Here is a 222,413-nt window from a genome sequence, read left to right on the forward strand (position 1 = left end):
GCCACGAGCCTTCCCCGCAGATCCGGTGGGCGTCCGATCCTGGATGGGTTCGTCGGCGTCGACTGCCGTCGTGACGCTCCGAAGTCGTGCTCGGCGACGAGAAGCCAACACCCGCCTTTTTGGTCGGCCCGTCCTTGCGCTGTCGGGCATGAGGGATCCTGCGAAAGTGCTGGGCTTTCCCGATTTTGCGGGGGGGGTGAGACCAGAGTCTCGCTTTCGTTCTCGCAGGGGCGGTTGGCATTTCGGCGTTCGGCTTTGGGCTCAAGGCGTGGATGCCGCAGCCGTTGCTGCTTCCTCGCTTCGAGATGCCAACAATCCAAAACCCGGTGGCCGTCTCGTCGGCGGCACCGCGTTGTTCGACATCAGCTGGCGCGGACTTCTGCCCCGGCAGGGCCCTCAGCGGTCTGGTCCTTGGCCTGCCCCCGTCATCTTGTTCGTCCCCGCCGTGCTTTTCGGCATGCTGCTCCACCGTTTCACGGTCGGGCGCGGGCCGGTGTCGCGCAAAGCCTGACCGTCGCGTGGGCGATGACGCCGGCGCGGCGCAACCGTCGGCGAGGCATCCGGATCATGGGCCGCCCCGTCGGATCGGATTTTGGCGTGTTGGCTTTGGTGCGCTGACAGCCAGTGCCGAGCGAAAGCCCACGCTGTAATCGGGCCGCAGCATCGAGCTGGACGAATTCGACGCTCGCACGCGAGCCGGGGACCTGACCGTCAGACCCTTCTCAGAAGGGGTTAAAGCACAAGCTCGGGAGAGGCTTGACCCGGCCTTGGTCCCGTGCCTTTTGGCCCTCCTGGCACCCAGACTCCGTAGCTCAGCTGGATAGAGCAGCCGCCTTCTAAGCGGCAGGTCGTAGGTTCGAGCCCTACCGGGGTCGCCAGATCAGCCCTTCACCGATGTTCATCGGGGCGTCCTGCCTCGGCGCCCCCCTGGGAATTGTCGGAGGCGCCTTTCCACTCACTTGAGAACACTCGACCGCGTGCCGTCGCGGGCGAAGCGCTGACGTGCCCACGTTGTGCGGCTCTGCCTTTTCATTACTGCAGACATCGCTTCGCAGCCCACGACCGCCCACCATGCCGGCGCCTCCAACCTGCCTGGCCCACAAGCCCGCGAGGACCAGCCGGGTTGGAGGCTCGCCGGTTTCACAGCGTACGCGAGCGGCCATCCCCGGCGTCGGATGCGGAGGCCGCATCACCCGACGGCGCAAGCAGCCTGTCGTAGAGCGCGATCAGATCCTCACCTTGATCCGCGGCCGTTCGGGGCGGATGCGCGGGTTGCGGTGGGCTTGAACGGAACCGCTCGGGATCGGCATCGATCCGCTGGAACACCGCGCGCAGCCCGTCCGGCGATGCGACATCGACCCGGAAGCCGTTGATGCCTTCCTCGATATCCTCGCCGATCGCGCCGAGATTGCTTGCCACGACCCACAGCCCCGCGGCCCGCGCCTCCCGCGTGACCAGCCCGAAACTCTCGGGCCAGAGTGAAGGAGCGAGCAGCATATCCATTTCGGCATAGAGTTCGCCGATCTGCTCCTGCGGCACCTTGCCAACGATCCGGACGGAAGTGGCGCCCCAGGTCTCCTCGCTGACATAGTCGGTCGCCAGGGCATGATCGACGAGGGTTAGGCTGAGGTTCTCGAACCGGCCCGCTCGTAGAATCGCCTCGATCAGGGTCGCGCCTTTATGCGCGGTGCGGCCACCGATATGGCCGAGGCGCACGCGCCCGGTCGGGTTCTCGCGCCGTGGGCTCGGCGTCAAAGGCGGAACGCCGTTCGGGATCGCGATCGTCTGGGGGAAGCCTGCCTTGCGATAGATGTCGGCAAAGGATTCCGACACCGCGGCGATGGCCGCCGCCGAGTCGAGCACCCGCGCCAGTCCGCGGCGGCGCGCGATGGAGCCGGTCGGGGTGACGGAGCGGCTCGTCGCGTCGGCGAGGAGGTCGGGCGACGGCATCTGTGCCACCCCGTCTTCGTCAATGAGGAACTGGAAGTCGGAAATCCACCACGCGTCGTGGACAGTGACGACGTAAGGAATTCCTCTGGCGCGCACCGCCTCAACCACGCTGGCGGTCAATTGCTGCACGCAGTGGACATGGACGAGATCGGGCTCGAAGCGGTCGAGCAAGGCCTCGAATTCCGAGCGGACGCTCGGGTTGAACGGGCGCCAGTCCATATTCCGTTCGCGCGGCGTCGCGATGCGGAAGACGGGGATGCCGCGATAGGCGTCGATGCGGGTCCGATAGGGAGGCTCGGCTTCCACATCGGACGCCGCCACCGCGAGTTCGAACCGGCCTGCGGCATGATCGAGGATGTGGTCGATGTTGTCGCGCACGACTCGGGTGGCGCCCCCGACGGTCTGAGGCGGGAAGTAGACGTTGATCACCAGGATGCGCGGCCGACCCGTGCGCCGCGTCCGCATGACGGATCCCGCGGCGGTGGCCGAAGGACGCGCATCCACGGCAGCGAGTTCGGCCCCAGCCTCGGTGGAGGTCGCGCGGGCATCCGACGTCGTATCGGCCGTCCGCCTGAGCCTCTGGGGCGGAGCAGCGAGGATTCCTCCGAGAACCTCGGCGGCGGCATCCAGCCCGTAGGACGCCAACGCCTTATCCCGCGCCCGATCCCCGATCCTTCGACGCAACGCGGGATCGTCGATCAGGGTGGCGAGCGCCTTCGTCCAGTCCTGAACCGTTTCGGCCAGAAGGACATCCTCCCGATCCTCCAGGATCTCCCGGTAGGTACGCGTCGCGCTGACGATCGAGGGGATGCCGCACATCGCCGCCTCGAGCCACTTGATCTCGCTCTTGGCGTCCGCAAAGGGGCCGGGCGCGAGAACCGCGAGATTGATATCCGCCCCCGAGAGCGCCTCCCAATAGGCTGAAACGTCGTCGGTGAAGCCGAGCTGGCGCACACGATGAGCGAACCGCCGGAAGCCCGGGCCGAGGCGCAGATAGCCGGCAATCACGAGCCGGACATGCGGATGCCGCTCCATGATGGCGAGAAGCGCGGGCGCGGCGAAGTCGTTGAAATCCTTGTTATGTGCCCGCGTGCCCGATCCGTAGAAGACCGTCAGCGCAGCAGCCGAAACGGGTGCGTGGGGGCGCCTCAGGAAAGGAAGATTTCGCGTGTCGAGGCCGTTGCGCAAGACATGACAGACTCCTGAACGGACAAGCGGGCGCATCCGCTCGGCTATCGCCGGCGTGGAGGCGAGGCCGATGTCGCAGGCCTGCATCGCGTAGCGGAACAGCGGGACGCCGTATTGCAGATCGACGTATTGCTTGGGCGTGATCTGCCCCTCGAAGCTCTCCAGGGGATCCGGGAACAAAGCCGCATCGAACACGATGTCGTCGATCTCATAAATCGTCGGCAGGCCAAGGGCGCGCGCGTAGAGGATCGCGTGCAGGACACCGGGAAAGGCTGCCACGCGGTAGAAGATGACCGCCGATGCCCTGTCGATCGCCGGGCGGCAATCGGCTGCTTCGTCTTGCCGGAAGACCTCGACCGTCCAGCCGCCATGCTCGAGCTGCTGGATCTTCTGCACGACGCGGTAATGATCGCATTGCGGAAGGTCGCGGTTGGCGACGATGACGATATGCCCGTTCGCCGGAACGGCAAGCGGTGCCGGCAGCGGATCGACCGCCGCGATCAGGCTTCCGATCTGGTCAAGGCAGGCCGTGAGGCGATCGTCCGCTTCCTTCCGCCGGCCGGCGGCGTAGTGGGTCCGCGCCTCCTCACTTGCGCGAGCGAAGGATGCCACGATGGCGCGGTGTGCGGCCGCGCGCCAATGCGTGTTGGCATGCCAATCCGCGGCCGAGCGCCGGACGCGGTCGAGCGCCTCCGGCACATTGTCCGGCCGCGCGAGCAGGCCATCGATGGCGTGGATGTGGCTCCACACGACCGCTCCCGGCACGTCCGCCGCATTCACGAAGGCGCGCGCCGCATCGTTGGTGCGGTTAAGCCTGACAAGCGCGTCGCCGCTTCGATGATGGAGGCGGCCGGAGACGAGCCCCCCCTGAGCGCCCGGTCGAAAGCCTCCTTGGCCGCGAGGGCGTTGCCACGGAGGAGATGGTACTCGCCGATCCTCTCGAGCAATTGGGCCGAGCAGGCCTGCCGCACGGGCTCCAGTTCCCAGAGCTGAAAGCCCGTATCGATGAAGTGCCGCAGGGCATTCAGCCGCCCGGGCGGCGGCGGAGCGACACCCTCGGTCAACAGAGAGCGGTAAGCCGTCTCGTCGAAGCTCTCGGGATAGCGTTCCTCCCCGAGGAGCCGGACCAGCGCCGCAGCCTCGCTCGCAGGCTCGCCCTTCTGGATGCCCTTGCCGAGCCAATGACGGTACAGATCTGCATCGCTGGCACCGGCCGAAGAATCCGGGTTGTTCGAGCGGTAGAAATGGGGATCGAAGCGCAGGCGCAGCGAAATCGGGGCGAGCCGCTCGACCCCTTCCGTCAGGAAAGCGACTAGCCCTTCCATGCGGGAGGCAGGCGGATGCGTCAGCCACCCCTCATTCAGCAATGCGAATTCGTGGAGCACGAAGAGGTCGAGCCACGCTCCCGGCAAGACCCGCGCGGCGACCAGAAGATGGACGAAGCTTTCGGCGGGGCGGCGCCCGTTCAGCGCCGCGCCGGAAGCGAGCATGCGCTCGTATTCCTGCTCGAAGGCTGACAGATCGGCCCCGTGAGCACGCCCCTCGAATCGTCCGAAGCGCAGATAATGCTCGCTGAGCTGCCACGGTTCGGTCAGGCCAGCCAGATCGTCGTAGAGCGCACGGTAATGCTCGGGGATGAAATCGCTCGGCAGCGCCCCCCCTTCAGCTTCAAGAGCGGCGACCAGAGCAGCCGCATTAGGGAAGCGGCCTTCGGCCCGACCATGATCGAGGTAGTGCCGCTTGAGAACCTTGCTCTCGTCCCCGAGGATCGCGAGGTCGGGATAGTACCGGCGGTAGAAGTCGGGATCGAAGCCGCCGCCCCTCCCCGCCTCGGATATCCGTCGGCCGAACTGCCGGGGAATTGCCCTGGCTCCGACCTGCTTCGAGAGCATTTGCAAGCTACGCTTGAACAATGTCAGAAACCTCGCGCACGGCTCAGTCGGAACGTCTCAGGGTGATCGTGGACGGATCCTCCGTCTCGGGCACGGCCTCTGCATCTGCGGGCCGGCATCGGTTCGATCGCGCTCGACGGAATGGCAATTCGGCTGCGCCGCCGCTCTCCGGCGGGGCGTAGGCGCAGAGTCAGGGACAAAAACCCGACGATCAGGTCGATTGTGGGGTCATTCGGGAATCCAGGCACAGAGGCAGGTCCGCCTACCGGGGAGAGGTTCAGCGCTTCGCCCACACCGCTCTGGATGACGTCCGTGTCGGATTGCCGGGCCCCGCATGCTGCCTCCCGCACTGCACCAAACGCAGCAGTAACCGGAGGGTCGAGCATGAGCAATCCTCATCCCATCACAGGCCTGCCACCCGGTACCGACCGATACGGCAGGGGCCGGCACACCCTTTCCCCACGGATGAGGCGAGCTGTCGAAACTCGCAAGACCTTCACGCTCCTTGGAGCGGCATGTATCGCTCTCCGCCGGACAGGGTGAAACGAGGTTGGGCGTCCAAGCCTGTGGCCTCCTCCATCAGATGATTGCAACGGCGCTGGCGCGGCAGGTAACGTCAAAGCCTGCGATCGACTGAAAGGCGAGGCATCCGCGACATGCATTCCGGTTCTCTGTCGCTGGACGCGTTCCTGAACCGTCGGTCCACGGACCGGCGTCTCGCCCGCCTCACCCACGACGTTCCCTTGCCCGAAGCACGGGGCATCGAGTTCGGACCGGCGAACAACCCGACGGCGCTGCCCCAGGGCATCCGTGTCGCGTATGTCGATCATGCCACTGACGCCGAGGTCGGGCCGCCGGATGCCGTGTCGATCGACTATGCCTGGGCGGGCTCGGGCTCGCTGGCGGCAGCGATCGGGCAAGAGGGGCTCGATTTCGCCATCGCTGCGCAGGTGGCGCAGTACGTGCCGAACCTGCTCGGATGGCTGCGCGGCATTCACGCCGTTCTGAGGCCGGGCGGGGTATTCAACCTTTCGCTGCCCGATCGACGCTTCATGTTCGACGTCGGCCGCGCCAACAGCACCATCGCCGAACTGGTCGAGGCGTCTCTGCTGGACTACACCCGGCCGAGCCTTCGCCAAATCTTCGCCCACACCTACGAGGCACTGGCCATCGAACCAGGCGAGATCTGGGCGGGTGAGGACCCGGCGCGGGCGCCGCGGCTGTGCGGCGACGCCGCGCTGGCTTTGGCCTACAAGCAGGCCGGCGAGACCTTCACGTCAGGCCGCTATCAGTCGTGTCATTGCTGGGTGTTCACGCCCCTCTCCTTCCTCGACGCCGTCGAAGCGGCAGCGCGGCTCGGTCTGTTCCCCTTTGTGCTGAATCAGATCGCCGCGGCGGAACCAGGCGGGTTTGAATTCTACGTCTCGATGCGGCGCGACGCCGAGTCCGATCCGCAGGCGCTGCGCAGCATGCAGGAGGGCGCCATCGCCCATCTGCGCGAAGTCCTGAAACGGCAGCATCGCACGGCAAGGCTGCTCGCAACCAGCTGAGCCCTCTTATCGCCGACCGGTATCGAGCCTTGGGCAGGCATTTTGAGCGCAATCACGAAACCCCGTCGCGTGACAGCCGCGGCGATTGATTGGGTTCACAGGTCGGCAGCAATGCCCGCCCTGAGGCCGCTCGTCGGGCCAACGATGAGCCGGAACGGCCGCGTCTGGATCTACAACCGGCCTGTCACGCGGGGCAGATCTTTCAGGACAGAAACGCGCCCGCCGCGATGCGGCTGCCGGAGCCAAAAGAAAGCCGAGTGTCCCGGCCTGAATCGATCCAAGACGAAATACTCGGCGCTTAATCTAGGCTCCCGCGCCGCCGATGAACTCGGCGTTAGCGCTTGGGAAAGCTCTTACTTCCGGAGCGCGGCAAGGCGGGCGGCGGCGGCGTGCAGGGCCGGATCGTCGCGCGCGCCGCTCAGTGCGTAGGCGGTGCCGCCGGTCCGCCAATAGGCCGTCGTCCCGTCGCTCGAGCGTGCAACCGGCTCCGTCCCTTCGGACAGGGGCGCGCCGCTGCTGTGCTTGGCGAACAGCGCGAGTTCGCCGATCTCGGCCGACTGGATCGAGACCTCGATCCCGGTGCCGCTCCGGCTCGGGAAGATCTGCACGTCCCGGACGATCCACCCCTTCGGCAGAGGCGGCAGATCAACACCGGTCGCAGCTTCGAGGTCGGCCGGATCGTAGGCCGAGGCCATGGGCTGACTGGTCGTGCGGGCGCGGATCTGCACGGCCTCGCGGGCCTGCTTCGCTTCCTCGGCTAGGGACGGATCGATCGGCGAGGCGATGGAGCCGGGAACGCCGAAGCTGCCGCTCTCGGTGTGGGCGAGCCAGCCCGCTCCGACCAGGACCACGACCGCCGCCGCCCGGCGCAGGCGGGAGCGAACCCGCTGCCACGCGAAGGCGCGGTCGATCCGGCGAGCACTGGAGCGCAGCCGCTCCGGCGGCAGGCTCGGCACCGGCAGGAAGGCTTCACGCAGGGCGTCGCGGTCGCGCAGGTCGGCCATGACCTGCAGCGCGTCCTGAGGATTGCGCGCGAGATGCGCCTCGACTTCGACGCGACGCATCGGCTCGAGTTCACCATCGACATACGCGATGAGTTCGGTTTCCGTAACCGGATCGACCATCAGCCCACTCCGACTGCCCTGCTTGCCCACCGTCGAACCTCTTAGTTTTCCGGTGTCTTCGTTGTTAACGGCTCAACAGGGTCATCAATTCCCACCGACGACGCGCAGATGTGCACGGCCACGGTCGGGGCCATCGTCGGAGGATCCGGCGGTGGCCTTGCCCTTGCGGCCGCCTTCCTCGAAGGCGCGTAGGGCCGCACGGCCGCGGCCGAGCCGCGACATCAGGGTTCCGATCGGGATACCGAGCACGGCCGCCGCGTCGGCATAAGCCATGCCTTCGAGCGTCACGAGGTGGAGCGCGGCGCGCTGCTCCTCGGGCAGTCCTTCGAACGCCTTGCGGATCTGCATGAGCCGCACCTGCCCCTCTTGTGCCGGCGGTGCCACGTCGTCCGAGAGCTGCACCAGCACATCGGCGTGGCGTGCCTCGACGCGTTTGCGGCGCTGCTCATCGATGAAGACGTTGTGCAGCACCGTCATCATCCAGGTGCGCAGGTTGGTGTCCGGCCTCAGGTTCGCGCGCGATTCGAGGGCGCGAACCATGGTATCGTGCACGAGGTCATCCGCTTTCAGCGAATCCCGCGTGAGCGACCGGGCGTAGCGCCGCAAGGGCACCAGCAGGTCGACGATTTCGGAGCGTTTCGAGCGCATTCTGTCGGCCACCATAATCCGTTGACGGCTGGCCCACGCCTTTAATCCGGCGCCCCGTTCTTTTTTCGAAAAATTCGTGTGCTCCGAAGACCGGGCGTTCTTCACGGCACGCGGCCTTGCGGCGAGAGGGCCGCGCGGGTTCCAGAGCATCGTCCTGGATATCGGATCCAGGACGATGCTCTGGGATTTTGTCTTGCATCATCTTTTTCCGAAGGCCGGAGACCACCTTTCGGGATGATGCTCTAGCGCCCTGAAACGCGAACAGCCCGGGCCGGATGCGAGATCCGGCCCGGGCTGTTTGGCGTTACCCCAGCAGATGGCTCGAACGAGCCGGCGCTCAGTTTTCCTCGTCGCCCGGCTCGTACACTTCGGGCCGGGTCGAGGCGGCGCTGGCGACCGGCGTCGGCGCCTCGATGGTGGAGGGCACGTTCACGCCGTCGCGCTTGTAGATGTCGTCGCGGAACTGCACCGTGCCGTCCGGGGTCGCCCAGGCGGTGATGTAGGTCCAGTAGACCGGCACGGGCTGGGTCAGCGTCGCATCGATGCGCTGGCCGCTCTCCACCGCCTGCTCGACCCGGGTGCGGTCCCAGCCGGGCGTGTCCTTCAGCAGCCACGTGATGTACTCGCGCACGTTCTGCACGCGCACGCAGCCCGAGGAGATGAAACGGAAGTCGTCGCCGAACACGCCGCGGGAATTGGTGTCGTGCATGAACACGCCATGCGCGTTCGGAATGTTGATGCGCACCACGCCCATGGAGTTGAAGTCGGCGCCGGAATCCTGGCGGTAGGTGTAGCGGGTGCCCTCGTCCGAGTTCCAGTTCACGGAGCGCGGCGAGATCTCCTGTCCCCCCGAGAGGATGCGGATCTTGTTGTCCGTGAGGTAGTTCGGATCCTTCTGCATCTTCGGGATCAGGTCCTTCCTCACGATCGAGGCCGGGACCGTCCAGGTTGGGTTGAAATTGATCTGCGTCGCCTTGGTGTTCATGATCGGCGACTGGCGGTCGATCTTGCCGACGCCCGCGGCGTGCAGCGTCACGACCTGGCCGTTCTCCACCGTCTGCACCAGGGCGGCGGGGATGTTGGTGATGACGAAGCGCCGGCCAAGATCGCCCGAATAGGAGCGCAGGCGGATCACGTTGGTCTCGAGCTGGCGCAGGCGCACCTCGGCGGGCACGTTCATCGCCGCCTGGGTCGCCGGGCTCATCTGGCCGGTCTGTGACAGGCCATGCCGGGCCTGGAAGCGCTTCACGCCGGCCGCGACGTAGGAATCGTAGACACCCGCACCGCCGGCCGTGGCGTCGAGGTCGCCGGTGACGATCAGGCGCTGGCGCACCGCCGCCACCGCCGGTCCGCGGGAGCCGACGCGCAGACCGGCCGCGCCGCTCACGTTCTGCCAGCCGCCGCGAGAGACGATGGCGCGGTACTTCTCGGCCATCGACTCAGTCGCCGCGATGGTGTCGGGCGAGAGGATCGGCGTCGAGGACCGATGCACCTGCATGGTCGTGGGCGAGGAATAGTCCTGCGCCCACTCGGCCTGGGCGAACCCGCCCTCGCGGGCAAGCGCCGGGCCGGCGAGCACCGTCGCCGCCACGAGGGCGGCAGCGAGGGGGCGGAGGTGGAGGTGGCGCGCGCTCTGCAGCATCGATCCGGGCTCTGGAGAAAGGTGCGGTTAGTGGATCCGGCCGGGAGTCATGGCTCAAACGCGAAGCGTCGAAGAACCAAGTCTCGGCCAAGTCATCGTGCCGCGGTTGTCGCGGTCTCGTGGTTAAGAAGCCATGCCGTTCCGGGCTACATTATGGCGTCCGCGTGTGAGGGCGCACGCAGTGCGTTCAGCGATGCGCTCGGGGAGGCCTCGCCGGGGCGCGGCGGCATGGCGCCGGCTCGGCCCCTACCGGAGTGGCACGAAGCGGCGTAAGGCTCGTGTCCATGCCGAGCCCACGCCGCGACCGGACCGGAGGAGCGCCGCGCGTCCTGCGCGGGCTGACCGCCGTGGCCGCCCTCTACGCGCTGGTGCTCCAGGCCCTGCTCGGCGGCATTGCCGCCCTTCCCGTCGCGGGCGCCCCCGCCTTCCTCTGTCAGCCGATCGCGCAACAGGTCGCAGACGGAGCCGTCTCCGCCGGGGCGGCGAAGGACGGGCTTCCGGCCCCGGACTCACACCATGCCGGCTGCTGCACCGCCGCGCATCACGCGCCCGCCGCCACGCTCACCCCTCCCCTCTCCGCCGAGGCCGCGTGGCCCGAGCGGGACGCCGCCCGCGCCGGCTGGTCCGGGGTCCAGCGCCGGGCCGCCCGTCCGCCGCCCTTCACCCTCGCCCACGCCCGAGCCCCGCCGGCTGCCTGACCCGCCCGATCCAAGTGATCCCTCGCCAAGCGATCCTTCGATGTCAGACAACCGGAACCGTCCCATGCCCCGCTTCTGCCTCAGCGCCCCTGTTCGCGCCGCCCTGCCGCTCGTCCTGATCGGCCCGAACGCCGTCTGCCCAAACGCCGTCTTCGGCTTCGTCTCGCCCGCCTCGGCCCATGCCGTGCTGGAGCGCAAGGAGGCTGCGCCCAACGCCGCCTATCGCGGCGTCGTCCAGATCATGCATGGCTGCGATGGCCGGCCGACCACCCGCATCAGCGTCACCATCCCCGAGGGGGTGACCGGGGCCAAACCGATGCCGAAGCCCGGCTGGACGATCGAAACCGTCAAGTCGGCCTATGCCCGGTCCTACCCGTCCTTCCACGGACAGGTCTCGGAGGGCGTCACGAAAATTACCTGGAGTGGCGGCAGCCTGCCGGACGAGCAGATCGACGAGTTCACCTTCTTCGCCCGGATTTCCGACGCCTTCGCGCCGGGCGCGACGATCTACTTCCCCGTCGAGCAGGACTGCACCGAGGGCAGCTACCGCTGGAGCGATGTTCCGGCCGAGAACGGGAATGCGCAGGCCCTGAAGGCGCCGGCCCCGGCGGTGCGGATCATGGCCGCGAAAGGAACGGCGACCCAGGGAACGGCGGCCCAAGCCACGGCGGCGCAAGCTCCGGCTACCCCCGCCGCGAAAGCCGGAGCGATCGCGATCGAGACGCCCTGGCTGCGGGCGACGCCGGGCGGCGCGAAGGTCGCCGGCGGCTACGTGACTTTGCGCAACACCGGCACCGAGCCCGACCGGCTGACGGGCGCCGCCATCCCCCAGGCGGGCCGGGCCGAGATTCACTCGATGACGACGGAGGGCGGCGTGATGAAGATGGCCCCCGTCGAGGGCGGCCTCGCCCTCGCGCCGGGGGCCGGCGTCGCGCTCAAGCCCGGCGGCTACCACCTGATGTTCCTCGACCTGAAGGACGGGCTGAAGGCGGGCGAGACCGTCGCGGGCACGCTGACCTTCGAGCGGGCCGGAACGGTGCCGGTGACCTTCACCGTGGCACCGATCGGCGCGCAAGGACCCGACAGGCAAGGACCCGGCGGGCAAGGCCCCGGCGCCGCGCCCGAGGCCGACGGCCACAAGCATCATCACTGAACGGCGACATCACCGCGCGGGCAGGAGCCTCACGGGAGCATCGCCGCCGCATGCGGCGTTCGAGGCTCGAGGTCCGCGCGCCCTCCCCTTTCCCGCTCCGAACGGAGACACGATCATGCGCCTTCACGCTGTCCCGGCCGCCCTCCTCGCGCTCGGCCTTGCCGCGACGAGCCCCGCCCACGCCCATGACTACAAGGCCGGCCCGCTCAAGATCGGCCATCCCTGGTCACGGGCGACGCCCGGCGGCGCGCGGGTCGCGGCCGGCTACCTCACGGTTACGAATACCGGCACCGAACCCGACCGGCTCACCGGCGGCGCGATCGAGGCGGCCGGGCGCGGGGAGCTGCACACGATGTCGATGGAGGGCGGCGTGATGAAGATGGCGCCGCTCGCCGACGGCCTGGCGATCCCGCCCGGCCAGACGGTGACGCTCGCCCCCAGCGGCCATCACCTGATGTTCCTCGACCTGACAACGCCGCTGAAGAAGGGCGAGCGGGTGAAGGGGACGCTGCGCTTCGAGCGGGCCGGGACCGTTCCGGTCGAGTTCGCCGTGGAGAGCCTCGCCGCCAAGGCCCCCGAGACGCGGTCCGAGAAGGGGCCCGAGGCGCACGACCACGGGGGACACGACCATGGCCACTGAACCCGGGCCCGAGCCCCGGACGGCTTCCCCCGCCTCGCAGCGGGGGAGCACGCTGATCCTCGTCGCCTTCGCGCTCGCCCTCGTCGGCATCGTGGCGGCGACGGTCGCCTTCCTGCCGCGGGGGGACAGGCCCTCCGCCCTGTCGGTGGTCGGTGGCCCGTTCCGGCTCGAATCCTCGAAGGGCGGCACCGTCGATTCGCAGGCGCTGAAGGGCAAACCCTTCCTCGTCTTTTTCGGCTTCACCCAGTGCCCGAACGTCTGCCCGACGACGCTGGCCGACCTCGGCACCCTGCTCGATGAATTCGGCAGCCAGGGCGGCGAGATCCAGGCCTACTACATCACCCTCGACCCCGAGCGGGACACGCAGGCGGTGATGCGCGAATACATGGCCTCGTTCACCGACCGGATCACAGGATTGAGCGGCACGCCGCAGCAGATCGAGCGGGTGGCGCGCGATTACCGCGCCTATGTGAAGCGGGTGCCGCTGCCGGGGGGCGACTACACCCTGGAGCACACGCTGATGGTCTACATGATGGACCGCGACGGCGGCTTTGCCGGACCGCTCGACCTGAATGCGGGTCACGCCCTCGCCCTCAAGCAATTGCGCAAGCTGGTCTCCGACGGCCGCAACACCTGACCGTTTCGGCCCGCGCGGGCCGGTCTTCCGTTCCGCGGCCAGCCGCAGCAGAAAACAGGGTTCTGCCGAACCCGCCTCCGTTGACGTCCCGGCAAGCTTGGCCATAGCTGGCGGCATGCGAGGGCGCTTGCCGGGATGGTCCGTGTGCCGCGCGGTCATCGCCGTGGCCGCGCTCTACGCGCTCGCCCTGCAGGTCGTCCTCGGCGGAGCCTCGCTGGCCGGAAGCCTCGGCCCGCAGAACGGCCTCGTCCACATCCTCTGCGCCCCCGATACCGCGGAGGCCGACGGCCCCCTGAAGTCGCATCCGGGGCACGGGCACCTGCCCTGCTGCCAAGCCGCGCACGCGCTGCCGAGCCTCGACGTTCCGGAGCCCGCCCACGCCATCGTCGCGTGGCCGCGGGAGCAGGCCGCCCCGGTCGCATGGCGGCCCGAGATCGTCGCTCTCCCCCGTGCGCCGCCCGGCACACGCCCGAGCGCACGCGCCCCACCCGTCGCCTGATCGATCGCCTCTCCCGATCCTTCAGACAACGGACGTTTCCTCATGCCTTTCCGTCACCGGGCCGTGCCGCGTGCCGCCCTGCCCTCGACCCTGCTCGCCTCCGGCCTCGTCCTGTCCGCCCCCGTCCTTGCCCAGGCGCCTCCGGAGAGCGCAACGCTTTCGGAAATCAGCGTCTCCGCTTCGCCCGCCACCGGGCGCCCCGCCGGCCCGGCCGAGACCGCCGGCTCGCTCACCGTGCCGAGCGTGGCCGCGCAGCGGGCGGCGGTGAACGCCACCGTCGGCTCGGTCGCCTTCGTCGATGCCGCGACGTTCCAGAACCGCTACGCCAACACCGTGCGCGACGTGCTGAAAGACGTGCCCGGTGTGTTCGTGCAGGAGCGCTACGGCCAGGAGATGCGCCTCTCGATCCGCGGCTCCGGCATCGCCCGCGGCTTCCATGTCCGCGGCATCGAACTCTTGCAGGATGGCATTCCGCTCAACCTCGCCGACGGCAGCGGCGACTTCTACCAGATCGATCCGCTGAGCCTGCGCTCGGTCGAGGTCTACAAGGGCGGCAACGCGCTGACCTTCGGCGCGACGACGCTCGGCGGCGCGGTGAACTTCGTGACGCCGACCGCCTACACGGCGCTCAGCCCGAACATCGTTCGGATCGACGGCGGCAGCTTCAACACCATCCGCGAGCATTTCCAGCTCTCGCGGATCTCGGGGCCGGCCGATGTCCTGATCTCCGGCACCGCAACCAATTCCGACGGATTCCGCGATCACGAGACCCAGCGCACCCGCAACGTGAACGCCAATCTCGGCTACCGCCTCGCGCCGGGCGTCGAGACGCGGTTCTTCCTCGGCTTCTACGACACCGACCAGAAGCTGCCCGGCTCGCTCTCGCTGTTCGACGCGCTGAACAATCCGCGCCTCGCCAACCCGGCAGCCCTTGCCGGCAACCAATCGCGAAAAGTGACGACGGAGCGCATCGCCAACCGCACCTCGTTCGAACTGGAAATCGGGCGCCTCGACATCGATTCCTGGGCGATTCACAAGAACCTCTACCATCCGATCTTCCAGGTGATCGACCAGGACGGCTGGACCTACGGCGTCGCCCCGCGCTGGGCCGGCACCTTCGATCTCGGCGGCTTCCGCAACGACCTGATCCTCGGCCTGCGGGCGTTCGCCGGCATCAACGACGCCCGGCAGTTCGTGAACGTGGCGGGGTTCCGCGGCGCGCAGACGCTCGATGCCCGCCAGAGCGCCTCGAACTACGAGGCCTATGCCGAGAACCGGTTCTGGTTCCAGCCCGACATGGCGCTGATGACCGGCGCCAAGCTGTTCTCCGCGAACCGCACCTTCAGCGACAAGGGCGGCCTGCCGGCGAGCCCCACGGCGCGCTTTGCCAACATCACCTACGAGGGCATCAACCCGAAGCTCGGCCTGCTGTGGCAACCGCTGCCGGAGATTCAGGTGTTTGCCGACGTCACCCGCTCGCGCGACGTGCCGGACTTCTCCGACCTCGTGCAGGCGAACCTGCTCGGCACCACCTTCGTGCCGCTCGAGGCCCAGCGCGCCTGGACCTACGAGGCGGGCTCGCGCGGCCGGATCGACCGCCTCGCCTGGGACGTGACGCTCTACCGGGCGGAAGTCCGCGACGCGCTGATCAACTTCACGCCCAATCCGGGCCTGAACATCCCGGCAGCGACCTTCAACGCCCCGCGTACCCGCCACCAGGGCGTCGAGGCCGCCGTGACCCTCGACCTCGCCACGGATCTGACCGGCGTCGGCGACCGGCTCAGCCTGACGCAGATCTGGACCCATAACGACTTCCGCTTCGTCGGCGACCCGGTCTTCGGCAACAACCGCATCGCCGGCGTGCCGGTGAACGTGCTGCGCACGGTGCTCGGCTACCGGCATCCGAGCGGCTTCCATCTCGCCCCGACCCTCGACTGGGTGCCGCAGGGCGCCTTTGCCGACCACGCCAACACCCTCAAAGTGCCGGGCTATGCCCTGCTCGGCCTCCAGGCCGGCATCGACTTTGCCAACGGCGTCTCGCTGTTCGTGGATGCCCGCAATCTGACGGACGAACGATACGTCTCCGACATCTCGACGGTGACCAACGCCGCGACCGTGGCGGGCGGGCCGGTGGCGTTCTTTCCGGGCAACGGCCGCAGCGTGTTCGGTGGCGTGCGGGCCTCGTTCTGAGGGCTCGGCCCCCTCAACGGAAGCCGGCTCATGGCAGACGTCGGCTGTGAGGGATTGAAAATGAACGGTGCCCGCAGGGCGGCTGGACGTGCGAAGCGGGCGCGGAGTGTTCACACGCCTCTAATCATATTTTGCGCACCCCAAGGGATTGATCTCAGTAAAACCCTGCGCCAGACTTATTGTATTCGTCGGTCGGAAAATCAGAAACTTCAGGCGTCTATCCCCGCGACACGGGAGCATGGCTCATGCCGAGTTCATTGCGAATTCTCTGCGTGCATGGCCTTGGCGATCAACGTCAAAGCAACTGGGACGCAGATTGGTCGAGCGCGATCAAGCGAGCCGTCGGAACGAGTGCTGGCGTTGAATTGGATTTCCGATTTCTGACCTACGATCCCATATTCGAACGCACCGATATCAGTTTTGCGGAGACGCTCGGCGCCTTCTGGAAGCTGGCGCGCAGCGGCCTCGGCGGCTTGTTTCGTCAGCCGCGCAGCCCGGTCAGCAATATTTCGGACCGACTCCGCTGGACCGCCGGCTACGTCGTTGCCTGGGTGGAGGATGAACAGTTCCAGCAAGAGACCCGCGCGCTCGTGCTCGATACGCTGCGCGACTACAAGCCCGACATCGTCCTTGCTCATAGCCTCGGCTCTCTCGTCACTTACAATGCCTTCTCACACGCGGATGCGGGGGAAAGCGAGGCGGCCAAGGCGCTCGCGAGCACACACTACGTGACGTTCGGATCGCAGATCGGAAATCCTTTTGTCCTGGGAAATCTGACATACGGCCGCGTTCAACGTCTTGCCGTCAGGCATTGGCACCATCTCTACAACGAACACGACGATGTTTTCACCGCACCTCTAAAAGTTCAAGGTGTCGACAATTTCAATCAGCTTCTGACGCCGTTCGATCTCCCCGGTTTCGGAGATCATGATGCGGCCGGCTACCTCACGGATGCCGTGACCCAAACCTCCTTCTGGACGCCGATGGTCGACCTCGCGGCCCGTCAATCCAGGGCTGTGGGTCGCAAAGCGGTGGCGGGCGTCAATCGTTGGAATCGCTCGCTTCCGACCGCGGCCCCATCCACGCGGCGCAAAGCAGTCCTGATCGGAATCGACGATTATCCCGATCCCGCCAATCGGCTGTCGGGTTGCGTCAACGATGTTTTCGCGATGAGCGCGACCTTGCAGGATTGCGGGTTCGAGCCGGAGCAGATTCGCGTATGCCTGAACGAGCGCGCCACCGCGGACGGCATCATCTCTCGGCTCGAATGGCTGGTCGATGGTGCGCAACCCGGTGACCAGTTGGTGTTCTTCTACTCCGGGCACGGCGCGCGCGTGCCGGAATACGGCCAACAGGAGGAGCCGGACCGTCTCACTGAGACGCTCGTGCCGTATGACTTCGACTGGACGCCAGAGCACGGCGTGTCCGATGAGCAGATCAACAGCTTCTACGCGCAACTTCCCTATGAGACCCACCTCCTGATGATTTTCGACTGCTGCCATTCCGGCAGCATGCATCGCGATGGCGCCGGTCGCGCACGCGGGATCACGCCCCCGGACGACATTCGGCACCGCCAGCTCCGATGGAACCGCGAAGCGGAGATGTGGGTCGAGCGTGACTTCACCCCGCTCAACAAGGCCTTTTCGAGCCAAGCGGCGAAACGGCAGGCTTTCTTCGGCTCCAACCTCGCCACGGTCCGCCTGGGACGCGCCGCCTTGCTCCGCGTCAACGACCAGAAGAGCTACGACCGGGCCAAGAAAGCACGCGGAGCGCCGATTGGACCGTTCCTCCCCGTCATCATCGAAGCCTGTGGAGAGGAGCAATACTCCTACGAGTATCGTCATGGCGCGACCAGCTACGGCGCCTTCACCTTCTGCCTCACATCCATCCTGCGCAAAGAAAAGAACATTACCTTCCAGAAGCTTGTACAGCTCGCGACTGAGCGTCTGGAACGGCTCGGCTATAACCAGAAGCCACAAATCCTGGGGCCAGCCATCGACCTCGATGCGAAGGTGCCGTTCGAGACAGGGCGAGTCGGTCAGCCGCCCGCCCGCAACCTGCCCGGCTCAGCGACGCCGCGAACCTCCGGGTGATGCCTTAGATGCGCTTCTAACGGCTGCCATGAGCGCATCACCCCGCTCTCCTGTGGGCGCGAGCCGCCGCACCGACGCGCGGAGACGGCGGGCGACAGCCGATCAGCGGGGAGCGCAGGGGAGCCTTTCGAGCCTCGAAGGCCGGTCCCGTCAATACTGAACCGTCGCGCGAAGCCCCAGCACGGCGGCGTTGCGCACCCGGCGGCCTTCCGGGTCGCGCGGGTTGGCGATGCCGCCGCCGGGATGCAGGATCAGTTGCGCGTCCGGTTGGACGGTGAAGCCCGGCACCACCACCGCCTGATAGGTCGCCTCGATCACCGTCTCGGCTCGCCGCCGCGGCATCGGCGTGCCGGTCAGGACGATGGTGTCGATGTCGGAGCGGCGCGCGTCGTCGGAGAGGCGGGCCTGCGCCAGGCTGAGGCCCACCGTGTCGTTGTCGCGGCCCGGCAACAGGCCCTTATAGGCGAGGCCGGTATCGAGATAGGCGGAGACGAGGCTGGAACGGGTCGGCGACCACGCCGCGCGCAGGAAGAAGCCGAGGCCCTCGTCGTCCTTGCCCGATTCTCGGTAGAGCGTCTGATCCCAGATCGCGTAGATTCCGGCATTGCCGCGCAGGCGCCGGCCGATGCCGGTGGAATTCGGGTCGGCGAGCGGCAGACCGGTCTGGTCGAAGCGCAAGCTCTCGAAGCGCCCGAAATGCTGCCAGCCCCCGAGGGTGATGTCGCCGGGCAGTTCCTTCGAACCCTCCTGCGTGTTGAAGGCGTAGGTCGCCTCGGCCACGACGAGAGCGGGATCGCGGGTGCGGAAATTGGTGCCGGTGCGGTCGAGGCGCTGCCCCTCGGGGTCGTCGCCCGGGCGATTGGCCCCGGCCGGATCGCCGTCGTAGAGCCCGGCTTGGAGCGAGAAGCCGTTGCCCGGCACGTATTTGGCCCGGATCGCCGGCGTCGCGAGCGGGTAGGCCGGGCCGCCGCTCGGCAGGTCGAGCGCGGCGATCGCCGGCCAGCCGAAGGTCGAATTTACGAACAGGGTCGCGGTCTGGCTGACAAAGAACTCGGTGTCGGCCGCTTGCTGGCCGATCCGGATGCCGAGTTTGCCGTCGAAGAGCTGCTGGTCGAGCCACAGGGTGTAGAGGCGGGAGGATGGCAGCGCCTCGATCACGCTGGCGGCCAGCAGGTTGCCGACATAGTAGCGCGACAGGCCGGTGCCGTGGATGAAGTAGGCGTTGGCGTGCACCGTGGCGCCGTCCCAGCCGGCGAGCCGTTGCAGGTCGAGATTGAGCCGCAGGTTCAGCCGGTCCTCGACGATCGCCCCCTGGCGAATGCCGCCGACGGGATTGCCGAGCGTCTCGGCGATGTAGGTGAGGCTGTACTCGATGCCCCGCTCCTTCAGCAGGGGCCGCAGGCCGAGCGGGTCACCGAAGGGCCCGAGCGACGGCTCGATCGAGCGCACGTAGCCGCCGGAGGCTTGGCTCGTCGATTCCGGCTGGGCCACCGCGATCCGCGGGTCGCCGCCCGCACCCTCGTAGACCGGCCGTCCGGTGGGCTGCGCCAGGGCGGGCGATCCGGCGAGGGTCGTCAGGGCGAGCGCGACCGGAAGGGCGCCTGGAATGAAGCGGCGGGACACGAAGAACCTCGACGGCGAACCGCGAAGCGTGAGTTTACGGCCTCCGCGCCGGCCCTGCCACAGCACCGGAAGCGACGCTCGCGATTTGCGACCCCTCGGGGTGCTCACGCCGCGCTGTGATCCAGCGCCCGCAGATTCGCCACCAGCTCCGAAAAGCCGTCGCCCTGGATCAGCACATGGCGGCGGAGCTGATCGGCCGCCGCCGCGCCATCGCTGGCAAGGATTGCGGCGACGACCGCCTCGTGCTCGGCCAGCGATTGCGCCACCCGGTGGCGGGTGCGCAGTTGCAGGCGCCGATAGGGCGAGAGGCGGCGGTGCAGCGCCAGCGCCTGCCCGCACAGGAAGTCGTTGCGGCAGGCGCGGTAGATCACCGTGTGGAAGACGTAGTTCTCCCCGTAATAGGCTTCCGGATCGCCCGCGGCGGCGGCCCGTGCGCAGGCTGCGACGGCGCCCGTCAACTCCGCCTCGAGCTCCGGCGTGAGGCGGCGCGCGGCGAGCCGGCCGCAAGCGGCTTCCAGTTCCGCCATCGTCTCGAACATCTCCAAGAGATGGCCCGGCTCGGGCGCGCTCACGACCATACCGCGGCGCGGCTTGGTCTCGACGAGGCCGGTGGCGGCCAACTGCAGCAGCGCCTCGCGGATCGGCGTGCGCGAGACGCCGAAGCGCTCGGCGAGTTGCGTCTCGTCGAGGCGCGCGCCGAGGGCGAGCCGCCCCTCGACGATCTCGTCCTCGATCGTCTGCCTGAGGCGCTGGGTCTGGTTCATCGGTCGAGTCATCGGCGATTTCCTGCCGATCCATATTCAGGGGCGTTGACAAAATATGCAAGATGACGCGATCTTGCATTAAATGCTGCGCTGAAACGTATATTGTGCGCCGCACAAAAGTCCGCACGAACGGACGAGTAGAATTCCGCGAAAGCGGTATTGGGAAGGAAACGCCATGACGCTGAACCGCCGCCACCTTCTCGCGGCCGGGCTCGCTGCGCCCGCGCTGCTGAAGCTCGGAACCGGCCCGGCCCGGGCCGCCACGACCCTGAAGCTCTCGCACCAGTTCCCCGGCGGCTCGATCGACGAGGGCGACTTTCGCGATCGGATGTGCCGGAAGTTCGCGGCCGCCATCAAGGAGCGCTCGAAGGGCGCGATGGAGGTGCAGGTCTATCCCGGCTCCTCGTTGATGAAGACTAACGCCCAGTTCAGCGCCATGCGCAAAGGGGCGCTCGATCTCTCGCTCTACCCCTCGCCCTACGCGGGCGGCGAGGTGCCGGAGATGAATATCGGCCTGATGCCGGCCCTGGTCTCCTCCTACGCCCAGGCGCTCGCCTGGAAGGACGCGCCCGTCGGCCGCAAGCTCACCGAGATCCTGGATTCCAAGGGCATCGTGCTGGTGTCCTGGGTCTGGCAGGCCGGCGGCATCGCCAGCCGCGAGCGCCCGCTGCTGACGCCCGACGACGCCAAGGGGATGAAGGTCCGCGGCGGCTCGCGCGAGATGGACCTAATGATGAAGCAGGCCGGCGCGGCCACGCTCTCGCTGCCGTCGAACGAATCCTACGCCGCGATGCAGACCGGCGCCTGCGACGCGGTGCTGACCTCCTCCACCAGCCTGATCTCGTTCCGCCTGGAGGAGATCTCGAAGGCCCTGACCTCCGGCCGCGAGCGCTCCTACTGGTTCATGCTGGAGCCGATCATGATGTCGAAGATCGTGTTCTCCGGTCTGCCCAAGGATCAGCAGGATCTCATCATGGCGGTCGGCGCCGAGCTCGAGAGCTTCGGCCAGGAGGGCGCCAAGGCCGACGACACCCGCGTCGAGGAAGTCTTCGGCAAGGCCGGCGCCAAGGTGGTGCAGCTCGACGAGGTCAATCTCGGCAAGTGGCGCGACATCGCCCGCGACACCGCCTGGAAGGACTTCGCCAACAAGAACGCGAGCTGCGCCGAGCTGCTCAAGCTGGCGGAGAAGGTCGGATGAGCCACGCCTTCGACGCGGCCTCGGCCGCCTCCGAGACGAAACGCGCCGAGGAGCCGCGGATTCCGGGCCTGCTCGGCGTGATCGAGCGGACCACGCGCCGGCTCAACCACCTCATCCTGGTGTGCGGCGGGGTGGCGCTCGTCGCCGCCTGCCTCGTGCTCAGCTACTCCGTCCTGACCCGCTACGTCTTCCACGAGCCGACCGAGTGGCAGGACGAGACCGCCGTGTTCCTCATCGTCGGCGCGACCTTCCTGTCGGCGGCGGGCGTCCAGGCCAAGCGCGGCCACGTCGCCATCGAGGCCCTCACCGGCCTGCTGTCGCCGGGCGTCAACCGGGTGCGCCTGATCTTCGTCGACATCGTCAGCCTCGCCTTCGTGACCTTCTTCGCCTGGAAGAGCTGGAGCCTGTTCCACGAGGCCTGGGATGACGGCCAGATCTCGCAATCGACCTGGGGGCCGCCGCTCTGGATTCCCTACCTGCTGATGGCCGCGGGCATGAGCCTGCTCGCCGTCCAGTTCGTCCTGCAGATCACTGAAGCCGTCCTCTACGGCCCCCGCGCCGCCGGCTGGGCCAAGCCGAAGATCGGCATTGGGGCGGACGTCAACCGCGACATGCGCGACCGCCCGGATCTGACGCCCGAAGGGCCGGATCCCCTGGAGAGCACGATCACACCGACAGCGGCCCCGGTTCGGCCGATCACGACGAGGGGAGGCAAGGCATGAGCACCGCCGCGATCGGCTTCCTCTATGCCGGGGCGACCCTGGGGGCGATGCTCTCGGGCATCCCCATCGCCTTTGCGCTGGGCTTCGTGGCCCTGGCCTTCATGTACGTGTTCATGCCCGCCGCCTCGCTCGATACGGTGGCGCAGAACGTCTACGAGGAGATGGCCTCGATCACCCTGCTCTCGATCCCGCTCTTCATCCTGAAAGGCGCGGCGATCGGGCGGAGCAAGGCGGGCCAGGATCTCTACTCGGCGATGCATGCCTGGATGCACCGCATCCCCGGCGGCTTGGGCATCGCCAACGTGTTCGCCTGCGCCCTGTTCGCGGCGATGGCCGGCTCCTCGCCCGCCACCTGCTCGGCGATCGGCTCGGCGGGCATTCCGGAAATGCGCCGCCGCGGCTACTCGCCGGGCTTCGCCGCCGGGATCATCGCAGCGGGCGGCACGCTCGGCATCCTGCTGCCGCCCTCGATCACCATGATCCTCTACGCGGTGGCCGCCGAGCAATCGCTCGGGCGCCTGTTCCTGGCCGGCATCGGCCCGGGCTTCCTGCTGGTCGCGCTGTTTGCCAGCTGGTCGGTGTTCCGCTTCCGCTCGGAGTTCGCGGCGGCGAAGCTCGCCTACGAGCGGACGGGCGCGCAGCATCCGATCCTCAAGGAGGACAGCTACAGCATGCGCGAGCGTTTCTCGACGCTGCCGCGGGTGCTGCCCTTCGTGGTGCTGCTCACCGGCGTCATGGTCGCGCTCTACGGCGGCTACGCCACGCCCTCCGAGACGGCCGGCCTCGGCGGCCTGCTGGCGCTGGCGCTGATCGCGGTGATCTACGGCGTGTGGCGCTTCCGCGATCTCGACCCGATCCTCACGGCGACGCTGCGGGAATCGACCATGCTGATGCTGATCATCGGCATGTCGCTCCTCTACGCCTACGTGATGAGCTACCTCCACATCTCACAGGCGGCGGCCCAGGCCATCGTCGCGATGCAGCTCTCGCCCTGGGTCCTGCTCGTCACGATCCTGGCCCTGGTGATCGCGCTCGGCTTCTTCCTGCCGCCGGTCTCGATCATCCTGATGACGGCGCCGATCATCCTGCCGCCGCTCAAGGAAGCCGGGTTCGACCTCGTCTGGTTCGGCGTGGTGATGACGATCACCATGGAGATGGGGCTGATCCACCCGCCGGTGGGCCTCAACATCTTCGTCATCAAGAACATCGCCCCCGACATCCCGCTCAAGGACATCATCTGGGGCACCCTGCCCTTCGTGATCCTGATGGCTGTCGCGATCCTCCTGCTCTGCCTCGTGCCGGGCATCGCCCTCTGGCTGCCGGACCTGCTCCTGCCGACGACCCGGTAAGAACGGCGGCCGCACTCGGACCGATGGTTTCGAGGAAGAAGAGCCCTCCGTGCCCTGGCACGGAGGGTTAATCGTTTCTTGGTCGCCGCAGTAAAACTCGCCTTAACTTTCCAGCGCGCAGGATCGCCGCCTCACAGCCGCTTCCGGCACCGGACGGGAGACGATCCGTGACGAAGCCCATCGCCGACACGAAACGCGCAGAGGATGCCGCGGCCGCGCCGCCGCTGAGCCCGAGCGTGCGCCGCCATCTCGGCAAGAACCTGCGCAGCCACTACGCCGACAGCCTCACCGAGCCGGTCGGCGAGCGTCTCGAAGCGCTCATCGGCCGCCTGGACACGCTGCAGGACCGGGCGACCCGCGACTGAGGCTCCGAAAACGGTCGCGCCAAACGGTTCCGCTAAGCCGAAAACCCCGGCCGCGACGGAGCGACCGGGGTTCTTTATCTGTGCGGTGCGGGTTTGCGCGGGAGCGCGGCGCTCAAAAGCGCCTCACGAAACGCCCGCTCGCCGACCGTGTGCTGTCGCCCACGACGGCATTACGGGTGTCGTCTCGGGAGGCCCTCAGTCGAGGGCGACGGCGACCAGGGAAAACAGGCCCGCCAGCAGCAGGTTGCAGGCGATGAGGGCGACGACCGTCATGGATTGGATTCGCGACTGAGAGAAAACGGGGCAGGCATCGAAGGCGGCGGATGAAGCTGCCGCGAGAGGAGCGTCTAGCGGGAGAAGCTTGACGGAGTGCTCATCCTGCCTGATTGCGGCGCCGAAGCGGCTCGGTTCGCCAAAACCGGTGCAGGAACATCACAGCCCTCAACCTGCGGCCAAACTGCACCGCCGCGCTTGAACCGGAGCTGAACCGAAAGCGCCGGATGGCCGCCGGAAGGGCTCAGGCCGGATGGTCGGGGTTTTCGCTCCGCTCGCCGAACCGCGGAAGCGAAATTCTGAAAAGCAGGCGCCGCGCGGCGGTCTTTTGCACGGCGACGGCGATGAACGCGGCGTCAAGAGCGGCCCGCACCCGCGGCATGATCGTCTTCTACGCTGCCCCCGCCGCTCCGGAGCGACGAGGGCCGATACGCTGTCTTGGGCTCAGCCTCTCAATATTGCTAAGATTTCATTAACCGATTAGGCTGGCGACGTCTCGTTTCGAGACAGGAGCCGGCCATGATCTCCCTGAACGAGACCCTCCTCACCGCGGCCGGCCTGTTCGGGCTCGGCGCATCCGCGGCATCGGCCGGAAACCCGGCGGAGTCGCAGGACTTCCGGGATTTCGACCGGAGCGAGACCGCATCCGATGGCGGGGGAAGAACGCTGTCGCAGGACGACGCCGCGGCAGATGATCCCTTCTTTACTGCCGTCGCCGACGCCTTGCGGGAGGCGGGCTACCTGGATTCCTGAAAATCGGTTGGTTAAGCCTGCCTGATCCGCCGCCCCGCGCGGGCGCTCAGGAAGGCCGCCGCACCGCATGTCCGCATCCTCCGCCGTCTCGCCCGACGTGCTCGCTGCCATCGGCGGCACGCCCCTGATCCGGCTGCGCCGCGCCTCAGAGGAGACCGGCTGCACCATCCTCGGCAAGGCCGAATTCCTCAATCCCGGCCTCTCGGTAAAGGATCGGGCGGCGCTCTCGATCGTGCGGGATGCCGAGGCGCGCGGCCTGATCCGGCCCGGCGGCACCATCGTCGAGGGCACGGCGGGCAATACCGGGATCGGGCTGGCGCTGGTGGCCTCCGTGCGCGGCTACCGCACCGTGATCGTGATCCCGGAGACGCAATCGGCGGAGAAGAAGGAGACGCTGCGGCTCGCCGGCGCCCGGCTGGTCGAGGTGCCCGCCGTCCCCTTCGCCAACCCGAACAACTACGTCCACGCCGCCCGCCGCCTCGCCGAGCGGCTGGCGGAAACGGAAGCGGCCGGCGCCTTCTTCGCCGACCAGTTCGACAACACCGCCAACCGCCGCGCCCATATCGAGGCGACCGGCCCCGAGATCTTCGCGCAGACCGGTGGCGCGGTCGACGGCTTCGTCTGCGCGGCGGGCACCGGCGGCACGCTCGCGGGCGTGGCCGAGGCGCTGCGGGCGGCCAAGCCCGGCGTGAAGATCGCCCTGTCCGATCCCGAGGGCTCGGCGCTGCACGCCTATTACAGCACCGGCACGCTCAAGGCCGAAGGCTCCTCGATCACCGAGGGCATCGGCCAGGGCCGGGTGACGAAGAACCTCGAAGGCTTCACGCCCGACCACTCGTTCCGGATTCCGGACACGGAAGCGCTCGGCATCATCTTCGCCCTGATGCGCGAGGAGGGCCTGTCGCTGGGCGGCTCGTCCGGCATCAACGTGGCGGGCGCGATCCGGCTCGCCCGCGAACTCGGGCCCGGCCATACCATCGTGACGATCCTCTGCGACGGGGCGGCGCGCTACGCCTCGAAGCTGTTCAACCCCGCCTTCCTGCGCGAGCGCAGCCTGCCGATTCCCGCTTGGCTTGCAGAGACCGGGGGCGCTCTGCCGGATTGGCAGGCCTAAGGCCCGACGACCGCGGGATAAGACCCGAGCCGGCTGAACGAAATCGCCGGCAGAAGCGTTGCTGTTGGCGCTCAGGCAAAGGGGTCTGGGCGGACCAAAGAGGCTTCCGCCGATGACCATCACCACCATCCTCCTGATCCTGCTGATCCTGCTCCTGTTCGGCGGCGGCAACTTCTACGGCGGCGGTCGCTTCCGCGGCCCCGGCTTCGGCCTCGGCGGCCTGCTGATCATCATCCTGATCGTGCTGCTGGTGACGAACCGGGTCTAAGAGTGCCTCACAAAACTCCCGGTCTCTGACCGTTCTCGTTCTGGCGATGACAGCGCAGCGGGAGTTTTGTGAGAGACACTAAGGCCCGGCACGGCCCCTCACCGGGCGCAGGTGATGGCAACGACGGCGTCGAGAACGGGCGCCGCCGCCCCGCCCAGCGTGGTTGCCGCGCCCTTCGCGAGATCCTTTCCCGCGTCCTTGCCCGCTCCGGCGGGCAGGCCGCTCTCGCCCAGGAACGCCGCCACGGCCTTTCCCGGTACGACGGCATAGCGCGTCGGCGGCATCACCCCGGCGATCAGGCGAGGTGCGGTGGGAAAGCGGGCGACGAGTCCGACGAGCCGGCCCGACCGGTCGAGCACCGGCGCACCAGCGGCACCGGGCTGGAGCGGGGCATAAACGCCTTCGACGGCAGCGGTGGCAGGGGCGACGCTCGGGCGGCCCTTCGCCTGGGCACCGAGCACGAGCAGGGCCTCGCCCTCGCTCACCGGCTCGGCGCGGAGCGGTGGCGGCGCACCGCCCGCCAGCCCCTCGGCGGACAGAAGCGCAAGACTGCCCGCCGCATCGCGCCGCTCGATCCGGGCCGCCGCACCGCCGATGCGCGGCGCGGCGCAGGATTCGAGGGCGGAGGCCGCCGTCAGCACCCGCCCGCCGCCCAGCAGCAGGCCGGTCGCGGCGGGGCGCGCCTCCGCCTGCACGCCGGGCAGCGGCGGTACTGCGGGCGCGGCCGCCAGGCCGGAGGCAGGCGTGCGAGGGGTCGGGCCGGTGGCCGCCGTCGGAGCGGTGGGAGCCGGCGCGTCCTCGGGAAACGGTGAAAAATTGTTGGCCACTGCGATGACGAGACGATCGACCGTGTCCGCCAGCGCCCTGTCGTAACCGAGGGTGAAGCCGCGGATGCCCTGGGGGCCTTCAGCGTAGCGGAGATAGGAGCGCCCGCCCGCGGTTTCGGCGGTGATGACGATGAAGTCCGGCTTCTTCAGCTTGTAGGTGACCTTGCGGCCGGGCATCGCGGCGATAGCGCGCTCGAACAGGGCGTCGAGGCTGGTCTCCCCTTGCGGAAACGACTTGGTGTCGAGGGTCACCCGGCCGTCGGCGCTCTGCCAGCGAGTGCCGCCGGGGATCGCGCTCTTTTTCGGCAGCAGCGCCTCCGGCACGCCGACCACCACGCCGCTCGCCGAATCGGGCTGGACCTTGAAGCGCGCCGCCCGCCGGGCCTCCTCCGCCTCGCGCTTGAGCGCCGCGCGCTCCGGTGGCGTGAGAAGGCCGGTCGGGGCGGCGCCCGTGCGGGTCTGGTAGGTCTGGATGCCCTCGAAGCTGCGTTTGCCGAAGGCCCCGGTCGTCACGCCGTTATAGTCACCGGTCCAGACCAGGGCATCTTGCAGCCCCCGCCGCTCCGCCTCGGGCAGGGCCTCGAAAGCCACCCGCGCCGCTTCGAAGGCGGGGTCAGGAGCGGGTTGGGGGGCAGCGGCAGGTTTCGGCCGGGCCGGCGCGGCCGGTGGGAGGGTCCCTTGTGCGAGGGCGCCCGTCGCAAGTCCGGCGGCAAGCAGGGCCGGTAGGCCGGTGCGAAAAGCTCTCATCCGTCCCGTCATCACCACCGCTCGATTCGTCGTGCGGGGGATGATGCCAGCCAGAGCGTGCCCCCACAAGCCGCGGCGCAGAGCCGTCCTGCGGGATCGTGATCGCACGCCGGTGGACGGACAGGTCCCGGGCGACAGCTTTGGCGCAGGACTTCAAGGCATTCGGAAGGGCGGGTTGTGCTGCAGATCGGATTGTACGGTGCGGCGGCGCTGGCGGGTGTCGCCTTCGTGGTCCAGCAGGCGGTGAATGCCGGGCTGAGGGGCGACCTCGGCTCCGGTCTCTGGGCGGGATTCGTCAACTTCACCGTCGGCGGTCTCGCCGTCGGCCTCCTGGCGCTGACCTTGCGCGAATCCTTGCCCTCGCTCGACGCGGCCGCCCGCGCCCCCTGGTACGCCTGGACCGGCGGCCTGCTCGGCGCGGTCTACGTCGTCGGGGCGATCTTCCTGATCCCGCGCATCGGCGCCGCCGCGGTCGTCGCCCTCCTCATCGTTGGGCAGATGCTGATGTCGCTCGCCCTCGACCATTTCGGGCTGCTCGGCGTGCCGGTCCACGAAGCGAACCTGCCGCGGCTCGGCGGCGCGCTGCTTCTGCTGGCCGGCGTCGCCCTGATCTGCCTCTTCTGAGGCCCACCTCCACCGATGGCCCGCGGGGCCATCGCCCGAAGCCGCTTGAGCGGCTTCGCGGCGCGAAGAGCGCCGCGCGGAGCGGACTTTTTGGGGCGTTAGCCCCGGAAAGCACTGAGCGGAGCGATAGTCTGAGGCCGCGGAGGCGGCCGCCGGCACTTGAGGCCGAAAGAAAACCAGGGCCATTGCTTCAAGCGATGGCCCTGCGCCAGCGTTGCGGCCGGCGCGGCAAGTGATAGCGTGCCGGCCGCGGGCGCCCCTGCTTCGGGCGCACCGGTCGGAGGAGACGCGCGCATGTCCCAAGGCAAAAGTCTCGGGCACCTCGGTGCGACGTTGATCGGCGCGATGCTGCTCGGTGTTCCGGCCCTGGCCCAGTCTCCGCGTCCGGCCGCGCCCCCCACGGCGCCCCTGAGATCGGCGACTGCACCGGTCGCGAAGACCTTTGTGCGCGAGGCGCTGGCGAGTGCGGGCGTCCGGTTGGAGACCGCGCTCAAGAGCGAAGCGCCTCCCGGCGCCAAGACCGCCGCGCAATGGCGGCGCGAGGCGGAGGTCGCCGCCCAGAGCGAGGGTGGGGAGCCCGACGCCGAGCTCAACGCCCGCGCCGCCGCCGTCGCGGCCGACCCGAATGATGCTCGGAATTGGCTCGACTACGCCAGCGCGGCGAATGCGGCGGGCAACGACGAGGAGCGCGCCGACTATTCCGCCCGGTTCAAGCTGAAGGGCCGCGCGAGCGCCGCCGCCTATCAGGGCTACCTGCGCGCCAAAAACCCTGCGGACGAGGCCCGCGCCCTGGCCCGGCTCGGCGAGATCCAGGCGGCCCAGTCCGAGTGGCGGTCCGCGCTGGAAGCCTACCGCGCGAGCCTCGCGATCCGGGACGAGGCGCAGACCCGCGCGGCCTACGAGAAGCTACGCGAGGAGCACGGCTTCCGCATCCTCGACTACAAGGTCGATTCGGACGCCGCCGCGCCGCGGGTCTGCTTCACCTTCTCGGAAAGTCTCGTCCCGAAGACCGACTACGCGCCCTACATCGCCGTCTCGGGTGCCGCCAACGCCGCCGCCACGGCCGAAGGCTCCCAGGTCTGCGTCGATGGGCTCAGGCATTCCGAGCGCTACGCCTTCGTCGTGCGCCAGGGCCTGCCCTCCTCGGTCGGCGAGAATCTGCTGAAATCGGCCGATTACGAGGTCTACGTTCGCGACCGCTCGCCCCAGGTGCGCTTCACCGGCCGCAACTACGTCCTGCCGCGTACCGGTCAGGCCGGCGTGCCGCTGGTCTCGGTCAACGCCGACAAGCTCGATGTCGAGGTGCTGCGCATCGGCGACCGCGGCCTGCTGCCCGCGCTCCGCTCGGAAGACTTCCTGAGCCAGCTCAGCGGCTCGACGGCCAAAACCATCGCCGACCAAAAGGGCCAGCGGGTCTGGAAGGGCACGCTCGACACCGCCAAGGCCGAGACCAACCGCGAGGCGGTCACCGCCTTCCCCGTACTCCAGGCGGTCGGCAAGCTGGAGCCCGGCCTCTACCTGATGCTGGCCAAGCCCACCGGCACCACCGATTCGTCGGAGGACGAGTACGGCGGCTACGAGACCCAGGCGACGCAGTGGTTCGTCGTCTCCGATCTCGGGCTCACCGCCTTCAAGGGCCGCGACGGCGTCCACGTCTTCGCCCGCTCGCTCGCCAGCGCCAAGACCGTGTCCGGCGCCGAGATCCGGCTCGTCGCCCGCAACAACGACGTGCTCGCGACCGCCAAGACCGACGGCCAGGGCCACGCCGCCTTCCCCGCCGGCCTCGCCCGCGGCGAGGGTGGGCTGGCGCCTGGCCTCGTGGTGGCGCAGGTCGGTGACGATTACGGCTTCCTCGATCTGGCGCTCGGCGCCTTCGATCTCTCCGACCGCGGCGTGAAGGGCCGCCCGGCCCCCGGCGGCGCGGAGGCCTACGTCTTCCCCGAGCGCGGCGTCTACCGCTCGGGCGAGACGGTGCAGCTCACCGCGCTTCTTCGCGATCCCCAGGGGGCGGCGGTGGCCGGCCTGCCGCTGACCCTGGTGGTGAAGCGGCCCGACGGCGTCGAGTATCGCCGCGCGGCCGTCGCCGACGAGGGACTCGGCGGACGCTCGCTCGCCCTGCCGCTGATGGCGGGCGCGATGCACGGCACGTGGCGGGTCTCGGCCTATACCGATCCGAAGGCGCCGCCGGTCGGCGAGGCGAGCTGGCTCGTCGAGGATTACGTCCCCGAGCGGCTGGAGGTGAGCCTCACCCCGAAGACGCCGACGCTGACGCGGGGTGAAGCCGCGACGATCGATGTCGCCGCACGCTACCTCTACGGCGCGCCGGGCTCGGGGCTCGACGTCTCGGGCTCGGTCGCGGTTCAGGCGGCGGCCAATTCCGGCATCAAGGGGTTGGAGGGCTTCTCCATCGGCCTCGACGACGAGGCGGTGGAGGCGACGACCGCCGAGATCGACGCCAAGGCCACCACCGACGCGCTGGGCAAGGCCACCATCACCGTGCCGGTGCAGGAGGTGGCCGCCCCCCGCGCGCTGGAGGCCAAGATCACCCTCGCCGTCGGCGAACCCGGCGGCCGGGCGCTGAGCCGCAGCGTGACCCTGCCGATCCTGCCGGCCCAGCCTGTGCTGGCGATCCGCAAGAATTTTGGCGGCGATCTGGCCGAGAACGCGACCGCCACTTTCGACGTCGCCATGGCCGCGCCCGACGGCCGGCGTCTGACACAGGACGGCGTGACCTGGACGCTGTCGAAGGTGGATCGGACCTACCAATGGTACCGCGCCGACGGGCGCTGGAGCTTCGAGCCGGTCAAATCCAGCCGCCGCATCGCCGACGGGCGCGTGGCGATCGGGGCGGAGGCGCCTGCGCGCATCGCCGTGCCGGTGGGCTTCGGCCAGTACCGGCTGGAGGCGAGCGTGCCGGGCCAGCCGCAGGCGGCGGCGAGCGTGTCCTTCACCGTCGGCTGGGGCGGCTCCGAGAGCGCCGACGTGCCCGATCTCCTCGACCTCACCCTCGACAAGAGCGCCTATGCGGCCGGCGAGCGGCTGCGCGCCCGGCTCACACCGAAATTCGCCGGCACCGCGACGCTCGCCATCGTCAGCGACCGGGTGCACGAGATCCAGGACGTGACGGTCGCGGAGGGCGGCACCAGTGTCGACATTCCGGTCAAGGCGGAATGGGGCGCGGGCGCCTACCTCGTCGCTACCGCCTACCGGCCGCTCGACCAGGCGGCCAAGCGGATGCCGGGCCGGGCGCTCGGCGTCGCTTGGTTCTCCGTCGATAAGGAGAAGCGCGGCCTCTCCGTCGCGATCGAGGCGCCGGAGAAGGTGCGCCCCCGCGGCACGCTCACCGTGCCCGTGAAGCTCGCCGGCCTCGCTCCCGGCGAGGAGGCGCGGGTGACGCTGGCGGCGGTCGATGTCGGCATCCTCAACCTGACCCGCTACGAAGCGCCGAACCCGTTCGGCTACTTCTTCGGCCAGAAGGCGCTCGGCCCCGAGATCCGCGATCTCTGGGGCTACCTGATCGACGGCATGCAGGGCACGCTCGGCGCGATCCGCTCCGGCGGCGACGGCGGCGTGGCGGAACTTGCCGACGCCCCGCCGACCCAGGCGCCGCTCGCGCTTTATTCCGGCGTGGTCACGGTCGGCGCCGACGGCACGGCCAGGATTCCGCTGGAACTGCCCGCCTTCAACGGCACCGCCCGGCTGATGGCGACCGCCTGGACCAAGGCCAGGGTGGGCCAAGCCCAGGCCGATGTGATCGTGCGCGACCCCGTGGTGCTCACCGGCACCCTGCCGCGCTTCCTCAATGTCGGCGACCGCTCGCGCTTCTTCGTCGCCCTCGACAATGTCGAGGGGGCAGCCGGCGACTACACGGTCGATCTCGACCTCACCGGTCCCGTCGTGGTGGCGGGCGAGGCGGTGCGCTCCACGATGCGGCTAGAGGCCGGCGCCAAGGGGCAGCTCGTGATCCCGATCACCGCCGCCGGCCCCGGCACGGCCCGGCTCGACCTGAGCCTCACCGGCCCCGGCATCCAGGGCAGCGCCGGCCAGTCCTTCGCGCTCGGGATCAATCCCGGCACCGGCGCGCTGGTCCGCCGCAATGTGCGCCCGCTGGAGCCCGGCGCCGGCCTCGACCTGACGCCGGATCTGCTCGCCGACATCCTGCCCGGCACCGGGGCGGTCTCCGTCTCGGCCAACCGCCTCGGCGGCATCGACGTCGCCGCCCTGCTGCAATCGCTCGACCGCTACCCCTATGGCTGCTCCGAGCAGATCGTCAGCCGGGCGATGCCGCTGCTCTACGTCAACGCGCTCGCGGCGACGGAAAAGCTCGGCCTCGACGGAAAGCTCGACGAGCGGGTGCGCGGGGCGATCGAACGGGTGCTGGCGCGCCAGGATTCGAGCGGGGCCTTCGGCGCGTGGTCCACGGAGAATGCCGGCGACACGTGGCTGGCCGCCTACGTCACCGACTTCCTCACCCGCGCCCGCGAGCGGGGATTCGCCGTACCGCAGACCGCCTTCAACAGCGCGCTCGACCGCCTGCGCAACACGGTGGCCAACACCACCAATGTCGAGAATGGCGGCATGGATCTGGCCTACGCGGCCTACGTGCTCGCCCGCAACGGCCGGCCGGTGATGGGGGATCTGCGCTACCTCGCCGACACCAAGCTCACCGATTTCGCCACGCCCTTGGGCCGCGGGCAGCTCGCCGCCGCGCTGGCCCTCCTCGGTGATCGCGGCCGGGCGCAAAAAGGCTTCGAGGCGGCGGTGCAGGCGCTCCAGGCCGAGCGCGATCGGGGCACCTATCGCGCCGATTACGGATCGCGCCTGCGCGACGGCGCTGCTCTGCTGGCGCTCTCGGCCGAAGCCGGGTTTGCTCAAGCGACGCTGCAACCGGTCGCCGCCGTGCTCGGCCAAGAGCGGGCGGACGGCCGCTCGACCAGCACCCAGGAGAACGCCTGGATGGTGCTGGCAGCCCAAAGCCTCGCCAAGGAATCCGACAGCCTCGCGCTCACCGTCGACGGAAAGACCGAGACCGGACCGCTCTCGCGGCTCTACCGGGCGCCCGCCTTGGAGGCGCGGCCGGTGCGGATCGTCAATGCCGGCCGCGAGGTAGTGCCGGTTGCGATCGGTGTCCAGGGCAATCCGATCGCCCCGGAGCCGGCGGCCTCGCAGGGCTTCACGGTCGAGCGCAACGTCTACCGGCTCGACGGCAGCCCGGTGGATCTGGCCAAGCCGCTCCGCCAGAACGACCGCCTCGTCGTGGTGCTGAAAGTGACCGAGGCCAAGGCCAGCGCCGGGCGCCTGCTGCTGGTCGATCGCCTGCCCGCCGGCTTGGAGATCGACAACCCGAAGCTCCTCGACGCCGACGCGCTCTCGAGCCTCAGCTTCGCCAAGAGCGAGGTCGCGCCGGTCCATACCGAGTTCCGCGACGACCGGTTCGTGGCCGCCTATGACCGCACGCCGGAGCAATCCGCCTTCTTCTCGGCGGCCTACACCGTGCGCGTGGTCTCGCCCGGCAGCTACGTGCATCCGGGCGCAAGCGTCGAGGATATGTACCGCCCCGAGCGGTTCGGGCGCACCGCGTTCGGATCGGTCGAGGTGACCGCGGCGAAGTAGGGGTATGAGCACCGACGCCGCCTGCCCTCCCCCCTCTGCGGGGGAGGGTGGCCCGCGAAGCGGGTCGGGAGAGGGGAACGCCCTCTCCGGACACGTCGCCCCCTCTCCCGCCTGCTCCGCAGGCACCCTCCCCCGCAGAGGGGGGAGGGTTCTTCTCTCTCTTATCTTCACCCTTGCGCTTCTGCTGGCCGGCGCCCTGTGGCGCTACGCCACGACGCTCCCGCCCCTCGACCTGACCCAGGCCTCGCTCCGCTCCACCGTTATCCTCGACCGCAAAGGCCAGTTGCTGCGCCCCTTCGCCACCGCCGACGGGCGCTGGCGCCTGCCCGTCACCGCGGACGCGATCGATCCGCGATACCTCGCCATGCTCAAGGCCTATGAGGACCGCCGCTTCGACAGCCATCCCGGCCTCGATCCTGCGGCGACGCTCCGCGCCGCGTGGCAATGGCTCGCCCATGGAAAAATCGTGTCGGGCGGCTCGACGCTGTCGATGCAGGTGGCCCGCCTCGTCGAGCCGCGGGCCGAGCGCTCGCTCCCCGCAAAGCTCCGGCAGATGGTCCGTGCGGTCGCGCTGGAGCGGACCCTCGGCAAATCCGGTGTGCTCGACCTCTACCTCGCGCTCGCCCCCTATGGCGGCCCGGTCGAGGGCGTGCGGGCGGCGAGTCTCGCCTATTTCGGCCGCGAGCCGGCCCGGCTGTCGTTTGCCGAGAGCGCGCTCCTCGTCGCCCTGCCGCAATCACCGGAGGCGCGCCGGCCCGACCGCTTCGCCGCCAATGCGCGGCGCGCCCGCGACCGGGTGCTCGACATCGCCGCCGAGCGCGGCGTGCTGACCGCCGCCGAAGCGCAGGCCGCCAAGGCGGAGCCGGTGCCGGTTGCGCGAAAACAATTCCCGATGCTCGCGGCCCATGCCGCCGAGCAGGCCCACGCCGCCGACCCGGACGCGCGGGTGCAGCACCTGACGCTCGACGCGCGCCTCCAGGCGAGCCTCGAGGCGCTGGCAACGGAGCGCGCGACCGCCGCCGGCCCGGCGCTCTCCGCCGCGATCCTCGCCATCGACAACCGAACCGGCGCGGTGCTCGCCCATGTCGGCAGCGCCGGCTATCTCGACGCCGCCCGCGCCGGTGCCGTCGATGCCACGCAGGCGGTGCGCTCGCCGGGCTCGGCGCTCAAGCCCTTCATCTACGCGCTCGCCTTCGAGGACGGGCTCGCCCATCCCGAAACGCTCCTCGACGACCGCCCGGCGCGCTTTTCCGCGAGCTACGCCCCGGAAAACTTCGACATGGGGTTTCGCGGCACGGTCACGGCGCGGGTCGCGCTCCAGCAATCTTTGAACCTGCCCGCGGTCGAGCTTCTGGACGCTGTCGGCGCCGCCCGCTTCGTCGCGCGGCTGCGGGGCGCCGGCGCGACGATCCTGCTGCCGCGCGACACGGCACCGGGCCTGCCCGTGGCGCTCGGCGGGCTCGGCATCACGCTCACCGACCTCGCCCGACTCTATGCGGGGCTCGCGCGATCCGGCACCGTGCCGGCGCTGGCCCGGCGCCTCGATGGAACGCCGGCCGCGCCCGAGCCGGAGCGGCGGGTCGCCGATCCGGTGGCCGCCTGGTACGTCGCCGACATCCTGCGCGGCGCCCCACCGCCGGAGAACGCCCTGCCCGGCCGGATCAGCTTCAAGACCGGCACCTCCTACGGCTACCGCGACGCCTGGGCGGTGGGCTTCGATGCCCGCGTCACGATTGCTGTCTGGATCGGCCGCCCCGACGGCGCCTCGGTGCCGGGGCTCGTCGGGCGCAGCCACGCCGCCCCGATCCTGTTTGACGCCTTCGCCCGGTTCGGCGGCGAGCCGGAAGCCCTGCCCCGGCCCCGCGACGCCCTCGTCGCCACCACCGCCGCCCTGCCCCCACCGCTGCGCCACATCCGCCGCGACGCCCCGAAAACCTTCGCCGCGACGCTCGGCGTGCCGCTCAAGATCGCCTACCCGCCGGACGGTGCCCGGGTCGATCTCGGCCTTGGTGAGGGCGCGCAGGCCCGCCTTGCCCTCAAGGCCCTGGGCGGCCAGCCGCCGCTGACCTGGATGGTCGACGGCCTGCCGGTGGCCGAGGCAATGCGCCGGCAATCGGAGTGGAGCCCGGAGGGCGCCGGTTTCGCCCGGATCTCGGTGATGGATGCGGCAGGCGCGAGCGACAGCGTGGTGGTGCGGCTGGAATAGCCCCTCGCCCGCCGCCGTGCGATGGCACACGTGACTCCGGTGCCTCAGACTTTAGCTCACCCCGCGCGAGGCAACGTCCTCCCCCATCAGGGCCGAAGTCCGGGACGGCCCGGCTCATGAACCGCATGAGGCTGCCGTGGCCTGGATCGTTCTCGTCTTCGCCGGTTTGCTGGAGGTCGTCTGGGCCTTCGCGATGAAGCAGTCGGAGGGGTTCTCTCGCCTCTGGCCCAGCGTCATCACCCTCGTCACCATGGGCCTGAGCTTCGCCTGCCTCGCCTGGGCGATGCGCAGCCTGCCGCTCGGCACCGCCTACACGATCTGGACCGGCATCGGCGCGGTCGGCGCCTTCATTGTCGGCATCGCCTTCCTCGGTGAGGCGATGAACGCCACCCGCATTCTGGCGGCGGTGCTGATCGTCAGCGGCCTCGTGCTGATGAAGCTGTCGAGCACCGCCTGACGGCTCAGGCCGTCCCCTCCCCGCAGCCAGGGAACACCGCGAACACATCCTCGCGCACCCGGTCGAGGAGGCGGCGGTAGGCCGGCTCACAGGCCATGCCGGCGGTGATGCGCCCGTACTGCGCGCCCTCGGCCAGCGCCCCGCGCTCCGGCACCAGGGCGAGCGGGGTCGCCGCCGGAGTGAGCTGCGTGCCGCGGCCGGAGAACAGGGTCGTCAGGATGCCGAACATCTCGCCCTGGATCGTCGGGCGGCCGAGCACGGCGAGCCGGTACTGCCCCTGGAAGTTGGTGACGAGGTAGATCTGGCCCGATTGGTTCGGCACCGAAACGGTGCCGGATTGCGCGAACGGCGCGTCGAGCCGCTCGGCTTCGCGGAAGACGAGCCGGGCGCTGTCCGCGTCCCAGGCAATCTCGGTGCGGTAGGCGAAGATCGCCCCCGCTTGCCCGAAGGAGGGGCGGAGCGTCAGGTAGCGCCCGGTCAGGAAGGCCACCGCCTCGCGGGTATAGGAGCCGAACTCCTCCGGCGCGTGGCGGGCCTTTTCCGGGGCCGCGACCGGCGGCGCGGGGGCCTGTATCCTCAGGGGAAGGCCGAGCGCCTCTTCCAGGCGCAGGGTGGTGGCCAGCGTGAAGGGCCGGCGGCCGGAGAGCGCCTTCTCAAGGGTCGAGATGCTGATGCGGGCGGCGTCCGCGAGCGCCTGCCGGGACATCCGGCGGCGGGCCAGCGCCTCGCGCACGGCGTCCGCGATGGCGCGGCTCTGCCCGGCGGGCAGTTCGGTCTCGGGGTGATCGGCCTCGATCAGCGACATCGCGTGCGGTTCCGGACGGATCCGCACAGAACCGCACAGAGGAGGGAAGCGTCAAGGCTCGGCAGTTTCGTCGAGCACCGCCTCCACCAGCAACCGTTCCGGCCCCGGCGTCACCGCGTCGAGCGGCCAGCAGGTGGCGAGCACGAGGTGGCGGCCCGGCGCCTGCGGATCGAGGCCGGAGGCGTCCCAGCGCGCGACCCGGCGCCCGGTGACGCGGAAGCGGACGGTGACTCGATCGCGGCGCTCCACCGTGATCGCGTCCCCGACCGCAAGGCGGCCGAGGCTGCGGAACTGGGTGTCGCGGTGGGCGGCGTAGACCGCAATTCCCGGTTCGCCCGCCTCCGGCGTGCCCTCGACATGGCCGGGCCCGAAGGCCAGCGCCTGCCCGCTCGAGCCGGCAAGCACCACGTAGCGCTCGCCGAGCCGGGGGAAGCCGATGCGGGCGACCGGAACCGTGTCGGCCCAGGGCCAGGGGCGGGCGGGCACGCCCTCGGCCAGGGTGCGGGTGAAGGCGCGCTCCAGAAGCACCTGTGCCAGAGCCGCCTTGGCCGGAATCCAGGCCGCCTGCGCCAGCAGAACCAAACCGGCCGCGACGAGCAGGAGGGCTGGAAGGGCGGCAAAGCCCTTCCGACCCGAGCGCCGCGATGCGGCGCCCTGTTGTGCGTGCCCGCTCACGCTGCGAGCCGACGGCGGGAGAGGACGAGACCGAGCGCCAGCAGCAGCGCTCCGAGCCATGCGCGGATCTCGAAATCCGTGGCGGTCTGCGGCAGCGCCACGGCTTGCGCGGCCGCGATCTGCGTAGCCGGGGCCGCGGCGCGGCGCGGCGGCGGGGGAAGCTGCGGCGCCTCATCCTGCGTGCCGAACACCGTCTCGAAGTCCCAGCCGGCCGGCAGGTTGAGCGGCAACTCGGTGCTGGCGAGGCGCATCCCGGCCGGCCGGCGCGGGGTGGCGTCCACCGCCACCAGCGAGGTCAGCCGCGTCGTCAGCCCGTAGTCGAGCGCCAGCCGCAGGATCGCCGCGTCGGCCGCCTCCGCCGTGAGCCCGCCTGTCAGCCGCGCGGTCTCGGCCTCTGCGATCTTCGCCCGCGCCCAGAGCTTGCCGATGCCGGTCCCGTCCTGCGCCGCATCGAGGTGCAGCTGCGTCTGCCAGGGTTGTCCGCCGATCCGGCCGGTGAGGGTCAGGGTGCCGCGGGCCTGCCCCATCCGGGCCGAGAGGGTGAGCGGCTCGCCGCGGTAGAGGTCGGGCAGGCGGGCGGGTGTCACATCGATGCCGGGCTCGGAGAAGGTCGCGGTCAGGTCGGTGACGGCGGGGCTTTCCAGCTTCACCAACAGGGCGCGCATCCGCTCGGTCACCTGATCGGGCGTGTCGATCTGGGTGAAGCTACCGCGACCGAGTTCGGCGGCGTGGCGCATCAGGTAACCGTTCGGGGCCGAGCCGATGCCGACCATGAACAGCCGCGAGCGCCCGCGCTCCGTGGCGATGGCCGAGAAGATCTGCGCCTCGTTGCCGATGGCACCGTCGGTGAGGAACACGACTTGGCGCAAACGCCCCGTCTCCTCCGGCGTCGCGTCCCGCAGGGCGGCCTGGAGCGGCGCCAGCATCTCCGTGCCGCCGCTCGCCTGGAGCCCGGCCACGAAGCTTTTGGCCCGCATCAGATGGCCCGCGTCGGCGGGCACCAGATCGGGAAACAGCGTGTCGAAGCTGTGATCGAAGCGGATCACGTTGAAGCGGTCGCCCGCGCCCAGCCGGTCGAGGCCGATCAGCAGGCTCGCCTTGGCCTGCCGCATCGAGGCGCCGCCCATGGAGCCGGAATTATCGATGACGAACACCACGTCGCGGGGCACGGATGCGGCCGGGCTGGCGGTTTCCGGCGGGGTCACCACGGCAAGCACCGCCTCAGCCCCCGCCACCCGCTCGCGAAACAGACCGATCGAGGGCGCCTCGCCGGGGGCCGCATTCCAGGTCAGCTCGAAATCGCGGTCGGCGGCGGTGGCGCCGTCGGCAAGCGTGATGCGGCGCTCGCTCGCGGACCGCTCCTCGATACGGACCGCATGGGTGGCGCTGCGCACCTGGCCCAGGGTGAAGCCGGCCTTGAGATCGATGGTGAGCGTCAGCGGTTTGATCGGCGCGTGGCGGGCCGGGTCGAGCACCGGGGCCGCGATCTTCTCGCGATCCGGGACGGGATCGGCGGCGCCCCGCTCGACGACGGCCTTCACCGCCGGGGGAGCGGGGCTGTAGCGCGGGGCGGCGACGGTCGGCAGGCGCAAGGCATAGGTGCCGGCGGAGGACCGCACGGGCTGCTGGTACGCGATCTGCACCAGCACCGTCTCGCCGGGGCCGATATTGGCGACCGCGTTGGTGAACAGGTTGGGCCGCTGCTGCTCGGTGAGCGCGGCGGCCTTGCCCTCGGCCTTTGCCGCCTCGTAGACGCGCCGCGCCGCCGCGCGCTCGCGGATATCGGCGACGATGACCCGGTCGCCGACCACGAGCTTCATCGTATCGACCGCCGCATCCTCCGGCAGCGGGAACAGGTAGGTGCCCTCGACCCACTCACTCGTCGTGTTGCGGAAGGCCTGGGTGATCGTCGCCCGTGCGGTCGGACCGCTCACGGTGATCGCGGCGTCCGCCTTGAGGCGGGGCGCCTCGACGGGCGCGCCGCCCTCGAAGCGCAGCAGCAGCGTGCCGCTGCCGTCCTGCACCCTCGAATCCTGCGCTCTTGAATCCTGCGCTCTTGCCGGCGTGATGCCGGCAATGAGGGCGAGCAGGAGGGCGATCAGCGGCCCGAGCAGAAGGTTGCGCGGCAGGCCCGGAGCCGGGTGCGCGAGCGGTGAGCGGGAATGCGGGGGCAGAGGAAGCGGGGAGTGGGGAAGCGAGAGCATGGAAGCCTCCATCGGCGGATGCCGGCCCGGTGGCCGGTTCCTGCCAAGGCTCCTTCAGCGGACGCTGCGCCGCCACGGGACGCTTCGCCAACCTTCGGCCCCGCTCCGCACCCGAGCGGCCCGCGATGTCCGGAAAGCGGCGCCATTGCCCGCTTATGGTGACGCTTCGTCCGGATCAGTGCGGAGATCGGGCGCGGCGTCGCGGCCCGCTTCCCGCGGCGCGCGAACCGCCTACATCGGGGCGATGTCCCGCTCGACCCCGCCTGCCACCACCCGCATCGTCTGCATCCGCCACGGCGAATCGACGTTCAACGCGCATCACGAGGCGACGGGGCGCGACCCCGGCCATATCGATGCGCGCCTGTCCGAGCGCGGCCACGCCCAGGTTGCGGCGGCCCGCGCGGCTCTGCGCGCGATTCCCTTCGAACTCGTCGTCACCTCGCCGCTGACCCGGGCGCTCCAGACCACCGCCGGGATCTTCTCCGATCACCCGGCACGGCCCGATGTGCTGGTCGAGGTGCTCCACCGTGAATGCCAGGAGAGCAGTTGCGACATCGGTCGGGCGGCCTCAGTGCTGGCGCAGGAATTTCCGGCCTTCCAAGTCGGCCATCTTCCCGAAACGTGGTGGTACGCGGACGGCGAGGCCGGGCCCGACGGCTGGCATGTCGAGCCGCGGACGCTGTTCGACCAGCGCGTCTCGGGGTTTCGCGACTGGTTGCGGGCGCGGCCGGAGCGGACCATCGGGGTCGTCGGCCACTGCACCTTCTTCTACCATCTGACCGGGCGCTGGCTCGCCAACTGCGAGGCGCTCGACGTCGACCTCACGGCGGAGCCGCGCCCGCGCGCCTATGGCTGAACTTTTGCCCGCGCCGCTTCCAGGCGTTCGCGGGCGGAGGGCAGGTCGATCTCCGGGGCCTGCCGGCCGATCCGAAGCGCCGCGTCGAGGAGGCCGAGCGCGATCGGCCACGCTCCATCTGCGAAGGGGGCCGCCCCCTCGGCCACCTCGGCGGCGCTGCGCGGGTCGTCGAAGGCGCGCAAAGCCGCCGTGGCGGTGCGCGACACGGCGGAGGCGCGGGCGCCCGCGATCCAGGCGTGACGGCCGGCAGCGGCGTGGGACAGCGCGCCGCCCTGCATCTCGGCCGCACGGAGCGCAACCCTGGCCGCGCCTGCGTCGGAGGCCGTCTCGCAGCGTGCGGCGAGCGCCGGCAATCCGGCGGCGTCGAGCAGCGGCGGCAGTATGCGGCGGGCGCTCTCGAGCGCCAGGAAGGCGGTGCGGGCAGCCTCGACCGCGGGCGCATCCGCCGAGCCGGACAGCCGCAGCACGAACGCCATCAGCCCCTGCCGCTCGGCCTCCGGCATGGCATCGTTGAGGCCGAGCGCGTAGGCCGCCAGGGGTCGCGAGAAGCAGGGCGGACAATCCTCACTCGCGGTGATCGCCCGGTAGGGCAGCCCCGCCGCCACCATCGCCGCCTCGTTGATGCAGGTGCCCCCGTCCGGTCCGGGGAAAGCGTGCGAGCCCTTCAAAAGCCGCCAGTTGAGGAGGGGCGCGAAGGCGTCGAGGGCGTGGTGGTCGCTCAAGCAGGGCTCCTCCCGATCCGAGAGAAGCTTGCACAGCTTCGAGGGACTTGGCGAGAGGTCTGTCAGAAGCATCGTCCCGAAAGCCGGCGGCCGCCTTTCGGGACGATGCTCTAGCCACCCAGGCCGTAGGCTAAACCCGACAGCATGGCAAGCCCGAGCACCAGCACGACCGCTCCTGCCAACAATTCGAGCCCGCCGACCGCCAGCGCGCCGGCCTGCCTGCGCCCGCCCGCGAGGCGCAGCGCCAGGGCCTTGGCGAACACCGCGAGGCTCGCGAGCGCCCCGGTGGTGATCGCGGTGCCGAGCGCCATGGCGAAGGTCGCGGCGATGCCGGCGGCGAGCAGGCCTTGCGCGGCGCAGAACACGAGGATCAGCACCGCCCCGGCGCAGGGGCGCGAGCCGGCGGCGAGCACCACGCCCGCCCGCTCGCGCCAGCCGCCGAGCCGGTCGAGGGCGGCGGCATCGGTCAGGTGGGTATGGCCGCAGCCGGGGCCGCACGCCTCCGGCGGCGCGTCGGTGGCAAGGCCGGCAAGCCGCCCGGCCTTGCGCCACGTCACCGCGGCACCGAGCCCCGCCACGAGGGCGAAGCTCACGGTCTCGATCAGGGTGCCGGCCCGCGTCATTCCGGCGGCGGTCGTGTTGAGGACGAGGATACCGACCAGCACGATGGCGATGGCCACGAGAGCCTGGAGCAAGGCCGCCGCCGCGCTCAGGGCGAAGCCGCGCCGCAGCGTGCGCTCCCCCGCCACGATGTAGCCGGCGATCACCGCCTTGCCGTGGCCGGGCCCGGCGGCGTGGAACACGCCGTAGGCGAAGCCCATCACGATCAGCGGCATCCAGGGGCCGCCCGCCTTCAGCGCCGTCACCGCCGCGCGGAGGTGGCTGGAGAAATTGGACTGGACCGCGAGCAGCCAGCCGCCGAGCCCGGTCGTCGCGGGCGCGGCCTCGCGGAAACCGATGCCGAAGGGCGAGCGTGGCGGCGGCGCGGCAACGGGGCCGAGCGCCCAGGCGATGCCGGCGAGGAGGCTGGCGGCCGCCAGCACCGCCCCGGCGGCAAGCGCCAGCCGCAGCGGCCACCGGCTGGCCGCCACGCCCGCGGGGCGCAGGGCGGCGGTCAGGGACATGCGACGATGGCCCGGTTGGCGAATTGCTCGCCGTAATTCGAGGCGGCGGTCAGCGCCTCGAACATCGCCTCGGTCATCGACTGGCCGGCGGAGGCCACCGTGGGTTCGGTGTTCTTCGCCCGCGTCACCGTCATGCTGCAGCCGGGGGCAGCGCCGGCGAGGCGCAGCCCGTCGGCGCCCTCGGCGAGGCTGAAGGCGATGAAGTAGGTCGGGTCGTAGACCTCGACCGCCGCGACGCCCTTGCCCTGGGCGGCGGGGGTCTTCAGCGGCAGCAGGAAGCTCAAGGTGAGCTTGCCGCCCTCCATGGCCATCCGCGCCTCCTGCGGCTCGGCGAAGGCTTGCTCCTTGCCGGCCACCTTGAGCTTCGTGAAGTAGGCGAACTCGGCGAGGTTGCCGGCATGCTCCTTGGCCGAGCCCTGAAGCTCCTCGGGCGAGACCTTGCCGTCACCGTTGGCGTCGAGACCCTGCGTCAGGAAAGCGGTGTATTCGGGGTCGAAGGTCCAGGCATGGCGGATGCCGGTGACGCGGCCCGCCTCGTAGGCGAGTTCGGCCTTGGCTGTGATCCAGACATGGGGGTGTGCCCAGGCCGGGCTCACGATCGCAAGTCCGGCAACGAGGCCGAGCGTGGCGGCCAGGGCGCGATATCTGAGAGAGGCGGCGATCGGCATGGCGCTCGGGGGAGGCTCGCGGCAGGTCGGGGCGGTGACGACGATGCGCCGGACCCTGCCCGTCCGATCGGGCGAAAGCAGGGCGCCGGGGCGCCTCCGCCGATCCCCGTGCGCTTATGGCCGCTTGAGCAGCGCCTCGACCTCGGCTTCCTCCGCCTTGGACAGATCCGCGACCCGTGTCGGCGGGCGACGGCGCGACAGGCGCCAGATGCCGAAGGCGCCGAGACCCACCGCGAGCAGCGGGCTCAGCCAGAGCAGCAGCGTGTGCCAGCCGAAGACCGGGCGCAGCAGCACGAATTCGCCGTAGCGGGCCACGACGTAATCGATGACCTGACCGTTGCTGTCGCCCTCTTTGAGCCGCTCGCGCACCAGCACGCGCAGATCCTTAGCGAGCGGCGCGTCGGAATCGTCGATCGACTGGTTCTGGCAGACGAGGCAGCGCAGGCCTTCCGAGATATGCCGCGCCCGCGCCTCCATGGCGGGGTCCTTCAGCACCTCGTTCGGCTGCACCGCGAGCGCAGGAAGTGCGGCGAGGCTTAAGCCGAGCGCGGCGATCGTGGAGCGAAAGCGGGTCATTCGGCAGGCACCGCGGAGGGCGGCAGCTTGGCGCGCGCCTTGACCGGGGCGCCGACACGCATGCGCCGGTCGGTAAGCGAGAGGCCGCCGCCGGCCGCCATGATGAGCGAACCGATCCAGATCAGCAGCACCAGCGGCTTGTAGTAGAGCCGCATGCCGATCGAGCCGTCGGGCATCACTTCGCCGAGGCTGGCGTAGATCTGGCTGACGCCGACCGTCTTCAGGCCGGACTCCGTCACCGTCATCCGGCGGGAGGGATAGAAGCGCTTGCCGGTCTCGGCGGTGCCGACATAGTCGCCCGCGCGGTTGCGCAGCGTCAGGAAGGCGGTGGTCTCCTCGTAGTTCTCACCCTTGGTCGGGCCGATGCGGTCGAGGGTGGCGACGTAGGGGCCGGAGGCGACCTGACCACCCGGCCGGATCGTCGCGAGCCCTTCCGTCGCCCAGCCCTGCCCGGCGATGCCGAGCACGACGACGCCGACGCCGGCATGGGCCAGAGCCGTGCCCCAGGCCGAGCGCGGCAGGCCGATCGCCCGGCGCCACGTCGTGCCGAGATCGCGCGTCCGGTTGTGGCCGTAGCCGCGGGCGCGCGCCCAGATCTCAAGGACGGAGCCGATGATGAGGTAGGCGCCGAAGCCGAGGCCGACCGGTGCCATCACCGGACCGCCCCAGGCCCAGGCCGCCGCGCCGAGGGCGACGACGAGGGCCACCGCGAAGGCCGCCAGCAGACGCTGCGCGGCGGCTGCGGCATCGCCCCGCTTCCACGCGAGCGCCTGCCCGAACGGCACGATCACGAGGAGCGGCAGCGCCAGGGGGATGAAGGTCCAGTTGAAGAAGGGCGGGCCGACCGAGATCTTTTCGCCCGTCAGCATCTCCAGCAGCAGCGGATAGAGCGTGCCGACGAACACCGTGGCGCAGGCCGCGACCAGGAACAGGTTGTTCATCACCAGCGCGCCCTCGCGGGAGATCGGCGCGAACAGGCCGCCCTGGCGCAGGCTCGGCGCCCGCCACGCGAACAGGCTCAGCGCGCCGCCGATGAACAGCGCGAGGATCGCGAGGATGAACACGCCGCGGCTCGGATCGGAGGCGAAGCTGTGCACCGAGGTGAGCAGGCCGGAGCGGACGATGAAGGTGCCGACCAGCGAGAGCGAGAAGGTGAGGATGGCGAGCAGGACCGTCCAGACCTTGAGCGCGTCGCGCTTCTCCATGACGACGATGGAGTGCAGCAGCGCCGTGCCGGCGATCCAGGGCATCAGCGAGGCATTCTCGACCGGGTCCCAGAACCACCAGCCGCCCCAGCCGAGTTCGTAATAGGCCCAGTACGAGCCCATCGCGATGCCGAGCGTCAGGAAGCTCCAGGCGATCAGGGCCCAGGGCCGCACCGCCCGCGCCCAGACGGCATCGATGCGCCCCTCGATCAGGGCGGCGACGGCGAAGGCGAAGGTGACGGAAAAGCCGACATAGCCGAGGTAGAGCAGCGGCGGATGGATCGCGAGGCCGAAATCCTGCAGCAGCGGGTTGAGGTCGTTGCCCTCCAGGGGCGCCGGGGCGACGCGGGCGAACGGGTTCGAGGTCGTGATGATGAACAGCACGAACACGAAGGTGACGCTCGCCTGCACCATCAGCGTGTTGGTGCGCAGCACCGGCGGCACGGAGGTCTTGGCGGTGGCGACCCAGGCTCCGAACAAAGCGAGGATGAGCACCCAGAGGAGCATCGAGCCCTCATGGTTCCCCCACACGCCGGAGATCTTGTAGATCAAGGGCTTGGCGGTGTGCGAGTTCTCGACGACGTTCTGGACCGAGAAGTCCGACGTCACGTGCGCGTAGGTCAGCGCGCAGAAGGCGAACAGGATGCAGGCGAAGGTGCCGAGCGCGGCGGGCCCCGCCACCTCGCGCAAAGCCGCGTCGCCCGAGCGGGCGGCCCAGGCGGGCATCACAGCTTGCACCAGGGAGAGCGCCAGCGCGAGCGCCAGAGCGTAATGGCCAATCTCGACGATCACCGACAGTCCCCTCGCGCGGTTTCGGTTCGGACGGTCATGGAATCTTTCACCGCTCGCTGCGCTGGCCCAGGGTGGCGTCGGCCGTTTCCGGCTTCGCCCCGTCCTTCGGAGCCGCCTTAGAAGCGTCCTTGGGGGCTTCCTTGCCCCCGCCTTCCTGCCAGCGTCCCTGCGCCTTGAGGGCGTCGGCGACCTCGCGGGGCATGTAGTTCTCGTCGTGCTTGGCCAGCACCGTATCGGCCCGGAACACGCCGCCGACATCGAGCGTGCCCTCGGCGACGATGCCCTGGCCCTCGCGGAACAGGTCGGGCAGCAGGCCGCGATACTGCACCGGCACCGTGGCGTTGGTGTCGGTCACCGCGAACTCGACGTTCTGGTCGGGCCCGCGCTTCACCGAGCCGTCCTTGACGAGGCCACCGAGGCGGAAGCGGGTGCCCGGCGCGACGCCCTGCGCCGCCACCTCCGCGGGGAGCGGAAGAACACGATCGATCCGCTCATCGCCGACAGGATCAGCCCGAGCGCCAGCGCCAGCACGGCGCCGCAGGCGGCGATGAGGATCAGGCGGCGGCTCTTGCGGGTCAAAACGGTTCCGTCCCGGTTCGTCGGCTTCTTCTCGTTCCTTCAGGCTGGCGAAGGCCTGACGGCGGTGCGACGTCTGCTGAGGATCAAGAGACGGGTTTCGGCCCGCCCGCCCCCGGGGTCAAGGTTGAACGGGCGGGACCGATTGTCAGGGGCCGCCTTCCGCTACGGTTGCGCGGGCGTCAGACCGAGTTCCTTGCCGAGCGCGTCGAGGCGTTCGACCGCTTTCGGGTTGGCGGCGAGCGCCATCCTGGCCCGGTCGAGGGCTTGGGCTGCGGCGGCCCGGTCGCCGATCACACCGTAGGAGCGCACGAGCCGCATCCACTCGTCGGCGCTGCCGCCCTTGGCGGCGAGCCGCCGGTCGAGGCTGGCGACCATGCCGCGGATCGCCGCTTCTCGCTCGGCTGGCGGCATCGCCCGGATCGCGTTGGCGGCCGTGTCGGGCTCGGCCGCATTCCGCTCACCGGGCTTTTCGCTGTTCTCTGCCTTCGGCGGGGGCGTCCCGGCCCCGGCGAGGCCGAGTTCATGGGCCTGCGCATCGAAACGCGCCTGGGCTTCCTTATCGTCGGGAAACGCCTTGCGCCCGCGCTCCAGGGCATCGAGCGCCTTGTCGCGCTCGCCGAGGACCGCGTGGGAGCGCACGAGGCGCAGCCACTCGTCGGCGCTGCCGCCCTGCTTGGCCAAGCGCCGTTCCAGCCCCTCGACCATGCCGCGGATCGCGTCGATCCGTTCGGAGGGCGGCAGCGCCTGGATGTTGCTGCCCGGCCCGGCCACCGGCGCCTCGGACATCGCTCCGTCCTTGGCGCCGTCCTTGGCTCGATCCCGAGCGCCCTCCCCGGCCTCCCTTCCGGCCTCCCCTGCGGCCTTCGGCGCGGCCAGGGTCTCGCCCTTCAGCCGGGCGAGGTTGTCGCGCACCGTCGGCAACCAGGGGGCATCCGCGGGGGCGGAGGCCGCCATCGCCTCCAGCCGCCGCACGGCGCCGGCCACATCGCCGGACTGCTCGTCGCCGCGGGCGAGATAGAACTGGGGCTTGGCCGCCTTCGGATCGGCGGTGAGCGCCCGGCCCAGCACCTTGCGCGCCTCCGGCGAGACGGTGCCGTCGGCCGCCGCGACCAGGGCCTCGCCCCAATCCGACAGCGCCTGGGCGTCCTCGCCCTTGAGGCGGACGAGCGCCGCGTAGGCACGGGCCGCGTCGTCGAACCGCCCGAGCCGCATATAGACCGGCCCGAGCACGCTCCAGCCGCGGACGTCGTCCGGGTGGTTGGCGAGCCGCGCCTCGATCTGGCCGATGGCGGTCATCAGATCCTGCGCCCCGGCCCGCGTCGCCTTGCGGTCCGCGTCGGTCTGCGACGGGAGATTCGGAGAGCCGTAGAGGCCGTAGACAACGAGCGCGACCAGCGGGATCGTGGACAGCGCGAAGGCGGAAGCCGCCCGGCGCTGGCGCAGATGCGGCTCGGCGATCGGCGCGGCGCCCGACCCGTCCGCCCGCTCCTCGCGGCTCGCCCGCAGCAGCCGGCGCGCCGCCTCGGCGCGCGCGGCCTCGGCCTCCGCCGGGGCGATGAGGCCACGGCCGAGATCGCGCTCGATCTCGGCGAGTTGGTCTTCGTAGAAGCCGGTCTCGGTGGCGAGCCCGTCGCCGCCCTCCGCCTCCGGACCGACCCCTTGCCGGCGGCGGCGCGACATCGGCCAAAGCAGCGCGAACACGGCTGCGCCGGTCATGGCCGCCAGGATGAACCAGATCGCCGTCATCAGACCCAAAGTTTTTAAGCTCGGCCCCGTGTAGAGCCCGAGCGGGGCCCGCACGACATCGCTTCCGGGTGACACGTCGTCACGCGCGAGGGAAGCATGGCCATAGCACAGGCCTGCCGGTGCGTAACCTTCGCAAGGCCCGCCGCTCAGCGTTGTCCGCCCCCCGCGGGCGCGTCGCCCGGCACCTCGATCACCGCGCGCAAGCCCCCGAGCGCGGCGGCCTCCAAGCGGAAGCGGCCGCGATAGAGCGCGGCCAGATCCGCGACGATCGACAGGCCGAGCCCGGAACCGGGCTTGGTCTCGTCGAGACGCTGGCCTCGCTTGAGCACCGCCGCGCGGTCCTCCTCGGGCAGACCCGGCCCGTCATCCTCCACCGCCACGAGGAGGTGGGGATAATCGTGCTCGGCCGTCGGCGCGGCGGAGATCGAGACCCGGCCCGTCGCCCATTTCGAGGCGTTGTCGACGAGGTTGCCGATCATCTCCTCGAAATCCTGCTTCTCGCCGCGGAAGCGCAGACCCGGCGGGACATGGACCTCGTAGGCGATGTCCTTGTCGCGATAGATCTTGCCGAAGGTGCGCACGAGGCCGGCCAGCGCCGGCTCGACCTCCGTCGAGGTGCCGAGCGTGCCCGCAAGCGCGGCGGCGCGGGCACGGTCGAGGTGGTAGTTCACCTGATCGCGCATCACCGCCGCCTGCTCGCGGATCTTCTCCGACAATTCCGGCGGGGCGTCGCTGCCGCTGGCCTCGTTGACGATGATCGAGAGCGGGGTCTTCAACGCGTGGGCGAGGTTGCCGACCTGGGTGCGGGCCCGCTCCAGGATCTCGCGATTGGTCTCGATGAGCAGATTGATCTCGCCCGCGAGGGGCGCGATGTCGCGCGGATACTCGCCGTCGATCCGGTCGGCCTCGCCGCGGCGGATCGAGCCGAGCGCCGTGCGCAGCTTGCGCAAGGGGGCGAGGCCGAAGCGGATCTGCAGCAGCGCGGTCGCCGCGAGCGAGAAGCCGAGCAGGCCGAAGGTCATGAACAGCGAGAAGCGGAAGCGCTCGACGTCGTTGACGATCTCGTCCGCCGGCCCGGCCACCCGCACGGTGTAGCGCCCGTCGGCTCCGACATCGACGTCGCGCTCGACGATGCGCAGGCTGCGGTCGTCCTGCCCCGGCCGTAGCCCTGGCGGATCTGGCCGACGGTCGCGGTGCCGGCCTGATCGGGCCCTTTCAGCGGCACGCCGACGAGCGAGCGCGAGGTGCGCAGGTCCCGCGGCTTCGCATCGGGTCGCCCGACCTGCCAGTACCAGCCCGACAGTGGCAGGTCGAAGCGTGGATCGCCGAGCGAGAAGGAGCGCGTCTCGGGGTCGCTCGGCGAGACGAGATCGGTGGCGAGGTTGTTGGCGAAGACGAGCAGGCGGCTGTCGAAGGCGCGCTCGGTGTTCTCGCGGTAGAGCGTGGTGAGGATGAAGGCCGCGATGACGAGGATCGCGGTGCTCGACAGGAACGAGGAGACCGCGAGCCGCACCGCGATGGAGCGGCGGCGCAAGGGGAGCCAAGCGAGGCGGTCGGTCATAAATCCTGGCTCGAATCTCGGCTCGCTCGCAACTTTGCGGGCATGTACATCATGCGCACCGGCTTTCTACACTGCCTGCCAGCGAGGCGCTTATGGCCCTGCACATCGGCGCTGCGGAAACGGACCGCATCGTCCGCCTCCTGGCCGAGCGGAAGGGTGTTCCGCTCACGGAAGCCGTCAAGCTCGCTGTCCGCAACGAGTTGGAGCGGGAGGAGCGCCGCCCTGGCTTGTGGGAGCGGCTGAAAACTTTGCACGAGCGCGTGGCCGCGCGGCCCGCCTCACTGTGGGCGACGGCTTCGCCTACGCGGTCGCGCAGAATCACGGCGTGCCGCTCCTCTACAAGGGCGCGGATTTCGCGTTCACCGATCTCGGCGGCCCATAGGGTCTCACGCCCGCCCCGGCGGCTGGTTCGGATCAATCAGGTAGCCCAGCCCCCGTACCGTCTGGATCAGGTCCACGGCGAGCTTCTTCCTCAGACGCCCGACGAACACCTCGATGGTGTTGGAGTCGCGGTCGAAATCCTGGTCGTAGAGGTGCTCGGTCAGCTCGGCGCGGGAGACGACGCGGCCGGTGTGGTGCATCAGGTAGGAGAGCAGCCGGTATTCGTGGCTCGTCAGCTTGATCGGGGCGCCGTCCACGAAGACGCGACCCGAGCGGGTGTCCAGGGTGACGGGGCCGCAGGCGATCTGACTCGACGCGTGGCCCGCCGCGCGGCGCAAGATCGCGCGGACGCGGGCCATCAGCTCCTCCATGTGGAAAGGCTTGGTGACGTAGTCGTCGGCGCCCGCATCGAAGCCGTCCACCTTGTCGGACCAGCGGTCGCGGGCAGTGAGGATGATGACGGGGGTCTTCACCCCGGCCCGGCGCCAGTTCTGGAGCACGGTGACGCCGTCGGCCTTGGGCAGGCCCATGTCGAGAATGATGGCGTCGTAGGGCTCGTTCTCGCCGAGATAGCCGCCCTCCTCGCCATCGAAGGCCTTGTCGGCGACGTAGCCGGCCTCTTCCAACGCGGCCACGACCTGCCGGTTGATGTCACGGTCATCCTCGACCACGAGCAGACGCACGGTCGGTTACTCCTCATCCCGGCGGCGCACCGCCACGCTTACCAATGCCCGCTCACCTGTCCCGATTGGGCATCGACCATGACGTGCATGAAATGCCCATCACGACGCAAGGCCGTCAGCAGGTAGACGAGCCCCGCTTCGTGCCGGCACAGGCTGGCGCGCTGGATTTCGGCCCGCGGAACGATCTGGCGCGCCGCGCGGATCGCGGCGATGGGCGGCACGACACGCTTTTCGGCCACCGCCTCGCGCAGATCGGCCGGCGACAGGCAATCGTCGCCGCGATTCAGCGGCGCTCGCTGCGCCGGGACGGGCGCCAGGGCACCGGTTTCCTCGGCGAGCGGGCCGACCGCCCCCGCCGCGAGGACCGCGGCGGTCGAGACGACGATCAACAGGGCGAAAGCTTGGCGCATCGAGGGTGACTGTCGCGCCAGCGCACTGAATGCGCCCTGAATGTTTGCGAGCGCGGGCGCACTCGGTGGGGAAGCAGCCGGAGATGATGTCTTGCGTTCGAGGGCCATGTCCGGGTCGGCGATGTTGCCGGGGACAAGGCGGGATCGCCGCCGCGGTTCCGTGGGCATGACTGCGCACGCCTCACGCCGCCCCCTCTCCGCCGGCGTGCCGGCGGCGGTCACCGCACACCCGCAGGGTCAGGCTCGCCAGATCACCGCTGTCGATGGCATCGAGGGCGGCCCGGCGCAGCGTGATCAGGGAGCGTTCGAAGCCGTGGCGCGCCGCGTCCAGGCGACCGGCGGCGGCACGGGACCGGCTTCGGCGCGAGGCCTGCGAGCCGGTTCCATCCGCGACGGCGGCAGCAGGAGCGGAAGCGGAATGGGCAGGCATGGAAGACTTCCTTATTACCGGGTCAGAGATTCGGCCGGTGCTGCAACTCGCCGATGCGCCGGAGGAGATCCTCGAACCGCTCCCGCGCGCGCTCGTCGCTGCGCGCGACGGCCCCGGCGGTCTCGCCCGTGAGCCGGACCAGATCCTCCAGCACGCGGGTGCGGCTCTCCAGGGCGGCGGCCACCGCCGCGTTGGTCTGCGAGGCGCGCTCCAGTGCCGCGGCCGTGGCGCCCGTCTCGGTGATGCGGGCTTCCACCACGCGCAGGCCGTCTCGGTAGAGGTGGAGGCAGGCCAGCCCCAGCAGCACCGCGACGATCCAGCCGGCGCCCCCGTCGGCGAAGAGGAGGCGCGCGGCTTCCGCTGCGATCTTGTCCATTGCAACGCCTCCCGGATTCTCGGCTCCGGTCTTGCGCAATACCGGACGATCAGACGGCCTTGCGGGTCTCGCGCGCGGACCCTTGCCCCAGGGCGTGTTGAAGTGCGGGTTCGAGGGTGTTGCCCGCGGTCGCCGCGGCCTCCAGGGGCAGGGACCGGAACACCTTCTCCGCAACCCCCTCGCGGCCGCCCGCCGCCCGGATCAGCCAGGCCGGCGCCTGATCGAGCGCCCGTTGCACGGCCCGCGCGATCACCGCCGAGCCGACGGAGACGGTCAGCCTGCGCCCTTGGACGGCGCCGGCCACGGCGTTCAGGGCGTAGTCGGTGGCGTTGCGCACGAGACGCTCGACCAGCGCGTCGGTGACGAGGAGGCGCAGGGGACCGCCGAACCGCGCAAGCACTGCCGCGAACGCGGCGACGAGCACCGGCGTGAGCAGCGCGGACAAGCCCTGGGCGAGCGCCACGACGGCGTCGCCCCAGGGCAGGACCAGCGCAGCGGCGTCGACGGCGGGGAGCGCGGTTGCGTGCGCGGGCGCGCAGCAGCCGAGCAGGAGGAGCGGCGGCAGGACGGGTCTGAAGAGGAAGACCCTGGCCATGGTTCGGGCAAAACCTCGAACGAAGGCCTTGTTGGGCGTCACCTTGGTCGGCGTCATGGCAGCGATCCTTTTAGGGTGCGGAGGGGAAGCGGTCAGCGGCCGGCGCGCAGCCAGTCCCACAGGCGCGCGCGCCAGCCGGGCCGCGCGCTGGACGGCGAGGACGGGCGCTCGACGGGGGCGGCGACGGGCTGCGCATCGCTGCGCCGGGCGCGCGGCAGGGCGGTTTCGTAGGGCGTGCGGAACTGGTCGAATTCGCCCTGTCGACGGGGGATGATCGCGGCCGGGCGGTTCCACATCAGGATCGCTTCGCCCGCGCCCGCCCGGTCGCCGGCCCGCAGGCGCCGCAGCACCGTGGAGCGCCGGAACGCCGCCGGGCCGATGTTGAAGCAGAGCGAGACCAGCGCGTCGAAGGCATGCTGCGGCAGCGGCTTGGGAACCGTCTCGGCGACGGTGCGGACGAAGGCCGCCACGTCGCGGGTGAAGATCGCGTCCGCCTCCCCGGCCTCGATGCGCAGGCCCGCCCGCGGCACGGGCGGCCCGGCGGCGGCGGTGTGGCCGATGCCGATGGTCCAGACCCCCACGCTGTCGCGGTAGGCCTCCAACCGTCGCCCCTCCCGGGCGATCAGCACGGCGCGGCCGACGGCACTGAGGTCCATCGTCAATCTCCGGTCTTGAGGGGATGGGTCGAGGGGCGGGCTCGGCGGCCGGCGTCTCTAGGTCATTGTTTGCCGCGCATTCTTTCGACGAACCGGTCGCCACTTCGTCGGAATGCGCTCTAATCCAGGCCCTCGAACAGCAGCGAGAACAGGATGCTGGTCGTGGGCTGCGCCCCGCTGCTCGACACGATCTTGAGGCACCAGCGGTCCGCCGCCTCGAAGACGGCGCTGTTGACGAGGTCGGCCGCTTGGTTGGAACCGGCGCCGGCGATCGTGCAGGTCAGGGCCGTGCCGGTGAACAGGTTCTGGAGCGTGACGGTCCAGCTCTGACCGGCGCCCGGCGCGCCCTGCGTCACGACCCGCAAATCGCGGAACCGCCCCCGCCGGCCGGCGGCGGCGTAGACCACGCTGGGGTGGCCGCCGACGAGGGCGTTGGTGAAGTACCGCGTCGCCCCGGCCGGGATGGAGCCCGGCCCGCTGTTGCCGGCGATCACCTGCGCCGTCAGAACCGGCACGTCCGCGACGGTGATCCGACCGGGAAAGGCGACCCGCCCCGTCTCGCGCGCGATCCGCAGCGCATCGAACCAGTCGCCGCCGTTCGGGGAGACCTTCACACGAAGGTCGTCGTCACCGGTCAGGCCGATCTCGGCGCGGGCGGAGAACCCGGTCTGCATCAGCAGGGAAAGGGTGTTGCCGGCCGCCTGCTTGTTCAGGGTGTAGCGCAGATCGCCGCTTCCGCCCTCCGCGACCGTCAGCGCGGTCCAGAGCGCCTTGTTGAGCTTGGCCGCGAAGGGATTGTCCGCATCCGCCCCGGTGCCGAGCCCGAGGCGGGTCAGATTGTCCAGGGCGGTGATCGTCGCGCGGAACGGCATCCAGGCCGAGCCGGTGAAGGTGTAGAGTTCGGCCTCGTCGGCGACGTAGGCTGTCCAGCCCGTAAGCGGCTTGAGGGACAGCCACGCACCGTCCTGGAACCGGGCGATGCGCCCGGCCCAGCCGGTCCAGGCCCCGCTCGGGTTGCCCGACACGATCAGGTAGCGGTCGCCCTCGGCGGGGCTCGCGGGTGGGGCGGCCCGGTCCTTGTCCAGGACGGCGAGCTGCACCAGCGCGTCGAGCAGCGCCAAGGCCTCGTTGTGGGTGACGTGCTTCTGCGCCTGCCCCCCGCGATCAGCGGCAGGGCAAGGCTCGGGGTCGTGTCGGCCATGGGCCACTCCGGAAGTGTCGGGGGTCAGACGGTCCGCAGGCTCACCCGTGTCCGTCGGGCGGGGCCGGGGCCGGCGAGCGGGCCGATTGGCACCAATGCGGCGTCGATCTCGGTGCGGGGCGTGCCGAAATCGGCGATCTCGTCGGCGCGAGCGTAGAGCGCACTCGTCGTGGCGGTGCTCAGGCTGCGCAGAATCCGCCCGTCCTCGGCGAGGATGTCGAGGCGGTAGGCCTCCGCCCCCTCGCCCGGCGGCAGGTCGGCCGGCTCCCAGGCGTCGGCATCGCGCCGCGCCCGCCGGGTCCAATGGAAGCGGATGCCCTCGGCCTCGCGCCGAGCGCGCAGATGGACCGGACTCAAGGGGGTGAAGGCGGTCAGGTCCGCCGTCGCCGCGAAACCGACGAAGGCGGGATCGGCCGGATCGCGCTCCGCCGGGCCGACCCGGTAGAGGAAACGGCGGCCGACCTCGTCGAGCCGATCGACGAGGGGCCGGACGGCGCCGTCGTCGAGGCGCACGATCAGGCTCCCCGTGCCCGCCGAACGGCCGGCGGCGGCCTCGCTGCCGGCCAAGCCCCGCAGCAGGCCCGAGAGCCGCCACGTGCCGGACCCGATCAGCTCGGCTTTCGCCGCAGACAGGAGTTCCACCGCCCCGTCCGCGCCGATCACCGCGAACAGGTTGCCGCCGGCCAGGGCGGCGGCCTCGCCGATGGCGCTCAACCCTTCCGCGTGGCGCAGGGTGACATCGAGGCGGGCGTTGCGGTCGAAGCGCCAGAGTGGTCCCGGCGGCAGCGGGGTCAGCGTGCGGCCGAGGCAGGCCGGATGGTCGAGGGTGCGGTGGAGCGCGAACGGCGCGCCCTCGCCGGCCGAGCGCCAGACCGCGACGGCACCGGGCCAGGGATCGGCCGAGACCGCGAGATAGGCCAGCGGCACCGGGTCGCCGCGTTCCACCGGTAGAACCAGCGGCAGGGCGAAGACCGGCCCCGGCACCGCCGGCGGCCTCCGGCCTGTTCTCGGGGCCAGCGTGGTGGGCGCGGGATCGGGCCGGGCAAGCGGCACGGCCCGGGTCTCGATCCGGCGGCCGGTGGGCGCGTCGTCGATCCGCACGATCCGGTGAAGCGTCCCGCTATCCGCGTCCGGAAGTGCCACCACATCGCCGGGCTCCAGATCGATCCGGCGCGGGCTCACCCCGAAAGCGGCCGTGTCGCGGCCGGCGAGCGCCGCGTCGAGGACGGCCTCCGCCAGCGCCTGCACGGCGTCGCGCCGGGTGACGATGGCCGCCTCAACGCGCACCTCCTGCCGCCGCGCGCCGGCCGGGCGCGCGGCGGATGCGGTGGCGCGGCGGTAATCCGGGCTCTCGCCGTCGGAAAAGCCGATCGCGACAGAGCGCGGCAACTCGCTCTCCTGCGCCCGCACCCGGCGCAGGGGCGCCGCCTCACCCTCGCCGAGAACGAAATCGCCCGCGACCAGCATGGCGGGCGCGCGCGGGCGCCCGTCGCGAATCCGCAAGGTACCCCCAGAGACCGACACGTCGAGGTTGAACAGCCGTGCCAGCGGCTCCAGCGCCTCGCGGGCGGAGAGCGGCCGGTCGAGCACGGCCCCGTCGAGGAATCCGGCGGCGTCGATGTCGAGGGGCGCATCGATACCGAGATCGGCCAGGATCGCCGCGATCAGCCGGTCGAGTTCCAGCCCCTCGATCCGGCCGGTGATCCAGTGGCCGAGCGCCCAGTTGGCAGCATCCGACCACAGGCTCGTGAAATCGGGGAAGGCCGGAAACGGCCGGGCATCCCAGGCCCAGACGTAGATGTCTTCGGCCGGGATCATCCGGCCGCCATAGACCGGCGAGACCGGATTATGAGCCGGCTCAAAACCATCGACCTCAGGATCGAAGCGCGAGAGGATCGCGTCGAGGCCGCGGGCCTGGATCAGGTCGTCGCGGGTGCCGCGGGAGAAGGGCGGTGCCGCGTTCTCGGACGATTTCGGATCGGGGAAGACGTTGGGCCCGTTGGTGCCGCGATCGACCGCCGGGACGCCGATCTCGGTCAGCCAGATCGGCTTGGCGCCCGGCATCCAGGCCGTCGGCCCGGTCTCGACGCCGCGCTCACGCTCGACATGCGGGTTCGACCACCACGCGACGAGATCCTTGGCCCGGTAGATCCACGGCTTCCCGTGGGTGCCGTCGGTGATCGGCGTGCGGCGTTGCGCGGCGCGATCCTCGGGGCTCGCATAGTACCAGTCGAACGCCTCGCCCGCCCCGAGGCGGTTCTTGAGATAGGCGCGGTCGTAGAGGCTCGCGGCCTCCGCCGCGTCGCGATGATCGGGCCCATCGCGCCAATCCGAGATTGGCGGGTAGTAGTCGATGCCGATGGCATCGATGGCCGGATCGGCGAAGAGTGGATCGAGGGGAAAGCGCACGGAGGCGCCGCCGTCGCGGACATGGGCGCCGTACTCGGTCCAGTCGGCGGCGTAGACGAGGCTCACATCGCGGCCGAGGCGGGCGCGAGCCTCCGTGGCGAGGCGCCGGAGTTGCACGACCGCCGGATAGGCGCCGTCCGGTCCGCGCACCCGTGTCAGGCCGACGAACTCGCTGCCAAGGATGAAGCCGGCCAGCGGCGCTCCTGCGGCCGCCCAGCCGGCGGCGAGGCCGGCATAGTGCAGGATCATCGCCCGATAGCCCTGCCGCCCCTCGAAGAAGGCCGCGACCTGATCGGTCGCGCCGCCGGTCGCGTCCGGGCTTCCGGCCCGGTCGGGAGCGGGATCGCAGGTGATGCGCCCGCGCCAAGGGTAAGCCGGCTGCGTTTCACCGGGTCGGTACGGGTCCGGCAGAGCGTTGCCGGCCGGCACGTCCATCATCACGAAGGGATAGAGCACCACCGCGAGGCCGCGGCGGGTCAGCTCTGCGACCAGCCGCCCGAGCCCGGCATCGGACGGCGTACCGCCATAGGCGGCTGTCGCACCGGAGCGGGAAACCGCCTGCGCCGCGGCGCGGTTCAGCCCGGCAACGGACCAGGGCTCGCCCGTCGTCGCCTTCGCCGTCGCGTCGACCCGCGGCGTCACGGTGCAGTGCCCGGCGCGCAGATCGTCGCCGAACCAGCTTGCCACCACCGAGACGCGCTTGAGCCGGGGGCACAAAGCCTGGAGCGCATCGAGCGAGGCGACGACGTCACTCGCGCCCTGAAACTGGAAACGGTTTGCCGGCTTTGTAGCGCCGAATCCCGCGTCCTCGCTGACGGCGAGCGGATCGAGGCCGAACTCGGTGGAGCCCGGTATCAGGCAGACCGCGCGGACCTTGCTCGCCAGCCCGGCGACGGGGCGGATCACCTCGAAGGCGAATTGCGGAATTCGGTTGCCGAAGGCGGCGAGCGGCAGCCGCTCGAACACGATGTAGGCGAGCCCGCGATAGGCCGGCGCGTCGTCCGCACCTTCCTTGGCGACGATCAGCGGATCGGGTGCCTGCGTCCCCGAGCCGGTATGAACGCGCCAATTGAGCGTCGTCAGGTCGAGTTCGCTGCCATCGGCCCAGATCCGGCGAACCAGGGCGATCTCGCCCGCGCAGAGTCCGACGGCGAGATCGATGAAGGTGCTGTAGGCGGTGCGCACGGTTTTCTGGCCGCCCGCCCCACCTTTCGAGCCGGAGGAGGACCGCTCCACGGTGGTGTTGGCAACCTCGAGCGGGCGCGTCGCCCAAATCAGGGTGCCACCAATGCGCGCCCGGCCGTAGACACGGGGCACCGGCGCGCCCTCGGTGGAGGCGAGGCCGCCGAGTTCGGTCAGCCGCGGCCCGTCCACGAAGCGTGGGCTCGTGCCGGCGCCGAACAGCGCGCTGTCGAGCGCCGCGCCCCCGGCCGCGCCGGCCACGCGCCCGATCATCCCACCGATGGGGGCGCCGAGCGCAGTGCCGACTGCCTCGCCGGCGGTTTGCAGGACGAGCGTCGTCATGGCGGTAACTCCGGCGGGCGCAAGGATCAGGCGATTGGGTCAGGGGATCGGTTCAGGGCGGATCGGGAAAGCGGAAGGCGTGAGCAAGGTGGCGCCGCCACCACGGCGTGAGCGCAACCTCGGTCACCGCCGCGCCAGCATGGGCGTGGATCATCGCCGCCGGCCCGGTGGCGATGGCGCAGTGCTTTGCCGGCAAATGTGCACGAAACGCGAAGAGCAGGACATCGCCGGCCCGAGGTTGGTAGGCGTTCAACGGTCCGGTGATCGGCACGAGGTGCCGTCGCGCGGCGGCGACCAGCGGGTCGGCGCCGTCGAGGGCCGATTCGGCCCATGTGGCGGCGTAGGGCGGCGCCTCCTCCGGTTCGGGGCCGAGCACGGCCCGCCAGACCCCGCGCAGCAGGCCGAGACAATCGCAGCCGACGCCCTTCAGCGAGGCTTGGTGCCGGTAGGGCGTTCCGGCCCAGGCACGGGCCTCCGCCACGATCCGTCCGGCGAGCGGCGAGACGTCGTCATCCATGATGGCCTCACCGGAACAGGCTGGAGCCGTCGAGGCGCGCGCCGGCCTCGGGCCCGGAGCGCAGCACGAAATCGTTGCCGGGCATGTGCGGAAAACCCTGGAAGTTGAGGGCGTTGGCGAACTTCCCGCGGCAGGCGGCGAGGCTCTTGTCGCAGCCGGCGACGAGCGTGAAGGTATCGCCGGCTGCGGCTGGACGCGGCGGCGGATCCCACAGATCGAGGATCGTCGCCGTGACGTCGCGACGATGGCCCCGCAAGTCCGCGGCGTGTCCGGCATTGGCGCCGGTGTCCCAGGTCAGGCGACCGCCGGAGAACCAATCGGTCGTGAACGTCCCCGCCAGCGCCACGCTGAGCCGGCCGGGCTCGGAGGCGGCCCGTACGGTGCCGGTCGCGCGGAAGCGCGGGTCCGAGAGATCGACGCGGCAGCGGGCATCGCCGAGTTCCGCGTCACAGCCAGCGCGGAAGCTGCGCCCGACCATGACTTCGAGGCGGTGCATCAGCCCGCGCAGTTCGGCGACGAAGGCGCCCCCCTCCCGGCGGATCTCGCCCAGGGTCGCCACGTCGAGGAGCAGGCGCGCCTCGGGCTCGTCCCAATCGACCAACCAGGTCTCGACCCCGGCCCCGTCATAGAGACCCGCCGCGACGTCGATCTCCGTGATCCCGGCCGAGGTCAGTGCCCCGGCCACCTCGCCACCACCGACGGCAAAGCCGAGTTCCGCGCTCGCCTCGGCCGCCTCCAGCCCGCTGCGCGCGGCGTAGGTCACGCCACTGAGAACGAGATCGCGGTCGTAATCGGTGAAGCCGAGGACGAGTCCGTCGCGGCGGCGCAGGGCCCAGCAGCGGCAGAGCGTGGTCGCGCCGCCCTCCAGGCGCGCGGCGAGACGGGGCGGGACGACGCGCATGGGCTTTCCTCAGGGCAGGATCTCGATCAGCGGGATGCGCGGCACCTCGCCGGCGGTGAAGGCAGCGAGATCGACGGTGAGTTCGTCGGTGTCGAAGCGGACCGGCACATCGAACTCGAAACCGGCCGTGACAGCGGCACCCATGGGCGGCACCGCGTCGGCGGCGAAGGTGACCCGGCCCGTCGCCGGATCGACGGCGAGCTTCGGGGCCGCCACCTCGGCACCATTCACCGCCACGCGCACAGTGCCGGCCACCGGCTTAGCGATCGCCCGGCGGTAGGCCTCCGACCCGCTCCCGTAGGTCTTGGCAAGGGCAAAGATGCGGGTCGCGCCGTCGCCGGTGCCGATCCGTTGGTCGGTCGGCTCAGGCGGCCGCGAGGGCGGGCCGGAACGGTGATCGATCCGATCGCGGTAGCGGAACCCGTAGAGCCGCCCGCGCCGCTCCTCGAAGAAGCCGAGCACCGCGTGCAGGGCGTCGAGGGTACGGATGCCGAGCCCGGCATCGTAGCGGCGGCGCGAATCGGCCCAGCGGCTGTTGCGGTGCTCGCGGCCCGAGGCCAGCGTGACGATCTCGGTGCGCCGCACCGGGCCGCCGCTGCCGCGCAGGGCGACATCGAGGGGAAAGCGGACCTCGTGAAAGTCGGATGCCATGGCGGTGCTCCTTAGAGCGCTCGGCGGCCACGGGCGACCGCGCGGGCGAGGCGAGCGGCGACCTGGGCCTCGGAGCGGCGGAAACCCTCGATGTCCGGCGTGGCGATGTTGACGGTGACCGCGACCGGACGCTCGGTCCCGCCCGCGGCGACGCCGAGGCGGCCGTCGCTGCCGCGCCTGAGCGGCAGGATCGCCTCCGGCCCGGCCTCGCCCATCAGGCCGGCGTCGCCCCCAGGGCCGGCAAGCGGAAAGTAGGTCGGCGCCGCCACGACCCCGCCGGCCGCGAAGGGGCGCACCCGTCCTCCGCCGAGAACCCCACCGAGCCGGAACGGCACGATCCGCCCGTCGGAGACGACGCCGCCCTTGGCGAGCGCCGTCGTGCTGCCGCCCTCCGAGGCCGCGCTCAGCAGGCTGTTGACGAGGCTCGTCACGCCCGCCTTGACCGGCGCCAGCGCCGCCTTGACCGCGACGTTGGAAAGCTTGCTCGCCAGCGAGGCCAGCACGCCGTCGAGCTGGCGCCCGGCATTGAGGTTGCGGTCGAAGGCCGAGGACAGGCTGTGGCCGAAGCGCTGGGCCAGCCGGTCGAGGGTTTCGAGCTGCCTGGCGCGCTCGGCCGTGCTGCGGTCGCTGTCGGTCATCGTGAGGTCCCCGGATCGGGATGGGCGGCGAGCAGCCGTTCGAGATCGGCCCGGCTCGGCGCGGCGAGCGCCGGGCGGGTCAGGCCGGCGGCGGCGGCGAGTTCACGGGGCGTGGCGGCCCAGAGATCGCGCGGGCGCCAGCGCAGGGTCGCGAGACCGAGCGTCAGCACCGCATCCCACGGGAAGGCGGAGACGGGCGTCTCCGGCGCGTTGCTTCCCGTGAGGGTCAAGGGTCCGCGGGCGGAGCCTCGCCGAAGGCCGCGACCAGCGCCTCCCCGAGCGCCGAAGTCACGGTTGCCAATCCACCGGAGAGCGGCAGCCGTGCGACCGCCTCGTCGTCGAGAGCGTGGCCGCCGCCGCGGAGCGCCGCGCCGAGCAGCGCGATCACGTCGCGGGCAGCGAGCCGCCCGCCGGCAAAGCGCTCGGCCAGGCCGGCGAGGTCGCCCGCGCCGAGCGCGTCTTCCAGTTCGGCGAGCGCGCCGAGGGTTAGGCAGAGCGTGTAGCACTCCTGGCCTAAGGTCAGCGGCACCTCGCCGCGTCGGCGGTTGGCCATCGTCATGCCCCCGCGAAGCTCAAGGGGCCGGCGGAATCGAGGGCCATGTCGAAGGTCACCTCGCCCGCATGCTCCCCGCGATATTCGAGGCTCGTGATCTGGAACAGGCCCTCGATCGTGCCGAAATCCGGCACCACGATCTGGAAAACGCCGATCACGCCATCGAAGAACATCTGGCGCAGGCGTGCGTCGGAGGCCTCGTCGCGGAACACGCCCGATCCGGCAACCGCGGCGCGGCGCACGCCCGCCCCGGCCAGCAGCTCACGCCAGCGCCCGGCGGAATCGGCGTTGGTGACGTCCACGGTCTCGGCGTTGAAGGCGAGCTGACGGGCGCGCAGCCCCGCCACCGCGACGAAGCCGGCGCTTCCATTACTGACGCGGACCAGAAGGTCCCTGCCTCTCTGTGCGCTCATGCTCGCGGCTCCGGCGTTTTCGAGGAAATCAGACGGCGACCTCGGTCACCGCCTCGAAGGAAAGGGTCGCGCGCCCCTCACCGGTGCGCTCGTCGCGCAGGCCGGCGAGGCTCTTGAGGCGCAGGAGGATGAGGGCGTGGCCGCTCACCGCGAGGTCGGCCTCGTCGAGGCGGGCGGCGATGCGCTCGGCCACCTCCAGGGCCGAGCGGGCCGAGCCCGGCTTGGCGAAGACCGTCAGCGCGAAGGCGTGGCGGTGGCGCTGCGCACCATCGACGGAATCGTCGCTGACTTCGCTCGGTCCGAACAGCGCATAGACCGGGGCGGCGCCCCGCGGCGGCTCGTCGTAGAGCCGCAGGCGGCCGCCCATCAGCGCAGCGAGCGGCGTATCCGCGGCGAGGTAAGCGAGAAGGCCGGCGCGCAGGGCCAGCAGCGGGCTCGAACGCGTCACGGGGAAGCCTCCTCGATTACCTCTTCCACCTCGCAGACGAGGTCGCGGCGGCGCCCGTCGGGGTCGTCGGCCGCGCGGATCGCGAAGCGGCGGGGTCCGTCGGCGAGGCGCATGGCCGGGGTGACGCCGGAGCGGTAGCGCAGGCCGACGCGGTAGAGGCCGGGCCGGTCGGTGCGCCCGCCACGGGGCGCGGCGGCGCTGCCGAGCGATTCCAGCGAGCCCCACAACATGGGGCCGGCAACGTAGCGGCGGAGCCGGCCGCCGAACCCGTCGGGCTCGTCCACCGGCAGTTCGAGCACGAGGCGACGCCGCCGCGCGCCGAGCGGCCTGTGTGTCATGGTCGGTCTCCGTGGGTGTGGTCAGAGCCGCATCCGGCGGCAGGCGGCGGCGAGCCCCGCCGCCTCGGGCGGCAGCGGACGGGGCGCGCTCTCGCCGCCCGCATCGCCCCGGTTCTCGAACCAGTCGGCGATCGTCAGGCGCAGGGCCTGAACCAGCGGCTCGGGGACCGGGGGCCCCTCGCCGCCGCAGCCCGCGCCGACCTCGACCAGCGCCGAGGCCGTGCCGAGCGGCGGCAGGTCCGGCCCGAACAGGAGGCAGGGCGCCTCCCACGGATCGGGGCCGACCCGGATCGGGCCCGGCTCGATCTCGGTGAGGGTACCGCGCCCATCGACCAGACCGGCGCGGAGCACCGCAACGAGCGGGCTCAGCGGCAGCGGCATCAGCCCGAGCCGGGGCCAAGCCGCCAGCACCACCCGGAAGCGGGCGGGCCGCAGCAGCCGGCGCGCGGTCGCTTCGACCGCCGCCCGCGCCGCTGGGATCAGGCGGGCGATCAGCGCGTCCTCGGCGGTCTCGTCGGAGGACAGCCGGAGATAGCCGCGCATCTCAGCCACGCTCACCGGCTCGACGCCGGTCTCCTCGACGCGTATCGGGGTCATGCCAGCCTCTCCTGAAAGCGTTTTCGCAATCGATGCGCGCGCCGAACCCATCTCTTCCGCGCAGTGCAGGCCTTGGCCTCGGGGCGGCGGCGCTCACGCTCCTGCTCGCAGCCACGCCGGCGACGGCCATCGTCGGCGGCCGGGAGGGCGCCGAGGTGCCGGGCGCGGCCTCGGCGGTGATGGTGCTGACCTCCGGCGGCGGGGTCTGTTCAGGGATCGTCGTCGCGCCGGACGCGGTGCTCACCGCCGGCCATTGCGTGGCGGGCGTGGGCGAGAACCGCGTCCATTACCGCGACGAAACAGGCCGCCCGGTGCTGGCCGAGACGGCCGCCCGCAGCTTGCATCCGGCCTATGACGGCGATGCCATCCGCGGGCGCACCCGCTCTATCGACCTCGCGCTGCTGCGCACCCGCGAGCCCTTGCCCGCCCGGTTCGTGCCGGCCGCGTTGAGCGCCGCGATGCCGCGGGCCGGCCAGAGCCTGACGCTCGCCGGCTACGGCGCCGCGCGGGGCGGCGACCGGCGCTCGATCGGCCGCTATCGCGGCGCAACGCTCAATGTCGTCGAGCCCTACGGCCCGAGCCGCATCCTGGTTTGGCTGAAGGCACCGGGAGCGGGCGGCTGCCAGGGCGATTCCGGCGGGCCGATCCTTGAGGGCGCGGCGGTGGTCGCGGTCGCCGCATGGGTGAAGGATGCCTGCGGCGGCCTGACCCAAGGCATCTTGCTCGGGCCTCAACGGGACTGGATCGACCGGACGCTGTCCGGCTGGGGCGCCTCCGCGCGCTGGTGACGTCCTTGACCGATCGTGATCCGCGCGCCGCGGCCCATGAGGAACCGGACCTTGGCCGCCGAATTGCCTTCGGATACGCTTCAACCGGCCCGGGATTCATTCATGGAATCCGGCGCACCGCGCCAGGGCCCTGGGAGAACAAAAAAGATGGTTGCGAGCCCTCTTCGCGCGTGCGTGCTCGGTGCCTTGCTGGGTCTCGTCCCCCTCTCGGCGCAAGCGGTGGTCGAGGGCCGCACCTCCCGTGATCCCGGCGGGCTTCGCGCCTCGGTGGTGCGCATCGAGAGCACGCAGGGCGAGATCTGCTCGGGCACCCTGATCGCGCAGGACATCGTGCTGACGGCGGCCCACTGCGTGATGCACAAGGCCGGCTACAACGTCGTCGTGGTCGATCCGAATTTCCGCCAGCGCCGCCTGCGGGCGGTCGCAGTCTCGATGCATCCCGAATTCGTCCCCGGCACGACGCCGGAGGAGCAGCCCGGCATCGACCTCGCCCTGATCAAGCTGGAGCAGCCGGTCGGCGCCGGCTTCCGCCCGCTCGATCCCCGCGGCGGTTCGATCACCACGGGCGACAACGTGGACATCGCCGGCTTCGGCGTGCTCGCCGAGAACCGCCGCAACACCGCGCGGACGCTGCGGACGGCGCATCTCGTGTCGATCGGCTCGTTGCAGGTCGCCAACCGCGTGACGGTCGTGACCGACTCGCGGCGCATGGCCGAAACCGCCGGCGCAGGCGCGTGCCTGGGTGACTCCGGCGGCCCGATCCTGCGCGGCGGCCAAATGGTCGGCGTCGTGAGCTGGTCGAGCGGCGCCATGCGCCAGGACCGGCGCGCCCGCACCGCCTGCGGCGGCTTCACCGCCGTCACCCCCACCGGCGAGCACGCGAGCTGGATTTCCTCGCGCACCGCCGAGATGGAAGCGATGACCGCCGACATGGCGGCGGCGCAGGCCGGGCGCACCGAGTGGATGGCCCGGCCCGGCCGGCGGCGGATGTACTGAGAACGATCAGGCGAACCGGAGCAGCTTGATCGCGCTGAAGTCCTGCACCCCGCCGCCGACGCGCTTGGTGGTGTAGAACAGCACGTAGGGCTTGGCGGAGTAGGGATCGCGCAGGGTCCGAAGGCCGGCACGGTCCACGACGAGGTAGCCGCGCTTGAAGTCGCCGAAGGCGATGGCGTGGCTGCCGGCGGCGATGTCGGGCATCGCCTCGGCCTCGACCAGCGGAAAGCCCATCAGCGTCGCGGCCCGGTCGGCGGCGAGCGGCGGCTGCCAGAGGTAGTTGCCGTCCGCGTCCTTGAACTTGCGGATCGCGCTCTGCACCCGCCGGTTCATCACGAAGCTCGCACCCTGGCGATAGCCGGCACGCAGTGCGTAGATGAGATCGAACAGCACGTCGCTCGGGTTGCTGGCGGGGAAGGCGCCGGCCGCCCCCGTCGCGATGAAGCCGAGCCTGCCCGAAGCCCAGTTGGCGTTGGCGACGGTGTCGTAGCTGAGAAAGCCCTTCGGCCTACCGACGCCGTTGCCGGTGACGAAGGCGACGCTCTCCTGCTCGGCGAAGGCCGTCTCGACTTCCTCGGCGAGCCACGCATCGATATCGAGCACCGCGTCGTCGAGCAGCGTCTGGGTCGCGGCCGGCATGGCGTAGAGCTCCATCGCCGGAAAGCTCAGCTCGGACAGGTTCGGCGCGTCGGTCTGCGGCCGGGGCGCGGTCTCGGCGACCCAGCCCGCGGCGGGACCGTTGACCGAGACGGCGCGTTTGTACTGGCCGCCGGAGACGACCCGCACCGTGGCGATGGCGCGGATCGGCGAGATCTCGGCGAGTCGACGCAGCACCTCGCGCTCGATCGTCGGCGGCACGAGGTAGCCGCCATCCGGCCCGGAGCCGGCGGAAAGTGCCTTCTCTTCCAGCCGCTTGAGACCCGCGCTCTCGCCGGCCCGAACATAGAGGTCGAAGGCCGCCTTGTGCTCGGTGGCGGAGGCGTCGCGCGCCGGCTCCGTCCCGCCGAGCGGCGGCCGGGCACGGTCCAGGCTGATCCGGTCGAGACGGCTCTTCGCCTGATCGAGGGCGGCGTCGATGCGGACGAGCTTCTCCTCGGTCACCACATCCGCGGTGAGCCGGGTCTCGATCTCGGAGAGGCGGACGTCGTTGGCCTCCTTGAACGCCTCGAAGGCGCGAGCGAACTCGTCGAGCACCGCTTCGGTGCCGAAGGTCGCCGCCTTGTTCTCGGGCAGGCCGGTGGGGGCCTTGGTCTCGAAACGCATCTCGGTCATGGCATCCTCGTTGGTGAAGGAAGACAGAAAAGCTCAGGCGCGCGCCGCGAGCGGCGGGGCCGCCAGGCGCAGGCGCGGCGGGACGAAGGGGCGGGGTGCTGCGGCGCGGATCACCCGCGCGTCGGGCTGCAGCGGAAAGGTCACCAGCGAGACCTCCCAGAGATCGACGGCGATCAACCGACGCCCGCCGCGCTCAGGCGAAGCCCGCACGACGCGAAAGCCGATGGAGAGCCCATCGAGGGCGCCCTCCTGCATCAGCGCGTCGATCTCGCGGGCTCGCTGAACCGCGAGGTTGAGCCGGCCGGCGACGCGCAGGCCCCGGCCATCCTCCTTGAGGGAAAGCCAGGAGCCGATCGGCTCGGCCGGATCGTGCTGCCACAGCATCCGCACCCCGCGCGCACCCCGCCGGGCGAGGCTCGCGGCAAACGCTCCCGGCGCGACGGTGTCGCGGCCGAGATCGGGCACGCCGAACAGGCTGGCGTAGCCGGTGAAATGGCCATCCATGACAAGACCTCGACAAGAGGAGTGAAGAGCGGACCTCTGCGCGAAACCCGCCGGGGCCTCAGGCCGGAGAGCCCGTGCCTTGCCCCGGACTCTGGGGAGGGTAGCCGACGGCCTCGCGCTTCTCGGCGACCGACAGGAAGTCCGCGCCTTGCACCCGGCGCCAGAGCGACTCGCGCTCGGTCGCCAGCGCTTCGACCGCGTCGAGGTCCGGCTCCAATCGCGCGGGGCCGAAGGCGGGCTCCAGCCAGCGCGCGAGCGAATCGGCAGTGCGGCGCACCAGCGGGATCACCGTCTGGCGGTAGAAGGCGCGGTTGGCCTCGGCGTAGTTCGCGTGGGTGTTGTCGCCGGGAAGGCCGAGCAACAGCGGCGGCACGCCGAAGGCGAGCGCGATCTCGCGGGCCGCGGCCGCCTTCGCCTCGACGAAGTCCATCTCCTTCGGTGAGAGCGAGAGCGGTCGCCAATCGAGCCCGCCATCGAGGAGGAGCGGCCGGCCAGCATTGGCGCTGCCCTGGTAGCTCGTTTCCAGCTCGGCCTTGAGCCGCGTGAACTGCGTGTCGCTCAAGGCGGCGCCGGTCGAGGGCGCGAAGACCAGAGCGCCGGAAGGGCGGGCGGCGTTGTCGAGCAGGGCCTTGTTCCAGGCGCCGGCCGCGTTGTGGATGTCGAGCGGGACCGCCGCTGCCTCCATCGGCGAGAGGCCGTAATGGTCGTCGAGCGGGTTGAACAGCGTCAGGTGCAGGATCGGCGGCACGGCCCCGGTCTGCTGATAGCGGAGCCGACGCCCCCCGACGCTGTACTCATAGGCCGCGGGCCAGCCGTCGGCGCCGGCCACGACCTGCATCCGGTCGGGACGCAGGGAGAACAGTTCTCGGGGCCGGCCATCGATCTCGACCGCTTCGATGTAAGCATTGCCGGACACGAGGAGGTGCCCGTAGATCCCGTCGAGGAAGCGCATCCCGCCTTCGCGCGGATTCGGCCGGGCGAGCAATCCCAGCAAGGGATGGGCATCCTCGGCGCCGGCTAGCGTCAGCGGCAGGGAGGCCGCGGCTTCGGCGACGAGCCGGACCGAGCGGTGGACGACAGCGTTGCGCTGGAATCCCTCGCGGGCCAAAGCCGTGTAGTCGCGCGCGGTCCAGACCGCTCGTCCCTCGCCGTAGAGCGCAAAAGCCGCGCTTGCTTTCGTCTCGGGGACGAGCCCCGCCGCCCTCGCGAGCCGCGCGATGAATCCAGGCATGGCACGCCTCCCGCTTGCAATGTTTCACGTGAAATTAACTGCGCCGTCAGAGTCGGCGGATGCGCGGCTCGACGGACGGCGCAAGCATCAGGTGCGTGAGCGCCCAGACCAGCGCATCGAGCCGATCCGGCGAACCGCCCCCCGGCAGACCGCCGGGACCGAAGGCGCACATCTCGTCCTCCAGCGCCGGTAGCGGGCCGACATGGCGGACGCGCCCCTGGGCGTAGAGCAGCGAGACCGGCTCGGCCCGCAGCAGCTTGCCCCGCGTCGCCCGCACCGTCGCAACAGGCACGCTCGGGTCGGCTTCCGCCAACACCGCGACGACCATCTCGCCACCCTGGTTGACCTCGGCCACCAGCGCGTCGGCCGCCAGGCGGTGGTACAGGGCCAGTGCAGCTCGCGCCCAGACGGCGGGTGCAGCCTGTTCCAAAGTTGCATCGGCCAGCACGTAGGCGGTTCCGTCGGCCGCGAGCCCGGCCGCGACGATGCCGCAGGCATCGGCTCCGACTCCGGAGGAGGCCGGCGGATCGATGGCGACGGCGATGTGTTGCAGCGGCGGCGCCTCGAAGACACGCGCCCGCTCAATGGAATCACGGGTCCAGAGCGCATCCGGCCGGTCCTCGATCAACTCGCCATCGAGCTCCTGCCGCCCGAGCCGGGTCCCGGCGTAGCGACCGACGACCTCCTCCAAAAAGCTCGGCGCGAGGTTCTGGGCATTGTCGGCGGTGCGCGAGCGCGTCACCACCGTGCGCGGATCGGCAAGCAGCCGTTGGATCAGCGGCACCGGACGCGGCGTCGTGGTGACGAGACCGCGCGGATGCGTTCCGAGCCGCAGCCCGAACTGGATCATGTCGTAGGTGGTCTCGGCCTCGCGCCACTTGGCGACCTCGTCGGACCACACAGCACCGAATTGCGGGCCGCGCAGGGAATCCGGCTCCTCGGCGGAGAAGGCGAGCGCCACCGCGCCATTGCCGAACATCACCCGCCGCCGCGACGGTTGCCAGACCGGCGGCGCACCGCCGAGACGCGGCAGAGCGAGAAGCCCGGACGGTCCTTCGATCATGACGTCGCGCACATCGGCGAAGGTCTCGCCGACGAGGGCGATCCGCTCCACCGGCTCCGGCGTGAACACCGGGTCGCCTTGGGCGAGGCCGCGCACCCATTCGGCGCCGGTCCGGGTCTTTCCGGAGCCGCGCCCACCGATCACGGCCCAGGTCGTCCAGTTTCCCGGCGGCGGGAGCTGGTCGTGCCGCGCGAGGTGAAGCCAATCGGCCTCAAGCAGGCGCAGATGGTCCGGCGAGAGATGGGTCAAGAACGCCGTCGTCCGGCTCCGCCGCCGCGAATGCAGCATAGCGGCGCGCGATATCCGTGCGCATCGCCACGAGGTCGGCGGCGTGCAGGGTTGGTCGGCTGGCTGCACCATCCGTCCCTCCCTTCCGCGCGGCCCGGTCGGCTGCTTTCATGTCGTCGAGCATAGTCTTCAGGCCGCCGAGATCGCGCAGCACTTTCGCGGAATCCAACCCGGCCGGTGGTGCCTCGGTATCGAGCGCGGCATCGAAGCGAGCGATCTGCCGTTCGATATGCGTGCGCAACTGCGCCCGCAGCTGCCGGGCATCCGGAACACGCTTGCGGGCTTTCTTGGCGCTTGGCTTCGAAGATGCGCCCGGTTCGGGTTCACCGCGTGGCTCGGAGGGGTCCGGCATCGCGGTGTCTCCATCCACACTTCTTGAGCGTGCCCTTTACCTACACGAAGAGCGTCGCGGTGTCAATCCATAAATTCCTATATAGGCCGCATCAGAGGAATTTGGTCCGAAAAGATGGACCCGCGGCTTGCGATTGGCGGTCGTTGCAAACCCGCCCGATTATGAATTTTTCCATAGATCAGGAACGCCAACCGAGCCTCATTGGTAGATAAGCTAAGGAGTGCGCGTCACCGCCTCCATCACACGGGAGACAGCACGATGCTCAAAGGTGGACTTCTCTGGTTGATCGGCATTCCGCTGCCGATCATTCTTCTGCTGTGGTTCTTCAACGTGTTCTAAAGCTTGGAGAGCGCCGGATTCGGGGATCTGAACCTCGGAACAGCACATCCTTCGATTGTAGGAGTACGCTGCGGAGGTGTCCGCGTCAGAGCGTGACGCTCCGCGGCGTGTAGACGAAGGGCAGACGCCCGTCCCGCTCGATCAGCCGCGTCGTGGCGGCGCCGATGATAACCATGGTCGCCATATCGGCCGGTGCGGTGCGGGCCTCATCGAGGGTCAGCACCCGCAACGCTTCGTCCGGCCGGGTCACGGCGCGGGCGAAGATGACCGGCGTCGTGGCAGGCAGGATCTCGGCGGCAAGCGTGAGCGCTCGGCCGAGCTGCCACGGCCGTGCGGACGAGATCGGATTGTAGAGCGCGACGCTGAGCCCCGCCCGCAGCACCGCTTCGAGCCGGGCGGTCACGACGTCCCAGGGCTTGAGGTTATCCGACAGCGAAATCGCGCAGAAATCGCCGCCGAGCGGTGCGCCGAGGCGGGCGGCGGCGGCGAGCATCGCGGTGATGCCGGGCTCGACCCGGATGTCGAGGCTGCGCCAGTGCGCGGGTCCGTGCTCGACCGCCTCGAACACGGCGGCCGCCATGGCGAACACGCCGGGATCGCCACCCGACACCACCGCAACATGCCGGCCGGCCAGGGCGAGTTCCAGGGCATGCCGGGCGCGGTCCACCTCGACCCGGTTGTCGCTGGCGTGACGGGTCAGCCCCTCGCGTTCCGGCACGCGGGCAACGTAGGGGATGTAACCGATCAGATCCTGCGCCCGGTCGAGGGCGTCGCGCGCCGCTTCGGTGAGCAAGCGCGGATCACCCGGCCCGAGGCCGATGATCGTCACACTCCCTGACGCGCTCACGGGCGCCGGCCCTCACCGGGCACCAGCACCATGGAGAAGTAGGGCGCGACGTCGTCCTCCTTCTCGGCCAGGGGCACCACCCGCTCGCCGGCCATGGTGCCGCGCTCGACATAGACCGCGCGGGCGAGAAAGCCGGTCTCGGCCAGCACGCCACGCACCTTCGGCAGGTGCCGGCCGAGCTTCATGATGACGGCCGCATCCGTGCCCTTCAGCCGCTCCACCAGCGCCTCGCGCGGCAGCGTCGCCGGCAGGATGGTGAGCACGTCGTCGCCCCAGGTGATGGGCGTGCCGGCGCGGGTCCAGCAGCCGGACATGCCGGTGACGCCGGGGATCACCTCGACGGGGAAGCGGTCCTTCAGGCGGCGCCACAGATGCATGAACGAGCCGTAGAAGAAGGGATCGCCCTCCGACAGGATCGCCACGTCGCGGCCCGCACCGAGATGGTCGGCGAGCCGTCCCGCCGCCTCGTCGTAGAAGCCGGCCAACGCCGCGACGTATTCCGGGTGATCGGGGTGAAGCTCGGTGGTGTAGGGATAGGCCAGCGGAAACTCGCGGGTCGGATCGATCATCACCGCGTCGGCGATGGTGCGGGCGTTGCCGCGCTTGCCCCGCTTGCAGAAGTGGACGAGCACGGGGGCGTGCTCCAGCACCCGCATCGCCTTCACGGTGAGGAAATCCGGGTCGCCCGGCCCCATGCCGACGCCGTAGAGCGTACCGGTTTTGGCCGCGGCGGGGGTCTCGCCCGCGCCGTCCGTGGTCTCGGCCGGCGCGTCGATGCGCACGCTCCCCTCCATCACTCGATCTCGTTCGCGAGCGCGTTGACGGCAGCCGCCGTCATCGCGCTGCCGCCGCGGCGGCCATGGACCACGACGAAGGGCACGCGCCCGTCCCGCGCCAGCGCCTCCTTGGATTCCGCCGCGCCAACGAAGCCGACGGGGATGCCGATCACCGCCGCCGGGGGCGCGACGCCCTCGTCCAGCAGTTCGAGCAGGCGGAACAGGGCGGTCGGCGCGTTGCCGACGGCGACAACGCTGCCGGGCAGGTGCTCGCGCCACAATTCCATCGCCGCGGCCGAACGGGTGGTGCCCATCTCGGCCGCCAGCCCCGGCACACGCGGATCGCCGAGCGTGCAGATCACCTCGTTCTTCACCGGCAGCCGGGTGCGGGTCACGCCGTCGGCGACCATGCGCACGTCGCACAGGATCGGCGCGCCGGCCTTCAACGCCGCCTCGCCGGCCGCGGCGAAATCGTCCGACATCTCTACGTCGCGCGGCAGGTCCGTCATGCCGCAGGCATGGATCATCCGCACCACCACGCGCTCGGCCGCGCCGGACCAGCGGGCGAGATCGGATTCGGCGCGGATCATCGCGAAGGAGCGCGCGTAGATCGCGCCGCCGTCGCGGATGTAGTCGTGGCGGGCACTCATCGCACGTTATCCTGGCACGTCGTCTTGAAACACTGGGTCCAGCGCCGGAAGCCCGGCGGCTGCGGCTTTCCTTATCCGGTCCAGCGCCACCTCGAAAGCGAGACGCGTTGCCGGCTCGGCAGAGGGGGGCCCGGCGAGCACCACATCGTAGGCGCCGTCGCGGCCCACCAGGGTCAGATCGGCGGGGCCCGGATGGGCACAGCCCTTGGCGCAGCCCGAGACATGAGCGGTGAGGCCGGCCAGCGGCGCCAGCGCCTGCGCCAACCGGGCGGCGTGGTCGGGCACCGGGGTCGTGCCGGAGCGGCAGGCTGGCGCACCGGGGCAGGCAGCGACCGCCCGGCGCGGATCGTCCGGCGTGACGATGAAGCCGGCCCGCGCCAATTCGGCCTGGAGGGCGGCCGAGCGGCTTGCCGGAACGACGAGGGCGAGGCCGCGCTCCGCGCTCAGCCGCACATCCTGCGCCCCGGCCAGCGCGGCGACCTGTTCCAGCCGATACGCGGTGCAGCGGCCGAACGGCGCCTGGACGAGGAGCGCCGCTCTGTCCGCGCTCAGGGCGGCGAGCCCCGGCGCGGCCGGAGCCGGAGCCGGCGCGAGCGGCGTCGGCTCGAACGGGAAGAAGCCGGCCACCGCCGCAATCACGGCCCGCCCGTGGGCGTCGAGGTCGCGCATCCGGCGTCCACCGATCTCGGCGAAGGCCGCGAGCGCAAGTCCGATGGCGCCCGCCGCCTGACGCTCGGGCAGCACGCCGCAGCGCAAGGGGCCGGTTTCGGTCGCGAAGCCGAAAGCGACCTGCCCCTGCCCCTCGGCGAACAGGAAGAAATCGGCCTCGACCGTGCCGAGGCCGTGGGCGCCGCCACCATCGATCGCCACCAGCGTCTTGGGTGGCAGGCCCGGCACCGCGAGCCCCGCCGCCTCCACCGCGCGGGCGAGCGACGGCACGTCGATCTGTTCCGTGGGATCGAGGCCGGCGAGCGGCGCCGTCAGCGTCAGGCGCTGCGGGCCGCCGTCGTCGCGGGTGTCGCCGAGGCCGGCTTGCGCGAGGGCGCAGGCAAGCGGCGCGGCGCTCGCCTCGCTGACGCCGCGGATCTGGAGGTTGCCGCGGGCGGTCACGTCGATATGGCCGTTGCCGTAGGCCCGCGCGCCGTCCGCCACCGCACGCAACTGCGCCGGCGTCAGGCGCCCGAGCGGCGGGTGGATGCGGGCGAGCAGCCCGTCGCCGGTCGGCATCGGCCGGGCGAGCGAGGGGCACCAGCCGCGGCGGGCGCCCTCGGGCAGGGTGCGGCGGGCGCTCATTCGGCGGCCAGCAAAGCATCGGCCGGGGCGGCGTTGCGCCGGCTCTGCCACAGGCCGCGGGCGCGCAACTCGTCGAAGCGCTCGAGGATGGCGCGGGTCGCCTCGGGGTTCGCCGCCTTCAGGGCGTCGAAGGTTTCCGGGTCGGCGATCCAGGCGCCGTAGAGCCGGTCGAGATCCTGGCTCGACACCGCATCGGTCGCGGCGGCGAGCACGAACACGGCATCGATGCCTTGCGCGAGTTCCTGCGCGCCGCGGTAGCCGTGGCGAAGCTGCGCCGCGATCCAGCGCGGATGGCCGAGCCGGCCGCGGATCAGCCGGGCGACGTCCTCGCGGGCGGTGCGGGTGCGCGGCGCCTCCGGGTTCGAGACGTCGAGGCTGTAGAGCGCAGGCGCCCTCCCCTCGGACGCGGCGGCGGCAAAGAACCCGCCCATGGCGTCGGCGGCCGCATCGCCGTCGAGCAGGTCGCGCTCGGCGACGTCGAAGGCGTGGACATAGGCGTCGGCCGCCGCGACGCGGGCGGCGAAATCCGCGTCCGCGCCTTCCGTGTCGCCGTAGGCGTGGGTGGTGGCAGCGAGATAGGCGGTGCCGAGGTCGGTCCGGCGCTCCCACGCGCCGTCGAGCGCGGTCTCGGCCGCGCCCGCGCCGTAGCGGCCGGGGGCCGCGCCGTAGATCCGGGCGGCGGATTCGCCCCGGCGGCGGGCGGCGGCGAGCGGGTTCTCCTCGTCCTCCTCCTCACGGGCGGCGACGGCGCGGGCGGCGCGGTCGAGCAGCGCCAGGGTCTCGGGAAAGGTATCGCGGAACGCGCCGGAGACGCGGCAGGTCACGTCGATGCGCGGCCGGTCGAGAAGGGCCAGCGGCAGCACCTCGAAGCCTGTGACACGGGTCGAGGCATGGTCCCAGACCGGGCGCACGCCCATCAGCGCGAGCGCATGCGCCACGTCCTCGCCGCCGGTGCGGAGCGTCGGCGAGGCCCAGAGATCCATGACGATGCGGGCTGGGTACTCGCCCCCGTCCTGAAGGTAGCGGCGCACCACCGCGTCCGCCGCCTTGGCGCCGAGCATGGTCGCGGCGCGGGTCGGCAGGGCGCGCGGATCGAGCGTCGTCAGGTTGCGGCCGGTCGGCATCACGTCCTGGCGCCCGCGCGAGGGCGAGCCGGCGGGGCCCGGAGCGACGAAGCGGCCGTCGAGGGCAACGGCCAGGGCAGCCCGCTCCGCCTCCGCGCTCGCCTGTACCGCCTCCGAGGCATCGGCGGGCGCGCGGCCGAAGACGTGCAGGCCATCGCGGAACGGGGTCTCGCCTAGATCGCACAGATGCGCGTCGAGCGCGGTCAGCGCGTCGGCCATCGGCGTGTCGCCATCGACGCCCGCGCCTTCGAGCAGGCCGGCCGAGGCCGCCTCGTCGAGGATCGCCGTGGCGATCAGCCCGGCCCGGCGCGGATCGAGCACGCTCGCGGCGGAGTATTCCTCGACCAGTTCGCGCAGCGCCGCAGCCTCGGGGGTGAGCCCGGCCGCTTCGACGGTGGGGGTAAGGTGGCCGAGCGCAATCCCGCCGAGCCGGCGCTTGAGCGGCGCGGCCTCGCCGGGATCGTCGACGATGAAGGGATAGACCACCGGCAGCGCCCCGACGGCCAATGCCGGCCAGCAATCCGGCGACAGCGCCACCGCCTTGCCCGGCAGCCACTCGGTGGTGCCGTGGGTGCCGAGATGGATCAGCGCGTCGAAGGCCCTCCGAACGCCCAGGTAGAAGGCGAGATAGGCGTGGGTCGGCGGCTCGTCGGGGTCATGGTAGCCGGCCTTGCGATCGGCGGCGCGGCCGCGATCGGGTTGGAGGAAGAGGGTGAGACTCTCATCCCTCTCCCCTCTGCGGGAGAGGGTGGCCCCCGAAGGGGGTCGGGTGAGGGGAGCGCCCGTTCCAGAAAGACCTGAGCTGGCCCCTCTCCCGCCTGCTCCGCAGGCACCCTCCCCCGCAGAGGGGGGAGGGTTTTGCGCCGCGCAGACCATCCGGAACCGAAACGCCCCGTCCCGGGAGAGCGGGTCGTCCTCCGGTGCGCCCCAGCGTTCGGTCAGCTCCGTCCGGCGCTCTTCCGGCAGTTCCTCGAACCACGCCGCGTAATCGGCCAGCGAGACCGAAAAGCTCGGCTCGCCCTCCGTTAGCGACGCCATCAGCGCACCGGCCTCCGGCAGCGCCCCAGCGGCAAAGCCCGATGCCGCGAGGTCGGCCGCGATGGCGCGGGCGCTTTCCGGTGTATCGAGGCCGACCGCGTAGCCGGCGCGGCCGCCGCGGGCGGGATAATCGGAGAGCACCATCGCCAGCCGGCGTTGTTCGCGCGGCGTTCGACGCAGGCGGACCCACGCGGCGGCGCGCTCGGCGAGCGCGGCGATGCCGGCGGGATCGGGCACGGCGCGGCGCTCCGAAAAGCCCTCGACCGCCGCGGCCTCCTCCTTGAACGAGATCGGGAAGCCCGAGAGGCGTCCGTCGAATTCCGGCAAAGCCACCTGCATGGCGAGGTCGGACGCGTTCATGCCCCGACCCGAGGCGGCCCAGGCGTCGCGGGGCGCGCCGATCGTGTAGGCCTGGATCACCGGGCAATCGGCGGCGTCGAGCACGAAGCCGGCATCGTCGCGGGCGGAGAAGGCGGTAGCGGCGAGCACGATGTCCGGCCGGCGCAGGGCGAGCGCCGCGCGCAAGCTCGCCACGGCCTCCGGGTCCTTCAGGCTCGACACGGCGAGCGTGACGCTGCCGATGCCGCGCTCACTCAGCGCGGCGGCCAGCTGCAGGGCCGGCGCCGTCTCGCCGGAGAGCACCGCCGAGCGGTAGACCAGCAGCAGCGCCAGCGGCCCCGGCCCGGCGGCCCGCATCGCCGTCTCGAGCGCGACGGGTCCGCAGCCGGGGCACCACGCGAAGCCGCGCGGCAACGCCTTCGGCGGCTCTGGCTCGAAGGCGGCGCCGGCCTCCGCCGCGAGGCTGCGCAGCAGGTTCTTCAGGTTCTCCGGGCCGCCCGCGCGAAAATAGGCGTCGAGGCGGATGCAGGTCTCGGGCGGCACGGTCGAGAAGGCGTCGAGGCGCGGATCCGGCCGATCGTCGCCGGGCAAAACCGCAAGTTTGACACCCTGCGCCCGTGCCGTCGCCGCAGCCCGCTCGATGCCGTAGCGCCAATAATCGAGCCCGCCGAGGCAGCGGATCACGCAGACCTTGGCGCGGGCGATCACCGCATCGACGTAGAGATCGACCGACATCGGGTGGCGCAGTTGCGCCATCTTGGCGAGCCGCAGCGACGGCAGGCCGGGCTCGGCCGCATGCGCGCGCGCGACAGCCGCAAGGTCGGTATCAGTGAACGACAGGAAGACGATCTCGCCCGGGCTCTGGCCGAGATCGACCGCCGCCTCGCCCTCGTCGAGGGAGACCGTATCGAGGCGGATCAGGTGCATGGCGCGGGCGCCCTCACGGCTCCAACGGGACGCGCGCCGGATGGGCCCGCTTGCGCCGGATGCGCCAGACCAGCCGGAGGAGCAAGGCGGCAAAAAGGACAATCGGCAGCCAGGGCAGGCTCGCGACGGTGAAGCGGAGGGCCGAGGCCGCGCTCTCGCCGAGGATCGGGCCGCTGCGCGCCCAGACCTCCTGCACCGGGGCGAAGGCGCCGGCCCGCGCCCGGCTGGTGCGGAAGTCCACCGTGACGATCTCGGTGTCCACGCGCTCGTCGAGCCCGCGGCGCGTCCCCTCCGCCTCCTCGATCTGGCTCTGAACCTGCGCCAGCTCGCCCGCGATCTTGATCAGATCCTCGGCCCGGTTGTCCGGCTTCTCGGCGAGCGCGGTCAGGCGGGTGCGGTAATCGTTGAGCTGAGCGAGGCGCCGGCCGGTATCGGTAATCGAGGCGGTCAGATCCTCGGCGCGGGTCGCCTGCTCGATCAGCACGACGTCGCCCGCCGCCTCGCCCGGTAAGGGCGCAGTGACGAAGGCGACGTAAGGAGCGACCGCGGCGTGCGGCAGCCGCACCTCGATCTGCGCCTGCGGCGGGCTCGCGCCGTTGCCGTCCCGGATCGAGGAATTCAGCAGCGTGCAGGTCGCAGCCTCGTTGAGGCAGCGGTCACGGGCGGCGGCGAAGTGCGGCGCCACCCGGTCCGGCCCGAGGCCGACGGTGAGGTCGTGGCGATAGGCGAGCTTGGCCGTGCTCCCCTCACGCGCGGCGGATACGAAGGGCGCGGGTGCAGGGGCCTGGGCCATCCGCATCGCCCCGTCCGCCTCGCGCCCGCTGTCGGAACAGCCGGCGAGCAGGGCGAGGACGGGGACCGCGAGCCAGAGCCCGCGCGGCCGCCGGCCTGCGGCCTCGCCCCGGTTCATCCGCGCAGGGCGGCGGCGACCGCGTCCTGATCGAAGCCTTTGAGGCCGATGACGACGAGGCGTCCGTCGCGGGGCTCCGAACCCTTCCACGGGCGGTCGTAATGGGAGGCGACGCGCCGGCCGACACCCTGCACCACGAGGCGCATCGGCTTGCCCTTCACCTCGGCAAAGCCCTTGATCCGCAGCACGCCCTCGGTCTCGGCCGCCTTCTCGACGCGGGCGGACAGATCTTCCGGGCTGCCGGCGATGCCGACGGGGATCGCGACCGATTCGAAATCGTCGTGGTCGTGATCCTCGCCCTCGCCGTGATGCGAGGGGCGCGCGTCGAGGTCGTCCTCGGCCGCCGCCGCGATGCCGAGCAGCACACGCGGGTCGAGCCGGCCGTGCTCGGTCTCGACGATCTCGACCGCGCGGGGCAGGTGCGCCTGGATGTCGGCGCGGACCTTGTCGCGGCCCGCCGCGTCCAGCAGGTCGGCCTTGTTGAGCACCACGAGGTCGGCGCAGAGGATCTGGTCCTCGAACACTTCCTCCAGCGGGTTGTCGTGATCGACCGATTGGTCCGCCGCGCGCTGGTTGGCGAGGGCGTCGGGGTCCTCGGCGAACATCCCCGCGGCGACCGCCGGGCCGTCCACCACGGCGACGACACCGTCCACGGTGACCCGCGAGCGGATCGCCGGCCACTGGAAGGCCTGGACCAGGGGCTTGGGCAGGGCGAGGCCGGAGGTCTCGATCAGGATGTGCTCCGGCGGCTCGGGCCGGTCGAGAAGCTTGGTCAGCGCCGGGACGAAGTCGTCGGCCACGGTGCAGCAGATGCAGCCGTTGGGCAGCTCCACCACCGAATCCTCGTTGCAGCCCTCGATGCCGCAGGCGGCGAGGAACGAGCCGTCGAAGCCGAGATCGCCGAACTCGTTGACGATGATGGCGAGCCGGCGCCCGCGGGCGTTCTCGACGGTGTGGCGCACGAGCGTCGTCTTGCCGGCCCCGAGGAAGCCGGTGACGATGGTGCAGGGGATCTTTTCCACGAGGCTCATGGGTCAGGGCGTCCGGTTCGGGGCCGCCTTGAGCGGCGGGATGCGGGCGACGACGCCCTTGCGAAACGCCTCCGGGCGCTCGCGCCAGGGCACGACGCCGTCGGGGGTCTCGAGGTAGCGGCGCAGGCCCGCCAGGAGGGTGCGGGCGGAGGTGTCGGGGTCTTCGAGCGCGTCGAAGTCGCCGTAGACGTAGGTCCAGCGGTCGGGCGAGACGACCGCGACGGTGCAGGGCCGCTTGCAGACCGAGAGGCACTCGGCGCCCTCGATCGTCAGGCCCGGCACGGGCTCGCGAGCGGCCTCCGCCAACAGCGCGGCCAGCAGCTTGGCCCCGGCGCGCGGCTCGGAGGCATCGCCTGCCGCGCGGCAGGTGGTGCAGACCGACAGGATGGCGGTATCGGGATCAGGCATTCGCACGGGCACCCGCCTCGCGGCCGAACAGGCCCCAGGCCCAGCCATAGGCGAGCCCGATCACCGCCCAGAACACGAAGCCGATGGCGAGCGCGCGCGCGGCGAACTGCGCGGCCGTGGCCGGCGGCACCTGCGAGGAGACGGTGTCGATCGATTGCGGCGCGCCCGCGAGATGCGGCGCGACGATGAGGACGAGGCCACCGAGGATCGTCAGCGGCACCCGCCGCACGGCGATCAGGTAGAGGCCGAGCCCGGTCGCCACCACCGTCATCAGCCACCACGACTGGCGCAGCACAAGCGGCGCTGCACCCATGCCCGGCAGCTCCGGCGGCAGGCCGATGGCGGGGGCGAGGACCACCGCGAGGAAGCCGGCGATACCAACGACGAGTCCGCCCTGCGGGGTCGGCTCACGGCGAAGTGCCAGCATCACCGCCGCGAGCAGCAGCGCGTAGCCGACGCCGCCGACCAGCGTGGCGAGACCGGTGAAGGCCATCCGCTGAAGGCCCGGTGCAGGCTGCCACGCGTCGGCCTTGCCGTGGTCGTGTCCGCCCTCGCCATGCGCATGCGCGTGGGCCGGGACGATCAGGGCGGCGAAAGAGGTCTCATCGCGCGAGGGCGCGAGGGCGGCATGCGCGCCCTCGCCTTCATAGGTCTCCGCCTGGAGGATCAGCGGAGAGGTCAGCGCGAGCTGCAGGCCCGTCGCGACGACGGACGCGAGGAAGCCGGCGACGAGCGCCGCCGACAGCAACCGGATGATCATGGGACTGCTTGAAGCCGCTGGATGCGCGGATCAGTGGCAGGGGAAGTTCTGCGCGTGGCGGAAATCGTGCGCCGCGTTGTGCAGGACGCTCGCCGGAGCAAAGCCCGCCACGAAGACGAGACCAAGGCCGAGGAAGGCGGCGACGAGGAGCGCGCGGGCGCCCTCGGCCGAACGGGTGGTGGCGGCCTGGGTCTGAAGGGTCGCAGTCGTCATCGGGTCACGAGCTCCGGCCGCCCCACCGGCGGCGTTCGAGAACAAAACTTCGCTGGACGGCAGGTCTCCTGGCTCGCGGCTGGTATCGTGCCTGCCGCCTTCCCGGATCACCCGGTGGCTCGTGGCAGGAACTCGCCGCTTACAGTTGCGGGGGCAGCCGCGGAATTGAGGCTTCTGGAAAACCTCTCACCGCATTCCCTTTTCACCCCGTTGCCGGGGCACCGTCACGGAGCGGTCATAGCCTGATGCGGACGGACGCACAACGTGTCCCGCACCGGCCGCAATCACCGCAGCGCCCAGAGGAAGGCCGCCACCGCCGCCAGACCGAGCCCGCTGCGGACTGCGTGCAGGCGGATCCAGCGTTGCATCAGCGGCGCCACGACCGGATCGGTACTCGATGCAGCGAGCAGGGCACGGTTGGTCGGCATGATCGCCAACAGCGTGTAGGGCCAGTTGGCGAGCGCGAGCGCCGCCCCGAGCCCCCATCGCGGATCGCCGGTACGCGCCCAGGCGAGCAGACCGAGGGCGGTGGCGGCCAGCGCCAATCCGCCCTGCATCCGGGTCGCGCGGCGATAGCTCGGGCGCCATTGCTGCAATTGGGAAGCCGGGTCGAGGACCAGCCGGGCCGGATGCTCCACGAAGCCGACATAGAGCGCAGCGCCGGCAAAGGCCGCTGCCGCGACGAGGGCGAGTTCACCGATCAGCATCGTGGTCTCCCGGTTGTTCGCCGCTCCGGCGTTCGCCGGCCCGCTCGCCGATGGTCCGCACGAGGGTGCGGGCCGCCTCGAGCGCCGCCGGGTCGAGATCGCGGGCGAGTGCGGCCGCCCAGGGCGCCTGCCGCACCGCCGCCGCCGCGTAGGCATCCCGGCCCGCGGGCGTGAGGAGAACGAGGCGGGCGCGCAGGTGGTGGGGATTGTCCGCGAAGGTCACGAGGCCCGCTTTCGCCAGCTCATTGACCGTCCGCTGCACGCCCTGGCGCGTCATGCCCATGTCGCGGGCGATGCGGGCGACCGGCAGCGGCTGCGCGGCGAGCGCGACGGCGCCCAGAACCTGCCAGCGGGCGCTGGTGAGGCCGAGATCCCCCACCAGCCGGTCGCCGGCGGCCAGCAGCGCGCCGCTGGACCGGAAGATCTCCAGCACCAGAGCCGTCGCGGCGTCCGCGGCCTCATGATCCGACCGTTTCATGACAATATGCTGCCCATTTGACAACAGATTGTCAACAGACTGGCTTTGACGCGCTGGCGGTGCGTGAGGCAAAGGGTGCGGATGCTTCAGGCCTCCCCTCGGATGACCCTGGTGCTCGGCGGTGCGCGCTCGGGCAAGAGCGCCTATGCCGAGCGGCTGATCGAGGCCTGTCCCGCCCCCTGGCTCTACATCGCCACGGCGCAAGCCTGGGACGAGGAGATGCGGGTCCGCATCGACGAGCACCGGGCGCGGCGCTCCGACTCCTGGCACACCCTCGACGTGCCGATGGCGCTGCCGGAGGCGGTGGCCGCTGCGACCGGGCCGGTGCTGATCGATTGCCTCACGCTCTGGCTCACCAACCTGCTGCTGGCCGAGGCCGATCTCGATGCGGCGACCGAGGCCCTGGCACGGGCCTGCGCCGCGGCGCCGGGTCCGCTGGTGCTCGTCGCCAACGAAGTCGGCCTCGGCATCGTGCCGGACAACGCCCTCGCCCGCCGCTTCCGCGATGCGGCCGGGCGGCTGCACCAGCGGCTGGCGCGCGAGGCCGACCGGGTCGTGCTCACCGTCGCCGGGCTGCCGCTGACGGTCAAACCCTCACGCGAGAATCCCTGATGACCGAAGACGACACGCGCCACCGCGAAAAGATGGCCAAGCGCAAGGCGGTGCAGGACGCCGAGGTCGCCTCGAAGAAGATCGAGAAGGGCCTGCTCATCGTCCATACCGGCCCCGGCAAGGGCAAGACCACGGCCGCCCTCGGCCTCGTGCTGCGCATGCTCGGGCGGGGTCACCGGGTCGGCGTGGTGCAGTTCATCAAGGGCGCCTGGGACACGGGCGAGGCCCGTGCGCTCAAAAGCTTCGGCGACCAGATCGTCTGGCAGGCACTCGGCGAGGGCTTCACCTGGGAGACGCAGGACAAGGCCCGCGACATCGCCGCCTGCCATAACGCCTGGGACACGGCCAAGACGCTGATGGCGGACGAGAGCATCCGCCTGCTCGTCCTCGACGAGCTGAACATCGCCCTGCGCTACGATTACCTCGACCTCGACGCGGTGCTTGCCGACCTCGCCGCCCGGCGCCCCGACCTCCACGTCGTCGTGACCGGCCGCAACGCCAAGCCGGCGCTGATCGAGGCCGCCGACCTCGTCACCGAGATGGGCAGCGTGAAGCACCATTTCTCCGCCGGGGTGAAGGCGCAGGAGGGGATCGAGTTCTGACGCCCGGCCCAAGGGCCAGGGACCGGGACGCCGCTTCCGGTCGCCGGCGCCCTCCCCCGGACTGAGGGCGTCCGAAGTTCGGGCACGACGCGCGTCGATGTCCGCCAAGTCCGATCTGGCCAAGTCCGATCTGGCCAAGTCCGATCTGGCCAAGTCCGATGTGGGCCCGCGTCACGAAATGCCGGATTCCTGGCCGTTTCGGCACCGGGCTCGAGGGCGCAGCGGGCGTATCCTGAGAGACCCGCCCATTCGGCACGATCGATGCCGGCGCGGCGATATTGAATTATATTATCACAAAATCAAACCGAAGCCTAGAAATTCAGCACTCATCTGCCTTTCACTGCCGAAGCATCAGGTGAGAATCCTACAAGGCAGGCCGAGTGTCAGGCCTATCCTGCTATAACAATTGATCACCTGCCTTGCGCCGCGCATGCAGCCCCGGCCTTCGCCCGGCCGGGCTCATCCTGCCCGTGGACGATGGATCATTGATCGCGTGCGTCTCGCCGGAGAATCGCGTGCGGGCCGCGGCCGGACGGGCCGTGATCGCCCGTCCTCCTCGGCACGTCGGTCGCGAGAGCAAGAAAGGGCACGGCTCCATGGAGCGCAGGGACATCCTCAAGACCGGACTGCTCACGTCGATCGGCTTGGCGGCCGGTGCGACAATCCCGAAGGTGGCGGCCGCGGAAACCGGCAAAGCCGGCGTGCAGCCCGCGGGGATTCCTGCGACGGACGGCGGCGAGTGCTTCCGCGTCGAGAAGGACAGCATGGGTGAGGTGAAGATCCCCTGCGACAAGCTGTGGGGCGCCCAGACGCAGAGGTCGATCGAGAATTTCGACATCGGGATCGAGCGGATGCCGCGTGAGCTCGTGTCGAGCTACGCAATCCTGAAAAAGGCCGCTGCCAACGTCAACTTCGCGGATGGCCGCCTCGGCGAGACGCAGCACAAGCTCATCGTTCAGGTCTGCGACGAGATCCTGGCCGGACAGCACGCGGAGATGTTTCCGCTGCACGTCTGGATGACGGGCAGCGGCACCCAGTTCAACATGAACGTCAACGAGGTGATCGCGAACCGGTCCAGCCAGATCGCCGGTCAGCCGCTCGGGAGCAAGAATCCCGTGCATCCCAACGACCACGTCAACATGGCCCAGTCGTCGAACGACACCTTCCCGACGGCGATGTACATGGCCGCCGCGATCGCGGTCCGGCAGCGGCTGGCGCCTTCCATCACCGAGCTGCGGGACAGCATCGCTGCGAAGGCGGAGGCGTGGAAGGACATCATCAAGATCGGGCGCACCCATATGCAGGATGCCGTCCCGATCACGCTCGGGCAGGAATGGTCGGGCTATTCGGGCATGCTGAGCGACAACCTGGAGCGCTTCGACGACGCGCTGAAGGGCGTCTACCGCCTGGCCATCGGCGGCACCGCGGTCGGCACCGGCATCAACGCGCAGCCGGGCTTTGCCGAGGCGAGCGCGAAGGAGATCGCGCGGCTGACCGGCCTGCCCTTCGTCACGGCGCCCAACAAGTTCGTGGTGCAAGGCGCGCACGACGCCATCGTCCACCTGTCCGGCACGCTGCGCACGCTGGCCGGCTCGCTCTACAAGATCGCCAACGACATCCGGCTGCTGTCCTGCGGTCCGCGGGCGGGCCTGGCCGAGCTGATCATTCCGGAGAACGAGCCGGGCTCCTCGATCATGCCGGGCAAGACGAACCCGACCCAGGTCGAGGCGCTGACGATGGTCACCCTTCAGGTGATGGGCAACGACGTCAGCACCGGGTTCGGCGGCGCCAGCGGCTCGCTTGAAATGAACGTCTACAAGCCGGTGATGATCTACGACGTCCTGCAGTCGATCCGGCTGCTGAGCGACGGCAGCCGCAACTTCCGCAAGCACCTCATCGAGGGCACGAAGCCCAATCACAAGCGGATCAAGGACTACGTCGATCGCTCGCTCATGCTGGTGACGGCTTTGGCCCCGACGATCGGCTACGACAAGGCGTCGAAGATCGCTCACCTCGCGCACGAGGAGGATCTCAGCCTGCGGGAGGCGGCGCTCAAGCTCGGCTACGTCTCCGAGGCCGACTACGACCGGATCGTCGATCCGCGCAAGATGATCGCCCCCTACGTCGCCAAGAAGTAGTCTTTTCGCGTGAGGCGGCCCGATCACCCCAAAACCGCGGGATGATCGGGCCGAGCGACCGAAGCCCATCGACCGGGACGCGGCCTAAGCCGCGTCCCGTCGCGTGCGTAAAAATCAATACTCGATGATGTCTTCGAGCGCGTAGTGCTTGACCGTCTTGCGGTTGGCGATCAGCTCGTCGATCGTCGGCTCGCCCTTCATGGCGCGGGCGATGGCGAGCTTCGTCGCCTCGTAATTGGTGCGGTAGAGGTCCTTGCGGTCGAGGTTTTCGTCCGTGCCGCAGCGCTCGTCGAGCCAGATCGTGATGATCATGCAGAGTTCGTCGAGCCCGTCCTTCGGCAGGATGCCCTCGATCACGCAATCGACGATGGCGTCAGCCGTGGCCGCCTGAACCACGCCGCCCAGCAGCTCGGCATATTCGGCGGTGTGGATCGTGACCTTGGTGGTCATGATCGTGGAGGGGCGCACGAGCTGGTTGAGGTCGCGCACCACGAACATGCGGGTATGGCCCTGGACCTGCCCCAGCATGCTCGCGAAACCGTGGCCCACGGGGCCGCGGGTGGAGCCGATCAGCACCTCCGGCATCGCGTCGGTGAACTGCCCTTCAGCCGCGAGCACGGTCGCCTCGCCGGTGCGGAACCAGATCTCGGACATGTCGGTCATCCCTTGCGTTGTCGTGTGGTGTCGCGCCCGGCGGGCGGTCGGCGCGCAGACATCATCCCCGGCCGCGCGCGTCAATCGTCTTCGCCCAGCCGCCCGCCCGCGCAGCGCCCCTGGTCTGAGGCGGAGAAACCCTCCATGTCAGGCTCGGCAAGGACCGGAAGGATCGATTCGATGAGCGAGCCCGGCAAGGGCGTTGGAATGGGCAGTGGATCAGGCGAGGGAACGGGCAACGCACCGAGCGGCGAGCGCGGCTGGAGCTTGTCCGCCACGCCGGAGGGCGAGGGCGTGCGCCTGGAACTGGGACTGCCCGATCTCGGCGGCCGCCCCGTCACCGCGATCCTCAGCCTCGACCGCGCCGAGGCGCGGGCCTTCGCTCGGGCGCTGCTCGCCGCGGCGGGCGATGCGACGGAGCGGACCTTCGTCAGTCCGCAAGAAGCCGACCACGAAACCTGAAGACGAGCCTGACCGCGCCCCCGATCAGCGCTGGTTGCGCCGTCCGGGCAGCCGCGGCACCGCCGTGCCGCGCGGCTCCACCGGCGCGTCGCAGGCATAGGCGAATTCGGTCTGCAGATCGCTGAACACGGTCTCGCCGGTGATCTTGCAATCCTCGCGCACGGTCTCGTCGAGATAGGTGCGCGCCGCCGTGCGGAAGCGCGCGGCCCGTGTCTCGGCCGGCGGACGCCCGTTGCCGACCCGGCCCACATCGCAGCCCGTCACCTCGCGCAGGGCGTTCGAGACCACCAGAACCCGGCGGCGCTGGCGGTTGTCGTAGACCTCGTAGGGCTCGTTACAGCCGATCGTGACGACCTGCGGCACCTGGCTGACATAGGTCTGCGAGATGTAGCCGAAGCCGGTGCAGCCCGAGACGGCGAGGCTGCCGCCCAGCACGAGCGGGAGCGCGAGCCACCGAACCGTCGTCGCCATCTGCCGCCTCATACGGTGCCATCTCTCTCCCGCGACCGGCAGGAATGGACGCATTGAAACGGTCCAGCTTGCCCGGTCAAGCCGGCCCTGTTCCGGATCGGTCCGACGAGGCCTCACGGCACGGGCCTGTGACGGCGCGCTGCGGAACGGACCGGCGGGGCCGCCGCGTTGCCCGCGGAAGGTGCGACAGGAAGAAGGACGGTTGAGCATGGTGGAGATCCGGCACGACACGGTGACGGGCAACGGCGTGCAGCTGCACGTCGCCCGGGCCGGAACCGGCAGCCCCCTGGTGCTGCTGCACGGCTGGCCGGAATTCTGGCTGACCTGGGAGCCGGTGATGGCCCGGCTCGCCGACCGCTTCAGCCTAATCGCGCCGGACCTGCGCGGCTTCGGCGCCAGCGAGAAGCCCGATCACGGCCCCTCGGACAAGGCCGGTCCGGAGGTCCACGCCGCCGACATCGTCGGCCTTCTCGATGCCCTCGGCCTCGCACGCGTCGGGATCGTCGGGCACGATGTCGGCGCCTCTGTCGGGCAAGCCCTCGGGCGCTCGCATCCGGACCGGCTCACCGGCCTGTTCTTCTTCGATTGCCCCTATCCCGGCATCGGCCCGCGTCTGGCCCAACCGGAGATGCTGGCCGAGATCTGGTACCAATCCTTCCACCTCAAGCCGTTCGCCGCAGAGGTGGTCGGCGCCAGCCGCGAGAGCTGCCGCGCGTATATCGGCCATTTCCTGCGCCACTGGGCCGGCGGAAATCCATCCGCCTTCGACGCGGTGCTCGATGCCTTCACCGACAACTTCCTGGTCCCGGGCAACCTGCAGGGCGGCTTCAACTGGTATCTGAGCCGGCAGGCGGGACGGCTCGCCATGGTGCGGGGCGAGGCGCCGGCCCTGCCGCCGATCCGCGTGCCGACCTGTATCCGCTGGGGCACGCAGGATCCGCTCTTCCCCTACGCCTGGACCGACCGGCTCGGCGAGACCTTCTCGAATCTCGATCTCGCCCCGTTCGAGGGCGCCGGGCACTTTCCGCATCGGGAACGCCCCGAAGAGGCCGCGGCGGCGATCGCGGCGTTCTTCGGGCGGCTGGAGGCTTGAGGCGGGCGGCCGGCATCTGGGTCTCGAACGCAACGTCCAAGTCATCACCGCCGAGCCAAGCTTCGACGATCCGACGCCGACGGTAGCGTTCTCGACCGAGCGGGCCGCGAACTGACCCGCGCCGGTCAGCGTCTCCCGAAAGACACGTGAACCCAGACTCCGAAATTCACGCAAACGTGCAACAACAGGCGTTACCCAGTTCGATTCCCGGTCAACCGATCGTTCACAAATATCATAGCGTAATCGCCCCCAGCGCCGACGTGGCGAAAATTTCGAAAAAACAACTGGGGGGCCGATGCGCGTCCGGAATCTCTTCGTTTCGTGCATGGCCACTGTCGGACTCGTGACCGCGGGTTCGAGCTCCTTCATCGCTTGGCAGGAATGGCAGCGCTGGTCGCAGGCCGACGAGGCACGTCAGCTCGTCGGGGTCCTGGGGGAGATCGCCCGCTTTAACGAGCGTCTTGCCCTCGAACGCGGCTCCTACAACCAGCTTCTGCTCTCTGACAGCGCCGAGCAGTCGCCGATCCGGGCCTCGGCGGAAGCGAACCGCAAGGCAACCGAGGCCGTCGCCGGCCGGATCACGGGCGCCGTCGCGGCCCTGCCCGCCGACAAGCGGGCCGTGCTCGATCAAGCCCTGCAGCCGACGATCCGCCAACTCGAGGGCGCGCGTGCGGCGGCGGATAGCGAGATCGCCAAGCCGCTCAAGGAGCGCGACGAGCAGGCCGCCAAGTCGTTCCAGAAAGCGATCATCGCGGTCGTCGCACAGAACGCGAAGACGCTCGGCATGATCGAGATCGACATCACCCGGGAGAATCCCGAGGTCGCCCGCTCGGTGCCGGTCGTCAGCCTCGCGATGGAGCTGCGCGACATCGGCGGCAGCCGCTCGATCTGGTTCAGTCAGTATGCGGGCGCCAAGCAGCGCTTCTCTCCGGCCCTGACCGTGCAGATCCACGAGATGAACGGCCGGATCGAGCAGGCTTGGCAGCGGCTGCAGCGCAGCGTGATGCAGGTCGAGACCCAAGGCCCACTGGTCGATGCCCTCACGATGGTCGAGCGCAACTTCATCGCCGATCCGGGACAGGTGGTGGCGGGGATGTTCGCGGCCGGCCGGGATGGGACCGAGCCGCCGATGACCCTCACGGAATGGCGGCCCCACACCACCAAAATGCTCCAGTCGATCCTCAGCGTCAGGGACGCCGCCCTGCAATCGGCCCTCGCCACCGCCGACGAGACGATCGCCTCGGCGCTGCAGCGCCTCGCCGTGGCGGGTGCGACCCTGCTCCTCGTCATCCTGTTCACCTTCGGCATCGTGGTCTTCTTCACCCGCCGCGTCGTGCAGCCGCTGGCCTCGCTGGCGCGGACCATCACACAGCTCGTGGAGGGCACACGGGACGTCGAGGTGCCCGGAACGGACCGCCGCGACGAGATCGGCGAAATCGCCCGCGCGGTGGATGTCCTGAAGGCGCACGGCGCCGAGGCGGAGCGGCTGAGAGGGGAGCGCGAGGGCCTGCGGCAATCCGCCGAGGTGGAGCGGCGCCAGAGCCTGGAGCGGACCGCGGACCAGTTCGGCAGTTCGGTCGGGGGCATCGTCGGCCAGGTCGCGACGGCGGCGGGCTCGTTCGAGGCCCAGGCCACGAATCTGGCCGGCACGGCCCGGGAAGCCGACCTGCGTTCGGCGGAGGCCGCACGGCTCTCCCGCTCGGCCTCGCAGAACATCGAGGCCGTGGCCGCGGCCGCGGAGGAGCTGTCCGCTTCGATCGATCAGATCCGCCAGCAGGCGCGGGGGTCGTCCGCGGCAGCCTCCGAGGCGGCTCAGGAAGCCGCCTCGACGGAAACCAAGGTCGCCGATCTCGGCGCCGCCGCCGCGCGGATCAGCGAAGTGCTCGGCCTCATCCGCGGCGTGGCGGAGCAGACGAACCTGCTGGCGCTCAACGCCACCATCGAGGCCGCCCGTGCCGGCGCCGCTGGCAAGGGTTTCGCCGTCGTCGCCGCCGAGGTGAAGGCCCTGGCGGGTCAGTCGGCCCGGGCCACCGACGAGATCGCGGCGCATATCGGCTCGGTCCGCGTGGCCACGGAGCAGACGGTGCAGGCCATCGGCAACATCACGCAGGCGATCCAGCGCGCCACCGGCATGGCGGACGCGATCGCCTACGCCATCGACGAGCAATCGACCGCGACCCAGGAGATCGCCCACAACATCTCGGCCGCCTCGCACGGCATGCGCCTGGCCACCGGCGAGATCGAATCCGTCATCGGCGCCTCCAGCGCCACGGGGCGTGCGGCGGATCGGGTGCTGCAGGACGCCATCGCGTTGAACGGGCAGTCCACCGAGCTCCGGAGTTCCGTCCAGCACTTCGTCGGTTCGATCCGGGCCTGACGGGGGACTGGGAGCCCCGGCCGCTCCCCCCAGGGCCCTCCCTCGAAGCCGCATGAGCGGCTTCGCGGCGCGAAGAGCGCCGCGCGGAGCGGGCTTTTCGGGGCGTGAGCCCCGGACAGCATCGAGCGGAGCGGAAGCCCAAGGAACCGAGACTGTCCGCGGAGGCGGGCGCCGGCGACTGAGGCCAGCAAGAAACCAGGGCCATCGCCTTCGAGCAATGGTCCTGCGCTACCCCCGCGCAATGATCTCGCGGATGCGCAAGCCCAGGGTCTCGACCACGAACGGCTTGGTCAGCACCGCCATGCCGGGCTCCAAATGGCCGTTGCCCACCGCCGCGTTCTCGGCATAGCCGGTGATGAACAGCACCTTGAGACCGGGGCGCGAGAGACGGCCCGCATCGGCCATCTGGCGGCCGTTCATGCCGCCGGGGAGCCCGACATCGGAGATGAGCAGGTCGATGCGCACGTCCGATTGCAGCACCTTGAGGCCGCTGGCGCTGTCGGCGGCCTCGATCGCGGTATAGCCGAGGTCCTCCAGCACCTCCGTCACCAGCATCCGCACGGTCGGTTCGTCATCGACCACGAGCACCGTCTCACCCTGCTCGGCGCGTGGCGCATCGACCAGGGGGCCGAGCGAATCGAGATCCTCCGCCTCGCCGTGAAAGCGGGGCAGGTAGATGCAGACCGTCGTGCCCTGGCCGAGTTCGGAATAGATCCGCACCTGCCCGCCCGTCTGCTTGGCGAAGCCGTAGATCATCGACAGGCCGAGGCCCGTGCCCTGGCCGGTCGGCTTGGTCGTGAAGAACGGGTCGAACGCCTTGGCCCGCACGTCCGGGCTCATGCCGGTGCCGGTATCGGTCACGCACAGCGAGAGGTACTGGCCCGGCGGAACGTCGTGCTGGTGCGCGGCATGAACATCGAGCCACTTGTTGGCGGTCTCGATGGTGATGCGCCCGCCCTCGGGCATCGCGTCGCGGGCGTTGATGCAGAGGTTGAGCAGCGCATTCTCGAGCTGCGGCGGATCGACGAGGGAGGGCCAGAGCCCGGCCGCCCCCACCACCTCGATGGTGATGGTGGGACCGACCGTGCGCCGGATCAGATCCTCCATGCCCATCACCAGCCGGTTCACGTCGGTGGGCCTCGGGTCCAGCGTCTGGCGGCGGGAGAAGGCGAGCAGGCGGTGCGTCAGCGCGGCAGCGCGCTTGGCCGCGCCTTGGGCGGCGCCCATGTAGCGGTCGACATCCTTGAGCCGGCCCTGGCTGATGCGGGTCTGCATCAGCTCCAGGCTGCCCGAGATGCCGGCGAGCAGGTTGTTGAAGTCGTGGGCCAGCCCGCCGGTGAGCTGGCCCACCGCCTCCATCTTCTGCGACTGGCGCAGGGCCTCCTCGGCCTCGGCCAGGGCGCGGGCCTGCCCCTTGATCGCGGTGACGTCGCGCACCGAGGCGTAGATGAGCCCCTGGCGCGGCACGGTGTTCCAGGAGAACCAGCGGTAATCCCCGTCGCGGGTCCGGTAGCGGTTCTCGAAGCCGAGCTGCATCTCGCCGCGGGCGAGGCTTGCGGCGGCGGCGCGCGTCAATTCCCGGTCCTCGGGGTGGACGAAGTCGAGGAAGGGGACCGCTTTCAACTCGGCCTCGCTCCAGCCCAGCGTGGCGCTCCAGGCCGGGTTGAGGCTGACGAAGCGGCCCTCGAAATCGGCCACGGCCAGAAGGTCGCTCGACGCCTGCCAGATCTGGTCGCGCTCGGCGGTGCGGGCGGCGACCTGCTCCTCCAGGGTCTCGTTGAGCCGGTGCAGGGCATCCTGGACCGCACGCAGATCGGTGATGTCGGTGTTGGTGCCGAACCAGCGCACGACGGTGCCGGTCTCGTCGCGGATCGGCACGATGCGGGTCAGGAAGGGGCGGAACGTGCCGTCCCGGCCGCGCAGCGGGAAGGTCATGTCGAAGCGCTCGCCGGTGGCGATGGAGTGCTGCCAGCGCTCGGTCACCCCCGGCAGCGCGGCGGGATCGTGCACCGCCTTCCAGCCCCAGCCCTGCATGCTCTCGGCATCGGTGCCGGTGTAATCGTACCAGCGCCGGTTGTACCAGTAGATGTGGCCGTCGGCCCGGGCCATCCAGCACAGGGCCGGAATGTTGTCGGCCAGCGTCTCGAACTCCACCGCCTTCTCGCGCAGGAGCGCGGTGGCCCGGTCGCGCTCGGCCGCGACGGCGCGACGCTCCTCCACGTCGATGAGCACGCCGGGAAAGCTGAGCGGCGTGGCGTCGGGCGCGTGATCGACCCGGCCGTTGGCCTCGATCCAGTAATAGCGACCGTCCGCCCGCCGCACCCGGTACTGGTGGGCGTAGGCGCCGCCGCGGGCGATGGCCTCGCCGATCGCTTTCGCCAGCCCGGCCTTGTCGTCGGGATGGACCGTCTCGACCACCTGAGCGAGGCTCAGGCCCTCGCGGCCGAGCGCCGGATCGAGGCCGAAGGCGCGGGCGAACCCCTCGTCCACGGTGAAGCGGTCGCTGGGCAGATCCCAGAACCACGTGCCGACGATCGCGCCGGCCGAGAGCGCGAGCTGGACCCGCTCGGCGTTGACGCGGGCGAGCGCCTCGCTCTCCCGCAGCCGCCGCTCGACCTCGATCCGCTCGGTCACGTCGAGTTCGGCCACCACGCCGCCGACGATGGCGCCCGCGCGATCGCGGATCGGTGCGGCGTTGTTCAGGAACAGGCGCCGCCCGCCGCCGTCGAAGCGCTCGATCTCGACGAGTTCGCCGCGCACGGTCTCGCCGTGCAGCAGGGCGCGGGCCATGCCCCATTCCTCGGCACGCAGGCGCTCGCCCGTCTCCGGCCAGTAGCCGACCCAGTCGCCGTAGCTTTCCCAATTCACGGTCTGCGGCGGCATGCCCCAGATCTCGCGGTTGGCGGCGTTGTCGTGGACGATCCGCCCTTCCGCGTCGGCGATGATCACGCCGACCGGCAGCCCCTGGAGGGTCGCCGCCAGGAAGGATTCGCTGCGGCGCAGGGCCGCCTCGCTCTCCCGCTGGAGCGCCTCCATGCGGATGCGCTTCGTCGTCTCGTTGGTGAAGACGAACAGGCCGGCGATGCGGCCCTCCCCGTCGAGCACCCGCGAGTAGGAGAAGCTCCACCACGTCTGCGCCTCGCCCCGATCGGTGGCGAGCGTCCAGGGCAGATCCTCGAAGCGGCGGCTCTTACCGGCGAAGGCGTCGTCGATGATCGGCTTGGCCTGATCCCAGGCATCGGCCCAGACCCGGTCGAAGCGCTCGCCCATGGCCCAGGGGAGACGGGGTCCCAGCAGCGGGAAGTAGGTGTCGTTGAAGAAGAAGTGCAGCTCCGGCCCCCAGGCCAGGATCATGCTCTCGGGCGAGTTCAGCACGAGGCTGAGCGCGGTGCGCAGCGATTCCGGCCAGGTTTGCGGCGGCCCGAGGGGATGATCCGACCAGTCGCGCTCGGCGATCATGCGGGCGGCCTCGCCGCCGCCGGCCAGGAACGGGAGTGAGTCGGTCATCGGGCCGGGATTGCACAGGTCGCGCCCGGCCACCAGAGTCCGGGCCGCGTCCCAATTCGAACGTGATCGGGCCCGGCCGGCCGGTTCCGAATGCCCGGCGACGGATGCGGTTCATCCCGACAGCTTGGACCACCAGCCTTGGGAAGGCTGTCTTCTCAGGCTTTCGCCATGGGACGTCGAGCAGCCGGGCGGTGCCATCGTCCGAGAACAAGCCCGTTGCCGAGGAGCACGAACAGGAGGCCCAAGCCGACCAACGGCGTGACCCGGTAACTCTCGGCAAAGACCGAGATCGTCAGGGCGACGACCGGAAAGAGCACGGTCATAGAGGCCGCCCGCTCCGGTCCGAGGCGGTGAACGACGGTGAGGTAGGTGGTGAAGCCGATCACTGAGCCGGGGATGGCGAGATAGAGGAGAGATCCGACATAGGTGGGTGAGGTTTCGAAGGCGAACGGGATGCCCTGCGCGAGAGCGACGAGCGATACGATCCCGGCCCCGTACAGCATCGCCCAGGCGTTCACCGACGCGACCTTCAGGCCATGGCGCTGGTTGCGGGCCGAGACGAGGTTGCCGGCGGAAAAGAACCAGGTGCCGAGCAGCGCCAAACCTAAGCCGTAGGCCGTGTCGGCGCCGAATTGCGTGCGCGTCACCGTTTCCCAGAACAAGCAGGCGATCCCCGCAACGCCGAACATCGCCCCGCCCAGAACCCGGCCCTCCGGCTTGCGGCGATGGATCAGGAAGGCGTTCGCCATGTTGAAGATCGTGGCGGCCGAGAACACCACCGAGACGATGCCGCTCGGGACGTAGATCGTTGCGTTGTAGAAACACAGGAAGTTGCACGAGAAGAGGCAGACGGCCTGAAGCGCGACGAAGGGCTGATGGCGAAGGGCAATGGGTTGGACGCGCCGCATCGCGATCAAAGCCAGGAACAGCACCGATCCGGCCAGCGCGAAGCGGTACGCGATCGAGACCTCGACGGGCACGGCCCCGAGCTGGCTCTTGATGGCGATCCAGGTCGTGCCCCAGATCAGGACGGTCAGCGCGTAGAAGAAGGCGGTCACGGGCGGTCCCTCGAGGCCGGTTGAGGCCAGCGAGAGCACAGCCGATGCCGCCCCACGATGCTTTCTCGGATCGGCAACGGCCTTGCACAATCTTGGGCTTTTCCCGCCGGCGCGTTGCACCGATGCGAGGCGCAGTCCAAGGAACGAGGCGTCCTCTCTCGGCGGTGAGCATGGAACGCCCGTCCCCCAGCGTTGCCCGCACCCTTTCTCGGACCGGCGCGCAGCTGATGCGGTCGGGAACGATCGGGCGCGGACTCTCGCTCGCCGAGTGGAGCAACCGCGACAACCAAGCCCGTTACGATCGGCCCGATCACCACACGCTCAGCATCTATCTCGAAGGGGGCGAGCGCGTCGTGCGCGAAGACCGGCAGTTGTCGGGCGGGGGGCCGGACAAGCTCTGCCTCTTGCCCGCCGGACACGAGAGCCGCTGGCACATCGGCGGATCGCTCCGGATGTTCCACCTCTATGTCGAGCCTGACGTGCTCGCCTATCGGGCGTTGACGGCCTTCGACGTCGATCCGCGCCGGATCAACGTTCAAGACCTGACCTTCTCCGACGATCCCGCGATGGCGATGATCGTTCGCGGTGGCGTGATGCCCCTCGACTGGACGGAGGGAGGCGATGGCCCGGCGCTGGACGCCGCCTGCCACCTCCTCGTTCACCGCCTCCTACGGCAATACGCCAAGACCGCGGGGCAGGCGCCCGTCCGCGGTGGCCTGTCGCCCACAACGCGGCAACGGATTGCAGCGTTGATCGAAGCGCATCTCGACGAGCCGCTGACGCTCGATCGATTGGCCACGGAGGCTCGCCTCAGCACGTTCCACTTCGCCAAGATGTTTCGGGTCAGCTTCGGCATGCCCCCGCATCGCTATCTCGGGGCACGGCGCATCGAGCGGGCAAAACAGCTCTTGAGAGGGGAACCGGCCGGACTGGCCGAAGTGGCGCTGGCCTGCGGCTATGCCTCGCAGAGCCACTTCACGCGCGTCTTCAAGACCGCGACCCAGATGACGCCCGGCGAATGGAAAAAGCGATCGTGACCGCCGATTCCTAAAACGGCCGTGACGACAGCCGCCCTGCCGGTCGTCACTTCCGCTACGCCGCGCGGCCGCGCCGTCCCTCGACCAGCCACATCGCCAGCACGGCGGCGGCAAGCGCCACCAGCGCCCACAGGCCGATGCCGAGGGGATAGACCTCGACGCCGCGTATCGTGGCGCTGTCGCTCGGACGGAAACCGATCCAGTCGGCGCCGCCCAGTCGGCCGCCGCGGGTGATCTGGAGGCGGGGCACCTCGATGCCGCCGCCGGCCGCCGCGACCCGGCGCACCGTACCGCCGGAGCCGTCCGCCACGCCCTTCAGCCGGTCGGTATCGCTGAACACGTCGGCGAGTTCGCGCGGGTTGGCCGGGCCGACACTGACGAAGGCGACGAGGTTGCCCGAGCGGATGGTGTGGAGCCCGAGCCCCTCCGCCTCGAAGGTCGCGGTGAACAGGCCGGTCTCGGCCTTCGACAGGTCGAGACTGCGCTCCTTGCCGGTCGGACCGGTGATCGTGACGGGGCCTGCCTCCTCGGCCATGGTCTGGCGCTCGACGCGGACCTCGCGGCCCCGGCCCGTGGTCTGGGCACGCAGGGCCTCCTCTTCGAGCGCGGGCTCCTTCATCAGCCAGTGGGCGAGACGCCGCAGCAGGTCGAGATAGGGGCCGCCCTGCTGGTAGCCGCGGGCCCAGAGCCAAGCCTGATCGGACAGCATCAGAGCGACGCGGCCCTTGTCTTCGCGGGAAAGGGCCAGGAGCGGCAGGCCGTTGGCGCCCGACAGGATCGGCTGCACGCCCGGCCGGGTCTGGGCCGAGACGATGCGCAGCCAGTCGCCCCAGGCCGGCGGATTCGCCTCCGAGCCCGGCAGCGCCCGGGTGACGGGGTGGCGGTGGCCGGTCTCGGTGAGCGTCGCCTTGAACGGCTGCTCGACCACCTTCATCGAGGGATCGCCCGGCAGGATCGAGGCGAGCCGGGTGCGGGCAAGGCTGGCGGGACCGGCGAATTCCGGCCCGGCGGCGATGAGGAGCGCACCGCCCTCGCGGACGTAGCGGGCGATGTTGTCGAAATAGGCGGACGGCAGCACGCTCTGATTGGCGTAGCGGTCGAAGATGATGAGGTCGAAATCCTTGATCTTCTGGACGAACAGCTCGCGGGTCGGGAAGGCGATCAGCGAGAGCTCGGAGATCGGGGTGCCGTCCTGCTTCTCCGGCGGCCTGAGAATGGTGAAGTGGACGAGATCGACGGAGGCGTCCGACTTCAGCAGGTTGCGCCAGGTGCGCTCGCCCTGATGCGGCTCGCCGGAGACGAGCAGCACCCGCAGTTTTTCGCGAATTCCTTCGATGGGCAGGACGGCGCGGTTGTTGACCGTGGTCAGCTCGCCCGGCAGCGGCTCGACCTCGATCTCGACCACGTTGGGGCCGCCATGCTCGATATGTGTGGTGAGCGAGAACGGCACGCCGGTGGCGATGCTCTGCCGGTCGATCTCCTCGCCGTCGCGGCGCACGGTGACGGTCGCCGTGCCGGTGCCGCCGCGCTCCATCACCTCGCCGCGCAAGGTGACGTCCCGGCCGACGATGCCGAAGCGGGGCGCCTCCAGCATCTTGATTTGACGGTCGCGCTCGTCCGGCCTGCCGGTGACGAGAACGTGCAGCGGTGCTTTCAGCCCGAGCGCTTCGAGCGAGGCGGGGATGTCGTGCACCACGCCGTCGGTGAGCATCACCACGCCGGCGATCCGCTCCGGCGGCACGTCGGCGAGCGACTGGGTCAGCGCCGTGAACAGCTTGGTGCCGTCGTCGCCCTCCCCGCCCTGGGCGTCGCCGACCTCGATGAAGCGGGGCTCGATGTTCGCCAGCGCGCCGAAGCGGCGTTCCAGCTCGGCTTTCACCGCATCGGTCATGGCCGGGCGATCGCCCAAGCTTTGCGAACCGGAGCGATCGACGACGATGGCCGCCACGTCCTTCACCGGGTCGCGGTCCTCGCGCACGAGCGAGGGATTGGCGAGCGCCGCGATGACGAGGCCGAGCGCCACCGCCCGCAACAGGGCCGTGCGCCCACGCGCGAGGACCGCGACGACGGCAAGGATCACGGCGAGCACGCCGAATCCGGCGAGCACCGACCAGGGGACGAGGGGCGTGAAGCTGAGGCTCAGCATCGGGCGGGGCCTTCAGTGGAAACTACGAGAATCCCTCCCCCCTCTGCGGGGGAGGGTGCCTGCGGAGCAGGCGGGAGAGGGGCCGGCTCAGGCCCTTCCGGAAGCGGCGCTCCCCTCACCCGACCCCTTCGGGGGCCACCCTCTCCCGCAGAGGGGAGAGGGCGATGTCGGAACGTCGCGCGGAAAAAATCACTGTCCCAACCGCTCCAGCAACGCCGGCACGTGGACCTGATCGGCCTTGTAGTTCCCGGTCAGGGTGTAGATCACGATGTTGATGCCGCCGCGGAACGCCATCTCGCGCTGGCGCTGGTCGCCGCCGGTGACGGGGTAGAGCGGCTCGCCGTTGCGGCCGACCGCCCAGGCGGCGGCGAGATCGTTGCCGGTGATGATAAGCGGGGTGACGCCGTCGCCGGCCCGAGCCGGACGGCGCTCGCCGCCCTCGCCCGCGGGCGGAATCGTCTCGACCCAGGTCTGGCCGGTACCGAAGCGGCCAGGGAAGGAATCCACCAGGTAGAACGCCTTGGTGAGCACGTGGTCGGCCGGCACCGGCTCCAGCTCCGGCACTTCGAGGGTCGCGAGCATCTTGCGCAGGTAGGCCGCTTCCGGGCTCGGCGGGCCGCCGGGGCGGGCGGTCTGGGCATCGCGGGTGTCGAAGATCACCGTGCCGCCGTTGCGCATGAAGGCGTCGATCTTGCGGATCGCCGCCTCGCTCGGCTGCGGACGGCCGGCGACGATCGGCCAGTAGATCAGCGGGTAGAAGGCGAGTTCGTCCTTCTCCGGATTCAGCCCCGCCGGCTCGCCGGGCTCCAGGGCAGTGCGGGCGGCGAGCATCTGGCTCAGGCCCGACAGGCCCGCCCGGCTCGCCGTATCCGTCGCGGCGTCGCCGGTGACGACGAAGGCGAGGCGGGTGGCCAGCGCCGATTCGATGCCGTTCGGGCGGTTGGCCGGTGATTCCTGCGCCCGTGCCGGAGGCGGGGCGAAGACCAGCGCAAGGCCGAGCAGCGCCGGCAGAAGCAGGGCGGCCGGCGCCGCCTTCCCGTGTGAAACTCGACCGAACTTGCGAAAAAATCCGCCGAGCCAGAGGCCGGCCAGGGTGTCGAGCGCCAGCAGCGCCAGCGCGAGGGTGAACAGCAGCGCGCGCAGATCCAGCGTCTCGGCGCCCGCGAGCGAACCCGTGCGGGCGCCCTTGAGGCCGGTGAGGTCGAGGGGTTGGAGCCGGTCGCCGGGCGCCAGCGCGTTGACGGCGATGCCGCCCTCCGCCGTGCCGTAGAAGCCGGGCGGGTGTTCGGGGCCGGCGCGGTCGGCGAAATCGGCCGGCACGGCCGTGGCGCTCGCCGGCGGCGAGCCGAGCGCACCGAAGCCGTCGAGGGTCAGGCGCGGCGCCAGCAGCGCGGCCTTCGCCGGCCGGCCGTCGCCCTCGCCGAGCTTGGCCGAGGGGCCGGCGAGCCCGACCACCCGGCGCAGCATGTCCACGAACAGGCCCGACAGCGGCAGGTTCGACCACGTCGTGTCGGCGGTCACATGAAACAGCACCACGAGCCCCTGCCCCCGCTTCTGCGCTGTGACGATGGGCGTGCCGTCCTCGAGTGCCGCCCAGGTCTTGCCCGGCAGGTCGCCGTCGGGCTCGGCGAGGATCTGGCGGCGCACGCCGATATCAGCCGGCGGGTTCAGGCCGGCGAAGGGGCTCTCGGGGCAAAGGCCGCGAGCGTGCGCGGCCGGTCCCAGGAGAGGGTGCCACCGAGCGAGCGCCCGCCCCGGCGCAGGCGCACCGGCACGAGCGGGTCGTTGCCGGCGGCAAGCCGGGGACCGGCGAAGCGCAACAACAGCCCGCCCTCGTCCACGAATTGTTCGACCCGCGCGAGGGTGCGCTCGTCCAGCGCGCCGACATCGGCGAGCGCCAGCACCGAGACCTGATTGTCGAGCATCTGGCCGATGGACTCGGCCGTGCCCTGGCCGCCGCGGGGCTGCTGCACGTCGGCGAAGGGGGTGAGCGCCTTGGCGAGGTAGTAGGTCGGCGCGAGCAGCGGCTGGGCCTGATCGAGGGTGCCGCCGAAGACGAGGCCGACCCGGCGGCGCTTGCCGCGCTCGTCCATCAGCACCACGGCGCCGGCCGAACGCTCGCCCTCGATCTCGAGGCGGGCGATGGCGTTGCGCAGCTCCACCGGCAGGTCGAAGCTGACACGGGTCTCACGCGCCTCCGGCTCCAGGGTGAAGCGGCTCTCGGCGAGCGGCAGGCCCTTCTGGTCGAGCGCCCGCACCAGCCCCGCGTCGCGGCCGTTGCCTTCGGCCCGCAACACCTGCGCCGAGAGCTTTTCGCCCGGCTGCACGGGGGAGCCTTCGAGCGCCAGCGCCGGGGATCGCTCGGCCTTCAGCACGGTCACCGCGCTGCCGTGGCGGGCCGCCATCTCGCCGAGGGACGTGGCGAAATCGGCCTCGCCGACGCCGCGCACGCCATCGCTGATCCAGACGATCGAGGCGCCGGGCACCCGCTCCAGGAAGGTGCCGATCGAGGCCAGGTGCGCCCCGCGGTCACCGAGATGCGGGCGCGGCTTGATCGCGCGCAGGCGCTCCAGCGCAGCGGCCGGGGCCTTCGCCTCGAACGGCGCGGCGGGCTCTGCGCTGGCGACCAGCGCCACCGGGCGACCGTCGCGGGCGGCGGCCTCGATCTCGTCGGTCGCCGCGCGCAGGCGGTCGCGCCAGTCGTGGGCGGCGACGACACCGTTGTCGAGGATGAGGAGCAGCGGGTTGCGCCCCGACGCAGCGCCGATGCCGCCGGGATTCCACACCGGCCCGGCCACGGCGAGGATGAGACAGGCGGCAGCGAGCATCCGCAGGATCAGGAGCCAGGGCGGCGTGCGGGCCGGCGTCTCGCGCTTCGGCAGCAGGTCGGCCATCAGCGCCAGCGGCGGGAAGTGGATGCGCTGCGGGCGCGGCGGCGTGACCCGCAGCAGGATCCACAGGGCCGGCAGCGCGACGAGGGCGGCCAGCGCGAGGGGAGCGGCGAAGGTGAGCGGAACTCCGAACAATGCGCTTCGCCTTTCAGCCGAGGCCGCGCGCGGCGGCGACGAGAGTCAGCAGCCGCAGGGCCGCCTCGCTCGCCGGCCGGTCGGTCCGGTGGATCGTCAGCGTCCAGCCCCGCTGCCGGGCGATCTCGGACAGGCCATCGCGATGGGCCGCGATGCGGGTGCGATAGGCCTCGCCCCAGGCCGAGGCCTCACCGATATCGAGGCTGAGGCCGCCCTCGGGATCGTGCAGCACCGCCTGGCCGGTGAAGGGGAAGGTCTCCTCCACCGGATCGGCCACCAGCACGAGATGGCCGTGGGTGCCGCGCGCCGAGATCGTCTGCACGGCACTCCGCACCCGATCCAGCGGCGTGAGGAAATCGCTGATCAGCACCACTTCGTCGAACCGGCCGGGCGTCGCTCCCGGCGGCAGATCCTGGGTCAGGCCGGCCCGGTCGTTGACGAGCGCCTGGGCAAGCCGCTCCACGATGCCGCGCGTCGCGCTGGAACGGGTGAGCCCGAGCAGGCCGACGCGCTCGCCGCCCTCCACGAAGGTGTCGGCCAGCGCCAAGCCCAGCACCAGCGCCCGCTCGATCTTGGAGGTCTGGGCGAGACTTGAGGCGAAGCCCATGGAGGCGGAGCGGTCGATCCAGATCCAGATGTTGTGAGCCGCCTCCCACTCGCGCTCACGCACATAGAGCCGGTCGTCGCGGGCGGAGCGGCGCCAGTCGACGCGCGCCGCCGCCTCACCGGGCACAAAGGGGCGGAACTGCCAGAAGCTCTCGCCCGGCCCCGCGCGGCGGCGTCCGTGCAGGCCGTGCGCCAGGGTGCCGGAGACGCGGCGCGATTCGAGCACGAGCCGCGGCATCACCTCGGCGAGCGCCAGGGCGCCCCCGGTCTCGGGGCCGCCGGGGCGGCGGCTCTCGGCCTCGACGAGCCGGGTGGAGGCCATCCGCGGCGGGCTCAGAGCTTCGCGGCGAGCTGGCCGATCAGGCCGGTCACCGTCTCGCCGTCAGCCCGCGCGGCGAAGGTCACCGCCATGCGGTGCTTGAGCACCGGCTCGGCCAGGGCCTTCACGTCGGCGACGGAGGGGGCGACGCGGCCCTCGATCAGCGCGCGGGCACGCACGGCCAGTGTCAGCGCCTGACTGGCGCGGGGGCCCGGCCCCCAGAGCAGCTTCTTGGCAACCGCCGGATCGCCGCCCTCGGGACGGGCCGAGCGCACGAGGTCGAGGATGGCATCGACCACGGCATCGCCCACCGGCAGGCGCCGCACGAGGCGTTGGGCCGTGAGCAATTGCTCGGTGGTCATCACGGTCTTGGCCCGCGCGTCCTCGACGCCGGTCGTCTCGATCAGGATGCGGCGCTCGGCGGCGCGGTCGGGATAGCCGACATCGATCTCCAGGAGGAAGCGGTCGAGCTGCGCCTCTGGCAGCGGGTAGGTGCCCTCCTGCTCGATCGGGTTCTGCGTCGCCAGCACATGGAAGGGGCGCGGCAGGTCGTGGCGCTCGCCCGCCACCGAGACGAAATGCTCCTGCATCGCCTGGAGCAGCGCCGATTGCGTGCGCGGGCTGGCGCGGTTGATCTCGTCGGCCATCAGGAGCTGGGTGAAGACCGGCCCCTTCACGAAGCGGAAGGAGCGGCGGCGCTCGGCATCCTCGTCGAGGATCTCGGTGCCGAGGATGTCGGAGGGCATCAGGTCCGGCGTGAACTGCACGCGGCGGGCATCCAGCCCGAGCACGGTGCCCAGCGTCTCGACCAGCTTGGTCTTGGCTAGACCCGGCAGGCCGACGAGCAAGCCGTGGCCGCCGGCCAGGATCGTGACCAGCGCCAGATCGACGATCTTTTCCTGCCCGAAGATGACCCCGTGGATCGCCTCCCGCGCCTGCTCGATCGCGGCGAGGCAGGTTTCGGCGGTGGCGACGATCCCGTCGTCGAGGCTCGTCGTGCTGGCCGATCCGGCGCCCTGTGCCATGAAGTGAACCTTGCGATGGCCGGGCGCGGAGGCCCGGAAAGTGCGGAGTCTGGCGCCGAACGCGGGCCGAACGCAAGCGCGGCGCTGCCGCGCGGCAGATCGGCACTATATGGGCGCTCCAGACGCGGCGGGCAGGACGCCCGCGACATCGTGCATCGCGGGCGGCACGCACCCGCCCCGAGGAAGGCGAGACCGGATGACGGACGAGGAGCGCACGGCCTTCCCCGAGGGGTGGGAGGCTTTCACCGATCCGGGCTTCATCGCCCATGTCGGGCCGGTCTATCACCGGACGGTCGAGGGCACGAAAGCGTTCGCCTTCCGCACCGACGAGCGGCACGGCAACCTCGTCGGCATCGTCCATGGCGGCATGCTGCTCACCTTCGCCGACCGGGCGCTCAGCATCGTCGTGCGCGACGCCTGCGACGGGGCCCGCGCCGTGACGATCGAGATGTCGAGCCAGTTCGTCGGCGCGGCCCAGATCGGCGACCTGATCGAGACGGTGCCGGAGATCGTGCGGAAGACCGCGTCCCTCGTCTTCGTGCGCGGCACGCTCACCAGCGGCGGCCGGCCTCTGGCGGCGGTGACGGGAATCTGGAAGGTTTTGCGGGACAAGCCCGGCGACAAGTCATGACCCAGAGCACCCCCGACGATCCGGCGCTCGCCCGCCTCAGCGCCGCCCTCGGCGAGATCGGCAAACGCGGCCTGCCGCCGGTGGAGCGCTGGAATCCGGAGCATTGCGGCACGATCGACATCCGCATCGCCGCCGACGGCACGTGGTTCCACGACGGCTCGGCGATCCGGCGGCCGAAGCTGGTCAAGCTCTTCGCCTCGATCCTGCGCAAGGAGCCCGACGGCTCGACCGTGCTCGTCACACCGGCCGAGAAAGTCCGCATCACCGTCGAGGACGCGGCATTCGCGGCCGTGGAGATGGCGGTGGAGGGCGAGGGCGAAGGCCGCCGCATCGCTTTCCGCACCAATGTGGACGACCTCGTCTCGGCCGATGCCGAGCATCGCTTGCGCTTCGAGAACGGGGCGGAGGGCCTCAAGCCCTACCTCCATGTCCGCCGCGACCTCTGGGCCCTGGTCACCCGCCCCCTCACCTACGATCTCGTGGAGATGGGCGAGGAGTGCGAGATCGACGGACAGAGGTGGTTCGGGCTCTGGGCCGGAGGGCATTTCCACCGCATCGCCCCGGCCGAGGCGGCGTGAGGCTGTCCCAGGCGGCCGGGCCCGTGGCGGACGGGCTCGCGGAGGATTTCGGCCTCGACGCCTTCCTGGCGCGGGCGGAAACCCGCTTGAGCCACGTGCCGCCGGGGCCGGGCGTGCCGCTGTCGAACCCGCGCGGCGACCACGACCTCCAGCCGGAGGGGTTTTCCGTTGCGCCGGCCACGCCGCACCGGCCGGCGGCGGTGCTGGTGCCTGTGATCGACCGTCCCGAGGGGCCGACGCTGCTGTTCACGAAGCGGGCGGCGCATCTGCGCGACCATTCGGGGCAGGTCGCCTTTCCCGGCGGCAAGGTCGATCCCGAGGACACCACGCCGATCGACACGGCTTTGCGCGAGGCCTGGGAGGAGATCGGGCTTGAGAGCGACGCCGTGCGCCCGCTCGGCTATCTCGATCCCTATCTCTCGGGCACCGGCTTCCTCGTGATGCCGGTGGTCGGGCTCGTGGCGCGCGACGCCGTGCTGCGGCCGAACCCGGCGGAGGTGGCCGCCGTGTTCGAGGTGCCGCTCGCCTTCCTCATGGACCCGGCGCGGCATCTCGTCCGTTCGGCGGAATGGAAGGGCCGGACGCGCTATTTCTACGCCATCCCCTTCGCCGAGCACCTGATCTGGGGCGTCACGGCAGGGATCGTGCACAACCTCCAAGAACGCCTTTATCCCTGAACGTCTTGATCCCTGAACGCCTCGACGCTTGACGGGCGCCCCACGGCCCCTCGCAGATTGCGCCATCCATGCTCCGCCTCGTCCTTCAGGAAATCTTCCTGTTCTCCCTGCCCTTCCTGGCCTTCGCGGGCTGGCTGCTGTTCGCCCGGCGCTCGCCGCTCGACCATGCCGAGTGGAAGCCGCACTGGACGCGGCTGATCCTGGCCGGTCTGTTCATCGTCATCGCCTCCCTCGTCGCGGTCGGCCTGCTCGGGCAGCGCACCCACGACGGCTACGAGCTGCCGCGCTTCGAGAACGGCCGGCTGGTGCCGGGCCATTTCCGATGACCACCGACCCGCTGCCCTCATCCGTTGCCCCGCCGCTGGTCGCGGACGGCCCGGCCCGCCTCCTGGCGCGGGCGGGCGTGCAAGCCTGCCTCGCGGCGCTCGATGCGCCGGGCGAGGAAACGCGTCTCGTCGGTGGCTGCGTGCGCGACGCGCTGCTGGGCACCATCGTCGCCGACATCGACCTTGCCACCACGCTGCGGCCCGAGGCCGTGATGGCCTGCGCCCGCACCGCCGGGATCAAGGCGGTGGGCACGGGGATCGAGCACGGGACCGTCACCCTCGTCGTCGGCGGCGAGCCGCACGAGGTGACGACCCTGCGCGAGGACGTGGAGACCGACGGGCGACACGCGGTGGTGCGTTTCGGCCGCGACTTCGCTCGCGATGCCGAGCGGCGCGACTTCACCATCAACGCCCTCTCGCTCGACGCGGAGGGACGCCTGCACGACACGACCGGGGGTGTCGCCGACCTCGCCGCCGGCCGGGTGCGCTTCATCGGCGACGCGGCGACCCGCCTGCGCGAAGATGCCTTGCGGTTGCTGCGTTTCTTCCGCTTCCACGCCCGCTACGGGAGCGGCGCACCGGATGCGGAGGGACTCGCCGCCTCCATCGCCGCCCGCGACAGCCTCGACCGGCTCTCGCGGGAGCGGGTGCGCGCCGAGTTCCTGAAGCTGCTGCTGGCGCCCCGCGCCGTCGATGCGGTGGCGATCCTGAGCGAGACCGGCCTACTGCCGCGCATCCTCGGCGGTGTCGGCGAACTGGGCCGGCTCTCCCGCTGCGCGACGACCGAGCTGGGCGTCGACGCCACGGCGCGCTTCGCCGCGCTCGCGGTGCGGACGAGCGAGGACGCGGACCGGCTGCAGGCGAGCCTTCGTCTGTCGCGGGCCGAGCACGCGCGCCTCACCGGCTACGCCATCGCCCTCGCGGCCCTGCACGACCGGCCGGTGATCGAGGCCGACGCGGTGCCGGCTCTCGTCGCCACCTATGGCGCCGGGCCCCTGCGTGAGTTGCTGATCGCCCTCGACGGCGAGCCGCGCCCGCGCGTGACACCGGCGGCGCGTGCCATGCTCGACCGGATGGAAGCCGCCGGCACGCGCCCCGTCCTCCCGGTCACAGGCGCCGATCTCGTGGCGCGCGGCGTCGCACCGGGTCGGGCGGTCGGTGCAGGGTTGCGGGCGGCCCGGGACCTCTGGCTCGCCAGCGGATGCCCGGACGACGCGGAGGCACGCGAGCGGCTGATCGCGCGGGCGCTGGAAGCCGCGGCAGCGCCATAGCCGGCCCTCCCGGCAGCGTCAGCGCACGACCCGGGCGCAAAAACAAAAAAGGCGCCGGTTTCCCAGCGCCTTCCGAAATCCGAAGCTCTGACGAAAATCAGCGGCTCAGCGTGTTCTTGGCTTCCTGCATCTGAACGATCTGGGCGTTCAGCGCCTCGCGCTTGGCGAGATCCTGGGTCGCGTCGCGGACGAGTTCCACCGCCTCGATCTCCCGGTCGATCATGCCGGGGGTGACCTCCTCGATCGGGGCGGCGCGCTCGGCCAGAACCGTCACGCTCTTCGGTCCGATATCGGCAAAGCCGCCCTGGACGTAGATGCGCATACCGTTGCCGGTCGTCTCCGTGACGGTGATGACGCCGACCTTGAGGGTGGTCAGCACCGGGGCGTGGCCCGGCAGCACGGTCATCTCGCCCTCGGAGCCGGGAAGCTGCACGGCCTCGACTTCGCCGGAATACAGCGTCCGCTCGGGGCCGACGAAATCGAAGTGGAAGGTGGCCATCGTCAATCAGGTCCCGAGGTTGGATGTCAGCGCCGGCTGCGGTCGGCGACGAAGCCTGCTCCGAAGCCGATCACGGCGCCGATCAGGGCGAACAGCCCGACATGCTGGAGCTGGCCGGTGGTCAGCTCTCCGCCGCGTGCGCCCACCGCCGAGTCCTTGTCCTGGATCTCGACGCTGAGCGGGCCGAGCTTGAGCTCGGCGGCCTGCGGCCGGGTCAGGTAGCCGACGAGGCCCCCGACCACGACGCCGACGAGAAGGAGAACGACCTTGGCGTTCACGATCGTTCCCGCGCCCGTGCCTTAGAGCATTGTCCTGGATATCGGATCCAGGACAATGCTCTAACCTTTTGTTCTTGCATCATCTTGTTCCGAAAGCCGGTAACCACCTTTCGGGATGATGCCTTAGGCGGCCGCGAGCTTCTTGGCCTTTTCCTGGGCGTCCTCGATCGTGCCGACCATGTAGAACGCCGCCTCGGGCAGGTCGTCGTACTTGCCTTCGACGAGGCCCTTGAAGCCCTTGATGGTGTCTTCCAGCGGCACCTGGATGCCCGGCGAGCCGGTGAAGATCTCGGCCACCGAGAAGGGCTGCGAGAAGAAGCGCTCGATCTTGCGGGCGCGGGCCACCGTCAGCTTGTCCTCTTCCGACAGCTCGTCCATCCCGAGGATGGCGATGATGTCCTGAAGCGACTTGTAGCGCTGCAGCGTCTGCTGGACCTTACGGGCGACTTCGTAATGCTCTTCGCCGAGGATGGCGGGCGACAGCATGCGCGAGGTCGAGTCGAGCGGATCGACGGCCGGGTAGATGCCCTTCTCGGCGATCGAGCGCGACAGCGTCGTGGTCGCGTCCAAGTGGGCGAAGGAGGCGGCGGGCGCCGGGTCGGTCAGGTCGTCGGCCGGGACGTAGATCGCCTGCACCGAGGTGATCGAGCCCTTGGTCGTCGTGGTGATGCGCTCCTGCAGGGCGCCCATGTCGGTGGAGAGCGTCGGCTGATAGCCCACCGCCGAGGGGATGCGGCCGAGCAGCGCCGAGACCTCGGAGCCGGCCTGGGTGAAGCGGAAGATGTTGTCCACGAAGAACAGCACGTCCTGGCCCTGGTCGCGGAAGTCCTCGGCGATGGTCAGGCCGGTGAGCGCGACGCGCGAGCGGGCGCCGGGGGACTCGTTCATCTGGCCGTAGACCAGCGCGCACTTGGAGCCCTCGGCCGAGCCGCCGTTCTCCTTGGGGTTCTTGTTGACGTTGGACTCGATCATCTCGTGGTAGAGATCGTTCCCCTCGCGGGTGCGCTCGCCCACGCCGGCGAAGACCGAGTAGCCCGAGTGAACCTTGGCGATGTTGTTGATCAGCTCCATGATCAGCACGGTCTTGCCGACGCCGGCGCCGCCGAACAGGCCGATCTTGCCGCCCTTGGCGTAGGGGGCGAGCAGGTCGACGACCTTGATGCCGGTCACCAGGATCTGCGACTCGGTCGACTGATCGGTGTAGGGCGGGGCGGGCTGGTGGATGGCGCGCAGGGTGTCCGACTGGATCGGGCCGGCCTCGTCGATCGGCTCGCCGATGACGTTCATGATGCGGCCGAGCGTGTTGTGGCCGACCGGCACCTTGATCGGCGCGCCGGTGTCGCGGACTTCCTGGCCGCGGACGAGGCCCTCGGAGGTGTCCATCGCGATGCAGCGGACGGTGTTCTCACCGAGCTGCTGGGCGACTTCGAGAACGAGGCGGCTGCCCTGGTTCCGGGTCTCGAGCGCGTTCAGGATTTCCGGCAGGTGGTCGTCGAACTGCACGTCCACGACGGGGCCGATGACCTGGGTGATCTTGCCCTTGGCGCCGGTCGTCTGCAGGGGGGAAGCGGTGTTCGCCATTGCGATGATTCCTTTATGCGGCGGTCAGAGCGCTTCCGCGCCCGAAATGATCTCGATGAGTTCCTTGGTGATCATGGCCTGACGCGTCCGGTTGTAGATCAGCGTCTGCTTCTTGATCATCTCGCCCGCGTTGCGGGTCGCCGAATCCATGGCGCTCATGCGTGCGCCCTGCTCGGAGGCGGCGTTCTCGAGCAGCGCCCGGAAGATCTGGACGGTGAGGTTCTTCGGGAGCAGCGTCTCGAGGATCGTCTCCTCGTTCGGCTCGAATTCCATCGCGGCATCGGAGCCGGCGCCCGTGGCGGAAGCGCCCTCGGCCGTCGGCAGCTCGGCCGGGATGAGCTTCTGCGCCGTCGGGATCTGCGAGATCACCGAACGGAACTCTGAGTAGAACAGCGTCGCGACGTCGAACTCGCCGGCCTCGAAGCGGGCGAGGATGTCGTCGGCGATCTCGGCGGCGAAGGGGTAATCGACCGGCTTGTTGCCGCGGATGTCACGCGAGGCGATGATCTGGTCGCGGAACTGCCGGCGCAGGACGTCGAGGCCCTTCTTGCCGATCGTCATGATCTTGACGGTCTTGCCGTCGGCCATCAGCCGGTTGGCATGGTCGCGGGCGAGACGCGCAATCGAGGAGTTGAACGCGCCGGCCAAGCCGCGGTCGCCGGTGCAGACGACGAGCAGGTGCACCCGGTCCTGACCCGTGCCGGAGAGCAGGCGCGGAGCGCCGACGCCGCCGATCAGGTTGCCGGCGAGATTGCCGAGCACCTGGGCCATTCTCTCGGCGTAGGGACGCCCGTTCTCGGCGGCATTCTGGGCGCGCCGCAGCTTTGCGGCGGCGACCATCTGCATCGCCTTGGTGATCTTCTGCGTCGCCTTCACCGAGGTGATGCGGTTCCGCAGATCCTTCAAGCTGGGCATCGGTGGGCGTCCGGGTCCGTTCGGAAGGGCCTCTCCTCACCCTGCGGGGAGGAGCCGGAGGTCGGGGTGGCTCAAGCGGCGCCGGAAGCTTCGTCCGGCACCGCCCGACCCCTGTCCCCTCCCGCGGGCGGGAAGGGACGTGCGTTCGTCAGGCGAACGGCGTGTTCTCAGGCGAACGCTTGTTCTTAAGCGAACGACTTGGCGGTGGCCTCGACCACGCCCTTGAGCGTGTTGGCGTTGGCGTCCGACAGGTCCTTGGAGTCACGCACCGCGTTCAGCCAATCCTGGTGCTTCGAGCGCAGGGTGCCGAGGAGCTGCTCCTCGAAGGCGCGAACCTTGCCCACCGGAAGCTTGTCGAGGTAGCCGTTGACGCCGGCGTAGATCACCGCGACCTGCTCTTCCATCTTCAGCGGCGAGAATTGCGGCTGCTTCAGGAGCTCGGTGAGGCGCGCGCCGCGGTTGAGCAGACGCTGGGTCGAGACGTCGAGATCCGAGCCGAACTGCGCGAAGGCCGCCATCTCGCGGTACTGCGCCAGCTCACCCTTGATCTTGCCGGCGACCTTTTTCATCGCCTTGGTCTGGGCCGAGGAGCCCACCCGCGAGACCGAGAGGCCGACGTTCACCGCCGGGCGGACGCCCTGGTAGAACAGGTCGGTCTCGAGGAAGATCTGGCCGTCGGTGATCGAGATCACGTTGGTCGGGATGTAGGCCGAGACGTCGTTGGCCTGGGTCTCGATCACCGGAAGCGCGGTGAGCGATCCGTTGCCGGCCGCGTCGCCCATCTTGGCGGCGCGCTCGAGCAGGCGCGAGTGGAGGTAGAACACGTCGCCCGGGTAAGCCTCGCGGCCCGGCGGGCGGCGCAGCAGCAGCGACATCTGGCGGTAGGCGACGGCCTGCTTGGAGAGGTCGTCATACACGATCACGGCGTGCATGCCGTTGTCGCGGAAATACTCGCCCATGGCGCAGCCGGCGAACGGCGCGATGAACTGCATCGGCGCGGCGTCCGAGGCGGTGGCGGCGATGACGATGGAGTATTCCAGGGCGCCCTGGTCCTCCAGCACCTTCACGAACTGGGCCACCGTCGAGCGCTTCTGGCCGATGGCGACGTAGACGCAGTAGAGCTTGGCGTTCTCGTCCGCACCGGCATGGGCCGACTTCTGGTTGAGAATGGTGTCGAGCGCGATGGCGGTCTTGCCGGTCTGGCGGTCGCCGATGATCAGCTCGCGCTGGCCGCGGCCGACCGGGATCAGGGCGTCGATCGCCTTGAGGCCGGTGGACATCGGCTCGTGCACCGACTTGCGCGGGATGATGCCCGGCGCCTTCACGTCGACGCGGCGACGCTCGGTCGACTGGATCGGGCCCTTGCCGTCGATCGGGTTGCCGAGGCCGTCGACCACGCGGCCGAGCAGGCCTTTGCCGACCGGCACGTCCACGATGGAGCCGGTCCGCTTGACGGTCTGGCCTTCCTTGATCTCACGGTCGGAGCCGAAGATCACGACGCCGACATTGTCCTGCTCGAGGTTGAGGGCCATGCCGCGCACGCCCGACTCGAACTCGACCATCTCACCGGCCTGGACGTTGTCGAGGCCGTAGACGCGGGCGATGCCGTCGCCGACCGCGAGCACCTGCCCGACTTCCGTGACCTCGGCCTCCTGGCCAAAATTCTTGATCTGCTCTTTCAGGATCGCGGAGATCTCGGCGGCGCGGATGTCCATCGTCGGGCCTCTTTAAAGGTCTGGGGCTGTCTGTTCGGCTGTCGGGAGGTTCGCGAGGGTCTGATCGAGACCGCTCAGCGGGCTTCCCGCATGGCGAGGCGAATGCTGTTGAGCTTGGTCCGGAGCGAGGCGTCGACCATGCGCGAGCCCATCTTGACGACGATGCCGCCGATCAGGCTCGGGTCGATATGGAGATCGAGATCGATCTCACTCTTGGCGACGTCGCGCAGCGAGGCCTTGATGTCCTCGATCACCGCGTCCGAGGGCTTCTCGGCGACGCGGACCTCGGCGCGGATGATGCCCTTGGACTCACGCACCTTCTCGCGATAGGCGCGGATCATGCCCGGCAGGGCGAAGAGGCGGCGGTTGGCGGCCGTGAGCTTGATGAAGTTGGCGGCCAGGCCCGAGATTCCCGCCCGATCGAGCAGGGCGCCCACGGCAGCCGTCTGCTCCGCGGCCGAGTAGGCCGGGCTCCGCACGAGGCGGCGCAGGTCGTCGCTCTCGCGATAGAGTGCGTCGAACGCGTCGAGGTTCTTCGCGACGTCATCGACCTGACCCTGATCGTGAGCCAGTTCGTACAGGGCCAACGCGTAGCGGCCCGCCACACCGGCCAACAGGGGACCCTCGGAACCGTTCTGCGCCACCCGTCGCTCTCTCTTGTCCTTGCCCGCCGGCCCCTCATGCTCGAACTCGCCTTGCGGCGACGGCGTGAGACCCGTGGGGATTGGAATTGCACCGGGCTCGGAAGGCCTTGATCGGTCTCCCCGCGGCGCGGCTGTCGCCTAGCATGCGTTCCGAGGGGGCGCAAGGCAACGTTAGGGCGATGATGGAGCGCTTTCGCGGCATGGCGAACCGCCGCGCGGGATCACGACGGACCCTGCGCGGCGTTCGTCGAGCCCCGTCCGAGCCCCGTCAGATCCAGCCCTGCAATTCCCGACGCACCACGTTCTCGATCACCCGCATGCCGAGGTCGGAGTCGTTGAGGCAGGGAATGAAGGCGTATTTCTCGCCGCCGTTCTCCTCGAAATAGTGGCGGTTCTCGCCGTCGAGTTCCTCCAACGTCTCCAGGCAGTCGGCGGTGAAGCCCGGGGCCACGATCGCCATGCGCTTGACGCCGGACTTGGCCAGCGCCTGCACGGTCTCGTCGGTATAGGGCTTGAGCCATTCCTCGTTGCCGAAGCGCGACTGGAAGGTCACCCGCATCCGCTCCGGCGTGTAGCCCATCGCCTCGCGGATCAGCCGGCCGGTCTTGAGGCACTGGCAATGGTAGGGGTCGCCCTTGAGCAGGTAGCTCTTGGGCACGCCGTGGAACGAGGTGAGGATCACCTCCGGCTCGAAATCGAGCTTGGCCAGCCCCTCGCGGATCGATTGGGCCATGGCTTCGATGTAAACGGGATCGTCGTGGTAGGGTGGGGAGACCCGCACGGTCGGCTGCCAGCGCATCTGCATCAGGGCCTTGAAGGCCTGATCGCAGGCGGTGGCCGAGGTCGCCGCCGCGTATTGCGGGTAGAGCGGCACCAGCAGGATGCGGTCGCAGCCCTGGTCCAGCAGCGCCTGGATGCGCAAGGACACCTCCGGCTTGCCGTAGCGCATCGCCCAATCGACCACGACGGAATCACCCATCGCCGCCTGGAGCTTCTCGCACTGGCCGCGGGTGATCGTCTTGAGCGGACCCTCGTCGCGCTCGTTGTTCCAGATGCTGGCGTAGTCGCGGCCCTTCGGCCCCGGCCGCTTGGTCAGGATGATGAGATTGAGCAGCGGCCACCAGATCAGCCGCGGCACCTCGATCACCCGGCGGTCGGAGAGGAACTCCTTGAGATAGCGGCGCATCGGCCAGTAGCTCGTGCCCTCGGGGGTGCCGAGATTCATCAGCAGCACGCCGACGCGGCCGGTCCGCACCGCCGGGTGGTCGGGCGGCAGGGTGGTGGGCGCGACCGGCACGGGATCGCGCAGGAGGGTGTGAGGTTCGACGCGTTCGTTCATCGGGTTTCCGGTCACGGGCTCCCCGCCTCCCTCAATGCGGCAAGCGATCCGGTTGTGCGGACCGGCCGTTCGATCTAGAGCAGGCGGCTTTTCAAGGCCAAGGCTCACCCGAGAGAGAACACTCTTGCGGGGAGTCCGGCCCGAATCTCGGCAAACCCTTTGCCCGAAATCGCTCCGGAGGCCAGCGCGACATGCCGTCCCCCCGCTACTTCCTGAAGCACTTCGTGCCGTTCACCGGCTACCCCTACGAGGGGGCGCCGGCCGCGTGCAACCTGTGCGGATGCCGCGACGCCGTCACCGTGGCCGAGACCGACCGGCGGCTCAAGACCCTGCGCTCGATCGCCTGCCTGCAATGCGGCCTGATCCGCACTGACCCGATGCCGACGCCGGACGAGCTGGCCGAATATTATTCGACCGCCTACCGCGCCGATTACCAGCTCGCCTTCGCGGGCGGGCCGCCGCGCCACCACCTCAACCGCTCGGCCCGCGAGGCGACGTTCCGCGCCGACCTGCTGGCGCCGAAACTGAAGGCGGGCGCGCAGCTGCTCGATTTCGGCTCAGGCTCCGGCGAGTTCCTGGCGGAGGCCAAACGGCGCGGCTGCGAGGTGATCGGCGTCGAGCCGGGCCGCGACTACGCGACCTTCGCCCGGACGCATCACGGCGTCGAGGTGCTCGACGAGGCCGAGGACCCGAACCGCTTCCCCGCCGGCCATTTCGACGTGATCTCGACGCACCACGTGCTGGAGCATCTGCGCAACCCGGCCGAGACGATGGAGCGGCTGGCCGGCTGGCTGAAGCCCGACGGCATCCTCTACGCGGCGGTGCCGAACATGGCCGCCACCGGCAAGCCGCCGCACGAGCGCTTCCACTTCGCCCATGTCCACGGCTACGTGCGCGAGACCTTCGACCTGCTGGCCCGCCGCGCCGGCCTCGTGCCGCATACCGAGTACTGGCGCGAGGACACCACGGTGGTCTACCGCAAGACCGATGCGCCCGCCGTGCCGCTGAAAAATCCCGGCCTCGCCGACCGGCTCGCCGTCGATCTGAAGCCGATGTCGGCGGGGCTCTACTTCGCCTCGGGCGCCTGGATCTGGCCGGCGCTGCGGCGCAACGCTAAGGCGGTGCGGGACGGGATAAGCAAGGACGGGCTCACCAAGCGCTGAGCCGGTGATGCGCCCGAGCCGCCGCGAGACCGTCGTCGGCCTCGGCGCGGGTCTCCTCGCAGCCGGCAGCAGCGGCGCGCTGGCCGGCACGCCGACCTTCACCCTGCTCCTCGTCAACGACATCTACGCGATGGACGCGGTGGAGGGGCGCGGCGGCTTTGCCCGGCTCAACGCGGTGGTGAAGGCCGAGCGCGCCCGCGGCGTGCCGCTGCTCTACGCGCATGCCGGCGACAGCTTCTCGCCCTCGCTGATGTCGGGCTTCGACCGGGGCGCGCATATCGTCGAACTCTTGAATCTGGCACCCCCCGACGTGTTCGTGCCGGGCAATCACGAGTTCGATTTCGGCCCCGCGGTGTTCGCCGAGCGCCGGAGGGAGGCCCGCTTCCCCTTTCTCGCCGCCAACCTGCGCGGGGCGGACGGCCGACAACTGCCCGGCATCGAGGATACGCGGCTGATCGAACTCGGCGGCATCCGCGTCGGCCTCGTCGGCATCGCCCTGCAGGCGACGCCGGAAAAATCGCAATCCGGGACCTTACGCTTCGGCCCCGAGATCGAGACCCTGGCACGCGAGGCGGACGCCCTGCGCAAGGCCGGGGCGCAGATGATCGTCGGGATCGCCCACACCGCGCGGGTGACCGACGACGCGATCGTGCGGGCGCGCCTCGTCGATATCCTGCTCTCGGGCCACGACCATGACCTCGTCGTGCGCGACGACGGGCAGACGGTGATGGTCGAATCGAGCCACGACGCCCACTACGTCACCGCGGTCGATGTCTTCGTCACGGGGACCGGTGATGGGCCGGTGCGCTGGCGCGCCGCCTTCCGCATCCACGACACCGCCGAGGTGACGCCCGATCCGGACACGCTCGCCGTGGTGCGACGGCTCGGGGGCGAGCTGTCGCGGGAGCTCGACGTCGTGATCGGCACGACGCAAGGCGCGCTCGACAGCCGGATCGCCTCGGTGCGGGTGCGGGAAGCGAGTTTCGGCGATCTCGTCGCCGACGCGGTGCGGGTGGGCACCGAGGCCGAGATCGGCCTGATGAACGGCGGCGGCATCCGCGGCGACCGGCTTTACCCGGCGGGCACCAGCCTGACGCGGCGCGACATCCTCAGCGAACTGCCCTTCGGCAACACCACCGTGCTCGTGGCGATCGACGGGGCGACCCTGCGCGAGGCCCTGGAGAATGGGTTTCGCGATCTCGGCCGCCCCTCGGGCCGGTTCCTGCAACTCTCGGGAATGGTGGTGACGCTCGACCCGAACGCGCCGCCGGGCCGGCGCGTCGTGTCCGCGACGATCGACGGCGCCCCCCTGGACGACGCCCGCATCTACCGTGTGGCCGCCAACGACTTCATGCTGCGCGGCGGCAACGATTACGGGATGCTGGCGAAGGGCCACGTCCTGATCGGCGGCACCGACGGGCGGCTGCTCGCCAACGAGGTGATGGCCTATATCCGCACCCACGCGCCGCTGCCGGCCGAGACCGGAGGGCGGATTCGGCTGCTGCCGTGAAAACCGGCCTGATACGGTTTCTGCTTGATCAAAGCGGGAACCGTATCGGTCAGCCCGCGCGGCGCTTGAGGAGGGCACCCATCGCGCCAGCGCGATGGGATCCCACCGAAGCCCAAATCCGCCATCCCGAAGGGATCAAACGGATTTGGTATGAGAGGGGACTTCACGTGACCGGACCCGTCGAGGCCGCACTTGCCGCCTTCCGCGCCAGCGGCTCCCCCTGGCTCGACCTGCCCTTCTTCCGAGAGGGGGCGGCGGATCGGGTCGCGAAAAAGGTCGATGCGCGCGTCGCATCCGGGGCGACAGTGCTGCCGGAGCCCGCTGCGATCTTCCGGGCGCTGACGCTGACGCCCCTGCCCGCCGTGAAGGCGGTGATCCTCGGCCAGGATCCCTACCCCACGCCGGGCGACGCCAACGGGCTCGCCTTCTCCTATGTCGGCCCGCGCCGCCTGCCGGCCTCGCTCAAGGTGATCCTGGCCGAACTCGCTCCCGAGGGGGAAAAGCCCGACCTCTCGACCGGCGACCTCACGCCCTGGGCGGAGCGCGGGGTGCTGCTTCTGAACGCGGCGCTCACGACGGAGGCCGGCAAGTCCGGCGCGCATCTGCGGTTCGGCTGGTCGCAGCTCACCGACGAGGCGGTGGAAGCCGTCTCCGCCCGCGACGCGCCGGCGGTGTTCCTGCTCTGGGGCGCCCAGGCCCGCGCCCGCGAGGCGCTGATCGACACCAGCCGCCACGGCGTCATCGCCTCGGGCCACCCCTCCCCGCTCAACCGCGCCCGCGACTTTCCGGGCTCGCGGCCGTTCGACCGGGCGAATGCGTGGCTCGAAGCGCAGGGCCGCGCGCCGATCGACTGGCGGCTGGGTGAGGGCTGAAGCCGAGATCGTCGCGACGATGCGAGGGCCTGCCTGGCGCCCTTCTCGGGCCTTCGAGCGGGCACAGGCGCAAGACCGGTTCGGACGGAAAGCGGACCATAGGAAGCGGGCACAGCCAGCGCACGCCCCGCTTGACAGCACCCCTATCGCCGGTATCCCTACGGCCTATGGGGAAGGCGATCTCCTCACGAGGCTAAGGCCAAAGCATCGCGTCCCTACTGCACTGGTTGCAAGGACGCGCCATGGCTACGCTCACCACCATCTCCGTTGAAAAACTTGCGCGCCTGATCGGCACTCCCGGCTGCCCGGCCATTGTGGACGTGCGCACCGACAAGGCGTTCCTCGCCAACCAGCGCCATGTGCCGGGCTCCCTGGCCCGGGCACCCGACCGAGTCGCCGAGTGGGCGCCCCGACTGCGCGGCAGGTCGGTCGTGGTCGTGTGCGAGGATGGGCGTCGGAACAGCCATGGGGTCGCCGCTTGGCTGCGCAGCGCCGGCGTCGACGCCGAGGCGCTCCAAGGCGGCTTGGCGGATTGGGCGGCCGCCGAACGGCCCATGGTTCCGGCCGACAAGATCCGCAACCGCGACGCGCAGGGCCGCACCGTCTGGGTCACGCGCGCACGGCCCAAGGTCGACCGCATCGCCTGCCCATGGCTCATCCGCCGCTTCGTCGATCCGGACGCGGTCTTTCTCTTTGTGCCGCCGAGCGAGGTTGTCGGAGTTGCGGAACGGTTCGAGGCCGCCCCGTTCGACATCGACGACCCCGGCACCTTCTGGAGCCACCGGGGCGATCTCTGCACCTTCGATGTCATGGTCGAGGAGCTCGGCCTCGCCACGCCGCCGCTCCTGCACCTCGCGACCCTCGTGCGCGGGGCCGACACGGGGCGGCCGGATCTCGCACCCGAGGCCGCCGGCCTGCTCGCGGCCTCGCTCGGCCTGTCGCGCATCTACGCGGACGACCTCGCCCAGCTCGACGCCGGGATGCTCCTCTACGACGCCTTCTACCGCTGGTGCCGCGACGCCACGGAGGAGACGCATAACTGGCCGACCAACAAGCCCAAGGAGAGAGCCTGACCATGGCCGCGACGGCACGCATTCAGACCGAGCCCGGCGCGGCCGCCTCGGAAGCGCCGCTGCCCGTGACCCTGGCCGAGGCGGTGCCGGTCTGGGCCCGCATCGCTGCGCTCTCGTTCGGCGGCCCGGCCGGGCAGATCGCGATCATGCATCGCATCCTGGTCGAGGAGAAGCGCTGGATCTCCGAGAACCGGTTCCTGCACGCCCTGAACTTCTGCACCCTCTTGCCGGGGCCGGAGGCGCAGCAGCTCGCCACCTACGTGGGCTGGCTAATGCACGGCACCCGCGGCGGGCTCGTCGCGGGCGGGCTGTTCGTTCTTCCGGGCGTCGTTGCCATCATGGGCTTGAGCTGGGTCTATGCTCTCTACGGCAACGTCGGGTTCATCGCGGGCCTGTTCTTCGGCTTGAAGGCGGCGGTGCTCGCCATCGTGCTCCAGGCTGTGATCCGCATCGGCAAACGGGCGCTCAAGGGTCCCGTGATGCTTGGGCTCGCCGCAGCGGCCTTCGTGGCGATCTTCTTCCTCAACGTGCCCTTCCCGCTGATCGTGCTGACGGCGGGCGTCATCGGTTACTTCGGCGGCCGGGCCGGGCTGCCGCAGTTCAAGGCCGGTGGGCACGGGGCCGGCGGCAAGGTCGTGGAGGGTCCCTTCCTGCTCGACGATCACGAGCTTCCGCAGGAGCGGGCCGCCGCCGGGCACACGCTGCGGATGCTGCTGACCTGGGGTGCGATCTGGCTTGTGCCGGTCGCTGCCCTCCTGCTCGCCCTCGGACCGGACGACGTCTTCAGCCACATCGCGGTATTCTTCTCCAAGATGGCGATGGTGACCTTCGGGGGCGCCTACGCGGTGCTCTCCTACGTCGCTCAGCAGGCGGTGGAGCATTACGGCTGGCTGAAGCCCGGCGAGATGCTCGACGGCCTCGGTATGGCCGAAACCACGCCCGGCCCGCTCATCATGGTGACGCAGTTCGTGGGGTTCCTGGCCGCCTACCGGGCACCTGGCGCGTTGCCGCCGCTCGTCGCCGGCACGCTCGGGGGCTGCTCACCACCTGGGTGACCTTCGCGCCCTGCTTTCTCTGGATCTTCGTCGGCGCCCCTTACGTCGAGCGCCTGCGCGGAAACCGGGCGCTGGCCGGTGCGCTCTCGGCGATCACGGCTGCGGTGGTGGGCGTGATCCTCAATCTCGCGGTCTGGTTCGCGCTGCACACCATCTTCGCTGAGACGCGACCGTTCACGGCCGGGCCGATCCGGTTTGACCTACCGATTCTGTCGAGCCTGAACCCCTGGGCCCTCATGCTCGCGGCGGCGGCGGTGCTGGCGGTGTTCCGGTTCAAGGCCGGCGTGGTCCAGACGCTGCTGGCCAGTGCGGCGGCCGGCGTTGTCCTGCACCTCGTCGGTGCCGTGTAGCGCGGCTTCACGGAACGCGATTGCCGGCACGATGGCCGCCGTAGGAGCTGGCGGCCGATCGCACGGCGACCAAGGCGCCCAAAAAGAAACCGCCCCCGGCCTGAAGGCGCGGGGGCGGTTCTGATCGGACCGGGTATGCCGGTGTCAGGCGGCGATCTTGGTCGCGGTGACGGCGATGTTCTCGTTGGCCAGCGTGACAGCATGGGCCGGGCGGGCGACGGGCTGGAAGCTGGTCAGTTCACCGGCGGAGGTATGCACGCCCTCGGAGCCGAAGCGCTCGGCCAGCAGCACGACGAGGGTCACGTTGGCGATGGCGGCGGCGAGAACGACGAGGGCGATCATGGCGGGCAGGTCCGTTGCTGCGTTGCGATGAGCCCTATATCGCACCGCACTTCGGTATCTGGTATACCAGATACCGAAGCTCCGACATGCCACTGACGCATGACTAGGCGCCCGCCGGCCTCTACCCATTCCCTCAGGGCTTCTTGGTCTCACCCGCGGCCGGCGTCGCGGTGCTGCCGGCACGCTCGACCTTGGCCGCCTCGCGCAGCTTCACGATCGTGTCCTGCTGCGCCTTGCGGGTGAGGTACTGGTCGATCTGCTCCTTCATCTCGTCGAAGGTCGGCACGGGCTTCGTCCGCTTCTCCTCGACGCGCAGCACGTGCCAGCCGAACTGGGTCTTCACCGGATCGGAGACCTGCCCCGGCGTCATCTTGAAGGCGGCGTCGGCGAAGGGCTTCACCATCCGCTCCTGGCTGAACCAGCCGAGATCGCCGCCCTCGGTCTTGGAGCCGGGATCCTTCGAGACCTCGCCCGCGATCTTGGCGAAATCCTCGCCGCCCTTGACGCGTGCGGCGATCTTCTTCGCCTCGTCCTCGCTCTCGACGAGGATGTGGCGGGCCCGCACCTCCTCCTCGGGCTTCATCGACTTCACGGTCTGTTCGTAGAGCGCCTTGGCGGCCTCGGGCGTCACCGCCTTCTTGGCCTCGCGCTCGAGGTAGTCGTCGAGCAGGAGCTTGTCGCGGAAGTAGGCGAGCTTGCGCTTGAACTCGGGCGCGTCGCCGACCTTGGCAGATTCGGCCGCCTGCGCGCCGACCTTGAGATCGACCATGTAATCGACGAGCAGGTTCTGCTTGGCCCCCTCGTCGACGCCCGGCAGCGACAGCGCCGGATCCTCGGCGGCGATCGCGAGGTCGGCGGCGGTGATCGCCTGACCGTTGACCCGCGCCACCACCGTCTCCGGCGGAACCGCCGCCGGGATGGGAGCGGGCGCGCTGGGCGTCTTCTGGCCCGCAGGCGCCTGAGCCAGGACGGCGCCCGGCAGGGTGAGCATCAGCGCGAGGGCGCTCGCGCGCCGGAGGGAGAACGGAATCGGCATCGGAAGCGTCGTTCCTTGGCGTCGTCCCCGCCGGGCCGGTTTAGCGCCGTCCGGCTTCGTCCCGCGGGGCTCGTCGGGAATGCGGCAGGCGCCGCGAAGCGCGACACAGGTGGAACCTCTTCCGGGCAAAGGCAAGCGTGGCCTTGATGGCCGCGCGGTCTCGTGACCGCGGGTCGATGAGACCGTCGCGCGAAGAGCGGTGGCACGGCCTGTCGGGCGCGAAGAGCGCCGCGCGGAGCGGGCTTTTCGGGACTTTGGGTCCGGAAAAGCGTCGAGCGGAGCGAAAGCTTGAGCCCGCGGCGGCGGGCGCCGGCGACGGAGGCCCGCCAAAAGCCCGGATCGGGCGACCTCTTGGTTATCCGGTCCGGCACTACCGGATGCGCCTGCGGATATTTACCTCTATAAGCCCGCCCAACACAGGCCGGCGGCGCCCGAAACTGCCGCCCGCGACGACCTCACGACCGCAGGTTCACGATGCTCGGTGCCCTCGCCAAGAAGATTTTCGGCTCGTCCAACGACCGCCGCGTCAAGGGTTTTCGCCCACGCGTCGCGGCCATCAATGCCCTCGAACCGGAAATCAGCGCCCTTTCCGACGAGCAGCTGCGCGCCCGCACGCAGGCGTTCCGCGACCAGCTCGCGGCCGGCACCCGCCTCGACGACCTGCTGGTGCCCGCCTTCGCCACGGTGCGCGAGGCGGCCAAGCGGGTGCTCGGCCAGCGCCACTTCGACGTGCAGATGATCGGCGGCATGGTGCTGCACGAGAGCGGCATCTCGGAGATGAAGACCGGCGAGGGCAAGACCCTGGTGGCGACGCTGCCGGTCTATCTCAACGCGCTCGAGGGCAAGGGCGTCCACGTCATCACCGTCAATGACTACCTCGCGTCGCGCGACGCGGAGTGGATGGGCCGGGTCTACCGCTTCCTCGGGCTCACCGTCGGCACCATCGTGCACGGGCTCGACGACGGGCAGCGCAAGGAAGCGTATGCCTGCGACATCACCTACGGCACCAACAACGAGTTCGGCTTCGACTACCTGCGCGACAACATGAAGTACGAGCTCTCGCAGATGACGCAGCGGGGGCACCACTTCGCCATCGTCGACGAGGTCGATTCGATCCTCATCGACGAGGCGCGCACGCCGCTGATCATCTCCGGCCCGGTGGACGACCGCTCGGAGCTCTACGTCGCGGTCGACACGGTGATGCCGCGCCTGACGCCCGAACATTACGACCTCGACGAGAAGCAGCGGCAGGTCTCGCTGACGGAGGCCGGCAACGAGTTCATCGAGGAGGAATTGCGCGCCGAGGGCATCCTCAAGGAGGGCGACCTCTACGACGCGCACAACGTCACCATCGTCCACCACGTGAACCAAGCGCTTCGCGCCCACACCCTGTTCACCCTGGACAAGGACTACATCGTCAAGAACGACGAGGTCGTCATCATCGACGAGTTCACCGGCCGCATGATGCAGGGCCGGCGCTACTCGGAAGGCCTGCACCAGGCGCTGGAGGCCAAGGAGCGGGTGACGATCCAGCCCGAGAACCAGACGCTCGCCTCGATCACCTTCCAGAACTACTTCCGCCTCTACAAGAAGCTCGCCGGCATGACCGGCACCGCCTCGACCGAGGCGGACGAGTTCGCCGAGATCTACAAGCTCGACGTGGTCGACATCCCGACCAACAAGGAGGTCGAGCGCGTCGACGAGGACGACGAGGTCTACCGCACCGTCGAGGAGAAGTACGAGGCGATCATCAAGGAGATCGACAAGGCGCATGCGCGCCACCAGCCGATCCTGGTCGGCACCGGCTCGATCGAGAAGTCCGAGCTGATCGGCGAGCTCCTGAAGAAAGCCGGCTACACCCTGCTCGACTATTCCGACCCGAACGCGCTCACCGACGTCTACAAGGCCGCCCGCGAGAACCGGGTGACCAAGCGCTTCGCCGTGCTGAACGCCCGCTTCCACGAGCAGGAAGCCTACATCGTGGCCGAGGCCGGCGTGCCGGGCGCGATCACCATCGCCACCAACATGGCCGGCCGCGGCACCGACATCAAACTCGGCGGCAACCTCGAGATGCGCATCGAGAAGGAACTCGGGCAGATGCCCGAGGGCCCCGAGCGCGACGCCGCGATCGAAGCGCTGAAGGCCGAGATCGCCGAGAACCGCGCCAAGGTGCTGGCCTCGGGCGAGAAGGCCGACCCGGAGGCGGGCCGGAAGAAGGATCTGCCGGGCGGGCTCTACATCATCGGCACCGAGCGCCATGAATCGCGGCGCATCGACAACCAGCTGCGCGGCCGCTCCGGCCGCCAGGGCGATCCCGGCCGCTCGAAGTTCTACCTGTCCCTCAAGGACGACCTGATGCGGATCTTCGGCTCCGACCGCATGGATGGGATGCTGCAGCGGCTCGGCCTGGAGCAGGGCGAGGCGATCATCCACCCCTGGATCAACAAGGCGATCGAGAAGGCGCAGCAGAAGGTCGAAGCGCGCAACTTCGACATGCGCAAGAACGTGCTCAAGTACGACAACGTGATGAACGACCAGCGCAAGGTCGTGTTCGAGCAGCGCCGCGACCTGATGGGCCAGGACAGCGTGCGCGAGACCGTGGACGAGATGCGCCACGGCGTGATCGACGACTTCGTCGCCGTGCACATCCCCGAGAACGCCTATGCCGAGCAGTGGGACGCCGAAGGGCTGAAGCACCGCGCGCTCGACGTGCTCGGCCTCGACCTTCCGATCGAGGAGTGGGTCAAGGAAGAGGGCATCGCCGACGAGGAGATCCGCGAGCGCCTGCGCAAGGCCTCCGATGAATCCTACGCCGCCCGCGTCGAGCGCAACGGCGCGGAGGTGATGACCTATGTCGAGAAGCAGGTGGTGCTGCAGGTGCTCGACCACCTCTGGCGCGAGCACCTCGTCACCCTCGACCACCTGCGGCAGGTCATCGGCTGGCGCGGCTTCGCCCAGCGCGACCCGCTCAACGAGTACAAGTCGGAGGCGTTCGAGCTGTTCAACGGCCTCGTCACGGCCCTGCGCGAGCAGGTGACCGCCCAGCTCTCGCATGTCGAGATCATGCAGCAGCAGCCGGAGGGCTTCGCCGATGGCGGGTTCGAGAGCGCCGGCTTCAGCGAGCCGCAATTGCCGCCGATGTTCCCCGAGCACCGCGACCCGGTGACCGGCGAGAACGAGTTCGCCTTTGCCGGCTCCGGCAGCGACGGCGGTGCGGGCGGCGCCTACGGCTTTGCCGCGCGCGAACTCTCCACGGATGCGGCCGTGCTGGAGCGCAATCCCGACGACGCCTCCACCTGGGGCCGGGTCGGCCGCAACGAGCCCTGCCCCTGCGGCTCGGGCAAGAAGTACAAGCACTGCCACGGCCGCTTCGCCACCGAGGCATGAGCCTACGGTGAGCGGCGCGTTTTTCTACGCGCTGGAGCCGGATCTCGACGCGGAGACCTTTCGGGGTGTCCTCGTCGAATCCGGGCTTGAGCCGGGGCGACCGGACGAAGACCTCGAACGGCTCCGGCGGATCCTGAAGGGTTCCGACCTGATCGTCACCGCTCGACTCGGCGGGCGCCTCGTCGGCGTCGCGCGCACGCTCACCGATTTCGCCTTCTGCGCGTACCTCGCTACCCTCGCGGTTGCCCGCGACTGCCAGGGTCGCGGCATCGGCCGCCGGCTGATTGCGGAAACGCGGATCGCGGTCGGCCCCGAGGCTTCCCTTCTGCTCACCGCAGCACCCGGGATCGAAGGCTATTACGAGGCGATCGGCATGCCGCGCGTGCCGCACGCCTTCCGCATCGACCGGGAGCGGTGACGGGTCAGGGCTCTTCGGCTGCCAACGCCTCCAGCACCGCGTGCGCCGCCGCGATGCGCGCTGGCATCGGAAAGGCGCGGTTGGCCAGCATGACGAGGCCGATGCGCTTGGCCGGCACGAAGGCGACATAGGCGCCGAAGCCGTTGGTGGAGCCGGTCTTGTCGAACAGCGTGACCCCCGTCGGCGTCCGCGGCGGGTCGAGCCGCGCGGCGGGTTGCGCCTCGAACCGCATCGGCTCCGCATTGCCGGACTGAAGGCGCTCCAGCGAGACCGGATAGGGAAACTGCTCCCAGCCGAGCCCCTGCACCATCGCGCCGACCCTGAAATACCCGACCTGCGTACCTTGAACCGCCTGCCGCATCGGCGGGTCGAGGCGGGTGGGGTCGAGATGGGCCTCGACGAAGCGGATCATGTCGGCGGCACTGGATTTGACGCCGTAGGCCTCCCCGTCGAGGACGCCCGGATTGACCCGGATCGGCGTGCCATCCTTGCCGTAGCCCCAGGCGTAGCGCTCGCTCTCCGACGCCGGCACGCGGATGAAGCTGTGCTTCAGGCCAAGCCCCGGAAACAGCCGAGTTTCCATCAGCTCGGCGAAGTCGCCGCCCATGGCCGCCGCGGCGGCGGCTCCGAACAAGCCGAGGCTGGGATTGGAATAGAGCCGCTGCGTTCCAGGCGGCGCGGAGGGTTGCCAGCGGCGAAAGTAGGCGATCATCGCCGCCTCGTCGGCCACCGCATCGGGAAATTGCAGCGGCAGGCCGCCCGCGCTGTAGGTGCCGAGATCGAGCAGGCTGACGCGATCGAGCGCGCTGCCCCGCAGCTCCGGCAGGAACCGGCTCGGCGCATCATCGAGCGAGAGCCGGCCGAGTCCCTGCGCGTAGGAGACGAGCGTCGCCGTGAAGGTCTTGCTGACCGAGCCGATCTCGAACAGCGTGTCGCGCGTCACCGGCCGCTGCCGCTGCCGGTCGGCGAGCCCGAAGGTGAAGACGGTGGAATGCCCCTCTCGCGTCACGGCGACGGCGATGCCGGGCACGTCGTATGCCTTCAGGAGCGGGCGGTAGGCCTGCTCGACCGCGGCGGCGACCCGCGCCGACGGGTCGGCAGCCAGAGCGGGCGCCGTGACATGCGGTAAGCCGCTCAGGACGAGGGCGGCCAGCACGCGCTTTCGCATTGCGGAGATGGCGCGTTTCCTTCTTGGCTAGAGCATCATCCCGAAAGGTGGATCGCGGCTTTCGGAAAAAGATGATGCGAGAACAAGAGCTTCGCGCGTCGTCCTGGATCCGATTCCGGGATCGATGCGCGAAGGCAAGCGAGGCGAGTGGGCGGCCATGACGGGTGAGGAAAGCGCCGAAAGCGCGGCAGGTACGGGCACTGCCGTCCCGCTGGTGCGGAGCCTGCGCCTCACGCTCGAGGCGCCCCGGACCGGCCCGATTCAGGCCGTTCTGGCGCTCGCGAGCGCACCGCTCGATTGGCTCGACGCCCATCGCGGCGGCTTTCTTCACGCAGCCGAAGAGGCGCTGCTCACCGACCGGCTCCATGCACGGCGCCGCCACGGCCTGTTGATCGGGCGCTACGCCGCGAAATGCGCGCTCGCCGCCTTTCGGCCCGAGCTCGACCCGCGGGATCTGGCGATCCGGCCCGGTGTGCTGGAGCAGCCGGTTCTCTCCGGCGCCGGAGTCGAAAACCTCGGCATCAGCCTGTCCCATGCCGGCCCGGTCGCCGTGGCTGTGATCTTTCCCGAGGCCTGCCCGATGGGGATCGATCTGGAGCGGATTCAGCCGGCCAACATCGCGCTGCTGACGCGCCAGACTCTTGCCGCCGAGCGTCGGCACATCGCCGCCCGGCTCGATGCGTCGGAGGCCGAGCGGCTGACGCGGCTGTGGTGCCTGAAGGAGGCGCTGTCAAAGACCCTGCGCTGCGGCCTCACCGTGCCACTCGATCTTCTGGCCGTCGGCAGCGTCGTGACGGAGCCGCCGGGGCTCGGCGTCACCTTCGCCAATTTCGCGCAATACCGGGGCCTGAGCCTCGCCGCAGGTGATCTCGCTGCCGCCCTCGTTCTGCCGCGCCCTCCGGCGGCGGCGCTTGCGGTCGAAGCGGCGGCCTGGGAAGAGCTGCGATCGGGCTTGGCCGAAGCTGCAAGGCGGTGGCGGGCCGAAGACGCCGTACCGCCCCCTCGCGACGGCGATCGCGAAGAGACCGGACACCGATGACGACCTGGCGCCCACCCCAACAGATCCGCGTCAAGGTGATCGGGCTGGCTTGGCGCGGGGACGCGCTGCTGGCCGTCGAGGTTCTCGACGATCGCGGCCGGATCAAGGGCGTGCGTCCGCCCGGCGGCAGCGTCGCCTTCGGCGAGAGCCGCGAACAAGCGCTGGACCGGGAGTTTCGGGAGGAGCTGGGCTGCGGCGTGACGATGACCGGGCCCTGGACGGTGTTCGAGAACATCTATCGCCACGAAGGCGCGCTCGGCCATGAGATCGTCTTCGCGGCCGACATCCGCCTTCACGACGCGGCCCTCTACGACCGCGACGTAATCCGTTTCAGCGAGGATGACGGCACGGCCTGCACCGCGCGCTGGCTCCGGCCGGCCGCCCTTCCGGACGGCGCCGCCCTCTTCCCCGACGGCCTTGCGGCCGCGCTGGCGCATCGTCCCGAACGGTGAGGACCGGATTCCGGAACGCTGCTCCGGCCTCGGCTCAACCCTGGCCGCCCGTCAGGCTGTGGCTGAGGAAGAAATCGAGCATCGCGCGCGAGGCATCCGGCCCGTTCGGGTCCGTGTAGCTGCCCGCCGAGCTGCCGCCGCACCACGCGTGGCCCGCGCCCTGCACCGACCATGCCTCGACCTGAATGCGGCCGGCCTCGTCGGCGTAGCGGGTGCGGGTGTAGCTGTGACGGCCGTTGATCCCGCCCTCCTGGCGCGGCGTCAGAGCGTCGATGCCGGCCTGCGCCAGCACGGCGTCGGCGTTGCGGGGATGGACGGTGCCGTCGCCCTCGCCGTGGAAGACGATGGTCGGGACCCGCAGCTTCTGCGTCACCGCGCCGGCGCCGAAGCCGGCCGCACCTCCGGGCTCGGCCGCACCGGGCGCGCCGACCCGCATCGCCGAGAGCGCCGAGGACAGGTCGCGGGCGCAGCCTGCGGCGAGACCCGAATGCACGCCGAGGCCCGCGAACAGGTCGGGATAGGCCCGGGCGATGTTGGCCGCCGCCGCCCCGCCCGCCGAGAGCCCGGCGATGTAGATGCGGGAGCGATCGATCGAATGCTCGGCGCAGATCGCGCGGACGAGGCCCGCAACGATGCCGGCCTCCCCCATCTCCCGGCCCTGGTCGCCGGGCTCGAACCAGTTCCAGCACTTCTGCGCGTTGGCCCGGCTCGTCTGGCGGGGATAGGCGACGTAGACCCCCTCCTCCTCGGCGAGCGTGTTCATCCGCGTTCCCGCCGCGAAATCCTCCGGCGACTGGCTGCAGCCGTGCAGCATCACGAGCAGCGGGCGCGGTCCGCTCCGCGGGCTCGGAATGAACAACTTGTAGTCCCGCGCCCCGGCGGCGTTGGAGAAGCTGCGCTCGACGAACTGGCCGCCCTCCGACGCGACCCCGTCGGGTTCGGTCCCGTTGGGTCCGGGCGCCTGCTGGCCACCGCCCGTCAGCCCGTTCAGCGAGGGAACCAGCGAGCGCAGGCCCTGCATCACGTGGTCGATGTTCTCGCGAAGCCGTTCGGGGATCAGGGTCGCGTGATCCGTCGCCTGGGCCGCACCCACCTCCGGATCGAGCCGGGTCGCCGGCCCTTCGAGGCGCGGCGTCCCGTGCGGGGCGGGCGACGCATCGGTCGGCCGCGCACCCTCGGCGGAGAGGTTTGCACCACCGAGGCTGCGCTGGATGAGGGCGGTCGCCTCACCGAGCCGTCCGGCCTGGGTCAGGCGGGTGGCCTCGGCGATATCCGTGAAGAAGGCGTTGTGACGTTCGGTCATGCGGGTCTCGCTTTCCGGGTCGGCGACGGGCGCGCGCGAGCGCAGCGGGTCACGAGGGGGATTTTTTTGAGGATCAGGGCAGACGGTCGGCCAGCACCCGCTTCACGGCGGGGCTCGCCTGAAGGCTGCCGAGCACCTCGATCGAAGCGATCGCGGCGCTGGCGAGGTCGGCGGGAACGTCGTCGGCGATGACGGCGAGGCCGAGGACGCGGATGTCGAGCCGTGTCCCCGCCGCCTGCGCCGCTTCCAGTTCGGCCCGGCCGTAGCGGCGCAGGCCGACTTCGATCGGTTTGCGGGCCACCGATTGGCGGGTGATGTCGGCGTGCCGCTCGATCTGGTTGCGCACCGCCGTGCGGATGAAGTCGCTGCGGTTGGCGTAGACGCCTTCCGAAACGAGCAGATCGACATGCCCGAGATCGACGAAGCCGAGATTGACCGTGATTTTCTCATGGTCGCCGGGTTTGGCCCCGAACCGCACGGCGATCGGGGCATCCGGCCGTCTCTCCTGCACCACGTCCATCATCGCGCGACATCCCTGCGCCAGCCACAGGGATGGTATGGGAGGGCTTATGCTGCACTGCAAGATGAAGTTTTTTGCATTGCAGCAAGACGGGTGATGAGGTTGGAGAGGCGCCGCTTACGCCTCGTCGGCCGAACGACGGGCGCTTCGACGCCAAAGACCGCACGCGAAGAAAGACTTAACGGATCGTTTCCGCTGCGATCATGGGCTCACGGTTCCATGTATTCCCGCCAGACGGCGTTTGTTCCGAGGCTCTCGACAAAGCTGTCATGCCGCAAGCGCTCGCCTTCGGTGAGGCGGCTGCGTATCGGCCGCGGGCCGACCGGACCCGAATCAGTCAAGGCCCCGAGCGCCACGGTCTCGGCCGGCTCGGCGATGCTGAGCCCCAGGCTGGTCTGCTTGCCGCCGAGCAACTCGACATAGACCTCGGCCAGGATCTGCGCGTCGAGCAGCGCGCCGTGCTTGACGCGGCGGGTGGTGTCCACGCCGTAGCGGTTGCACAGGGCATCGAGGTTGTTGGCCGCGCCCGGATGCTTGCGGCGTGCGAGCAGCAGGGTATCGACCACGTCCTCCAGCGCGATGGCCTTCGGCGCGGCGGGCCCGAGCCGGGCGAACTCCATGTTGAGGAAGCCGACGTCGAAGGGCGCGTTGTGGATCACCAGCCGCGCATCGCCGCAGAATTCGAGGAAGGCATCGACCACCTCGGCGAAGACCGGCTTGTCGGCGAGCATCGCATCCGAGATGCCGTGCACCGCGAACGCCCCTTCGGACACCGCCCGCTGCGGGTTGATGAGCCGGTGGAAGGTCTCGCCGGTCTGGACGTGGTTGATGAGTTCGACGCAGCCGATCTCGATCAGCCGGTCGCCGTTTCGAGCCTCCGTGCCGGTGGTCTCGGTATCGAGGACGATCTCGCGCAGCATTTTTTCTGATCCGATGCAGGAGAACAACCTGCGCGCAGCTCGCCAAGGATGCGTTAACCGGCCGAGCCCTTCAGCGGGTTCGGCTGGTCAGTTCCTCGACGATCCGCCCCACCTCCGCTTCCGCGGGTTTGAACCCGCGGCTCGTGTCGATCACGTAGTCCGCCCGCGCGCGCTTCTCGGCATCCGGCATCTGCTTGGCGCGGATCGCCTCGAACGCGTCCTCGGTCATGCCGGGGCGGGCGAGCACGCGGGCGCGCTGCACCGGCGCCGGGGTGGTGACGACGAGGACGGCGTCGCAGCGGGCGTCGGCCCCGGTCTCGAACAGGAGCGGGATGTCGAGGACGACCAGCGGGGCACCGGCATTGCGGGCGAGGAAGGCCCGGCTCTCCTCCCGGACCAGCGGATGCACGATCGCTTCCAGCCGGGCGAGTTTTTCGGAATCCCCGAGCACCACCTTGCGCAGGGCCGGCCGATCGACGCCGCCCTCCGGTGTCAGGGTGCCCGGAAAGGCTTCGCCGATCGCCTGCGCCGCGGCGCCGCCCGGCCCGTAGAGGGCGTGGACCGCTGCGTCCGAATCGTGGACCGGGACGCCGCGGGCGGAAAACATCGCGGCGGTGGCCGACTTGCCCATGCCGATCGAGCCGGTGAGGCCGAGCACCACGGGCGGGCGGGGGTGTTCAGGAGCGCTCATTTCGCGACGAGATCCGCGACGATTTGTTGGCGCAGGGCCGGCGTCACCTCGGGCCGCAGGCCGAACCAGGCTGCGAAGCCGGGCACCGCCTGGTGCAGCAGCATGCCGAGCCCATCGACCGCCGCGAGCCCCCGCGCCCGCGCCGCGGCGAGCAGCGGCGTCTCCAGTGGCACGTAGACGATGTCGGCCACCGCCGCGCGGTCCGGGAGCGGGGTGAGGTTGAGTTCGAGCGGCGGGTGGCCTGCCATCCCGAGCGAAGTGGTGTTGACGAGAAGCCCGGTGTCGGAAAGCGCGTCCGGCACGGCCTCCCAGGCCAGCGCCTCGACGTGTTCGGGGTCGAGTTCGACGAGCGCCCGCGCCCGCTCGGGGCTGCGGTTGGCGACGCGGACCGAGAGCCCCCGCTCCACCAGCCCGACGACGATGGCCCGCGCCGCGCCGCCCGCGCCGAGCACGAGGGCGGACCCGCCGGTCCGCTCGGGCCAGCGCTCCCCAAGGCTGTGATCGAGATGGGCGATGAAGCCCGGCGCGTCGGTGTTGTCGCCGCGGACGCGGCCGCCCTCGACGATCAGCGTGTTCACGGCGCCGATTTTTTTGGCACGGGGCGTTAGAGAGTCCGCCAGCCGAAAGGCCGCCTCCTTGTGCGGGATGGTGACGTTGCCGCCGGCAAAGCCCGAGGCCGGAAGCCCGCGGATGAAGGCCTCGAACGCCTCCGGCGCCACGTCGATGCGCTCGTAGCTGCCATCCAACCCGTGCTCGGCGAGCCAGTGCCCGTGGATCATCGGCGAGCGGGAATGCCGGATCGGATGGCCGACGACGAAGGCCCTGGCTGTCATGGAAACCTGCTGGGAAAGTCGAGAGACATCACGCGACGCAGCTCGTCGGCAGCGTGCAGGCGGTCTGCCCCTCGATCTCGATCTGGATTGTGGTGTGACCGATCCCGAAGCGCGCCCGCAACGCGTCCGCCGTCTCCTTGAGGAAGAGCCGGTCGGGCGCCGCGTCGGCGATCACGAGATGGGCGGTGAGGGCGACTTCGGTGGTGCTCATCGGCCAGATGTGCAGGTCGTGCAGCCCGCGCACGCCGGGGCGGGCGGCGAGATAGGCGCGCACGGCCTCCGGATCGATGCCGGACGGCACCGCGGCGAGCGACATCGCCACGCTGTCGCGCAGGAGCCCCCAGGTCGCGGCGATGATGAGCGCGGCGATGGCGAGGCTCACCAGCGGGTCGATCCAATCGAAACCGGTGGCGAGGATGACGAGGCCCGCGAGCACCACGCCGGCCGAGACCGCCGCGTCGGCCAGCATGTGCAGGTAGGCGCCGCGGATGTTGATGTCGTCCTTGGAGCCCGAGGCGAACAGCCACGCGGTGAAGCCGTTGATGAGGATGCCGATGCCGGCCACCACCATCACCGTGGTGCCGGCGACCGGGGCCGGGTCGAGGAAGCGCTGCACCGCCTCGACGATGATGCCGCCGGTGGCGACCAGAAGTACCACCGCGTTGAACAAAGCGGCGAGGATCGAGGAGCCTCGCAGGCCGTAGGTGAAGCGCGCGGAGGGCGCCCGCTTCACCAGCACCGCGGCGATCCAGGCGGCGGCGAGGCCGAGCACGTCGGACAGGTTGTGGCCGGCATCGGCCACCAGCGCCATGGAATTCGAGAGCCAGCCATAGGCCGCCTCGACGCCGACGAAGCCGAGATTCAGCGCGATGCCGATGGCGAAGGCCGACCCGAAATTCTTCGGGGCGTGAACATGACCAAGCCCGCCATGAGCAAGCCCGCCGTGAGCATGTCCCCCATGATCATGATCGTGATCATGGGAATGCTCATGATCATGACCGGCATGATCGTGGTCTTTCCGGTGGCTCTGCCGATGATCCTGCCGGTGGTCGTCCATCGTCCCTCGCCGTGTCAGAACGCCAGCAGGCCCATGCCCCGCAGCCGCGCGAGAAGGGGCGTGAGCGGCAGGCCGAGAACCGTCGAATGGTCGCCGTCGACCCGCTCGAACAGGTGAATGCCGAGCCCCTCGAGCTGGTAGGCGCCGACCGAACTCGTGACCGCCGCGCCCGCGAGCCGCAGATAGGCGTCGATGGCGCCCGCATCGAGGGGGCGCAGTGTCAGCCGCGCAGTTTCGACGAAATCCTCCGCGCGGCCGCCGCGCCGGATCGCGACCGCCGAATGCAGCGCGTGGGTCCGGCCCTGGAGCCGGGCGAGATGGGCGTGCGCGGCCGCGAGGTCGGCGGGCTTGTGGAAGACTTGGCCCTCGCATTCGAGCACTTGGTCGGCGCCGATCACGACGCGGCCGGGATGGCGGGCCGCCACCTCCTCCGCCTTGGCCTGGGCGAGCCGCCGCGCCAACTCGACCGGGGCCAGGGCACCGCCCTCGGCCTCCAGGGCGCGCTCGTCGATCTGCGCGGGCGCCGTCTCCACCGGCAGGCCGGCCCCCGTCAGGAGATCGCGCCGGGTGGCGCTCGCCGAGGCGAGAAGGAGCGGTGCGGGGGCGAGCCAGAGGGGGGAAGCGTTCACGTCGAAAATGAATCCGTCAGCGCAGGCCGCGCCAGTCGAGCCAATCGAACAGGAAGTCGATATCCTCGGGCGCCACGGAGAAGAACCCCTCCTCCGAGCGTTCCGAGCCGATCACGTAGCCGCTGGCATGGCCCAGCGTGTGGTCGATCGAGCTTTGCAGGAAGCCGAGTTCGAGACCGTTGTCGCGCAGCGCCACCACGGTGGTGCCGGGGCCTGCGAACAGCGAGCCGTGCAGCCCCGAACCGTACTCGCCGATGATCGTGCCGGCGGAGCGGAACAGGGCGATCTGTTCGGGCACGCTCAGCCGCTCCGGCCGGACGGGGGTGAAGCCGCGGGCCACCGCCTGCGCCTCGAACGCCGCCCGCTCCGCGAGGGTGCGCCGGTTGAGCGTGCCGGCATTGTCCGAGCGGGAGATCAGGAGTTTTTCGCTCCCCTGTTTCTCGCGGCGGCGACCGAGACGCCAGCGGGGCGGCCAGCGGGAGCCAGGCGCCGCACGCTCGAGAAGGAAGCGGCGGGCCTGCCGCATCAGCGGCGAGGCGCGGCTGATGAAGCGGAGCGCCGTCGGCACGAGGAGCGAGCGGCAGACGACGAGATCGCGGCTGCGGTCGTAGACGACGAGCCGGTCCTCGCCGATGCTGAGGAGGCCGAGCCAGTCCCGTGCGAAACGCGGCGTGTCGGCGGGCAGGAGGTAGCGCAGCCGCGTGATGTCGTGACCGGCCCGGTCGAGCAGGAACAGCTTCGGCAGGAAATCGACCAACCAGTGGCCGTACATCTGGTGGCCCATGCCGGTCAGCAGCACCACCGGCTCCTCGACGGTGACGCGGCGCAGATCCGGCAGCCGCGCGGCGATGGCGCGGAAATGCCCCTCGAAGTTGACGGAGAAGATGTTGAGCTGGGCGGCGTACTGGAACACGCCGTCGAGGAGCACGACGCCCTCCTCGGTCACCTCCGCCCCCGGCAATTCGTAGAGGCTCGTCCCGAGCACGGTGGTCTGCTCGTGGTAGACGCGCAGCAGCTTGGGCGTCACCGCGCCGACTAGCAATTCGGGCGGGGGCGCCCAGTCCCGGTAGGACAGGCTGAGATCGGTGCAGCGCCCGCGCCCGGCCTGGACGGTCTCGCGCAGATCGGCCGCGGCGAGGCCGGCGTCTTCCATGTGCCGGAGCCTCAGGTCGCGATGAACTTGAGGCGGTGCTCGCGGTAGAGATCGAGGATCGCGGCGGCCGTCTCCTCGATCGAGCGGCGGGTCACGTCGATGGTCGGCCAGCGGTACTTGGCGCAGAGCCGGCGCGAGGCGGCGATCTCGTCGGAGACCGATTGCCGATCGACATAGGAGGAGTTGTCGTCGGCCTTCAGGCTGAGCAGGCGGTTCTGGCGGATCTGCACGATCCGCTCCGGGCTGGCGATCAGCCCGACGATCAGCGCCTTCTTGACCCGCTCGAAGCTCGGCGGCAGCGGCATCGAGGGGACCAGCGGCAGGTTCGCGGTCTTGAGCCCGCGATTGGCGAGATAGATCGAGGTCGGCGTCTTCGAGGTGCGGCTGACCCCGACCAGCACCACGTCGGCCTCGTCGAGATCGGCCGGCAGGTTGCCGTCGTCGTGGGCCAGGGTGAAGTTCATCGCGTCGATGCGCTTGAAGTACTCGGCGTTCAGCATGTGCTGGGCGCCCGGCCGCTCGGTCGAGGTCGCGCCGAGATAGGAGCGCAGAAGCGCGTGCACCGGCTGGAGCACGTTGAGCGTCGGCGAGCCGGTCTCGCGGCAGGCCTCCTCCAGGCGCTCGATCAGCTCGTGGCCGACCAGCGTATAGAGCACGAGGCCCGGCGCCGCCTTGATCTCGGAGATCACCCGTTCGAGCTGCGCGCCCGAGCGCACCAGCGGGTAGACGTGCTCGATCGCCGAGATGCCCTCGTACTGCACCGCGGCGGCGCGCCCGACATTGATCAGGGTCTCGCCGGTGGAGTCCGAGACGAGGTGGAGATGAAAGTAGCTGCGGCTCATCGTCGGCCCGTCTCTGCCGTGACGCTCGGTGCGAGGCGACACAGCCGCCCCGAGGGGATGCTTAGAGCATTTTCTCGGGCAAGCGCGATGCCGAATTGCCGTCGGCCGTGGGGACGTCGGCTCCTATGCGGCCGGACGGTCCGTTATCGCGGCGACCGGAGCGCGTCGCCGACCCTCGCGGATCATGCCGGGGCCCGACCCGCTCCGTCATCAAAGGACGAAGCCGAACCGCTCCGGCAGGGCGGCGCAGCGGCCGATTCCGTCGCCACCCCAGAAAATTTCGATTGTGTTATCAGCGCTTTAGCGTTCCGCCACCGCCACGCTGTCCCCAGGGCGGGTCCAGGGAGTCGATAAGTGGGGAAAACCAGGCCCGATCCGAGCGCGACGGCGGGTTGCCCCGAAATCCATCGACTCCGCCCTCAACACCTCGAGCTTGCGCACACGATGGAGTCGCCCGAATGGGAGAATCCGGGACCGAGGCAGCCATCAGGGCATACGGGCCCACGCAAGCCACTGCTGAGCTTGGCCTATCGTCGACATTAGATCCAATCCGTTAAGAGGGGATTAACGCCGTGGCCGTGGGGAGGGCCTGTGGACGCGCTTGCGGCATCACGATCCAACGTCCAAGAGAAAAAACAGAGATTCTAGAATCTCTCTTTCTTTGAATAGGGCCGGGGTGGGGATGGCGCGGTCGCGATCCCTCCGGTCTCCCCCGAACGGCAATCAGGCAGGATACGGGCTTCAGGCATGGCGGAGGCAAAGACGGCGGCAACGGTGGCGGAAAGGCCGGTGCTGCGGGTGCTGTCGGGAGAGGCGATCTCCCCGCCCCCGGCCTGGATGATGCGCCAAGCCGGCCGCTACCTGCCGGAATACCGGGCGACCCGAGCCGAGGCCGGATCCTTCCTCGATCTCTGCTACAACCCCGCCTTCGCCACCGAGGTGACGCTCCAGCCGATCCGCCGCTTCGGCTTCGAGGCGTCGATCCTGTTCTCCGACATCCTCGTCATCCCCCACGCGCTCGGCCAGGACGTGCGTTTCGTCGAGGGCGAGGGTCCGCGCCTCGATGCGCTCGAAGGCCGCGCCCAGTTCGAGCGCCTGCGCGAGGCCGGCGACCCGGCGATCTTTTCGCATCTGGCTCCGGTCTTCGAGGCCGTCGAGCGCATCCGCGGGGCGCTTCCCCACGAGACCACGCTGCTCGGCTTCTGCGGCGCGCCCTGGACCGTGGCGAGCTACATGATCGGCGGACGCGGCACGGTGGATCTCGCCCCGGCCCGGGCGCTGGCGGCGGCCGACCCCGCGCTGCTCGATGCGCTGCTCGACCGGCTCGTCGCCGTCCAGACCGAATATCTCGTGCGCCAGCTCCGTGCCGGCGCCGACGTGGTGCAGATCTTCGAATCCCATGCCGGTGTGCTGCCCGAGTCGAGCGACGGCGATGCCCTGAAGCGCTACTCGCTCGGGCCGATTACGCGGATGGTTCAGGGTGTCCGGGCGCAGGTGCCGGACGCGAAGATCATCGTCTTCGCCAAGGGATCGGGGCTGGAGGGCCATGCCCGCGTCGTGCCCGAGACCGGCGCGAGCGCCGTCGGTGTCGATTGGGGTGTCGATCTGGCCGCCCTGCGAGCCCGTGTGCCGGCCTCGACGGTCACCCAGGGCAACCTCCACCCCGAGACCCTGATCGAGGGCGGGCGGGCCCTGGACGCGGCCGTGGATGCCATCCTGGCAGCGACCGAGGGTCTGCCGCACATCTTCAACCTCGGCCACGGCATCACCCCGCAGACGCCGATCGCCCATGTCGAGCAGATGCTAGCCCGGCTCAGAGGCAGCCGGTGACGCGTATCCGCGTCGCGGCCTTGGCTCTGACGCGCCGGGACGAGACGGGCGAGGCGTTGCTGCTGGTGCGCAAGCGCGGCAGCCTCCGCTTCATGCTCCCGGGCGGCAAGTTCGAGGCGGATGAGTCCGATGCCGCCTGCCTTGCCCGCGAACTCCGGGAAGAACTCGCGCTCGCCTTCGACGCCCGCACGGCTGTGCGGCTCGGCCGGTTCGAGGCGGAGGCGGCCAACGAGCCCGGCCACATCGTCGAAGCGACCGTCTATCGGCAGGGCGCCGCTCGCGGCCTGAACCCTGTCTGCGGTGCGGAGATCGAGGAGATCCGCTGGCTCTCGCTCACCGGCGGAACGGACCCGGCCGCTTTGCCGCTCGCTCCACTTCTGACCGGACAATTCCTGGCGCTCTTAAGCGCCGCATCCCCCACACGGAGTGCCTCAGCCGGTGCTTGAGACCCTGTACCCCTGGATCAAGGCCTTCCACGTCATCGCGGTCATCTCTTGGATGGCGGCGATGCTCTACCTGCCGCGCCTGTTCGTCTATCACGCCGCCCTTCCCGCCGGCTCGCGGGTGCAGTCCGAAACCTTCAAGGTCATGGAGCGGCGCTTGCTCAAGGCGATCATGACCCCGGCCATGATCGTCACCTGGATCCTCGGCCTCTGGCTCGCGTGGCAGAGCGGCTACTACGCCGCACCCTGGCTCCAGGCGAAGTTCGCCCTCGTCGTCGCCATGAGCGGCGTGCACGGCTTCCTCTCCCGCACGGTCAAGGACTTCGCCGCCGACCGCAACACGCGCAGCCAGCGCTTCTACCGGGTCATCAACGAGGTGCCGACGCTGCTGATGATCGTCATCGTCATCCTCGCGATCGTGAAGCCCTGGAGCTGATTTTTTGCCCGGCTCCGGGCACCGGGGCGCGCACGAGCCGTTGGAAAGGCAAAGCGTGGCCGTTGCTCACGCGGGAGCCTGTCCGATGCGTACGCTGTTTCTCGCCCTCGCCCTGAGCCTCGCGGCAGCCTCCCCCGCGGCGGCGGCGAGCTTCGCCTGCGCCAAGGCCGAGACGCCGGACGAGAAGACGATCTGCGACACCCGCGCCCTCAACGACCTCGACGTCGAGATGGCGGTGCGCTTCGACATCCTCAAAGACCTGCTGCCGATGGGCAACCGCACCAAGATGCAGGACGATCAGGAGGCCTGGCTCAAGGACCGCCGCGCCTGCGGTGCCGATGTGGCCTGCCTCACCGCGGCCTATGAGGGCCGACTCAAGGTGCTGCGGGGCGTGCTGTCGGAGTTCGCCAAGCAGGGCGGGCAGTAGGGCGCTTTCCCAGCAAACCCCTCATCCTGAGGTGGCGCGTGTGCGCCCTCGAAGGATCCTCCAGAAATCGCGCGGGATCTGGAAGATCCTTCGAGGCTCCGCTTCGCTCCGCACCTCAGGATGAGGTCGCGGAGGGGGGAAGCCTATCTCACAGCCGCGCCAGCAGCCGCTCCGCCAGTGGGTTCTCCGCCGCGAAGGCGTAGTCGATCCGCCGCACGGTGACGGACCGCGCCCCGGCCTGCACCAGGGCGTCGGAGAGGTCGAACACCGCGTCCACGGGGCAGCGCATCACGATCTCGCCGTCGGCGCCGCGCGGGGCGCCGTAGGGCAGCTCGGCCTCGTGCAGGCCGGCGATCGTGGCCAGATCGATCTCGCCGGATTCGGGTAGCCCCGCGCGCACCTCGCGGCTGGTGCGGGCGCGCTCCTCCGCCGCGATGCGGCCGAGCACGGTGCGCAAAGCGGCCCGCGCCGTCTCGCCCCAGGGGGCTTTCAGCGAGGCGACGAGGTTGGCCTCCGAGCGCAGCATCACCCCGTCATCGAGGATCTTCAGCGCGTTGGCCGCGAGCGTGGTGCCGGTGGTGGTGATGTCGACGATGATCTCCGCCGAGCCCGCCGCCGGGGCGCCCTCGGTGGCGCCTAAGCTCTCGACGATGCGGTAATCGGCGATGCCGGCCTCGGCGAAGAAGCGGCGCGTCAGGTTCACGTATTTGGTGGCGATGCGCATCCGCCGGCCCTGGCGCAGGCGCATTTCGCTGGCGACCTCGTCGAGATCGCTCATGGCGCGCACGTCGATCCACGCCTGGGGCACCGCCACGACCACGCTGGCATGGCCGAAGCCGAGCGGCGTCAAGAGTTCGACGCTCGCGCCCGGATCGGGCAGCATCTCGCGGATCAGATCCTCGCCGGTCACGCCGAGATGGGCGGCGCCGCTCGCGAGCTGGCCGGCGATCTCGGAGGCCGAGAGGTAGCGCACCTCGACGCCGGGCAGGCCGGCGAGCGTGCCGCGATACTCACGCGCCCCCGCCTTCTGCACGAGCTTGAGCCCGGCGCGGGAGAAGAAGGCGCTGGCATTCTCCTGAAGCCGGCCCTTCGAGGGGACGGCGAGAACGAGGGGCGAATCGGTCACGCGACAACTCCTTCGCTTCCGCTCGTGTCGGCTTGGGCGCAGCGCGACAGCCAGAACGCGCAGCCCACCGCCGGCAGCGGCACTGGGCTGCCGAGCTGCTGCAGGAGCCCGTCGTAGCGCCCGCCGCCGACCAGGGTCGGGCCACCCTGGGGACCCGTCACCTCGAAGATGAAGCCGGTATAATAGTCGAGGTTACGCGCGAACCCGCCGTTGAACCGGAAGCGCTCGACCGGCAGACCCCGCGCCGCCATGAAGCCGGTGCGCTCCTCGAACAGGGCGAGCGCCGCCTCCAGCCCGTCATGGGTCAGACCCGCCTCGCGCGCCAGCGCCCGCACCGCGGCCACGGCCGCATCGGGATCACCGGAGATGGCGCAGTAGCGCTCGATTACTTCGCGGTTCGTCGCGTTGAGGCCGGCGCCGCCGTGCGCCTGCGCCGAGGCTTTGGCGAGGAAGCGCTCGGCGATGGCCCCGGCGCTGCGCCCGCCGACCTGCGAGATGCCGGCGATGGACAGCACGTCCTCCACGAAGGCGCGCACGGCACCCGCATCCTGGCCCTGGATCGCGGCCAGCAGGCCGGCATGGCGATCCTCGGCCTGCACGCTGTTGGCGACCTCGTCGAGGGAGCGCCCGGCGGCGATCGCCCGCAGGGTCCGGCGCTTGGCCACCGGCGGCACGTGGAGGGCATCGAGGAAGGCGTGGGTCAGGCCCATATCGCCGAGCCGCACGGTGACATCGGAGCGCCCAAGCAGGGCGAGCCCTTCGAGGGCGAGCCCCAGCACCTCGGCATCCGCCGCCGGGGTGTCGGTGCGCCCGATCGACTCGATGCCGCCCTGAACGAACTCGTCGGGCTCGCCCGCCACGAGGCGGAAGACCGGGCCGAGATAGCTGTAATCGGCGCTCTCGCCGGGCCGCGTCGCCTGATGCAGGCGGCAGACCGGAATGGTGAATTCCGGCCGCAGGCACAGTTCGGCCCCGTTCGCGTCCTGCGTCACGAAGATGCGCCGCCGGATATCCTCGCCCGACAATTCGAGGAACGGCTCCACCGGCTGCAGCACGGGGGGCGATGCGGGCACGTATCCGCAGGCGGAAAAATGCGCCGACAGCCGCACATGGCGCAACGCCTCCGCGCCGCTCGGGCCGCCTGCCTCCGGTCTCGTCATCGTCTCGGATCCAGCTTGATTTCGGCCCCCATAGCAATCGTGTCACCGGTTGGCGACCGTGCCGGGGTATTTCCGCGCGGATCGGACTGCGTAAGAGCCATAGAATGGGCAGGAAGGGGGGCCGGCTTTCCGCTGACCTCCTCGATTACCAGACCAGCCGCTCGATCACCGCGTCGGGCTTCACCTCCTGGCGCGACAGCCAATCGGCGATGTCGCCGAGGCTGTGGTGCTCGGCCGTGACGCCGAGTTCCTCCGCATGGATGCCGCGGGCCACCAGCACCGAGGGGATGCCGTAACCGGCCGCACCGGCGATGTCGGTGCGGATCGCATCGCCCACCGCCACCGTGCGGCGCACGTCCGGCGCAGGCATCCGATCGAGTTCCCCGGCCATGGCCAGCGCCGTCTCGTAGACCGGCCGATAGGGTTTGCCCGCATAGACGACCGCGCCGCCGATGGCCTCGTAAGCCTGGGCGATCAGGCCGGCGCAGGGGATCAGCTTCTTGTCGCGCTCGACCACGAGATCGGGGTTGGCGCAGATCATCGGTACCGTGCGCTCGCGGAACTCGGCCAGCGCCGCGCGGTAATCCTCCGCCGTCTCGGTATCATCGTCGAACAGACCGGTGCAGACGATGCGCTGCGCCTCTGCCGCCGGCACCAGGGTGAGGTCGAGCCCGTCGAAGACCGGCGCGTCGCGCTCCGGCCCCAAATGGTACACCCGCTCGCCCGGATGCTCGGCGATCAGCCGCCGGGTCAGATCGCCGGAGGTGAGGATCGCGTCGTAGGCCTCCCGCGGCACGCCGTAGCCGTCGAGGATTTTTTGCACGCCTTGCCACGGGCGGGGCGCGTTGGAGACCAGGATCACCCGGCGCGGACGCGGGCCGGGGAGCCCGCGGAAGCGGATCAGCGCCTCGCCGGCCGCGACATGGCCCCGCGTCCCGTCATGCAGCACGCCCCAGACATCGCACAGGATCAGGTCGTAGCGCTCGGCGACCTCTGCAAAGTGGCGCAGCGTCGGGACGGAAGGGTGAGTCATCGAAGGATCCGGTCGGGCGGTGTTGCGGGCTCTATACCCGTCTTCGCGTCTCACTGAAGACCGCCGGCCGGTTCCGCTCGCGCCCACCCTTCCCGCCGGGCGGAAAGGGTCGCAAAAAATCACCCCAGAAACCGCCCCACCAGCAGCCGGGCGAGATCCTGCGGCGGGTCGGGGGTGAGCACGGCGAGCTTGCGCGAGGTCGAGAGCGAGGCGAGCCCGTGCAGGGCGGCCCAGAGGGCGGCCACCGCCCGGCGGCGCTCGTCGGCGGGGGCGATCAGCGGCGCCAGCACCGTATCGACGAGCATGACCGGCTCGGCCAGGGCCGCGGCGTACCAGTCCGGAAACGGCTGGTCCGGCGCGACGAGATGCTCGAACAGCAGGCTCCAGACCCGCGGGTCGGCGGCGACGAAGACGAGATAGGCGTCGGCCAGCGCCAGCGCGTTGTCCCGCGCCGCCCGCTCCGGATCGATCACGGCGCTCAGCGCCGTGTGCAGCCGGGCCAGGGTACGGGCGTTGACCCGCAGGACCACCTGATCGAGGTCGCCCATCGCGTTGTAGATCGAGTTCGGCGCGTAGCCGATGGCCGCCGCCAGCCGCCGCATGCCGAGCGCACGATAGCCCTCGTTGCGCACGAGGCTCTCCGCTGCGCCCGCGACCAGAGCGATGAAGCCCTGCCGGTCGTGCTCACCCCGCGGCCCGCTGCCCCGTGCCTTGGGTGCCGAGTTTCTTGCGGAGTCTTTTGCCAAATCCGTCTCCGTGCCTGCTCGCCGCCGGTTCCCGTGCCGGTTCGCACGCCTCATCGGGGGTAGATTGCACGCCGTGCAATATCAAGCTTGCGGCCGGCTCGGGCTGCGTTCATTTTGAACACCGTGCAAAACACGGATTTGACGCCTACGCCGTCGGCAGGCAGTCATGCCCGGAGCCGGGAGAGACCACGATGTTCCGCACACTGATGACGACGCGACGCTTCGCGCCGCTGTTCTGGTGCCAATTCTTTTCAGCCTTCAACGACAATTTCCTCAAGAACGCGCTCGCTCTGCTGATCCTGTTCCAGGTGAGCGCGCGGGGCGAGAGTTCGGGCGGCGTGCTGGTGACGCTGGCCAGCGCCGTGTTCATCGGCCCGTTCTTCATCCTGTCGGGCCTCGGCGGGCAGATGGCCGACCGCTATGACAAGGCGGTGCTGGCCAAGCGGCTGAAATTCGCTGAGATTTTCGCGGCCCTGCTCTCGGTGCTCGGCTTTTGGCTGCACTCGGTGCCGCTGCTGTTCGCGGCCCTCGGCCTGTTCGGGATCATCGCGGCGCTGTTCGGGCCGATCAAGTACGGCATCCTGCCCGACCACCTGAAGCGCGAGGAACTGACCGCCGGCAACGCGCTCGTCGAGGCCGCGACCTTCCTCGCCATCCTGCTCGGCACCATCACGGCGGGTCTGGCCATGGCGATGGGCGGCCACGCGCTGGGCTTAAGCGCCGGGCTGATGGGCATGGCGGTCCTGTGCTGGCTCGCCGCGCGTATGATCCCGGCCACCGGCGAGGGCGCGCCCGACCTTCATGTCGACCGCAACGTCGCCCGCTCCACCGCCGAACTCCTGCGCGACCTGTGGTCCGACACGCGGCTGTGGCGCGGCTCGGTGATCGTGAGCTGGTTCTGGCTCGTCGGCGTGGTCATCCTCTCGCTGATGCCCGTGCTGGTGCGCCAGACCCTCAACGGCACCGAGATCGTCGCCACCACCCTGCTCGCCATCTTCTCCGTCGGCATCGCCGTCGGCTCCGGCCTCGCCTCGTGGCTCGCGAGCGGGCGCATCGTGCTGCTGCCGACGCCGGTCGGCGCGGTGCTGATGGGCCTGTTCGGGCTCGATCTCGCCTGGACGGTCTCGCAGGTGAGCCCCGCCGTCGGAGAGCCCGTCGGCGCCTGGGACTTCATCTCCGGCGGCTCGGGCCTGCGCATCGCCATCGACTTCTTCGGTCTCGCTGTCGCGGGCGGGCTCTACGTCGTGCCCTCGTTTGCCGCGGTGCAGGCCTGGACCGAGAAGGCCAAGCGCGCCCGCGTCATCGGCGCGGTCAACGTGCTGACGGCCGCCTTCATGGTCGCCGGCACCCTGGCGCTCGCGGTGCTTCAGGGCCTCGGCCTCTCCACGGCGCAGCTTCTCGGCCTCGTGGCCGTGCTGAACCTGATGGCCGGCGCGGTGATCCTCGTGACCCTGCCGACGAACCCCCTGCGCGACGCCCTCTCGATCCTGTTCCGCGCCTTCTACCGCCTGGAGGTGAAGGGCCTGGAGAACGTCGAGAAGGCGGGCCCGAACGCCATCGTCGCCCTCAACCACGTCTCCTTCCTCGACGCGCCGCTGGCGCTCTCGCTGCTCGACAAGGAACCGGTCTTCGCCATTGACCACGGCATCGCCCAGCGCTGGTGGGTGAAGCCGTTCCTCAAGGTGACGAAGGCGATGCCGCTCGACCCGACGCGGCCGCTTGCCACCCGCACGCTGATCAACGCGGTCAAGAGCGGCGAGACGCTGATCATCTTCCCCGAGGGCCGGCTCACCGTCACGGGCAGCCTGATGAAGGTCTATGACGGCGCGGGTCTCATCGCCGACAAGTCCGGCGCCATGGTCGTGCCGGTGAAGATCGACGGGCCGGAGCGCACCATCTTCTCGCGCCTGAAGCGCGATCAGGTCCGCCGGGCGTGGTGGCCGAAGGTGACGGTGACGATCATGCCGCCGGTCCGCCTCCACGTCGATCCCGAACTCAAGGGCAAGAACCGCCGTCGCGCTGCGGGCGCGGCGCTCTACGACATCATGTCGGATCTCGTGTTCGAGACCGCCGACATCGACCGCGGCGTCTTCGCCGCGCTCATCGAAGCGGGCCAGCTTCACGGCTGGCGGCGCACGGCGCTCGAAGACCCGGTCTCGGGCACGATGAGCTATGCCCGCCTCGTGATGGGCGCCAACATCCTGGGCCGAAAGCTTCAGGCGCTGCTGCCCGACGCGAAAAAACCGGTCGGGCTGATGCTGCCCAATGCCAATGGCGCAGCGGTGACGTTCTTCGCGCTGGCCAGTGCGGGCCGCGTGCCGGCGATGATCAACTTCTCCGCCGGCCCCGCCGCGGTGCTCTCGGCCTGCCGGGCAGCGCAGGTCGACACTCTCCTCACCTCGCGCGCCTTCATCGAGAAGGGGCGCCTCGGTGCCCTGATCGAGGGCATCCAGGGCAGCCTGCGCCTGATCTATCTCGAGGACGTGCGGGCGGGCGTCACCACCGGCGACAAGATCCGCGGATTCTTGGAGCCCCGCCGTCCGCTCGTCGCGCGGCACGGCCGCGATCCGGCCGCGATCCTGTTCACCTCGGGCAGCGAGGGCACGCCGAAGGGCGTGATGCTCGCCAACCGGGCGATGCTCGCCAACACCGCGCAGGTCGCCGCCCGCATCGATTTCGGGCCGCGTGACAAGGTGTTCAACGTGCTGCCGGTGTTCCACGCCTTCGGGCTGACGGCCGGCCTCGTGCTGCCGCTGATCTCGGGCGTGCCGGTCTACCTCTACCCCTCGCCGCTGCACTACCGGATCGTGCCCGAACTCATCTACGGCACCAACGCCACGGTCCTGTTCGGCACCGACACCTTCCTCACCGGCTACGCGAAGATGGCGCATTCCTACGACCTGCGCTCCCTGCGCTACGTCGTGGCCGGCGCCGAGCCGGTGAAGCAGGCGACCCGCAAGACCTGGGCGGAAAAGTTCGGCCTGCGCATCCTCGAGGGTTACGGCGTCACCGAATGCGGTCCGGTGCTCGCGCTCAACACGCCGATGTTCAACCGCTTCGGCACGGTCGGGCGCCTCCTGCCGGGGATCGAATCGCGGCTCGAGCCCGTGCCCGGCATCGACGAGGGCGGACGCCTCATGGTGCGCGGCCCCAACATCATGCTCGGTTACCTGCGGGCGGAAAACCCCGGCGTGCTCGAGCCGCCCGCGGACGGCTGGTACGACACCGGCGACATCGTCGCCTTCGACGCCGACGGCTTCGTGACGATCAAGGGCCGGGCCAAGCGCTTTGCCAAGATCGCGGGCGAGATGGTGTCGCTGGCCAGCGTCGAGGCCTTGGCCGCCGAACTCTGGCCCGACGCCCCGAGCGCGGTGGCCGCCGTGCCCGATGCCCGCAAGGGCGAGCGCCTGATCCTGTTCACGCAAGCCAAGGGCGCGACGCGGGCCGCCTACCAGACCCACGCCAAGAGCCGGGGCGCGGCCGACGTCGCAGTTCCCGCCGAGGTGGTCGTCTTGGAAGGCCTGCCGATGCTCGGCACCGGCAAGGTCGATCAGGTCGGCGTGACGAAGCTCGCGCGTGAGCGGGCCGCGACGGCGGAGGCGGCGTGAGGGTTGGGATTGGGAGGTGATCCCGTCTGATCCCTCATCCTGAGGTGCCGGCGCGGAGCATCGGCCTCGAAGGGTTATCCAGATCCCTGGAGGGTCCTTCGAGGGTGCCCTTTAAAAAGATAGCACTCAGTGCTATCTTAGTGCATGGCCGACGACCGCCTGAATGCTGACGCCGATGAGAATGTCTCGCGAGCTTTCAAGACCGCCGTCTTTGCTCGGTCGGCCCGCAAAGCGCGCATAAGAGATTCCGAGCTTTGTGAGGCTCTCCGAGAGGTCATGGCCGGCCAAGCGGATGATCTCGGCGGCGGGGTCTTCAAGAAGCGCCTGAACAAGAACATGCACCGGAGCATGATCTTAGCGAAAGGCGGACGATACTGGATCTACGAATACCTCTTCGCCAAGAAGGATCGCGATAACATCGATGACGATGAGCTGAGGGACTTCAAGCTGCTCGCAAAGGGTTACGCTTCTCTAGCTAAAGAGCAGATCGACAAACTCGTATCAGACAAGGACCTTCTGGAAATCTGCGATGGCGACAAAGCGTAAGTACAGGAGCGACATTTCCGAGGCGATTCACGCCTCGGCAGCCATGTTGCATAAGGTCGGGGCGCTGGACAAAGCCACCATGCGCGACTTCGATGCGCGCCACCTGATGGTGCCGGACATGATCGAACCGGCCCAGATCAAGAGGCTCCGCGAGGCCAACAACGTCAGTCAGCCGGTATTCGCTCGCTATCTCAACACCAGCGAGAGCACGATCGAGAAGTGGGAAACCGGTGCCAAACGTCCCAGCGGCATGGCGCTGAAGCTCCTGGCGGTGGTCCAAAAGCACGGCTTGCAAGTCCTCGCCTGAAACGACCGCATCCCCTTCATGCCGAAACCGGCCGGTCGCTCGGCGGTCGGATTGCCGGCCCGAGCGGTGCAAAAATAAACCATGCTCGGCGGATATAGCGCGGCATGCGCGGTCCGCTCAGACCGCGCCTGATCAGGGATCCGCCTATGAGCCTCGACCGCCGCCGCTTCCTCGCCGCCTCGCTCGGCCTCGCGATCGTCGGCCCTGCCGCCGCGCAGAGCTATGGTCAGACCTTCAAGGTCGAGAACGACGAGGGCCGGCCGGTGGCCAACATGCGGCTGCCCGGCGAGATCACCGGGCAGATCCAGGAATTGCGCGGCGTCACCTATGTCGGGCCGCGCGAGGCCGAGGTGACCCTCTACGAGTTCTTCGATTACAACTGCCCGTGGTGCCGCAAGGCCGCCGCCGACGTCACCGCGCTCGCCGCCAGCGATCCGGCCCTCCGCATCGGCCTCGTCCACAACCCGATCCTCTCGCCGATGTCGGCCCAGGCCGCCAAGGTCTCGCTCGCCGTTCAGCGCAAGCTCGGCTCGGCGGCGGCCTTCGCCTTCTACGGCCAGCTTCTCGCCACCAAGGGCCAGATCGACGGGCTCAAGGCGCTCGAGATCGGTGCCAAGGCCGGGGTGACGCGGGCCGAACTCGAACAGATCGCCGACAGCGACGAGGTGCGCGAGGCGATGCGCGCGCACATGAACATCGCGGCCAATCTCGGCCTCACCGCGACCCCCTCCTACGTCCTCGGCAATACCGGCGTGCTTGGCCATCCCGGCGTGAAATCGCTGGCGAAGATGATCGGGGCGATGCGGCGCTGCGATCAGATCGCCTGCGGGTAGGCGCGCTCGTCCACGTGCCCGTCAGGCGCCGCCGATGAGGATGCCCGTCGCGAGCACGAGGGAGCCGCCGAGCACGATCTGGAAGGCGGCGCGCAGGAAGGGCGTCTCCATGTAGCGGTTCTGGATCCAGACGATGGCCCAGAGCTCGAAGAAGACCACGGCGAAGGCGATGCTCGTCGCCAGCCAGAAGTTCGGGATCAGGTAGGGCAGTGCGTGGCCGAGGCCGCCCAAAGCGGTCATCACGCCGGAGGCGAGGCCGCGTTTCAGCGGTGAGCCGCGCCCGGAGATCTTGCCGTCGTCGTGCGCGGCCTCGGTGAAGCCCATCGAGATGCCGGCGCCGATCGAGGCCGAGAGGCCGACGAGGAAGGTCGTCCACGGGTTCTGCGTGGCAAACGCCGTGGCGAAGATCGGCGCGAGCGTCGAGACGGACCCGTCCATGAGGCCGGCAAGCCCCGGCTGGACCCAGGTCAGGATGAACTGGCGATGCGCGGCCGCGTCCTCCTCGTCGCGGACGGAGCCGCCGAGATGCTCGTCCGCCAGCGCCTCGGCCGTCCGCTCGTGCGCGCTTTCCGCCGCGGCGAGGTCGCCGAGCAGGCGGCGCGTGTCGGCGTCGGTCGAGCGCCGGGCGGCGGCGAGGTAGAAATCGCGCGCCTGCCGCTCCATCGCCGCGGCCTCCTCGCGGACCCGGTCGAGCCCGAGATTGCGCATCAGCCAGACCGGCTTGCGGCTGTAATAGCCGGCGATGTGCTCGCGCCGGATCGGGATGATGAAATCGCCGAAGCGCTCTTTGTAGCGCGCGATCAGGCGGCGCCGGTGCTCGTCCTCGGCCTCCGCCATCGCGTCGAACAGGGCGGCCGAATGAGGATAATCGCCGCGCAGGCGCCCGGCATAGGCCCGGTAGATTTGGCCGTCCTCCTCCTCGGACCCGATCGCGAGCGCCAGGATCTCCTGCTCGCTGAGATCGTCGAACCGTTTCCGGCCGCCGAGCGTCAGCATCGAGAGACGGCTCATCATGGCTCTGTCGACTCCGGGGACGGCGCGTTGGAGAGGGCGTGGCAGAGGGCGCGGATCGCCTTACCCCTCCTGCTCCTGCAGCAGCCGGTACTCGCGCCCGTGCCGGCAATATCCCTCGACGATGTGGCTCATCATCGCGCGCTTCGCCGCGTCGAGGGTGCCGAGGATGCGGGCCGGGCGCCCGCCCCAGAGATGGCCGCCCTCCAGCAACTGGCCCGGATCGGTGGTCGAGCCGCCGGCCAGCATCACGTCGTCGGCCACCACGGTGCCCGGCGCCAGCACCGAGCCGATGCCGATGAGGCTGCGGGCGCCGATCCGGCAATCGGCCATGCGCACGTTGTGGCCGATCGTGGTGTCGCGCCCGATCACCACGCCCTCGCCGCGGCTGCGGATCACCGTGTTGTCCTGGATGTTGGTGTCGGCGCCGACCACGATCGGCCCGACCTCCGCGGCGAGTTCGCAGGAGAACAGCACCGTCGATCCGGCGCCGAGCGCGATGCGGCCGGAGAGCCGGGCGGTGCGGGCCACGAACACGCTCTCTTCGGTCTCGGGCGGCTCAGGATGCGCGGCCGGGCTCGCCGCCTCGCCGGAGGCCTCGCGCAGGCGTTCGGCCCGTTCGGCCAATTCCTCTGGCGTCACCGGGCGCAGGCGCTTGGCCGGGTTGCCGCCATAGGCGAAGCCGCTCTCGAGCTTCGAGCGGGGGAAGATGGTGGCGCCCGCCTCGATCAGCACGTTGTTGCCGACGATCGCCCCGTCGAGGATGATCGCGTCGTCCTCGATCACCACGTCAGAGCCCACGGTGCAGGCATGCACCACCGCGTTGCGGCCGACCGTGACCCGGTCGCCGATATGCGTCGGCAGCGATTCGGTGGCGATGTGGACGGTGGAGCGGGCGCCGAGCCAGAAGCGGTCGCCCGCGGTGATCGGCTGGCCGTCGCTGCGGATCACGCTGTCGTCGCCGAGCCAGGCCTGGGCCCCGAGGGTGGCGGCGCCGATCACGGTGCTGGCGCGCCCGCACCAGACGGGGCGGCTGGCGAAGACGGGCAGGATGCCGTCGTAGGGCAGGATCAGGTCGGGCGTCACGTCGCGGCTCGCTGTTCGTCGAAACGGCGCCGGTGGCGCGGTCCTATTGTTGAGCCATATAGGCTCACGGGCAAAGGGGGTCACGGGCCGGCGCGAAACGCCGGGGCCGGTCTGTCGGCGCCGCGTACGCGTTCCCTCAATATGGGTCATGTGTGGGTCATGACGGTCAGCATCCAGTCCGAGCCCTTCGACACCGCCGCCGAGATCGCCCGGATCGAGGCGGAGCTGGCCGGCCGGGCCGGGGCGGTGGTGACCTTCTCCGGCCTCTGCCGCGACGAGGCGGGCCGGCTCGCCGCGCTGGAGTTGGAGCATTATCCCGGCATGGCCGAGGCCGAGATCGCCCGCGTGGTGGAGGAGGCGCGCGCCCGCTGGCCGGTCCAGGCCCTGCGGGTGATCCACCGCCACGGGCTGGTGCGGCCGGGCGAGGGCATCGTCCTCGTCGTCACCGCCTCGCCGCACCGCAAGGCCGCCTTCGCCGCGGCCGACTTCCTGATGGATTACCTCAAGACCCGCGCCCCGTTCTGGAAGCGCGAGCACCTTGCCGACGGCACCACCGGCGGCTGGGTCGCGGCGACGGAGGCCGACGCCGCCGCCGCCCAAGCCTGGGTCTGAATCCTGGGCCTGAATCTCGGGCCTGACACATCACCGATTGTCCCGGGGTCTTTTTTAGCCCCGCATGAACCGCGAACGGATCCCCCGAACCATGACGGCTCCCCCTTTCAGCCCGCCGGCCAACCCGCCGGGCGCGTGGCGCCTTGCGGCCGCGGGCATCGCGGTCGTGGCCTTCGCCGCCGCCCTCTGGCTCGCCTGGACCGCGGCGGCGACGCTGCTGCTGATCTTTTCCGGCATCCTGTTTGCGGTCTTCCTCGATGGGGTGACCCGGGGCCTCGGATATGTGCTGCCGATCGGGCGCGGGTGGCGCCTCGCGATCGCCAGCCTCGTGCTCGCCGCCCTCGCGCTCGGGCTCACGGCCTTCGGCGGCGCCACCGTGGCGAGCCAGGCACGCGACCTTGGCACGACGGTGCGCCAGCAATCGGAGACCGTGCGCGACTGGCTGAAGGAGCGCGGCGTCGAGATCGACCTGTCGCAGGGGGCACCGGCGGAGGCCGGTCAGGGCGGAGAAGGCAAGGGCCAGGATACGGGCAAAGATACGGGCAAGGACGCGGGCAAGGACAAGAACGAGAAGGAGGGCGGCCTCGCCGGCCTCGCCTCGGGCGCGCTCAAGAGCTCCGGCTCGCTGCTGTCGGATGCCGGCAGCGTGCTCGGTCCGGCGGCGACCGTGGTGATCGCGCTGTTCAACGCGCTCGGCAACGTCCTCGTGATCGTCTTCCTCGGCGTCGCCATCGCCGCCGACCCGGGGAGCTACCGCGACGGCGCCCTGCGGCTCGTGCCTCCGCGCCACCGCGAGAAGGGCGCGCGCGTCCTCGACGGGTCGGGCGAGACCCTGCGGCACTGGCTGTTCGGGCAGCTCGTGACCATGGCCGCGATCTTCGTGCTGACCTGGGCGGGCTTGAGCTTCCTCGGAATCGGCGGTGCGCTGATCCTCGGGCTCCAGGCGGGCCTGCTCGCCTTCGTGCCGACCATCGGGCCGTTGATCGCGGGTCTGGTGATCGTGCTGAGCAGCCTCGCTTCGGGGCTGAACGGATTGCTCGGGGCGCTCGGCGTCTACCTCGCGGTGCAGGCGGCGGAGAGCTACGGGCTCACCCCGTTCATCCAGCGCCGCGCCCTCGATCTGCCGGCGGCGACGATCTTCGCCGGCCAGCTCCTGCTCGGCGTGCTGTTCGGCCTGTGGGGCGTGGCGCTCGCGCTGCCGCTCGTGGCCGTGATCAAGGTGCTGCTGGAAGAACTCTACATCGAGGACGGGGCCGAAGCGGAGGCCTGACGGTCCGCTCCGGCCCCGATCACCTTACGGCGCCAGGTTACGGTGCCAAGTTACGGTGCCATGTCGGGGACCGACTTGACGGTCCCCATCTCGGATGCGGGCGTCGGCTGGGCCGGGGTGCCGATCTGCGGCGGCGGGGTGAGCTGCAGGTGCTCGCTGGTATAGGCCAGCGCCTGCTGCACCCGCTGCGGATCGCCGTTCAGCTTCGTGCCGTAGCTCGGCACGATCTGGCGGATCTTCGCCTGCCATTCGGGGCTGGCGACCTTCTGCGCGAACACCTTCTCCAGCACGGTCAGCATGATCGGCGCGGCGGTGGAGGCGCCCGGCGAGGCGCCGAGCAGGGCGGCGATGCTGCCGTCCTTGGCGCTCACGACTTCGGTGCCGAGCTTGAGCACGCCGCCCTTCTCCGGGTCGCGCTTGATGATCTGCACGCGCTGCCCGGCCTGGACGAGGCGCCACTCGTCCTTCTTCGCGTCGGGGAAGTACTCGCGCAGGGCCTGGTAGCGGTCCTCGTCGGACAGCATGACCTGGCCGGCGAGGTACTCGATCAGCGGGTACTGCTCGACGCCGACGCGGACCATCGGCCAGACATTGCTGGTGGTGGTCGAGGTCAGCAGGTCGAAATACGAGCCTTCCTTCAGGAACTTGGTCGAGAAGGTCGCGAACGGTCCGAACAGGATCACGCGCTTGCCGTCGAGCACCCGCGTGTCGAGGTGCGGCACGGACATCGGCGGCGAGCCGACCGAGGCCTTGCCGTAGGCCTTGGCGAGGTGGCGCAGGGCCACGTCCTGGTTATCGGTGACGAGGAACGAGCCGCCGACGGGGAAGCCGCCATACTCGTCGGCCTCGGGAATGCCGGTGGCCTGCAGCAGGTGCAGCGCGCCGCCGCCCGCGCCGATGAACACGAACCGGGCATCGACCGTGTGGCGGCTGCCGTCCTTCAGGTTCTTCGAGGTGACGCGCCAGGTCCCGTCCTTGTTGCGCTCGAAGCTCTCGACCTCGGTCGAGAGGCGCAGGTCGAACTTCGGGCCGCTCTTCAGCGAGGCGATGTACTGGCGGGTGACCTCGCCCCACTCGCAATCGGTGCCGAGCGGCGACCACGTGGCGGCGACCTTCTGCTTCGGGTCGCGCCCCTCCATCATCAGGGGGACCCACTTCTTGACCTGCTCGGGGTCGGTCGAGAACTCCATCCCGGCAAATAGCGGGCTCGCCTTCAGCGCCTCGTAGCGCTTGCGCAGGAAGGTGATGTTGTCGTCACCCCAGACGAAGCTCATGTGGGGCGTGGAGTTGATGAAGGAGCGCGGGTTCTTCAGCACGCCCTTCTGGACCTGCCACGCCATGAACTGGCGCGTGACCTGGAAGGCCTCGTTGATCTCGACGGCCTTGTTGATCTGGACGTTCCCCTTGGAATCCTCCGGGGTGTAGTTCAGCTCGGCCAGGGCCGAGTGGCCGGTGCCGGCATTGTTCCAGCCGTTGGAGCTTTCCAGGGCCACGCCGTCGAGCCGCTCGACCATCTCCAGCGACCAGTCGGGCTCGAGCTCGTGCAGCCAGACACCGAGCGTCGCGCTCATGATGCCGCCGCCGATCAGCAGGACATCAACCTTGCGGGGCTCGTCCGCCGCGAGCAGGGGCGAACCCGGCAGAGCCGTCGCCGCCAGACCCGCCAGCGCGCCACCGAGAACGTGACGCCGGTTCATCGGCATCAGACTATATTGCACATTGGCGGAACGGATGTGCAGTTTATCGTCATTATTCATTTTATTTTTCGCGCCGCTCAAAAATTTATTGGCCCGAGTGGTCCGCTACAACACGTTCGGGCGAGCGACAACCCGTCGATTACATGGCTGCCATGCCCTGAAACCTTGAACACTCGCAGCCGATTGTCAGGCCAACTCCAGGTCGCCGACCGCCCCTGTGACGAACCCGTGCGCAAGCCCTCAGCGCGCCGCCGAGCGCTCCACCCGGCGGACGCACCCCAGCAAGGCGAGGACCCACAGCACCGGCAGGCCGAGACTCCCGAACTTAGGCTTTCGGGGATGGCGGCCGCTCAGCCGTCATGGGCGGCCGGGACGGCGGCGATACCAGCGCCCGCGGCCCAGGCGTTGAGATCCTGCTTGCGGATCGCCGCCGCCATCATGTCGGGGAAGAGATCCGGCGTGCAGGCGAAGGCGGGCACGCCGAGTGCGGCGAGCCGCGCGGCCAGCCCCCGGTCATAGGCCGGCGCGCCCTCGTCGGAGAGAGCGAGCAACGCCACCACCTGCACGCCGGCAGCAACGAGGCGCTGCGCCTGGGCCAGCAGGCCGGCCTCGACCCCGCCCTCGTAGAGATCGGAGATCAGCACCAGCACCGTGTCCTCGGGCCGGGTGATGCGCGAGGCGCAGTAGCCGACTGCCCGGTTGATGTCGGTACCGCCGCCGAGCTGGACCGAGAACAGCACCTCGACCGGATCGTCCATCGCGTCGGAGAGATCGACCACCTCGGTGTCGAACACCACGAGCCGGGTCGAGACCGCCGGCAGCGAGGCCATCACCGCCCCGAAGATGGATGAGTAGACCACGGAATTGGCCATCGAGCCGGATTGGTCGATGCAGAGGATCACGTCTTTCAGCGATCCGCGGCTTTTCCGCCCGTGGCCGAGGCGGGTCTCGGGGATGATGGTGCGGTACTCCGCCTGATAGTGGCGCAGGTTCGCCCGGATGGTGCGGTTCCAATCGATCTCGGCGTGGCGCGGGCGGCGGTTGATGCTGGCCCGGTCGATCGCCCCGGTCACGGCCTGCCGCAGCGGCTCTTCCAGCCGCTTCATCAGCGCATCCACGACCTTGCGCACCACGAGCCGCGCCGTCTCCTTGGTGCGCCCGCCGAGCAGGCCGCGCATCGAGATCAGGGTCGAGACGAGGGAGACGTCGGGTTGGACCGCCTCCAGCATCTCCGGCTCGGTCAGCATCCGCTTGAGGTCGAGCCGCTCGAAGGCGTCGCGCTGCATCACCTGCACCACGGAGGCCGGGAAGTAGTCGCGGATGTCGCCGAGCCAGCGCGGCACGGAGGGCGCGGAGGCGCCGAGACCCCCCTTGCGATCGGAATCGTAGAGGGCGCCCATCGCCCGGTCGAGGCGCTGGTCGCGCTCGGTGAGGGTGCAGCCGGTGCCCTCGGCCGCGCCGCCGCCGAGGACGAGGCGCCAGCGGCGCAGGCGTTCCGCTTCGGGCGCGCTCATGCGGCGTCTCCCGTGGTTTCGTCCGCGGTTCTGGGGGGCTCGGAGCCGAGCAGCAGGCGCAGGATCGGCAGCACCTTGGCCGCGCGCGCCGCATCGAAACCCTGGGCGCCTTCCGCCTCGCCGGGAGCGGCCCCGCCCGGCCGGGCCAACGCCTCGCCGACCGCCCGGCGCTCGGCCGGCGCCAGGGTCGCGAAGGTGCGGCGCACGAGCGGCAGCAGCTCGGTAAAGAGATCCGCGTCGAGGCCGCAGAGCCATTCATCGACGACGGCGAGCAATTCGCGCCCGTGGATCAGCACGGTTCCGCTATCCTCCAGAAATCCCTCGATCCAGGCGGCGGCCGGTCCCGCGCCTGAGGCCCGCGACAGGGCGAGGCGCAGGCGCTCGCCGGCCTCCGCCGCCGCGATGGCGCGCTCGTCGAAGAGCAGGCGCACGGCGCGGCCGACGACGCGGCCGTGGACATGCTCCTGATCGGCCAGCGCCCGCAACGCCTCCCCCCACACCGCCTTCAGCTCGGGCTCCTCGATCAGCGCGACCGCGCCGGAGACGGCGACGATGCGCGCCTTGGCGGCGCTCGCCGCGTCGTCGTCGAGGCTCTGGCAGGCGGCGACGAGCCCAGCGGCGGCGCGCGGCACGAGGCCCCGCACCACGGCGAGGACCGGTTCGGTGTCGGAGGAGCGCACGGAGCCGTAGCGGGCGAGTTCGGCGAGGGGGGGCAACGCCTCTATCAGGTCGAACACGTCGGCCGAGACCGCGGCGCGGTCGTTGAGCGCGCGGATCACCTCCGCCGTGGCGTCGGCGAGGTCGGCGTCGAGCAGGGTGCCGATCAGGCCGGAGAGCTCGGCGACGCGGGTCGCCTCGCGGGCGCGGACCCGCACCCGGCCGGCGGCGGCCTCGGCGATGGTGCCGCCCTCGGCCGAGGCCGCCACCAGTTCCACCACCCATTCCGGCTGCCAGGTGAGGTACCAGCCCTCCTTGAAGGTGCCGCGCCCGCGCGCCTCCCGCCGCTCCCCCCAGGGGATGCCGATCAGGGTCAGCCGGTTGAGGAAATGGCTGCGGGCCAGATCCGTCTCCTTGCGCAGGTCGAGGGTGATCTCGCCCGCCGCCGCGCCGGGCTTGAGGCGCAGGCGCTTACACTGCGCCTCGAAATCCACCTCGACCGGGGTGCCGGGGCTGTCCGGCGGGGTGGCACCAAGGCGCTCGCCGATGACGAGCTTGCGTCGGATCAGCCCCATCGGCGCCGGGTCGGCAAAGCAGAGCGTGGCCTGCGCCGCCTCGTCGAGATCGTCGAGGGAGGGTCGGGACCGGCCGCGAAAACCCGCCAGCGCCTCGGCGAGCCGGGCCGCCTCGATCACCGAGGCCGGCGAGGCGTCGAGGTCGTTCTCGCGCAGCAGCGCGGCGGCCCTCGCGAGCCAGCGGGCGGCGACCCGGCCCTCGTGGTGCCACAAGGTGTCGTACCATTCCGGCGAGAGCACCCCGGCGCGGTAGCCGGAGGCGAAGGCCAGCCGCTCGTAGGACCAGGGCGCCCAGGCCGCGGCGACCTTGGTCTTGGGCAGGTTCTTCAGGGTCGCGGTATCCGCCGTGGCTTGGCCCTTGGCGTCGTGGCGGGCGAGCGCCGGCACGTGCCACGCGCCGCAGATGACGGCGATGCGCTCGAACCCGTCCTTGGCCGCCCGCCGGATCGCGCTGCGCATATGCGCCTCGCGCGCCTCCTCGCGAAAAGCCTCATAGGGGTCGGTCTCGGCGCCCTCGCGCAGGGCCGCCATCGCCTCATGGATCGCGGCGAACACGTCGCCGTCCGCGCCCGCGCGGCTCTCGACCAGCGCGTCCCACCAGCGCTCGCCGTCGGGGTAGCCGGCGAGTGCCGCGAGTTCGCCGAGCGGATCGCGCCGGATCGCGGCCGGTTCCGGCCCGTCCCCGGACGGCGCTTCGGCCGCCTCGGAAACCGGCTCCGCATCGATCGGCGCGGCCTCGGGCGGGGCTTCCGGCGCGCCAAAGCCGTCGGCGAGCTGGTGCGCGTGCGGCAGGTCGATGAAGCGCAAGGTCGCGCCCGCCGCGACGCCAAAGCGCATCGCCACCCATTCCGGCGAGAAGGCCGCGAAGGGGAAGAAGGCGCAATCGCGCGGCCGGTCCGGCCGGTAGACGAGGAGCGCGACGGGCGGCGCCATCGCCTCGTGAGCGGCCAGCGGGATCAGCGCGTCGGCGTCCGGTGGCCCCTCGATCAGCAGGCAATCGGGGTTGAGCGCGTCGAGCGCCGCCTTGAGCGAGCGGGCCGAGCCGGGGCCGTGGTGGCGGATGCCGAAGAGACGGATGTCAGGCATCGCTCGGGTCACGCGCTCGCGCGAGCGGCCTTATAGAAATCCTTCCAGCCGTCGCGCTCCTTCACCACGGTTTCGAGATACTCGCGCCAGACGATGGCGTCCTGCACCGGGTCCTTCACCACGGCGCCACTGATCCCCGAGACGAGGTCGTGGGCCGAGAGGCGGCCGTCGCCGAAATGCGCGGCGAGTGCCAGCCCGCTGCCGACGACGCTGATGGCTTCGGCCGTCGAGAGCGTGCCCGAGGGCTGCTTCACCTTGCTCTTGCCATCCGCCGTGATGCCCTCGCGCAGCTCGCGAAAGATCGTGACGACGCGGCGGATCTGCTCGGCGCCCGGCGGCTCGGCCGGAATTTCGAAGGCGCGCCCGAGCGCGGCGACGCGGGTCTCGACGATGGCGATTTCGGCCTCGATCGTGGCGGGCGGCGGCAGCACCACGGTGTTGAAGCGGCGCTTGAGCGCGCTCGACAATTCGTTGACGCCGCGATCCCGGTTGTTGGCCGTGGCGATGAGGTTGAAGCCTTTTTGCGCCGCCACCTCCTCGTTCAGCTCGGGGATCGGCAGGGTCTTTTCCGAGAGGACGGTGATGAAGCTGTCCTGCGTCTCGGAGGGGATGCGGGTCAGCTCCTCGACGCGGGCGATGCGGCCCTCGTTCATCGCTCGCATGATCGGCGAGGCCACCACCGCCTCGCGGCTCGGGCCCTTGGCCAGCAGCAGCGCGTAGTTCCAGCCATAGCGGATCGCCTCCTCGCTGGTGCCGGCGGTGCCCTGCACGATCAGGCGCGAGGTGCCGCAGATCGCCGCCGCCAGATGCTCGCTGACCCAGCTCTTGGCGGTGCCCGGCACGCCGAGCAGCAGCAGGGCCCGATCGGTGGCGAGCGTGGCCACCGCGACCTCCATCAGGCGCCGGTCGCCGATATACTTTGGCGTGACCTCGAAGCCCGACGGGAGTTTGCCGCCGAGCAGGTAGGTGACGACCGCCTGCGGCGACATCTGCCAGTTCGGCGGGCGCGGCCGGTCGTCGGATTCGCGGAGCGCCGCGATCTCCTCGGCGAAGGCATCCTCGGCGGCCTGGCGCAGCTGCGCGGTCTTGACGGCGTGGGTCGATGTCATCCTTGAGCCGTTCCCCCTGTGGTGGTTTCCGGTCGGAAGTCGCGCCGGATCGCGGCGCGCAGTTCCAGCACGCCCGTCAATCCCGTGAGCTGCGTGCGCAGGCGGTCGCCCTCCCCCTCCGGCAGCCGCGCCAGGATGGCGGCCGCGGAGGCGGCGCTGTCGTCGCTCGGCCAGAGCCGGTCGCCGAGGCGGGCGATCACCCAGGGCTTGGCGAGATCGCGCCGCAGGGCGTCCGACCCGCGGGTGACGAAGGCGAGCCAGTCGAGGAGCGCGGCGCTGAAGGACTCGGAAAAGTGCTCTGGCCCGGAGCCCAGCACTGCCAGCACCACCTCGATCTTGCGGGCGCGGATCAAAGCCGCGACCCGAGACTCCCATTCGGCGTCCGGCAGGAGGTCGAGCGCCTCCGCCCACATCCCCAAAACCTCGTTGGTGCGGCGGACGCCGGTGACCTTGCCCTCGTAGGCGTCCGCCGTGATGTCGGCCATCGCCTCCGCCCAGGCCGGGTCGAGCGTGCGCTTGGCCGCCGAGAACAGGCCGTCGAAGACCGGGTCGGCCCACTCGCTGCGCAGGGCGAGCTCGATCCAGAGCCGCGGCGGATGCGCGGCGAAGGCGTGGAGCGGCGCGCGTGCCAGGATCGCCCGCAGCAGGCCGGCGCGGGCACCGCCGCCACGCCGCTCCCAGCTGTTCGCTTCGATGCCGTCGCGGGCGAGGTCCGGGCTCTCCTCCGGCAGGGTGACGACGAGATTGTGCGTGGTGCCGCCGAGCAGCTTGCGCTTGCTCTCGACGCTCAGCGCGGCCCGAACGCGGGCCGCCATGCGCTCGGCATAGCGCGAGCCGGGAAGGCCCGGCAGCAGGTGCTGCGCGGCGAGCCGCACGCCGCTCGCGCGGTCGTCGAGGCAGGCCTCGAGAAAGGGCTCGTCGGCCGCCGACAGGCCGGTCGCCAGCGCGTGAACCAGGGCCTCGCGCGCATCGGCCTTCTCCTTGCGGAAGAGCGGTTCCAGGGCGGCGCGCGCGCCTTCCGGATCGCGGGCGCGGAAGGCCGCGAAGGCGGCGCGCCGCTCGGCCACCGTGCCTTCCGTCCAGTCCGAAGCCTCCACCGCGTCCGATCCTTCGGTCGGGGCCTCGCCGCAGGCGCGGGCGAGCCAGTCGAGTTCGGCGCCCACGACCGCCTGCGCCGCGGCGGGCAGGGTGCTGCGCTGGAGCATCAAGGCCTGGAGGAGCCAAGCGGGCGGGCGCGTGCCCGTTGCGGCGGCGCGTTCGAACCATTCCTCGACGCGGCTGCGCGCGCTGGTGCCCTCGGTGAGGAGGCCGTAGAGCCGCGTCGCGGCGGCGGGCGGGCAGTCCGGCCCGAAGTGGCCGCGCTCCTCCAGCGGTGCCAGCGCCTCCGGCCCGAGTTCCAGGCCGGCGCGGTGGTGGGCGCCCTCGGCGGCGAGCCGCGCCAGCAGGGCGGCGCCGGGATCGGCCTCGGCGACGAGGGCGGTCAGCGCCGAGGGCCCGGCGGGCGGGGCGCGCTCGGCGCCGAGCAGCGCGGCGGCGAGTGTCGGCTCCCAACCATCGGAGGCACGTTCGGTCGCGTCCATCAGGCCACCTGCAGCAGGACGGGCTGCGAATCCTGCGCCGGCATCGCGTAGAGGCGGCCCTCCGCGACCAGGGCGAGGGGGCTCAGGCCATAGCCGTCGTAGAGACCGAACAGATCGACCGGGCGGCCCGCCGCCACCGCGAGCAGGCTCGGCAGGCGCGGCTCGGCCCGCAGCGCGAGGCTTCCGGTCTCGTCGCCCACCGCGAAGGCCGCCGCGCTGCCGGCGGCGAGGCGCCCGAGCCGCACGCGCCCCAGCCGCACCGGCCAGCGCTCGAGCCAGGGCGCGCGCGACAGGGCGTCGGCGAAGGCGTCCCGCGCCGCCGCGACGCTGGCCGCGCCGGGCAAAGCCGCCTCGGCCGCCGGGCCGGCTTGGCCCTCGCGAAAGACGGCGCGCAGCGGCGGGTCGCCGGGCTGGAAGGCGAGCGCGCCGGAAAAATCCTGGCCGGCGGCGGGTGCCGGCGGCAGGGGCGCGCCCGCGGTCCCATAATCGATGACCTGAGCCAGGGCGCCGCTGGCGCGGCCGACGAGCCAGACCGAGCGGGCCGTCAGCCGGTCCTCCTCTTCGATCGCATGGGCCAGCACCGCCCAGGTGTCGGCGTGGTCCGGCCGGGCCGCCATCTCCTCGGCGCTGACGGGGTAGCCGAGCGCCGCGCGCACACCCGCCGCCTGTTCGGGCGACAGCGCATCAAGGCGACGCGCGGCCCGAAGCAACAGGGCGAGCCGGCCGAGGCCGAGGCCGAGCGCGGCTTCCGGCCGGGGGCGCCGGCCTGGGGCGCCGCCGCGATCAGCCCCGGCAGGGCGCGCACCCGGCGGGCGAGGCCCGGCGCCTGCCCGTCCACGAGGCGCCCGGCCATGCGGTCCCAGAAGGCGTAGGGTTCGCTTCGCGCGGCGGCGAGCCCGCACCGCATCAGGTCGCGCAGCCACAGGTCGAGTTCGTCGAGCGCGGCTGCGACCCGATCCTCGCGGGCCTGCCGGCGCTTGGCCTGCGCCCGCTCGTCGACGGGCTTGGCGGGTTCCTTCGCCCGGGTCTCGGCCGCGGCGGCGCGGCTCTCGCGCCCCTTCATCCAGGCAGCGGCCCAATCCGGCGGCTCGCCCTCGGCGATCGGAGCGCTCGCATCGACCAGCATCAGGCCGAGGCCGTGCTTGCAGGGGAACTTGCGGCTCGGGCAGGTGCATTTCGAGGACGGCCCGGCGAGATCCGCGACCGTGCGGTAGGGGCTCGCCCCGCTGCCCTTGATCTCGCCCCAGATCACCGTGCCCGCCCGGCCGAGACCGGCCCATTTCTGCGGTTTCGCCTGATCCTGCCCGGCCTTGCGGCTCGATGCGTCGGGGGCGAGATCGAGGATTTGGGCAGTCGTCAGGCTCATGCGGCGCGTGCGGCTGGATGTCCGTCAGTCGAATCGTTGGACGACCAGATTAGACAGATCGGATCGATGAGCAAGTTTTCCTGCGATCCCGCTTTTCGGTAAGCCGGCAATCCTCTTTACGACGGCTGATCTGAGATTAATCTAAGAATTATTCTAGTTCATCGCGCCGGGCACGAATCATAGCCTGCGGGGCGCTCAGCCCTGCTCGTCGGTGTTGCGCCATTCCCGCTCGAAGGGCAGGCGCCACGCCTGCGGCGCCACGAGCTGGTGGATCGATTTCGGCCCCCAGGAGCCCGGCGCGTAGAGCCGCACCGGCGGGGGCGCCTCCAGGAGCGGCGTCGAGACCTCCCACAGGCGCTCAATGCCCTCGGCCGTGGTGAACAGGGTGTGGTCGCCGCGCATGGCGTCGAGGATCAGCCGCTCATAGGCCTCCAGCACCTCGCCCATCAGGCCGGTATCCTTCATGTTGAACTGGAGCGAGAGCTTGTCGAGCCGCATGCCCGGCCCCGGCCGCTTGCCGTAGAACGACAGCGACATCTTCGACGCGTCGGCGAGATCGAAGGTGAGGTGGTCGGGCCCCTGCGCGCCGACCCCCGAATTGACCGGGAACATGCTTTTGGGCGGTTCGCGGAAGGCGATCGAGATGATGCGCTGCCCCTCCGCCAGCCGCTTGCCGGTGCGCAGGAAGAACGGCACCCCGGCCCACCGCCAGTTGTCGATGCGGCACTTGAGGGCGATGAAGGTCTCGGTGTCCGATTGCGGATCGACGCCGGGCTCGTCCCGGTAGCCGGCATATTGCCCGCGCACCACCTCGCGCGGGTCGAGCGGGAGCATCGAGCGGAAGACCTTGTTCTTCTCTTCCGAGATCGGGCCGGGTTCGAGGGAGGTCGGTGGCTCCATCGCCATGAAGCCGAGGATCTGGAACAGGTGGGTCACCACCATGTCGCGATAGGCGCCGGTCGCCTCGTAGAAGGCCGCGCGGGTGCCGAGGCCCAACGTCTCCGGCACGTCGATCTGCACGTGGTCGATGAAGGTGCGGTTCCAGATCGGCTCGAACAGGCCGTTGGCGAAGCGGAACGCCAGGATGTTCTGCGCCGGCTCCTTGCCGAGGAAGTGGTCGATGCGGAAGATCTGGTCCTCGGAGAAGACCTCGTGCAGCCGGTCGTTGAGCGCCACCGCGCTCTCCAGATCCGTGCCGAACGGCTTCTCCATGACGATGCGCGAGCCCGCGGCCAGACCCGCCTCGGCGAGCAGGCGCACCACGGTGAGCGCCGCGGCAGGCGGCACGCTGAGATAGTGCAGCCGCCGGCTCTCCTGGCCGGGATGCGCCTGGGCGAGACCCGCCTCGGCGCGGGCCACCGCCGCGGCGAGCGCCTCGGCGCCGGCCGAGAGCGACACATAGTCGAGCCGCTCGGCGAAGGCCGCCCATTCCCCATCCCCGGCATGACGGGTGAAGAACCGGTCGATCGCCTTGTGCGCATGTTCGCGGAACGCCTCGACGCCGATATCGTCCAGCGACACGCCGACGATGCGCAGGTCGGGGATGAAGCCGGCACTGAACAGGTGGAACAGGCCGGGCAGGAGTTTTCGCTGGGCGAGGTCGCCGGTGGCGCCGACGAGGACGACGACCTGCGGATATTTCGGGCCGACGCCCGCCCCCAGCCGTGACGCGCGCGATCCTGCCAAGCGGGCCTCCATCGGCGCGCCGGACTTGCGCGCACAGGGTGAGGTAGGGCCAGCGCGATTCGTGCCAAGCTTGTGCGGACGCGACGGATTGGGCGCGGTGCCGCATCGCGCCGCCGGATGATCCACCCCATTTCCGCGGCGATGTCCGCCGCCCCTGAAAACTTCGAAGCGACCGCCGCCCGCCTGCGCGCATGCCGGCTCTGCCGCGATGCGCCCCTCTACGGCGCGCCGCTGCCACACGAGCCGCGGCCGGTGGTGCAGGGCTCGGCCACCGCGCGGCTGCTGATCGCGAGCCAGGCGCCGGGCAACCGGGCGCATCGCAGCGGCATCCCGTTCAGCGATCCGTCGGGCCGGCGCCTGCGCGACTGGCTCGGGCTCGACGAGGCGGCCTTCTACGATCCCAGGCGGGTGGCAATCCTGCCGATGGGCGCCTGCTTTCCCGGCCTCGATGCCAAGGGCGGCGACCGGCCGCCGCGGCGGGAATGCGCGCCGACCTGGCGGGCCGACCTCCTCGCTGGGCTGCCGCAACTCGATCTGATCCTGGTGATCGGCCAATACGCGCAAGCCTGGCATCTCGGGCCGCGTCCGGGTGGCCTGACTGAGACGGTCGCCCGCTGGCGCACGATCCTCGACGCCTCGGCGCGACCGCGGGTGCTGCCCCTGCCCCACCCCTCCTGGCGCAACAACGGCTGGCTCCGCACGAATCCATGGTTCGAGGCGGAGCTGCTGCCGGTGCTGCGGGCCGAGGTCGCGCGGGCGATGGAGGCAGGGGCGGGGTGAAGATCGTTCAGAAGAAGAACGTCGTCGTCATGTAGCCGTAGATCGTGTCGCCGGTGTTCGGCGCATTCGGCGCGTTGCGCAGCACATCGCCCTTGAGGAGGTAGGCGACGCCGCTGTCGAGCACGATCGAGCGCGGCACCAGCCAGTAGCGCACCCGCCCCTCGATCTGGTGGCCGGCGAAGCTGCCGGAGCGGCCGGTCCGGTCGCGTACGCCGGTGGCGGCGAAGCTGTCGGTCGGGTTTTCGAGCCAGAGGCTGCGGTAGTCGATGAAGGCGTCCCAATCGGGGTCCGGCGCGACCTCGAACCGGATGCCCGGCGAGATCAGGTTCGCCCGCTGAACGGCGCCGTAGAGGCTGGTCGGGCCGTAATCGAAGCGCCGCGCGCCGTAGAGCGTGTCGAAGCGGGTGTAGCTGTTGGGGTTGGCGCTGTCGCCGCTGGCGTGGTCGTAGTGGAGCGAGATCCGGGGCGCCCACGCGGTCTTGAAGGTGTAGCCGGCCTCGGCGTGCACGAAATAGGCCGACACGGGCACGTCGGTCACGTCGGTGATGGCGGCAGTGTTGCGCGCGACGCCGAGCTGACCGACCATTTCGAGTTCGTGGTCGAACTGCCCCGGCTTGGGCACGCGATAGAGCCGGAAGCCCGGCGTGAACAGGCGCCGGTCGCGGGTCTGGATGCCTTCGAGCTGCGAGCCGGAATCGCGTTCGAGCAGCCCGTAGCCGTAGGCCTCCAGGATGCCGCCGAGCACGCCCGCCTTGGTGAAGATGCCGCCGAAGAGCTGGGTGTCGAGGCCCTCGTGATCCCATTCGACGCTGTTGCTGAGGATGCCGGCGCGGTCGTCGGGCAGGCGGTAATGCGGCAGGGTGTAGAACAGGCGCAGCCGGTCCTTGGCCGCATTCTCCCAATCGTAGGCGATGCCGGTGAAGGCGTTGATGGTGTTGCGGAACTGGTTGCGGGCGATGAGGCGGCGCGAGCCGACATTCTGCGTGAAGCGCCCGACGGTGAGCGTGCTCACGGTGCCAAGGCCCGCGACATCTGCCATGTCGAAGCCGAGATAGGCCTGGCCGAGTTCGAACGCGTTCACCTCGGTGGTCGCGATGGAGTTCGAGTTCCGGCGCTGGAAATAGGCCCGGCTGTCGAAGATCTCGCCGCCGAACCGGACCGGGCCGCTGTCGTACTCGGCAAACAAAGTGGTTTGCATCGAAAACAGATCGTTGGTGGCCGGCGCGGGGGCGGGGCGGAACTGCCCGCCGAGCCCTTCGGCCCGCGGCCGGAAGCTGCCCTGGATCTTCCAGTTCTCGGGCTTGCCCAGGGCCTCGTAGAGGGCGAAGTACGGCTTCTGCTGCAGCGTCTGGCCCGGCGCGACCTGCGCGGAGGCCGCCACCGGAATCAGGCTGCCCAGAGCCGCCGCGAGACGGACCAAGCCTGTCACGGGCCGAGGCCTGGACTGTCGTACCGCGTGAAACACCCGGCCGCGTCTTCCGAACACATCGGATCTGTCAGCCCGTTGCAGGCTAGACTCGAACATACCGAACACAGGAACCCCTCGATATTCAATTTTTGTCGGATTGTTCGGGATTATGTTCGTAAGAGATTGGCGTTAAAACAGGAAAGTATGCCAATTTTCCAGGATTCGAGAGGAGTTCATCGTGCATAGACACACAAAAACCGAGAACAATCTCTCATGTCCAATCTACGAGAAAGAACGATATTTAATCCGCCACACCGGCTGAATTTCACGGCAGGGATATCGCGCAACGGTTGCAGCGGCGTCTCGCCCCACCCGAGATCCGGCGTTGACAGGCGGCCCTTCTTGGGAGGATCGCTGCCGGCGCGCTTCCATCCACGTAACGAGAGCCCGATGCCGGAGAGTGCCGACCCTCGCGACCGCCTGATCGTCGCCCTCGACCTGCCCGACGTGGAGGCGGCGGAGCGGCTCGTCTCGCGCCTCGGCGACGCGGCGACCTTCTACAAGATCGGCTACCGGCTGGCCTATGCGGGCGGGCTCGATTTCGCCGCGCGGCTGGCGAAGAGCGGCAAGAAGACCTTTCTCGATCTCAAGCTCCACGACATCGGCAACACCGTCGAGGAGGGGGTGCGCTCGGCCTCGGCCCTGGGCGCGACCTTCCTGACGGTGCACGCCTATCCGCAGACCATGCGCGCGGCCGTGCGTGGACGGGGGCCGGGCCTGAAGATTCTCGCCGTCACCGTGCTGACCTCCTACGATGACGCCGACGCGGCCGAAGCCGGCTACGCGCTCCCCGTCGCCGACCTCGTGGCGCGCCGCGCGGAGCAGGCGGCTGAGATCGGCATCGACGGGATCGTCTGCTCGGCGGCCGAAGCCGGAGCGGTGCGCGACCGGATCGGCCCGTCGGGGTTGATCGTGACGCCCGGCATCCGCCCGGCGGGCGCGGAGGCCGGCGACCAGAAGCGCGTGATGACGCCGGGGCAGGCGCGAGCGGCGGGCATCGACCATGTGGTGGTCGGACGCCCGATCACCGGCGCCGACGACCCCCGCGCCGTCGCACAGAGAATCGTTGCCGAGATGGAGGACGCTTAGACATGGCCAAGGGCTTTTGGATCGTGCGGGTCGATGTGAGCGACGCGGAGGCCTACAAGGCCTATGCGGCCGCCAACGGTGCCGCCTTCGCCCGGTTCGGCGGGCGCTTCCTCGTGCGCGGCGGCGCCTTCGAAGCCGTGGCGGGGCAGGCGCGGGCGCGCAACGTCATCGTCGAGTTCCCGAGCTACGACGACGCCCTCGCCTGCTGGAATTCCGACCTCTACCAATCCGCCCGCGCCCTGCAGAAGGGCGGCGCCGAGGCCGACATCCTGGTGATCGAAGGGTATGACGGACCGCAGCCCGTCGTCTCCGAGCCCTCGCCGATGCCGGGCACCGCGTCGGAGTAGACCCTCGCGCCGGGCGGGTTCAGCCGCCCGACCGCAGGGCGCCGAGCAGGAAAGCAATCATCACCGGCAGCGGCGGCTGGATCGTGTTGGGCTGGCGCCCCACCAGCATCGGGTGGCAGTAGCGAGTGATCCCGGCCTGGAGGCAGGCCGCCGCGCTCTTCGGATCGGCGACGGTGAAAACACCCTCACGCACGCCGTCGGCCACCACCCGCGCCAGCACCGCGCCGATGCGATCGAGATGCGCTTGGCAGACGCCCCAGCTCTCGCTCATCGCCACTTCGACCATTTCGTGGACGCGCGGATGCGCCTCGAAGCGGCGGCGGCAATCGTCGTGGAGCGCGGTGACGATCCGGGTGAGCCGCTCGGGCGCGTCGAGCTTCGGCGCATCGGCGATCGCGACGATCATCGCCTCGATCTCAGCGGTCACCTGCTCGACCACCGCCTCGTTGATCGCCTTCTTCGATTCGAAGAAGCGATAGACGTTGGCCGGACTCATCTTGAGGGTGCGGGCGATGTCGGCGACCGTGGTCTTCTGATAGCCAATGTCTTGGAACGACCGGGCCGCCGCCTCCACGATCCGGTCACGCGTCGTCGGCGCGGCTTCGCTGGACGACGGAAGAATCTGAGCCGTGGCGGCGGGCATCGTTGTCAGTACCTAAGCTTCGACTCCGGCTGCTTGGAAAACGTGCGAGTCCGGTGATCCGGTCCTCAAAGCGGAAGTTGTGCAAGCCGTTCCACACACAAGCACTTAGCCGATGAAAGAACGCTGAAAATATGGACCGGCCGCTCGCAGGATGCCGGCCCGTGCCGATTCTGACGCAGGGCCGGGAGCCGGCGGAACACGGTCAGGTCCTGAAGCGAACCGTCAGGAGCCGAATTGCGAGCCGAGCTGTTCGAGATACTCGGCCAAGTCGAGACCACCGACGCGCCGACCGTACTCGAACCGCATCCCGCGTCGAATATCGACCTGGGTCGATCGGGTGTTGAGCGTGAACGGTTTCACACAGATCCAGGCGCCGTCGGTGCGGTGCTCGAAGAAACCGAGGATGTCGTGGGGGGCGGCCATGGTTTGTCTCGCAGGTGGATGCGGAGATCCAACGGCATACTGACAAAAGAGTTCAATCGTTCCGGCGTCGTTTCCCTCGAACAAGCTTGCTCGGACGATGGCAAGCTTGTCCGGACGACGGGAAGTGCTTCGAATGGCCAAGCTTGTACTGAAGTTTGCCGAAGATCGTCGGCGGGGTGGGTTCCCGTGATTGAGCCGGCTTTCAGCGCCGGCCGGTCGAGCCGAAGCCGCCCTGTCCCCTGCTTCCTTGCCCCCCTCCCCCTGGCCCGCTCTTCTCCGGCGCGCCGTCGCAGATCTCGAAATCCGGCCGCAGGACGCGGGTGAAGACGAGCTGCGCGATGCGCTCCCCCGGCTCGATGCGGATCGCCGCGCCGCTGACGGGCGGGTTGCGGTTCCAGGCGGAGATCAGGAGCGGGCCCTCGTAATCGGCATCGATCACCCCGGTGCCGTTGCCGAGCACCAAGCCCTCCCGGTGCCCGAGGCCGGAGCGGGCAAAGACCAGTCCGCACCAGTCGGACTCACCGATCCGCAGGGAGAAGCCGGCCGGGATCAGCGCGGGCGGCGCCTGCGGCTCCAGCACCAGAGGGGCGTCGAGGCAGGCATGCAGATCGAGCCCCGCCGCCGCGATGCTGCCCCAGCGGGGAAAGCCCCATTCGGCAAGCCGCGGATCGAGGATGTGAAAGCCGACCTTCGAAGGGGATTGTGACAAAGGGGACTTCTCGACGTCCGGGTGAGACTGCGGAAAAGCTTTCTCCGAAGCGGCGGCATGGGGCAATCGGGGGCCGGGAGCAATCGGGGTGAGCGGATGGCACGCTGGGTGGCGGGGCTCGATGGGTGCCGTGGGGCCTGGGCGGGCGCCCTGATCGATCTCGACGATCCGGCACGCTGGCGCTGCGCCCGCTTCCCGCGGGTGATCGACCTGCTCGACGGGCCGGAGGCTCCGGTCTGCGTCGGCATCGACGTGCCGATCGGCCTGCCCGACCGGGTGAGCGGGGGACGCTCGGCCGACCGGGCGGCGCGGGCGTTTCTCGGAGCGGGGCGTTCCAGCGTCTTCCCGGTGCCGCCCCGCGCGGCGGTCTATGCCGGGAGCTACGACGAGGCGAAGGCCCTGTCGCGGGCGCATTCGGAGCCGCCCTTCGCGCCCTCGATCCAGTGCTGGAACATCCTGCGCTACGTGCGAGAAGCCGACGAACTCCTGCGCGCGCGGTCCGATCTCGTGACGCGCCTGCACGAGGTGCATCCGGAGGTCGCCTTCTTCCGCCTCAATGGCGAGCAGCGTCTCGGGGCCGGCAAGAAGGGCCCGGCCCGTGCCGAGGGTCTTGCCGCGCGCCGGGCCCTCCTGATCGCCGCCGGGCTGCCCGCGGCGATGGTCGGTTCGCCGCCGCCGCCGGGTGTCGCTGCCGACGACCATCTCGACGCCATGGCCGCCCTCGTCGTCGCCCGCGACATCGCCGAGGGCCGCGCCGAGCCGCTTCCCAACGCGATCGAGCGCGACAGCTATGGCCTGCCGATCGTGATCTGGGCGCCTGCACCCCTTTCCGCGCCCCTTCCTGCGCCGCAATCGGTGCCCCTTGCCATGAGGAGTTGAGCCCCGTGACCGATCACCCCGACACGGATCTGCCGACCCGCGACATCGCCCGCGCCCTGGTCTTCGATCCTTCGAACCGCCTTCTCCTGATCGAGTACGAGGCGGTGCGCCCGATCGATCCAGCCGATCCCGATGCCCGCGGCTTCTGGTTCATGCCCGGCGGCGGGCTGGAGCCGGGCGAGAGCCACGAGGAGGCCTGCCGGCGCGAACTCTCGGAGGAGATCGGCGTCGCAGACGTGGAACTCGGACCCTGCGTCGCGGTCTGCGACGGCCCGTTCCACCTGTTCCGCAAGCCGCGTCATGCCCGCGAGCGCTACTTCGTGGTCCGGCTCGCGAGCGACCGCGTCGATACCAGTCGGCTGGCCGAGACCGAGGACAATCCCGTCCGCGGCACCCGCTGGTGGCCGCTCGATGAACTCGCGGCTTCCGCCGAGCGTGTGGAGCCCGCGGGACTGGCCAAGCTGGCGCAACGAATCGCCGCTGGTGACGTTCCGGACCAGCCCTTCCGCCTCACTTGGCGGGACGCTTGAGCTTCCTCTCACGGCATGCCAACCGCCCCGTGCGGCGAGCGCGCCGATGTGTGGAGGCCGCGCGCGCTTGTCCGGCCGGCATCGGGGATCGACGCCCCGGCCTTCGCCCGCGCCATAGGCCACACGCCATGTGCGCAAGCGCATCCGCCGGAGGGGATGGATTCGGCGGGTCAGACCGTTTGGTATGCGCGTCACCAATTCAGCAACGATGAAAGGACAACCGCCCATGTTTCCTCAGGTTCTGACCGACGGTTACCGCAGCTTCCTCGGCGAGCGGCTGCCGAACGAGCGGCGCAAATACGAGATGCTCGGCAAGGAAGGCCAGGAGCCTGAAGTCCTGCTGATCGGCTGCTGCGACAGCCGCGTCGCCCCCGAGGTGATCTTCAATACGGGCCCGGGCCAGATATTCACCATCCGCAACGTGGCCAACATCGTGCCGCCCTCCCAGCCCGACGGCGCCTATCACGGCACCTCTTCGGCGATCGAGTTCGCGGTGCAGGCCTTGAAGGTGAAGCACATCGTCGTGCTCGGCCACGCCACCTGCGGCGGCATCAAGGCGGCCGGTTTCGGTGCCGAGCCGCTCTCCTCGGGCAACTTCATCGGCAGCTGGGTCTCGCTGGTCGAGCCGGCGACGAAGAAGCTCGCCGAGGCCGGCGATAGCAAGGACAAGGAGGGCTACCTCACCCGCCTCGAATACACGATGATCGGGCAGAGCCTCGAAAACCTGATGACCTTCGACTTCATCCGCGAGGCGGTCGAGGCGGGCAAGCTGCACCTGCACGGCGCGCATTTCGGCATCGAGACGGGTGAGCTGCGCATCCGCAACCCGAACACCGGCGAGTTCGAATCCGTGGTCTCCCGCGACGGCCAGTCGCTCGCGGCGTCCGCCCTGATCGGCTGCACCGCGGCTTAAAACTGACTGGGTGAGGTCCTCGGCGGCCGTCCCCATTGGTCTCGTCTGCCGAGCACAAGGTCCGCCCGGCGGGCCGAGATCGGACGCCTCATGAGGCGCGTCTCAGGGGCATGGTGCTGAAGGCAAGCCCGGACGAGGCGGTCCGCTCTTTCGGAGTGGGCCGTCTCATCGCCCGAGCCACCCTGACCACGATCTCTGCAGGTACGGCGTTCCCTCGCTATTCCTGCCCGGCGGCCTCAACCGCCGCCCCCGCGCGGCGCCGGTCGAAATAGGACAAGGCGCTCTGCTGCGGCAGGGTGAGGGCGTCGCGATAGGCCGCCGAGGCGAGCGCCGCGAAGGGGCCGTTGCGGTAGAAGCGGGCATGATGGCCATAGGTGATCGTGGCGCCGTCCGGCCCGACGACGCGCCCGCCGGCCATGGTCAGCACGTGGTCGCCGGCCGCCGTGTCCCACTCCATGGTGGGGACGCAGCGCACGTAGAGATCCGCCTCGCCCGCCGCGATCAGGCAGAACTTGAGCGCCGAGGACGTGACCCGCCGCTCGCGGATCGGCAGCCGGTCCAGGCAGGCATCGGTGTCGCTGTCGCCGTGCAGGCGGCTGACGAGGGCGACGAGACCGTCGGCGGGGGCCGCGCGCACGCCCACCGGCCGGAACGCGCCCGGCCGCCCCTCGCGGATCGGCGCCTCGCGGGCCGTGGTGCCCGCCGCCCAGACCCGGTTGAGCCCCGGCGCCGCCAAAGCGGCGGCGATCGGACGGTCTCCCTGAACGAGGCCGATATTGACGCAGTACTGTTCGCTGCCGGCGAGGAAGTCGCGGGTGCCGTCGAGCGGATCGACGAGGAAGAACAAGGGTGCGGGCTGCGCGGTGCCGGAAGTCTCCTCGGCGATCACCGGGATGCCGGGGAAAGCTCGTCCCAGTGCCGCGACGATCAGCTCTTCGGAGCGGGTGTCGGCGAGGCTGGCCGGCGAGCCGTCGGGCTTGATGACGTGCGGGCAGTCGCTGCCGTGATAACCCCGCAGAATGCGCCCGGCCTCGCAGGCGATTCCGGCCAGCTGCTCCGCGATGGCGTCCCGCATCGCCGCCGGAACGGGAGCCGTCAGGGACGCCGGCGGATCGGCCAGAATGGGAGCGGGGGCGGTCATCGTAATGTCTTCAATGACGGAACCGGGCTTGTCGATCCGAAGTCTGAGCAAATCCGGTGCGCAAGCCCGCGTGATCCGGTCCCCATGAGCGCCGGTTGCGGCGAATTGGGGACATCTGCGCCGTCGCGGCGGCCTTCACCGAGCCATGAGCCTCGCAAGGGGGATCGACGATCTGCCGTGGCGCCGTCGTACGGGACCGGCGAGCCAGACGGATTGATGTCGCCGGCTTTCCAAAGCGGCCGCCGGTGACTATTCGCTTGGCCCTATCCGGTGTCCGCCGCATCCGAGGGGCAGGCCACCTCCGCGATCGACGACACCACTTCACGACAGCCGGTTTCGACAACCGGGAACGGAGCGCGCCATGAGCGGTACCAGCAGCCTCACCCTCGACGCCCTCGATCTCTCGGCGCTGCTGTGCTCGCGCGTGTGCCACGACGTGATCAGCCCGATCGGCGCGATCGTGAACGGTCTCGAAGTGCTGGAGGATGACGACGACCCCTCGATGCGCGAATTCGCCCTCGAGCTGATCCGCAAGAGCGCGCGCACCGCCTCGGCCCGGATCCAGTTCGCCCGTATCGCCTTCGGCGCGGCGGGCTCGGCTGGCGCCTCGATTGATCTGGCCGATGCCGAGAAGGTCTCGAAGGCCATGTTCGCCGACGAGAAGACGCAGATCGCCTGGAGCGCGCCGCAGGCGCTGTTTCCGAAGAACAAGGTCAAGCTGCTGCTCAACCTCGTGGTGATCGCGTCGAGCGCGATCCCGCGCGGCGGCCTGATCGACGTGGCGGTGACCGGCGGCGGCGACGCCCCGCGCTTCGTCCTGCGCGCCAAGGGCAGCCATGCCCGCATCCCGCCCCATGTCGAGGGGCTGATCGCCGGCACGCCCGAGGGCGGCACTGTGGATGCCCACGGCATCCTGCCGTTCTATGCCGGCCTCGTCGCCCGCGCGGCGGCGATGGACGTGCGCTTCACCATCGAGGGCGACGAGGTGACGGTCACCGCCACGCCGACCGAGGCCGCGGTCGGGCTGCCCGGCGCGCCCGCCCCCAGCATCGAGGACGAGCGCCCCTCCGACAGCGCCCCGCCGGATACGCAGCTCGCCTGACGTGGCCGACCCCGCAACTATCCCGCGGGAAAGCAGGCCGGGGCCGGTTCGCGCAAATTCTTGCGGCTGTCTTCTCAAAACAATTGTGAAGTCGGCCCCGCCCTCAACGCTTCAATAACTTTCCCAGGTGAGAGTGCTCGTCGCACGTCCCTTTGTGCGCGTAGACGAGTACCCCCCATGGACGATCTGCTTCGCGAGTTTCTGGTCGAGAGCGCCGAGCATCTGGACACCGTCGATGCGGAGCTGGTCCGTTTCGAACAGGACCCCAATAACCAGCAGATCTTGCGCAACATCTTCCGGCTCGTCCACACCATTAAGGGGACGTGCGGGTTTCTCGGCCTGCCGCGCCTCGAAGCGCTTGCGCACGCCGCCGAGACCCTGATGGGACGCTTCCGCGACGGCTATCCCGTCAGCGGCGCCTCGGTCACGCTGATCCTGGCCACCCTCGACCGGCTCAAGGCGATCCTCGGCGACCTGGAAGCCACCGGCTCCGAGCCGGCCGGCACCGACGACGACCTGATCGGGGCCCTGGAGAAGATGGCCTCCGACGAATCGCCCGCCGCCGCTGCCCCGCCCCCGCCGCCGCTTCCCGAGCTGCCGCCGATCGTCGAGCGCGAGCTCAAGCCCGGTGAAGTGTCGCTGGACGATCTCGAACGGGCTTTCATGGAAGCCCCCGGCCCCGACGATTTTGCCGCCGCGCCCGCCATCAATGCCCCGGCCCACGTTTTCGACGCCGGCGAGCCTGCGTTCGACAGCGCGCCCGAGCCCGCCGCCCCCGTCCAGGCTCCGGAGCGCCCTGCGGCCCCGGCCGCTGCGTCTCCCGCCGCCGAGGGCGGTGAGAGCGCCGTGGCTGCCAAGGTGCAGACGATCCGCGTGAACGTCGACACCATCGAACACCTGATGACGATGGTCTCGGAACTGGTGCTGACCCGCAACCAGCTCCTCGAGATCGCCCGCCGCCACGAGGATTCCGGCTACAAGGTTCCGCTCCAGCGCCTCAGCCACGTCACGGCCGAGCTGCAGGAAGGCGTGATGAAGACGCGCATGCAGCCGATCGGCAATGCGTGGCAGAAGCTGCCCCGCGTCGTGCGCGACCTCTCGGCCGAACTCGGCAAGGGCATCGACCTCGTGATGTCGGGCGCCGAGACCGAACTCGACCGCCAGGTGCTCGACGTCATCAAGGACCCGCTCACCCACATGGTGCGCAACTCGGCCGATCACGGCATCGAGTCCACCAACGAGCGCCTCAAGGCCGGCAAGCCCGCCCGCGGCTCGATCCGCCTCTCCGCCTACCACGAGGGCGGCACGATCACGATCGAGATCGCCGACGACGGCAAGGGCCTCGACCTCGCCGCGATCCGCAAGAAGGCGATCGAGCGCAACTTCGCGCCTGCCGCCGACATCGAGCGGATGACCGACGCGCAGGTCGCGAAGTTCATCTTCCACGCCGGCTTCTCCACCGCCAAGGCGATCACCTCGGTCTCCGGCCGCGGCGTCGGCATGGACGTGGTCAAGACCAATATCGAGACCATCGGCGGCGTGGTCGACATCGCCACCGAACTCGGCAAGGGCACCACCTTCACCATCAAGATCCCGCTGACGCTCGCCATCGTCTCGGCGCTGATCGTCAAGGCCGGCGCGCAGCGCTACGCCGTTCCGCAGATCGCGGTGCTCGAACTGGTGCGGGTCGATCCCAAGGGTGACAACACCAGCGCGAACTCGATCGAGCGCATCCACGGCGCCCCGGTGCTGCGCCTGCGCGAGCGGCTCCTGCCGATCGTCACCCTCAACGGGCTGATGCGCGGGCAGGCGACCGTCGAGGAGGGCGAGGTCGTCGAGTCCGGCTTCGTGGTGGTGGCCCAGGTCGGCCGGCAGCGCTTCGGCGTGCTGGTGGACGAGGTCTTCCACACGGAAGAAATCGTCGTGAAGCCGATGTCGTCGAAGCTGCGGCACATCCCGCTCTTTGCCGGCAACACGATCCTCGGCGACGGCGCCGTGGTGCTGATCGTCGACCCCAACGGCGTCGCCAAGCTGGTGGGCCAGAGCGCGCAGTCCGGTGCGGCGACGGAAACCGAGTCCGACGAGGTCGAGGCCGGCGACGCCAAGGCGACGCTCCTCGTGTTCAAGGGGGGTGCCGGCGGCTTCAAGGCGGTGCCGCTCTCGCTCGTCACCCGCCTCGAGGAGATCGACGCCTCGAAGATCGAGCATCTCGGCGGGCGTCCGCTGATCCAGTACCGCGGCCGCCTGATGCCGCTGGTGCCGGCCGATCCCTCGGTTCCGATCCGCTCGGAGGGCAACCAGGCGCTGGTCGTGTTCTCCGACGGCGACCGGGCGATGGGCCTCGTCGTGGACGAGATCGTCGACATCGTCGAGGAACGCCTCGACATCGAGATCTCGGCCGACCGCTCCGACCTCATCGGCTCGGCGGTGCTGCGGGGTCGGGCGACCGACATCATCAACATCGCCCACTTCCTGCCGCTCGCCTACGACGACTGGGCGCGGGGCCCGCGCAAGACGGTGGTCAAGGCGCCCTCGCTCCTGCTCGTGGACGACTCGGCCTTCTTCCGCGACATGCTCACCCCCGTCCTCAAGGCGGCGGGCTACAGCGTGACGACCGCGTCCTCCGCCGAGGAGGCGCTCGGTCTGCTCAAGGGGAGCGCCGGCCTCGACCTCGTGGTCAGCGATCTCGACATGCCCGGCCGCAGCGGCTTCGACCTCGTCGCCGCCATGCGCAAGAGCGGCGGGCGGCTGGCCGAGATGCCGGTGATCGCGCTCACCGGCACGGTCGCCCCCGACGCCATCGAACAGGCGCGGCGCCTCGCGATCAGCGATCTCGTCGCCAAGTTCGACCGCAGCGGCCTGCTCGCGGCGCTCGCCGAGATCGGCGAAGCCGCCCAGGCGGCCGACGCCCGCGCCGCTGCCTGAACCACGAACGGACCGGAAGAGGAGACGCCGCCATGCAGGCCGCCAACGGAAACACCGTTCCCACCGACACCACCGACTACGTCACCGTCTTCGTCGGCGAGACGATGTTCGGGCTCACCATCGACCGGGTGCACGACGTGTTCGTGCCCGCCGGCATCACCCCGGTGCCGCTCGCGCCCCGGGAAATCGTCGGCCTCCTGAACCTGCGCGGACGGGTCGTCACGGCCCTGTGCCTGCGCCGCCGCCTCGGCATCCCCGGCCGTGAGGCCGGTGCGGCCGAGATGGCGATCGGCCTGGAGCAGGCGGGCGAGACCTTCGCGCTCATCGTCGACGGTGTCGGCGAGGTGCTGAAGCTCGGCGCCGACACGCAGGAGCCGGTGCCGATCAACCTCGATCCCCGCTGGCGCGACCTCTCGCTCGGCGTCCACCGCCTCGACGGGCGCCTCCTGGTCATCCTCGACGTCGATGCGCTGCTCGCCTTCGGCGACGCCCGCGAGGCGAAGGTCGCCTGAAGCCAAGGGATGCCCGCACGATGACCGGCCCGATCAAGAACTCGACCAAGAACGTGGCGAAGACGGCGCTGATCGTCGATGACTCGGCGGTGATCCGCAAGGTCGCCCGCCGCATCCTGGAGACCCTCGACTTCAGCGTCCGCGACGCGGAGGACGGCGCCACGGCGCTGGTGATGTGCGCGGAAGCGATGCCGACGGTGATCCTGCTCGACTGGAACATGCCGAACATGGACGGCTACGAGGTGCTGCGGCTCCTGCGTCAGTCCCCGCTCGGCGACCAGCCGAAGGTTCTGTTCTGCACCACCGAGAACGATGTCGGCGCCATCGCCCGAGCGCTTCACGCCGGCGCCGACGAGTACATCATGAAGCCCTTCGACCGGGAAATCATGATGGCCAAGCTCGATCTGGTCGGCTTCGCGGTGCATCCGTCCGAAGCCGCCTGATCCGTCTCCGGGGGCTTGCCCAGGCCTCCGCCCCTTCGTTCGCTCCCCCGGAAACGAGTTCCCCCCATGTCGGCATTCCCGGCCGTCGCACACGCTCCGGCGGCGCGCAGCCCGATCAAGGTGCTGGTCGCCGACGATTCGGCTGTGGTGCGCGGGCTCGTCTCGCGCTGGCTCGGCGAGGCGGGCCACGAGGTGGTCGCCACCGCGCCCAACGGCCGCGCCGCCGTGGACGCGCTGGCCCGCTGCAACCCCGACGTGGTGCTCCTCGACATCGAGATGCCGGAACTCGACGGCATCCAGGCCCTGCCCCTGATGCTCGCCAAGCAGCCGGGGATCCAGGTCGTGATGATGTCGACGCTGACCCAGCGCAACGCCGATGTCTCCCTGCGCTGCCTTGCGCTCGGCGCGGTCGATTACATCCCCAAGCCCGAGAGCAACCGCGGCGTCACCACCTCGGACGGCTTCCGCAACGACCTGATCGAGCGCATCCGGGTGTTCGGGGCCGCCCGCGCCCGTCGTCGACCGGGGCTGACCGCGGTCGAATCCGCCTCCTCCGCGGCGCCCGCCGCACCGGCCGTCTCGCGCCTGTCGGGCACGGTGACGCTGCGGCCGAAGCCGCGCACCGTGGTGCCGCCGCGCGCCCTGCTGATCGGCTCCTCGACCGGCGGCCCGCGGGCGGTCGGCGAGGTGCTGGAGAAGATCGGCGCGGCCACGCTCCGACGCCTGCCGGTGCTGATCGTGCAGCACATGCCGCCGGTCTTCACCGCTGTCTTCGCCGAACATCTCGGCGCCCGGATCGGGCTGCCGGCGGCCGAGGGCAAGGCCGACGAGCGGTTGCAGCCCGGCCGCATCTATGTCGCCCCGGGCGGGCGCCACATGCGGCTCGCGGGCTCCGCGGCCGAGACCATCATCCGCCTCGACGACGGGCCACCGGTGAACTTCTGCCGCCCGGCGGTGGACGTGATGTTCCTCGATGCCGCCGCGCTCTACGGCGGGGCGACGCTGAGCGTCATCCTCACCGGCATGGGCTCGGACGGCACGGCGGGCTCCCGCGCGCTGGTCGAGGCCGGCGGCATCCTCCTCGCTCAGGACGAAGCCACCAGCACGGTCTGGGGCATGCCCGGCAGCGTCGCCAAAGCGGGCCTGTGCCACGCCGTCCTCCCGCTCCCCGAGATCGGACCGGCTCTGCGCAACGCGATCGCGGAGCGGGTTTGATGACCGAAGCGGATTTCGCGTTCCTGCGCGACTATCTCAGGAAGCGTTCCGGGCTGAGCCTCGGCGCAGAGAAGCGCTATCTCGTCGAGAGCCGGCTCACCCCCGTCTGCCGCCGTTTCAACATCGCGACCCTGACCGACCTCGTCGGCACCCTGCGGGTGTCCCGCGAGGGGACGCTGGAGAAGGCGGTGGTCGAGGCGATGACCACCAACGAGACGTTCTTCTTCCGCGACCGCGCGCCGTTCGACCTGTTCCGCGACGTGCTGCTGCCGAAAGCCATCGCCGCCCGCAGCCCCCAGCGGCGCCTGCGGATCTGGTCGGCGGCGGCCTCCACGGGGCAGGAGCCGTACTCGCTCGCGATGATGATCCAAGAGGCCGCGGCGCAACTCGCCGGCTGGCAGATCGAGATCGTCGGCACCGACCTCTCGACCGAGGTCTTGGAGAAGGCGCGGCTGGGCCTCTACAGCCATTTTGAGGTGCAGCGCGGCCTGCCGGTGCAGCTCCTCGTGAAGCACTTCACCCAGGTCGGCGAGCAGTGGCGGATCAGCCCGTCGCTCGCGGGGATGGTGAGCTTCCGGCCGCTCAACCTGTTGAACCCGTTCGAGCATCTCGGCCAGTTCGACATCGTCTACTGCCGCAACGTGCTGATCTATTTCGACGCGCCGACCAAGACCGACGTGCTGGAGCGGATCGCCAAGACGCTCGCCCCCGACGGCGCGCTGCTGCTCGGCGCCGCCGAGACCGTGATCGGCCTGACCGAGGCGCTGGTGCCCGATCCCCAGCACCGCGGCCTCTACCGCCAAGCGGCGGCCGCCGGGCGGACGGCGGTGCCCCACCGCCTCGCGTCCGGGTTCTAAAAATCGACGTCTCGCGGCGGGCTGCCCGATTGGGTAACCTGCCGCCATGACGCACGACGCGCCGCGGCTGCTGCCCTGCGGAGACACGGCCTTCACCATTGAGTTCGGCTCAGGCATCGATGCGCGCCTCAGCGCCCGCGTGCTGGCCCTCGATACGGCGCTCGCGGAGCGGGCCCTCCCCGGCGTGCTTGAGACGGTGCCGACCTACCGCTCGCTGACCGTCCATCTCGATCCGCTCCGCGCCGACCCGGCCGAACTCGGCCGCGCCGTCCTGGCGCTCGCGGGCGAACCGCTCGCGGCGGTCCCGGCGCCGCGCCTGTGGCGCATCCCCGTGGTCTATGGCGGCGCGTTCGGGATCGATCTCGACGCGGTCGCCGCCCATCACGGGCTCACGCCCGAAGGGGTGATCGCGCGCCACAGCGCCCCCGAATACCGGGTCGCGATGATCGGCTTCCTGCCGGGCTACGCCTATCTCGAAGGGCTCGATTCCGGACTCGCCCTGTCGCGCCGCCCCAGCCCGCGCCCCGTGACGCCGGCCGGCACCATCTCCATCGGCGGCGCCCAGGCGCTGGTGGCGAGCATCGCGGCCCCGAGCGGCTGGCATCTTCTCGGGCGAACCCCCGAAAAGACCTTCGTGCCCGAGCGCGACCCCGTCTTCCTGCTCCGCCCCGGCGACCGGGTGCAGTTCGTCCCGACCCCGGCCGAGCGCTGGGACGCGCTCGCCGCCGCGGCGGAGGCCGGCGAACCGGTGGCCGAGTTGTGCGCGGGATGAGCGCCCACCTCCACATCACCCGCCTCACCGGCGCGGCCTCGCTTCAGGATTGCGGACGGCGCGGCTTTCTCCGCTTCGGGCTTTCGGCCTCCGGGCCGATGGACCCGCTCGCCTTCGCCGCCGCCAACCGCCTCGTCGGCAACCCGGCCGATGCGGCGGCGCTCGAACTCGGACTGGCTGCGGCGAGCCTACGCGTCGAGGGCGGGGCGGTGCACCTCGCGCTGGCGGGGGCGCCGAGCGGGCTGCGCCTCGATGGCGAGCCGCTCGCCGCGCATCGCTCCTTCGTCCTGCGCGAGGGCTCGGCGCTGACGGTCGAGCGGCCGCGCGAGGGCGTGTTCGCCTATCTCGCGGCGGCCGGCGGCTTTCCCGTCCGCAGCGTGATGGGCAGCCGGGCGCTCCACCAGCGCGCGGCACTCGGCGGCCTCGACGGGCGCCCATGCCGCGAGGGCGACCGCCTGCCGCTCGCCGCCCCGGCCTCGGGTGAAGCGGACCACAGCCTCGATCCGATCCCGCTGGAGCGCGAGGCGCCGATCCGCGTCGTCCTCGGGCCGCAGGACGACCTGTTTTCGCAAGCCGGCCTCGCGACGTTCTTGGCCGAGACCTTCACGGTGTCGAATCGGGCCGACCGGATGGGCTATCAGCTCGACGGACCGGAGATCGCCCACGGCGCGGGCGGCTTCAACATCGTCTCCGACGCGACCGTGTCCGGGTCGGTGCAGGTGCCGGGTTCGGGCCGCCCCATCGTCCTGCTCGCCGACCGCCAGACCACCGGCGGCTACCCGAAGATTGCCAGCGTGATCTCCGCCGACCTCAGGCGGATCGCCCAGCGCCGGCCGGGCGAGCCGGTGCGGTTCGCGGCGGTCGATCTCGCCACCGCCACCCGGCTTGCCCGCGAGGCGGCGGCGCGGATCGCGGCCCTGGGCACCCGCCTCCGGCCGGTCGAGGGCGAGGCCGAGCGGCTGATGGCGGCCAACCTCGCCGGCGCGGCGGTGGACGCTTTGCGCGCGGAGGATTGATCTTTTTTGCCGGGGGCCGAAGCCGATCCTGACGCGTTATCGGCCCATGTCGCGCAAGCCCAACCCCTCCCAGCTCAACACCGCCGAGCCGCCCCGCCTCGGCTTCTGCTGCACCTTCATCCCCGATCCAGACCCGGCCCACAAAACCCTGAAGGCCGCCAAGGACGCGGCCAAGCTGATGAATCTCGGCACGGTGACGATGGCGCATCTGGAGCGCCTCGGGCCCACCGCGCGCTTCGAGAAGCTGGAGGGCGTGGTGCGCCACAACCTCGCGGCGTTGGAACGCCAGATCGCCTGGGTGTCGGCCCGGCCGCCTCTGGAGCGGCTGCTGCGCATGGCGAGTTCGGTGCTGCCCGGCTACACCCATCCGGTGGCCGAGCCGCTCTATGCGCAGGCCCCGATGCGCGCTCTGATCGAGGCCGGCCTCGCCCGGGTCGGCGAGCAGGCGCGGGCGGGGGATGTGCGGCTCAGCATGCATCCCGGCCCGTTCTGCATCATCGCCTCGCGCAACCCGAACGCGCAGAAAAACGGCATCGCCGAACTCGAATACCATGCCGAAGTGATGGCGATGCTGGGCTACGGCTCCGGCAGGCACCCGCATGGTGCCCACGTGAACATCCATATCGGCGGGCGCGAGCCCGGCATCGAGGGCTTTCGCGAGAGTCTGTCCCTGATCTCGGAGACGGCGCGCAACCTGCTCACCGTCGAGAACGACGAGTCGCTGTTCGGCCTCGACGCGGTGCTGCGGCTCGGCGACCGGGTGCCAGTGGTGCTCGATCTCCACCATCACTGGGTCGAGAGCCGCGGCGTCTATATCGAGCCCGACGATCCCCGCATCCCGGCGGTGATCGCCTCCTGGCGCGGGGTGCGGCCGGTGAGCCATATCAGTGTTTCACGGGAAACGGTCCTGCCCGAGCATGATACCGGCACGTTGCCGGACTATGCGGCCCTGTCCGAACAGGGGCATTCCTGGCGCGATCTCGCCGCCCATTCCGACCTGATGTGGAACGAGGCGGTCAACGCGCTCGTCGCCCGGCACCTCGCCTGGACCGATTTCGAGATCGAGGCCAAGGGCAAGAACCAAGCGAGCGTGCCGCTCGCTGCCCGGATCGGTCGCGACCTGTCGCAGGCGGCCGCGTGACGGCCTCAAGCGCGGCTGGGCGGATTTGACCCGGCGGAGTGCGCCCGTCACCATGCTAGCTTCCTCATTCGTGCGCGGGGCTCCTCTGCCCGGCGCCCGCGGGAGCCGCGACCGGACACGATGAGCGAGGCCGAACGGACGAATTCGAGCAGCGGCGATCCACAGGGCGCGACGCGCCATCGCCTCGACCGGCTGGTGACGCAGGCGCGGGCCGCGGGCCTGTGGGAGCGGGCCTGGCCGGTGCTGTGGCGCGGACTCGGCGTCGTCCTTGCCTTCCTCGCCGCCTCCTGGCTCGGCCTATGGCTCGATTTGCCCCCGGTTGGGCGCATGGTCGGGCTCGGGCTCTTCGCCGCCCTGTTCATCGCCGCTTTGTGGCCGGCGGTTCGGCTCCGCGCCCTGAGCCGGCGCGAGGCGCTCGCCCGGATCGACCGCGAGGCCGCCCGCAAGGGTGGGACCGCGCATGATCCGGCCTCTTCGATCGAGGACACGCTGGCGGTCGGCCAGAGCGATCCGGTCACCCGCGCCCTGTGGGCCCTGCACCAGTCGCGGGCCGCTGCCGCCGTCGCGCGGCTGAAGGCCGGGCGCCCGCGCCCGCACATGCCCGGCCACGATCCGCTGGCGCTCCGCGCGGGCGTCCTCGTCGCGGCGCTGGCCGCCTTGTTCGTCGGCGGCCCCGAATGGCGCGGGCGCGTCGCCGCCGCCTTCGACTGGCGCGAGCCCCAGGCCGCCGCGCCGAGCTTCCGCGTCGATGGCTGGATCGACCCGCCGATCTACACCCGCGTGCCGCCGCTGATCGTGACGATGTCCGGCACCCCGAAGGACCCGGTGCAGCGCCTGCGCGCCCCGGTCAATTCCACCCTGATCGTGCGCATCGCCGGCCAGGGCGAGGCGGAGCTGACCCCGAACGCCGCCCTTGTGCCGGTGGCCAAGGACGAGAAGGACACCGCTGGCCGGCCCGCTCCGCGGGGCGTCGTGCAGAACGGCACGAAGGCCAGCGAGACCCGCGCGACCCTGCGGGAGGAGCGGTTCCGGCTCGCCGGCGGCATCGCCGAACTCGGCATCGCCGCGTCCGGATCGGAGCCGCAACGCCTCGTGATCGAGACGATCCCCGACCAGCCGCCCGAGGTCAGCCGGGTCGGCGACCTCGAAGTGAACGGGCGCGGCACCTTCAATCTCAGCTACCGCGCCAAGGACGATTACGGCATTGCCGCCGCCGAGGGGCTGGTCGAGCCGCTGAAAGCCGGGCGCTCGCTCGTGCCGGTGCCCAAGATCGCGCTGGCACTCCCCGCCGACGCGACGGGTGAGACCGACACCAAGACGCTGGTCGATCTCACCGACAATCCCTGGTCCGGCGCGCGGGTGAAGCTCACCCTCGTGGTCCGCGACGAGGCCGGGCAGGAGGGCCGCACCGAGACCGCCGAGATCGTGCTGCCGGCCCGGCCCTTCAGCCAGCCGCTCGCCCGGGCGCTCGCCGAGGAGCGCCGTCGCCTCGTCACCGCGCCCGACGCGGACCGCGCCCGCGTCCAGACCGCGCTCGACGCCCTGCGGATCGCGCCGGAGCGCTTCACGCCGCAGCCGGGGATCTTCCTCGGCCTCACCACCGCCGCCAACCGCCTGCGCGCGGCCAAGTCGGACGAGGATCTCACCAACGTCGCCGATCTCCTGTGGGAGATGGCCCTCAAGATCGAGGACGGCGATCTCTCGGATGCCGAGAAGGCCCTGCGCGCCGCCCAGGACCGCCTCAAGGAGGCGATTGAGCGCAATGCGCCGGACGAGGAGGTCAAGAAGCTCACCGAGGATCTGAAACAGGCCCTCGACAAGTTCATGAAGGAGTTCGCTCAGCGGGCGAAGCCGCAGAACCGGCAGCAATCGGAGCGCCAGCAACAGCAGCAGAACGGCCAGACCGTCACGCCCGACGATCTCGAGAAGATGATCAAGGACATGCAGGAGGCAATGCAGCGCGGCGACACGGCGGAAGCCCAGCGCCTGCTCGAACAGCTCCGCAACGTGCTCGAAAATCTTCAGAACGCCGAGAACGGCCAGAAGTCCGACGGCGGCATGGCCGAGATGAACCGGCAGCTCGACGAGCTCGACAAGATGTCCCGCGAGCAGCAGGACCTGCGCGACGAGACCTACAAGGAAGGTCAGCAGGGCCAGCAGCGTCCCGGCCAGCGCCAGAGGCCGCAGCCGGGCCAGCAGCAGGGGCAGCAAGGTCAGCGCGGGCAGCAGCCCGGCCAGCAGGGCGAGGGCCAGGAAGGCCAACAGGGGCAGCAGGGCCGCGGCCAGCAGGGGCAGCGCGGCCAGGGCCAGCAAGGTCAGGGCGGCGGGCAGCAGGGCCAGAATATGGGCCAGCGCCAGCAGGGCCTGCGCGAGCAGCTCCAGGATCTCAAGAACCGGATGAAGCAGCAGGGGCTTCAGGGGGAAGAGGGGCTGTCGGATGCCGAGGAGGCCATGCGTGAGGCCGAGGAATCGCTCGGCCAGGGCCGCAACGGCGACGCGGTGGACGCGCAGGGCCGCGCCCTCGACGGGCTGAAGCGCGGTGCCGAGGGCATGCAGAAGCAGATGCAGCAGATGGCCGAGGGCCAGGAAGGCGAGGGCCAGCAGGAGGGCCAGTCCCAGGGTAAGCAGGGCCGCTCGGGCTCCGCCGACGACGACCCGCTCGGCCGCCCGACCCGCGGACGCGACCTCTCGAACGGCAACGTGCGGGTGCCCAATGCCGACGAATCCGCGGTGCAGCGCGCCCGCCGGATCATGGAGGAGCTGCGGCGCAAGCTCGGCGACCCCTCGCGCCCGCAGGAAGAACTCGATTACTTCGAGCGTCTGCTCCGCCGGAACTGAACCCCGCCGATCGAACCCCCTTTCGGGCCGCGCTCGCGCGAGCACGGCCTTTCACGAGATCACCGACCCATGTCCGCCAACCAGCTCGTTCTCCTCGCCTGCCTCGCCGTGGCCGGCGTGCTGCTCTTCGGCCTCGTCAACATGATGCGGGGCGGCAGCGCCAACCTCTCGCAGAAGCTGATGCGCCTGCGCGTGCTCCTGCAATTCGTCGCGATCATCGTCATCATGGGCGTGGTCTGGTGGCGGGCGGCCTGACCGCCCGGCCTGGCTACGAGCCCTTCGACCTCACTCCTTGGCACGCTCGAAGGTGACGATGCTGCGGGTCTCGCCCTTGTCGGCCCAGTTCGGCATCACCCGCCAGGGGGTCAGCACCCGCAGGCGCTCGCCATCGAGCGTGAACGTCCGGGTCTGCTCCGAGCCGACCCATTTCGGATCCCAGGCGACGTCGAGGTCGGCGATCCACTTGTCGCCGTCGAGGCGGAACTTGCCGGTATAGGAGACGAGCGTCTCAAGAAGCTGGGCCCGCTGCGCGTCGTCCTTGGCAGGCTTGCGGTCCTCACCGGTCAGCACGAAGAACACGCGCTTCTCCGGGGTGAAATAGGCGTAGCCGGTCGGGTAGTCGCCCATCACCGGCAGCTTCTCGCTGTCCTTGCGGACCTCCACCTCGTACGAGACCAGCTTCCAGAGTCCCTGGATCGGGGTGTCGCCCTCCGCCCGCGCCGGCATCGGCGCCAAGCTCGCTGCCAGGGTCGCAGCTGCCAGCATTCCTCGTATCGTCCGCATGATCCATCCGTTCGCGTGATGCGCTCCGCAGAGAGCGCTGTCGGTCAACGCGACACCGCCTTGTGCGATGCATCATTTGTTGCATCGCAGCCATGATCCTCCGGTTCGGCGGCCGCCGGCCTGCGGACGGAAGACAGGATCGGTGTGGCGCGCACGCCCCACCCGGCCGGCAAAAAGTTGGGGACCGGATGAATCCGCAGGCTGTGCTCAGAACAGCGTGATATTTGGGACGGATTGAAACGGACGGACCAACCGCCGATGAAGTCACCCTTTGCCCGGATTCTTGTCGGCGCGCTGGCCGCGTCGGCGATCACGACCACGCAGGCCGCCGATCTCGGCGCCGCCCGGGCTCCCGCACCGCCGCCCTACTTCGCTCCCGTCCAGCCCTACTCGATCGTCTCCGAGGTTCGCATCGGCGGCTCGGTGCAGGATCCGGGCAGCGCCGAGGGCAAGCTGCCGGGCTTCAGCACCGCGAACGTCAACGGCGAAATTCTGTTCGCCAAGCCGCTAATCACCACCGATCCGTTCTGGCAGGCCTTCGTGCCGCGGCCCACGGTCGGCGGCAGCTACAACACCGGCGGCCGCACCAGCTACGCCTATATCGGCGCCACCTGGACCGTGGATCTCTTCCCCGAGACCCTGGACCGGCGCGTCTTCCTCGAAGGCTTCTTCGGCGGCGCGGCGCATAACGGCTATACCGGCCTGAAGGCGAACGCGCCTTACGGCTTCAACGCGCTGGGCTGCAATCCGCTGTTCCGCGAGGCGGCGGCGCTCGGCTTCCGCATCGACGCGCATTGGAGCGTCATGGCCACCGTCGAGCACATGTCGAATGCCGGCCTGTGCGGCGACAACCGCGGCCTGACCAATTTCGGCGGCAAGCTCGGCTACACCTTCTGACCGAAAGCCGCTTTTGCGGGGTGCCAGAGTTTTACGGGTTGCAAAGACCCGCCGGGCGCGAAACATCGCCCGGCGGGTCTTCTCATTGAAGAACACATAACGGCCCGCGGGAGAGACGCCGTGGTCAAGCTCAACCGCATCTACACCCGCACCGGCGACCAGGGGACGACCGGGCTCGCCAACGGCGAGCGCCGCTCCAAGGCGGATCTGCGGGTGGAGGCCTACGGCACCGTCGACGAGACCAATGCCTGCATCGGGCTCGCCCGCCTCACCGCCGAGCCCGCCCTCGACGCGATGCTGGCGCGCATCCAGAACGACCTGTTCGATCTCGGCGCCGACCTCGCCACCCCGCCGAGCGACAAGCCGCTGGGCTACGAGCCCCTGCGGATTGTGCCGGCGCAGGTGCAGCGGCTGGAGACGGAGATCGACGCACTCAACGCCAACATCCCGCCGCTGAAATCCTTCGTCCTGCCCGGCGGTTCGGCCGCGGCCGCCGCGCTCCACCTCGCCCGCACCGTCTGCCGCCGCGCCGAACGGCTGGTGGTCGCGTTGTCGGGCGTCGAGAGCGAGGCGATTTCGGGCGAAGCCCTACAATATCTCAACCGGCTGTCGGACTTCCTGTTCGTGGCCTCCCGCGCGGCCAACCGCGACGGCGCCGACGACGTGCTCTGGGTGCCCGGCCAGAACCGGTGATTCGCCGCGGGTCACGCCGCCGATAAGGCGCGTTGACAAGCGGGAAATCGCCTCGCTACGGTCCCGCCGCCCTGAAAATCCCATCGATCGCGGTCAAGCGGGTCCGAGAGTCGTCCAGCAAGTGACGCCGGGACTTCGCAGGAGCGGAGGAAAGCGACAGCCATGAAGGTTCTGGTGCCCGTCAAGCGGGTCGTCGATTATAACGTGAAGATCCGCGTCAAGGCCGACGGGTCGGGCGTTGAGCTCGCCAACGTCAAGATGTCGATGAACCCCTTCGACGAGATCGCCGTCGAGGAGGCGATCCGTCTGAAGGAAAAGGGCAAGGTCACCGAGATCGTCGCCGTCTCGATCGGCCCGCAGCAGGCGCAGGAGACCCTGCGCACCGCGCTCGCCATGGGCGCCGACCGGGCGATCCTGGTCAAGACCGACGTGAATTGCGAGCCGCTCGCCGTCGCCAAGGTGCTGAAGGCGATCGTCGAGAAGGAAAGCCCGAACCTCGTCATCCTCGGCAAGCAGGCGATCGACGACGATTCGAACCAGACCGGCCAGATGCTCGCGGCCCTTCTCGGCTGGCCGCAGGGCACCTTCGCCTTCAAGCTCGAATTCGGCGAGGGCGCGATCGACGTGACCCGCGAGGTCGATGGCGGCCTCCAGACCGTGTCGCTCAAGCTGCCGGCGATCGTCACGACGGATCTACGCCTCAACGAGCCGCGCTACGCGTCGCTGCCCAACATCATGAAGGCGAAGAAGAAGCCGCTGGAGGAGCTGACTCCGGAGGGGCTCGGCATCGACGTCGCGCCGAAGCTGACCGTGCTCAAGGTCGTCGAGCCGTCGGGCCGGCAGGCGGGCGTCAAGGTCGGTTCCGCGGCCGAGCTGGTGCAGAAGCTCAAGATCGAAGCCGGCGTGCTCTGATCCGGGCTCGATCCTCGCGGCGCCGCTCCCGGCCTCCGGTCGAGCGGCGCGCCTCCCCTCTTTTTGAGAAGTTTCGCCGATGACCACGCTCCTCTACGTCGAGCACGCCAACGGGCAGATCAAGGACGGCACGCTGAAGGCGCTGACCGCCGCCAAGGAACTGGGCGCGCCCATCCACGCCCTGGTGCTCGGCACCGGTTCCAAGGCGGCGGCCGAGGCTGCGGCCAAGTTCGACGGCATCGAGAAGGTGCTGAATTCCGAGGACGGCGCCTACGACCACGACCTCGCCGAGCCGACCGCCGCCCTGATCGCCGCGATCGCCGAGCCCTACGACGCGATCGTCGCCGCCGCCACGACCACGGGCAAGAACACCCTGCCCCGCGTCGCCGCGCTCCTCGACGTCGCCCAGATCTCCGACATCATCAAGGTCGTCTCGCCCGACACCTTCGAGCGGCCGATCTACGCCGGCAACGCGATCCAGACCGTGCAGGCCGGTGCCGGCAAGCGCGTCATCACCGTGCGCACCGCCGCCTTCAAGCCCGCGGAACCGGGCAGCACCTCCGCCGCGATCGAGGCGGTCTCGGCGGCCGCGCCCGACGCGCTCGGCGCCGCCTACAAGTCGGAGGAAATCGCCAAGTCCGATCGGCCGGAACTGGCCTCGGCCAAGTTCATCGTCTCCGGCGGCCGTTCGCTCGGCTCGGCGGAGAAGTTCAAGGAGCTGATCGAGCCGCTGGCCGACGCGCTGGGTGCCGCGGTCGGCGCCTCGCGGGCGGCGGTGGATGCCGGCTACGCCCCGAACGACTGGCAGGTGGGCCAGACCGGCAAGGTGGTGGCGCCCGACCTCTACGTCGCGGTCGGCATCTCCGGCGCGATCCAGCATCTGGCCGGCATGAAGGACTCGAAGGTGATCGTCGCCGTCAACAAGGACGAGGACGCGCCGATCTTCCAAGTGGCGGATTACGGGCTGGTCGGCGACCTGTTTCAGGTCGTGCCGGACTTGCAGGCCGAGATCGCCAAGGCCAAGGATCGTTAGACGCATCGGTAGACGGATCGGTAACGCACCTCGCGACACCGTCGAACCGGCTTGGGCGCCTGCGGCTTGAGACCGGTTTGACGCATTTGTTGCAGTGCCGCATTCTAGGGGTGCGGTCCGAGACGACGATGCCGCAGCAGGTAGGACGCGATACGGTTATGGGCATCGAGATCAAGACGGTCGGCATCGTCGGTGCCGGCCAGATGGGGAACGGCATCGCGCATGTCTGTGCGACCTCGGGCCTCCACGTTCGGCTGAACGACCGCGACCCGCAGCGGATCGATGCGGGTCTCGCGCTGATCGACGCGAACCTCACGCGTCAGGTCCAGAAGGGAACGCTGAGCGACGAGCAGCGCCGCAGCGCCCTGGACCGCATCGCGGCGGCCCGCAGCTACGACGACCTCGCACCCTGCGACCTCGTCATCGAGGCCGCCACCGAGGACGAGGCGACCAAGCGCAAGATCTTCCAGGCGCTCTGCCCCTCGCTCAAGCCCGACGCCTTGGTCGCGACCAACACCTCCTCGATCTCGATCACGCGGCTCGCGGCGGCGACCGACCGGCCGGACCGCTTCATCGGCATCCACTTCATGAACCCGGTGCCCGTGATGCAGCTCGTCGAGCTGATCCGCGGCATCGCCACCGAAGATCCGACCTACGAATCGGCCAAGGCTTTCATCGCCCGGCTCGGCAAGACTTCGACCATGTCGGAGGACTTCCCGGCCTTCATCGTCAACCGCATCCTGCTGCCGATGATCAACGAGGCGATCTACACGCTCTACGAGGGCGTGGGCTCGGTCGAGTCGATCGATACCGCGATGCGGCTGGGCGCGAACCACCCGATGGGGCCGCTGCAGCTCGCCGACTTCATCGGCCTCGATACCTGCCTGTCGGTGATGCAGGTGCTCTACGAGGGTCTGGCGGACTCGAAATACCGCCCTTGCCCGCTGCTGGTGAAGTACGTCGAGGCCGGCTGGCTCGGCCGCAAGACCAAGCGCGGGTTCTACGATTACCGCGGCGAGACGCCGATCCCGACGCGCTGAGGCCTCGCGAGAGCGCATTCCGACGAAGTGGATGCCGGTTCGTCGGAATGCGCGTCAAACCAAAGACCGAGAGCCAAAGAAAAAGCCGCCCGGGACGATGTCCCGGGCGGCTTTTTCGTGATCGTGGTGCTTGGCCTTACTGGGCCGACTTCTGCGCCGGCTGCGGATAGGCCGGGTTCTCAGCCGGAACGTTGCCGCTGTTGGAAGACGGGGCCTTGTTGACGGACCCCGTGGTCACTTCACGCGACGATTCCTGGCTCTTGCCGGCGTAGTCGGAGGTCGTCTCCGCCCGGTTCCAGCTCAGCAGGCCGACCGTGGCGACCGCCAGCAGGACGAGGCTCGCGACCAGCACGTAAAGGACAGGCTTGCCCTTCGCACCCTGACGGGCATCGGTTTGGGTCTCGATCTGGGCCATGAAGTTCCCTCTCTTCCGCCCGGCGAAAGGGGCGGCGTCAGCATCGGTTATGCTTGGCCAACGCCGGTGTGGCTCCGAGAGTTCCTGAGCAAGCTGCGCCTTGAGCTTCGTCCCGCATTCGGGACGAGGCTCAAAAGTCTTGATTCGGCCCCATCACTTTCAATTCGCCGGAAACATCTTCGGATGAGGCTTCAGCGGCCGGTCGTGAGCAGGATCTTGCCCGTGTGGCTGCTGGTCTCCATCAACTCATGCGCCTTGCGCGCCTCCTCGAGCGGGAAGGTGGCGTGAACGACGGGGCGGATCTTGCCCGCCTCGACCAACGGCCAGACATCCTGCTTCAAGCCCTCGGCGATGGCGGCCTTCGCTTCCTTGGCCTGGGCCCGCAGGGTCGCGCCGGTGATGGTCAGGCGCTTGAGCATGATCGGGGTCAGCGTCAGGTTCTCGGCCTTGAAGCCCTTCATGAAGGCGATCTGGACGAGGCGCCCCTCCACCGCCAGCGAGGCGATGTTCTTTTGCAGGTAAGCCGCGCCGACCATGTCGAGGATTACGTCGACCCCCTTACCGTCGGTGAGGCGCTTCACTTCCTCGGCGAAATCGGCCTCGCGGTAGTTGATGGCGGCATCCGCGCCCAGCTCCTCGCAGAACCGGCACTTCTCGTCCGAGCCGGCGGTGGTGAGAACGCGGGCACCGTGCTGCTTGGCGATCTGGATCGCCGTGGTGCCGATGCCGCTCGACCCGCCATGGACGAGGAAGGTCTCGCCCTTCTGCAAGCGCCCGCGCTGGATCACCGTGGAATAGACGGTGAAGACCGTCTCCGGCAGGCCGGCGGCCTCCACCAGCGAGAGCGGCCCGGGCTTCTTCAGCACCTGCCCGGCCTCGGCGACGGCGAATTCGGCGTAACCGCCGCTGATGACGAGGGCGCAGACTTCGTCGCCCTCCGAAAAACCCGTCACCCCCTCGCCCAAAGCCGCGATGCGGCCGGCGATCTCGAGGCCCGGAATCTCGGTCGCGCCCTTGGGCGGCGGGTAGCTGCCCTGGCGCTGCATGATGTCGGGCCGGTTGACCCCCGCCGCGACCACCTCGATCAGAACCTGCCCGGCCGCGGGCTCCGGCAGCGGCACGGTCTCGACCGCGATGACCTCAGGGCCGCCCGCAGCGGTGAAGCGGATCTGGCGCATGGTCTCGGGCAGGCTTTTTGTCATTGGGCTTCCTTGGGGCTTCCTCGGGGCTCACGCCGCGAGTTGGTCGCGCGTACGCTCGAAGTCAGATGGCGCAGGGGACGAGGCGCGTCGAGGCGTGAACCGCCTCTGTCATCGTGAGCGAGCGCTGGATCGAAAGCCGAAAAATCAGCGCGTGCCGTACATCCGGTCGCCAGCATCGCCGAGGCCCGGCACGATGTAGCCGTGGTCGTTGAGGTGGCTGTCGATGGCTGCGGTCCAGACCGGCACATCGGGATGCGCCGCCTGGAAGCGGGCGATCCCTTCGGGCGCGGCGAGCAGGCAGACGAAGCGGAGATCCTTCGCGCCCCGGCTCTTCAGCCGCTCCACCGCCGCGACCGCGGAATTGGCGGTGGCGAGCATCGGGTCGAGCACCAGCACGGTACGGTCGGCCAGATCCGACGGGCTCTTGAAGTAATACTCCACCGCCTGGAGCGTGTCGGGATCGCGGTAGAGCCCGACATGGGCAACGCGGGCCGAGGGCATCAGCGAGAGCATGCCGTCGAGAAAGCCGACGCCGGCCCGCAGGATCGGGGCGAGCACGAGCTTTTTGCCGGCGATCCGGCGCCCTTCCATGGGCTGAATCGGCGTCTGGATGGTGACCGGTTCGAGCGGCAGGTCGCGGGTCACCTCGTAGGCGAGCAGCATCCCGATCTCGTTGAGGAGTTCGCGGAACCCCTTGGTCGAGCGGTCACTGTCGCGCATCATCGTCAGCTTGTGCTGGACGAGGGGGTGATCGACCACCGTCACCCGTGCCGCGCCGCCGCTCTCCGCCTGCATCGATACCGTCCCTGTGCCTGTCGTGATCCGGGCCGCACGATGCCACGGGGGCGGAGGAAGCCGAGACGCGCGGGACTTTTTCTCGGTTGAGTCCCTCAATCGAGGAGGGGCGGCGACTTCAGCACCAGCACCGCCCGCTCGGGCAGATCGACGGTCCCGCCGACCGGAACCGGTGGCCGCGCGCCGTCGAGAACCTTGCCGGTGTCGAGGGTGGTGTCGAAGACGGGACGCCAGGGGCCGCCGAGATCGGGCGGCAGGGCGAAGGGGCAGGGCTCGGGCGCCGCGTTCATGAGAATGAGGACGCGCTCCGAGTCCTCGATATCGTTGCTCATCTGCATGCCGAAGGCACGGCGCTCGCCGTCGCCCCAGGCGGCTGCGTCCATCTCGGTCCCATCGGGGGAGAGCCAGTGCACGTCCTTCAAGGCCGTCTCGCCGACCCGGCTGCCAACGAGGAAGTGCCGCCGCCGCAGGGAACAGCAGACCCGGCGGAGCGCGGCGAGGTTCGCCACGAACTCGGTGAGCGTCGGATCGGGATCATTCTCCCAATCCATCCAGCTCAATGCGCCGTCCTGGCAATAGGCGTTGTTGTTGCCGGACTGTGTGCGGGATCGCTCGTCGCCCATCAGCAGCATCGGCACGCCCTGCGCGAAGAACACGCAGGCCAGCATGTTGCGCTTCTGCCGGGCGCGTAGGGCCAGGAGGGCGGGATCGTCGGTCGGCCCCTCGACGCCGTAATTGGCCGAGAGGTTGTGGCCGTGGCCGTCGCGGTTCTCCTCGCCGTTGGCCTCGTTGTGCTTCTCCTCGTAGGCGACCACGTCGGCGAGGGTGTAGCCGTCATGCGAGGCGACGAAGTTGATGCTGGCGAGCGGAGAACGGCCGGAGGGCAGGAAGATTTCGCGCGAGCCGGAGAGCCCCTGGGTCAGCTTGGCCAGCGTACCGGAATCCCCCCGCCAGAAGCCGCGAAGGTTGTCGCGGAACTGGTCGTTCCACTCGCTCCAGCCATAGGGGTAGCCGCCGAGCTGGTAGCCGCCCGCGCCGATATCCCAGGGCTCGGCGATGAGCTTGACCCGCGAGAGAACGGGGTCCTGCTGCACCGCCTGGAAGAACGCGGCCTGGGGGAGAAGTCGCTCGGCGCGCGGCCGAGGCTGGTCGCGAGATCGAAGCGAAAACCCGCCACGCCATAGGCGGTCACCCAGTGACGCAGGCTGTCGAGCACCATGCGCATCACCCGCGGATGGGCGACGTTCAGGGTGTTGCCGCAGCCGGTGCAGTCGATGTTGCGGCGAAGGTTGTCGGGGTCGAGCTTGTAGTAGCTCGCATTGTCGATGCCGCGGAAGGCGAGCGTCGGTCCGCGATGATCGCCCTCGGCCGTGTGGTTGTAGACCACGTCGATCAGGGTCTCGATGCCGGCCGAGGCCAGTTCGCGGATGGCGAAGCGCAGCCCGCTCGCCCCGCCCTCGCCGAGATAGCGCGGCTCAGGGGCGAAGTAGTTGTAGGGCTGGTAGCCCCAGAAATTGACGAGCCCCTTGTCGATCAGGAAGCGGTCGTCGGCGAAGGCCTGGATCGGCAGGAGTTCGAGGGCGGTGACGCCGAGCTTCAACAGGTGCTCGATGATCGCCGGATGGGCGAGGCCGAGATAGGTCCCGCGCTCGGCCTCCGAGAGAGCCGGATGCGTCCGGGTCAGCGCCTTGACGTGCGCCTCGTAGATCACCGTCTCGTGGAGCGGGCGCGGCGCGGGCAGGGCGATGGCGTCGGGGGTATCGGGGCGGGTGACCACGCCGCGGGGCACGAACGGAGCGCTGTCGCGCCGGTCGATCTGGTCCTCGCGGGCGCCGCCGTGGCGATGGCTGTAGAGCGCGTCGTGCCAGCGGATGCGGCCGGCGATCTCGCGGGCATAGGGGTCGAGGACGAGTTTGGCCGGGTTGAAGCGGTGGCCGGCCGCTGGGTCCCAGGGGCCGAACACGCGGTAGGCGTATTGCTGCCCCGGCAGAAGGCCGTGGAGATAGCCGTGGAAGACGTCGTCGGTCCGGCAGGGCAGGCGGATCGTGCGCGATTCGTGGCGGGCGCCGGGATCGAACAGGCAGAGATCGACCCTGGTCGCGTTCTGCGAGAAGAGGGCGAAGTTGACGCCGCGGCCGTCGAAATGCGCGCCAAGCGGTGTCGGCAGGCCCTCCTCGATGACGATCATTCCGGTCTTTCGTGAAACGGGCCCAAAGTGAAAGGCCACGCTTCGACTGAGGCCGATTCGTCGCCGAGGCGGAAGCCGCGCTCTACTCCGCCGCCGCCGCCGTCGTGCTCGGCGGCTCGCGCTCGACGGTGCGGAAGGTCTCCAGCTCCACCATGAAGCAGCGGGCCCACCAATCCACGTCCTCGCGCCGCATGCGGTCCGCCATCGGCTTCCAGCGCTCTAGGCGCTCGCCGCGGGGCATGTAGAGCGCCTGCCGGATCGCCTCGGCGACCTCGAAGCGGTCGTAGGGGTTCACTAGCAGCGCCTCAGGCAACTGCCGGGCCGCACCCGCGAATTTCGAGAGGACGAGGACGCCGGGATCCTCCTCGCTCTGGGCGACGACGTATTCCTTGGCCACAAGGTTCATGCCGTCGCGCATCGGGGTGACGAGGCCGACGCGGGCGGCCCGGTAGAGCCCGGCGAGGACCGGGCGCGGATAGGCCTTGGTGACGTACTGGATCGGCGTCCAGGCGGGCTCGCCGAGCATGCCGTTGATGTCGCCGACCTTCTCGTTCACCTCGCGCGAGAGCTGCTCGTATTCCGGCACCTCGCTGCGGGATTTCGGCGTGATCTGGATGTAGACGACGTTGCCGCGCTGGTCCGGATTCGAGGCGAAGAAGCGGTCCACCGCCTCCATGCGCTCGGGCACACCCTTCGAGTAGTCGAGCCGATCGACGCCGATGAGCAGCTTGCGGGTGCGCAGGCCCGCCATGGTCTCGCGCACCACCTTGTTGGAGCCGGCCTTGTCGGCGGCTTCCTTGAAGCTGGCGACATCGATGCCGATGGGGAAGGAGCGGATTCGCGTGCGCCGCCCGTCCACCATCATCGAGCCGCCGCCGAGCGGGATCGCCCGCATCGTGTCGATGAAGTTGCGCGAGAGATTCTGCACGTCCGAATCGGTCTGCAATCCGATCAGGTCGTAATCGGCCATGGCGCGCAGCAGCTCGTTGCTGGCGGGCAGGGTGTTGAACACGTCGGCGGCGGGCCACGGGATGTGGTGGAAGTAGCCGATCGGGTTGGCGATGCCCTGGCCGCGCAGCTCGCTCGCCAGCGGCAGCAGGTGGTAGTCGTGCACCCAGATCAGGTCGTCGGGCTCGACGAGCTTGGCGAGTGCCTGGGCGAAGGTCTGGTTGACGCGCTGGTAGCCGGCATAATCCGAGCGGGAGAACGTCCCCAGCCCGATCCGGTAATGCATGATCGGCCAGAGCGCCCGGTTGGCAAAGCCGGCGTAGTACTCGCGATGGTCTTGCGGCGACAGGTCGAGGACGGCGTACTGGATCGACCCGCGGTCGATCAGTTCCGGCTCGGTGCTCGGGTTGTCGCGGATGTTTCCGCTCCAACCGAACCACAACCCCTCGTAGGAGGAGAAAGCTTCCTTGACCGCGACGGCGAGTCCCCCTGCGGAGACCGCATCCTTACCCTCGGCGGGTACGGCGACACGGTTGGAGACGATGATCAGACGTGCCACGAACCCGGCTCCGGTCCTCGCTGGGGCCGGCACGCGGAGCGCGTCGGCCGAAGGGTCTTGAGGGTCTTGCGTCTGGGTGAAAACGCGCGGAAGCCTGGCGCGATCCGTCGAGATGCAGCCAAACGCATCCCCCCTGTAGGTCAAGCGGGCGGACCGACGATGTTACCGCTGTTCGATCCCGCATCCGCCCGACCGGCCCCCACGCCTTCCCGCGTTCCCCGCAGTGCAGCAGAGCCGCCGCCACCATGCAAGGGCTAAGCTGAATAGGCGATGACATCCGGTCCTGAACCGGCATCGGGCCGGGGCGCATGATCGGGGCGGGCATCAGCATCGGAGGGGCGGTGCTTCCTCGCTTGTCCTGACTTCCGTTCGCGGAAGGCCGTTCGTTCGGCGGCCGCGGCCCGGAAGGGTCTCGTGAAACGGAACTCCGCGAGGCAGCCAACGGTTCTTCGGCCACGTTAATCGCAGATCGAAGCGCATCCGCGCCGGTCGGCGATCTTGACCAGCCATCTTGCCCGGAGACAAGCCCATGACCTCGTCCGCGTCCCCAGATCCCGTCGGCGGTGCCCGGCCGGCCGAGACCAAGGCCGACCTGGAGGATCTGCGCCACGACGTGGAAGACACCGCCAGTCTGGCCGCCGAGCGCAGCAAGGGGCTCGCCGCCGCCGCACGCCAGCAGGCCCTCTCCTACGTCGACGACCGCAAGGGCGAGGCGGCCCGTTCCGTCTCGGACCTCGCCAAGTCCCTGCGCGATTCCGGCAAGACCTTCGACGACCGCCCCAACATCCGCGCCTTCTTCGACAGCGCGGCCGAGGGGCTCGACGATCTCGCCGGCTCGATCGAGCGGCGCAGCCTCGACGACTTCTACCGTCAGGCGGAAACCTACGCCCGGCGCTCCCCGGTGACGGTGGCGGTCGGCGCGTTCGCGGCGGGCTTCCTGCTGTCGCGCTTCGTCAAGGCGTCGGGCAGCCCCGAGACGGACCACGCCTACGACGACTACCGGGCTTGAAGGGACGCGCCATGACAGGCCCCAACCCCTCCCCGCCCCCCTCCTCGATCCAAGCCCTCGTCGCGGACGCCCTGCGCGAGGCGAGTGAGCTTGCCAGCAAGGAGATCGCCCTCTTCCGCACGGAGATGACGAGCAACGTCCGCTCGTTGTTCATCGGCCTCGCGATGATGGTGCTGGCCGCGGTCTTCGCGGTCACGGCGATGCTGGTGCTCATCGGCGCGCTCGTGAAGTTCGTCGCGACCCTCGTGGGGTCCGAATGGCTCGCGGCCCTGCTGGTGGGCGGCGGCATGCTGCTCATAGCCGTGGTGCTCGGCGTCATCGGCGCCCGGGCGATGTCGCTGTCCAACCTCGCGCCGACCCGGACCTCGCGGCAGGTCCGGCAGGATGCCCGCGCGTTGACGGAAAGGGTTTCGGGATGAGCGAATCGATCTCGGATCTCGAGAAGGACATCGAGCAGAGCCGCGCCCGTCTCGATGAGACCATCGACCGGATCCAGGGGCGCCTGAACGCGTCGAGCCTCGTCGACGAGATGCTCGGCTCGGCCCGGCAGACGCCCTATAGCGGCTTCTACGACGACGCCCTGCTGGCGGTGCGGCGCAACCCCGTGCCGGTGCTGCTGATCGCGGCCGGCGTCGGCCTCCTGCTCAACGGCATGCGGACCGTCCGCCGTCCCTCTCCCTCCCGTGCCGTGGTGCCGGTGGAGGCCAAGCCCGTCACCGTGACGGGGGCCGACCGCACCTACGACCCCGACGCCCCCGGCGGGCGCCCCCTCCACGATCTGCCGCCCGAGCGTCAGGTCTGACCCCTCATCTCAGGCCGCGCGCGGACGCTCCGCGCCGCCGGCCGACCAGGAAACGGAGTCCATCATGAGCCAAGGTCCCAATCATCAAGGCCCTGTCACCACGCCGCCGACTGGCGCGCCGGTGGAGACCCTGCCCGAGAACATCGCCGCCCGCTCCGGCATGCCCCGCGAGTCCGGCGTCGAGCACAATCTGCACGACATTTCCGACCGCGCGACCACGCAGGGCCGCGACGCCAATGCCCGCCTTCAGGCCGGCCTGCAGGACACGACCGAACAAGCGCGGGAAGGCGCACGCAACCTGCGCGACCAGGCCGCGGACCGGGCTTCCGAGCTGAAGAACCGCGTGAGCGAGGCCGCCGATTCCACCCGTGCTCAGGCCAGCGACACGGTTCGCGCCGCCCGCGAGCGGGCGGGCGAGACCTACGAGGATGCCCGCTCCTGGGCGGAAGACCGCTACGAGACGCAGCGCCAGCGCGCCGCCGACCTCGCGGATCGCGGCTATCGCCGCCTGCACGAGGGCCGCACCGCCACGGAGCACTTCGTCTCCGAGAACCCGCTCCTCGTCGGCGTGGTCGGCCTCGCCGCCGGCCTGCTGCTCGGCGCGCTCCTGCCGCGCACCCGCCAGGAGGACCAGGCGCTCGGCCCCTACGCCGACGACCTGCGCGACCAGGGCATCCGCTACGCCCGCGACCTGACCCATCGCGGCCGCGCCTTCGTCGAGACGGCGCTCGACCCTGAAAACCTCGATGCGGCGGTCAAGCGCGCGAGCGCGGAAGGCGGCCCGCAGAGTGGTCAGCAGGGCGGGCCGGCGACCGGCCAAGCAACTGGCCAAACGGCCGGCCAAGCGACCGGCCAAGCGACCGGCTCTCGGCCCGGCTTCAACGAAACCAGCCGGCCGGCGCACCGTCCGTAAGGGACAAACGCAAGTCTTCCCCTCTCCCCGCAGGCGGGGAGAGGGGATGCGCTGAAACGGACCGGTTATTCGGTGCTTCTCACCCGAAATGCCGGGCCAGCGTTTCGCGAACCGCCTCGACCATCCGTTCCACCGGCACCGAGACCTGGGCCGGGCGGGCGGCTTTCCATTCGGCATTGCTGGCGATAGCTTCGGCCGCGCGGGCGCCCGCGATCAGGTCCTTGATCTGGACCTCGCCGGCCTCGCGCTCGTTCGAGCCCTGGATCACCACCGCCGGCGCGCGGCGGCGGTCGGCATATTTCATCTGCGCCTTCATCCCGGCCGCACCGAGATAGAGCTCGGCCCGGATGTTCTCCGCGCGCAGCTGCGCCACCAGCGCCTGATACTCGGCGATGTTCTCGCGATCGAGCACCAGCACCACGACCGGGCCGGGCTTGGCCGCGCCCTCGACCAACGGGCTCTTGGTCAGTCGCAAGGCCGAGAACAGCCGCGACACGCCGATGGAGAAGCCGGTGGCCGGCACCGGCTCGCTGCGGAAGCGACCGACGAGGCCGTCATAGCGCCCGCCGCCCGCCACCGACCCGAAGCGGACGGTCTGGCCGTCCTCGTTGGTGACGGGGAAGGTCAGCTCCGCCTCGTAGACGGGGCCGGTATAGTATTCGAGACCGCGCACCACGGAGGGGTCGGCCCGCACCCGGTCATGGCCGTAGCCCGCCGCCTCGCAGAGCCGCATGATCGCGTGGAGTTCGGCGATGCCCTCGCGGCCGGTCTCGGAGGTGCCAACGACCTCCTGCCAGGAGCCGAAGAACTTCTCCCAGAACGCCATCCGGTCGGCGCCCTCGTGCGGGCTCGCCTCGAAGCCGACATAAGCGAGGATGCGCTCGATCGCGTCGTCGCCAAGCCCGGCGCCTTTGGTGAAGTCGCCGCTCTCGTCCTTGCGGCCGGGGCCGAGCAGCAGGCGCACGCCGTCCGCCCCGAGGCGGTCGAGCTTGTCGATGGCGCGCAGCACGGTGAGGCGCTGGCCGGCCTTGTCCGGCCCGGCGAGGCCGATCGCCTCCATGACGCCGTCGAGCACCTTGCGGTTGTTGACCTTGACGACGTACTGGCCCGCGAGCCCGAGCCGCTCCAGCGTGTCGGCCATCAGCATGCAGGTCTCGGCATCGGCCGCGACGGAGCCCGCGCCGACGATGTCGGCATCGAACTGCATGAACTGGCGGAAGCGGCCCGGCCCCGGCTTCTCGTTGCGGAAGACGTAGCCAGCCCGGTAGCTGCGATAGGGCTTCGGGATCGCGTCGAAGTTTTCCGCCACATGGCGGGCGAGCGGCGCGGTGAGATCGTAGCGCAGCGAGAGCCACTGCTCGTCGTCGTCCTGGAACGAGAACACGCCCTCGTTCGGCCGGTCGAGATCCGGCAGGAACTTGCCGAGCGACTCGGTGTACTCGACGAAGGGGGTTTCCAGCGCCTCGAAGCCGTAGAGTTCGAAGGTCTGCCGGATCGTGTCGAGCATCCGCCCCTGGGCCAGGATGTCGGCCTCGGTGCGGTCGGGGAAGCCGCGCGGCAGGCGGGGTTTCAGGGTGTCGGCCTTGGCCATGTCGTCGCCGATCGAGCGGGATGGGTCGGAAATGAGGTCCGGCTCTATCGCAGCCGCGGGCGGGGCGGCAACCCGATGGTGCGTTAGAAGAGCCGGCTGCCGTCCGGCACCGGCTTGTCGGGGGCGAACAGCACCACGGCGCCGGCCGGGTCGGCAAAGCCGAGCGTCAGCACCTCCGACAGGAATTTTCCGATCTGGCGCGGCGGGAAATTCACCACCGCCGCGACCTGCCGGCCGACCAGGGTGTCGGGGCTGTAATGCTCGGTGATCTGCGCGCTGGAACGCTTGGCGCCGATCACCGGCCCGAAATCGATGACGAGCTTGATCGCCGGTTTGCGCGCCTCGGGGAAGGGCTCGGCGGAGACGACGGTGCCGACGCGGATGTCGACGGCAAGGAAGGCGTCGAACCCGATCTTTTCGGATTCCGGGGCTGTGGGATCGTGGCTGACATGCATGGGGCGGTCGGAGAGCTTAGCGGAGTGGCGGGCCGGCCTTCTACGAAAGCCACCGATGTTCGCCAATTATGCTGCGCCAATCATCCTGAACCGAGGCTCAGAGCGTGAGGCGATAGGCCAGCAGCGCGGCGAGGCTGAGGACGGCCAGGGGGATCTGCGCCGGCCGCAGGCGCTCGAAGAACAGCGGCGCCTCGCCCCGCCGCGCGGCGATGGGATCGAGGATCGTGATCTCGGTGAAGCCGACGATCAGCAGGCCCAGCGCGATGACGGGTTTGCCGAGGGCAAAGGCGAGGAGGGCGCCGTAGCCCAGCAGGAACAGGCTCAGCATCGTGGCGATCTGTGCCAGCGTCGCCCCGCCCTCGGTGCGGAAGCTGACGCCGCGGCGCACGCCAGAGAGGAACAGCAGGATCGCGCATCCCCAGAGAAGCGTCAGGGTGAAGACCGCCTCGGCCATCGGCCCGCGCAGGACCCAGACCAGAACCGCCCCGGCGACGAAGGGCAGCATCGGCCCGTAGCCGAACACGACGCTGAGCCAGGGCACGGCACGGGGCTCGTACGCGCGGATCGTGCGGCCGGTCTCGTCGTCCTGGGAACGGGCCGTCGGGGTGTCAGCCATCTGCGCCTCGCGGCGTTAAGAGAAACGCCCGGTGAACAGCCGGACCGCGCGGCCTGTTCCGCGCGATCAGGCCGGCTTCTCCGCGGAATGGGTGGCCCGGCGGCGCTCGTCGCGCCGGGTGCGCCGGCGCTGGGAGTGGCTCTCCTCCGTGGTGGCGGCGAGCCACCAGACCAGGGCGAGGGCCAGGACACCCGCCGCGCCGAGGGCCAGGAAGGATCCGCTCCAGCCGAACCAGCCCTGGGCGAGACCGCCGTACCAGGCCGAGAGCGCGCCGCCCGCGCCCTGCACGGCGTTGACGGTGCCGAGTGCCGTCTGGGTGCGGCCCGAGCCCCAGGTGAGGTCGGCCACGACCACCGGCACCGCCACGCCGATGATGCCCGAAGCCACGCCGTCGAGGATCTCGGCGGTGATGAGCCAGTACGGGTCGTCGATGAAGGCCGAGAGCGCCGCCCGGACGGGCAAAGCAAGGCAGGCGGCGATGAGGAGCTGGCGCCGGCCGCGCCGGTCGGCGAGCGAGCCGGCGGCGAGCGCGACCGGCACCATCACGAGCTGGGCCACCATGACGTAGCGGGCGGTCCAGGCGGTGGGGTCATCGGCGGTGTGAACGAGCTTCTGCGCCAGCAGGCTCAGCATGCCGCCATTGCCGAGCTGGAACAGGGCGAGCGCCACCGCGAGCACGAGCAGGCGCTTGTTCGAGAAGATCTGGAAGTAGGAGGAGCGGGCCGGCTCCGCCTCGTCCTCCTCTTTCCAGCCCGCCGCGCGCCGCTGGTTGAAGGCGCGGCCCGGCATTGCCAGCGTGGCGGCGATGGCGGCGGCGGCCATCGCCCCCAGCACCCAGAAGGCGATCTCGGGCCCGAAATGGGCGGTGCCGAGGGTGATGAGCCCGGCCGCGATCAGGATGCCGATATGGTTGAAGGCCTGGTTGCGCCCCTGCTGGCGCGGGAACGCCTCCTTGCCGACGACGCCCAGCGTCAGCGCCGTGACTGCGAGCAGCAGCAGCGTGCCGCCCGCCGCGGCCAGAAACTGCGCCGCCAGCACCGGCACGAAGGAATGGGCCGGCATCAAGAGCAGCGTGCCGGCGAGGATCGCGGCGCAGGAGACCACGATGAGCAGGCGGGGGCGCCCGAGGCGATCGACCAGCGCGCCGAAGGGACCGCTGAGCAGCAGCGTGCCGACGCCCACCAGCGTGGTGACGAGCCCAATCTGCGAAGGGCTCCACTGCCGCATCTGCGCGAGCCACGTGCCGAGGAACGGCCCGAGCCCGCCCTGGATGTCGCCGATGAAGACGTTGATCAGGGCGAGGTGCGTTGTGGGCGCCATGCTGTCCTTGAGGATGAGCCAGCCGAGGGCCGGGGGTGGGCCGCCTAACGCCCTGCTGGGCAAGGCGCAATGCGGGGAGCAATCGGCGGGGCCATGGTGCCCCGTCGCGCCCTAACTCCGAAGGCCGCCCATGCGTGGCCGCGACGGCTCAGCGCAGCCCGATCCAGTCAGTGGGAGCGGTGGCGAAAGCCCGCCGGGGACGACCGGCGATACGAAAAGACCCCGGAGCCATCGGCGCCAGGGTCTCGTTCGAGCAATCCTGATCAGGATCGTGAAGCCGAAGCGCCGCCTCAGGAGGCGAGCGGCGCGCCTGGCTGGCCGCCCTGGGCCTGGGCTTCCATCATCTTCTGCTGATAGAGGCCGACGAAATCGATCGGGTCGATGTAGAGCGGGGGAAGCCGCCGTTGCGCACCGCTTCGGCGACGATCTGGCGCGCGAACGGGAAGAGCAGACGCGGGCACTCGATCATCACCGCCGGGTGGATCTGCTCCTGCGGGATGTTGCGCATGCGGAAGATGCCGGCATACTTCAGCTCGAAGGCGAACAGCACCTCGTTCTGGATCTTGGCATCGCCCTCGAGCGTCAGCTCGACCTCGAAGTCCGCCTCGGCGATCTGCTGGGCGTTGACGTTGACCTGAATGTTGATCTGAGGGCCACCCTCCTGCGGCTGCAGGGAGCGCGGCGCGTTCGGGTTCTCGAAGGAGAGATCCTTGGCGTATTGCGCCAGCGCGTTGATCGCGGGCGCGAGATCCTGGCCCTGCGCGCCGTTGCCGTTCGGTGCCGCGGTATCGGCCATGGCGGTCTCTCCTGCTTGCGTCGTCCTCGGCGCGCACGTGTCCCGCGCCAAAGAGCGCCCCTCCGGCGCGGGCTGCGGCTACCATGCCCGTATCCAGCGAACAAGCCGAACCGAAGCAATCGCCGCGGCGCGACGGCGCGCGTGAATGGGACGCGGAGGCTCGTCTTGCGCGTTTCCCTGGAATACCTCGCAGGTCCGCCCATATGACGATAAGGTCACGGACTTCGAACAGTCGGAGACACTCAGACCCAAGCGCCTACCAAGGTCTCCGTTCCCGGGTCGATCCCCGCGCCGCCCTCGGCTAAGAGGCGGTCTCGCGAACCCTTCCCGGCTCCGGTCGGGAACCTCGCGAAGCCCTCTTCCGGAGCGCGGCGGGCGGGATCAGGGAGCGGACCTTTCCCGTCCGGGCGGCCTTACGGGCGCCGGACTCACGTGTGCGACGGTCACGATTCGGATCGGTGATGCAGGATTCCTTCGACGCAACCACTCTGATTTTCCTGGCGCTGGCCGTCTTCGTGATCTGGCGGCTGCGCTCGGTCCTGGGCCAGAAGACCGGCACCGAGCGCTCGCCCTTCCGGCCGGTGGAGCGCAACCGCACCGAGCCGCCGGCCGGCCGCGGCGAGGGCGACAACGTGGTGCGCCTACCCGGCGCCGACCGCAGCCCGGCGGGAGCGGCGGCGGTGCAGACTGCGGCCCGCGACTGGCGCGGCATCGCCGAGCCGGGCTCGGCGGTCGCCCGCGGCCTCGAACAGGTGGTGCAACTCGAGCCCGCCTTCGAGCCCCGCGCCTTCCTCGAAGGGGCCAAAGGCGCCTACGAGACCATCGTCACCGCCTTCGCCAAGGGGGACCGCAAGACCTTGCGCGCGCTCCTCTCGCGGGAGGTGTGCGAGGGCTTCGAGCGGGCGATCTCCGAGCGCGAGAAGCGCAACGAGACGGCGGAGACGACCTTCATCTCCATCGACAAGGCGGAGATCGCCGCCGTCGAGGTGAAGAACCGCGCCGCCCAGATCACCGTGCGCTTCCTCTCGAACCTCATCACCGCCACCCGCGACGCGGACGGCAAGGTGATCGACGGCAATGCCGAGACCGGTGTCGAGGTGCCCGACGTATGGACCTTCGCCCGCACGCTCGGCTCGCGCGACCCGAACTGGCAGCTCGTTGCCACCGACGCGGGCGGCTGATCGTTTCGCCTCATGCCGTGTTTGCGCGTTTCCCTTCCGGCCGCAGCGGTCCTCGCCGCTGCGGCCGTTTCCATTCCTGCCGTATCCTCGCCCACCGTACCCTCGCGCGCGGCGGAAGCGTCGCGCGTGCCGCCCCAGGTGGCGGGTGCGGTGCTGGAGCCGGTCTCCCTCGCCGCCCTGCCCGGCTGGCGCGAGGATGACGGGGCGGCCTCCCTCGACGCCTTCCGCCGCACCTGCGCCGGGCCCGGCCCCAATCCGCCCCAGATCGAGGGCGTGACGGGCTCGCCCGCCGATCTCGCGGCAGCCTGCGCCGCCGCGGACGAGGTGAAGCCGAACGAGGCCAAGAAATTCTTCGAGGCGCGGTTCTCCGCCTACCGCATCGTCCGCCCGGCCTCCGGAACGGAGCCTGAGCGCCGGGTCGGCTTCCTCACCGGCTATTTCGAGCCGGAGCTCACCGGGTCGCTCGAGCCTGGCCCCGGCTATACCGCACCCGTACTGGCCCGGCCGGACGACCTCGTCAGCCTCGCCCCCGGCGAGACGGCGCCGGGGCTCGATCCGCTCTACCGGGCGGGCCGGCGCACCGAGACCGGGCTCGTCCCCTATCCCGACCGCGCGGCAATCGAGGACGGGGCGCTCGGCGAGCGGAACCGGCCGCTGCTGTGGCTGCGCGACGCCGTGGACCTCTTCGTGCTGCAGGTGCAGGGGTCCGGGCGGGTGCGCCTGCCCGATGGGCGTGGGATGCGGGTGCTCTACGACGGCAAGAACGGCCAGCCCTACACCTCGATCGGCAAGCTGATCGTCAATGAGGGCCACCTGCCGATCAACGGGCTGAGCCTGGAGCGCTGGACGGCGTGGCTGCGGGCCAACCCCGACCATGCCCGCCGGCTGATGCGGATGAACGCGTCCTACATCTTCTTCCGGACCGAGCCGGTGACCGACCCCGCCCTGGGGCCACCCGGCGCCGCGGGCGTGCCGCTGAGCCCGGGGCGCAGCATGGCTGTCGACGGGAACCTCTGGCGCTACGGCCTGCCGTTCTGGCTGGAAGGCAAGCTGCCGGGCCAGCCCGGCCGCGGCCACCTGGTCGTCGCCGCCGATACCGGTTCGGCCATCGTCGGCCCGGCGCGCGGCGACCTCTATGTCGGCACCGGCGCCGCCGCCGGACGGGCGGCGGGGGACCTGCACGACCGGATAGGCTTCGTGGTGCTGATCCCGAAGCCCGCCTCCACCCCGGATGGTGCCGCCAAGGGCGCGGCGGCACCGGAGGCCGCTGCCGGAGAGGCGCGGCCGTGAGCGCGCGACCGCCGCGGCGCTCGCGCCTGCTCTCGCGCGAGGAGGCGCATCTCTGGGGCGAGATCGCCAAGCTGATCACGCCCCTGCGGGGCCGCGCCAAGCTGAAAAAGCCCCCCCAGAAGAGCCCCGCTGCCGGAGCCGAACAGCCCGCGCCGCCGATCGCCGCGCCTGCGGCGAAGCTCGCCAAGCCGGCTCCGAAGCCGGCCGCCAAACCTGCCGCCAAGCCTGCCTGGAAACCCGCCTCCCCTCCCCCGGCGGCGTCCGCCCCCGCCAAGCCTGCCCCACTGAAGCCTGTCCCCCTCAAGCCTACCCCTGCCGTCTCCCTGTCGCGGGTCGCGTCGAAGCCGCTTAAGCTCGGCGACCTCGCTCCCGAGATCGCCCGGGCCAGCGCCGCGCCCGCTCCCTCCGCTCCCCCAGCGTCGCCGGGGGCGCCGGGTCTGGAGCGGCGGGAGCGCCGCGGCTTGGAGCGGGGCACGCTGACGATCGAGGCCCGCATCGATCTGCACGGGCTTTATCAGGCGGAGGCGCACGCGGCCCTGGTCGGCTTCCTGCTGCGCTCCCGCGCGGCGGGGCATGCCCGCGTGCTCGTGGTGACCGGCAAGGGCGGCGAGGGTTTCGGCGGCCGCGACCGCGGCGGCTTCTCCGAGCGCGGCGTGCTCCGCCGCAGCGTGCCGCATTGGCTGCGGGGCCCGGAATTGCGCGGCCTCGTGCTCGGTTTCGAGGAGGCGGCGCGCCATCACGGCGGAGGCGGCGCCCTCTACGTGCGCCTGCGGCGGCGGTAGATCGGCTCGTCAAACCTTAAGATGGAAATCGGCGAGCGGGGTCTTGAGCCGAGTGGCGAAACGCGCTACTGAGCGATGCTCTCCCATTGCAGCCGTGTCGCATTCCGAGGTCTTTCTGGCCGAGCGGAACCGATGCGCGGGCCGGGCCGCGCGCCCGCGACGGCTACGGACCCCGGGGCGCTTCCCCAGCGCCCGGCTCTGCTCCCGAACCGGCCGACCATTCCCCGCCCTTCGTTGGTTGCATCTCCCCACATGACGTCACAGAACGACGCTCTCACCCCCGTTGAAGCTCCGGCCGAAGCCGTCGTCGCGCCGGCCGATCTCGTCGCCCGGCGTGAGGTGAAGCTTCAGGACCTCAAGTCCAAAACGCCGACCGAGCTCACGGCCTTCGCGGAGGAGGTCGGTGTCGAGAACGCCTCGACCATGCGCAAGCAAGAGCTGATGTTCGCGATCCTCAAGCAGCTCGCGGCCAACGAGACCGAGATCATCGGCGCCGGCACGGTCGAGGTGCTCCAGGACGGGTTCGGCTTCCTGCGCTCGCACGATTCGAACTATCTGCCGGGTCCGGACGACATCTACATCTCGCCGACCCAGATCCGCCGCTTCGGCCTGCGCACCGGCGACACCGTCGAGGGCCCGATCCGCGGCCCCAAGGACGGCGAGCGCTATTTCGCGCTGCTCAAGGTCAACACGATCAACTTCGAGAACCCGGAGAAGATCAAGCACAAGGTCCACTTCGACAACCTGACGCCGCTGTTCCCGACGCAGCGCTTCAAGCTCGAACTCGACAACCCACCGAAAAAAGATTTCAGCCCGCGGATCATCGACATCGTCTCGCCGATCGGCAAGGGCCAGCGCGCGCTGATCGTCGCGCCGCCGCGCACCGGCAAGACCGTGCTGATGCAGAACATCGCGCAGTCGATCACGATCAACCATCCCGAATGCTACCTCATCGTGCTGCTCATCGACGAGCGCCCGGAAGAGGTGACCGACATGATCCGCTCGGTGAAGGGCGAGGTCATCGCCTCGACCTTCGACGAGCCGGCCACCCGCCACGTGCAGGTCGCCGAGATGGTGATCGAGAAGGCCAAGCGCCTGGTCGAGCACGGCCGCGACGTCGTGATCCTCCTCGACTCCATCACCCGCCTCGGCCGCGCCTACAACACGGTCGTGCCGTCCTCCGGCAAGGTGCTGACCGGCGGTGTCGATGCCAATGCCCTGCAGCGGCCCAAGCGCTTCTTCGGTGCGGCCCGCAACATCGAGGAGGGCGGCTCGCTCTCCATCATCGCGACCGCGCTGATCGACACCGGTTCGCGCATGGACGAGGTGATCTTCGAGGAGTTCAAGGGCACCGGCAACTCCGAGATCATTCTCGACCGCAAGGTCTCCGACAAGCGCATCTTCCCGGCCATCGACATCACCCGCTCCGGCACCCGTAAGGAAGAGCTGCTGGTGCCGCCGGACGCGCTCAAGAAGACCTACGTCCTGCGCCGCATCCTCAACCCGATGGGCGTCACCGACGCGATCGAGTTCCTCATGGACAAGCTGCGCCAGACGAAGAGCAACGGCGACTTCTTCGACTCGATGAACACCTAAGGCGCGACACCGCGCCGAGGCTTTTTGCCGAGGGGGCCGGCCGACACGATCGGCCGGCCCCTTTTCGTTTCGGAGCGTATCGCGCCGACGGGATGGGTCGGGCACGATGCGGGCTAGCCGGTGCCGCCGACGTGACGATCCTGCCGGAGGCGACGCTCCCGGCATGCGAAATTGTGCAGTCTTTACAAAATCTTCGATCGATCGAACCTTCGCTTGCGTGTGACGTTGGCCCGCCGTCACCGCCTTTCGAGGCGGTTCTGTTCGGAGACGGCGCATGGCAACCCGCAACGTATCGGATCTCGTGGTCGAAACGCTCCAGCAGGCGGGTGTGCGCCGCGTCTACGGCCTCGTCGGCGACAGCCTGAACGGGATCACCGAAGCGATCCGCGCCCGCGGCGTCATCGACTGGGTCCATGTCCGTCACGAGGAAGTCGCCGCCTTCGCCGCCGCCGGCGAGTCGCAGGTGACGGGCGAACTCGCGGTCTGCGCCGGCTCCTGCGGACCGGGCAACCTCCACCTCATCAACGGCCTGTTCGACGCCCACCGCACCCGCACGCCGGTCCTGGCGATCGCCGCGCATATCCCGTCGAGCGAGATCGGCCTCAACTACTTCCAGGCGACGCGGCCGGAGGAGCTGTTCCGCGATTGCAGCCATTTCTGCGAGACGGTCTCAGACCCGGAGCAATTGCCCAACGTCCTTGAAGCGGCGATCCGCTCGGCCGTCGGCAAGCGCGGCGTCGCGGTGGTGGTCATCCCCGGCACCGTCGCGCTGAAGGAAGCGCCCAAGCGCGCCTTGTCCGCCCCCGCGACGCTGCGCCCCCGCGCACCGGTCACCGTGCCGCCCGCGGACGAACTCGACCGCTTGGCGGACCTCCTCAACGGGTCCAAGAAAATCACGCTTTTGTGCGGACGCGGCTGCGCCGGCGCGCACGCGCCGCTGATGCGGCTGGCCGAGCGTCTCAAGAGCCCGATCGTCCACGCGCTCGGCGGCAAGGAGCATGTCGAGCACGACAACCCCTACGATGTCGGCATGACCGGGCTGATCGGGTTCAGTTCGGGCTACGCGGCGATGGAAGCCTGCGAGACCCTGCTGATGCTGGGGACCGACTTCCCCTACCGCCAGTTCTACCCCGAGCACGCCAAGATCGCGCAGGTCGATCTGCGTCCGGAGAATCTAGGCAAGCGCTGCCGGCTCGAACTCGGCCTCACCGGCGATGTTGCCGCCACCATCGACGCGCTTCTGCCGCGCCTGACCGGCAACGACAGCGGGCGCCATCTGGAGGCCAGCCTCAAGCATTACGCCAAGGCGCGCGAGGACCTCGACGATCTCGCCACCGGCAAGGCGGGGCGCAAGCCGATCCACCCGCAATACCTCACCCGGCTCCTCAGCGAAGCGGCCACCGAGAACGCGGCGTTCACGGCCGATGTCGGCACGCCCACGGTCTGGGCGGCGCGCTATCTCTCCATGATGGCCGGGCGGCGCCTGATCGGCTCCTGGGCGCACGGCTCGATGGCGAACGCCCTGCCGCACGCTATCGGCATCCAGGCGGCGAGCCCCGGCCGGCAGGTGATCTCGCTGTCGGGCGACGGCGGCTTCGCGATGCTGATGGGCGACATCCTCACCCTGACGCAGGAGCGGCTGCCGGTGAAGGTCGTCATCTACAACAACGGCACGCTCGGCTTCGTCGAGTTGGAGATGAAGGCCGCGGGCTATCTCGAGACCGGCGTCACGCTCGAGAATCCGGATTTCGCGGCCATGGCCCGCGCCATCGGCATCCATGCCCACCGGGTCGAGGATCCGGGTGACCTGGAGGGCGCGATCCAGGACGTGCTGTCCCATCCCGGCCCGGCGCTCCTCGACGTGGTGACGAACCGCCAGGAACTGGCCATGCCGCCGAAGCTCCAGGCCGAGCAGGTGAAGGGTTTCAGCCTATACGCGCTCCAGGCCGTGATGAACGGACGCGGCGACGCGATCCTCGATCTGGCCAAGACCAACCTGCTGCGCTGAATCGGTTCATACCAAATCCGTTTGATCCCTTCGGGATGGCGGATTTGGGCTTCGCTCAGGCGTCGCGCGGGCTTGCTGATACGGTCCGCGCTTTCATCAAGCGGAGACCGTATCAGCCGCCGCGCCCGGCTTCCGCATTGAGGCCGCGCTGCGCCTTCGAGCGCAGGCGCTTGTTCTGAAAGACCAGCGTGACGGTGCCGCCGCTGCCGCGGTCCGACCAGAGATAGGTCTCGAAGGTACCGACCCCGGGTATGTTCGCGGTGGCGTCGATGGTGCCGCGACAGCCGAGCACGCCCTCGGCCTCGGACAGACGCATCTCGGCCTGGAGCAGATCGAAGGTGCCGAGGCTGACCGGGCAGGGGGTCCGCTCCCTCGGCGGCCGGTGCGCGGCGATCGACGCCGTCGCGAGGCGAGGCGGCTCGCCCGCCGCCGCATCGGCGGCCAGCGGCTGCGCGTGCCAGGTTCGGTCGGGTGGCGCGTCATCCCGCGCATCGGAGGAGGCCGCTGGCATCGCGGCGAGGGCGCGTGGCGCTTCCGCTTGCGGGGCGCCCCGCAGGGCTGGGGTGAAGGCCGGGCCCTGTCGGAGCTGGGCGGGTCCGCTCGGGGCACCATCGCGGCCGGCCCCATGCGATGCCCGTTCCTCGCTCGCCTCGACGGGTGCGCGGGCGTGCCCGACGACGATGGCCCGGCGCAGGGCCGTCTCCAAGCCGCGCAAGTCGCGGGCGAGGCGTTCGCTCAGCCCGGTGCGGGCCGATCCGGATCTGGTCTCGCAGGCCGCGAAGACGGAGACCGCGTCGCGGATCTCGTCCTCGGTCCACTGCCCGGCCGGCTTGCCGAACAGGTCGGCTTCATCTTGCGACACGGCCTGTGCCGAGGCCACGCCGAGCCGCCCGAGCCTCTCCTCCGCAAGGACGCGGTGCACGCCGCAGCCGCCGGCCGCCGCGAGGGCTGCGCGGAACGGCGAGGGTGCGGCGGCAAGGGAGGATCCGCACGCGGCGGCAAGCAGGGCCGGTGCGAGAAGGAAGCGCATGGGGGCAGTCGCCTGGGTTCAGGTCATACTGCTTAGACGCGCGGTGCGGCGTGAACGGACCCTTACCCGGCAGGCCGGGGCCACCGGGCTTCGGCCGCTATGCCTTACGATTCGTTGACCATCTCGTTCGGATCGACCGCACGTGACCCAAATGGAAACAGGTTCTCCGAGAGAGCCCGTCCCGGAAACAGGCTCGCTCCTATGTCATTCGCCGGGGCTCGCGCGGCCAAGTGCAGCGGACCACCCGGAAACGGTGTGAAGGCCCCCGGCCGGTCCCTGCGGTTTTCACGGGAAAACTGCCGCGCTTCAGGCCCCGCCCGTCGGCGTCTTCGCCCGCCTGCGGCGGCGGGCCGCCATGTTGAGGCCTTCCACGCCGGCCGAGAACGCCATCGCGGTGTAGATGTAGCCCTTCGGCACATGCGCCCCGAAGCCTTCGGCGAGCAGCGTCATGCCGATCATGATGAGGAAGCCGAGCGCCAGCATCACCACGGTGGGGTTGGCGGCGATGAAGCGCGACAGCGGGTCGGCGGCGATCAGCATCACGGTCACGGCGGCCACGACGGCGATCACCATGATCGGCACGTGCTCGGTCATGCCGACGGCGGTGATGATCGAATCGATCGAGAAGACGAGGTCGAGCACCAGGATCTGGCCGATGGCCGAGCCGAAGGTGAGCGCCGCCCGGCTGCCGGGCTTCTCCTCCGGGCTCGGATCGACGCTGTGGTGGATCTCCTTGGTCGCCTTCCACAGCAGGAACAGGCCGCCGGCGATGAGGATCAGGTCGCGCCAGGAGAAGCTCTTGCCCAGCACCGCGAAGACCGGCTCGGTCAGGTGGACGATCCACGCCACGGTGCCGAGCAGGGCCAGCCGAAGGATCAGAGCGAGACCGATGCCCAAGCGCCGCGCCCGGCTCCGCTCGGCCTCGGGCAGCTTGTTGGTGACGATCGAGATGAAGATCAGGTTGTCGATGCCGAGAACGACTTCCATCACCACGAGGGTCGCCAGCGCTGCCCAGGCAGTGGGATCGGCGGCGAGGTGAAGCAGGCTGTCCACGGGCGGATCCGGGGGTTCAGAAGGGAAGAGGGAAGCGGCTCGTGCCGCCGGGCGCGGCGTCCAACGGGGCGAGAACGCGCACCGCCTTCGGCATCACCTTGAAATGGGCCGGGGTCCAGGTGGTCAACTCGCCGTCGGTGTTGACCGCCCGCGGCTTGCGGGTCGTCAGCATCAGTTCCGTGGTCTCGAACGCACGCACATCCGCCGCCTTGCCATGGGTCCCGCGGCGCAGGGCCGGCAGCAGCGCGATCAGCCGCCACCAATGGGCGACTTCCAGGCTGTAGAAATCGAGCCGTCCGTCATCGACGGTGGCGTCCTCCTGCACGGTCATGCCACCGCCGTAATGGCGCCCGTTGCCGACCGACGCCTGGATGGTCGTCACCTTCTCGGTGCGGCCGTCATGCTCGATCGTCACGGTGAAGGGCCGGGCGCGGCGCAGGAGCCGGAAGGCGGCGATGGCGTAGCCCACCGTGCCCCAGGTCTTCTTGGCCTCCGCCGTCAGTTCGCTGGCGAGATCGGCGGAAAAGCCGACGCTCGCCACGTTGAAATAATAGTGCCCGTTGACCCAGCCGAGGTCGATCGCCTTCTCCGGTGCCGTCGGGATCACGTGGGCGGCCGGCTCCGGCTCGAGGGGCAGGCCGAGGGAGCGGGCGAGATCGTTAGCGGTGCCGAGCGGCAGGATGCCGAAGGGCAGCCCCGTCTCGACCAGGGCCGGCGCCGCCGCGTTCATGGTGCCGTCGCCGCCCCGAGGATCACCAGATCGACGGAGGACGCATGCCGCCCGATCACCTCCTTGCAATCGGCGCTGCCCTCCGGCTCGATGAGATCGAGCCCGCCCTCACGCAGGATCGTGCGGATCGCATCCAGTGGCGCTGACCCGCTGCGGGCCTTGGCGTTCACGAGAAGGAGCGCGCGGCGCTTCCCGGTCTCCGAGGTCGCGCTCAAGCAGCCGCTCCGCTCGCAGAGGGACGGAACAGGAAAACCAGCATGGCCGGCACAGGACTATCCTCGCACGCTTCCGCGCCGCGTTCGCGCCAGCGGTGAAAGAATCCGACATCACGGTCGACGCCTCGACCGTCAGAGGGGCCCGGACCCGTCCTCAGGGATCCCACCCGGTGCTTGGCACCGGGCGCACTCGGCCTGCTGCCTTCGCGCGCAGGACGAGCTGGGATCGTTACGCTCAAGGTGGGCACTTCCCGCGCGATGGCAAGAGTCCGGGGCAAGAGCGCGTAGCAAGAGCGCGGGGCGAGGGCCCGGCTTCGTGGGCTCCGACGCGGGAAGCTTGGACAGCGGGGGTAACGGGCCTTCCGGGGCCGGCACCGGTCGCATGGGGGCCCGACTCGGTGTAGGCACGGACCCGGTGGCAGAAAGGCGTGGAACCGTAGCGGTGCCGCCACGCGTTCCGTCTCACCGACCGCCTTCCGCGGAGTGCCGGCCGCCGTCACCCATCCGAGGTGAGCGCCGACGGTGACCCGGCCTTCCGCGAGGCATCTTCAGGCCTGCTCGCCCGATCGGTCCCGTCATGCGCCCCGTGCTGTTTCTGACCCTTCTCCTCTCCTCGGCCTGCGCGGCGGGAGGCGCCCTGGCCCAGCAGGGATCGAACTGGATCGACCCACCCGCCAAATCCGGCGCCGCCCCTGCCGGCGGCGAGCGGGCGAAGCCCACGGCCAAATCCGCTCCCCGGTTCGAGGTCGAACCGGAAGCGAGGACCCGTTCGCGCCGGGCCGCCGCCCCCTCCCCCTCCCCCTCCCCCGCCCGGCGGGACATGCAGCGCCAGGACCGCACCCGTGCCGCCGAGATGCGCCGCGCCCGCCGGGCCGCCATCCACGAGCGGGCGCGCGAAGAGCGTTACGGACACACGGCCCGGATCCACCGCCCGACCCCGCTGCCTCCCCTGCCGCCGGCCGCGAGCCTGGCCCGCGCCGAGCCGGATCCGCGCTTCTCCGATTGGGCCGTGGCGGCGCGTCGCCTGAGCCTCGGCTATCTCGACAGCGTGTCGGCGCCCAACGGCGTGATGCTGTCCGCCGCGCCCCGCTTCTACGGCAGCACGGTGCGCTTCCACGGCCGTGTCATGACCACCAACGCGCTGCTGGCCGAGAAGCAGCGCTTCGCGCAGCGCTGGCCCGAGCGGCGCTACGAGCCGCACGGGGAACCGCGGATCGCCTGCGACGGAGCCAGCGCCACCTGCCTCGTGCGCATCGTCCACGATTTCACGGCGGCCAGTCCGGCGCGCGGCGCGCGTTCGCAGGGGGTCGCCGAACTCACGCTGACAGTGAGCTTTGCCGGGGGCGCACCGGTCATCGTGTCCGAGGCGAGCCGCGTCCTGAGCCGGGCGGGGGCCTGATACCAGAGGCCGGCCGGAGGGCGGGATCAGCCGCCGCATCGACCGGATACTCCGGCCGGTCCATGCTGTAGAAGCAGCCGACGGGCGCCGCCGTGAGGGGCGCCCCGGCGACGATCGAGAACAGGGCATCGCACGCGTGAAGGGATCGGCAAAGGCTGCAGGCCGGAGCAAGGACGAGACGACGGCCCCGCCGGAGGCGCCGGTCTCCGAGGACGACCGCCGGATCCGCACGCTGATCCTGGCCGAGCTCGACCGGCGCGGCGCGCGGCCGGTGGCACGCCGGACGCTGGCCTTGATCGCCGAGGGCTTCGTCGAGCCCGCCGACGGCGTGCCCGGCTACCGGATCGTCGATCGAACCGGCACGGTGCGCCTGCGGGGCGAGGCGGGTGCCGGCGTTCCGCTGACCCTGCACGACCTCGTCGATGAGCTTCGTGAGCAGCACGCACCGCTGTTTCTCCCCCCTGCCCCCGAACCGGAGCCGGAACCCGCCCGCGACACCATCGCCGACGTACGGGCCGCGGGCGCCCGCTTCGTGGAGACGCAGTCCGCGCTGGCGCGCTCCCTGGCGAACACCTCCGCCGAGCGCAGCCGGGCGCTCGCCAGCGCCGCGAGCGAGACCGTCGAGGGCTGGCGCAGCCGGCTCGCCGAGCGGCTGAAGGCCCGGCCGAGGCCGACACCGGTCAGCGCCTCCCTCGAACCGGCCGAGGCCGCGCCGAACACGGCGGAGCGCCTGGCCGAGGCGCGCGCCCGCGTCGGAGACGGCTGGCGGCGCGTGGCCGGTGGGATTCAGCCCCGCCAGACGGCGACCCGGATTCGCGACCGCGCGGAGGATGCCTTCGCCGCCGGCAGCCGCCGGCCGGTTCTGCTGATGGCGTTCGGCGCCCTGGCCGGCGCGGGCCTCGTCGCGGCGCTCTCCCTGAGCGGACGCGACACGGAGCAATCCGGCCGCCCCACTCAGCAGACCGCGGAAACGCAGGCCCCGCAGACGGCGCCGTCCGGCTCGCCGCCCGCCGCGGATCGCGTCCCGGCGGCAGAGGAGCCAGCGCCGGACGCACCGCCCGCGGACGCGCCGGGGACTACGGCCGAGCGGCCGTCCGAGCCGGAGGCGCCGCGCAAGGGTGGCAACGGCGCCAATGCCATCGTTGGCGTGCCGGAGGTGATCGACACGGCGACATTGCGGGTCGGCGGCAAGGTCGTGCGCCTGTTCGGCGTCGAGTGGGTCCGCGGCGGCCAGTCCGACGAACTGAGCAAGTATCTTCGCAAGCGCTCGGTGACCTGTCAGCCCGCGCCCGGCAGCAGCGCACATATCTGCACTGTCGAGGGCCGTGACCTCTCCGAGGTGGTGCTGTTCAACGGCGGCGGCCGCGCCTCGTCGGAGGCGACGCCGGACCTCGCGGCGGCCGAGGATCACGCCCGCACCGAGCGGCTCGGCGTCTGGAAGCGGTGAGGCGTCGGGGCCCGGCCTATCCCGGCCCCTTCAGAGCAGGGGCTGGCGCGCGGCCGCATCCTCGCGGGCACAGAGCGCGGGATCGGGTTTCGCCCCCTCCCCGCTCAGCGCGCGTTTGAGGTCGGTCCGGGCGCGCTCGAGATCGGTGCGGAAGCCGGGATCGGCGAGCAGCACGGCGACCAGCGCCGAGGCGCCGGTGCGGGCGGCCTCGATATCGCTGAGCCAGTGAACCCCACACACGACCCGGCTCTCGCCATAGAGCCGGCTTCGCACCAGAAACTGCGTCGCCTTCTCTGGCATCAGGTTCGCCATGATCAGACCGTAGGCCCACCCCTGGCTGGCATGACCGGAGGGATAGCTGAAGCTGTCCGCGAGTTCGGCCGTGCGGGCGACGCAGATCGGCAAATCGTTGCCGACGAAGGGGCGCAGGCGACGGTAGCGCCGCTTGGCCACGCGGGTAGCGCGGGCGATGTCGATCCGGGCCCGGTCGAGGAGCCGCATCAGGTCCGGCACGCTCGCTTGATCGATGCGTTGGCCGAGGACGCAGGCATAGTCCTGCAGAAGCGCGGCACCGCCATCGGCGACGTCGTCGGTGGCGAGCGCCCAGCGCGGGCTGCCCTGGAAGGCGCGGGTCGCGTTGTAGACCGCCCGGTCCGCTGCCTCCGCCGCCGAGTGGCCCGCGGGCGGCGGCGGCAGGATCGCTACGAGATTCGGCGTCGCCTCCTCGCTGAGATAGCCCTTCGGGGCCGCGGCCGCGAGCTTGTCCTTCTCGAGCGAGGGGGCGGAGGTCGCCGGGCCGGCCGGTGCCGCCGGCTCGGCCTTGACGGGGGTGATTTGGAGCGGCTGGGCAGCCAGGATCAGCGTCAGCAGGGCGGCCAAGCGCACCGGCGCACGGGTCGGGCGGGACATCGGGGGAGGAGCTTTCAGGCGCCGGGGCTGAACGGATCGTGGCGGAGGCCAGGAGCGGGCGTCAGTTTCAGACTGATGCTTCCGGCCTGTCTAGGAGGGACGTGCGACGGATGCGTCACAGTCCCAATCCGCTGTCAGACCGGTCCGCTTTTTCCAGGGCGTGTTTTCAGGGCGCCCGGATCGCGGCGGCGACGTCGCGCGAAAACTCTTCGTGGGCGCTCAGCGCCCCCGGTACGGTGAGGGCCGAGACGCGGCCCGTGCCGATCAGCGCGTCCATCTCGGCGCCCGAGCGGCGGGGCGCCTTCTCCGGGCGCAGCACCCGCACGGGCGGCAGGCCGTCGCCGAACGAAGCCAGGAATTCCTCGCGAGAGGTGGCCGGATCGAGGCCGCCCGTCACGAAGGCCGCCGTGCCGAACCGGCCGCGGCTCTGGCGGGTGATACGGTGCTTGGCCGCGATCACGGCCGGGGTGACATGCGCCGGCTCGGCATAGACGTGGGCGCGCATCATCCGCCCGATGATCGGCGGGCTGATGTTGATCCGGTAGAGCGCCTCGCCGAGGAGCGGCATCTCGACCGCGCGGCGGATCCGGCCGAACCACGCGGCGCGCTCCGGCCCCATGGCGGTCGGCAACGGCCCGCGCCAGGTCGGCGCCACGAGCACGAGCCTCGCGAAGGCACCGGGATGGCGGCGCGCGGCTGCGACGAGGTAGGGCGCGGCATGGCCCGCGGCGACGCCGAGCGCGTAGGGGCCGGGGGCGGCCGCCAGCAGCGCGTCGAGGAAGGCGTGGAGGTTGGCCGGATTCAGCGGCAACCGCGCCCGCGGATGCGCGCCGAAGCCCGGCCAGTCGGGCACGAGGCAGCGATAGGTTGCGCTGAGTTCGCGGGCGAGCGGCCGCATCTCCTCGCGTGCCGAGATCGAGGAGAGGGCGGGCAGGAGCAGCGCGTCGGCGCCCTCCCCGATCACGGCACAGGGCGTCGCCACCCGATGCCCCGCGACGGTGAGGTCGAGGGTCCGGGTGGTGAGTGGACCGTGCGTTGCTTCCACTCTCGGCCTCACGCGGTTTCCAGGACTCGCCGCACGATCTCGGGTTCGCGGCTGATGACCGTGAGATAGGCCTGCATCGCGGGGTCGGGTTGCGCCCTGCCCTGTTCCAAGTTGCGCACGGTTTCGAGGGGCACACGGTAGCGGGCGGCGAACGCGTCCTGGGTGAGTCCGAGTGCCTCACGAATCGCCCGCATGTCGATCACGAGCGGACGATGCAGGACGTAGCTGCCCGACTCCGCCTCGTCCCGCGCGATGGCGACGGCTTCCTGAGCCGCTTGGATCAGACGCTGACCGAAATCCGTCATCGACCGGTTCTCCCGACTTGAGACGCGGCTTCATTCGCGCGACCACGAGCCACCTTCGCGGATCCTGCCGGCAATGCCCTGTCGATACAGGTCCGCGAGGGTGATGACGATGGTGCGAAGCGCGTTCCGCTCCGCCTGACTGATATCCGCACGTTGTCCCTTCGAGACAAGAGCGAGCAGGAATACCGGCACATCGGCCGCCGCGTAGTAGCTGATGACGCGATAACCGCCGGACTTCCCCTTGCCCTTGCCGGCAATCCTGACCTTGCGGACGCCACCGGTGCCAGGGATTACATCCCCGGCTGTGGGATCGGAGGCGACGGCGAGCACGATTGCGGCTCGTTCATCGTCGCTGACGCCGGCTGCCTTCGCATCGGTCAGATAAGTCGGCGTTTCCACGACCGCGTGCATGTCTTGAATGAATGCACGCGGACAGTCGATCCCTCAAGCGGCTTCGTGCAACGACGTCAGGTCCGCAGCAGCTCGTTGATGCCGGTCTTGGCGCGGGTGCCGGCATCGACGCGCTTGACGATCACGGCGCAGTAGAGGCCGGGGCCGGGGGTGCCGTCGGGCAGCGGCTTGCCGGGCGTCGTGCCCGACACCACCACGGAGTAGGGCGGCACGCGGCCGTAGAAGGTCTCGCCCGTGGTGCGGTCGATGATCCGGGTCGAGGCGCCGATATAGACGCCCATCGACAGGACCGAGCCCTCGCCGATGATTACGCCCTCGGCGACCTCGGCGCGGGCGCCGACGAAGCAGTTGTCCTCGATGATGACCGGGTTGGCCTGGAGCGGCTCCAGCACGCCGGCGATGCCGGCGCCACCCGAGATGTGACAGTTCTTGCCGACCTGCGCGCAGGAGCCGATCGTCACCCAGGTATCGACCATGGTGCCCTCGCCGACATGGGCGCCGAGGTTGATGAAGCTCGGCATCAGCACCGCGCCCGGCGCGATATAGGAGCCGCGGCGCACGAAGCAGCCCGGCACGGCTCGGAAGCCGGCGGCACGGAACTCGGCCTCACCCCAGTTGGCGAACTTCGAGGGCACCTTGTCCCACCACGTCGAGGAGCCGGGTCCGCCCTCGATCGGCACCATGTCGTTGAGGCGGAAGGAGAGCAGCACCGCCTTCTTGAGCCACTGGTTGACCTGCCAGGAATCGCCCGCCTTCTCGGCGACGCGGGCCTGACCGGAATCGAGCAGGTTCAGCGCCTCGTCCACCGCCTCGCGCACGGCGCCGGTGGTCGCGGTCGAGATGCCGGCGCGCTCCTCCCAGGCGGCTTCGATGGTCTTTTCGAGATCGGCGTGTGACATCGGGGTTTTCCGGACTGAAGTGGATTCCGACGAAGCGGCAACCGGTTCGTCGAGAGAATGTACGTTGACACGAGGATCGAGAGACGTCGGCCGATGCGATCGGGCCGGCGTCTCGCGTTCGGCGCGAAAGGTGGTCGTGCTTACAAAAGCCGCCCGGTCCTGTCACCGTTTGCGTGGCGCGACGCCCACAAGCCGCTCGCGCACGCCGGACAGGCCCTGCACGAGATCGAGCAGCTCCTCGGCCATGCCGTCACGAATCGCCGCCGCCGCGTCGGGAAACTCGCGCAGGACGCGGCTCATCACCGAGGGCGTCACGCGCATCGCTTCGGACGGCTCGACCGCGCGCGCATCCGCCGGCCGCTCGACCTGGCGGAAGAGGGCATTGCGCCCAATGACCCCGGAGCGCGCAACCGTGACCGGCTCCGCACCGGACCGCAGGGGGACGAGGGCGATGGTGCCGGACATCACGACGTAGCCGCCGTCGGACGGCTCGCCGCGGGCGAACAGCAGGTCGCCCTCCCCCAGGAGGCGGCGCTCACCGGCAAAGCAGAGCAGGCGCAGGGCGTCGCGCCCGAACAGCTCGAACACGGGGGCCGCGGCGAGGATCGCGATGTCGTCGTCGAGCCCCAACGCCTCTCCGCCCCTTGGCCGCGATACGCTACGCCTTTTGCATCGCCTCGCTTCCGAAAGCCGGCGACCACCTTTCGGGACGATGCTTGACGGTCCGGGCGCAAGCTTAACCGATGCCGAGGCGACGCGATACGCTGCCCGGCTGCGGGCTGTGCGGGACGGTGGATACCGGTGTCGATCGGCCCTCAGGGCAGCAGCTTATAGCCGCCGCCTTCGGTGACGAGGATCGCGGCGACCGCTGGGTTCGGCTCGATCTTCTGGCGCAGCCGGTAGATATGCGTTTCGAGGGTGTGGGTGGTGACGTGGGCGTTGTAGCCCCACACCTCGGCGAGCAGCGTATCGCGCCCGACCACCTCGCGACCCGCCCGGTAGAGGTAGCGCAGAATCGCCGTCTCCTTCTCGGTGAGCTTCAGCTTGGAGCCGCGCTCGCCGACCAGCAGCTTGGCACCGGGCCGGAAGGTGTAGGGGCCGATGCGGAACACCGCATCCTCGCTCGCCTCATGCTGGCGCAGCTGCACCCGGATGCGGGCGAGCAGCACGGCGAACTTGAACGGCTTGACCACGTAATCGTTGGCGCCCGCCTCCAGGCCCTCGACCATGTCGTCGTCGGATTCCTGCGCGGTCAGCATGATGATCGGGCCGCGATAGCCGTTGCGGCGCAGGGTCCGCACCGCCTCGCGCCCGTCCATGTCCGGCAGCGCGACATCCATCACCACGAGATCGACCGGCTCCTGCGTGACGCGGTTCAGCGCCCCGGTCGCCGTCGGCTCGCCGATGACGGAGAATTCGTCGTAGGCGTCGATCTGTTCCGTCAATGCCTCACGCAGGGCGTCGTCGTCGTCACAGACGAGGAGGCAATAGGGGTTGGACATCGACGCAGCGGCTCTCAACAAGCTTTCCGGACACCTGGACGTCGCACAGAGATCACGCAGGCGGCCAAGACAATTTCATCACGGCACGCCGATCCGAATAGGCATATGGCCCATTGGCTGGCCGCGGACGGAACCCATACGGTGCCGCCTGACGACAAACCTAGTTCGTTTTGCGCGCCGGGAAATCCAGATTGCGCGCTTATGCAGAATTTTCGCCATGTTCCACCTTTCTCTGCCGCGACATGACGTCAGGCCGGGCAAAGCTCGGAGCAAGCTGGGACAAACTGGCAATGCGCCGCGCTCAAGTTGCAAAGCAGACCGGGGCCGCGACTTCAGCTCAGGGAAGACCGCCCGGCGCCCTCGGCCTGCTGCGGGTGCGCCC

At 70.2% G+C, this 222,413-nt stretch carries 201 protein-coding genes, 1 tRNA gene, 9 pseudogenes and 1 riboswitch (1 of these 212 cut by a window edge); of the genes and pseudogenes, 90 read left to right on the forward strand and 121 right to left on the reverse strand.

The genetic code is table 11. The features are described 5' to 3' along the window. Nucleotides 1-801 precede the first annotated feature (801 nt). Nucleotides 802-878, forward strand: a tRNA-Arg gene (locus MSPGM_RS06685). Nucleotides 879-1,140: 262 nt separating this feature from the next. On the opposite strand, the pseudogene MSPGM_RS06690 reads toward MSPGM_RS06685, so the two are convergent. Then, nucleotides 1,141-5,030 (reverse strand): annotated as a pseudogene (locus MSPGM_RS06690) (glycosyltransferase). 656 nt (nt 5,031-5,686) lie between these two features. On the opposite strand from MSPGM_RS06690, the gene MSPGM_RS06695 reads away from it, so the two are divergent. Continuing rightward, nucleotides 5,687-6,580 carry a hypothetical protein gene (locus MSPGM_RS06695; RefSeq protein ID WP_003602075.1) on the forward strand — a complete coding sequence of 298 codons (894 nt, stop codon included), beginning with the start codon at nt 5,687-5,689 and terminating at the stop codon, nt 6,578-6,580. Nucleotides 6,581-6,933: 353 nt separating this feature from the next. Here MSPGM_RS06695 and MSPGM_RS06700 read toward each other — a convergent pair whose 3' ends face one another. From MSPGM_RS06700 to MSPGM_RS06710, 3 genes are all read right to left on the reverse strand, one after another. Beyond that, nucleotides 6,934-7,704 carry an anti-sigma factor family protein gene (locus MSPGM_RS06700; protein WP_012752433.1) on the reverse strand — a complete coding sequence of 257 codons (771 nt, stop codon included), beginning with the start codon at nt 7,702-7,704 and terminating at the stop codon, nt 6,934-6,936. 84 nt (nt 7,705-7,788) lie between these two features. Then, the gene (locus MSPGM_RS06705) at nt 7,789-8,352 is read right to left on the reverse strand and encodes a sigma-70 family RNA polymerase sigma factor (protein ID WP_012752434.1); all 564 of its coding nucleotides are present in this window, start codon (nt 8,350-8,352) and stop codon (nt 7,789-7,791) included. A gap of 337 nt (nt 8,353-8,689) precedes the next feature. Next, on the reverse strand, nt 8,690-9,994 hold the full coding sequence (locus MSPGM_RS06710) for a murein L,D-transpeptidase (protein WP_003602071.1): 1,305 nt from the start codon (nt 9,992-9,994) through the stop codon (nt 8,690-8,692). A gap of 284 nt (nt 9,995-10,278) precedes the next feature. Between MSPGM_RS06710 and MSPGM_RS06715 the strand changes: the two genes are divergently transcribed. From MSPGM_RS06715 to MSPGM_RS06745, 7 genes are all read left to right on the forward strand, one after another. Then, a complete protein-coding gene (locus tag MSPGM_RS06715) occupies nt 10,279-10,692 on the forward strand; it encodes a hypothetical protein (RefSeq protein WP_012752435.1) in 414 nt (137 codons plus the stop codon). A 64-nt stretch (nt 10,693-10,756) separates the two neighbouring features. After that, entirely contained in the window at nt 10,757-11,845 is a 1,089-nt protein-coding gene (locus MSPGM_RS06720) for a DUF1775 domain-containing protein (RefSeq protein ID WP_003607114.1), read from the forward strand. 115 nt (nt 11,846-11,960) lie between these two features. After that, a complete protein-coding gene (locus MSPGM_RS06725) occupies nt 11,961-12,485 on the forward strand; it encodes a copper chaperone PCu(A)C (RefSeq protein WP_003607112.1) in 525 nt (174 codons plus the stop codon). Then, nucleotides 12,475-13,122, forward strand: coding sequence for an SCO family protein (locus tag MSPGM_RS06730; RefSeq protein WP_003607111.1), 648 nt, complete (start codon nt 12,475-12,477; stop codon nt 13,120-13,122). The genes MSPGM_RS06725 and MSPGM_RS06730 overlap by 11 nt, the downstream gene beginning before the upstream one ends. A 142-nt stretch (nt 13,123-13,264) precedes the next feature. After that, a complete protein-coding gene (locus MSPGM_RS06735; protein WP_012752436.1) occupies nt 13,265-13,621 on the forward strand; it encodes a hypothetical protein in 357 nt (118 codons plus the stop codon). 42 nt (nt 13,622-13,663) lie between these two features. Beyond that, complete coding sequence (locus MSPGM_RS06740) at nt 13,664-15,811, forward strand: TonB-dependent receptor family protein (RefSeq protein WP_003603312.1); 2,148 nt, start codon at nt 13,664-13,666, stop codon at nt 15,809-15,811. A gap of 245 nt (nt 15,812-16,056) precedes the next feature. After that, nucleotides 16,057-17,904: a caspase domain-containing protein gene (locus tag MSPGM_RS06745; RefSeq protein WP_261926231.1), complete on the forward strand. Its 1,848-nt coding sequence runs from the start codon at nt 16,057-16,059 to the stop codon at nt 17,902-17,904. A 150-nt stretch (nt 17,905-18,054) separates the two neighbouring features. Here MSPGM_RS06745 and MSPGM_RS06750 read toward each other — a convergent pair whose 3' ends face one another. Together MSPGM_RS06750 and MSPGM_RS06755 are read right to left on the reverse strand one after the other, a co-directional pair. Then, nucleotides 18,055-19,527: a carbohydrate porin gene (locus MSPGM_RS06750; RefSeq protein WP_003603315.1), complete on the reverse strand. Its 1,473-nt coding sequence runs from the start codon at nt 19,525-19,527 to the stop codon at nt 18,055-18,057. Between the two features lie 104 nt (nt 19,528-19,631). Next, nucleotides 19,632-20,303: a GntR family transcriptional regulator gene (locus MSPGM_RS06755; protein WP_012253014.1), complete on the reverse strand. Its 672-nt coding sequence runs from the start codon at nt 20,301-20,303 to the stop codon at nt 19,632-19,634. 163 nt (nt 20,304-20,466) lie between these two features. On the opposite strand from MSPGM_RS06755, the gene dctP reads away from it, so the two are divergent. The 4 genes from dctP (at nt 20,467) to MSPGM_RS06775 (ending at nt 23,925) form a co-directional block, all read left to right on the forward strand. Beyond that, a complete protein-coding gene (gene dctP, locus MSPGM_RS06760; protein ID WP_003603318.1) occupies nt 20,467-21,489 on the forward strand; it encodes a TRAP transporter substrate-binding protein DctP in 1,023 nt (340 codons plus the stop codon). Continuing rightward, nucleotides 21,486-22,211 (forward strand): TRAP transporter small permease, encoded by a 726-nt coding sequence (locus tag MSPGM_RS06765; RefSeq protein WP_003603320.1) that lies wholly within the window; start codon nt 21,486-21,488, stop codon nt 22,209-22,211. The genes dctP and MSPGM_RS06765 overlap by 4 nt, the downstream gene beginning before the upstream one ends. Further along, complete coding sequence (locus MSPGM_RS06770) at nt 22,208-23,560, forward strand: TRAP transporter large permease (protein ID WP_003603321.1); 1,353 nt, start codon at nt 22,208-22,210, stop codon at nt 23,558-23,560. Before MSPGM_RS06765 ends, MSPGM_RS06770 begins: the two co-directional genes overlap by 4 nt. Nucleotides 23,561-23,727: 167 nt before the next feature. Beyond that, entirely contained in the window at nt 23,728-23,925 is a 198-nt protein-coding gene (locus MSPGM_RS06775) for a NepR family anti-sigma factor (RefSeq protein WP_003603323.1), read from the forward strand. A 517-nt stretch (nt 23,926-24,442) separates the two neighbouring features. Here the strand turns inward: MSPGM_RS06775 and MSPGM_RS06780 are convergent. Next, nucleotides 24,443-24,580, reverse strand: a complete 138-nt coding sequence (locus tag MSPGM_RS06780) for a hypothetical protein (RefSeq protein WP_158022359.1) — start codon at nt 24,578-24,580, stop codon at nt 24,443-24,445. 137 nt (nt 24,581-24,717) lie between these two features. Between MSPGM_RS06780 and MSPGM_RS06785 the strand changes: the two genes are divergently transcribed. The 3 genes from MSPGM_RS06785 (at nt 24,718) to MSPGM_RS06795 (ending at nt 26,333) form a co-directional block, all read left to right on the forward strand. Further along, complete coding sequence (locus tag MSPGM_RS06785; RefSeq protein ID WP_003603325.1) at nt 24,718-24,951, forward strand: hypothetical protein; 234 nt, start codon at nt 24,718-24,720, stop codon at nt 24,949-24,951. Between the two features lie 67 nt (nt 24,952-25,018). Beyond that, complete coding sequence (locus MSPGM_RS06790) at nt 25,019-26,065, forward strand: cysteine synthase A (RefSeq protein WP_003603327.1); 1,047 nt, start codon at nt 25,019-25,021, stop codon at nt 26,063-26,065. A 112-nt stretch (nt 26,066-26,177) separates the two neighbouring features. Further along, complete coding sequence (locus MSPGM_RS06795) at nt 26,178-26,333, forward strand: hypothetical protein (protein WP_003603329.1); 156 nt, start codon at nt 26,178-26,180, stop codon at nt 26,331-26,333. A gap of 98 nt (nt 26,334-26,431) precedes the next feature. Here the strand turns inward: MSPGM_RS06795 and MSPGM_RS06800 are convergent, their stop codons facing one another. Then, on the reverse strand, nt 26,432-27,907 hold the full coding sequence (locus tag MSPGM_RS06800; protein ID WP_209688646.1) for a serine protease: 1,476 nt from the start codon (nt 27,905-27,907) through the stop codon (nt 26,432-26,434). 177 nt (nt 27,908-28,084) lie between these two features. Here MSPGM_RS06800 and MSPGM_RS06805 point away from each other — a divergent pair, with 177 nt between their 5' ends. From MSPGM_RS06805 to sugE, 4 genes are all read left to right on the forward strand, one after another. Then, on the forward strand, nt 28,085-28,531 hold the full coding sequence (locus tag MSPGM_RS06805; protein WP_003605427.1) for a DMT family transporter: 447 nt from the start codon (nt 28,085-28,087) through the stop codon (nt 28,529-28,531). A 294-nt stretch (nt 28,532-28,825) separates the two neighbouring features. Next, nucleotides 28,826-34,144 (forward strand): alpha-2-macroglobulin family protein, encoded by a 5,319-nt coding sequence (locus MSPGM_RS06810; protein ID WP_012752440.1) that lies wholly within the window; start codon nt 28,826-28,828, stop codon nt 34,142-34,144. 4 nt (nt 34,145-34,148) lie between these two features. Next, a complete protein-coding gene (gene pbpC / locus MSPGM_RS06815; RefSeq protein ID WP_012752441.1) occupies nt 34,149-36,350 on the forward strand; it encodes a penicillin-binding protein 1C in 2,202 nt (733 codons plus the stop codon). Nucleotides 36,351-36,486: 136 nt separating this feature from the next. Further along, nucleotides 36,487-36,807, forward strand: a complete 321-nt coding sequence (gene sugE / locus MSPGM_RS06820; protein ID WP_003607143.1) for a quaternary ammonium compound efflux SMR transporter SugE — start codon at nt 36,487-36,489, stop codon at nt 36,805-36,807. A gap of 4 nt (nt 36,808-36,811) precedes the next feature. On the opposite strand, the gene MSPGM_RS06825 is transcribed toward sugE, so the two are convergent. The 3 genes from MSPGM_RS06825 to MSPGM_RS06835 are packed head-to-tail and all read right to left on the reverse strand — an operon-like array spanning nt 36,812 to nt 40,491. Continuing rightward, nucleotides 36,812-37,612 carry a helix-turn-helix domain-containing protein gene (locus MSPGM_RS06825; protein WP_003607142.1) on the reverse strand — a complete coding sequence of 267 codons (801 nt, stop codon included), beginning with the start codon at nt 37,610-37,612 and terminating at the stop codon, nt 36,812-36,814. A gap of 51 nt (nt 37,613-37,663) precedes the next feature. After that, nucleotides 37,664-38,287 (reverse strand): class GN sortase, encoded by a 624-nt coding sequence (locus MSPGM_RS06830; protein ID WP_003607141.1) that lies wholly within the window; start codon nt 38,285-38,287, stop codon nt 37,664-37,666. Next, entirely contained in the window at nt 38,284-40,491 is a 2,208-nt protein-coding gene (locus MSPGM_RS06835; RefSeq protein WP_012752442.1) for a marine proteobacterial sortase target protein, read from the reverse strand. Before MSPGM_RS06835 ends, MSPGM_RS06830 begins: the two co-directional genes overlap by 4 nt. Before the next feature lie 244 nt (nt 40,492-40,735). Here MSPGM_RS06835 and MSPGM_RS06840 point away from each other — a divergent pair, with 244 nt between their 5' ends. Further along, on the forward strand, nt 40,736-41,347 hold the full coding sequence (locus MSPGM_RS06840; RefSeq protein WP_003607082.1) for a histidine phosphatase family protein: 612 nt from the start codon (nt 40,736-40,738) through the stop codon (nt 41,345-41,347). Here MSPGM_RS06840 and MSPGM_RS06845 read toward each other — a convergent pair. From MSPGM_RS06845 to MSPGM_RS06880, 8 genes and pseudogenes are all read right to left on the reverse strand, one after another. Further along, nucleotides 41,338-42,069 carry a hypothetical protein gene (locus MSPGM_RS06845; RefSeq protein WP_012752444.1) on the reverse strand — a complete coding sequence of 244 codons (732 nt, stop codon included), beginning with the start codon at nt 42,067-42,069 and terminating at the stop codon, nt 41,338-41,340. The two genes, MSPGM_RS06840 and MSPGM_RS06845, sit on opposite strands and share 10 nt — an antisense overlap. Nucleotides 42,070-42,179: 110 nt before the next feature. Beyond that, nucleotides 42,180-43,193 carry a nickel/cobalt transporter gene (locus tag MSPGM_RS06850; RefSeq protein WP_261926232.1) on the reverse strand — a complete coding sequence of 338 codons (1,014 nt, stop codon included), beginning with the start codon at nt 43,191-43,193 and terminating at the stop codon, nt 42,180-42,182. Then, nucleotides 43,184-43,861 (reverse strand): DUF1007 family protein, encoded by a 678-nt coding sequence (locus MSPGM_RS06855; RefSeq protein WP_003606395.1) that lies wholly within the window; start codon nt 43,859-43,861, stop codon nt 43,184-43,186. The genes MSPGM_RS06850 and MSPGM_RS06855 overlap by 10 nt, the downstream gene beginning before the upstream one ends. A 114-nt stretch (nt 43,862-43,975) precedes the next feature. Further along, nucleotides 43,976-44,437, reverse strand: a complete 462-nt coding sequence (locus MSPGM_RS06860) for a cytochrome c-type biogenesis protein CcmH (protein ID WP_003606393.1) — start codon at nt 44,435-44,437, stop codon at nt 43,976-43,978. Beyond that, nucleotides 44,434-46,434 carry a heme lyase CcmF/NrfE family subunit gene (locus MSPGM_RS06865; RefSeq protein ID WP_003606390.1) on the reverse strand — a complete coding sequence of 667 codons (2,001 nt, stop codon included), beginning with the start codon at nt 46,432-46,434 and terminating at the stop codon, nt 44,434-44,436. Before MSPGM_RS06865 ends, MSPGM_RS06860 begins: the two co-directional genes overlap by 4 nt. A 46-nt stretch (nt 46,435-46,480) precedes the next feature. Further along, nucleotides 46,481-47,013: pseudogene (ccmE, locus tag MSPGM_RS06870) on the reverse strand (cytochrome c maturation protein CcmE). 162 nt (nt 47,014-47,175) lie between these two features. Further along, nucleotides 47,176-48,759: a c-type cytochrome biogenesis protein CcmI gene (ccmI, locus tag MSPGM_RS06875; protein ID WP_012752446.1), complete on the reverse strand. Its 1,584-nt coding sequence runs from the start codon at nt 48,757-48,759 to the stop codon at nt 47,176-47,178. 146 nt (nt 48,760-48,905) lie between these two features. Then, nucleotides 48,906-50,320: pseudogene (locus MSPGM_RS06880) on the reverse strand (ATP-binding protein). A 92-nt stretch (nt 50,321-50,412) separates the two neighbouring features. Here MSPGM_RS06880 and MSPGM_RS06885 point away from each other — a divergent pair. Then, nucleotides 50,413-50,538 (forward strand): annotated as a pseudogene (locus MSPGM_RS06885) (type II toxin-antitoxin system VapB family antitoxin); the annotation flags it as partial. 11 nt (nt 50,539-50,549) lie between these two features. After that, on the forward strand, nt 50,550-50,702 hold the full coding sequence (locus MSPGM_RS06890; protein WP_244426878.1) for a type II toxin-antitoxin system VapC family toxin: 153 nt from the start codon (nt 50,550-50,552) through the stop codon (nt 50,700-50,702). Nucleotides 50,703-50,706: 4 nt separating this feature from the next. Here the strand turns inward: MSPGM_RS06890 and MSPGM_RS06895 are convergent, their stop codons facing one another. From MSPGM_RS06895 to MSPGM_RS06980, 18 genes are all read right to left on the reverse strand, one after another. Continuing rightward, nucleotides 50,707-51,384: a response regulator transcription factor gene (locus MSPGM_RS06895; RefSeq protein WP_003606557.1), complete on the reverse strand. Its 678-nt coding sequence runs from the start codon at nt 51,382-51,384 to the stop codon at nt 50,707-50,709. A gap of 38 nt (nt 51,385-51,422) precedes the next feature. Beyond that, on the reverse strand, nt 51,423-51,794 hold the full coding sequence (locus tag MSPGM_RS06900) for a PepSY domain-containing protein (RefSeq protein WP_012752448.1): 372 nt from the start codon (nt 51,792-51,794) through the stop codon (nt 51,423-51,425). Nucleotides 51,795-51,975: 181 nt separating this feature from the next. Continuing rightward, nucleotides 51,976-52,224: a hypothetical protein gene (locus MSPGM_RS06905; protein WP_003606559.1), complete on the reverse strand. Its 249-nt coding sequence runs from the start codon at nt 52,222-52,224 to the stop codon at nt 51,976-51,978. A 22-nt stretch (nt 52,225-52,246) separates the two neighbouring features. After that, nucleotides 52,247-52,600, reverse strand: a complete 354-nt coding sequence (locus tag MSPGM_RS06910) for a hypothetical protein (RefSeq protein WP_003606560.1) — start codon at nt 52,598-52,600, stop codon at nt 52,247-52,249. Nucleotides 52,601-52,649: 49 nt separating this feature from the next. Further along, nucleotides 52,650-53,252, reverse strand: coding sequence for a hypothetical protein (locus tag MSPGM_RS06915; RefSeq protein ID WP_003606562.1), 603 nt, complete (start codon nt 53,250-53,252; stop codon nt 52,650-52,652). Between the two features lie 35 nt (nt 53,253-53,287). Beyond that, the gene (locus MSPGM_RS06920) at nt 53,288-53,851 is read right to left on the reverse strand and encodes a lysozyme (RefSeq protein ID WP_012752449.1); all 564 of its coding nucleotides are present in this window, start codon (nt 53,849-53,851) and stop codon (nt 53,288-53,290) included. Between the two features lie 119 nt (nt 53,852-53,970). Beyond that, nucleotides 53,971-54,972, reverse strand: coding sequence for a DUF2793 domain-containing protein (locus MSPGM_RS06925; protein WP_261926233.1), 1,002 nt, complete (start codon nt 54,970-54,972; stop codon nt 53,971-53,973). A 104-nt stretch (nt 54,973-55,076) separates the two neighbouring features. Continuing rightward, nucleotides 55,077-58,985 carry a glycoside hydrolase/phage tail family protein gene (locus tag MSPGM_RS06930; protein ID WP_261926234.1) on the reverse strand — a complete coding sequence of 1,303 codons (3,909 nt, stop codon included), beginning with the start codon at nt 58,983-58,985 and terminating at the stop codon, nt 55,077-55,079. A gap of 52 nt (nt 58,986-59,037) precedes the next feature. Continuing rightward, nucleotides 59,038-59,502, reverse strand: coding sequence for an NlpC/P60 family protein (locus MSPGM_RS06935; protein WP_003606565.1), 465 nt, complete (start codon nt 59,500-59,502; stop codon nt 59,038-59,040). Between the two features lie 7 nt (nt 59,503-59,509). Next, nucleotides 59,510-60,403, reverse strand: a complete 894-nt coding sequence (locus MSPGM_RS06940; RefSeq protein ID WP_261926235.1) for a DUF2163 domain-containing protein — start codon at nt 60,401-60,403, stop codon at nt 59,510-59,512. A gap of 9 nt (nt 60,404-60,412) precedes the next feature. Next, entirely contained in the window at nt 60,413-61,054 is a 642-nt protein-coding gene (locus MSPGM_RS06945; protein ID WP_003606567.1) for a DUF2460 domain-containing protein, read from the reverse strand. 11 nt (nt 61,055-61,065) lie between these two features. Then, nucleotides 61,066-61,692, reverse strand: coding sequence for a phage tail tape measure protein (locus MSPGM_RS06950; RefSeq protein ID WP_012752451.1), 627 nt, complete (start codon nt 61,690-61,692; stop codon nt 61,066-61,068). Further along, a complete protein-coding gene (locus MSPGM_RS06955; RefSeq protein ID WP_012752452.1) occupies nt 61,689-61,922 on the reverse strand; it encodes a phage tail assembly chaperone in 234 nt (77 codons plus the stop codon). The genes MSPGM_RS06950 and MSPGM_RS06955 overlap by 4 nt, the downstream gene beginning before the upstream one ends. After that, nucleotides 61,919-62,245: a gene transfer agent family protein gene (locus tag MSPGM_RS06960; RefSeq protein WP_147016914.1), complete on the reverse strand. Its 327-nt coding sequence runs from the start codon at nt 62,243-62,245 to the stop codon at nt 61,919-61,921. The genes MSPGM_RS06955 and MSPGM_RS06960 overlap by 4 nt, the downstream gene beginning before the upstream one ends. A gap of 2 nt (nt 62,246-62,247) precedes the next feature. After that, nucleotides 62,248-62,658: a phage major tail protein, TP901-1 family gene (locus tag MSPGM_RS06965; protein ID WP_003607717.1), complete on the reverse strand. Its 411-nt coding sequence runs from the start codon at nt 62,656-62,658 to the stop codon at nt 62,248-62,250. Between the two features lie 28 nt (nt 62,659-62,686). After that, complete coding sequence (locus tag MSPGM_RS06970) at nt 62,687-63,106, reverse strand: DUF3168 domain-containing protein (protein WP_003607719.1); 420 nt, start codon at nt 63,104-63,106, stop codon at nt 62,687-62,689. Then, nucleotides 63,103-63,444: a head-tail adaptor protein gene (locus tag MSPGM_RS06975; RefSeq protein WP_012752454.1), complete on the reverse strand. Its 342-nt coding sequence runs from the start codon at nt 63,442-63,444 to the stop codon at nt 63,103-63,105. The genes MSPGM_RS06970 and MSPGM_RS06975 overlap by 4 nt, the downstream gene beginning before the upstream one ends. Nucleotides 63,445-63,465: 21 nt before the next feature. Beyond that, the gene (locus MSPGM_RS06980) at nt 63,466-64,041 is read right to left on the reverse strand and encodes a hypothetical protein (RefSeq protein WP_012752455.1); all 576 of its coding nucleotides are present in this window, start codon (nt 64,039-64,041) and stop codon (nt 63,466-63,468) included. Nucleotides 64,042-64,073: 32 nt separating this feature from the next. On the opposite strand from MSPGM_RS06980, the gene MSPGM_RS06985 reads away from it, so the two are divergent. Together MSPGM_RS06985 and MSPGM_RS06990 are read left to right on the forward strand one after the other, a co-directional pair. Next, nucleotides 64,074-64,829: a S1 family peptidase gene (locus MSPGM_RS06985; protein WP_012752456.1), complete on the forward strand. Its 756-nt coding sequence runs from the start codon at nt 64,074-64,076 to the stop codon at nt 64,827-64,829. A gap of 147 nt (nt 64,830-64,976) precedes the next feature. Beyond that, nucleotides 64,977-65,825 carry a S1 family peptidase gene (locus MSPGM_RS06990; protein WP_003606880.1) on the forward strand — a complete coding sequence of 283 codons (849 nt, stop codon included), beginning with the start codon at nt 64,977-64,979 and terminating at the stop codon, nt 65,823-65,825. A gap of 6 nt (nt 65,826-65,831) precedes the next feature. On the opposite strand, the gene MSPGM_RS06995 is transcribed toward MSPGM_RS06990, so the two are convergent. From MSPGM_RS06995 to MSPGM_RS07075, 17 genes are all read right to left on the reverse strand, one after another. Beyond that, complete coding sequence (locus MSPGM_RS06995; protein ID WP_209688643.1) at nt 65,832-67,097, reverse strand: phage major capsid protein; 1,266 nt, start codon at nt 67,095-67,097, stop codon at nt 65,832-65,834. 33 nt (nt 67,098-67,130) lie between these two features. Continuing rightward, entirely contained in the window at nt 67,131-67,601 is a 471-nt protein-coding gene (locus MSPGM_RS07000; protein WP_003602213.1) for an HK97 family phage prohead protease, read from the reverse strand. Nucleotides 67,602-67,659: 58 nt separating this feature from the next. Further along, nucleotides 67,660-68,832: a phage portal protein gene (locus MSPGM_RS07005; RefSeq protein ID WP_209688642.1), complete on the reverse strand. Its 1,173-nt coding sequence runs from the start codon at nt 68,830-68,832 to the stop codon at nt 67,660-67,662. A 46-nt stretch (nt 68,833-68,878) separates the two neighbouring features. Beyond that, complete coding sequence (locus MSPGM_RS07010) at nt 68,879-70,144, reverse strand: DNA-packaging protein (RefSeq protein ID WP_003602217.1); 1,266 nt, start codon at nt 70,142-70,144, stop codon at nt 68,879-68,881. Further along, nucleotides 70,107-70,535 carry a hypothetical protein gene (locus MSPGM_RS07015; protein ID WP_003602219.1) on the reverse strand — a complete coding sequence of 143 codons (429 nt, stop codon included), beginning with the start codon at nt 70,533-70,535 and terminating at the stop codon, nt 70,107-70,109. The genes MSPGM_RS07010 and MSPGM_RS07015 overlap by 38 nt, the downstream gene beginning before the upstream one ends. A gap of 424 nt (nt 70,536-70,959) precedes the next feature. Then, nucleotides 70,960-71,721: a precorrin-3B C(17)-methyltransferase gene (gene cobJ / locus MSPGM_RS07020; protein WP_003602220.1), complete on the reverse strand. Its 762-nt coding sequence runs from the start codon at nt 71,719-71,721 to the stop codon at nt 70,960-70,962. Beyond that, complete coding sequence (locus MSPGM_RS07025; protein WP_003602221.1) at nt 71,718-72,515, reverse strand: precorrin-2 C(20)-methyltransferase; 798 nt, start codon at nt 72,513-72,515, stop codon at nt 71,718-71,720. The genes cobJ and MSPGM_RS07025 overlap by 4 nt, the downstream gene beginning before the upstream one ends. After that, entirely contained in the window at nt 72,515-73,147 is a 633-nt protein-coding gene (locus MSPGM_RS07030) for a precorrin-8X methylmutase (protein WP_003602222.1), read from the reverse strand. The genes MSPGM_RS07025 and MSPGM_RS07030 overlap by 1 nt, the downstream gene beginning before the upstream one ends. 6 nt (nt 73,148-73,153) lie before the next feature. Continuing rightward, nucleotides 73,154-74,440, reverse strand: coding sequence for a precorrin-3B synthase (gene cobG, locus MSPGM_RS07035; RefSeq protein WP_012752460.1), 1,287 nt, complete (start codon nt 74,438-74,440; stop codon nt 73,154-73,156). Next, a complete protein-coding gene (cobN, locus tag MSPGM_RS07040; RefSeq protein ID WP_012752461.1) occupies nt 74,437-77,868 on the reverse strand; it encodes a cobaltochelatase subunit CobN in 3,432 nt (1,143 codons plus the stop codon). Before cobN ends, cobG begins: the two co-directional genes overlap by 4 nt. A gap of 13 nt (nt 77,869-77,881) precedes the next feature. Further along, on the reverse strand, nt 77,882-78,778 hold the full coding sequence (locus MSPGM_RS07045; RefSeq protein ID WP_003606630.1) for a DUF4349 domain-containing protein: 897 nt from the start codon (nt 78,776-78,778) through the stop codon (nt 77,882-77,884). After that, nucleotides 78,775-79,809, reverse strand: a complete 1,035-nt coding sequence (gene cobW / locus MSPGM_RS07050) for a cobalamin biosynthesis protein CobW (protein WP_003606629.1) — start codon at nt 79,807-79,809, stop codon at nt 78,775-78,777. Before cobW ends, MSPGM_RS07045 begins: the two co-directional genes overlap by 4 nt. A 3-nt stretch (nt 79,810-79,812) precedes the next feature. Then, nucleotides 79,813-80,217, reverse strand: a complete 405-nt coding sequence (locus MSPGM_RS07055) for a DUF1636 family protein (protein ID WP_012752462.1) — start codon at nt 80,215-80,217, stop codon at nt 79,813-79,815. After that, nucleotides 80,210-80,977: a CbtA family protein gene (locus MSPGM_RS07060; protein ID WP_003606627.1), complete on the reverse strand. Its 768-nt coding sequence runs from the start codon at nt 80,975-80,977 to the stop codon at nt 80,210-80,212. The genes MSPGM_RS07055 and MSPGM_RS07060 overlap by 8 nt, the downstream gene beginning before the upstream one ends. Nucleotides 80,978-81,007: 30 nt before the next feature. Then, nucleotides 81,008-81,190, reverse strand: coding sequence for a CbtB domain-containing protein (locus MSPGM_RS07065; RefSeq protein ID WP_003606625.1), 183 nt, complete (start codon nt 81,188-81,190; stop codon nt 81,008-81,010). Nucleotides 81,191-81,230: 40 nt separating this feature from the next. Then, nucleotides 81,231-81,431, reverse strand: a riboswitch (cobalamin riboswitch). A 43-nt stretch (nt 81,432-81,474) separates the two neighbouring features. After that, complete coding sequence (locus tag MSPGM_RS07070; RefSeq protein WP_003606623.1) at nt 81,475-81,897, reverse strand: DUF1772 domain-containing protein; 423 nt, start codon at nt 81,895-81,897, stop codon at nt 81,475-81,477. Continuing rightward, a complete protein-coding gene (locus tag MSPGM_RS07075; protein WP_012752463.1) occupies nt 81,884-82,375 on the reverse strand; it encodes a MarR family winged helix-turn-helix transcriptional regulator in 492 nt (163 codons plus the stop codon). The genes MSPGM_RS07070 and MSPGM_RS07075 overlap by 14 nt, the downstream gene beginning before the upstream one ends. Before the next feature lie 81 nt (nt 82,376-82,456). Between MSPGM_RS07075 and cobU the strand changes: the two genes are divergently transcribed. From cobU to fumC, 3 genes are all read left to right on the forward strand, one after another. Next, a complete protein-coding gene (gene cobU / locus MSPGM_RS07080) occupies nt 82,457-82,987 on the forward strand; it encodes a bifunctional adenosylcobinamide kinase/adenosylcobinamide-phosphate guanylyltransferase (protein ID WP_003601900.1) in 531 nt (176 codons plus the stop codon). Continuing rightward, entirely contained in the window at nt 82,987-83,589 is a 603-nt protein-coding gene (gene cobO / locus MSPGM_RS07085; protein ID WP_003601901.1) for a cob(I)yrinic acid a,c-diamide adenosyltransferase, read from the forward strand. Before cobU ends, cobO begins: the two co-directional genes overlap by 1 nt. Nucleotides 83,590-84,185: 596 nt before the next feature. Then, nucleotides 84,186-85,727: a class II fumarate hydratase gene (gene fumC, locus MSPGM_RS07090; protein ID WP_003601902.1), complete on the forward strand. Its 1,542-nt coding sequence runs from the start codon at nt 84,186-84,188 to the stop codon at nt 85,725-85,727. A 114-nt stretch (nt 85,728-85,841) separates the two neighbouring features. On the opposite strand, the gene fae is transcribed toward fumC, so the two are convergent. Continuing rightward, nucleotides 85,842-86,381, reverse strand: coding sequence for a formaldehyde-activating enzyme (gene fae, locus MSPGM_RS07095; protein WP_003601903.1), 540 nt, complete (start codon nt 86,379-86,381; stop codon nt 85,842-85,844). Nucleotides 86,382-86,561: 180 nt separating this feature from the next. Between fae and MSPGM_RS07100 the strand changes: the two genes are divergently transcribed. Then, nucleotides 86,562-86,843: a hypothetical protein gene (locus tag MSPGM_RS07100; protein WP_003601904.1), complete on the forward strand. Its 282-nt coding sequence runs from the start codon at nt 86,562-86,564 to the stop codon at nt 86,841-86,843. A 24-nt stretch (nt 86,844-86,867) separates the two neighbouring features. Here the strand turns inward: MSPGM_RS07100 and MSPGM_RS07105 are convergent, their stop codons facing one another. Beyond that, on the reverse strand, nt 86,868-87,314 hold the full coding sequence (locus MSPGM_RS07105; protein ID WP_003601905.1) for a hypothetical protein: 447 nt from the start codon (nt 87,312-87,314) through the stop codon (nt 86,868-86,870). A 208-nt stretch (nt 87,315-87,522) separates the two neighbouring features. Between MSPGM_RS07105 and MSPGM_RS07110 the strand changes: the two genes are divergently transcribed. Both MSPGM_RS07110 and MSPGM_RS07115 read left to right on the forward strand, forming a co-directional pair. Then, nucleotides 87,523-88,407, forward strand: coding sequence for an alpha/beta fold hydrolase (locus MSPGM_RS07110; protein ID WP_003601906.1), 885 nt, complete (start codon nt 87,523-87,525; stop codon nt 88,405-88,407). A gap of 325 nt (nt 88,408-88,732) precedes the next feature. Continuing rightward, a complete protein-coding gene (locus tag MSPGM_RS07115; protein WP_261926236.1) occupies nt 88,733-90,784 on the forward strand; it encodes a methyl-accepting chemotaxis protein in 2,052 nt (683 codons plus the stop codon). Between the two features lie 228 nt (nt 90,785-91,012). Here MSPGM_RS07115 and MSPGM_RS07120 read toward each other — a convergent pair whose 3' ends face one another. Beyond that, a complete protein-coding gene (locus MSPGM_RS07120; RefSeq protein ID WP_261926237.1) occupies nt 91,013-94,291 on the reverse strand; it encodes a PAS domain S-box protein in 3,279 nt (1,092 codons plus the stop codon). Nucleotides 94,292-94,446: 155 nt separating this feature from the next. Then, nucleotides 94,447-95,349, reverse strand: coding sequence for a DMT family transporter (locus tag MSPGM_RS07125; protein WP_012752465.1), 903 nt, complete (start codon nt 95,347-95,349; stop codon nt 94,447-94,449). A gap of 227 nt (nt 95,350-95,576) precedes the next feature. Between MSPGM_RS07125 and MSPGM_RS07130 the strand changes: the two genes are divergently transcribed. Next, complete coding sequence (locus MSPGM_RS07130) at nt 95,577-96,386, forward strand: helix-turn-helix domain-containing protein (protein ID WP_012752466.1); 810 nt, start codon at nt 95,577-95,579, stop codon at nt 96,384-96,386. A 55-nt stretch (nt 96,387-96,441) separates the two neighbouring features. On the opposite strand, the gene MSPGM_RS07135 is transcribed toward MSPGM_RS07130, so the two are convergent. The 4 genes and pseudogenes from MSPGM_RS07135 to MSPGM_RS07150 form a co-directional block, all read right to left on the reverse strand. Then, on the reverse strand, nt 96,442-98,532 hold the full coding sequence (locus tag MSPGM_RS07135; protein ID WP_003601918.1) for a hypothetical protein: 2,091 nt from the start codon (nt 98,530-98,532) through the stop codon (nt 96,442-96,444). A gap of 189 nt (nt 98,533-98,721) precedes the next feature. Then, nucleotides 98,722-101,558: pseudogene (locus tag MSPGM_RS07140) on the reverse strand (DUF4159 domain-containing protein). Nucleotides 101,559-101,571: 13 nt separating this feature from the next. After that, entirely contained in the window at nt 101,572-102,486 is a 915-nt protein-coding gene (locus MSPGM_RS07145) for a DUF58 domain-containing protein (protein WP_012752468.1), read from the reverse strand. 11 nt (nt 102,487-102,497) lie between these two features. Beyond that, nucleotides 102,498-103,508, reverse strand: coding sequence for an AAA family ATPase (locus MSPGM_RS07150; RefSeq protein ID WP_003606722.1), 1,011 nt, complete (start codon nt 103,506-103,508; stop codon nt 102,498-102,500). 196 nt (nt 103,509-103,704) lie between these two features. Between MSPGM_RS07150 and MSPGM_RS07155 the strand changes: the two genes are divergently transcribed. From MSPGM_RS07155 to MSPGM_RS07175, 5 genes are all read left to right on the forward strand, one after another. Continuing rightward, nucleotides 103,705-104,139 (forward strand): PaaI family thioesterase, encoded by a 435-nt coding sequence (locus MSPGM_RS07155; protein ID WP_003606720.1) that lies wholly within the window; start codon nt 103,705-103,707, stop codon nt 104,137-104,139. After that, on the forward strand, nt 104,136-104,717 hold the full coding sequence (locus tag MSPGM_RS07160; RefSeq protein ID WP_003606719.1) for a DUF1285 domain-containing protein: 582 nt from the start codon (nt 104,136-104,138) through the stop codon (nt 104,715-104,717). Before MSPGM_RS07155 ends, MSPGM_RS07160 begins: the two co-directional genes overlap by 4 nt. Continuing rightward, complete coding sequence (locus tag MSPGM_RS07165) at nt 104,714-105,394, forward strand: CoA pyrophosphatase (protein ID WP_003606718.1); 681 nt, start codon at nt 104,714-104,716, stop codon at nt 105,392-105,394. Before MSPGM_RS07160 ends, MSPGM_RS07165 begins: the two co-directional genes overlap by 4 nt. Nucleotides 105,395-105,462: 68 nt before the next feature. Next, nucleotides 105,463-105,720, forward strand: a complete 258-nt coding sequence (locus MSPGM_RS07170) for a DUF6111 family protein (RefSeq protein ID WP_003606717.1) — start codon at nt 105,463-105,465, stop codon at nt 105,718-105,720. Then, nucleotides 105,717-106,991 (forward strand): CCA tRNA nucleotidyltransferase, encoded by a 1,275-nt coding sequence (locus MSPGM_RS07175; RefSeq protein ID WP_012752469.1) that lies wholly within the window; start codon nt 105,717-105,719, stop codon nt 106,989-106,991. Before MSPGM_RS07170 ends, MSPGM_RS07175 begins: the two co-directional genes overlap by 4 nt. Nucleotides 106,992-107,088: 97 nt before the next feature. On the opposite strand, the gene MSPGM_RS07180 is transcribed toward MSPGM_RS07175, so the two are convergent. The 7 genes from MSPGM_RS07180 to hemH form a co-directional block, all read right to left on the reverse strand. Continuing rightward, nucleotides 107,089-107,490: a F0F1 ATP synthase subunit epsilon gene (locus MSPGM_RS07180; RefSeq protein ID WP_003597663.1), complete on the reverse strand. Its 402-nt coding sequence runs from the start codon at nt 107,488-107,490 to the stop codon at nt 107,089-107,091. Between the two features lie 26 nt (nt 107,491-107,516). After that, on the reverse strand, nt 107,517-107,768 hold the full coding sequence (locus MSPGM_RS07185; RefSeq protein WP_003597664.1) for a hypothetical protein: 252 nt from the start codon (nt 107,766-107,768) through the stop codon (nt 107,517-107,519). Between the two features lie 123 nt (nt 107,769-107,891). Beyond that, nucleotides 107,892-109,349, reverse strand: a complete 1,458-nt coding sequence (gene atpD, locus MSPGM_RS07190; protein ID WP_003597665.1) for a F0F1 ATP synthase subunit beta — start codon at nt 109,347-109,349, stop codon at nt 107,892-107,894. Between the two features lie 24 nt (nt 109,350-109,373). After that, nucleotides 109,374-110,264, reverse strand: a complete 891-nt coding sequence (locus MSPGM_RS07195; RefSeq protein WP_003597666.1) for a F0F1 ATP synthase subunit gamma — start codon at nt 110,262-110,264, stop codon at nt 109,374-109,376. Nucleotides 110,265-110,449: 185 nt separating this feature from the next. Next, nucleotides 110,450-111,979, reverse strand: coding sequence for a F0F1 ATP synthase subunit alpha (gene atpA, locus MSPGM_RS07200; protein WP_003597667.1), 1,530 nt, complete (start codon nt 111,977-111,979; stop codon nt 110,450-110,452). A gap of 74 nt (nt 111,980-112,053) precedes the next feature. Continuing rightward, nucleotides 112,054-112,623, reverse strand: a complete 570-nt coding sequence (locus MSPGM_RS07205; protein WP_003597668.1) for a F0F1 ATP synthase subunit delta — start codon at nt 112,621-112,623, stop codon at nt 112,054-112,056. 268 nt (nt 112,624-112,891) lie between these two features. Next, nucleotides 112,892-113,962, reverse strand: coding sequence for a ferrochelatase (gene hemH / locus MSPGM_RS07210; RefSeq protein ID WP_003597669.1), 1,071 nt, complete (start codon nt 113,960-113,962; stop codon nt 112,892-112,894). Nucleotides 113,963-114,153: 191 nt separating this feature from the next. On the opposite strand from hemH, the gene MSPGM_RS07215 reads away from it, so the two are divergent. From MSPGM_RS07215 to chrA, 5 genes and pseudogenes are all read left to right on the forward strand, one after another. Further along, nucleotides 114,154-115,125, forward strand: coding sequence for a class I SAM-dependent methyltransferase (locus MSPGM_RS07215; RefSeq protein WP_261926238.1), 972 nt, complete (start codon nt 114,154-114,156; stop codon nt 115,123-115,125). Nucleotides 115,126-115,132: 7 nt separating this feature from the next. Continuing rightward, nucleotides 115,133-116,635 carry a bifunctional metallophosphatase/5'-nucleotidase gene (locus MSPGM_RS07220; protein ID WP_003597674.1) on the forward strand — a complete coding sequence of 501 codons (1,503 nt, stop codon included), beginning with the start codon at nt 115,133-115,135 and terminating at the stop codon, nt 116,633-116,635. Nucleotides 116,636-116,802: 167 nt separating this feature from the next. Beyond that, nucleotides 116,803-117,507: a uracil-DNA glycosylase gene (locus tag MSPGM_RS07225; protein WP_003597675.1), complete on the forward strand. Its 705-nt coding sequence runs from the start codon at nt 116,803-116,805 to the stop codon at nt 117,505-117,507. Nucleotides 117,508-117,749: 242 nt separating this feature from the next. Continuing rightward, a complete protein-coding gene (locus tag MSPGM_RS07230; RefSeq protein ID WP_003597677.1) occupies nt 117,750-118,580 on the forward strand; it encodes a chromate resistance protein ChrB domain-containing protein in 831 nt (276 codons plus the stop codon). A gap of 2 nt (nt 118,581-118,582) precedes the next feature. After that, a pseudogene (gene chrA / locus MSPGM_RS07235) lies at nt 118,583-119,985 on the forward strand (chromate efflux transporter). A gap of 144 nt (nt 119,986-120,129) precedes the next feature. On the opposite strand, the gene MSPGM_RS07240 reads toward chrA, so the two are convergent. Together MSPGM_RS07240 and MSPGM_RS07245 are read right to left on the reverse strand one after the other, a co-directional pair. Further along, nucleotides 120,130-120,327: a hypothetical protein gene (locus MSPGM_RS07240; protein WP_003597681.1), complete on the reverse strand. Its 198-nt coding sequence runs from the start codon at nt 120,325-120,327 to the stop codon at nt 120,130-120,132. 133 nt (nt 120,328-120,460) lie between these two features. Continuing rightward, nucleotides 120,461-121,363 (reverse strand): peptidylprolyl isomerase, encoded by a 903-nt coding sequence (locus MSPGM_RS07245; RefSeq protein ID WP_003597682.1) that lies wholly within the window; start codon nt 121,361-121,363, stop codon nt 120,461-120,463. 474 nt (nt 121,364-121,837) lie between these two features. On the opposite strand from MSPGM_RS07245, the gene secA reads away from it, so the two are divergent. Next, entirely contained in the window at nt 121,838-124,750 is a 2,913-nt protein-coding gene (gene secA, locus MSPGM_RS07250; protein ID WP_003597683.1) for a preprotein translocase subunit SecA, read from the forward strand. A 7-nt stretch (nt 124,751-124,757) separates the two neighbouring features. Then, nucleotides 124,758-125,168 carry a GNAT family N-acetyltransferase gene (locus MSPGM_RS07255; RefSeq protein ID WP_003597684.1) on the forward strand — a complete coding sequence of 137 codons (411 nt, stop codon included), beginning with the start codon at nt 124,758-124,760 and terminating at the stop codon, nt 125,166-125,168. Between the two features lie 4 nt (nt 125,169-125,172). On the opposite strand, the gene ampC is transcribed toward MSPGM_RS07255, so the two are convergent. Beyond that, nucleotides 125,173-126,336: a class C beta-lactamase gene (gene ampC / locus MSPGM_RS07260; RefSeq protein ID WP_003597685.1), complete on the reverse strand. Its 1,164-nt coding sequence runs from the start codon at nt 126,334-126,336 to the stop codon at nt 125,173-125,175. A gap of 157 nt (nt 126,337-126,493) precedes the next feature. Here ampC and MSPGM_RS07265 point away from each other — a divergent pair, with 157 nt between their 5' ends. Together MSPGM_RS07265 and MSPGM_RS07270 are read left to right on the forward strand one after the other, a co-directional pair. Beyond that, nucleotides 126,494-127,375 (forward strand): 4'-phosphopantetheinyl transferase family protein, encoded by an 882-nt coding sequence (locus MSPGM_RS07265; RefSeq protein WP_003597686.1) that lies wholly within the window; start codon nt 126,494-126,496, stop codon nt 127,373-127,375. Continuing rightward, nucleotides 127,372-127,827: an NUDIX hydrolase gene (locus tag MSPGM_RS07270; RefSeq protein ID WP_003597687.1), complete on the forward strand. Its 456-nt coding sequence runs from the start codon at nt 127,372-127,374 to the stop codon at nt 127,825-127,827. The genes MSPGM_RS07265 and MSPGM_RS07270 overlap by 4 nt, the downstream gene beginning before the upstream one ends. A 34-nt stretch (nt 127,828-127,861) precedes the next feature. On the opposite strand, the gene MSPGM_RS07275 is transcribed toward MSPGM_RS07270, so the two are convergent. The 9 genes from MSPGM_RS07275 to MSPGM_RS07315 all read right to left on the reverse strand — a co-directional run bounded on the left by MSPGM_RS07275 (nt 127,862) and on the right by MSPGM_RS07315 (nt 135,775). Then, nucleotides 127,862-129,130 (reverse strand): alpha/beta hydrolase family esterase, encoded by a 1,269-nt coding sequence (locus tag MSPGM_RS07275; protein ID WP_003597688.1) that lies wholly within the window; start codon nt 129,128-129,130, stop codon nt 127,862-127,864. A 73-nt stretch (nt 129,131-129,203) separates the two neighbouring features. After that, nucleotides 129,204-129,653, reverse strand: a complete 450-nt coding sequence (locus MSPGM_RS07280) for a CopG family transcriptional regulator (protein WP_003597691.1) — start codon at nt 129,651-129,653, stop codon at nt 129,204-129,206. 206 nt (nt 129,654-129,859) lie between these two features. Next, entirely contained in the window at nt 129,860-130,570 is a 711-nt protein-coding gene (gene dnaQ, locus MSPGM_RS07285) for a DNA polymerase III subunit epsilon (RefSeq protein ID WP_003597693.1), read from the reverse strand. A gap of 70 nt (nt 130,571-130,640) precedes the next feature. Then, nucleotides 130,641-131,261, reverse strand: a complete 621-nt coding sequence (gene coaE, locus MSPGM_RS07290) for a dephospho-CoA kinase (protein ID WP_003597696.1) — start codon at nt 131,259-131,261, stop codon at nt 130,641-130,643. Beyond that, nucleotides 131,258-132,094, reverse strand: coding sequence for a shikimate dehydrogenase (locus MSPGM_RS07295; RefSeq protein ID WP_003597698.1), 837 nt, complete (start codon nt 132,092-132,094; stop codon nt 131,258-131,260). The genes coaE and MSPGM_RS07295 overlap by 4 nt, the downstream gene beginning before the upstream one ends. Before the next feature lie 28 nt (nt 132,095-132,122). Further along, nucleotides 132,123-133,151 (reverse strand): cation diffusion facilitator family transporter, encoded by a 1,029-nt coding sequence (locus tag MSPGM_RS07300; protein WP_003597700.1) that lies wholly within the window; start codon nt 133,149-133,151, stop codon nt 132,123-132,125. 14 nt (nt 133,152-133,165) lie between these two features. Next, nucleotides 133,166-133,780, reverse strand: a complete 615-nt coding sequence (locus tag MSPGM_RS07305; RefSeq protein WP_003597702.1) for a Maf family protein — start codon at nt 133,778-133,780, stop codon at nt 133,166-133,168. A 16-nt stretch (nt 133,781-133,796) separates the two neighbouring features. Continuing rightward, nucleotides 133,797-134,933 carry a glycosyltransferase family 61 protein gene (locus MSPGM_RS07310; protein ID WP_261926239.1) on the reverse strand — a complete coding sequence of 379 codons (1,137 nt, stop codon included), beginning with the start codon at nt 134,931-134,933 and terminating at the stop codon, nt 133,797-133,799. An 11-nt stretch (nt 134,934-134,944) separates the two neighbouring features. After that, nucleotides 134,945-135,775 (reverse strand): pyruvate, water dikinase regulatory protein, encoded by an 831-nt coding sequence (locus MSPGM_RS07315; RefSeq protein WP_003597705.1) that lies wholly within the window; start codon nt 135,773-135,775, stop codon nt 134,945-134,947. A 747-nt stretch (nt 135,776-136,522) separates the two neighbouring features. Between MSPGM_RS07315 and hemE the strand changes: the two genes are divergently transcribed. The 4 genes from hemE to MSPGM_RS07335 all read left to right on the forward strand — a co-directional run bounded on the left by hemE (nt 136,523) and on the right by MSPGM_RS07335 (nt 138,911). Beyond that, nucleotides 136,523-137,605 (forward strand): uroporphyrinogen decarboxylase, encoded by a 1,083-nt coding sequence (hemE, locus tag MSPGM_RS07320; protein ID WP_003597707.1) that lies wholly within the window; start codon nt 136,523-136,525, stop codon nt 137,603-137,605. Further along, complete coding sequence (locus tag MSPGM_RS07325) at nt 137,602-138,051, forward strand: NUDIX hydrolase (RefSeq protein WP_012752471.1); 450 nt, start codon at nt 137,602-137,604, stop codon at nt 138,049-138,051. Before hemE ends, MSPGM_RS07325 begins: the two co-directional genes overlap by 4 nt. Continuing rightward, nucleotides 138,044-138,484, forward strand: coding sequence for a protoporphyrinogen oxidase HemJ (hemJ, locus tag MSPGM_RS07330; protein WP_003597711.1), 441 nt, complete (start codon nt 138,044-138,046; stop codon nt 138,482-138,484). Before MSPGM_RS07325 ends, hemJ begins: the two co-directional genes overlap by 8 nt. A gap of 85 nt (nt 138,485-138,569) precedes the next feature. After that, complete coding sequence (locus tag MSPGM_RS07335; protein ID WP_003597713.1) at nt 138,570-138,911, forward strand: lysozyme inhibitor LprI family protein; 342 nt, start codon at nt 138,570-138,572, stop codon at nt 138,909-138,911. A gap of 148 nt (nt 138,912-139,059) precedes the next feature. On the opposite strand, the gene hisG is transcribed toward MSPGM_RS07335, so the two are convergent. The 4 genes from hisG to MSPGM_RS07355 all read right to left on the reverse strand — a co-directional run bounded on the left by hisG (nt 139,060) and on the right by MSPGM_RS07355 (nt 142,976). Beyond that, nucleotides 139,060-140,037, reverse strand: a complete 978-nt coding sequence (gene hisG, locus MSPGM_RS07340) for an ATP phosphoribosyltransferase (RefSeq protein WP_003597715.1) — start codon at nt 140,035-140,037, stop codon at nt 139,060-139,062. Further along, nucleotides 140,034-141,197 carry an ATP phosphoribosyltransferase regulatory subunit gene (locus MSPGM_RS07345; RefSeq protein WP_003597717.1) on the reverse strand — a complete coding sequence of 388 codons (1,164 nt, stop codon included), beginning with the start codon at nt 141,195-141,197 and terminating at the stop codon, nt 140,034-140,036. Before MSPGM_RS07345 ends, hisG begins: the two co-directional genes overlap by 4 nt. A 145-nt stretch (nt 141,198-141,342) precedes the next feature. Further along, nucleotides 141,343-142,230 carry a TIGR01459 family HAD-type hydrolase gene (locus tag MSPGM_RS07350; RefSeq protein WP_003597720.1) on the reverse strand — a complete coding sequence of 296 codons (888 nt, stop codon included), beginning with the start codon at nt 142,228-142,230 and terminating at the stop codon, nt 141,343-141,345. Nucleotides 142,231-142,349: 119 nt separating this feature from the next. Further along, nucleotides 142,350-142,976 (reverse strand): TetR/AcrR family transcriptional regulator, encoded by a 627-nt coding sequence (locus MSPGM_RS07355; protein WP_003597721.1) that lies wholly within the window; start codon nt 142,974-142,976, stop codon nt 142,350-142,352. 191 nt (nt 142,977-143,167) lie between these two features. Here MSPGM_RS07355 and MSPGM_RS07360 point away from each other — a divergent pair, with 191 nt between their 5' ends. From MSPGM_RS07360 to MSPGM_RS07375, 4 genes are all read left to right on the forward strand, one after another. Beyond that, entirely contained in the window at nt 143,168-146,584 is a 3,417-nt protein-coding gene (locus MSPGM_RS07360; protein ID WP_003597723.1) for an acyl-[ACP]--phospholipid O-acyltransferase, read from the forward strand. A gap of 144 nt (nt 146,585-146,728) precedes the next feature. Beyond that, nucleotides 146,729-147,130 (forward strand): type II toxin-antitoxin system RelE/ParE family toxin, encoded by a 402-nt coding sequence (locus tag MSPGM_RS07365; RefSeq protein ID WP_003597726.1) that lies wholly within the window; start codon nt 146,729-146,731, stop codon nt 147,128-147,130. After that, entirely contained in the window at nt 147,114-147,437 is a 324-nt protein-coding gene (locus MSPGM_RS07370) for a helix-turn-helix domain-containing protein (RefSeq protein WP_003597728.1), read from the forward strand. Before MSPGM_RS07365 ends, MSPGM_RS07370 begins: the two co-directional genes overlap by 17 nt. 146 nt (nt 147,438-147,583) lie before the next feature. After that, the gene (locus tag MSPGM_RS07375; protein ID WP_003597731.1) at nt 147,584-148,270 is read left to right on the forward strand and encodes a DsbA family protein; all 687 of its coding nucleotides are present in this window, start codon (nt 147,584-147,586) and stop codon (nt 148,268-148,270) included. Nucleotides 148,271-148,291: 21 nt separating this feature from the next. Here MSPGM_RS07375 and mbfA read toward each other — a convergent pair whose 3' ends face one another. Together mbfA and MSPGM_RS07385 are read right to left on the reverse strand one after the other, a co-directional pair. Further along, the gene (gene mbfA / locus MSPGM_RS07380) at nt 148,292-149,284 is read right to left on the reverse strand and encodes an iron exporter MbfA (RefSeq protein ID WP_003597732.1); all 993 of its coding nucleotides are present in this window, start codon (nt 149,282-149,284) and stop codon (nt 148,292-148,294) included. Between the two features lie 60 nt (nt 149,285-149,344). After that, nucleotides 149,345-150,367 carry a gamma carbonic anhydrase family protein gene (locus MSPGM_RS07385; protein WP_003597735.1) on the reverse strand — a complete coding sequence of 341 codons (1,023 nt, stop codon included), beginning with the start codon at nt 150,365-150,367 and terminating at the stop codon, nt 149,345-149,347. 159 nt (nt 150,368-150,526) lie between these two features. Between MSPGM_RS07385 and MSPGM_RS07390 the strand changes: the two genes are divergently transcribed. Both MSPGM_RS07390 and MSPGM_RS07395 read left to right on the forward strand, forming a co-directional pair. After that, a complete protein-coding gene (locus tag MSPGM_RS07390) occupies nt 150,527-150,979 on the forward strand; it encodes a molybdenum cofactor biosynthesis protein MoaE (RefSeq protein WP_003597736.1) in 453 nt (150 codons plus the stop codon). A gap of 91 nt (nt 150,980-151,070) precedes the next feature. After that, nucleotides 151,071-152,249: an AI-2E family transporter gene (locus MSPGM_RS07395; protein WP_003597738.1), complete on the forward strand. Its 1,179-nt coding sequence runs from the start codon at nt 151,071-151,073 to the stop codon at nt 152,247-152,249. A gap of 50 nt (nt 152,250-152,299) precedes the next feature. Here the strand turns inward: MSPGM_RS07395 and mqo are convergent, their stop codons facing one another. From mqo to zwf, 8 genes are all read right to left on the reverse strand, one after another. Beyond that, nucleotides 152,300-153,952 (reverse strand): malate dehydrogenase (quinone), encoded by a 1,653-nt coding sequence (gene mqo / locus MSPGM_RS07400; protein WP_012752476.1) that lies wholly within the window; start codon nt 153,950-153,952, stop codon nt 152,300-152,302. Between the two features lie 344 nt (nt 153,953-154,296). Further along, entirely contained in the window at nt 154,297-155,460 is a 1,164-nt protein-coding gene (locus MSPGM_RS07405) for a VWA domain-containing protein (RefSeq protein ID WP_003597740.1), read from the reverse strand. Beyond that, nucleotides 155,457-157,778, reverse strand: a complete 2,322-nt coding sequence (locus tag MSPGM_RS07410) for a DUF5682 family protein (protein WP_261926240.1) — start codon at nt 157,776-157,778, stop codon at nt 155,457-155,459. The genes MSPGM_RS07405 and MSPGM_RS07410 overlap by 4 nt, the downstream gene beginning before the upstream one ends. An 8-nt stretch (nt 157,779-157,786) precedes the next feature. Then, the gene (locus MSPGM_RS07415; RefSeq protein ID WP_003607171.1) at nt 157,787-158,887 is read right to left on the reverse strand and encodes an ATP-binding protein; all 1,101 of its coding nucleotides are present in this window, start codon (nt 158,885-158,887) and stop codon (nt 157,787-157,789) included. After that, the gene (locus MSPGM_RS07420; protein WP_012752479.1) at nt 158,884-160,467 is read right to left on the reverse strand and encodes a DUF5691 domain-containing protein; all 1,584 of its coding nucleotides are present in this window, start codon (nt 160,465-160,467) and stop codon (nt 158,884-158,886) included. Before MSPGM_RS07420 ends, MSPGM_RS07415 begins: the two co-directional genes overlap by 4 nt. Further along, nucleotides 160,467-161,084: a hypothetical protein gene (locus tag MSPGM_RS07425; RefSeq protein WP_261926241.1), complete on the reverse strand. Its 618-nt coding sequence runs from the start codon at nt 161,082-161,084 to the stop codon at nt 160,467-160,469. Before MSPGM_RS07425 ends, MSPGM_RS07420 begins: the two co-directional genes overlap by 1 nt. Further along, nucleotides 161,012-161,833: an SWIM zinc finger family protein gene (locus MSPGM_RS07430; protein ID WP_261926242.1), complete on the reverse strand. Its 822-nt coding sequence runs from the start codon at nt 161,831-161,833 to the stop codon at nt 161,012-161,014. Before MSPGM_RS07430 ends, MSPGM_RS07425 begins: the two co-directional genes overlap by 73 nt. Nucleotides 161,834-162,028: 195 nt before the next feature. Continuing rightward, a complete protein-coding gene (zwf, locus tag MSPGM_RS07435; RefSeq protein WP_012752481.1) occupies nt 162,029-163,531 on the reverse strand; it encodes a glucose-6-phosphate dehydrogenase in 1,503 nt (500 codons plus the stop codon). A 105-nt stretch (nt 163,532-163,636) separates the two neighbouring features. On the opposite strand from zwf, the gene MSPGM_RS07440 reads away from it, so the two are divergent. Then, nucleotides 163,637-164,299, forward strand: a complete 663-nt coding sequence (locus MSPGM_RS07440; RefSeq protein ID WP_244426885.1) for a uracil-DNA glycosylase family protein — start codon at nt 163,637-163,639, stop codon at nt 164,297-164,299. A gap of 7 nt (nt 164,300-164,306) precedes the next feature. Here the strand turns inward: MSPGM_RS07440 and MSPGM_RS07445 are convergent, their stop codons facing one another. Then, nucleotides 164,307-165,833, reverse strand: a complete 1,527-nt coding sequence (locus MSPGM_RS07445) for an alginate export family protein (protein WP_043707997.1) — start codon at nt 165,831-165,833, stop codon at nt 164,307-164,309. Between the two features lie 324 nt (nt 165,834-166,157). Between MSPGM_RS07445 and pyrF the strand changes: the two genes are divergently transcribed. Together pyrF and MSPGM_RS07455 are read left to right on the forward strand one after the other, a co-directional pair. Next, nucleotides 166,158-166,856 (forward strand): orotidine-5'-phosphate decarboxylase, encoded by a 699-nt coding sequence (gene pyrF, locus MSPGM_RS07450; RefSeq protein ID WP_209688638.1) that lies wholly within the window; start codon nt 166,158-166,160, stop codon nt 166,854-166,856. Nucleotides 166,857-166,858: 2 nt separating this feature from the next. Continuing rightward, the gene (locus tag MSPGM_RS07455; RefSeq protein ID WP_003605408.1) at nt 166,859-167,203 is read left to right on the forward strand and encodes a DUF1330 domain-containing protein; all 345 of its coding nucleotides are present in this window, start codon (nt 166,859-166,861) and stop codon (nt 167,201-167,203) included. 19 nt (nt 167,204-167,222) lie between these two features. Here the strand turns inward: MSPGM_RS07455 and MSPGM_RS07460 are convergent, their stop codons facing one another. From MSPGM_RS07460 to dut, 3 genes are all read right to left on the reverse strand, one after another. Further along, a complete protein-coding gene (locus MSPGM_RS07460; RefSeq protein ID WP_261926243.1) occupies nt 167,223-167,846 on the reverse strand; it encodes a TetR/AcrR family transcriptional regulator in 624 nt (207 codons plus the stop codon). A gap of 222 nt (nt 167,847-168,068) precedes the next feature. Next, nucleotides 168,069-168,269, reverse strand: coding sequence for a hypothetical protein (locus MSPGM_RS07465; protein ID WP_003605412.1), 201 nt, complete (start codon nt 168,267-168,269; stop codon nt 168,069-168,071). 202 nt (nt 168,270-168,471) lie between these two features. Continuing rightward, entirely contained in the window at nt 168,472-168,978 is a 507-nt protein-coding gene (dut, locus tag MSPGM_RS07470) for a dUTP diphosphatase (protein WP_003605413.1), read from the reverse strand. Nucleotides 168,979-169,074: 96 nt separating this feature from the next. Between dut and MSPGM_RS07475 the strand changes: the two genes are divergently transcribed. The 3 genes from MSPGM_RS07475 to MSPGM_RS07485 all read left to right on the forward strand — a co-directional run bounded on the left by MSPGM_RS07475 (nt 169,075) and on the right by MSPGM_RS07485 (nt 171,300). Further along, a complete protein-coding gene (locus MSPGM_RS07475) occupies nt 169,075-169,857 on the forward strand; it encodes a DUF429 domain-containing protein (protein ID WP_012752485.1) in 783 nt (260 codons plus the stop codon). Further along, on the forward strand, nt 169,854-170,387 hold the full coding sequence (locus MSPGM_RS07480) for an NUDIX hydrolase (RefSeq protein ID WP_012752486.1): 534 nt from the start codon (nt 169,854-169,856) through the stop codon (nt 170,385-170,387). Before MSPGM_RS07475 ends, MSPGM_RS07480 begins: the two co-directional genes overlap by 4 nt. 226 nt (nt 170,388-170,613) lie before the next feature. Beyond that, entirely contained in the window at nt 170,614-171,300 is a 687-nt protein-coding gene (locus tag MSPGM_RS07485) for a carbonic anhydrase (protein WP_003605418.1), read from the forward strand. Nucleotides 171,301-171,517: 217 nt separating this feature from the next. On the opposite strand, the gene MSPGM_RS07490 is transcribed toward MSPGM_RS07485, so the two are convergent. Continuing rightward, nucleotides 171,518-172,441, reverse strand: a complete 924-nt coding sequence (locus tag MSPGM_RS07490; RefSeq protein ID WP_012752487.1) for a 3'(2'),5'-bisphosphate nucleotidase CysQ — start codon at nt 172,439-172,441, stop codon at nt 171,518-171,520. A gap of 361 nt (nt 172,442-172,802) precedes the next feature. Here MSPGM_RS07490 and chpT point away from each other — a divergent pair, with 361 nt between their 5' ends. The 11 genes from chpT (at nt 172,803) to MSPGM_RS07545 (ending at nt 185,517) form a co-directional block, all read left to right on the forward strand. Next, on the forward strand, nt 172,803-173,543 hold the full coding sequence (gene chpT / locus MSPGM_RS07495; RefSeq protein WP_003606246.1) for a histidine phosphotransferase ChpT: 741 nt from the start codon (nt 172,803-172,805) through the stop codon (nt 173,541-173,543). Between the two features lie 177 nt (nt 173,544-173,720). After that, nucleotides 173,721-176,468 carry a hybrid sensor histidine kinase/response regulator gene (locus tag MSPGM_RS07500; protein ID WP_003606248.1) on the forward strand — a complete coding sequence of 916 codons (2,748 nt, stop codon included), beginning with the start codon at nt 173,721-173,723 and terminating at the stop codon, nt 176,466-176,468. Between the two features lie 32 nt (nt 176,469-176,500). After that, nucleotides 176,501-176,980, forward strand: coding sequence for a chemotaxis protein CheW (locus tag MSPGM_RS07505; protein WP_003606250.1), 480 nt, complete (start codon nt 176,501-176,503; stop codon nt 176,978-176,980). A gap of 20 nt (nt 176,981-177,000) precedes the next feature. After that, the gene (locus tag MSPGM_RS07510) at nt 177,001-177,423 is read left to right on the forward strand and encodes a PleD family two-component system response regulator (RefSeq protein ID WP_003606252.1); all 423 of its coding nucleotides are present in this window, start codon (nt 177,001-177,003) and stop codon (nt 177,421-177,423) included. Between the two features lie 66 nt (nt 177,424-177,489). After that, nucleotides 177,490-178,638 (forward strand): chemotaxis response regulator protein-glutamate methylesterase, encoded by a 1,149-nt coding sequence (locus tag MSPGM_RS07515; protein WP_012752488.1) that lies wholly within the window; start codon nt 177,490-177,492, stop codon nt 178,636-178,638. After that, nucleotides 178,638-179,495 (forward strand): CheR family methyltransferase, encoded by an 858-nt coding sequence (locus MSPGM_RS07520; protein ID WP_003607276.1) that lies wholly within the window; start codon nt 178,638-178,640, stop codon nt 179,493-179,495. The genes MSPGM_RS07515 and MSPGM_RS07520 overlap by 1 nt, the downstream gene beginning before the upstream one ends. Nucleotides 179,496-179,541: 46 nt before the next feature. Beyond that, entirely contained in the window at nt 179,542-180,267 is a 726-nt protein-coding gene (pxpB, locus tag MSPGM_RS07525) for a 5-oxoprolinase subunit PxpB (RefSeq protein ID WP_003607274.1), read from the forward strand. Next, a complete protein-coding gene (locus MSPGM_RS07530; RefSeq protein WP_012752489.1) occupies nt 180,264-181,283 on the forward strand; it encodes a biotin-dependent carboxyltransferase family protein in 1,020 nt (339 codons plus the stop codon). Before pxpB ends, MSPGM_RS07530 begins: the two co-directional genes overlap by 4 nt. Nucleotides 181,284-181,329: 46 nt before the next feature. Beyond that, nucleotides 181,330-182,424: a UV damage repair endonuclease gene (locus MSPGM_RS07535; RefSeq protein WP_003607463.1), complete on the forward strand. Its 1,095-nt coding sequence runs from the start codon at nt 181,330-181,332 to the stop codon at nt 182,422-182,424. Between the two features lie 120 nt (nt 182,425-182,544). Further along, a complete protein-coding gene (locus MSPGM_RS07540; RefSeq protein WP_012752490.1) occupies nt 182,545-185,262 on the forward strand; it encodes a TIGR02302 family protein in 2,718 nt (905 codons plus the stop codon). Nucleotides 185,263-185,331: 69 nt separating this feature from the next. Then, the gene (locus MSPGM_RS07545) at nt 185,332-185,517 is read left to right on the forward strand and encodes a twin transmembrane helix small protein (RefSeq protein ID WP_003601223.1); all 186 of its coding nucleotides are present in this window, start codon (nt 185,332-185,334) and stop codon (nt 185,515-185,517) included. Between the two features lie 30 nt (nt 185,518-185,547). Here MSPGM_RS07545 and MSPGM_RS07550 read toward each other — a convergent pair whose 3' ends face one another. Further along, a complete protein-coding gene (locus tag MSPGM_RS07550; protein WP_315974121.1) occupies nt 185,548-185,988 on the reverse strand; it encodes a lipocalin-like domain-containing protein in 441 nt (146 codons plus the stop codon). Between the two features lie 315 nt (nt 185,989-186,303). Here MSPGM_RS07550 and MSPGM_RS07555 point away from each other — a divergent pair, with 315 nt between their 5' ends. The 5 genes from MSPGM_RS07555 to MSPGM_RS07575 all read left to right on the forward strand — a co-directional run bounded on the left by MSPGM_RS07555 (nt 186,304) and on the right by MSPGM_RS07575 (nt 190,620). Beyond that, on the forward strand, nt 186,304-186,942 hold the full coding sequence (locus MSPGM_RS07555) for an acyloxyacyl hydrolase (protein WP_003601220.1): 639 nt from the start codon (nt 186,304-186,306) through the stop codon (nt 186,940-186,942). A gap of 120 nt (nt 186,943-187,062) precedes the next feature. Continuing rightward, nucleotides 187,063-187,635, forward strand: coding sequence for a cob(I)yrinic acid a,c-diamide adenosyltransferase (locus MSPGM_RS07560; RefSeq protein ID WP_003601219.1), 573 nt, complete (start codon nt 187,063-187,065; stop codon nt 187,633-187,635). 162 nt (nt 187,636-187,797) lie between these two features. Then, complete coding sequence (locus MSPGM_RS07565; RefSeq protein ID WP_003601217.1) at nt 187,798-188,547, forward strand: electron transfer flavoprotein subunit beta/FixA family protein; 750 nt, start codon at nt 187,798-187,800, stop codon at nt 188,545-188,547. A gap of 79 nt (nt 188,548-188,626) precedes the next feature. After that, nucleotides 188,627-189,580, forward strand: a complete 954-nt coding sequence (locus MSPGM_RS07570; RefSeq protein ID WP_003601216.1) for an electron transfer flavoprotein subunit alpha/FixB family protein — start codon at nt 188,627-188,629, stop codon at nt 189,578-189,580. 158 nt (nt 189,581-189,738) lie between these two features. Then, a complete protein-coding gene (locus MSPGM_RS07575) occupies nt 189,739-190,620 on the forward strand; it encodes a 3-hydroxybutyryl-CoA dehydrogenase (RefSeq protein WP_003601214.1) in 882 nt (293 codons plus the stop codon). A gap of 136 nt (nt 190,621-190,756) precedes the next feature. Here MSPGM_RS07575 and MSPGM_RS07580 read toward each other — a convergent pair whose 3' ends face one another. From MSPGM_RS07580 to MSPGM_RS07600, 5 genes and pseudogenes are all read right to left on the reverse strand, one after another. Further along, nucleotides 190,757-191,035 (reverse strand): hypothetical protein, encoded by a 279-nt coding sequence (locus tag MSPGM_RS07580; protein WP_003601213.1) that lies wholly within the window; start codon nt 191,033-191,035, stop codon nt 190,757-190,759. Between the two features lie 191 nt (nt 191,036-191,226). Further along, entirely contained in the window at nt 191,227-192,237 is a 1,011-nt protein-coding gene (locus tag MSPGM_RS07585) for an NAD(P)H-quinone oxidoreductase (RefSeq protein ID WP_003601211.1), read from the reverse strand. A gap of 144 nt (nt 192,238-192,381) precedes the next feature. Then, nucleotides 192,382-193,032, reverse strand: coding sequence for a uracil phosphoribosyltransferase (gene upp, locus MSPGM_RS07590; protein ID WP_003601209.1), 651 nt, complete (start codon nt 193,030-193,032; stop codon nt 192,382-192,384). Between the two features lie 95 nt (nt 193,033-193,127). Further along, a pseudogene (gene glgX / locus MSPGM_RS07595) lies at nt 193,128-195,220 on the reverse strand (glycogen debranching protein GlgX). A gap of 82 nt (nt 195,221-195,302) precedes the next feature. Then, complete coding sequence (locus MSPGM_RS07600; protein WP_003601206.1) at nt 195,303-196,727, reverse strand: trehalose-6-phosphate synthase; 1,425 nt, start codon at nt 196,725-196,727, stop codon at nt 195,303-195,305. Nucleotides 196,728-197,256: 529 nt separating this feature from the next. Here MSPGM_RS07600 and MSPGM_RS07605 point away from each other — a divergent pair. From MSPGM_RS07605 to MSPGM_RS07620, 4 genes are all read left to right on the forward strand, one after another. Beyond that, nucleotides 197,257-197,736, forward strand: a complete 480-nt coding sequence (locus MSPGM_RS07605) for a hypothetical protein (RefSeq protein ID WP_003601204.1) — start codon at nt 197,257-197,259, stop codon at nt 197,734-197,736. Nucleotides 197,737-197,747: 11 nt separating this feature from the next. After that, nucleotides 197,748-198,155, forward strand: coding sequence for a phage holin family protein (locus tag MSPGM_RS07610; RefSeq protein ID WP_003601203.1), 408 nt, complete (start codon nt 197,748-197,750; stop codon nt 198,153-198,155). Next, nucleotides 198,152-198,538: a DUF3618 domain-containing protein gene (locus MSPGM_RS07615; protein WP_003601200.1), complete on the forward strand. Its 387-nt coding sequence runs from the start codon at nt 198,152-198,154 to the stop codon at nt 198,536-198,538. The genes MSPGM_RS07610 and MSPGM_RS07615 overlap by 4 nt, the downstream gene beginning before the upstream one ends. A 64-nt stretch (nt 198,539-198,602) precedes the next feature. Further along, nucleotides 198,603-199,451, forward strand: a complete 849-nt coding sequence (locus MSPGM_RS07620; RefSeq protein WP_003601198.1) for a DUF883 family protein — start codon at nt 198,603-198,605, stop codon at nt 199,449-199,451. A gap of 79 nt (nt 199,452-199,530) precedes the next feature. On the opposite strand, the gene hisS is transcribed toward MSPGM_RS07620, so the two are convergent. The 5 genes and pseudogenes from hisS to secB form a co-directional block, all read right to left on the reverse strand. Next, nucleotides 199,531-201,042 (reverse strand): histidine--tRNA ligase, encoded by a 1,512-nt coding sequence (gene hisS, locus MSPGM_RS07625; RefSeq protein WP_003601197.1) that lies wholly within the window; start codon nt 201,040-201,042, stop codon nt 199,531-199,533. An 83-nt stretch (nt 201,043-201,125) separates the two neighbouring features. Next, entirely contained in the window at nt 201,126-201,497 is a 372-nt protein-coding gene (locus tag MSPGM_RS07630; protein ID WP_003601194.1) for a tRNA-binding protein, read from the reverse strand. Between the two features lie 97 nt (nt 201,498-201,594). Continuing rightward, complete coding sequence (locus MSPGM_RS07635; RefSeq protein WP_003601192.1) at nt 201,595-202,113, reverse strand: DUF3429 domain-containing protein; 519 nt, start codon at nt 202,111-202,113, stop codon at nt 201,595-201,597. Nucleotides 202,114-202,179: 66 nt separating this feature from the next. Then, entirely contained in the window at nt 202,180-203,433 is a 1,254-nt protein-coding gene (locus MSPGM_RS07640; RefSeq protein ID WP_003601191.1) for an MFS transporter, read from the reverse strand. 290 nt (nt 203,434-203,723) lie between these two features. Beyond that, nucleotides 203,724-204,229: pseudogene (gene secB / locus MSPGM_RS07645) on the reverse strand (protein-export chaperone SecB). Nucleotides 204,230-204,690: 461 nt separating this feature from the next. Between secB and MSPGM_RS07650 the strand changes: the two are divergent. The 5 genes from MSPGM_RS07650 (at nt 204,691) to poxB (ending at nt 211,086) form a co-directional block, all read left to right on the forward strand. Beyond that, on the forward strand, nt 204,691-205,410 hold the full coding sequence (locus tag MSPGM_RS07650) for a Tim44/TimA family putative adaptor protein (RefSeq protein WP_012253162.1): 720 nt from the start codon (nt 204,691-204,693) through the stop codon (nt 205,408-205,410). 12 nt (nt 205,411-205,422) lie between these two features. Further along, nucleotides 205,423-206,700 carry a murein transglycosylase A gene (locus MSPGM_RS07655; RefSeq protein WP_301297636.1) on the forward strand — a complete coding sequence of 426 codons (1,278 nt, stop codon included), beginning with the start codon at nt 205,423-205,425 and terminating at the stop codon, nt 206,698-206,700. Continuing rightward, on the forward strand, nt 206,697-207,482 hold the full coding sequence (locus tag MSPGM_RS07660; RefSeq protein WP_012752495.1) for a Smr/MutS family protein: 786 nt from the start codon (nt 206,697-206,699) through the stop codon (nt 207,480-207,482). Before MSPGM_RS07655 ends, MSPGM_RS07660 begins: the two co-directional genes overlap by 4 nt. Nucleotides 207,483-207,734: 252 nt before the next feature. Further along, nucleotides 207,735-209,078 (forward strand): transcription termination factor Rho, encoded by a 1,344-nt coding sequence (gene rho, locus MSPGM_RS07665; protein WP_012752496.1) that lies wholly within the window; start codon nt 207,735-207,737, stop codon nt 209,076-209,078. 274 nt (nt 209,079-209,352) lie between these two features. Then, complete coding sequence (poxB, locus tag MSPGM_RS07670) at nt 209,353-211,086, forward strand: ubiquinone-dependent pyruvate dehydrogenase (protein WP_003606775.1); 1,734 nt, start codon at nt 209,353-209,355, stop codon at nt 211,084-211,086. A 112-nt stretch (nt 211,087-211,198) separates the two neighbouring features. Here poxB and MSPGM_RS07675 read toward each other — a convergent pair whose 3' ends face one another. The 3 genes and pseudogenes from MSPGM_RS07675 to MSPGM_RS07685 all read right to left on the reverse strand — a co-directional run bounded on the left by MSPGM_RS07675 (nt 211,199) and on the right by MSPGM_RS07685 (nt 214,114). Next, nucleotides 211,199-212,116, reverse strand: coding sequence for a hypothetical protein (locus tag MSPGM_RS07675; RefSeq protein WP_012752497.1), 918 nt, complete (start codon nt 212,114-212,116; stop codon nt 211,199-211,201). Between the two features lie 306 nt (nt 212,117-212,422). Next, the gene (locus MSPGM_RS07680; protein ID WP_003607015.1) at nt 212,423-213,169 is read right to left on the reverse strand and encodes a TerC family protein; all 747 of its coding nucleotides are present in this window, start codon (nt 213,167-213,169) and stop codon (nt 212,423-212,425) included. 16 nt (nt 213,170-213,185) lie between these two features. Continuing rightward, nucleotides 213,186-214,114, reverse strand: a pseudogene (locus MSPGM_RS07685) (lipid kinase). Nucleotides 214,115-214,691: 577 nt separating this feature from the next. Here MSPGM_RS07685 and MSPGM_RS07690 point away from each other — a divergent pair. Together MSPGM_RS07690 and MSPGM_RS07695 are read left to right on the forward strand one after the other, a co-directional pair. Beyond that, nucleotides 214,692-215,513 (forward strand): hypothetical protein, encoded by an 822-nt coding sequence (locus MSPGM_RS07690; protein WP_012752498.1) that lies wholly within the window; start codon nt 214,692-214,694, stop codon nt 215,511-215,513. A gap of 136 nt (nt 215,514-215,649) precedes the next feature. After that, nucleotides 215,650-216,960, forward strand: coding sequence for a thermonuclease family protein (locus MSPGM_RS07695; RefSeq protein WP_012752499.1), 1,311 nt, complete (start codon nt 215,650-215,652; stop codon nt 216,958-216,960). A 30-nt stretch (nt 216,961-216,990) separates the two neighbouring features. Here MSPGM_RS07695 and MSPGM_RS07700 read toward each other — a convergent pair whose 3' ends face one another. From MSPGM_RS07700 to MSPGM_RS07730, 7 genes are all read right to left on the reverse strand, one after another. Next, a complete protein-coding gene (locus MSPGM_RS07700) occupies nt 216,991-217,869 on the reverse strand; it encodes an acid phosphatase (RefSeq protein WP_003607388.1) in 879 nt (292 codons plus the stop codon). A 166-nt stretch (nt 217,870-218,035) separates the two neighbouring features. Continuing rightward, on the reverse strand, nt 218,036-218,926 hold the full coding sequence (locus tag MSPGM_RS07705; protein ID WP_012752500.1) for an alpha/beta fold hydrolase: 891 nt from the start codon (nt 218,924-218,926) through the stop codon (nt 218,036-218,038). Next, on the reverse strand, nt 218,923-219,219 hold the full coding sequence (locus tag MSPGM_RS07710; protein WP_004447010.1) for a helix-turn-helix domain-containing protein: 297 nt from the start codon (nt 219,217-219,219) through the stop codon (nt 218,923-218,925). The genes MSPGM_RS07705 and MSPGM_RS07710 overlap by 4 nt, the downstream gene beginning before the upstream one ends. A 30-nt stretch (nt 219,220-219,249) precedes the next feature. After that, nucleotides 219,250-219,630: a type II toxin-antitoxin system RelE/ParE family toxin gene (locus MSPGM_RS07715; RefSeq protein WP_003601485.1), complete on the reverse strand. Its 381-nt coding sequence runs from the start codon at nt 219,628-219,630 to the stop codon at nt 219,250-219,252. A 56-nt stretch (nt 219,631-219,686) separates the two neighbouring features. Continuing rightward, nucleotides 219,687-220,529 (reverse strand): 2,3,4,5-tetrahydropyridine-2,6-dicarboxylate N-succinyltransferase, encoded by an 843-nt coding sequence (gene dapD, locus MSPGM_RS07720; RefSeq protein WP_003601483.1) that lies wholly within the window; start codon nt 220,527-220,529, stop codon nt 219,687-219,689. 162 nt (nt 220,530-220,691) lie between these two features. After that, entirely contained in the window at nt 220,692-221,159 is a 468-nt protein-coding gene (locus tag MSPGM_RS07725) for a Crp/Fnr family transcriptional regulator (RefSeq protein ID WP_003601481.1), read from the reverse strand. A gap of 185 nt (nt 221,160-221,344) precedes the next feature. Continuing rightward, nucleotides 221,345-222,031: a response regulator transcription factor gene (locus tag MSPGM_RS07730; protein WP_003601479.1), complete on the reverse strand. Its 687-nt coding sequence runs from the start codon at nt 222,029-222,031 to the stop codon at nt 221,345-221,347. Between the two features lie 290 nt (nt 222,032-222,321). On the opposite strand from MSPGM_RS07730, the gene MSPGM_RS07735 reads away from it, so the two are divergent. Then, nucleotides 222,322-222,413: the beginning of a L,D-transpeptidase gene (locus MSPGM_RS07735; protein ID WP_003601477.1), read on the forward strand. 502 nt of this gene lie beyond the right edge of the window; the window shows 92 of its 594 coding nt (coding positions 1-92); its start codon is at nt 222,322-222,324; its stop codon lies off the right edge, out of view.

The organism is Methylorubrum sp. GM97, assembly GCF_024347855.1.
In the GTDB taxonomy this organism is placed as follows: domain Bacteria; phylum Pseudomonadota; class Alphaproteobacteria; order Rhizobiales; family Beijerinckiaceae; genus Methylobacterium; species Methylobacterium extorquens.

What these genes read in the sequence shown, in the direction of transcription:
- MSPGM_RS07650 (WP_012253162.1), top strand. Translation starts at nt 204,691, where the DNA reads ATGCAGGATTCCTTCGACGCAACCACTCTGATTTTCCTGGCGCTGGCC.
- MSPGM_RS06745 (WP_261926231.1), top strand. Translation starts at nt 16,057, where the DNA reads ATGCCGAGTTCATTGCGAATTCTCTGCGTGCATGGCCTTGGCGATCAA.
- MSPGM_RS07365 (WP_003597726.1), top strand. Translation starts at nt 146,729, where the DNA reads ATGGCCGACGACCGCCTGAATGCTGACGCCGATGAGAATGTCTCGCGA.
- MSPGM_RS07115 (WP_261926236.1), top strand. Translation starts at nt 88,733, where the DNA reads ATGGCCACTGTCGGACTCGTGACCGCGGGTTCGAGCTCCTTCATCGCT.
- MSPGM_RS07060 (WP_003606627.1), bottom strand. Translation starts at nt 80,977, where the DNA reads ATGATCATCCGGTTGCTGTCGGCGGCGCTCGTCGCCGGCTTCCTCGCG.
- MSPGM_RS06965 (WP_003607717.1), bottom strand. Translation starts at nt 62,658, where the DNA reads ATGAGCGCACAGAGAGGCAGGGACCTTCTGGTCCGCGTCAGTAATGGA.
- MSPGM_RS07160 (WP_003606719.1), top strand. Translation starts at nt 104,136, where the DNA reads ATGACCCAGAGCACCCCCGACGATCCGGCGCTCGCCCGCCTCAGCGCC.
- coaE (WP_003597696.1), bottom strand. Translation starts at nt 131,261, where the DNA reads ATGAGCGCTCCTGAACACCCCCGCCCGCCCGTGGTGCTCGGCCTCACC.
- MSPGM_RS06710 (WP_003602071.1), bottom strand. Translation starts at nt 9,994, where the DNA reads ATGCTGCAGAGCGCGCGCCACCTCCACCTCCGCCCCCTCGCTGCCGCC.
- MSPGM_RS07180 (WP_003597663.1), bottom strand. Translation starts at nt 107,490, where the DNA reads ATGGCCACCTTCCACTTCGATTTCGTCGGCCCCGAGCGGACGCTGTAT.
- MSPGM_RS07505 (WP_003606250.1), top strand. Translation starts at nt 176,501, where the DNA reads ATGCAGGCCGCCAACGGAAACACCGTTCCCACCGACACCACCGACTAC.
- MSPGM_RS06920 (WP_012752449.1), bottom strand. Translation starts at nt 53,851, where the DNA reads ATGGACCTCAGTGCCGTCGGCCGCGCCGTGCTGATCGCCCGGGAGGGG.
- MSPGM_RS06945 (WP_003606567.1), bottom strand. Translation starts at nt 61,054, where the DNA reads ATGGCATCCGACTTTCACGAGGTCCGCTTTCCCCTCGATGTCGCCCTG.
- MSPGM_RS06810 (WP_012752440.1), top strand. Translation starts at nt 28,826, where the DNA reads ATGTCCCAAGGCAAAAGTCTCGGGCACCTCGGTGCGACGTTGATCGGC.
- MSPGM_RS07690 (WP_012752498.1), top strand. Translation starts at nt 214,692, where the DNA reads ATGCGCCCCGTGCTGTTTCTGACCCTTCTCCTCTCCTCGGCCTGCGCG.
- MSPGM_RS06860 (WP_003606393.1), bottom strand. Translation starts at nt 44,437, where the DNA reads ATGACCCGCTTTCGCTCCACGATCGCCGCGCTCGGCTTAAGCCTCGCC.
- hemE (WP_003597707.1), top strand. Translation starts at nt 136,523, where the DNA reads ATGGCGGAGGCAAAGACGGCGGCAACGGTGGCGGAAAGGCCGGTGCTG.
- rho (WP_012752496.1), top strand. Translation starts at nt 207,735, where the DNA reads ATGACGTCACAGAACGACGCTCTCACCCCCGTTGAAGCTCCGGCCGAA.
- MSPGM_RS06765 (WP_003603320.1), top strand. Translation starts at nt 21,486, where the DNA reads ATGAGCCACGCCTTCGACGCGGCCTCGGCCGCCTCCGAGACGAAACGC.
- cobG (WP_012752460.1), bottom strand. Translation starts at nt 74,440, where the DNA reads ATGAGCGCCCGCCGCACCCTGCCCGAGGGCGCCCGCCGCGGCTGGTGC.
- MSPGM_RS07155 (WP_003606720.1), top strand. Translation starts at nt 103,705, where the DNA reads ATGACGGACGAGGAGCGCACGGCCTTCCCCGAGGGGTGGGAGGCTTTC.
- MSPGM_RS07565 (WP_003601217.1), top strand. Translation starts at nt 187,798, where the DNA reads ATGAAGGTTCTGGTGCCCGTCAAGCGGGTCGTCGATTATAACGTGAAG.
- MSPGM_RS06930 (WP_261926234.1), bottom strand. Translation starts at nt 58,985, where the DNA reads ATGACGACGCTCGTCCTGCAAACCGCCGGCGAGGCAGTCGGCACTGCG.
- MSPGM_RS06975 (WP_012752454.1), bottom strand. Translation starts at nt 63,444, where the DNA reads ATGACACACAGGCCGCTCGGCGCGCGGCGGCGTCGCCTCGTGCTCGAA.
- MSPGM_RS07405 (WP_003597740.1), bottom strand. Translation starts at nt 155,460, where the DNA reads ATGAGCGCGCCCGAAGCGGAACGCCTGCGCCGCTGGCGCCTCGTCCTC.
- MSPGM_RS06980 (WP_012752455.1), bottom strand. Translation starts at nt 64,041, where the DNA reads ATGACCCCGATACGCGTCGAGGAGACCGGCGTCGAGCCGGTGAGCGTG.
- MSPGM_RS07350 (WP_003597720.1), bottom strand. Translation starts at nt 142,230, where the DNA reads ATGACTCACCCTTCCGTCCCGACGCTGCGCCACTTTGCAGAGGTCGCC.
- MSPGM_RS06950 (WP_012752451.1), bottom strand. Translation starts at nt 61,692, where the DNA reads ATGACCGACAGCGACCGCAGCACGGCCGAGCGCGCCAGGCAGCTCGAA.
- hemH (WP_003597669.1), bottom strand. Translation starts at nt 113,962, where the DNA reads ATGAACGAACGCGTCGAACCTCACACCCTCCTGCGCGATCCCGTGCCG.
- MSPGM_RS07300 (WP_003597700.1), bottom strand. Translation starts at nt 133,151, where the DNA reads ATGGACGACCACCGGCAGGATCATCGGCAGAGCCACCGGAAAGACCAC.
- MSPGM_RS07550 (WP_315974121.1), bottom strand. Translation starts at nt 185,988, where the DNA reads ATGCCGGCGCGGGCGGAGGGCGACACCCCGATCCAGGGACTCTGGAAG.
- MSPGM_RS06940 (WP_261926235.1), bottom strand. Translation starts at nt 60,403, where the DNA reads ATGCGCGTCGTCCCGCCCCGTCTCGCCGCGCGCCTGGAGGGCGGCGCG.
- MSPGM_RS06990 (WP_003606880.1), top strand. Translation starts at nt 64,977, where the DNA reads ATGGTTGCGAGCCCTCTTCGCGCGTGCGTGCTCGGTGCCTTGCTGGGT.
- MSPGM_RS06720 (WP_003607114.1), top strand. Translation starts at nt 10,757, where the DNA reads ATGCCCCGCTTCTGCCTCAGCGCCCCTGTTCGCGCCGCCCTGCCGCTC.
- MSPGM_RS06900 (WP_012752448.1), bottom strand. Translation starts at nt 51,794, where the DNA reads ATGCGCCAAGCTTTCGCCCTGTTGATCGTCGTCTCGACCGCCGCGGTC.
- MSPGM_RS07370 (WP_003597728.1), top strand. Translation starts at nt 147,114, where the DNA reads ATGGCGACAAAGCGTAAGTACAGGAGCGACATTTCCGAGGCGATTCAC.
- MSPGM_RS06700 (WP_012752433.1), bottom strand. Translation starts at nt 7,704, where the DNA reads ATGGTCGATCCGGTTACGGAAACCGAACTCATCGCGTATGTCGATGGT.
- MSPGM_RS06960 (WP_147016914.1), bottom strand. Translation starts at nt 62,245, where the DNA reads ATGGCCAACCGCCGACGCGGCGAGGTGCCGCTGACCTTAGGCCAGGAG.
- MSPGM_RS07640 (WP_003601191.1), bottom strand. Translation starts at nt 203,433, where the DNA reads ATGGCGCCCACAACGCACCTCGCCCTGATCAACGTCTTCATCGGCGAC.
- dapD (WP_003601483.1), bottom strand. Translation starts at nt 220,529, where the DNA reads ATGTCACACGCCGATCTCGAAAAGACCATCGAAGCCGCCTGGGAGGAG.
- hisS (WP_003601197.1), bottom strand. Translation starts at nt 201,042, where the DNA reads ATGGCCAAGGCCGACACCCTGAAACCCCGCCTGCCGCGCGGCTTCCCC.
- MSPGM_RS07425 (WP_261926241.1), bottom strand. Translation starts at nt 161,084, where the DNA reads ATGGCGGCCCGGCCGGACCACGCCGACACCTGGGCGGTGCTGGCCCAT.
- MSPGM_RS07390 (WP_003597736.1), top strand. Translation starts at nt 150,527, where the DNA reads ATGACGGTCAGCATCCAGTCCGAGCCCTTCGACACCGCCGCCGAGATC.
- MSPGM_RS07510 (WP_003606252.1), top strand. Translation starts at nt 177,001, where the DNA reads ATGACCGGCCCGATCAAGAACTCGACCAAGAACGTGGCGAAGACGGCG.
- MSPGM_RS07375 (WP_003597731.1), top strand. Translation starts at nt 147,584, where the DNA reads ATGAGCCTCGACCGCCGCCGCTTCCTCGCCGCCTCGCTCGGCCTCGCG.
- MSPGM_RS07485 (WP_003605418.1), top strand. Translation starts at nt 170,614, where the DNA reads ATGTTTCCTCAGGTTCTGACCGACGGTTACCGCAGCTTCCTCGGCGAG.
- MSPGM_RS06985 (WP_012752456.1), top strand. Translation starts at nt 64,074, where the DNA reads ATGCGCGCGCCGAACCCATCTCTTCCGCGCAGTGCAGGCCTTGGCCTC.
- MSPGM_RS06835 (WP_012752442.1), bottom strand. Translation starts at nt 40,491, where the DNA reads ATGCTCTCGCTTCCCCACTCCCCGCTTCCTCTGCCCCCGCATTCCCGC.
- MSPGM_RS07535 (WP_003607463.1), top strand. Translation starts at nt 181,330, where the DNA reads ATGTCGCGCAAGCCCAACCCCTCCCAGCTCAACACCGCCGAGCCGCCC.
- MSPGM_RS06755 (WP_012253014.1), bottom strand. Translation starts at nt 20,303, where the DNA reads ATGACTCGACCGATGAACCAGACCCAGCGCCTCAGGCAGACGATCGAG.
- cobN (WP_012752461.1), bottom strand. Translation starts at nt 77,868, where the DNA reads ATGCACCTGATCCGCCTCGATACGGTCTCCCTCGACGAGGGCGAGGCG.
- upp (WP_003601209.1), bottom strand. Translation starts at nt 193,032, where the DNA reads ATGCAGGCGGAGAGCGGCGGCGCGGCACGGGTGACGGTGGTCGATCAC.
- MSPGM_RS07135 (WP_003601918.1), bottom strand. Translation starts at nt 98,532, where the DNA reads ATGCTGAGCCTCAGCTTCACGCCCCTCGTCCCCTGGTCGGTGCTCGCC.
- MSPGM_RS06780 (WP_158022359.1), bottom strand. Translation starts at nt 24,580, where the DNA reads ATGCCGCGGGTGCGGGCCGCTCTTGACGCCGCGTTCATCGCCGTCGCC.
- MSPGM_RS07460 (WP_261926243.1), bottom strand. Translation starts at nt 167,846, where the DNA reads ATGCCCGCCGCCACGGCTCAGATTCTTCCGTCGTCCAGCGAAGCCGCG.
- MSPGM_RS07555 (WP_003601220.1), top strand. Translation starts at nt 186,304, where the DNA reads ATGAAGTCACCCTTTGCCCGGATTCTTGTCGGCGCGCTGGCCGCGTCG.
- MSPGM_RS07515 (WP_012752488.1), top strand. Translation starts at nt 177,490, where the DNA reads ATGTCGGCATTCCCGGCCGTCGCACACGCTCCGGCGGCGCGCAGCCCG.
- MSPGM_RS07230 (WP_003597677.1), top strand. Translation starts at nt 117,750, where the DNA reads ATGGCTACGCTCACCACCATCTCCGTTGAAAAACTTGCGCGCCTGATC.
- pbpC (WP_012752441.1), top strand. Translation starts at nt 34,149, where the DNA reads ATGAGCACCGACGCCGCCTGCCCTCCCCCCTCTGCGGGGGAGGGTGGC.
- MSPGM_RS07105 (WP_003601905.1), bottom strand. Translation starts at nt 87,314, where the DNA reads ATGGCGACGACGGTTCGGTGGCTCGCGCTCCCGCTCGTGCTGGGCGGC.
- MSPGM_RS07610 (WP_003601203.1), top strand. Translation starts at nt 197,748, where the DNA reads ATGACAGGCCCCAACCCCTCCCCGCCCCCCTCCTCGATCCAAGCCCTC.
- cobO (WP_003601901.1), top strand. Translation starts at nt 82,987, where the DNA reads ATGACCGAAGACGACACGCGCCACCGCGAAAAGATGGCCAAGCGCAAG.
- fumC (WP_003601902.1), top strand. Translation starts at nt 84,186, where the DNA reads ATGGAGCGCAGGGACATCCTCAAGACCGGACTGCTCACGTCGATCGGC.
- MSPGM_RS07175 (WP_012752469.1), top strand. Translation starts at nt 105,717, where the DNA reads ATGACCACCGACCCGCTGCCCTCATCCGTTGCCCCGCCGCTGGTCGCG.
- MSPGM_RS06695 (WP_003602075.1), top strand. Translation starts at nt 5,687, where the DNA reads ATGCATTCCGGTTCTCTGTCGCTGGACGCGTTCCTGAACCGTCGGTCC.
- MSPGM_RS06840 (WP_003607082.1), top strand. Translation starts at nt 40,736, where the DNA reads ATGTCCCGCTCGACCCCGCCTGCCACCACCCGCATCGTCTGCATCCGC.
- MSPGM_RS07100 (WP_003601904.1), top strand. Translation starts at nt 86,562, where the DNA reads ATGAGCGAGCCCGGCAAGGGCGTTGGAATGGGCAGTGGATCAGGCGAG.
- pyrF (WP_209688638.1), top strand. Translation starts at nt 166,158, where the DNA reads ATGCCGGAGAGTGCCGACCCTCGCGACCGCCTGATCGTCGCCCTCGAC.
- MSPGM_RS07430 (WP_261926242.1), bottom strand. Translation starts at nt 161,833, where the DNA reads ATGAGCCTGACGACTGCCCAAATCCTCGATCTCGCCCCCGACGCATCG.
- MSPGM_RS07310 (WP_261926239.1), bottom strand. Translation starts at nt 134,933, where the DNA reads ATGGAAGACGCCGGCCTCGCCGCGGCCGATCTGCGCGAGACCGTCCAG.
- secA (WP_003597683.1), top strand. Translation starts at nt 121,838, where the DNA reads ATGCTCGGTGCCCTCGCCAAGAAGATTTTCGGCTCGTCCAACGACCGC.
- MSPGM_RS07410 (WP_261926240.1), bottom strand. Translation starts at nt 157,778, where the DNA reads ATGCCTGACATCCGTCTCTTCGGCATCCGCCACCACGGCCCCGGCTCG.
- MSPGM_RS07270 (WP_003597687.1), top strand. Translation starts at nt 127,372, where the DNA reads ATGACGACCTGGCGCCCACCCCAACAGATCCGCGTCAAGGTGATCGGG.
- MSPGM_RS06730 (WP_003607111.1), top strand. Translation starts at nt 12,475, where the DNA reads ATGGCCACTGAACCCGGGCCCGAGCCCCGGACGGCTTCCCCCGCCTCG.
- MSPGM_RS07455 (WP_003605408.1), top strand. Translation starts at nt 166,859, where the DNA reads ATGGCCAAGGGCTTTTGGATCGTGCGGGTCGATGTGAGCGACGCGGAG.
- ccmI (WP_012752446.1), bottom strand. Translation starts at nt 48,759, where the DNA reads ATGACGGCGATCTGGTTCATCCTGGCGGCCATGACCGGCGCAGCCGTG.
- atpA (WP_003597667.1), bottom strand. Translation starts at nt 111,979, where the DNA reads ATGGACATCCGCGCCGCCGAGATCTCCGCGATCCTGAAAGAGCAGATC.
- MSPGM_RS07075 (WP_012752463.1), bottom strand. Translation starts at nt 82,375, where the DNA reads ATGAAACGGTCGGATCATGAGGCCGCGGACGCCGCGACGGCTCTGGTG.
- MSPGM_RS07170 (WP_003606717.1), top strand. Translation starts at nt 105,463, where the DNA reads ATGCTCCGCCTCGTCCTTCAGGAAATCTTCCTGTTCTCCCTGCCCTTC.
- MSPGM_RS07630 (WP_003601194.1), bottom strand. Translation starts at nt 201,497, where the DNA reads ATGCATGTCAGCCACGATCCCACAGCCCCGGAATCCGAAAAGATCGGG.
- poxB (WP_003606775.1), top strand. Translation starts at nt 209,353, where the DNA reads ATGGCAACCCGCAACGTATCGGATCTCGTGGTCGAAACGCTCCAGCAG.
- pxpB (WP_003607274.1), top strand. Translation starts at nt 179,542, where the DNA reads ATGACGCACGACGCGCCGCGGCTGCTGCCCTGCGGAGACACGGCCTTC.
- MSPGM_RS07345 (WP_003597717.1), bottom strand. Translation starts at nt 141,197, where the DNA reads ATGACGAGACCGGAGGCAGGCGGCCCGAGCGGCGCGGAGGCGTTGCGC.
- MSPGM_RS07055 (WP_012752462.1), bottom strand. Translation starts at nt 80,217, where the DNA reads ATGCCTGATCCCGATACCGCCATCCTGTCGGTCTGCACCACCTGCCGC.
- MSPGM_RS07715 (WP_003601485.1), bottom strand. Translation starts at nt 219,630, where the DNA reads ATGCACGCGGTCGTGGAAACGCCGACTTATCTGACCGATGCGAAGGCA.
- MSPGM_RS07710 (WP_004447010.1), bottom strand. Translation starts at nt 219,219, where the DNA reads ATGACGGATTTCGGTCAGCGTCTGATCCAAGCGGCTCAGGAAGCCGTC.
- MSPGM_RS07545 (WP_003601223.1), top strand. Translation starts at nt 185,332, where the DNA reads ATGTCCGCCAACCAGCTCGTTCTCCTCGCCTGCCTCGCCGTGGCCGGC.
- mbfA (WP_003597732.1), bottom strand. Translation starts at nt 149,284, where the DNA reads ATGATGAGCCGTCTCTCGATGCTGACGCTCGGCGGCCGGAAACGGTTC.
- MSPGM_RS06785 (WP_003603325.1), top strand. Translation starts at nt 24,718, where the DNA reads ATGATCTCCCTGAACGAGACCCTCCTCACCGCGGCCGGCCTGTTCGGG.
- MSPGM_RS06770 (WP_003603321.1), top strand. Translation starts at nt 22,208, where the DNA reads ATGAGCACCGCCGCGATCGGCTTCCTCTATGCCGGGGCGACCCTGGGG.
- MSPGM_RS07110 (WP_003601906.1), top strand. Translation starts at nt 87,523, where the DNA reads ATGGTGGAGATCCGGCACGACACGGTGACGGGCAACGGCGTGCAGCTG.
- MSPGM_RS07295 (WP_003597698.1), bottom strand. Translation starts at nt 132,094, where the DNA reads ATGACAGCCAGGGCCTTCGTCGTCGGCCATCCGATCCGGCATTCCCGC.
- atpD (WP_003597665.1), bottom strand. Translation starts at nt 109,349, where the DNA reads ATGGCGAACACCGCTTCCCCCCTGCAGACGACCGGCGCCAAGGGCAAG.
- MSPGM_RS07700 (WP_003607388.1), bottom strand. Translation starts at nt 217,869, where the DNA reads ATGTCCCGCCCGACCCGTGCGCCGGTGCGCTTGGCCGCCCTGCTGACG.
- MSPGM_RS07605 (WP_003601204.1), top strand. Translation starts at nt 197,257, where the DNA reads ATGACCTCGTCCGCGTCCCCAGATCCCGTCGGCGGTGCCCGGCCGGCC.
- MSPGM_RS07195 (WP_003597666.1), bottom strand. Translation starts at nt 110,264, where the DNA reads ATGCCCAGCTTGAAGGATCTGCGGAACCGCATCACCTCGGTGAAGGCG.
- MSPGM_RS07440 (WP_244426885.1), top strand. Translation starts at nt 163,637, where the DNA reads ATGATCCACCCCATTTCCGCGGCGATGTCCGCCGCCCCTGAAAACTTC.
- MSPGM_RS07030 (WP_003602222.1), bottom strand. Translation starts at nt 73,147, where the DNA reads ATGAGTGCCCGCCACGACTACATCCGCGACGGCGGCGCGATCTACGCG.
- MSPGM_RS07315 (WP_003597705.1), bottom strand. Translation starts at nt 135,775, where the DNA reads ATGAGCCGCAGCTACTTTCATCTCCACCTCGTCTCGGACTCCACCGGC.
- MSPGM_RS06800 (WP_209688646.1), bottom strand. Translation starts at nt 27,907, where the DNA reads ATGAGAGCTTTTCGCACCGGCCTACCGGCCCTGCTTGCCGCCGGACTT.
- MSPGM_RS06905 (WP_003606559.1), bottom strand. Translation starts at nt 52,224, where the DNA reads ATGCCTGCCCATTCCGCTTCCGCTCCTGCTGCCGCCGTCGCGGATGGA.
- MSPGM_RS07540 (WP_012752490.1), top strand. Translation starts at nt 182,545, where the DNA reads ATGAGCGAGGCCGAACGGACGAATTCGAGCAGCGGCGATCCACAGGGC.
- fae (WP_003601903.1), bottom strand. Translation starts at nt 86,381, where the DNA reads ATGTCCGAGATCTGGTTCCGCACCGGCGAGGCGACCGTGCTCGCGGCT.
- MSPGM_RS07240 (WP_003597681.1), bottom strand. Translation starts at nt 120,327, where the DNA reads ATGATCGCCCTCGTCGTTCTCGCCGCCGCCATCGCCAACGTGACCCTC.
- MSPGM_RS07005 (WP_209688642.1), bottom strand. Translation starts at nt 68,832, where the DNA reads ATGCCTGGATTCATCGCGCGGCTCGCGAGGGCGGCGGGGCTCGTCCCC.
- MSPGM_RS06740 (WP_003603312.1), top strand. Translation starts at nt 13,664, where the DNA reads ATGCCTTTCCGTCACCGGGCCGTGCCGCGTGCCGCCCTGCCCTCGACC.
- MSPGM_RS07490 (WP_012752487.1), bottom strand. Translation starts at nt 172,441, where the DNA reads ATGACCGCCCCCGCTCCCATTCTGGCCGATCCGCCGGCGTCCCTGACG.
- MSPGM_RS06795 (WP_003603329.1), top strand. Translation starts at nt 26,178, where the DNA reads ATGACCATCACCACCATCCTCCTGATCCTGCTGATCCTGCTCCTGTTC.
- ampC (WP_003597685.1), bottom strand. Translation starts at nt 126,336, where the DNA reads ATGCGAAAGCGCGTGCTGGCCGCCCTCGTCCTGAGCGGCTTACCGCAT.
- MSPGM_RS07530 (WP_012752489.1), top strand. Translation starts at nt 180,264, where the DNA reads ATGAGCGCCCACCTCCACATCACCCGCCTCACCGGCGCGGCCTCGCTT.
- MSPGM_RS06935 (WP_003606565.1), bottom strand. Translation starts at nt 59,502, where the DNA reads ATGGATGACGACGTCTCGCCGCTCGCCGGACGGATCGTGGCGGAGGCC.
- MSPGM_RS07265 (WP_003597686.1), top strand. Translation starts at nt 126,494, where the DNA reads ATGACGGGTGAGGAAAGCGCCGAAAGCGCGGCAGGTACGGGCACTGCC.
- MSPGM_RS06825 (WP_003607142.1), bottom strand. Translation starts at nt 37,612, where the DNA reads ATGTCGCTGATCGAGGCCGATCACCCCGAGACCGAACTGCCCGCCGGG.
- MSPGM_RS07675 (WP_012752497.1), bottom strand. Translation starts at nt 212,116, where the DNA reads ATGCGCTTCCTTCTCGCACCGGCCCTGCTTGCCGCCGCGTGCGGATCC.
- mqo (WP_012752476.1), bottom strand. Translation starts at nt 153,952, where the DNA reads ATGCCGATGAACCGGCGTCACGTTCTCGGTGGCGCGCTGGCGGGTCTG.
- MSPGM_RS07220 (WP_003597674.1), top strand. Translation starts at nt 115,133, where the DNA reads ATGCGCCCGAGCCGCCGCGAGACCGTCGTCGGCCTCGGCGCGGGTCTC.
- MSPGM_RS07000 (WP_003602213.1), bottom strand. Translation starts at nt 67,601, where the DNA reads ATGGATGGCCATTTCACCGGCTACGCCAGCCTGTTCGGCGTGCCCGAT.
- MSPGM_RS07635 (WP_003601192.1), bottom strand. Translation starts at nt 202,113, where the DNA reads ATGGCTGACACCCCGACGGCCCGTTCCCAGGACGACGAGACCGGCCGC.
- MSPGM_RS07415 (WP_003607171.1), bottom strand. Translation starts at nt 158,887, where the DNA reads ATGACATCGACCCACGCCGTCAAGACCGCGCAGCTGCGCCAGGCCGCC.
- MSPGM_RS07475 (WP_012752485.1), top strand. Translation starts at nt 169,075, where the DNA reads ATGGCACGCTGGGTGGCGGGGCTCGATGGGTGCCGTGGGGCCTGGGCG.
- MSPGM_RS07395 (WP_003597738.1), top strand. Translation starts at nt 151,071, where the DNA reads ATGACGGCTCCCCCTTTCAGCCCGCCGGCCAACCCGCCGGGCGCGTGG.
- MSPGM_RS07015 (WP_003602219.1), bottom strand. Translation starts at nt 70,535, where the DNA reads ATGCCGGACCCCTCCGAGCCACGCGGTGAACCCGAACCGGGCGCATCT.
- MSPGM_RS06915 (WP_003606562.1), bottom strand. Translation starts at nt 53,252, where the DNA reads ATGACGCCGACCAAGGTGACGCCCAACAAGGCCTTCGTTCGAGGTTTT.
- cobU (WP_003601900.1), top strand. Translation starts at nt 82,457, where the DNA reads ATGCTTCAGGCCTCCCCTCGGATGACCCTGGTGCTCGGCGGTGCGCGC.
- chpT (WP_003606246.1), top strand. Translation starts at nt 172,803, where the DNA reads ATGAGCGGTACCAGCAGCCTCACCCTCGACGCCCTCGATCTCTCGGCG.
- MSPGM_RS07215 (WP_261926238.1), top strand. Translation starts at nt 114,154, where the DNA reads ATGCCGTCCCCCCGCTACTTCCTGAAGCACTTCGTGCCGTTCACCGGC.
- MSPGM_RS06850 (WP_261926232.1), bottom strand. Translation starts at nt 43,193, where the DNA reads ATGTCCCTGACCGCCGCCCTGCGCCCCGCGGGCGTGGCGGCCAGCCGG.
- MSPGM_RS07655 (WP_301297636.1), top strand. Translation starts at nt 205,423, where the DNA reads ATGCCGTGTTTGCGCGTTTCCCTTCCGGCCGCAGCGGTCCTCGCCGCT.
- MSPGM_RS06715 (WP_012752435.1), top strand. Translation starts at nt 10,279, where the DNA reads ATGCCGAGCCCACGCCGCGACCGGACCGGAGGAGCGCCGCGCGTCCTG.
- MSPGM_RS06910 (WP_003606560.1), bottom strand. Translation starts at nt 52,600, where the DNA reads ATGGACAAGATCGCAGCGGAAGCCGCGCGCCTCCTCTTCGCCGACGGG.
- MSPGM_RS07150 (WP_003606722.1), bottom strand. Translation starts at nt 103,508, where the DNA reads ATGGCACAGGGCGCCGGATCGGCCAGCACGACGAGCCTCGACGACGGG.
- MSPGM_RS07045 (WP_003606630.1), bottom strand. Translation starts at nt 78,778, where the DNA reads ATGAACCGGGGCGAGGCCGCAGGCCGGCGGCCGCGCGGGCTCTGGCTC.
- MSPGM_RS07145 (WP_012752468.1), bottom strand. Translation starts at nt 102,486, where the DNA reads ATGGCCTCCACCCGGCTCGTCGAGGCCGAGAGCCGCCGCCCCGGCGGC.
- MSPGM_RS07620 (WP_003601198.1), top strand. Translation starts at nt 198,603, where the DNA reads ATGAGCCAAGGTCCCAATCATCAAGGCCCTGTCACCACGCCGCCGACT.
- zwf (WP_012752481.1), bottom strand. Translation starts at nt 163,531, where the DNA reads ATGGAGGCCCGCTTGGCAGGATCGCGCGCGTCACGGCTGGGGGCGGGC.
- dctP (WP_003603318.1), top strand. Translation starts at nt 20,467, where the DNA reads ATGACGCTGAACCGCCGCCACCTTCTCGCGGCCGGGCTCGCTGCGCCC.
- MSPGM_RS06725 (WP_003607112.1), top strand. Translation starts at nt 11,961, where the DNA reads ATGCGCCTTCACGCTGTCCCGGCCGCCCTCCTCGCGCTCGGCCTTGCC.
- cobW (WP_003606629.1), bottom strand. Translation starts at nt 79,809, where the DNA reads ATGAGCCTCGTGGAAAAGATCCCCTGCACCATCGTCACCGGCTTCCTC.
- MSPGM_RS07120 (WP_261926237.1), bottom strand. Translation starts at nt 94,291, where the DNA reads ATGACCGACTCACTCCCGTTCCTGGCCGGCGGCGGCGAGGCCGCCCGC.
- MSPGM_RS07575 (WP_003601214.1), top strand. Translation starts at nt 189,739, where the DNA reads ATGGGCATCGAGATCAAGACGGTCGGCATCGTCGGTGCCGGCCAGATG.
- MSPGM_RS07025 (WP_003602221.1), bottom strand. Translation starts at nt 72,515, where the DNA reads ATGGAGGGGAGCGTGCGCATCGACGCGCCGGCCGAGACCACGGACGGC.
- MSPGM_RS06855 (WP_003606395.1), bottom strand. Translation starts at nt 43,861, where the DNA reads ATGCCGATCGCCGCCTCTCTCAGATATCGCGCCCTGGCCGCCACGCTC.
- MSPGM_RS07420 (WP_012752479.1), bottom strand. Translation starts at nt 160,467, where the DNA reads ATGGACGCGACCGAACGTGCCTCCGATGGTTGGGAGCCGACACTCGCC.
- MSPGM_RS07360 (WP_003597723.1), top strand. Translation starts at nt 143,168, where the DNA reads ATGTTCCGCACACTGATGACGACGCGACGCTTCGCGCCGCTGTTCTGG.
- MSPGM_RS06790 (WP_003603327.1), top strand. Translation starts at nt 25,019, where the DNA reads ATGTCCGCATCCTCCGCCGTCTCGCCCGACGTGCTCGCTGCCATCGGC.
- MSPGM_RS07275 (WP_003597688.1), bottom strand. Translation starts at nt 129,130, where the DNA reads ATGACCGAACGTCACAACGCCTTCTTCACGGATATCGCCGAGGCCACC.
- MSPGM_RS07570 (WP_003601216.1), top strand. Translation starts at nt 188,627, where the DNA reads ATGACCACGCTCCTCTACGTCGAGCACGCCAACGGGCAGATCAAGGAC.
- MSPGM_RS07730 (WP_003601479.1), bottom strand. Translation starts at nt 222,031, where the DNA reads ATGTCCAACCCCTATTGCCTCCTCGTCTGTGACGACGACGACGCCCTG.
- MSPGM_RS06705 (WP_012752434.1), bottom strand. Translation starts at nt 8,352, where the DNA reads ATGCGCTCGAAACGCTCCGAAATCGTCGACCTGCTGGTGCCCTTGCGG.
- MSPGM_RS07520 (WP_003607276.1), top strand. Translation starts at nt 178,638, where the DNA reads ATGACCGAAGCGGATTTCGCGTTCCTGCGCGACTATCTCAGGAAGCGT.
- MSPGM_RS07580 (WP_003601213.1), bottom strand. Translation starts at nt 191,035, where the DNA reads ATGGCCCAGATCGAGACCCAAACCGATGCCCGTCAGGGTGCGAAGGGC.
- MSPGM_RS07500 (WP_003606248.1), top strand. Translation starts at nt 173,721, where the DNA reads ATGGACGATCTGCTTCGCGAGTTTCTGGTCGAGAGCGCCGAGCATCTG.
- MSPGM_RS07585 (WP_003601211.1), bottom strand. Translation starts at nt 192,237, where the DNA reads ATGACAAAAAGCCTGCCCGAGACCATGCGCCAGATCCGCTTCACCGCT.
- MSPGM_RS07245 (WP_003597682.1), bottom strand. Translation starts at nt 121,363, where the DNA reads ATGCCGATTCCGTTCTCCCTCCGGCGCGCGAGCGCCCTCGCGCTGATG.
- MSPGM_RS07070 (WP_003606623.1), bottom strand. Translation starts at nt 81,897, where the DNA reads ATGCTGATCGGTGAACTCGCCCTCGTCGCGGCAGCGGCCTTTGCCGGC.
- dnaQ (WP_003597693.1), bottom strand. Translation starts at nt 130,570, where the DNA reads ATGCTGCGCGAGATCGTCCTCGATACCGAGACCACCGGCACGGAGGCT.
- MSPGM_RS06995 (WP_209688643.1), bottom strand. Translation starts at nt 67,097, where the DNA reads ATGACCGAGATGCGTTTCGAGACCAAGGCCCCCACCGGCCTGCCCGAG.
- MSPGM_RS07335 (WP_003597713.1), top strand. Translation starts at nt 138,570, where the DNA reads ATGCGTACGCTGTTTCTCGCCCTCGCCCTGAGCCTCGCGGCAGCCTCC.
- MSPGM_RS07130 (WP_012752466.1), top strand. Translation starts at nt 95,577, where the DNA reads ATGCGGTCGGGAACGATCGGGCGCGGACTCTCGCTCGCCGAGTGGAGC.
- MSPGM_RS07280 (WP_003597691.1), bottom strand. Translation starts at nt 129,653, where the DNA reads ATGATGGACGTGGTGCAGGAGAGACGGCCGGATGCCCCGATCGCCGTG.
- MSPGM_RS07065 (WP_003606625.1), bottom strand. Translation starts at nt 81,190, where the DNA reads ATGACGACTGCGACCCTTCAGACCCAGGCCGCCACCACCCGTTCGGCC.
- MSPGM_RS07465 (WP_003605412.1), bottom strand. Translation starts at nt 168,269, where the DNA reads ATGGCCGCCCCCCACGACATCCTCGGTTTCTTCGAGCACCGCACCGAC.
- MSPGM_RS07615 (WP_003601200.1), top strand. Translation starts at nt 198,152, where the DNA reads ATGAGCGAATCGATCTCGGATCTCGAGAAGGACATCGAGCAGAGCCGC.